Genomic DNA, 230,686 nt, shown 5'->3' on the forward strand with positions numbered 1-230,686 from the left:
CTTGGGAAAAGGTGCTCGACTGGCAGGCCCCCTACGCCAAGTGGTTCGTCGGAGCCAAAGTAAACGTCACCGAAAACTGTGTGGACCGCCACGTGGCCAATGGCCGCAAGGACAAGGTCGCCATCCTCTGGGAGGGTGAGCCCGGCGACTCCCGCAGCATCACCTATGGCGAGCTCCAGGTGGAAGTGAACAAGTTTGCCAACGTGTTGAAAAGCCGTGGCATCAAGGCGGGTGACCGTGTGCTCATCTACATGCCCATGGTGCCAGAGGCAGCCATCGCCATGCTGGCCTGCGCCCGCATCGGGGCCGTGCACAGCGTCGTCTTCGGCGGTTTCAGTTCCGAGAGCATCAAGGACCGCCTTCAGGACAGCGGCGCGACCTCCATCATCACGGCCGACGGCGGCTATCGTCGTGGCAAAGTAGTGGCCTTGAAGGCCAATGTGGATGTGGCCCTCGCCGGGAACACCACCGTGCAATCCGTGATCGTCCTCCAGCGGACGAAGCACGACATTGCCATGCAGGATGGCCGTGATGTGTGGTGGCACGATGAAGTCACCAAGGTGGATGACAACTGCCCTGCAGAAGGTTTCGACGCCGAGCACCCGCTGTTTATCCTCTACACCAGCGGTTCCACCGGGAAGCCCAAAGGCATCCTCCACACCAGTGGTGGTTACCTGGTGGGTACCTACCTGACCTGCAAGTACATCTTCGACCTGCGCGAAGACGACATCTACTGGTGCACTGCGGACGTGGGCTGGATCACCGGCCACAGCTACATCGTGTACGGCCCCCTGGCCAATGGAGCCACGGTGCTGATGTACGAAGGCGCCCCCGACACTCCACACCAGGGTCGCTTCTGGGAGATCATCGAAAAGTACAAGGCCACCATCCTCTACACCGCTCCCACGGCCATCCGTGCCTTCATCAAGTGGGGCGATGAATGGGTGAAGAAGCACGATCTGAGCAGCCTGCGTCTTCTGGGCAGCGTGGGTGAGCCCATCAACCCCGAGGCCTGGATGTGGTATCATGAGATGATCGGCGGCGGCCGCTGCCCGATCGTGGACACCTGGTGGCAGACGGAAACGGGCAGCATCCTCATCAGCCCGCTCCCGGGTGTGACGCCTACCAAGCCGGGCACGGCCACCCTGCCGTTCTTCGGTGTGGATGCGGCGATTCTGGATGAAGAAGGCGTGGAAGTGGGCCCCAATGAGGGCGGCAAGTTGGTCATCCGCAAGCCCTGGCCCTCCATGCTGCGCACCATCTATGGCGATGCCGAGCGCTACGAGTCCACCTACTGGGGCACCTATGAGGGCATCTACCTCGCTGGCGACGGCGCCCGTCGTGATGAAGACGGCTATTTCTGGATCGTAGGTCGCCTGGACGACGTGCTGAACGTCTCTGGTCACCGCCTCGGCACCGCCGAAGTGGAAAGCGCCCTCGTGAGCCACGAATCGGTCGCTGAGAGCGCCGTGGTGGGCCGCCCCGACGAGATCAAGGGCCAGGCCGTGGTGGCCTTCGTCACCGTAAAGACCGGCGTGGAAGCGACCGACGCCCTCGCCGCCGAGCTCAAGAAGCACGTCAGCAACGTGATCGGTGCCATCGCTCGCCCGGATGATATCCGATTCGCCGCCGCGCTGCCGAAGACCCGCTCCGGCAAGATCATGCGCCGTCTCCTCAAAGAAATCTGCGCTGGTGGTCAGGTGAAAGGTGACACCACCACCCTGGAAGATCTGAACGTCGTGGCCGCGCTGCAAGCCAGCGGCAAAGACGAAGACTGATCTGAAGCGGTCCACAGTTGAATGATCAAAGCCGTCCGGTGCCCTCGCGCCGGGCGGCTTTTTTGTGGGAGTGCGGAGCAAAGTAGTACAGAGCTTTAGCTCGTCCGTCGAACTACCTACGCGCTCCAATACCGAGCTAAAGCTCTGCACTACTTTTCGGCTGCCGCCCGCCGAGCCCCGCCATCATCCTGCTGGGCACCTCCGCGCGAAAAAGACCGCGTGCCCCTGTTCTGGCGAACATCTTTAGCTCCCTCCTGACTTGCCCGCACCCGCCAGCGCGCCACAGTAGCCCCGTGCTTGCTGAGACTGAAGACACCCCCATCCACGACGCCCGGGAGGCGCTGAAGCGCTACTTTGGCTTCCGTGCGTTCCTGGACGGCCAGGAGCAGGTGGTGGCCTCCGTGCTGGGCGGCCGGGACGTGATGATCATCATGCCCACCGGCGGGGGCAAGTCCCTCTGCTACCAGCTTCCCGCCATGGTCATGGATGGCGTGACGATCGTCGTGAGTCCGCTCATCGCGCTCATGAAGGACCAGGTGGATGCGCTGATCAATCGCGGCATCCCCGCCACGCTCATCAACAGCACCTTGAGTTTCGAGGAGCAGAAGGAGCGGATCCGCGGCCTGCGCAACGGCGAGTACAAGCTGGTGTACGTGGCCCCGGAGCGGTTCAGGAGCAACATGTTCATCAACGCTCTTCAGGACGTGAACATCGCCCTGTTTGCCGTGGATGAGGCGCACTGTCTCTCCCAGTGGGGGCATGATTTCCGCCCGGACTACATCCGTCTGGGGGAAGCCTTGGAGAAGCTGGGCCGCCCGCAGGTGCTGGCCCTCACCGCCACCGCCACTGCCGAGGTGCGGACGGACATTCTCAACACGCTCAAACTGCGCGACCCCTACCTGAGCGTCCGCGGGTTCTCCCGGCCCAACCTCAGCCTCCACATCACGCCCACGGAGAAGGCCAAGCACAAGTACGACCGTCTCCGGGACATCGTAAGCCACTGGCAGACCGGCATCATCTACTGCGCCACCCGGAAAAAGGTGGAGGAGGTCGCCTCCCTGCTCGATGAATGGCGCATCCGGGCCATCGCTTACCACGGCGGCATGGATGACAAGGAGCGCGAACACGCGCAGAACCGCTTCCTGCAGCGCGATGTGGCCGTGGCTGTGGCCACCAACGCCTTCGGCATGGGCATTGACCGCTCGGACGTGCGGTTCGTCGTACACTTTGAGGTCCCCGGCAGCGTCGAAGCCTACTATCAGGAAGCGGGTCGTGCCGGTCGCGATGGCGAGCCTTCACACTGCGAACTCTTCTTCAACTACGCGGATACCAAGACGCAGGACTTCTTCATTGATGGGAGCAACCCCACCTTTGAAACCATCCAGGATGTGTACGAGGCGCTCCTGAGCTGGGCGGACCACGCCCACGAGGTGATGGCCAGCATCGACGACATCACGGATCGCGCCGGAGCCAAGAACAGCATGGCCGTGGGCAGCGCCCTGAGCCATCTGGCACGCCAGGGCTGGATTGAGCGCTTCGACATTCCTGGAAAACGGATCCGCGGCACCCGCATGCTCCGCCCCGACGTGCGCGCAAAGGATCTCACTCTGGACCGCAAGGCCATTCAGGAAAAGGAGCGGCGCGACCGCTCCAAGCTCAAAGCCATGGTGGAGATGTGCTACGCGGACAAGTGCCGCCAGCAGATGATCCTGGAATATTTCGGCGAACCTGATGCCAGCACCTGCGGCAACTGCGATGTGTGCAAGCGCGGCGGGGTCAAGGCCGTGGCCCGCATGGGCAGCAGCGAGGAGGTGGAAGTGCTGCGCAAGGCCCTGAGCGGCGTGGCCCGCATGAGCCGCAAGGAGGTGGACGGCACCTGGTCGCCCCGCTTTGGCAAGGGGCGCATCATTGCCATGCTGCTGGGCAGCAAGTCTCGCGAGGTGGTGGATGCGGGTCTCGATGAACTCACCACTTACGGCATGCTCAAGAACATGGGCAGCGCCGGGGTGCACCAGCTCTTCAAGGAGATGGAGAAAGCCGGGTTCATTGAAACGACTACGGAGGGTGAATACCCGCTGCTAAGGCTGACGACGAAGGGCAACGAGGTCATGCGCAAGGGAGGGGCCATCCGCCTTCAGTGGCCGGAACTCCGCAAGCCGGTGGAGATGCTCAAACGGGATTCGCGCTCCACCTATCTGCGTGAAGGTGCGAATGCCAGTGGCGGCGAAGAACTGGGCGTCAGTGAGCTGGGCTTTGACGAAAGCCTCTTTGACCGCCTCAAGAAGAAGCGCCAGGAGATCGCGCAAAGGGAGGGCGTGCCGCCCTTCATGATCTTTCACAACAACACCCTGGAGTTCCTGACGCGGCTCAAGCCACGCAACATGGATGCCGCGTTGAAAATCCGCGGCATCGGCGAGGCAAAGGCCTCCCGGTGGTTGCCAGAGTTTCTCACGGTGATCAATGGACGGTGACGAAATCCCGCTCACGCACGTGGCTCTCGAGTTGGTCAGTGGTCCCGGATGGGACGGCGGAGCGCCGCGTCCCCCAACCCACCGCGTCCAGATCTACGTTCAGCCCGCTTCCGGCACCCCTCCGGGACGCGATGCATGGTGCAGGCACCTGTCCGGTGGTTGCCACCACCGGCTACCATCCGATGTCCCTCCGCGAGATGGCGACCGCCCTCGGATTTTTGTCCCGTTTGCATCTTCTGGCCCCTCATTTCCCGTTCATCCCCATCACAAATCTCTTCCTCCTTTCATCATCACGGGCTATGGAACCCACCCCATGGATTTCCCGACCGTCTGGCAACAGCTCCTTTCCCGCGAATGGATGTGGACGTTCGGACGCAATGCCATGGAAGGGGCCCAACTGGCCAAGCAGGGCCGGGTGAAGATACGCGCCGCTGAATTGCTGAGCGAGCAAGAACTGGAGATCACGGCCTTTGTCACGGACAACCGGCTGACGCAGTTTGAAACGACGGTCACCCTTCAATTCAAAGACGCACGTCGGCTCAGCATCATGAGTCGCTGCCTCTGCCCCGCAGGTGCGTATTGCAAGCACGCTGCGGCGCTACTCGTGCAGGCGACAGATCGCAAGCTTCAGGACGAAATCGAAGAGCGTGTCACTGCACCGCCGCCCCCGCCACCTGTGGCCAGAGCGTCTGCCATCGCCAAAGCAAAGCTACCGATACATCTGCTGGAGGCAGGCCGACCGGAGCCCGTGCTGGTGCTGCGCCGCATCGACGCCTCTCTGCCAAAGGACGCGAAGTCTTCCAAACTTCTGCGGCTGCCGGTGGCCGATCCCATGGTCACCTACCCGGGCTGCCCTGAGCGACTGCTGCTCACGGTGAGATCCTCCCAACACGAGTGGGAGGCAGATGGCAAACTCCAGCGCCTGGAGCGCGATCTGGATCTGGAGCGTTCCTTCCTGCGCGACGTCATGCTGCTGGGCCTCACACCCTTCATGGAGGCGCATCCCGGCGTCGTCACCAGCGCCCCGCTCAATCACCTTGCCGTTTCTCAAGGTTATGAGCTGGAGTTCTGGAAGGGCTTTCGTCAGGAGGAATCCAAACACCTGCAGCAACGCGGGTGGCGCATCGAGTCCTCCAGTGACTTCGGCTACGACGTCGTCGAGCTCCATGAGCACCACTGGGTGACTGGACTGCGCCCCGAGCCGGGCAACGGCCTGGTGTACTCCCTGGAGATGGGCGTGGAAATCGACGGGAAGCGCGTCTCGCTCATCCCAATCCTCGCCGAGGCCGTGCAAAAGGGTCTCACCGTGCAGGAAGTTTCCGAGAACCCGGACACCCCCTTCCTGTTCCTCGTACCCGAGCTGGGAGACCGCCTCATCTCCCTGCCAGGCAAACGGCTGCTGCCCATCCTCAGTGTCCTCCACGAACTTTTCACCCCCGGGGCGAAGAAGAAGGACAAGATCAAGGTGGACCGCCTCCGTGCGGCCCAGCTCGGTCGTGAGCAGGGCATGGCCCTGCAGATGCCCACGGAGATCGCCAAGCTGGGCGAGAAGCTGGCCAACTTCACCAGCCTGCCCGTCGTCACGCCGCCAAGCGGCTTGCAAGCCACCTTGCGTCCCTACCAGCTGGAAGGGCTGGGGTGGCTCCAGTTTCTGCGCGAGTACGGATTGCACGGCATCCTGGCGGATGACATGGGCCTGGGCAAGACCTTGCAAACCATCGCCCACCTGCTGACAGAGGTGGAAGCCGGCCGGGCTGACCAGCCGAGCCTGATCCTGGCCCCCACCAGCGTGATCCGGAACTGGGTGGCGGAGGCCAAGAAGTTCGCCCCTGCGATGAAGGTGCTCATCCTGCACGGTGAAAACCGGAAGGAGCGCTTCCCGTTCATCAAGAACTACCACGTAGTTGTTACCTCATACCCGCTGCTCATCCGCGATATTGAGCGGCTGCAGAAGTTTGAGTGGCATGTGGTCGTGCTGGACGAGGCCCACGGCATCAAGAACGCCCGGGCCAAGGCCGCCCAGGCCGCCCGCGCGCTCAATGCCCGCCACCGCCTCTGTTTGACCGGCACGCCGATGGAAAACCACCTGGGCGAGCTCTGGAGCCTCTTCCACTTCCTCATGCCCGGCTATCTGGGCGAGCAGGACGCCTTCAAGGCTTATTTCCGCAATCCCATCGAGAAGAAACAGGATCCCACGGCCCAACAACGGCTCACCGCACGGCTGCAGCCGGTGCTGCTGCGCCGCACAAAAGACGCCGTGGCGAAGGACCTTCCCCCCAAGACAGAGCTGATCAATGCCGTAGAGCTGGACAAGGCCCAGGCGGATCTCTATGAGACCATCCGCGCCACGGTGGACAAGCGCGTGCGCGAAGCCATCGCGGACCAGGGCATCGAGAAGAGCCAGCTCATCGTGCTGGACGCCCTGCTCAAGCTCCGTCAGGTCTGCTGCCATCCGTCCCTGCTCAAGACGGAAAGTGCCAAAAAGGTCGAGACCTCTGCGAAGACCGAGTACCTCATGGATGAGATGCTCCCGGAGCTCATCGAGGAAGGCCGGCGCATCCTCATCTTTTCCCAGTTCACCAGCATGCTCGACATTCTGGAGCGCATGCTCAAGGAGCGCGGCATTCGCTATGTGAAGCTCACCGGCTCCACGGAGGATCGCATGAAGCCCGTGGAACAGTTCCAAAACGGCGACATGCCCGTGTTCCTCATCAGCCTCAAGGCCGGTGGCGTGGGCATCACGCTCACGGCTGCGGACACGGTGATCCACTATGATCCCTGGTGGAACCCGGCCATTGAAGCCCAGGCTACCGACCGCGCGTATCGCATCGGGCAAAAGAAGCCCGTGTTTGTGCACAAGCTCATCTGCCAGGGCACCATTGAGGAGCGCATTGTGGAGATGCAACGCCGCAAATCCGCTCTCATCAACGGGCTGCTCACCGGCAACACCGATGCCTCCAGGCTCACGCAGGACGATGTGCGTGAGCTGCTGGCACCATTGTGATGCCGGAGGCATCACAGCCATTAGCCGGGGGTTGAGCGTAGCGACACCCCCGGAAAGCAACAACCTCGCGTTCACCCCGGAGGGGTGACTGCAACGTGCGCCTGCAAAGGGACCTCGCTGGCATCCACTCCGGGATGCAATTCCTATGCTGATCATCCGGAGGTGTCAGTCGCTACGCTCCTTCAACCTCCGGCTAAGGGCTGGGATGCCTCCGGCATCGGATGACATCACGAGATGCGTGACCAGATCCACTGCGGCCTGAAGGTTCGCGAGAGACGAGCACCTGCCGCTGACGCTCCTACTTGGCTTCATGAAACTACCTACGGTCCGTTTCCGCCGCCTCACTCCCTGTCGAACGCCTCCTTGATCACCCCGGCCAGCCCCGTGAGCAACTTCCCGCCGTCTCCGCGATAGGAAGAACCGTGCATCACCGCGAGGGTCTTCGGTTGCAAGCTGGCCAATCCTCTCAGTACCCCCTCCGTTTTGCGGGTGTAGGGCATGTATCCCGCCAGCGGCCCCTGCTCCAAGCGCTCCATGGCCGCCCGGCTCGGACCGATCAGGTCTGATTCGGTGATGGGATCGGCGTTGCCAAAGTGGTGGAAGAGATCCGAGCAGAACAGGGTCTGCTGCGTCTCCTCAAACAACACACCCGCATCCCACCCATGAGGCAGGTGCGGAGAGGGATGGAAGCGGAAGCGGTACTTGCCCGTCTCCAGCACATCCTCCGGCGTCATGCCCCGGGCAGGGCGCAGGGAGAAATCATCCACCGTGACCAGCTTGCCCACCAGCGTGCAGGCGGGCTGGGCCTCGGGCGCGATCTGCAACCAGTCGTTGAGAGCCCCGCATTCGTCCGATTCAAAATGGCTCCACGCAATCCACTTCAACGCCGCAGGATCGATCAGCGTGCCCACCGCCTCCTTCAACGCGGGAAACATGCCCCGCAATCCGGTATGGAACAGCAGTGGCTCCTCATCACGCACCAGAAAGTGGTTGAACTGCATGTCGTACTCCGGGGCATAGACCGAAAGCCGGAACACATCGGGAGCTATCTCATCTATCGCAGTCATAGTGGAGACGATGTTGAATGACGGGGGTGCTGGTGGAGCATACTCCAGCACCCCAGTGGCGCAAATGACATCGCTCCGCTGGATTCCACCAGCTACCCCTACCACTCGCCACTCACCGAGCCTGAACCCATTCCAGATTAAACCTCGCCAGGACGATCTGCCCGAAGGCAAAGCCGCCGAACTCTTTCTTCTCGCCCTTGCCATAGAGACACAGGATGGTCCCATCCGGCGTGACGGCGACATCGCTGTAGCCACTGAAACCGGGCTCGATGGCGCGACTGGCGGTCCAGGTCTTGCCTTCGTCTTCGCTGAGCTTCACGGTCACGTTTTTGCGGTCGCGATTCTTGCCTTCCTGCTCCTTGCCGTCTTCGCGGGCCAGGTTGTCGGGGTTGGTGAACAGGATCCGGTTTTTGTCCGCTCCATTCACACCTGCCAGTGAATAGCGGACGATGCCGCCCATGCAGATGGGTTCCAGCAGTGTTTCATCGAACCTCGGAGTGCTCCATCCCGTGGCCCCGTCCTTGCTTACCGTCACGAGGCGGCGGTGTTTCCTGGACTCACTGCGCACGTTCAGCATCACGCTGCCATCGGCCAGTTCCACGGCCACCGTTTCGTTGGGATTGATCCACTCCTCGGTACAAGGCACGGCAATCTCACCCGCCTTCCAGGTCTTGCCCTGGTCATCGCTGTAAATGGTGGAGGTCACGGAGGGCCGGTGCGCATTTCCGCCCGTACCGGTGGAGAGCCACACCGGCACTACCAGCCGGCCCGTCTTGAGCTGAATGCTGTGGTTCGGCCCCGTGGCCAGCACCTTCCAAGGGTAGTCCTTCTTGAAGGACTCAAAGGTGGCAGTGATCTCCACAGGAGTGCTCCAGGTGACGCCATCATCCTTGCTCTGTTGGTAGAAGCAGCGCATGTACTCCAGACAAAAAACCATGTGCACCGTGCCGTCCTTGTCCGCGATGAGTACCGGGTTGTTGTAGGTCACGTCATTGGGGTTCACGCCTTTGATTTGCAGGGCAAACTCATTCTTGGTCTTGGGGCCTGGCACATTGGCGATGCTTTTGGCCTCGCCAAACGTCTTGCCTCCATCCGTAGAGCGACGCAGCACAATGTCGATCTGGTCCCAGTCTCCGCCCTTCTTGCGCGCCTCACACCATGCCAGGACCGCCCCTTTGGCGGTGACCAGGATACCGGGAATGTGCACCAGCTTGTAGGTGGGATTGAGCTTGGTGCTGAAGATCTCATCCTTCTCAAGGAAGGGTTCGGCAGCAGGACAGGCAACACTGCCGAGGAGGGCAGCGGTCAGGAGGGCGTAGGCGAGGGGCATGATGAAGAGGGAGGCGTGGGGTTTGATAAAAGCGGGCACGATCTCGATACCCGGATGAATGAGAGGCAAACGGTTGTGGCTGCCAGGTCCATACTGGTTATATCATCAGACCAGTAGTGCCGCAGTGGCACCCTCATCGCCAAAATCCTCATGACAGCCCCTGCTGGCCTCGCATAGTGAGTTTCCTTTCCGCTCCCCTCACCTTTTTCATGCCAGATTCCATCCTCATCACTGGAGCCCGTGGCCGTGTCGGCCGGGCCATCCAGATGACTCTTGGCAGTAGCTGCCCTCTGCGTTTGTTTTCACGGACGGCCTCGTCTGACGGATCTGTCGAGGCGCTCGACACTCTGCTTACCGGCGATGCCCCACTGGAAGCAGACTTTCTGATCCACGCCGCCTGGAGCTGCGTCCCTGCCAATGCTGAGGAGCGCCCCGAACAGATCAAGCAGATTGACCTGCCGCTGCTGGACCGACTCATCGACCGTCTCCAGAAGGAAACCCGTCCGCCGCTGCTCCTGTTCATTTCCACCGGTGCCGTCTATGGCCTCGCGCCTGACAGGGGCAATCGGGAGGATGACACGCCGCACCCGCTCGGGGTGTATGCAAAAGGCAAGCTGGCCGCCGAGGAGCGGCTGCGGGCCTCCGGACTGCCTGTCTGCATCCTGCGCGTGGGCAACCTGTATGGCCTGCCCTCCAGCCCGGAAGACCGGCAGGGCGTGACGGCCAGACTAGTGCGCTGCGCCCTGACGAACCAGCCATTCCAGCGCTGGGGGGACGATCCGATCAAGGACTACCTCCACAGTGATGACTTCTTCAGCGCGCTGACCAGGGCCCGGGGACTACGGCTCACCGGCACCTGGAATGTCGGCAGCGGCATCGCCACCCCGCTCTCACACCTCGTCGAGCTGGTGGAAAAGCAAACAGGGCACCCCGTGCCGATCCTCAGCCAGCCCGGCCCAGCCTGGGACGTCTATGACAATCGTCTGGATGTTTCCCGCTTCACGCGCGCCACCGACTGGCAGCCGACGGTGACGCTGGCAGAGGGCGTGGCCCGAGAGGTGGCGGCCCTGCGAGAACTCTGATCCCCGTTCCGTCTCACAAGCCTGTGGGGTGATCGATGAACTCCCACGGCAAACCGAACCGGGTGCTCAGATGCGCGGCGAGAGCCTTCACGCCGAAGGTCTCTGTGGCGTAGTGCCCACCGTAGAGCAGATTTACCCCCAGTTCTTCCGCCAGCGTGTAGCTCCAGTGGGGGCCTTCTCCCGTGATGAAGGTGTCGATCCCCTGCTCCTTCATCGTCGCCACTGCATCCCCCGCACCACCGGTGACGATCCCGATCTGGCGAATCTCCTCCGGACCTCCCCAACACACGTGCACCTTGGCACCCGTGGCCTTTTCCAATCGCGCGCTCAGATCCTCACGGGAAACCCCGGCCGTCACCTCGCCTCGCACCCCAATAGGAAAGCCCTTGTACGGGAAGAAGGGGGTCCACTCCACGCCTTGCAGTTCCAGTGCGCGGGCCAGTTGAATGCCGTTCCCAAGGTCCAAATGCCCGTCCAGCGGCAGGTGGGCGCTGTAGATGGCGAGATCGTTCTCCCCGCAGACCCGGAGCTTCTGATAATGCGGCCCCACCAAGGGCTGCAGGCCGCTCCAGAAGATGCCGTGGTGCACCAGCAGGAGGTCGCAACCCCGCTGGGCGGCCAGCTTGACCACCGGCAGATGAGCATCCACGGCCGCCGCGATCTTGGAAACGTCCCCCGAAAAGTTCTCCAGCTGCAACCCGTTCAGCGCGTTGCCGTAGTCGGGAACGGTGGCGGTTTGCAACAGGTCATTCACATAGGCGACGAGGTCCGCAAGCTTCATGTGCGGCCACTTATGCACCCTTCCGCGCTTGCGCCAAGTGCCAAGTCCGCTACTCTGCCCGCCCTATGTTGCGCGCCGGTATCGTTGGTCTTCCGAATGTTGGCAAATCCACCCTTTTCAATGCGGTCACCCGCACGCGGAAGGCGGAGGCGGCCAACTACCCCTTTTGCACCATTGAGCCGAACCAGGGCGTGGTGGTGGTGCCGGACGAGCGTCTGGAAGCGCTCAGCAAGATCAGCGGCTCTCAGAAACTGATCCCCGCCGCCATCGAGTTCGTGGACATCGCTGGCCTCGTGAAAGGCGCGAGCCAGGGAGAAGGGCTCGGCAACCAGTTCCTCAGCCATATCCGCGAAGTGGACGCCATCGTACACGTAGTGCGCTGCTTTGAGAGCTCCGACATTCACCATGTGGACGGCAATGTCGATCCTGTCCGTGACATCGAAGTCATCAACACCGAGTTGATCCTGGCCGACATGGACAGCGTGGCCAAACGCAAGAGCCGCTCGGAGAAAGATGCCAAGCGCGGCAACAAGGAAGCCCAGGCCGAATTTGCCCTGTGTGAAAAGCTCGTGCCTCACCTTGATGCTGGCAAACCGGCCGTGACCCTCGAACTCGGCGATGAAGAGGCCAAGCTGCTCAAGAGCTTCTTCCTCCTCAGCGGCAAGCCCTGCATCTACGCCTGCAACGTCTCCGAGAGCGAACTGGCCGCGGCGAGCAATGAACCCGACAAGCACCCGCTGGTGAGCAAGGTGCGGGAGTACGTGAGCCACGCTCATGCCGCCTCCGCGGTCGTGGTGAGCGCCGCGATTGAAAGCGAACTCATTGACCTTTCCGACGAGGAGGCCGCAGCCTACCTCACCGATCTGGGTGTGAAAGACAGCGGCGTGTCCCGCCTCATCAAGAGCGTGTTCAGCCTTCTGGGTCTGCAAACCTATCTGACCACCGGTGAAAAAGAAACCCGCGCCTGGACGATTGTGAAAGGCATGAAGGCCCCTCAGGCCGCCGGCGTCATCCACAGCGACTTCGAACGCGGCTTCATCGCCGCCGAAATCGTCGCCTTCACCGACCTCTCCGAACTGGGCTCCTACGCCAAATGCCGGGAAAAGGGCAAGCTGCGCATCGAAGGCAAAGAGTACGTCATGAAGGACGGCGACGTCGTCGAGTGGCGCTTCAACGTATAAGACTGAGGCCTTGTGCATCCCGCCACGACTCTCAAAAGGCCGGGCGGGGTGGTTTCCAGATCATCCGTCTCCCAGCAACCGGTCCACGCGATCGGCAAGCACTAGAAACTGCGCAGCCCATCCGCTACTGAGGCTGAGTTCCTGCAAGGGCCCCGTGGGTGCAAAGAGCACCCGCAGAAGATGCCGGATGTCGTCTGGCAGTTGACCCGCCTCGAGCGGTGTCAGGATAGCCTCCATCTCAGCCAGCGCCTCCGTGACGTCTTCCCATGAGCACCAGGCAAAGTCATTGCCAGGTTGGGCCACCCACCAGCATGCTTCCCGGAAAGTGGTGGCCAACTCTGCCAATGCCGGATCGTGCTGGGTCATGAGGAACTTGAGGGACCGTGGGTTCCCTCCTCAACATCCACCTCCATCACTGCGGGGGCCGGGGCTTCCAGGAAGCGCATCTGTTTCTCGACCCGAGGCAGGTAGATGTTGACCTTGGTCCCCTCCCCTTCCCGGCTCTCCAGCTCGATCTCGCCGCCGTGTTCGCGAATGATGCGGCGCACAATGAGCAGGCCCAGGCCGGTGCCCGTCTTTCGAGTTGTGAAGAAGGGCTGGAAGAGATTGCTCAGGTTCTCACCCGAGATCCCCTTGCCCGTGTCGGCAAAGGTCAGACGCACCTCAAAGTCCGTGAAGGTGCTGATGATGGTGAGACGCCCGCCCTCCCCCATCGCCTGCATGCTGTTGCGGATGAGATTGTAAAATGCCTGCTTCATCTGGTTCGCATCCAGCGGCATCAGCGGCAGGCTCCGCGTGAGGTCCAGCCGGACTTCCACCTTGTGCTGCTTGAGCTCGGGTGCGAGGAATTTCACTGCCTCCTCAATCAGCTCGTTCAACTGCACGCGCTGCAACTGCGGATGCGTGGGACGAATGGCGGCGAGGAACTGGCCGATGATGAAGTCGAGCCGTTTGATCTCGCCCTGGGCCACCTCCACCATCTCCCGCAGGCGCCCCGCCTCGGCAGCCTTCAGCTTGCGGAGACGACGGTCCAGCAGTTGCAGATGGATGGTGAGTGAGTTGAGCGGATTGCCCAGCTCATGCGCCACGCCAGCCGCCAGCATCGTGAGGGCGGAGATGCGCTCGCTCTCGATCTTCTCCTCCGTCAGCTTGCGCGTTTGGGTGATGTCGCGGATCAGCATCACGAAGCCCATGTCCTCGTGCTCATCAATGGCTGTGACGTAGAAGTTGAGATAGCGGTTCTCGGGATAGAAAACCTCCAGGTCCCGGCTCACGGAGCCGCCGGACTTCGCCAGCAGCTCCCAGTCAAAGCCACGGATGCCTTCCGCGAGACTGCGGCCCACGATGACTTCGTGATCAAACCCGAAGAAGCCGCACGCGGCCCGGTTCACATAGGTCACCACCCCCTCGCCATCCAGCAGGATCACCCCCTCCTGCAGCGCCTCGAAGACTTTTTCAAAGAACCCCTTCTCCTGCACCAGGCGCAACAGGTAGCGCTGCACATCCGCCGGTTCCAGGCGGTCCATGCGTTTGACAATCTTGTCGAAAAAGCTCGATTTCATCCTTGCGGGCTGGGCAACGGGTGGCCGTGGGAGGGCGGCGAAGATCCTTCTGGAATCCTGTCAGTGAACCGCCCTCATGTCTCCCGTTTTTTTACCTTTCACCTTGGCGGGAAGGCCAGTTTCACACCACCATGCCCCCCATGCCCGAGAAATCGCCAGCCGCCCTGCTCGTCTTTTGCACGTTTCCTGATGAGAAGGTGGCCCGCAGCGTCGCCACCACCCTTGTGGAGGAGCATCTCGTGGCATGCGTGAATCTCAATCCTGCCCTGACCTCCATCTACCGATGGGAAGGCAAGGTGGATGCCGCGGGCGAAGTGCTGGCGCTGATGAAGACCACCCCAGCCACCTACGATGCACTGGAAGCACGCCTCCAGACACTGCACCCCTACGAGGTGCCCGAGATCCTGGCGGTGCCGGTGACGCGAGGCCTGCCCGGTTACTTGCGCTGGGTGGAGGAGTCTGTCCGCGGTCAATAGAACGAATCCCTGTCACGCCTCACGCCCAGTTATGCACCACGTCTTGCTCTTCATTCTCTCCGGGGTCGCTGCCGTGGGCTGCGGCCTGATGGCGGGCCTTTTCTTCGCCTTTTCCCACTTCATCATGCAGGCGCTGGCCAGCCGACCTGCGGCGGAGGGCATGGCGGCCATGCAGGCGATCAACGTCAAGATCCTCACCCCGTGGTTCCTGCTGCTTTTCCTGGGCACCAGCGCGCTCTGCGCCACCATCCTCATCCTCGTGATGACCACCTCCCCGGGCAGCGGGGGTCCCTGGTTGGTACGTGGCGCTGTCTGCTATCTGGTGGGCAGTCTGGTCATCACGATGGCATACAACGTACCGCTCAACAACCGCCTCGCCGCAGCCGATCCCAACAGCCGGACGGGTCAGGAGTTCTGGCAGTACTACCTGCGGGTGTGGACGATGTGGAACCACCTCCGCAGCCTCTCCACGGCCGCCGGTCTCGTCGCGTTCATCGTAGGCTTGTGCAAGATAGGGTATCCAAGCTGATAGAAGGGCCCCAAGACTCGTGGACCACGGGCAATGGCCGTCTGCAAGTCTCCCCCCTCAGAATCTGTACTTAAGGGCGCATGCGCTGGTCACTCCTCTTCCTCGCCTCTGGTGGCCTGTTGACCTTTCTGCCTGCGGCGGAGGATCCGTATGAGCATTACGTCCGCACCTCGGAAGACTTCCGCCCGGTGAAACAGGATGCCGCGTGGGCACGAAAAGCCTGGCCGGGGTGGATCTACATGCCGTGGACCTACCAGTGGACCCCAGGGTATGATGCTGCCTCCGGGAAATGGGCGCGGGACCACGGCTACAACGGGGCTTTCATCGATCACGACCACATCGGCACCGCCCAGTCCAAGACTGGCAGGCTGGACTGGATCAACCAGCATGGCCTGCGCTTCTACGTGGATCACGTGGCGGGCAAAGGGGTGCTGCATCTGTGGGATGGTGACAAGGTCAAGCCCCACCTCAACGAGGTCCACGGCACCGGCTTGCGTCCCGCACCGCTCAACGCTGCCACCTTCGCGAAGCTGCAAGCCCTCATGCAGAGAAACATCGCGGCTTCTGCCACCTCCCCCATGCGGGCGGCCTATGCTCTGGATGATGAGCCTTCCTGGGGGCACTTCGTCCACCCCACCATGTGGCAGGTGACGGATGATGCGACAGCCTATCCCCGCTGGCTGGCCACCGTTTACGGTGCCGGTCACGTGCCAAAAAGGGAGCGCTGGATCAGCTATGAGGAGCTGCGCCCAAAGCTTGCAGAGTGGACCGTGGCAGACTTCGACGCCAGTCCGCTCATGGATCAGTGGACCTTCAATGATGCCCAGTGGTGCAACTACATTGGCCGGCTGGTGGAACATGCCAACACACTGGACCCCGCCACGCCTTGTGGTCTGGTGGGCGGCCAGGCCCCCAGTGCCTTTGGCGGCTATGACTATGCCCGTCTCATGCGCAAGGTGCAGTTCATCGAGAGCTACAATCTGGGCTCCTCACAGGCCGTCATCCGGTCGTTCAATCCTCAAGGAGCCCTTCCTGCGGTGACCACGCACTTTCACAAGAACGTGGACGATACCATCTGGCAGACGTGGTACTACCTCGCCCACGGCAACCGAGGGCACATCGGCTGGGTGGAGGGATGGTTCGATGGTGCAACTCCTGAGGACTGGCATGCAAAGGTGGCCCCGGCCCTTCTCGAGGCGGGTGACAAGCTTGGACCATTGATGGCCGGGGCACAATGGCAGCATGACGGGGTGGCGATTTACTACAGCCACGCCAGCATTCAGCTCGGCTGGATCCTCGATGCCGAAGCCCATCGCAAAACGTGGGTCAATCGCAATGCCGATGAGCGGCTCGCAAGCGCCGCCCATGTCCGACGCGCCTGGGAAAACATGCTGCGTGACAGTGGGCTGCAGTACAACTTCCTCAGCTATGTGGATGTGATTCAGAAAGGCGTGCCCGATGAATATCGCGTGCTCATCCTGCCCGCTTGCCTGTGTTTGTCCGACACTGAGATACGCGTCATCGGGGCGTTCTGCCAGCGTGGCGGCACCGTGATCGCCGACTATCTGCCCGGCGTGTGGGACCAGCATGGCAAAGGCCGCGCTGGAGGGGGTGGTCTGGACGGATTATTTGGCGTGAAACACGATCCGAAGATGCGTCAGGCAGACCTGTTTGGAGGCACCCTCTGGGTGGAAGTGGATCAAGATGCCAACTACTCCTGGAAGACTTATCGAGAATTCCTGACCAACAAAAACACTTGCCTCCTGGACAGCAGCGGATTTCACAAAGCCGTGCGCGCCCAGCCGACGGATCAAGTCCAGGCGCAAGGCAAAGGTCGGGCGGTGCTGATGAACATCTCTCCGCAGTGGTACAATGCCTACCGGGAGGCCGGGTTTGACGCGGCCAGAAAGCGCGAGGTCTTCATGCGTCATGTGGTGGATGCCGGGGTGACTCCCTGGGTGCGACTCGCCGATGCTGGAGAGCGGGAACACGGCTATGAAATCACCTACTGGAAACTGCCTACAGGGCGGACACTGCTGTACTTATGCCTGAATCCAGAAATCCGGGGCACTTCGCTGGGAGGGGGCAATTCCGTAGGACTCAAATCATCAACGCTCCCTGCAAAGCTCCGCTTCAGCAGACCGGTGCAGCAGTTGCGGAACGAGCGCTCCGGTCAAAAGTTGGGGGACGGAAGCGAGTTCGTGTTGGAGTGGAAGCAGCATGAGGCTGTGGTCCTATCCTTTACCGAAGCCAGCTCACCTTGAGAAACTGGCGCGGGCAATAAACGTCCTACTTATGCCTCACGCCCGTACCAGAAGGAATGCCCGTTGCCCTTCCCCGTTGCTTTGCCGGGTTCATGAGGCATCTTTCCTCCGACCGCCCCCGATGAAAAAGCCTCTCTTTGCCTTGCTCGTCCTGGCCGCCGGTTCCGGCATGCTCTGGTCTCAATCCCTGCCGCCCCCTGTGGCGATACCCGTGGTGGAGCTGCCCAAGGCCCCGGAACCGATCGAGCCCATTTTGCGTCTGCAGATCTTCCTGGACACCCACTTGTTTGGGCCCGGCAAAGTGGATGGCCGCCCCGGTGAGTTCACCACCAAGGCCCTTAGGCGCTATCAACAGTCTCACGGTCTGGCGGAGACAGAGGTGGAAAACCACACGCTGGATGTTTCCAGCGTCACCCAGCTCTACACCACCTATACGATCCGGGAAGAAGACCTCCGTTTTGTCGGTGACCTTCCCAGTTCCCCTGCCGCCCAGAGCCGCAAGAAGTATCTGCCATATGACTCGCTGCTGGAGTTTCTGACCGAGCGCTTTCATTGCTCGCCGGATCTGCTCGAATTCATCAACCAGCCTCTCAAGATGAGCAGGCTCAAGCCGGGAGACGTGGTGAAGGTCCCGAACGTGGAGCCGTTCCTCATCGAGCAACTGGAGCCCATCCCCAGCCTGCCAGAAGTGCCGGAATTTCTGAATCGGGTGATTCGCATCGACACTCGCGAAAAACTTCTGGGCGTGTATGAAGGAGACAAGCTGCTCGCCAGCGTGCCGATCACGACTGGCAGCGGATACCTTGCCACCCCTCCCGGCACCTGGAAGATCGTCGGCATCACGCAACTACCCACCTTCCGCTGGGACAAGGGGGTGCTGGAATACGGGGTGCGCACCAGCAACTACTACGAACTGCCCATCGGCCCCAACAATCCGGTGGGAGTGATGTGGATAGGCCTGAATCGTGCCGGCATCGGTGTGCACGGTACGAACCAGCCTCAAACCATCGGCCGCAGCGCCAGCCATGGCTGCATGCGCACCGCGAACTGGGATGTGGTGCGACTGGTGAAGCTGATCACGAAGGGCATGACCGTCATCATCGAAGGGCCGGCCCCCATCCCGCGGCCTGCCTACGAAAAGCCATCCCTTCCTCCCGCACCACTCCCGCCCGCCGAGCCTCCCAAACGCCGGTTCAAGTGGTTCTGGCAGAAGTAGGGGCACGCAAGCCCTTGGGGCATGATGCTTATCCTCTATCTTCATGGCTTAAGTTTTGCCCATAGAAGCTTGCCGGGATTTGTTCCAGGTCTTATGAATTCTTCATGAGCGCCTGCCTTGAGCCTCTCTGCCAAATCGCCCGCTCCTCTGGAGCGGTTCTAAGTCTGCTTGTGGTGCTGGGGGGCAGCAGCTGTTCCCCTCTGACGTACAAACAGGCCGCCACGCCTCCGCCACACGCTTTCATCAGCCATCGTGCGCCTCCCGATGGGAACACGAAACTGAAACTGGGCGTGAAGGACCTCATCGATATGAAGGGCGAGGTCACCACGGCCGGATCCGAGCGATATTACAAGCAGGGCAGGCCGGCGGCACAGGACGCGGAATGCCTGCGCCTCATCCGCAAACGCAATGATGTGGTGATCGTCGGCAAGACCAACCTCAGCGAGTTCGCGGTGGGCGTTTCCGGATCCAATGATTATTTCGGCACCCCGGTCAATCCGGTGGACAAGACTCGCGTCCCGGGCGGGTCTTCCAGCGGCTCCGCTTCCGCGGTGGGACTGGGCCTGGCCGATGTGGCGCTGGGTACGGACACGGCAGGGTCCATCCGTGTGCCCGCCGCCTGTTGCGGCGTGGCGGGGTTGAAGACGACCTTCGGGGCCATTTCCACCAAGGGCGTGTACCCTATTTCCCCCAACTACCTCGACACCGTGGGCCCCATCGCGCGGGATGTCAACGGCCTGGTCACGGGCATGGGATTGCTGGAGGAAGGGTTTGCCTCAAGATACGCGAAGGTCAAAGCTGCAAAACCAACAGCCGCTGTCGTCCGTATCGGACGGTTGAAGGTCCCCGGCACTGACCCGGCCATTGATCGCGCCATCGACGCCCGTCTGGCCGCCCGCGGCTTTCAGGTGGTGCCCATGGACAAAGACTTCCTCAACCAGTGGCTGAAGGCCCAGGAAAATGGAGGCCTCGTCGCCGCCGCAGCTTCATGGTATAACAACCAGAAGATCGAGAACGATGAGGGCATCGAGAACCGCGCCCGGAAGGCCTTCTTTGTGGGTGACATCATCTTCTCCCGCCGCTATAAGGACGAGGCCAAACGTCAGGCCGCCATCGCCGAGCGCGACCAGTTCGTGGCCCTCCTGAACCAGAAGTTCACCGAGGTGGATGCCATCGTGCTGCCTGTGATCCGCAAACCACCTCTGAAGCTAAACTGGTTTTTCACCGGCCTCTTCGAAGCCAAGTTCATGAAGATCCAGTGCACCATGGCCCCGAGTTATGCAGGCGTGCCCGCCCTGGCTGTGCCCGTGCCCATGGAAGGCTCCAGCTTCCCGGTGACGAGCATGCAGATTGTTGGGCCGGCACACAGTGAAGCAGCGCTGCTGAACATCGGGCGTCTCATGGAATAGCCCGGAATCGATGGGTTGATCATCCGCAACAACACCATCCGGCACGGGGGCTGGTTCTGCACCGCCCCCTGGTGATGTGGCTCATCCACTGTAAGGATGCGGTGAAGGAGGGCAATACCGCAGAGATAACGGGTGGCATCACTCCAAGGGTGACGAAGTGACTGGCCGACAACCCCTCAAAGGCGACATGTCACCCCGCCTCCGAACCCCAAGGGTTCGATGAATGCATCCTGAACGTGGCCCCACGCAAAGTTCCATTCGCGCAGCGCGGATGAGAAAACCCGCCACACGATTCAAGGCAGGCAAAGAAGGGGTGTCTGTTGCGCGAACCTGATCGCGTCGTCCCTCTGGAGGCTAAATGTGCCCGGATCGAGATTCATAGACCCGGAAGCTCTTGTTACCGCGATGCATTCTTGGGTTTTTCCAAACTAAAGACATTCACTAGCCGGAGCTAAATCACAGCCCAATTGAGAAAAAAACAAACCGAGGTCGGGTGAATAGCCCACCGGCCTGTCCCGTCTCAGGTGCAGACACTGCGCCGCCGGCTCCAATCCGCATCCAATTGCGGTCTATGAAACTACCATGAAATTTCTGTCAGACCCCACCCCGGGATTCACGGTTTTTGCCGTGTTCATCGGCCTAATTCCTGCCCTGTCAGCGCGTGATCCTGAGCCGCCAGACATCCGCAACCTCCTTGACCTTGAGGCGTATGCGTCAGAACTCGCGCAAAAATCGCACGTCACTCCCACCCCGGATCTGGATCCATTTTTCTCGAATCTCAACTACGACGACCACCGTCGCATCCAGTTCCGCAAGGACCGTTCGCACTATGCAAATGCAGGGCCGATGGCAGTCGAGTTCTTCCATCCCGGCTGGATGTTCAAGAAGCCGGTGCATTTCTATGAGATCCAAGCCGGTCAGCCGGCCAAGGTGCCCTTCGATCCCAAAGAGTTTGACTACTTCGGCCTCAAGGTGCCGGAAGGTGTGTCCTATCCCGACGGCTACACCGGCTTCAAGATTGCGGCGGTGGACCGCGCGACGGGCAATAGACCGGAGTTCCTCGCTTTCAACGGCGCGAGCTACTTCCGCGCCGTGGGCGCAGGGCTGGGGTGGGGGCTCTCTGCCCGCGGCATCGCCATCAACACCGTGGGTGGTGCCCCCGAGGAGTTCCCAGATTTCACCCATATCTGGTTCTTCAAGCCCAAAGAGGGAGACACAACCTTCCGGTTTCTCGCCCTGCTCAACGGCCCCAGCATCACCGGGGCCTATGAATTTGAGGTGCAATACGCCGCCACGACGACCACCTCAGTGACGGCCTCGCTCTTTCTCCGCAAACCGGTGGCGCTGCTCGGTGTGGCCCCGTTTTCCAGCATGTTCTGGTTCGGGGAAAACACCCAGCCGAAACCGGAGGACTTCCGGCGGGAGGTGCACGACTCCGACGGACTCCTCTTTGAGCAGGAGGGGCAGCCCGTGGTGTGGCGACCGCTGGACAATGGCAAGCAGATGCGTCACAGCGTATTTGGCATCGATCAGCTCAAGGGCTTTGGCCTCCAGAAGCGGGACCGCGATTTCCGCAACTTCGAGGACCTGGAAGCCCGCTATCATGAGCGCACCGCCGTGTGGGTGGAGCCGCGTGAGGGATTTGGACGCGGCCGTCTGCACCTCATCGAGCTGAGCACCGGTGAGGAGACATGGGACAACGTTGTCACGTTTTGGGAGCCGGAGACTCTGCCCACCGCCACACAGCCGATGCGTATTTCCTACAACCTGCAATGGCAGGATGGGCACACCCATCCGCTGGCCCGGGTGATCGCCACCCGTTGGGGGGCGGCACCGCGCGCTCTTGATCTTCCGAATGTCTGCACGTTTGTGGTGGATTTTGCCAAGGGCTCCATCGGCGCGACGAAGGCCGGCGAGTGGGTTCCCCAATGTGGAGTGAACGTACGCGGCGGCGCTGCAAAACTGGTGGGCAGCAAGGTGCAGTCAAACCCTGAAACCAACGGCTGGCGCGTGAGCCTGAACGTGGAGATCCCGCCAGGCACCGATCTGGTGGAATTGACCTGTGACCTTCTGGATGAGGGCCGCCCCGTGTCGGAGAGGTGGGACTATCAGTGGCGGCGGTAGATGGCGCTCCCCTACCCGCTGCCGCCCTGCGCCAGACCTCAGTCGTAGCTGCGTTTGTCAAAACGGGTCGGGCCACATGCCACCCACCACGCCCACCTGACCTCACATGGCCGCTCGACCCCTCCGCACTTTCACAAGTGCAGCTACGAACTGCCCGCTGGCGCCCTGCGCCAGACCTCAGTCGTAGCTGCGTTTGTCAAAACGCGGTCAGGCCACATGCCACCCACCACGCCCACCTCACCCCACACGGTCATTCACCTCACCCCACACGGTCATTCACCTCACGCCGGCCGGTTGAGCCGGCTGTCCAGATTAAAGATTTGTCCGGAGGTGTGCAGCAGGAACCGGTCGAGGTGGGCGATGAAACAACTCACTTCCTTCGTGGTGTTGAACCTGCCCAAGGTGTGCGCCGCCAGGAAGCTCCTCTTCAAGTCCTCCCCAAGACCGGCTGTCATCCGGGTTTCCATGAACCCGGGGAGCACACAATTCACCCGAATGTTCCTCGCGCCATACTCGGCGGCAAGGCTCTGCGTCAATCCCATCAACCCCGCCTTGGCCGCCGCATAGTTGGCCTGGCCGACCGGCCCCCGCCATCCGGAGAAAGAGCCGATAAAGACGATATGGCCCCGGCGCTGGCCGCTCATGCGGTTCAATGCCGCGCGCGCTGCCCGGAAGGCACCGCTGAGGCAGGTGTCGAGAACATGATCAAAATCCATCTCCTCCATCTTCAGCATGCTCGCATCGCGACAGACCCCTGCATTGCAGACGAGGAGATCCAGCGCCTCCAGCCCGCTGACAAATGCTTCCACCGAGGTCGAGGACGTCACATCCATCTCCGTCCGTCCCGGGGCATGCACGGCGTATCCCTGCCCGGTCAGTTCAACATGAAGGGCTTGAGCGAGATCGCCCAAGCCCCCTGTAATCAGTGCCACTGGTGCATGCATGCCCACCCACTACCATCAACAGGAAGCGCTGGCTAGCCCGCCGGACTGGTGAAGAGGACGGCAGCGGTGTCGTAGCTGATGCGCACGCCCGCCACCTGAGCGAGGTAGTTGAGCACCTCGCTCAACGGCATGTTGCTCAGATTCAGGCTCACCGTCTTCTTGCCAATCTCAGGAGTCTTCAGGATGATGTTGGGGATCACCTTGTCCTGAGTGACGGCTTTGACCTTCATGCGCACCGCGAGAATGGCCTCGCTCAACTCCACATCGGCAAATTCAATTTTGTCGATGATGATCTTTTCGTAGCTTTTGCGGAGCATCACGTTGTCCTTGCCCAGTTTCTCCTCGATCTGGGCCATCATGGCGCGGGACTGCGTGTGATTGGGGTTCACTGCCAGCACTTTGGCCAGTTTTTCCCGTGCAATATCAAACTGCCCAGCATAGAAGGCGGCGCGGCCATCCTGGTAGAGCACGTGGAGGGGTTCATCCGCCGCGCGGGCGATAGACTGGCCAAGCCAGACAGTGGTGGCCACCAGAAGGGCAGCGAGCAGGGCGTTCGTTTTCATAATTGAAAAGGGGGAACAACCTTCATTGTGCCCGCAATTTTCAAAAAAGGTCAAGAGCATTCCCTTGGGATGGACAACCTCAGCAGCAGATAGGCGCGTTCAAACAAGGCATCTACGCAACCTTTGGTTTTTTTTTCGAGCGGTGCGAAGTGGAAAATTGAGGGCCGGAGGCCCGGGATCTTGCCAGCCTCGGGCAACATGATCGCCGAAGAGATGTTGAGTCTGCAGGCCCGACGCCATCAAATCTGCCCACGACAATCTTCCCTGAATGAGTCGCGCCTGTAGCCCTATGTCTATTGTTTATCAACAACCTTGGGCGTTGCCCAAACTGACATCTGGCCGGCCTTTCGGCCCTTCTGAGGCTCTGAATTTCCGCCCTCCCCCTTCAGGAATACTTCACGTCTTTGCGGGGCTCCATCTCAAACACCATCACCTGCTGGGTCTCCACCGAGCGGTGCACCACTTCGAGGAGGAACTTGTAATAGTGCGGGTCGTCCTGAAGGATGGCCAGCTTGTCCAGGCTTTCGGCCTCAATGCTGACGAACCAGTGCCAGGGGTCGGAGATCTTGATGCGCTTGCCGACATTCAGGTGCAGCACTTCCCGGATCTTGAGCAGGATGGCCCGGGTGGTCCACATCATTTCCTCCAACCGGTCCGCCGTGACGTCCGGTTTCAGAGTGAAGAGGGAGACCTGGCAAATCATAACTCCACCATTCGCGCTTGGTCCGTCACGCGGTGCTCGCACCGCACTCACGTGGAGGTCTTATCGCCCCTCCCAACGAGACTAGGAACTCCAGTCGAGAGCCTTCTTGCGCCAGGCGTACAGGAACGCCACCAGCAAGATGCCCACGAATGACAGCATCCACCAGAAGATGGCCGCGCCGAAGACGGCGACGTAGTCTTTGAAAATGACCGCCCAAGGGTACATGAAGACCACCTCAATGTCGAAAAGCACAAAGAGCATGGCCACGATGTAGAATTTCACACTGAACCGGGGCTGAGCCTCGCCCAGAGGGAGCATGCCGCACTCATAGGCGGAATCCTTCATCTTGTTCCGCTTGGCTGACTTCCCTGCAAGCACGCTGGCCAGAAGCGTCACCCCGGCAAAGCCGGCGGCCATGAGCATTTGCATCAGCACAGGGAGATAGTTCTCAAGCATGACAGGAGGGGAAGGAAGACCGCAACAAAGGGCTAAAAACGGTGCTGTAGGGTAGCGCGGAGGACCGGAACGTCAAGGAGGCATCAAAAAAGCCGCCCTGGAAAAGGGCGGCTTGGTTTTTGAAAGTTGGATTTGTGGGAACAGCGCGGACTGGTGCCGCTATTAGCGGGCGGCAGCGGCAGCGGCAGCTGCGGCTTCTGCGCGGGCCAGCGTATGAGCGCTGGATGCCATTTCAATACCTTTAAGCCCACGATAGCTCTTCAGTTTCTTCTCCACGAGGCCACGGCCCACAAGGTTCTGAAGCTTTTCATAAGAACGGAGCCGTAGCATTTCTTCGCCCCCGCTAACTGCGTTTTTTAGCTTTAGGTTCTCGTACACGAGCCCGAACAGAATGTTGAACTCATAAGTCTTGCCATCCGAGAGAACATTGACCAACTCATCAGTGACATGGTCAGGAACCCGACGTGAAAAACGTGTTTTTCTTACGGTAGCCATAGACCCGGAGTATAGCACCGCGCAAGCACGTTGGCGAGTTTTTGTTTGATTTCACAGGAAAAATCCACGAATTCCAGCCCAAAGTTGCCTTTGAGGATAGAATTTTCCTGCTCCTCCGTATCCGCCGAATCTCAGCGGCTCGTGAAATTCCCCACCACCGTCATCTCAGCACTCTCGGCCTTGAGGGAAAAGATTTCCTCACTGGCAGGGAAAGCAGAGGAGTCGAATCGATCTTGAAGATCGTCTGCGAATTCCTGAATAGCCTCCGCTCCGGCTGGGAAAACATAGAGGGAATTGCGGTCCGGCGTCACGACCCAGACCTCTTTGCCAAAGACTTTCTCAAAGATCTTTCCCAGAGAAGGGGCCGTCAGCAAGCAGGGGAAGAGGTGGTCTTCCCCCCGGTACACGGCGTAGATGACCTTTCCGGCTTCGTTTTTGATCAGTTCCGGCTGAAGACTCGCCAGCCGGCGGTCGGCAGCCTCGGCCGCTTTCCGTTGAAAGCTATCGGCGCTGATGCCCAGCTTGTTGAATTCTGACTCCGTGTAGGGCACGAGTCGCGAGGTTGAGGGATCCAGCTTCACTGGGGTGAACACCGTCAGCCGGGCCTTCGCCAGAGTCAGTGAGATGGAGGAGCGGACCACCTTGGGCTCTGGCAGCAGGAGGTAGTTCTCCACCCGGATCGGCACGGCCTTGGGGGTGGCCCCGGCAGGAGACTGGGCCAGCACGGAGGAGAACGGGGCCACGAGGACGGCGCAGGTGGCTGCCGTGCCGAGGAGAGGGAGAAGGAAGCGTCTCACGCCGCCACGTTCCCTGAGGTGGGCCATTCTTCAACTGGCAAATGCCGGGGCCAGGCACGACGTCACGCTTTCCTGTTGCGCGAGTGCGTCGTCAGACGGATGTGGCCCCATGATCGCCTACCTCCGCGGCCACTTGGTCGAAGCCCTGCCCAACCAGCTCACGGTGGACGTCAACGGCGTAGGCTATCTCTGTCTGGTGCCCCTCTCCACCTACGACCGGCTGGCGGGTACGCAGGGGGAGGTGAGGCTGCTGACGCACCTCAACATCACCGAGCGCGATCACACGCTGTTTGGCTTCGCCACCGCTGAGGAGCGGGACCTCTTCCGCCTCCTGATCAATCGCGTGAGCGGCATTGGCCCCAAGATGGCGCTGGCGGTGCTCAGCGGCATGGCCGTGGGCGACTTTAAAGACAACGTCATCCGCAACGACGTGACCGCGCTCTCCCGCATCAGCGGAGTGGGCAAGAAAACGGCGGAAAGGATCGTGCTGGAACTGAAGGACAAGGTGGGCATCGTGGATACCTGGCAGGCCGCCCGGAGCACGGGCAACAGTCTGGTGCCAGACCCCACCCAGGCTGCGCAGACGGATGCGGTGCTCGCGCTCATCGCCCTCGGCTTCAAGCAGACCGAAGCGCAGAAGACGGTGCAGGATCTCGTGAAGAAGGCAGGTGGCGTGGTCAGCGCGGACAAGCTCATCCGCGATGCTTTGAGGAACCTCTGACAGTCGGCCTCCTGGCGCCTTACTTCAGCGTCTCCCAGTTGGAATTGCCCAGCCCCTTCTCGATGAACCAGTCGAGGTTCACCGACTTGGGGTCGTTGCCCAGGCGCTTCACCCGGGCCCGCTGGGTGTCCACGAGGAAGAACCCCCTCATGGGGAACACGCGCAGGCCCCGGTAGTCCAGCGCCCACGCCATGACGCGGTGTACCCCGGGAGGGAGCTGCTCAAAGCTGAACCGGCCGGTGAATTTGGCGAGCCCCTCATTCGGCAAATGACCCTCGGGCACATGGGTGAACTGGAGGTCACGTGCCATCACCTCCATGAAGTACAGGGGCAGACCTGTGACTTGGGTGACGTGGAAGATCTCCCAGTGCCCATCGTGGGGGTCTTTATAGGTCAGCAGCACCGCATCTGCCACCCTCTCGCGATTGGGCAGGCAGGCATAACCCCAGACCGCACCGGAAACTCCCTGCTCGTCATTAGTTTGCACCACGCAGGCAGAGAGTTCTGCGGTATTGCTGCTGAGCAGCTTGGGGGTGAGGCTGAAGTTGTCCAACCGGGAATTCTTGAGCATGGCGGGCCTGAGGTGGCCCAGGTCATCCGCCTTGCGCGCCAAGTTGCGATTCCCCGCCACATCCCCCTCCACGGCAAGAGGGAGCTTGTAGAAGAGGGTGTTGGCCGCGCCGCGGAGCCGTGAGGATTCCCACACGGCCATCATGCGCCAGCCGAAGGACCACGAGATGGCCTGCATGAAAATCAGGGCAAAGGCACCTGCTGTGAGAGACTGGAGAATGAATCGGCGGAGACCTGGCTGATGCTGACCCAGATGCCGGGCAATGAGCCAGACGAGCACAATTAAAGCCACCGTAAGCGGCACGGCGTGGATGACATACCGGGCATGCACGGCATTGTCTCCCGTCGTGGTGGCCCAGGAACGGCCAAGAGAGGTGAGAAAGGCCGCGCCCACGGAGTAGGTGCCTAGCAGGAGCCAGGGAAGCAGACGCTCACGAAGCGCCTGCTCGCGGAAATGCCGGAGCCAATAAGCTGCGCATCCGCCAAACAGGGCCAGGGATGAAGCGCCCAACCACAGGCTGGTATGCATGAGGGACAGGCTCGATCCCCGGGCCAGATGGCACCCCAGGAAGCGGAGGATGAAGCTGGCGGCGGCCTTCGGCCGACGGACGAACTCGCTGACGTTCCGCCCCATGGTGGCCTCCTCTCCTTGTTTGTAGGAGAAAGCTCCGTCCACTTCGTTCTTCAGGCCGTGGAAGTAGAGGATAGCCGTGATCCCAAAAATGAAGAGCCAGGCCACCAGGAACCACTGGCGCTCCCTCCCCGCCTTCAGCGCACCGGACCACCAGATCATGGGCACCATGAGCACCCAGACGAGCAGGCCGGTGGCAAAGGTCTGGGTGGCACACTCTGCACAGAGGACGGCGAGCACGAGGCGCAGCCACGCCGGCCAATGGGACCGGAGCAGTACCACCAGCGCGGTGGTGAGGAAGAAGGCCGGACAGGCCACCTGAAACATCATGGGCCACAGCACGATGCGGTACTGCATGGGGGACAGGATGGAAACACTGGCCAGCGCCAGCAGCGGCCACCACTGGGCAAACGCGGCACCCGAGGTGCGACGGATGAGCAGGCCCACATTTGCCGTTGTGAAGCAAAGCAGCAGCCAGGAGAACCACATCTGGCGGGTATATTCCCCGGGCCAGTAGTGGTGAAAGAGCATGATCACCCCGCGGACGAAGGCCATGCGGTGCTCCATCTGCACGAGGAAAAAGTCCCGCCAGGTGAGCTGACCTGCAGCCGCCTTCACATCCATGTCCACGAACATCCAGTCATCCAGAAAGGGGATGTTCACCTTATACTCCTGGATCATGCGATTCAGGAGGATCGCAGGCAGGAGAATGAGGAGCCAGCAGCCACTCTTCTTGAGCACGGGCAGCCACGCTGCCAACCGGGACCGCCAGGTGCCCGCCGCATGAGTGTTGCTTGAAGTCATAGGCCGTCCAGTCATCCGGTCTCAGCAAGAGCACCCGATGAAGCCTCTGGCAGGTGAATTTTCCCTCATCCCAGTGTGGCCTGGCCAGACAGCGTCAGACCTGCCAAGGGCACTCTCAGGGTCATCACGGTGTTGTCCGGCTTGGAGGCGGCGGTCAGGGAGCCCTTGTGCTCTTCCGCGATCCATCGGGCAATGCTGAGCCCAAGGCCGCACCCTTCTGTGGTGCTGCCCCGGGAATTCCCGCTGCGGAAGAAGCGGTCAAAAATCTTGGGCAACTCGTCTGGACCGATCCCCCGCCCGCCGCTGCGCACGGTGATCACAGCCTGCTCACCCTCCTGTCGCAACTGGTACTCCACATACCCATCCAGCCGGTTGTACTTCACCGCGTTGTCCGTGAGGTTCAGCAGGAGCTGGCGCAGGCGGTGGCGATCCCCCCGTACACTACAGGGTGTGCCGATGACCACGTTCACGCTGAGATTGAGCGTCTGCCCCAAGATGGAGGCTTCCCCAGCAGCGTCCCGCACCAGCTCAGCCATGTCCAGATCCTCCACCAGGAGGTGCACCTGATGAGCATCTGCCTGGGTCAGGAAGGTGAGACCAGAGACGATGCGGTTGAGTCGCTCGATCTCGTCCAGCCAGTTTGCCACCCGGTCCCGGTGGGTCTCGGACAGGGCGGTATCCATGAGGGCCTGCTCAAAACCGTTGCGCAGGATGGTGAGCGGGGTCTTCAGCTCATGGGACGCATGCAGGGTGAACTCCCGCACCTCCTGAAACGCCGTGTCCAGACGCCGTGTCATGTCATTGAGCACAGAGGTCAGACGATCCAGTTCATCGCCGGTACCCCTCAGGGGTATCTGCTGGTGCAGACTGTCCTGGTTGATCTTCTCCGCTGCCTGGGTCAGGGCCAGAATCGGGGAAAGCGCCCGCCGGATGAGCCACCAGCTCACGGCCCCAAGCAGCAAGACGGGAACACATGACGCCGCCGCAGCCGCAAGAAAGTAGGACCAGTCTGCGGTGCCCGTCCCCTGAAGCGGCCCCCCTTCCCTGGCCAGTTCCAACCAGGTGAACAGGACCGAAATGACTCCGGCAAGCAGGAACAGACAGGTGTGCGCCCAGAAGAGCCGTGTGCGCAGGGACCTTTTCATTTTCATGGTTGCTTGTCCGACATCAGGTAGCCCACTCCCCTGACGGTGTGCAACAGCGGAATAGCGTGCCCCTGATCAATCTTGTCGCGCAACTTGCGGACGTACACATCCACAAGGTTCGTGCCCGGGTCAAAGTTGTAGTCCCAGACGAGGCGGAGCAGCATGGTGCGATTGCAAACGGTGTCCACATTCTGCATGAGCACCTGCACGAGCCGGAACTCGCGAGGGCTGAGCTCGATGTTCTTGCCAGCCCGCTGGGCCACGCGGTGGGGCACATCCAGCGTCAGGTCCGCCAGACGCAGGAGGATGGCACCCGACTCCCCTCCCCGGCGGGCGATGGCGCGAATACGGGCCACCACCTCCCCCATGGAGAAGGGCTTTGCCAGGTAGTCATCCGCCCCGGCATCCAGGCCGCTGATGCGGTGGTCCACATCGCCCCGGGCAGAAAGCATGAGCACCGGGGTGGAGTTATGCATGGCCCGAAGCTGTTTGACGATGGAGAGCCCGTCTTTGCCAGGCAGCATGATGTCCATGATCACCGCATCAAAGGCCTGGGTGCTGATGCACTGCACGGCTTCGTCACCGCGCATCAATACCTCGGCAGTCCAGCCCGCGTCCGTGATGGATTCCCGCAGGGCTTCGGCCGTGCGAGGGTCGTCTTCCACTACCAGTATGGTCATGATTTCAGGGGCTCGCCCCGGAGCGGGGCAAAAAAGAAAGGTGATTGAAAGGGATACGGATGCTCAGATGGAAGATTCCCAGCTTCCAGCGAAATGGCCTTCATGGAAACTCGAATGAATCAAGTTTCATACGGGTCTGAGCGGTGCCGCAAGCTGGAGGCGAGTATGGGTTTTTAGAAGTTTTTCATGACACCGAGGCGGAGCAAAGTATTCGAGAGCTTTCGTTAGCCCAGTATTCAAAGCAGGGGGGGCCGACTGACGAGCGAAAGCTCTGGACTCCCCTCCCCGCCCCCCTTTGGTCATCGAGTGACGCTGGACGGCATGCTGCCGGGCAAGGCTCCCTTCAAAGTACGGGTACAGCACCGGAGCCCAGAAAGCGTTGCCGCAGGTGAAACCTGGGCACTGCTTCCTCGATCGCACACAGGACGCTAGTCCCCGGCCTGCTGATTTTTGCGGGCCGCTGCTTGAGTGCGGTGGTGGGTGATTTCTTCCGGGGTCAGCAGTCCATCCCCATTGTCGTCGGCAGAGTTAAAGCGCCGCTCCAACTGGGGAATGGTCAGGCCGCGACCCTGGTTCGCGGTGACAAATTCCGGCCACGTCAGAGGGTGCGGCGGCACCGCCATGATGCGGGTTTTTTTCCGACTCTCCACTTTGGGTTCGAAGAACCACCAGACACAGGAGGAGGACATGAGGGTGGCCCCGAACAGGGCGATGGTGCGCACCAGGACAATCATGACAGAGACAGGCGGGAGGTGGGGCGGAGACGCGCCGAGGGTGCAACCTTTCCTTCCGGATTGCAAGCATATCAAAAAAACTGATCTTGTTTGGCGGACTCAGCACGCGAGCGGCAACTGGCGTCCGAAGTCCTCGCAATTCCCGCTGCATCCTCTATCCTGCCCACCATGCCCGAGGCGTCTCCCCAGCCCAAGCGTCCCCGCCGGTTCTGGCGGCGTTTGTTCCGGTGGATCTTCCTGCTGGGATTCCTGAGCGTGCTCGCTCTGAGCGGCGGGTTGTGGTGGGGCTACGTGGAACGCGTCAGCCTGGCCAACCGGGCCTTGGCACAGATCGGCCCGTATCAAGCCCAGCTGGAGGGACTGGACCTGAACCGCAACGGCCACCTGGAAGTGCGGGGCCTGGTGCTGAAGGACCGGCAAAGCGGTGCGACGGTGCTGCGCCTGCCGCGGGTGACGGGAGAAGTAGGCATGGATCACCTCCGGTCCAAGCGGCTGACTGAGATCACGGTGGAGGAACCCGAAATCCTGGTGGATCAGCGCTGGCTGCAAGGGTCCCCCGCAGCTCCCCCTGCCAAGCCGGTGGACCCCACCAAGCCGCCCGTGCTGGCAGGTTATTCCATCGGTCGTTTCCGCGTCAAAAATGCCAGGATCAGCTTTCATCCCAATGCCCGGACCACGGCCGAGGTGACGATCAACTACGAGGCGGAGGATGTGGCGGTGGACGCCAGCGGTCGAATTCGCAGCGGAGAGCAGGAACTGGCGCTACAGCAAATCAAGATCAACTCGGAGTCCGATGGGGCCCGCCCGGTGCGGCTGGAAGAATTTCGGATCAAAGGCCGGGTGAAGGAGGGGGTGCTGGAACTGGATGAACTGGCCTTACAACAACCCGAACTCCATGCCACGCCAACCCTGCTTGCTGCGCTGATGGGCACGGCCGCAGAGATGAAAGAACAACACGTGGCGCGGCAGGCAAAAAGCAAACCAGACACGGTGCCCGTGATCAAAACGCCGGAAGTGAGCGCCGGAGCGGGATCCCTGCTGACCGGTATTCGCATCGGCCGGCTGGAGATTGTGGACGCCGGAGTTTCGGCGAAGCGGTTCGTGGAGGGCAACCCCATGGGCATGGTGCTGCCAGAGAGCGAAGTCCACTTCACCTACCGCACCTCTGGCATCGAGTGGCGGTTTGGACAAGCCCCCACCATGGGCGCTCATGCGCTGGAGGTGGCCTATCTGAGCGTGGCCGCTCCCGGCAACCAGGGCCACATACGCATGAAGGAGGCCCAGCTTCAGGTGGCAAAGCTCCAGGAAGGGCAGCCGGTACGGGTGGAGCGGCTTCAGATGCTGGAGCCTCAGGTGCGCTGGACCCCGGTGCTCAGGAAACTACTGAATCAGGTTCGTGGCCAACAGGCCGCTCCGGCCGCCGACGCCGTGCCAGACTCAGCAAATGCTGCCAGGAAGGCAGTGTTCCCCGGTGTGCTGCTGGTGAAGGCGGACCTGGATAAGGCCGATGTATCCATCAAGGATGCGCAACTCATGCCTTTCTCCCTGGAAGTGAAAGGCGGCGTGAACACAACCGACCTGCTGCTGGACGCCACCGGCTGGCACTCAGCGCAACGCCAGTCTCTGGCGGTGGAGCAAGTCAGGCTGACCTTCCCCCCTGCCCCAGGCGGTGCCACCAAGAAGCCCTGGCTGGAACTGCCGCGCGGGGAACTGGTGATCACCCCCGATGAATGGACCCTCACCAAACGTGTGGAGCGGCTCATGCTGGAAAAACCGGTGGTCAGAATTCGGGACGGCAATACCCCGTGGCTGACCACTCGCTCGACCGAACCGGACCTGGCGGGGCCTCCCTATCCGGTGCCGGAAGGTCCGCCCCCACCCGTCGCGGAGGGGCCGGAGACGGCCAGGGTGTCACAGATCGCGGAAACTACCTCTGCGGCGGAAAAGCAGGAGCCTGCAGAGGATGACGGGATGCCCTGGTGGAAGCAGCTCCACTTTGGCGAGGTGCGGGTGCGGGAGGGGCTCGTGGACCTGCTGGGTGACCTGCCCAAGCCGGTGGATGCCCGTGCCACCATCCACCTGAGCACGGACACCTCCTCAGAGGACGACCCGCTGCACCGGGTGAAGATCGAAAACTTCTCCGCCAGCCTGCCCACCCTTTCCCGGCTGCCCTTCCCCGTGGCCCAGGCCACCGCGCTGGAGGGGGCGGTGCGGCTGCCCCAGATGTGGACCCAGCGGCGGATCGAGGAACTCAAGCTCACCGGTGCAAGCGTGGACGCCGGGGAGCCGCTCATGCGGCTCTTCGAGACCGAGACACCCGGCAAGAACGCAGAGGCCATGGCAGAGAATGATGCGACAGAGGAGCTGCCCGGCCCTCCCATCCCCAAACCAGAACCAGCCGCCACTGCTGAAGCACCGGCCCCGCCGTGGGAAGTGGGTCAAATGGCCGTGGAGCAGACTCAAGTAACCATCTCGAACCTCATTCCCGGTCTTTCCTCCGTGAAGTTCGGCGTGGCGTTTGATGCCAGGGACCTCCCGCTGTCTCCAGAGGGGCTCTCCTCCCACATCGCCCCCCAGCGCATCGAGCTCGCCAACTTGCGTGTGCCTTCGCCGTATGAACCGCTGCGCCCGGTGGCGGAGCTGGACAGTGTGTTCCTCAGTTTCACCCTGGGCGGGCTCATGCGGAAGGAGATCGACAAGGTGGAGATCGTGAGCCCCACGCTCTATGTGGGTGAGGACCTCTTCTGGTATGTGGACTACTACCGCAAGTACGTGATGGAAGGGGCCAAGCCGGGCATGCCAGTGCCCATGGTGGTGGCGGCCGGGGATGACCCTGCCTTCGTCCAGGATGTGGCCGCTGCGGTGGTGGCGGCAGAGCCTCCTACAAGCCAGGCAGCCTGGAGTGTGAACACACTGCAGGTGCACAGCGGAAAACTCATCGTAGCCCCCAAGGGCAAGCCCCTCAAAGGGTTCCGCGATCCCTTCCCCTTCAACATCAACACCCAGGTGACCCGCGGCACCCTCCAGGCGGATCTGGACATCCCGGAGGACACCTATGAGATCCCCGACCTCAACCTCCAGCTTGTGAACATGAAGGGGCAGGTCAAGTTCAACCTGCCCATCAAACAGCGGGACAACAACCTCGTGGAAACCTTCGAGGTGGACAGCATCCGCTGGAAGGGGCTGCGCACGGGCAAGGCGTTCCTGAGCGTGACTTATGACTCTGCCGGGATCTATGCGCAGTTTGGTGCCGAGGCTTATGATGGCTATGTGAACGGGCAGGCGAACGTGTACCTGGATGACAGTTTCCACTGGGACGGCTGGATCGGTGGCAAGAACGTCACCACGCACGAGCTTACCGAGGTGCTCTGCCCCGGCTACTTCATCCTGGATGGCCGGGTGGAGGCCACGCTGGTGGCCCAGGGCAGCAAGGACGAGCTGTACCAGGCGGATGGTTCTTTCAAAAACCACTCCCCGGGCAAGTTCACCATCAAGGCGCTCAACGGCCTGATCAACGATCTGCCCAAGGAATGGGGCGACATCCAGCGGAAGCTCACCCAAATCGGACTGGAAACCCTGCGCGACTTCGAGTATGACCACGCCGAGGCGAACTGCCGCTTTTACGGACGCGAAGGAAATGGCATGCTGCATTTCAAAGGCCCGAACGGCTCCCGCAAATTCGAGATCAATGTCTATGACCACCGCTGGACCACGGACAAACCTGCCGCCACTGTCACCTCAGGCGAATGAGGCGGGCCTCCGGTGCCGTGCTCTGCTGCCGCTGCGCATGGGACTGCTGGCTGCCGCAAGCCTCACGTCCTGTAGCAACTTCAAGGTGGATGTGAACTCGCCCGAGCCCATCAAGGTGGACGTGAGCATGCGGCTGGACGTGTACCAGTACAAAGGCGACGAACCCGGCAAGCCAGACGCCGCCCTGGTGAGCTATGAGGAAGCCGTGGAACGCCAGCGCAACCGCATGGCTGAAATCCAGCGGCTCAAGGACAACCGCTTTGTAGCCGAGGATCACCGGGGGATGCTGCATCTGCGCCAAAAGCCCGCCGGTGACTGGGGCGAGTACGTGGAGCGCACGGTGAATGCGGAAAACGAAGACCGCACCCTGCTCATGCGGAAGGTGGCCAAGGACTCCAACAAACCCCTGCATGAAGTGCAGGCTGAGCAGTGGAAACTCCGCACCGACAAAGCCTACCAGGGCGAGTGGATCGAGGTGCCAGGCGACAAGCCCAACTCCTTCAAGTGGATCCAGTCCGACGGTCCCCGAGTGAAGAAAACCGCCTCCGCTCCCGGGACCGTTCCCGATGCCGGCACCCCTGCGCCAACCGCCGACGCGAAACCTACGGAAACGGGTGGTGCGACGGGGGCGGAATGAGGGTTTCGATTGAACCACAGAGGCACAGAGAACACAGAGGAATGGCTTTTTAGACAGAATTAACGGAATTAACAAAATTGGATCCTGAGTTCAGTTCCTCCATTCAGAAGCTGAACCCTAATTCCGTAAATTCTGTTAATTCTGTCTAAACCTCAGTTTCAGTCTCTGTGTTCTCTGCGCCTCTGTGGTTAAACTGAATTCCCTCAATTTCTTGGCACATCCACAGGTGGCCATTTGGGGCCGATGTTCACCTTGTCGCCAAGCTCCCTCGGCTTGGTGTTGAGCACCTCCACGTCCAGTACGGCCATGACGCGGGCACCGATCTCGCGCAGGTACATCTTGAACATCCACTGGGGATCCGCGTCTTCCGCATTGAAGGCCACGCTGTCGGGCAGGCCAAAGCGGCGGGCCATGTAGAGGGCTCGCTCGTTGTGAAAATTCTGGGAGATGATCGTCATGTCCCGCTGGCCAAAGATCTGCCGGGCGCGCACCACGCTGTCGAGCGTGCGGAAACCCGAGTAATCGCAGTAGATGCGATCTGCGGGAATACCTTTGGCGATGAGGGCATCCTTCATGTCTTGCGGCTCATTCTGGCCGTCCCGGTTGTTGTCGCCGCTCACCAGGAGGAACTGCACCTTGCCCGCCTCCAGGAGTTTGGCTGCGGCATCCACCCGGGCATTGAAGAAGGCGTTGTCATGCGGGCCCACTTTCTTCACGCACCCCAGAACCAGCCCCACGTAGCGCACAGGGATGTCATCCACCGAGCGATACACCTGCTTGTGCGAAAGCGCCCAGACGATGCCGTAGCAACCCCCGACGATGAGCAGTGCGTGCACGCTCAGGATCATGAGCCGCGCCAGCCAGCGTCGGATAAAGGCGTCAACCCACGCGATCTCCCTCCTCAGGCGTTCGCCAAAGGTGGGCTGGTGGATCCCAGGGTGGCCGACATGAGAGTGGGCGGCGGCTTCGTCCTCGTCTTGACGCATCGGCTAGCATCCTGCCTTATGCGGGCATTGATTCAACGGGTTTCGGAAGCGAGTGTGACCATCGAAGGCACGGTGACAGCCAGGATCGGCACAGGGTACCTCGTGCTGCTGGGCGTCGAGGACGAGGATCACGCCGAAGACGCCATCTGGCTGGCCACCAAGATCTCCAAGATGCGCCTCTTCTCCGATGCCGAGGGCAAAATGAACGCCGCCCTCGATGAAGTAGGCGGTGATGTGCTGGTGGTGAGCCAGTTCACCCTCCACGCCGCCACCAAGAAAGGCAACCGTCCCAGCTACATCCGCGCCGCCCGACCCGAAAAGGCCATCCCTCTCTACGAACGTTTTGTCCACGAGCTGGAAACTGCCACCGGTAAAAAAGTCCCCACCGGCGTCTTCGGGGCGGACATGAAGGTGGCGTTGGTGAATGATGGGCCCGTGACGATTTGGATGGATTCGAAGCTCAAAGAATAGACGCCAGACTGCCAGACCTCAGACCCCAGACCTGAGGTTTAGCTCCCGGTCTGCGCCAGCGTAGCGCCGATTGGCAATTGGAAGGGATCATTGATCACCCCTGACCACCCCTGTGCGCAGTGCCCGCATGGACTTCAGATCGCCAAAGTCGGCCTCCTTCATAGGGCGAGCCCCAGACTTCCGATCCGACTGGAAGCGGTCTCGATGGGATTGAAAATACTCTTCCACAAAGGCTTCACTGCCCACGACTACGCCACGTGAGAAATACCGCACCTGATGGCGCAGACCCTCTTGAAGAGAGAGCTTGGGCTGAGTCTGCCTGCCTCTCCGTTTTGGACTTTCTTCCCCACCTTCGGTGACGGGTGCTTTGGCTGCCTTCTTTGACTGGTTGAGTGTGCGTTTCTTTGCCTGGCCTGATGACGGTTCTGGCTCGTCCGGCACCAGAAGCGGGTCGTATGCGTGGAGAATTTTTGCAGCCGAGGGCAGCCGCGATCCACCATCGACCGTTTGCAACCCTGTCACTTTCGCGAGAGCTGACAGGGCCTTCCGGTTCCCCGACCCGGCCTCCGCATAGTTGCACCAAGTGTAGTCCGCGGGATCGTTCACAAGTCCGGCTCGGACGGGGTTGAGATCCAAGTAGGCGGACAGTACTGAGAGGGCCTGCGCTTTGTCCTCCACAAGCACGCTCGCAAACCGCTCCTCCCAAAGCGTGCCGCGTCGGCCATTGCGCTTGTTGAACCAGAGGCTGAACCGCTGTTTGAGTTCTTTCATGAACTGACTGACATCCCACATGCGACCCAGGTATTTTTCTTTGAGTTCATCCGCCTGCCTGCCCCCCTTCCTGGACTGGCTGCGGAGTGCCGCCAGTTGTTTCGCGAGATCCTCGACATAAGGCTTCGCGTAAATCAGACGCAGTTGTTTGATAAGCCATTCATCGGTGAAGTCCCGGGCTTCCGCTCCAACCGGCCTGCTTTTGACCTCCACAAGCACATGAAAGTGGTCCGTCATCACCACGTAAGACAGGATCCGGACCTGGCAGAAGGTCTCATAGGCCCGCATCAACCTGACGAATTCGTCCTTTGCCTCATCGTCCAGCACACGCTGACGCCCCACCACCCGCGAGACGCAATGGTAGCAGGCTGATCCGGTGGCAGTGTCGGCGTAGAAGCGTGGAGAAGCCATGAACGAAAGTGTCCCAACCATCACAAAGAGCAAGCCTAATGGCACCTGCCGAAGTCACCACCGGGCTCACGAAGCTCGCTCGACCAAACATGATGACCCTGGATGGGAAGTTGATCCGCAAAGTGGCCAGTCCCAGCAGCCGTTTCTGAACCAGCGCTGGTCGGGTATGGATTGAAAGAGGACCTCGGGTGAGGTCCTAAAGTCGCGGGAGACAAGCAGGGATCTGTCACCGGCGGGGATGCTTGATGGCTTCGACGTCGTTGGAATGGGGGGGGGGGAATTCGCAGGAGAGCCCCTCCGGCGATACGAGCATACCGGCATAGCAACACCCAAAAAGGATCATGAACCAACCATCGCCACACATCGAACATGCATGCCAAATTCCCGTGGCGAATTGCGCCGCCTAAGCTAGACATGAGGAATGTCCGAACCTCATCGGTACCAGCATTCAGTCAGTTCGAGTGCTGCCGTGGAGCAGGAGCTCGAGGCTATTGACGCTACTTTCAAGCGGGTGTCGAAGACCAAGGCAAAGGCCAGAGCTTTCCTCACACGAGCTGGCATTCTCAATAAAAATGGCAAGCAGGCAAAGGCGTACCGCTAGATCGAGCCATGCCTTGGAGTCGATACGAGTTGGGCATCCGACAGCTCGATCACATCCAGATTTGCGTAAGGCATCCCGGCTCCGTTGTCGGTTGCTTTCTGCCACGAACGATAAGTTAAGAGCAGCCTCCAGCACTTGATGGGGTCAACCGACTACGAAATGGCCCGGCACTCTCCCCCCTTGCACCGCCCCTCCCCCGGCGTTATAGCCATGCCCCGGTTTGCGGGAGTTTTTCGCTCTGTGGACCGGTGTGCCGCCCATGCCTGACGATTCCTCCCAGCCCTCTGTCCCGCCGATAGATCCCCAGCCGGCTGCGCCTCCGGCGCGGAAGCGGCTGGCGTACCTCTACAGCCGGTACCCGTATTTCTCCCAGACGTTCTGCGACACGGAGATGCTGGCGCTCCAGGCGCGGGGTTGGGACCTGGTGGTGGGGTCGATCTATCCGCCGGAGGACAGTTTCCGGCATCAGCGGCTGGATGGGCTGGCGGCACCGGTGCTCTACGCCCCCCCTCCGCCGGCGCTGGCGGCGCTGGAAAAGGCGGCGCGGGCTGATGGACGGTGGCCGGAGGCGATGGTAGCCCGGCATGAGAAGGCCTACGGAGCCAGCTACCAGCCGAAGGTGAGGGCGCGCAATGCGCTGTATTTTGCCGAGCAGTTCAAGCGCTTCGGCGTGGAACATGTGCACGTGCACTTCGCCAATCGGGCGACGCATACGGCCCTGTTCCTAAAGGAGCTGACCGGCCTGCCGTTCTCCTTCACGACCCACGGCCAGGATTTCATGGTGGACCTGGGCAGCGACGCGCTGCTCAAGGAGATGTGTGACGCGGCGGCGTTCATCGTCTCCGTCTGCGACTACTCCCGCGATCTCCTGGCGCAGAAGTGCCCGGAGGCGGCCTCCAAGATGGTGCGCATCTATAACGGCATGGAGCCGGGCGACTTCCCCGGAGCGCGTCCGCCGGTGATGAACCGGCCCCCCGGCCCCACCCGGCTGCTGAGCATTGGGCGGCTGATCGAATTCAAGGGCTTCCACCGGCTCATCGAAGCGGTGGGCATGGCCAAACAGAAGGGTGCGGATCTCAGCCTCCGGATCGTGGGCGAGGGCCCCTGGCGGGATCAGTTGCAGGGCCAGATCGACAGTCTGGGCTTGAACCATGCCATCACCCTTGTGGGCCGCCGCAGCCTGGAAGAAGTAGCGGGCGAGTTCGCCGAGGCGGAAGCCTTTGCCCTGGCCTGTGTGGTGGACAGCAAGGGAGCCAGCGACCTGCTGCCCACGGTGATCACGGAGGCCATGCTAAACGCCCTGCCGGTGATCAGCACCACGGTGGCCGGCGTGCCCGAAATGATCGAGCATGGCAGGACGGGCTACATCGTCGCCCCCAACGACGTGGAGGCCTTTGCTGCGGCGCTGGTCAGGATCTCCAGCTACCCTGCCCACGCCCTGGCTATGGGAGACTCGGGTCGGCGACTGGCCTCAGACCGCTTTGCGGTGGCCAATACGATCGCGCAATTGACAGCGAAATTCTCCGAAGCCGGGACCACCCAACCCGCCCCTGCGGCGCAGGTGGTGAATCCTGTGGTATGGGGCTTTTACGATCTGGCCCTGCCCGACCGTCTGAAGTGGCTGGAGCGGGAACAAGCCCCCTTGAGCGAACTGGATGGCCGGGTGGTGGCAGCCGGGGGCCGTGCCGATGAAAAGGCCCTCCAGACGCTGGGCAAAACCGTGTGGGATCTGGAATGGCTGCCGGATGGCATTGTGCTGGAATCTGAATGGCGCATGCGGGCCCCCTGGCGGGCACAACTGGAAGCGCTGCGCACGGATCTGGCCACCTCGGTGGATGGTGAAGTGTTTTTGCGCGCGGCACGTCGCGCGGTCTGGCTGGCGGTGCGGATCAGCCGGAGCCAGGAGCCGCCCCGGCTTCTCTATGGACCGGGGGGCGAGGAAGCCCTGACGGTGTGGCTGGCCTCCCGGCTCACCGGGGTGCCGTGCGCCGCGGCGTTCGAGGAAGGCACACGCTGGTCCACACAGATCCTGCGCCGCATGGCTGGCGAAGCCCAGTCGGTGAGCGATGCCTCAGGCAAGGTGGAAGGATCGCGGGATGTCATTGGGCATGCGCTGGAGTCGCAGAACGCTGACGCCAAACCAGCAAACGGCAAAAGCTCCAACGACAACGAGAAAACCAGCGGGCGGACCTTCATCAACTGGCTGCAGCGCATCCGCGTCACTCCCAAGGCCACCTCCGACCTTGCCGCCCAGGGCACGCCCCCTGCGCCCGTTCCCGCTGCCAAGACCGCCCTTGAGACTGACTCTGATTCCGTTTCCACCGACGCATGACCGCCCCCCTTCCCACCGCCCCATCATCCGCCAGCGCGGGACGGCCAAGGCTGGCATATCTGCACAGCCGGTATCCGGTTATTTCCCAGACCTTCATCGACAATGAGATCCTCGGCCTGGAGGCGGCCGGATGGGAGGTGGTGGTGATTGCCTTGAACCCGCCGAAGAACGACATCCGTCATCCGCGGCTCAACGGGCTGAAGGCTCCGGTGCTGCACGCCCCACCCCAGGTGATCCGCAAGGAGGTGGAGACCCGCCTCAAAGCGGAGAAACGCTGGCCGGAAGAGCTGATCGCGAAGCACGCCCATCTGCCTGGCGTGGGCCGGGAGCGGGCTGAAGCCGCCTGCCGGAACATCGCGCCCTTCGTGGATCTGCTGCCCGCACTGGGTGTGGATCACGTGCACCTGCACTTTGCCAACCAGGCCACTCATTCGGCGTTGTTTCTGAAAGCCCTGACGGGCCTGACCTATTCCTTCACTCCACAGGCCCAAGACTTCCTGGTGGATCTGGGTTCTCCGGAACTGCTCCAGGAAATGTGTCGCGAAGCGGAGTTTGTGGTCACCGCGTGCGACTTTGCCAAACAGGAACTGGTCCGCATGTGCCCCGATAGCGATGGCAAGATCATTCGCATCTACAACGGCATCGACCCTGACAACTACAAACACGCGCATCCGATGCCGGGCAAGGGAGCGCTTCGGGTGATCAGCGTGGGACGCCTCATCGAGTTCAAAGGCTTTCACAACCTGATCAACGCCATGGATCTGGCACGCAAAGAAGGCGTGCATGTGGATCTGGAGCTCATGGGCGACGGCCCGTGGCGGCAGCGCCTGGAGAAGCAGGTGGCGGACCTGCATCTGGGAACCCAGGTGACCTTCCACGGCACGGTGAACATTGAGCAGATGAAGCGCGGCTTTGTGCAGGCAGATGCTTTTGCCCTGGCCTGCATCACCGATGAAAAGGGCGCGGCCGACATGCTGCCCACCGTCATCACGGAGGCCATGTTCACCCGTCTGCCGGTGCTGAGCAGCCGCGTGGCTGGCGTGCCCGAGCAGGTGGTGGATGGCGAGACGGGTTTCCTCACCGAACCCGGCGACGAAGCTGCTCTGGCACGGGCACTGGTACGTCTGGCCACGGAGGAAGGGCTGGCCCAGAGGCTGGGTGAAGGCGGCGAGAAGCGTGCGAGGGAGAATTTTGCCCTCGGTGTGACCCTGCCTGTGCTGGCCGGAAAGTTTGAATCGGTGGCCAAGGGAGCGCTTCGTGCGAAGCCCGCCCCCGCGAAGCTGGTGGCGTACTATGACCTGAACCATGCCGAGAGCCTGGCGCTGCTGGAGATGGAATACCCCGTGCTGGCGGAGCTGGGTGCCCAAGTCTGGGTGCGAGGAGGCAACCTGACCTGGCGCGAGCTGGAAAAGCTGAAGAACGGCCTGCTGCACCTGCTCTGGCTGCCCGATGGCATGGCGCTGGAGATGGAATGGAGCCACTGGCCCGACGAACGCGCCAAACTGGAGAAGCTCCGGGGCGAACTCTCCACCTCGGTGGATGGTGAGGAGTTCTTTGAAGCCGCGCGCCGGGCGCTCTGGCTGGCCGTGCAAATGAAACGCTTTGGCCCGCCCGCGGTGGTTTACGCCCCCAGCACCAACGAAGCCCTGGTCGCGTGGATTCTATACCAGGTCTGGGGTTTGCCCTTTGCGGTGGCTGGAGAGCGCGTGGATGCGTTCGACGGGAAACTGCGAACCCGGTTGTTCGCCGATGCGAAGATCAAGGCTCTGACCAAAGAAGGCAATCCTCTGGAACGCCCCGGGGTTCCCGGAAAGAACCCTCGCGGGTTGTTGAAAGGGATCTGGTACGGGAAGCGCCGGGCGGTGTTCCGGAAGTGGTTGGCGGGAGTGAGGGGGGCCTAGTGTTTGGAGCTTGAGGGCGCGGGCACGGTCTGAACATAGGTAACACATTTGGGAGCGAGGGTCGCTCAGGTCTTCAGTTGAAGCTGATCCCCAGCGGGGATCTGTAGCACAGCCCAATCTTGACGAGCCTCAAGCGAGTCAACGTTGGGTAAGGTCAGAGAAGCTCCAACGCTGAAAGCGTTGTGTAGATGCTTCGTCTCCTGAGCACCCTGGAAAGCGGACGTTGTGATCTTGCAACAACGCCATACCACTCACCCAGCCCACGTTGCGTTGGGTCATTGAACCTTCCAATGATCCGCAGCTGCCATAGACCAGGAAATTTGTGCCTCCTTACGTCGACAACTACAGCCCGTAGCGACGTCGGCTTGGCAGAGGGTCGCCCAAAGACTTCGACGCGGGCGCAGGCAGCCTGGCTTATGCAGCCTGCCTGCGGTCAACGACTTCAACGCAGCCCTCGTCCACCTCTCCGCTCACGGACCGACGGGGGCCGTCGGACTACTCCCGACACCACGCCACGGTGTTGGCCGATGGTCCCCATCGGCTCAGTCGCCGCGGGGACGCGCGCTCAAGCCTCCTACCTCCATTCCCCGCGCCCAGCTCGGAAAATCAGCCTGCCCAATCTCCCATCGGCGAGACACACCATCCCCAAACCCACCGAACCCAACACCGATGTAGTTGTCGACGCAAGGAGGCACTAACTGAAGCGTCTGCAGCGCCGCTTTCACGGCGCATCACCAAACAACCATCCAGACCGCCGCAATTCCTTCGGAGCAAAGTTCCATTCCTATCCAACTCAAGGTAGACACGCTCGAAGCTCGTCCAACCTTGGGCTGTGTTACGCACCTCATTCTGGGATGAATGAACTTTGGATCCACGTTGAATCGCTCCGCCGCAATCCAAAATCACAAATCCAAATTCAAAAATCCCTCCCGCCCCCTACCCTCCCAAACTTTCCGCCTGCTCCAGCACCTGCTTGAACGGCACGCGCTCAAGCATGGCGAAGGCATCATGCTTGGTGAGCCGGGCTCGGGAGGTGGCGGGGCTGGCGATGCCGCAGAGGAACCTCGCCAGCTGACGTGGAGCACGCAGCGGGGCGAGGCCCTGGCGTTGAAGCTCCTGGATGCGCTGAAGATGCTCCACGGTGATGGAGGGCACGGGTGACTGAGGGATGACCTTGGGTTCGAGGTGATTGCCAGCCTGACCGCTCCGGCAATTTCCGCAGGTGCCACAATCTGACGGCATCTCTTCACCAAAATAACGCAGCAGATGCCGGGTGGTGCAGCTGGGATCGACCGCGAGCTCCAGCACGCGCTCCAGCCTGCCCGCATCCTTGCGCTCACGCTCGGCAAAGAGCGTCTGCATGCGCTGACAGATCGCGCCGGGGTCACGCTTGGTGGCGTCATCGCAGAGACGGAAGCGGTGACGTAGGCCGGTAGGTTTGCACTCGATGTCGCCCGACTCCTCCAAATAGGTGAGCGCCTTCAGGATGCGCTCGCGGGTCTCACCAATGGCGGCGGCGGATTCGTCCACATTCAGTGTGACCCATCGCGTGCCGCGCTTGCCGCTGTTGAAAAGTTTTCTCAAGAACTCCTGGCGCTCCGGCTTGTGCCCGGAGAGCAGACGGGCCTCGCCGTGCACGAACCGAACCTGATACCCGCTGTAGAAGGCCCCAAGGGGAGTGAGCACCTGGTCGAGTTCGAGGTAAGTGAGCACGGTTTCCAGCACCAGGGGACGGATGTCGGTGCTGTGCGCGAGGTCATAGCGGCTGATGTCAAACTCATGCCCCTGACGCAGGAGGTGATCCACCACCTGACGAAGCGCGGCGGGAGTGGGAGTGTCCCCGTACACAAAGTTCTGCAAGACCACGAGGTCATCGGCACAGGCGAGCATCTCGCAGTGCGAGCCCTGGCCATCGCGGCCGGCACGTCCGATCTCCTGCTGGTAGTTCTCCAGGCTCTTGGGCAGATTGTAGTGGTAAACGCTGCGGATGTCCGCCTTGTCGATCCCCATGCCGAAGGCGATGGTGGCCACAATGACGTCCACACCGCCGGACATGAAGGCGTCCTGCACTTCGTTGCGATGGTCATCCGGGAGGCCAGCATGATAGGCCCGGGCATGGACCCCGGCTTTGCCCAGATAGGTGGCCACCTCTTCCGCCGTCTGCTGCAGGGTGACGTACACAATGGCGGGAAAGTGCCGCTCCTCCTGGAGTTTTTGAGTGAGGAGGGCCAGGCGCTGCTTCACCGGCGCCGGCGTGATCTGGATGGCGAGGTTCCGCCGCAGGAACGTCGTCTGAATGTGGTCCTCCGGCGCGATGCGGAAGGTGCGCCGGATGTCTTCCGCAACGCCGGGCGTGGCTGTAGCGGTAAGCGCCAGCACGGGGTGAAGCTGTAGTTTCCTTGCAACCTCCGCCAGACGCAGGTACTCGGGGCGGAAGTTGTGCCCCCACTCAGAGATGCAGTGGGATTCATCGATGGCCAGGAGAGAGATCTTCACGCGGCTCAGGCGTTCCATGAAGGACTCGCTCATGAGTCGTTCCGGAGCGATGTAGAGGAGCTTCAACCGGCCGGAACGCATGTCGCCCAACACTTGGCCGACCTCATCGCCGCTCAGGGTGGAGTCCAGCCGGGCGGCAGGGATGTTCTTCGCCCGCAGTGCTTCCACTTGGTCCTTCATCAGCGCAATGAGTGGCGAGATGACCAGGGTGAGGCCGTCCATGAGGAGGGCGGGCAGCTGATAGCACAGGGATTTGCCGCCTCCCGTGGGAAACACGGCGAGGGACGATCGCCCCGCAAGAAGGGCCTCAATGACCTGCTCCTGTCCCTCACGGAACGCGTCATGGCCAAAATACTGTTTCAGCGCGGTGCGCAGCTCACTGCCCATGATGAAAAGAGGCGGCTCTAAGCCTGGAGTTTGAGGTTTGAGATTTGAACTATGAAGCTTGGGGCCTGCCTCTCAGCCCTCCTCGTGATTGCGCATGAAGTCGGCAACCTGGGCGAAAAAGCCCCCCAAAGTAGGGGCGAGATCTTCCGGAATGCCCACCTCCTTCATGGCCGCCCCCATGAGGTCCAGCCAGCGATCGCGCTCTGCCACCCCGATCTTGAATGGGGCATGACGCATGCGCAGACGGGGATGCCCCCGCTCCTGGATGTACTGGTCCGGCCCGCCGAAGCGAAAGATCAGGAAGTCCCGCAGACGGCGTTCGGCACCTTCCCAATCCTCGGGCGGGTACATGGGCCCCAGCAGGTCATCCGCCTTCACACGGCGATAAAAGGCCGCCACGAGCCGCGTGAGCGCCTCTTCACCAAGCCGGGTATAGAATGTGTCCACCATCGAGGTTTTTTCTTCCTGTGTTCAAAAGAACAGATCGATGCGAAGAGTGGAATTGTCCACAAGTTTGTCTGGCTCGATCGTTTGAAAAAAGCAGATTCCGCCCACTTTGGCCGGGGTCCGCCAGCGCGTGTGTTGGTTTTCCCCAAATTTTGGGAACAAACGGGCGACACGCGCCTCGTATTCATTGAACAGTCTCATCGTCGTTGACCCATGAAATTTCCCCTCCTCTTTGCCCTTATGAGTGCCGTTGGACTCTCTGCCTCCTCTGCTGCCGAACCCGCCGCTGAAACCAAGGCCACCCCGGCGGCCGCCAAAACGGAAGAGGCCATCTTTGGCGGTGGCTGCTTCTGGTGCACGGAAGGCTGCTACCTCATCGTGAAAGGCGTGACCAAGGTGGTGAGCGGCTACACTGGCGGCCACGTGGAAAACCCGACCTACAAGCAGGTGTGCACCGGCGAGACCGGCCATGCTGAAGTGATCAAGGTGACCTTTGATCCCACCGTGGTGTCCTACAAGGATCTGGTGGACCTCTTCTGGTACGCCCACGACCCCACCACGCTGAACCGCCAGGGCGCAGATGTGGGCACTCAGTACCGCTCCGCCATCTACTACACCAGCGAGGAACAGAAGAAGATCGCCGAGGTCTCCAAGGCGGAACACGCCAAAGAGTTCTCCTCCCCCATCGTGACCGAGATCACCAAGGAGGCCAAGTTCTACCCCGCCGAAGACTACCATCAAAATTTTGCCAACAACAACCCCACCCAAGGGTACGTGTGCAACGTGGTGCTGCCCAAGGTGGACAAGTTCAAAGCCAAGCTGAAGAAGCTGGCGAAGTAAGGTCCTACAAAGCGGATACTTGAGAAGTCATGACGGGAGCGGAGTAGATCCGCTCCCGTTTTTGCTTTCTTCTAGTAGCGCAGATTGGCAATCGGCACGCGTTGCGGGCAGGCGGCGGGTACAAGCTCACCCCGCCCCTCCCAAGCGGAAGTAAAGGAGGCGGGGGTTCCCAGGCACGCGGAAGACTGAGGTGTAGCGGCGATTGACACCACCAGCGAATCTGCCGCCCAACAGAAGCTCCCGGCTAGATGCCGGAAACGGCACGCAGGATGCGTGCGCTCCCCAACTCTGAAGGATCGGGATCACACAGATCCCTCCGAAATCCCTGCGAGTCTGTGATCCTCCAAGATCCTGGCCACCTTGCGCCCCATGCTGCCCTGTGGCATAGCGGAGGCCTTGAAAGCCCAGTCCGTCCCGGCCCAACCCCTCGCTCCTCAGGCGCATGCCTCCGAGCCGCCCAGGGCGGTGCTCGCGGCGGTAACCGCCTTTTTCCTGTGGGGCGTGCTCCCGGTGTACTGGAAGGCCACGGTGTCCGTCGGCTCAACGGTGATCGTGGCCCACCGCGTCTGGGGCACAATCCTGTTTCTCATTCCCCTGCTGCGCTCCCGCGGGGAGCTGGGGGCTTGGGTGGCCGCTCTGAAGTCGCCAAGGTTGCTCTGGGTGCACGGCTGGGCCGCCCTGCTGCTCACCGCGAACTGGTCGCTCTTCATCTGGGCGAACCAGCACGGACGCATTGTGGAGGCCAGTGTGGGCTATTTCCTGAATCCCCTGCTGAACGTGCTGATCGGTTTTTTGTTCCTGGGCGAGCGGCTGACGCGGTTGCAGATCGTGAGCGTGAGCCTGGCCGCCCTGGGTGTGCTGCTACAAGTGGTCATTCTGGGCCACTTTCCGTGGATCGCCCTGCTGCTGGCCAGCACCTTTGGTGTGTATGGTCTGGTGCGCAGGAAGTCGCCGCTCGGCTCGCTGACCGGGCTGGCGCTGGAGACGGTGCTGGTGCTGCCCTTTGCCCTGGGATGGCTGGCCTGGTGCCATCTTCAAGGCCAGCCTCTCTGGGGCGGGGGCACCCCCTTGGAGGTGGGTCTGGTCGTCGGCGCGGGCGTGGCCACAGCGCTGCCATTGCTCACCTTTGCATACGCAGCGAGACAACTGCGCTTCAGCACCTTGGGTCTCCTCCAGTTCATCGCCCCCACCGGGCAGTTTCTCATCGGGGCGCTGTTGTACCATGAACCCGTCACTGCGGGAGCGTTGATGTCCTTTGGCTGCATCTGGGCCGGCGTGGCGGTGTTCTGCTTGGAGGCGTTTGGAAAGCGGTCGGGCAGCAAGCACTGACCCGGCTTAGCCCGGTCAGTCTTTCATCTCGCGGGATGTATCCGCCTTCTTCAACCACACCCAAGTCGCCCCCCAAGTACCACTTTGGCCGCCCGCTGGCCATTGCCAGGAGGCCACCATGGGCAGTTTCTCCAGCAGGCGATGCACGCCTTCGCGCAAAGCACCCGTACCCTTGCCGTGGATCACCCGGACGGTGGTGATGCCTTTTTCCAGACACGCTTCAAAGTAGTCCGGCAGCAGGTCACGGATCTCGTTAGGCCGGAAGGTATGTAGATCCAGCTCGCCTGTGATGGGAATGGGCACGGGCTCCAGGGACTCTGGATCGAAGTCCCAGGACTCCGATTCGGGCTCGTTGGATTCATCCTGGGGCATGACAGACTCGTGCCGAAGGATGCCACGTCGTCCAGCAGTTTTCGGCGCGACATGACGCACCAAAACGCCTCGTCACAACTCGTGGTGTTTTAGCCAACAGAAGCATGAACATGAAAACGCTTCTGCCTGTCGCCATGCTGCTTGCCACAGGTCTGCTTACGTCTTGCGGCAACGGTGCTGACAAGACCGCTTCGGGCACCGCCTACAATATCAACGTCACCAGCGACAATACTGCCAACTGGACGCAAGGCGATGGCAAGGCCAGCCTCAAGCATGTGGCCACGGAAGTGCCCAAAGTTCACAGCCTGCATTTTACCAACAAGGGCAACAAACTCATAGTGGCGGTGATGTTCCCGGGTGACGCTCCGCCTGCTGCTGGGAAGTACGTTTTTTGAAATTCTGTAGGTGCCGGAGTAGTGAGTGGCTTGTATGTGGACAACCGCGCCAAGATGGAGAGCTACACCGCGGCAGAGGGCACCATGGAACTAACCGTGAAAGATGGCGTGTACTCCGGCAAGTTTGAGTTCAAAGGCCAGGGCGGACCGATTGGCGGTGGGCAAAAGGAGATCAAGGTGAGTGGCACGTTTGAGGATGTGAAGTGAGGTGGGGGCGCAGGCGCGGCGGCGGCAGCTTAAAGTAGTGCAGAGCTTTAGCTCGGTATTGAAAGCCGTGACTAGCGCGACTGACGAGCTAAAGCTCTGCACTACTTTAGAGTTTTTCACCTTGGCGTCATCAAACAATGTGTTAGCAGTCGGCATGGCGTTCCAGCCTCTCAATCCACACGAGTCTGTCCATGTTCATCGCGAACGATTGCCCCATTGGCGACAGTGGGGAACCACCTATTTCGTCACGGCTCGTCTGGCGGATTCCATTCCCACCATCGCTGCTGAGAATTGGCGAATGAAGCGGGATGCGTGGTTGCGATCTCACCATTTGTCCTCTCTGGGCGAGCTGGAATCGCTGCCAGATGCCGTACGTCAGGAATATCACCGGGAGTTCACAGGGCGGTTTCATGAACTCCTGGATGCTGGCCATGGGGCCTGTTACTTGAGCGATCCATTTTCAGCTTCTCTCTTGGTAGAGAAGTTCATCGAGCGTGATGGTGCCGACTACCACCTGGATGGTTGGGCGATCATGCCCAATCACTTTCATGCATTGGTGGAGCCCATCGGAGACGCCCAACTCGGGAACATTCTGCAGAAATGGAAAGGAGGCAGCGCCAGGACCATCAATCAATCTCTGGGACGGATGGGACCACTATGGCAACGGGAATTCTTTGATCACATCGTACGAAGCGAAGCACAGCTTGACCACTTTCGACGCTACATCGGGGCGAACCCGGAGAAAGCTGGCTTGAGTAAAGGGTATGTGTTGGGTGTCGGGGTTGACGCGAGCTTGAGCAAGGCCATGATCTTCGATCGCTTGAACATAGGATAGCGGATCGTCTTCGGCAGCTTAATGTAGTCCAGAGCTTTAGCTCGGCATTGGACACCATGGGCAACGCGCCTGACGAGCTAAAGCTCTACACTACTTTCCCTGAAATCCTCAGGCGTATTCAGGTTTGAGAAACAACCAGCCGCATGGGCCGGCACGGGCAGCGCGTCCAGCAACCCGGCCTCCACGGCGGCCCTGACGAACGCCTGGAGGCGATAGTTTCCCGCATCCATGGCCTTGCGCAAAAGCGGCAGCCCCTCCACCGGATAAAGCGCAGCCAGCGGTTCAAAACCGCGAGAGCCTTCGTACACCACCCCTCGCCCAGGCACGCTCAGTCCGCGCTGCACGATCTCGCCAAGAAAATCTGCCGTCATGCCAGGCATGTCCACCCCCAGCACGAGCAGAGGCAGGCGAACCTGGTCCAGACAGCGCCATATGGCAGGCAGCGGGCCTTGATTGCCCGGGGGATCGTACACGGTCTGAACCCCCAGCGGCACCGGCGACAGCGCCTGTTCTTCACGGCAGGAAAGCAGCACCCGCGCAGGGTTCAAGGTAGCAATTTTTCCCAGTTGAACCTGCCAAAGCGGTTGCCCCCCCCAGTCAAGCAGGGCCTTGTCCTGACCCATGCGACGCGACTGCCCGCCGGCCAGCAGGGCGGCTGCGAAAGGAGTCGGGGGGGCTTGTGGCATTTGCTCGACTAGGCATCGCGACGCAGCACCCCGTCCGTGAGGATGCGGGCACGCAGTCCGCCATTCCCCATGAGCGCCTTCTCCGCGCCTTCGGCAAAGGCCTGGTTCATCCAATAACAAGGCCTGGCCTCCTCCGTGCCCTTGAAAGTCATGCCCTGGAGCTCAAACTCTTTCCCGATCAGCGCATTCAGATCCACACCGCTGACGATCACGTTGCGACGGAACACCGAGGTGTCGCGGTCATGCACACCCATCTGCTCGCACAGCTTGTCATACACCTCCTGGGAGAAGAAGGTGATCTGGCCCTTGTAGTTTTCCCGGTGACCGAAATACCTGTCCCCCTGCAAACCCTGACCCGCAACACACTCCACTTCGGGGACATCGAGCATGGGCTCTGTCCCCGCCGGCTTCCCGTGGTGGCCCACAAAGACATGCTTGGGCGAGATGTAGAGGTGGAGGACGCGCATAGGGAAAGGTGGACGGAAGAGGCGACATTCGCAAGCGAGTCAGGCGTAGCCCCCTAAACCAGCAAAGCGTCTTAACCAGCAACGTGTCTCAACCAGCTGCCTAGCGGCGTCTCAACTTCCTCCTCTTCACCCTCCGACCGGCTCCGGGCAGACATCGCGGCGCTGGCAGTTCGTGCACCAATCGCCCAGGTAGAAGCTGTCCAGAAAGCTCATCAACTGGGCGATCTGCTCCTTGTCCTCTGTCACAAAGCCGGCCTCGAAGTTACGGCGATTCTCGGCTTTGGCCCCCATGCCAGCACCCGTGAGGTTGGCCGAGCCGATATAGGCGATGCGGCCATCGGCCACCACGGCCTTCATGTGCATGCGCGGGCAGAGGATGCGCTCGAAGAGATCGCTGCGCAGGAACTCCGGGAAACGGTCAAACTCTTCGCGGAATCGCGGGCCCGGCTCTTTGGCGTGGATCAAGCGCACTTCCACTCCCTGACGCAGCTTCTCTGCGAGCACAGCCAGAAAGGGGATGAACTTGCCCGCGCCATCTTCCACGAAGAGGTCTTTCAGATCCGCCGTCACCACCCAGAGATACCGTTTGGCCTCCGGCACCAGCCGCAGGAGGACGGTTTCATAGGTCTGGGCATTGAGGACGAGCTGCATGCAGGCGGTGCGGGCGCTGAGGACGGAGGGGGGGGAATCTACATGGGGGTGTCCCCCTCGCCAACACCCGCCTGTCGCGGCGGTCATCCCAGAGCCATTTTTGCCCGATCCTTCACCGACCGATGGTTGCAATCAACCACGGGTGGGCTAATTGCGGCGCATCCCCACTGCGGGATATGCCTGCCATGGCTCCGGACCCTGCTGCCAGCCCCCCACCTGTGCCTGACTCCTCCCTGCCTGCTGCTGGAGGATGGCGGAAGCGCTGGAAGCAGCTGCGCCGACACCCGGTCTTCCCGCTGTTGGTTTTTGTGGTGCTCGCCCAGATCGTGAGGGATAACTATCCCTTCAGCCACTACCCCATGTACTGCAACCCGACCTCCCGGCCGTTGCCCTTCCAGTACCTGGCGGATCGGAATCAGCAACCGCTGCCGGTGGTGTGGCACACCGGCGTGACCCCATCCCGCGTGGGCAAGAAGTTCGGCTATCATAAAAGCCAGCTCATTGAGGAAGACATCAAGCAGGCGAAGAAGGAAAACCGAGACCCCAGGCCGGAGTCGGATTTCAAGCCCGAGGCTGGGCATGACGTCCTGGTCTTCCTACGAAAGCAGTCCCTCCTCCGCAAACCACATCGTCATCTGCCAGAGGACGTGCTGCTGATGGAGGTGACCCTATCGTTCGCTGAGGACGGCTTCAAAGAGAATCACAAGGTGGTGGGCCGCCTCCGCTGAAACAGAAAAAGATCTGATGCCGGATACCGCCCTCCCCTCCCCTCCCTCGCTGCCGCCCGCTGCAACAGGTGAGGTCTCGCTCTGGCGACGTTTCACCGCTGCTCTGAGGCGCTGGATGGCAGGCGGATTTGTCCCCTTCCCCGTGCATCGCTGGGAATGGGTGCTCATGCGCATCGGGTTCGCGGCGCTGGTCATGCATACCTTCATGGACTGGCACCCCTTCAAGTATGCCTCCCAACCCGCTCCAGTGGGGATTGCCACGCTGGTGGACCTGAGCTTTCTGCATCGACCGGGCATGTTCGAGTTCTTCCGCGGTCTCGGCGCGGTGGGTCTCACCATCTACATCCTGGGATTCGGCCTCCGTTTCGTGCTCCCCGTACTGGCCCTGGCCAGCACGATGATCTACACGTACTCGAACTCCCAGGGCTTCACCCACCACGGGGTGCAGCTCGTCACCCTGGTCCTCATTGGCCAGACTCTGGTGGCGTGGTGGTGGTGGTGGAAACAGCGCCAGGGAGCCCGGGACGTTGCCTCCGCCCTGCCGCTGCCCCTCCAGTGTTACATGGTGTACTACAGCACCGGGATCATCGCCTTCAGCTATGTGATCTCCGCCGTCACGAAGATCACGAACTCCAAGGGCATGTGGGTGCTCAACGCCAAGTACTTGTGCATTGAGATCGTGAAATCCCAGCGGCTCAACTATTACGGAGATCTGGACCCCTCGCAGAAGATGGATCCTCCGGTGGCCGTGTGGCTCCTCCAGCACCCGCTGGCTGCCACCGTTCTTTTCGGCAGCGGCTTTTTCCTTGAGTGTTTCGCCTTCGTGGCCCTGCGGGACCGGATCTGGGCCTTCATCATCGGCGTCTCTCTCATCGCCATGCACGAATCCATCTCGTGGATCATGGAGCTGGACTTCCATAACCACGAGGCGCTCGTACTCATCTTTTTGATCAATCTGCCGTTCTGGTTCGCGCGCCTTGCTTTCCCCCGGGCACTGCGCTAACTGCCTAGCGGCATTCCTTGAAACGGAACACCTACTTTTGGAAATCATGACCTACGACCTCATCGTCATCGGCGGCGGCCCTGCGGGCTATGTCGCAGCCATCCGCGCTGCCCAGCTGGGCAAAAAAGTCGCTTGTGTGGAGAAGGAGCGTGGCGGCGGCACCTGCAACAACTGGGGCTGCATCCCAACCAAGGCGCTGTTGCACGATGCGGAGTTCTACCACCGTATGACGCACTCGGAAGGTTCCCCCTTCACGATCAAGGACGTCTCCTACGACTGGACCAAGCTCATCAAGCGCTCCCGCACCGTCTCCGACAAGGGTGCTGCGGGCGTGGACTACCTGTTCAAGAAGAACAAGATCGACTCCATCCGCGGCGAGGCCTTTCTGGACAAGGCCGGCGAAGTGCGCGTGAAGCTGGCTGACGGCAAGGAGGAGATCCATCAGGGCACCAAGATCCTCATCGCCACCGGCTGCGTGTCCCGCCCGATGCCCGGGTTCCCCTTCAACGGCACCACCGTCATCGGCTCCAAGGAGGCGCTCGCCCTCCCCTCCCAGCCCAAGAGCGTGGTCATCATCGGTGCTGGCGCGATTGGCATTGAGTTTGCCTACTTCTTCAACGCCTTTGGCACCAAAGTGACCGTGGTGGAGATGCTGCCAAACGTCCTGCCCGTGGAAGACACCGAGGTGTCCCAGGCGCTGGAGAAATCCCTCGTCAAGCAGGGCATGACCCTCCTCACCAACCACAAGACGGTGAAGACCGAGGCCAGCGACAGCGGCGTGAAGATCACCGTGGCCAATGACAAGGGGGAAGAGAAGCTCCTTGAGGCCGACATCTGCCTCGTGGCGATCGGCGTGTCCCCGCTGCTTCCCGGCGGCGATCTCAAGATCGGCCTTACCGACCGCGGCTACATCCAGACCAACGACAAGTACGAGACCAGCATCCCCGGCATCTACGGTGCGGGAGACATCATCGGCCCCCCATGGCTCGCCCACGTGGCCAGCTACGAAGCGGTGCAGGCGGTGGAAGGCATGTTCGTCCCCGGCCACAAGCCGAAGAAGGTCACCGTGTTCCCGGGCTGCACCTACTGCCATCCGCAGGTGGCCAGTGTGGGTCTCACCGAGCGCGCGGCCAAGGAAAAAGGCCTCAAGTACAAGGTCGGCAAGTTCTCCTACGCCGCCAGCGGCAAGGCCCGTGCCATCGGAGCCAGCGACGGTTTTGTGAAACTCATCGTGGGTGAACCCCATGGCGAGATTCTGGGAGCGCACATCATCGGCACCGAGGCCACCGAGCTCATCGCTGAGCTGGGGCTGGCCATCACACTGGAAGCCACCTACGAGGAAATCGAGGCCACCATCCACGCCCACCCGACCCTGTCGGAAATGGTAAAGGAAGCCGCCGAAGTGGCCGCTGGTCACGCCATCCACGTGTAAGCATCCCGCACAAGGACCAAGCGAAGATTCATTCTGAAGAAGGCAGGGCGATGTCCCTGCCTTCTTCTTTGTTGGTGCCAGAGCAGGGTGCTTCCCTAATAAAGGAGGCGGGGGTTCCCAGCCCCGCTCACCCGCCAAACGTCCCTTGATCCCCTTCCCGCTCCGCATCCCCAACAGATCGCGGGGCCGGAGACCCCGCCTCCTTTGCCTAAAAAAACACCCGCGCCACAGTCTGCACCGGGCACGGGAGCTTCAGGAGTCAACGCTGGTGGCCCAAGTGCTTACTCAGCCGCGATTTCCGCGCGGCGCGTCTGGATGAAAGCGGTCAGGCTCCCCTGGAACGCCGGGGTGCCATCGGTGTGCTTCATCCAGTTGAGGCCGGAGCCGTCTTCCAGTTTCACGGAGCTGTTAGTCAGCTGGGTATAGGCCTGCTGGATGTCATCCGGGATCGGTGCGTCCGGATTGCCGCGGGTGCTGGCGATGAAGGCATCGATCTTGGTCTGTAGCTCGGAAAGGTCCGCCACCTCACGCATCTGGGCCTGGCCCTCCACCACGAACGCCTCGATGTTGTTGAAGACTTCCTTCACGATCTCTCCGGGCTCGGTGGCCGTGATGGGCTTCTCGATGTTCCTGGCAATGCGGGCGAGGGACTCAGTCAGATCCTTGATCTGCGCACGGGCTTCAGGGGTGCCTTCTGCTTCGAGCTGGGCGATGAGATCGGTGAACTGTGACTTGGCCTGCGTGATACCTTCCAGGGAGTCCTGGCTGCCGGCGATATCCCGCAGCGCCTGGGTCATCCCTTCGGACGGACCGGCTCCAGTGTAGTCGCGCCAGAGCTTGGGCTTGCTTTGTCCACGCACCAGCGGGTTGCCGCTGATCTCCTCGCGGTTGAAGAAGTCGAGGATGCGGTTCTCCTTGTTGCGCACCCCGCCACCACCTGTCGCCCGACCGCCAATGCCGTTGATCAGCTCATTGAAAGCGTGGCCAAAGTCGATGCGACCCACGCGACCGTCCTGCGTGGCAATCATGTTGCCCGGGTTCACGTCATGGTCGCCCATGAGCGCGGAGAGGGCGATGTTGCGCTGCACATCCTGGGAGGCCTGGCCGCTCAAGCGCAGCACGCCGCCGCCACTGCGAGCACCCTCTGGGGCGTCGAGCTGGATTTTCGGGTGTTTCTGCCCGCGAGGCAGGGGTCCGGCCAGCTCAATATAGAGCCCCTTGAGGTCTCCCTTGCCGCCCGCCAGATACTTCGAGGTGACAATCGCCTCATGCTTCACGCTATCCTGACGCAATGCCACATCAGGCACCAGACGGCGATCCCCTCTCGGCAGCATGGAGCGCGCGATGTTTGAGGAAATCACTTCACCGTAGTTTTCCGTGTTCAGCCCGCCCGCCTTCATGCGGCGCCCCCGGCCTGCGTGGATGATGGAGTCCTTCACCTGGAAGAACTGTCCGCCTACCTTGGCGCGACCACTGCCCGTGGCTCCGCCGGAGCCCTCCAGGTCCACCCCGCGGAAGCGCTCGAAGGAGCCCACGTGCGTCTCTTTGCCAGGTGCCCAGTCCATGTCCTCGTTGAACATGCGTTGAGCGACGATCTTGCCCAGCTGACCGGTCCTCTCGCCCTGCGGGGAGTCCACGAAACTCTTGAGCCCGGCCCCTTTCAGGCCATTGGCGGCATCGGCCTGCATTTCCTTCAGGAAGTCCTTGAGCTTGCCACGCACGAGATTGTCCTGGCCGTCTTCCTCTGGCCCAAACAGCTGCTCCTGTCCGATGCGGCTCTCCATGTCTCCGCCGAGGATTTCGTGTTCTTCACGGATCCCCTGCAAACGGCTGCTGACCATCTCGAAGAAGGGATCATCGCGCTGGTCTTCGGGCACGTTATCCACAAACATCTCCTGGCAGTGCTGGAGAAGCTCTGTGTCGCTGACGTCACCGCTTTCGGCCAGCTGGGCGAGAACCTCGATCTGCTCGTAGCGCTCAAAGCTGGCCTGCTGGGGGCCCCCGCTCAGATGCTGCTTGTAGGCCGCACGGATCTCCGGGTCACCCATCAGCTTGGGGATGCTGGTGAAAGAATCCACCTGCGTGTTGAAGGCCTCCCCGGATCCAGGCGCAAGACGGCTGGAGGGAACGGAAGAGCTCTCTCCAGAGACCTTGGCGGAGTGCGCCTTCGCCGCTTCCGCCTTGAAGGAATGTCCGCCGATGAAGTTTTCCAGAGCGGGCTTCGACAGCTTGACGATCTCACCTTTGGACTGGGCGAAGAGATCGTTCAGGAGTTGCTTGTCCGCCTCGGAAGGCTCCTGCCCCGGCACGATGGCCTGACGGAGGTGCTCAATGCCCTCCGTAATCTTTCCCGCCATCGAAGCACTCAAGTTGATCTGCTGAATCCCGCTGCGTGAAGGCGGGTTCTCCGGGGACTCCACCAGCTTGTAGATCTTCTCGGCCAGCGCCAGCTTCTCATGCGGATTGCTCGTCTTCTCGTACTGCTGCACGAGGCTCAGGAAGTCGAAGTTCTCCCTCACGAACTGCTGCTCCATGCTGGCCCCGAACGCCTCTTTCAAATTCGGCGTGGTCATGATGGTCCCGAGCTGCTTGTAGTGGTCCTGCAGCTTGGGTGGCATCTTGTCGTACATCTCCTGGTGGGAGAGGTCACTGGCGATCCGCACCTCATCCAGCGCCAGCCCCAGTCGGGCGACACTGCTGCGCTCATCGATGCGGCCTAGCAGGGCAGTGTTCTGCCCCTCGGGACGATCCGGAAGGCGACGGGAGATGATTTCCTTCATCAGATCCTTGGCGAGGGCCACCTTCCCGGCTCGCGCTTCCGCACCGTAGGATTCTCCAAAGACGGCGCGAAGCCGCACCTTCTTGTCAGCAGCCACGTAGAGCGTGTGCGAACCGTCGTCGTTCTTCCGGGCCCGGATTTCACCGCCACCCTTGGCTTGAACGTCCTGCTGGAACTTCTGAAGTTCCTCGACGGTGGTTTTCCCGACTTCGACCCGAAGTTCGGCCTTGTGGGATGCTTGCAAGCTGATGGGCATGGCAGTGGAAAGTGTGGGTTATGGGAAATGTATCAGAAATTAGACGCGCATGAAGTGCAGGCTGTCATCGGAGCTCTCACTGTCCTGGGCCGTGCTGCCGGCCCCGGCGAGGACTTTCCGGGCGTGAAGAGCGGTATCGGCGAAGTTGCGGATCTGCACTTCCAGGTCTTCCAGTTCCACACCGGCGAGCGGGAAGTCATAGATCTGGACCACGGAGTCATCCACCGGGTCCAGCCCCATGCGAAGGCCGCCAGTCTCCCGCCACATGGTGGCGACGTGCAGCAACAGTTTATATGAGGCAGCCTCGTCTCCGGCAGGCGGGTGGCCCAGGTTCGTATAGAGCACGAGCTTGTTCAGGTCCACGTCGTGCTCCACTTCCACGCCAAAGTCATCGTCAAATGCGATCGCCCAGCGGTTGGGCTCATACTGGCGGACCTCTCCCGCCTCAATGAGGGGCCCCACTTCCTCCATGAGCTTTTCCAAGTTCAAGGGTTCTGCGGAGGGGGTCGAAGCAGGAGTGTCGTTGTCGGCCATGGGATTGAAGGATGTCAGTAAAGTTGGGAGGATGCGGTACAGCGGCTGGGGGGAAGTGCGGGCGGGGCCGCGTCTTCATCATGCAAACTGTCCTCTTCCGACCGAGAGTTACAGAAAATTTTCCTCCACTGGTCCCAAAGTCCTCCGAAGGCGCTCACTTTTCATTCAATCCCCACCGTGGCCGAGCTTGCGCGGTGGCCGGGTGCAGGACGATGCCCTCCGGGCTACGACGGCGGAAGGGGTGACGTGATCGTTGAAGCCAGACTAGGGTTTGCCCGTCTGCTTGAGCGTTTCGGCAAGCAGCTTGGGGTCGTAGGTTGATCCGGCAGAGACTTGAACGACCGTCATGCGCACCCTGGTGGGAAAGAACTTCTCGTGATCCACCCGCTTGTGAGCATGGCCGCTGCCGCCGCTGTTGTCCTTGATGACGAGGTGCATTTCCTTGATCCCCTCATTCCAAAGGATGTCGTTGTTCTGCCAGAACTTGGTCATGGGGATGTCCCGCTCATACACGCCCTTCTCCTTGTACACGTCTGTGTTGAAGGCGCCGTAACCGTGGTTCTGCCCCTTGTAAGGGATGTAGCACACGCTCCACGTCGTGGCCTCTCCACCGGCCGGTTTGTCCAGCACTTCCAGCCGCACATGGGCGGTGCCGTTGCGATAGTCCACCGGAGCGGTCCAGTCCTTGGGCCGTGCGGGATTAAGCTTGTCGCTCTTCACATAGTAGTGCGACTTGCTTGGCTTGGCGTTGTCTGCGTCCTCTTTCGTGAAGGTGAAGGTCGTGTCGAAGAGCACGAACTGATCGGCGAGGCACGTGACCGTGCCGGTCGCGAGAGTGCATGCCACCAGAGGGAGGGAGAGGAAGCGCGGGAGACGGGCGAACATGGCGGGCAAGCATCCTCAGAAATGGGTTGCCCGCAATGGCAATTGCAATCACCCCGTCCCGCCCCGATGCTGCTCGCGGCGCACGCCATCCTTCATGTACATAATGGTGAGTCCCTTGTTCCAGCAGGGATTGGGGTCCGCCCCCAGACTAAGGGGGGGTCAACCGCAAAGAAAGCGCGCTGGTTCTCCACCAGATCCTTCACCCGGGCGGTAACATCAGCGTTCTTTCCACCCGTGCCATAGATGGCGGAGAGCACCTGAACAGGCCAGCGGAACGAAGGGCGTAGTCCGGTTGTGCCAACCGGCTTGGGAGCGAAGGAAACGACGCACCATCACTCATGCCCGCCGTCACCGAATGCCACCTCAGGGGTAACGCGCCCTGACCGTGTAAACGCCAATGCCATCAGGGAAAACGCATCGTCTTGCTCGTTTGCCTTGGCGCGCCTCGGAGCCGCGATGGTGCAACCGCCACGACTGTAACTGGTGAGCCCCTTTCAGAAGGGCCGAAGGTCCGGGTTCATACCAGCCTGGGGCAACGCCCCAGGGATAGATGGCCAAACTACCCTTGAGGGCTGTAGGCCCGGTGTCATCAAGTCTGCCTATGACGAGCATCCCTGAATGACGTCGGACCTACAGCCCTCAACATCTAAAACGAGCGCCTGCCTTGGGCGTTGCCCAAGGCTGCAATGATGCCGGACCTTCGGCCCTCAATACTTTCACAAAAGGGAGATGCTCGACCTCTCCACTTTTCCCTGATGGCATTGGTCCCGCATGCGGGACGGAACTCCAACCCTAACTCTTCTTGAGCTCATAGATCTCCCCACGCCCGCTAATGGGCGCGAAGATCATGAGCAAATGCCCAGGGGCCAATTGATAGAGCTGGCCGACACTGTCGCGATCTTCCTGCCCAGCATCTGACCCGGCACCCTTGCCGCCGCGGAGGTTGCTATAACCCTGTGGCTTGTCGTCCTCATAATAGCTGCCGCCGAGAAAGAGCAGCGAGTCTGCCGAGTAAGGCAGCAGCACACCCACCCGACGCTGGGAACCGCTGTGTTTCTGGAAGGCAATGCCCTTGGCCCCTTCACGACGGATTTCACAGGAAAAGAAAGGATAGGCATAAACCCCGAGGTTCGAGCCCTGAATGCTGCGCACCCGCCATTTCCCCACGAAGGTGGAGGGAATGGGCATGGGCTCACGTTTCATGTCGAGCAGGCGGATCACCTCATTGGCCGCCTGGAGCGTATCGGCGTCGTTGGAGGTGAGGTGCGGTTTCACTTCCTCGCGCAGGAGATGCTCTGCTGCTTTGAGGAGCTGTCCGTGGCTGGTTTCCATATAGCCGACCAGAGGATCGGCCTTGGCAAGTTCCTGCGCCATGGTCAGGGGCGCCGCTGCCGCAAGCACACTGAAGGCGGAAGCTGCCGTCAGGAGACGAGCAGCCGTACGAAGGGAGAAGGGGGTATTTAACATGCCCAAAATGTGCGCGAGTTTCCGCAGTCGTCCAGTGCCTCCCTTCATCGCCCGGCTGCGGGGGCATGCTGAGGATGCGTGGCAAAGCCGTCCTCCAGGGCAGCAAGGCGAAGCAGCTCCTGAGCTGTAAGCGCCATCTGGAGGGCTTGCAGGTTCTCTGCCAGATGCGCGGGTTGGGACGAGCGAGGGAGCGCGACCAGCCGTTGGGCCAGAGACCAGGCAATCAACACCTGTGCCGGTGTCACCTTGTTCTGAGCAGCCACTTCCTTCAACACTGGATCATCCATTCGCCGCCCCTTGACCAAGGGCGAATGCGCTGCGACCCATACCCCATGCCGCTGGCACCACTGAACGAGGGCCGTTCGTGGCAGGAAGGGGCTGACCTCAATCTGGTTCCAGGCAGGCAAGGGCAATCCATTTGCCACCAAAGCTTCTAAATGCCGCAGGTCAAAATTGCTCACGCCCACTGCGCCCACCTCCGGCCAATTGCCGACTTCTTGCAACAGCTCCCAGGCCCGCAACCAGCCCCCGGCGGGAGCATGAAGCAGCAGCAGATCCACCCGGCCAAGGCGCTTCACAGTTTCGCGTGCGGCGGGGAGCACCCGTGCGGGCACGGCCACGTCCTTTGAAAGGATCTTGGAAACAACAAACAGCTCCTCCCTGGAGACTCCGCCATCCGCCACGGCACGAGCCACCTCCGCCTCATTGCGATAAAGGGCAGCGGTATCGAAATGCCGGTAGCCAAGGTCCAATGCGGTACGGCACACCTCATAGGTCCGGGAACCCAGTTGATAGGTGCCCAGTCCGATGCGGTGCGCCGCCGGCAGTGTGTTCAAGTCTTTCACTTCACGCAGAAGCCGGGGCTTACATGCGGTTGCGGTAGATGCTGTCGATGTGACGGATGTTTTCCGTGTGCTTGATGAAGCGCAGCGGATTCTTACGGAACTTCCTGAGGGAGAGCCCCAGCGTGGCCTCCACGTTGCAGGCCAGGAGCGCATCGAGCCGCTGACGATAGACAGGGTCGAGCGACGCTCCATACTGGTCAGCATAGAGATGCAGCAGGGAGCGATTCGACTCCAGGGCCTCCACAATCAGCTCCAACCCGCCGGGGCGGAGATTGGTATCCCGCAGATCAAGCACCTGCAGGGTCTGGTTGTGGCGGAGGAAGTCCGCGATGATATCCGCACACGAGCCGTCAAAGTAGTTGGGCAGCTCCCCGAGGTCCGAGGTGGACTTGTAGAAGCCCACACCCAGATACCGCAGCGCAGGCAGACTGGAGCCAGCCTCCAGAAGGGACTCCAGACCGGCGTGCTGGATGCGGTTCGATGAAAGTTCCAACCGCACCAGATGTTCGCAACCCTTCACGGACTCCGCGATCAGCCGCGCGCCTTCGTCACCGAGACGGTTGATGGAGGCAAACAAACCGGTAAGTCCCACACGCCCCTCCGACTTCAAGAACTCAAAGTAGGAGGCGATGTGCCGCGCACCCGCAGGCGTGATGCCATTGGCATCAATGTAGAGCGTGCGCAGGGTGGAGTTCTTCCGCAGGCTGCCAAAAAGCACGGCGATGCCCTCGTCAAAGAGCCCGGTATTTGCCAGATCCAGCGTCTCCAGGGAGGCATTGGTCTCCAGCATGGAGGCAAGATGCTGCACCCCTTCAAGATGAAGCGGATTGCGCTTCAACCACAGGGATTTCACAGTGCGATTGTCCCGCAACGCGTCCGCGAGCGCAGCCGAGCCGCTGGTGCCGATGCAATTCCCGGCCAGATAAAGGGTCTGGAGGGACGCACCTGTCTGGGGATTGCTCACCAACCGGGCAACCTGAGCGGCACCCGCATCCCCCACGATGTTATTGCCGAGGAGGAAGTGCTGGACGTTGACATTGTGTTGCACGGAATCCACCAGGGTGCCGATGTGGCGGTCGGCCACGACCTGCTTGCACATGTCCATGCGGCCCTCGCAGTCGAGAGCACCACGCGTGAACTCCATGCGGGGCAGGGATTCAGGAGCGCCTGTGCCGGACTCCAGATGCTGGAACACGGGTTTCAAATCTTCCAACGGGGCGATATCCACCGGCATGGGTGTAGGATGCAGGATGCCGTCCGAGAACGGCGCCTGCAGAAGGGCTTCAAACTGGGCACGATGTCCCGGGAGCCGGGCGATGCGGTACGGATTGTCCTCCACATGCGTTGGCTCCTCGATCTCGCGCTGCTCCAGCCAGGCCTGGCGGAGCTTTGCCAGCAGGCGGCCATACTGGATGTATGCGAACGTCCGGTCCTTGTCTTCACAAGGGAAGAGATGGCGGGCCAGACGATGGGCCAGCTGCGTTCGTTTGTCCTCCGATCCGCCCAGACGGGGCGCGATCATACCACTGTCCCCGACCCGACCTCCCGCGGCGAGACACGCCTGATCTTCGGCCAGCTTGGCAGCCAGCAGCTCGAAGGACAGTGTTTCGTTTTGGATGAGGGCATGAGTATGCATGGTTTTTAGGGGTGTGGTTTTCACGGCGGCATGCAGACACCTTGTTGGTGTAAACCGCATGACCGCGCCGCCTAAAAGAAGCGGGGTGTATTTGTCTGTTGTTTCTTTTGGGGTGCTTCTTTTTTGAAGACGGGTGTTCATCTATACACTCTTTGCCGGAATTGGCAAGATTTTTTGCATTAGGTTCCCGATTTTTTTAAAAATTGGGGTGCGGAAAATGAGGCCGACGATTCCCATGGGCGGCGTGGAGAATATTGGGAGAGCCAAGTTTTACACACCTTGGTTCCCACCCATAACATACCTTGTGACATTCCCGGGTGGGAAGTTCACACTGGCAGCAGCACGAGGCGCATCATCGCAACCGGGCTTGGGAACTCGAACCCGGAGGGTTCACCATGCGTAGCCACGGGTCGACCGAGTGTAGCGAGGGCTACCCGTGGAAAGCTTCCATTCAGATGCTACCGCGGAGCGGTAAGCCCATCGTGTGGCCAGACCCCTGACGTCATTCCCGAGATGCACCCAGCAGATTCTCTGGTCGCTATGGGCCTACCGCTCCGCGGTAGAATTCGACCCCCAACCAACCATGGGTAGTCCTCGCTTCGCTCGGCCGACCCATGGCTATTCATGGCGAACCCTCCGGGTTCATGAGACAACGGGCCAGACAATTCCTAATTCCTAATTCCATCACTCCTTCACCACCAGACGGAACTTTCCAGAGCGTGGATCTACCGCCAGATCATCCACCTCCTCCACCTGGAATCTCACGTTGGACATCTCCTTGCCCTCCAGCAGCCCGCGCAGGGTGCGATGGACGGCTTCGTGGGTGGAAGTTCTTTCCTCTACTCCGAGGCCGTTCTCCAGGCGGGCGCGAAAGCGGAAGGAGGTCTTGTCCTCCAGCACCACCTGCCAGGCGTTTAGGCCCGGCACAACCAGTTCTGCCACAACAATCGGATGAATGAAATCCTCCTGCCCGTGCACGTTCGTAAAGACAAGGGCGTTCTCTTGCCGGCCCACCACCTCCCGTACGCGGGTATAGGGGTACCGGCTGGGAGCGGCCTCGCGGTCGGGCACCAGCACGTCGTCCATGCGGTACCGGATGAGGGGCATGGTCTCGTTGAACAAATTCGTCACTGCGGTGTAGTCGTCACCCAGTTCAAAGATGAGGTCGTCCTCCAGCAGGTGCATGCCTTCCACCCCGCGCAGTGACATGGCCATGTAGAGATGCTCGCTGGAGGCGTAGCCATTGAGCACGGGCACGCCGAAGACCCGCTCCAGATACGCCTTCACATCCGGCAGCAGCGGTTCGCCGCCGTTGCCCAGTTCCGTTGGCTGGATGCGCAACTCGCCGCGCTCCTGGGCCTCGGCCAGCATCTTCAGGATGGCTGCGTAGCCGCTCAACACCTCCGGCTGGAAGCGGTTGAGCTCCTCCACGATCTTGCCCAGCGGCTGGCCGACATCGAAGGTCCGCACGTCGTGGAAGAAGCTGTTGGACCCCTGGTTGCCAGTCAGCATGAGACTCACGCCGGCAAAGTGGCCCTGGGTGGCTGCGACAAATGCCACGCGCTTCCGCCACCGCAAGCGTGAAGCCCGCGCCACCTGGCTGGCACCGCGAATCCAGTCGGCCTTGGAGTAAACAAAGTAACCGATGGTGCCAGAGGTGCCAGACGTGTGCAGCACGTGATATTTGCCATCCATCAACTCCGCCGGATCCGCCGAACGGGCGAGGAAATCGGCGATGCGCTGACGGCTGATCTGGCGGTCCGTGACGATTTCGTCAAAATGCTCATTCACCTCCCGCTTGGTCAGCAAAGGGAAGTCCGTCGGCACACACGTGGCGGGGTCGATCTGCCGCTCTTTCATAAGGCGACGGTAGTATGGGGATCGCGCTTGCGCCCAAGCCGCAAGTTTGCGGAATTTGCGCAGCTGCGCCGCCTCCAGTTGCGAGCGGGTGAAACGGCCATTCCGCCAGTGATTCCACAAGGCCTTAAGCCACAGAAAGGATTCTCTAGGGGGGTGAAACCTCATGGCGATGGGAGATATTTTGGAGTTCCCGGACCGGGTTGTGGTCTTGGGAGACAGAGGGATACGTGCAATCGGGATCAACTCACAGCGGCATCCGGACAGGACCCTTAGACACCGCGTTTCGCATTTCGTAGCGGCCCCGAAAAAATCAAGGGCCGCTTCGCAGGAGACGTAAGACTTGAAGACTCCTGACAGAAGACCTGAGCAGGACCTGTAGGAGGACATTCCGCAGAACCTGTCACCCATGGGAGTCTCCAACCGGGCGGGCGACCTCAGCTAGGCTTCCCACTTTCCTCCCTCAACATTTCGCTGACCGCCCCCCCTAGTTCGAGGCATCACGTCCACTTAAGCCCACCCTGCCACTGTCGGTGCCATGGAGAAAAGCGCAGACGTGATGATAAGACCCGCACTCTGGCCCATTACTATCCGGTCTCGCCTCGTTCCCTGTCTCTATCCACGCTCATGCGCCCTTCGTTCCTGCCGCCTCTTCATGCTGCCATCCGCAGCCTCTCCCTGCTCGCCCTGACAGCGGGGATTGCGTCTGCGGTCCACGCCTCCGATGTAGAGCTCACCGAGACCGTGCAGCTCCCGGAGTGTCACAGCCTCGGCTGGGTGCGGGCCAACACGCAGCCCAAGGAACAGAAAACCTGGGACGGTGTGCTGGATGAGGCCAAGTGGGGCACGCCCTCCCCGCAGCAGGCGGTGTCCCGCAACTGGGACTGGCGGCTCACCGATGAAGAGTGGCGGCAGGCGGTGGCAGCCAAGGGCGAGGGGAAGAAGGAGGACGTGAAGTTTGACCTATGGATCCCCGCCGGCGTGAAAACCGCAAAGGGCATCGTGGTCATGTCCGGTCACGGCAGTGGAGAAAACCTCTTCAAACATCCGGAACTGCGCAAGCTGGCTACAGAGCTAAACCTCGCACTGTTCAAGTTCGTGGGCAATCCCATGCAGCGTGGCTTCTGGCCCCGCAGTCTGCTTTACGACCGGCTCAAGGAATTCGGCCAAAAGTCGGGACACCCTGAGCTGGCGAACGCGCCGCTCTTCCTCTACGGTCACTCCAACGGCACCGGCTTCTCTGCCATTTTCACCGCCACCGAGAGCAGCCGCGTCTGGGCCTGGGTGTCCATGCGACCCGGCACGACCTTCCAGGTGTACCAGCCCGGAGCGGCTCAAGTGCCTGGGCTTGTGATCTTTGGCGAAGACGATCCCTTCCTCGCCCGCCCTTCCAAGGAGGAAAACCTGACCGTGGTGGAAGTCATGCGCAAGAAACACGCCGCCCTCTGGACCTCTACCGTGGAGCCCAAGACGGGTCACGGCCCCGGCGGGAAGACCTGGCCCCTCGTCTTCTCCTTCCTCCGCCATACTTTCGCCGCCCGGGTACCCACAGATAGTGATCCGGGAAAAGGACCGATCAAACTGACCGTGCCCGCCGTGGAATCCGGCAACCTGGGGAAGAACTGGGATCCGGCTACAGGTGGGTATCAGACGCTCAAGACCGCCCCGTTTCAGACCTACTCCGGCGAGAAGGCAACCGCATCTTGGTTGGTGAATGAAGCGTTTGCCAAAGACTGGCAGTCGTTCCAGAGGGAAGGGAAGGTGGCGGGAGGTTCTTAGACCCTGTTTGGACAAAAACATTCCATTGTGACATTGCCACCCACTGTGGAGGGCTTCCAAGCGCACTGGGTGGATGGTCGCGATCGGCACCATCGTAGCAAGGACATGCGTTCAACTCAGCCCCTCTGCCACCGACGGCACGCCCTGAGCCTCCCGCGCCCAGTTCAGTCCCGAAGGCAAGGCAGCGCCACGGTCATGGGACATGCGCCCCGGACCGACGAAGACGGTCGGACGACTTCTCGACCATGCCCGACAAGAGAAGAAGCCGGACGGGGCCACTCGGTCCGTCCGGCTTCTTTAGTTTCAGGGGGTGTGTCAGTAACCGAGGAACAAAAATGGCCCCAGTCTCCCCGAGATAAATAATGCGCCGACGGACTTCCCTCCAGCGGACAGGATCTGTCCGCTGCCGAGATCGTGGAACCGACGCAGAGGGGTGCGAGCCAGCCTGGCATTGCCCTGCTGTCCTTCCCCGGTGAATTATTCTCCGGCTTCGTCGTCGCTGATGGCGGCGCTGGGCAGGCCCGCGCCGTTGCTGCGGCTGCTTTTGCTACCGCTGTTGGCGAGTTTCTCAGCGAGGCGGGCTTTGACCTGCTCTTCGACGTCCGCATAAAGGGCGGTGTCGGCCTTGAGGGCCTCTTTGCAAGCGTCGCGCCCTTGGGCGAGTTGAGTGCCCTTGTAGCTGATCCACGATCCGCGCTTCTGAAGGATGTCGTACTCGAGGGCGAGGTCGAGCAGCGAACCCACGCCGCTGATGCCTTCGTTGTACATGATGTCAAACTCGGCCTCAGTGTACGGAGGCGCGAGCTTGTTTTTCACCACCTTGACCTTGGTGCGGTTCCCGGTGGTGGTGCCGTCCGAGCTCTTGATGGCTCCAATACGGCGGATGTCGATGCGGACGCTGGAGTAGAACTTAAGGGCCTTGCCACCAGGGGTCGTCTCGGGGTTGCCGAACATGACGCCCACCTTCTCACGGATCTGGTTGGTGAAGATGCAGCAAGTGCGGGCTTTGGAGATGATGGCGGTGAGCTTCCGTAGGGCCGCGCTCATAAGGCGGGCTTGGGCCCCCACGGTGGCGTCGCCGATCTCCCCTTCCAGTTCCTGGCGGGTGACGAGGGCGGCCACGGAGTCGATGACGATCACATCAAGGGCGTTGGAGCGCACCAGCGTCTCACAGATGCGCAGGGCTTCTTCACCGCTGCTGGGCTGGGAGACGAGGAGCTCTTCCATCTTCACTCCCAGTTTCCGGGCGTAGTTGGGATCAAGAGCATGCTCCACGTCGATGAAGGCGGCCAGACCGCCGGTTTTCTGAGCCTGGGCGATGACCGTGAGGGTCAGCGTGGTTTTACCGGAAGATTCCGGGCCGTACACTTCGACCACACGACCGCGGGGAAAGCCGCCTATGCCAAGAGCTTGGTCAATAAGGAGGTTGCCAGTAGGAATGATGGAGATTTCCGTGCGATTCTCCTCGCCCATCCGCAGGATGGAACCTTCACCATAATCCTTGTGAATCTGCTGGATCGCCATCTCCAGATTCTTGGCCCGGGCGTCTGCAATCTTGTTGGAGACGGGTTCAGAGGACGTTTCTTTGGGTGCGCGGGCCATACGGTGTCGGTATTAGAGTTTGGTGAACAGTTGAGAGCGATAATGTTCGATTGAACAGGAGTTGCAACTCCTATTTTGAGAAATGTTTCTGCACTGGAGGTCACTGCCCCAGTGCAGGAGGCTTAGATGCCGTCCAGCATCTGCTGAATCATGCCATGCGGGCCCATGTAGCTGAGGGCCATGCTGATCACCCGCCAAGCGATGTAAAGCAACACCAAGACGTAAAAAATGCGGGGCAGCCACTCGGCGGCCCGATCTTGGGCGCGGGAGGCGAGCTCGGCCTCGGCGCGAGCCCAGCGACCCATCTCGATGTCCAGTGTTCCTGTCTGTTCCGCGGTATCCACGGCGCTCCCCAAGGATTTGGGAAGCGCTCCGGTAGCTTTCAGCGCTGGTGCCAGGGCCTGACCGTCCTCCACACTCTGGGCGGCCTTGAAGCCTGCCCCCTCCAGCACGGCGCTCTGGGAGGCTTTACCCGCCATCCGCAGGATTTCTGAGATGCGCAAAGCCGCCAGCAGCCCCGTCTCGAACACCTGACAGAACCGGGCGAGCGCCCAGTGGCGACGTGCGCCGCCCACCAGCGGAATGCTGCCCAGCAAGCGGTCCACCCCAGGGGACTGGGCGGCCATCTTGAGCACGAACCACCAGCAGGCCCCCAACACGGCTAGCGCCGCCCAGATCATCAGCAAGCGACCGCCGGTCTGGAGCAGGTAGTCCTGCAAGCCGCCGCCATTCCACATGCGGGTGAAATCCGGGAAGAGAGCGCCCACATGCAGCAGAAGCACGGGGTAAATGAGGGCCCCGATGGCCTTGTCCCGGCTCTTTTGGCGAAGCTCGAAGTAGTGCGCGAGGTGCTCGCAGGAGGCCTCGAGGCGGCCGCCTTTCTCCCCAGCATCCAGCAGGCTGATCTCCAGGGGTGTGACAATGCCGGCGTTGTGCCGGGCCACGGATTCTGTGAAGCTGAGCCGTTCGGCCAGCCCTTGTTTGATGCCGTTCAGGTAGGAACGCATGGAAGCCGGGGGCCCCTGCTCCAGCAGCAAATCCACGGAGCGGTCCAGATGCATGCCCGCCCCCAACAGCTTGGCAAATTCATGGTAAAGCTGGGCGCGCTGCTTGGTCGTCATGCACGCGCATCAAAACACAGGCCGGGGGCGCAACACAAAGGTTTTCCGGTGAAAGGGCATCTTTGTGTGGTAGAGCGGAGGAGGTTCCTCACATGCAGCTCCCAGAAGACGAAAAGTGGATGCGCCTGGCCCTGGCCGAGGCCCGGCGTGGTATTGGTCTCACCTCGCCCAACCCCGCCGTAGGCGCGGTCCTGGTGAATGAGGGCCGCCTCATCGGACAGGGCTGGCACCATCGGGTGGGCCAGCCACACGCGGAGGTGGAGGCTCTACGGAACGCAGAAGCGAACGGTCACGGGGCGGAGATTCGCGGGGCGACGGCCTATGTCACCCTCGAACCCTGCTCCACCCACGGTCGCACTGGCGCATGCACGGTGGCGCTGGCGAAGGCCGGGGTGAGCCGCGTCGTCTATGGAGCCACGGATCCCAATCCGGGGCATGCCGGGGCGGCCGACCGTCTGCTCCAGGAGGCGGGCATCGCGGTGTTGAGCGGCGTCCTGCGTGAGGAGTGCGAGGAGGTACTGCGCCCCTTTGCCAAATGGATCACGACCGGCCTGCCCTATGTGGTGGCCAAGGCGGGGCAAAGCCTGGATGGCCGCCTCACCCGCCCTCCGGGGGAATCCCAGTGGATCACCAGCGAGGTCTCACGCGCTCATGCCATGCAGTTGCGGGTGCAGAGTGACGCCATCCTCATCGGCGCGGAGACGCTCCGCCGTGACAACCCGCGGCTCACGTTGCGCGGCGATGCCGTACCGGAGGGGAAGATCCAGCCCTGGCGCGTGGTGGTGACCCGCGGAGGGGATTTGCCCAGGGGCGCGAACCTGTTCAATGACGAGTTCAAGGAGCGAACCCTCGTGCTGGAGGGGGAACGTTGTTTCCCTGAGATCCTCCAGGAACTGGCCGCCCGGGGAATCACCAGCTTGCTGCTGGAGAGCGGCGGCAACCTTCTAGGCCAGGCCTTTGCCGCTGGGGCGGTGGATGAGGTGTGCTGGTACATTGCCCCCAGAATCTGCGGCGGCGGCACCATGGCGGTGGGCGGGCTTGATTTTGCCCTGGGAGCGAAATCCGTGGAGCTGGAGAAGGCACGCGTGGAGGTGTTGGGGAGCGATGTGTGCGTGCGGGGGTTGGTTGTCCGGCAAGTGGCGGAGAGGGCGGGTTGATGTGGCCAGCCCCTGATTCCGTGCAGCATGCGAGAGGTCACCCCAACAGCCTCCTGCTGGCCGCTCCACCAGGTTCATGATATAACCCTCCACACGAACCAATAACCTCGCCTCCCTACCAAACCTGCCACGCCCGCAATTCAGAGTCGCTCCTGGCGAACACGCGGTTCCCGGCGAACGCTGGATGCGCCCAGGTCTTGCCAATGATCTGATGACGGGCGAGCTCCTCCATCTTCTCCGGAGTGAAGCGGGCGTAGAAGAGCTCGCCGCTGGCATTGAGGCCGCAGGCGAGATTCTGCTTTTCATCCAGCCAGACGAGGCTGATCTGGGGGTTGCGGTCTTTGGGCGTCAACTGATGGCCGTCTTTCCACTGCACCCTGCCGTCCTGAAGACGGAAACAGACGACACCCTCCGCCTTGGTGAGGAGGTACACGTACCCGTCCTTGTACAGGGGCTGGCTCATGAGGCCGCACAGGTTTTTTTCCTCGCTCCAGGCAAGGTTCACCTCCTTGACGTCCTTCTCCCCCAGACGCAGGGCGCGGGAGCCGTGCCAGTAGCCGGACACGAAGAGCAACCCCTCATGATACAGGGGCTGGGCAATAGAGACGCCATAGGTGATTTCATAGGGAAAGCGCCAGTGCTCCACGCCCGAGTCCGGGTTCATGCTGGTGATGTGCTTGGGGCCCCACTGGATGAGCTGGGGACCGGTGGGCGACTGGATCACGACGGGGGTGCAGTAGCCGGCGGGATCACTGCCACCGCGCCAGCGCTCGCGCCCGCTGGCCAGGTCCAGAGCCACGACGCTGCCACCCGGTTGCGCTCCGCAGTGCAGCAGCACGGTGTCCCTCCAGAGGAAGGGGGAGGCTGCGAAACCCCAGGTGGGGATGACGCCACCGTGGTCCTTCACCAGATCCACCTGCCAGTGCACCTTGCCGGTGATCGCATCCAGACACACCGCCACGCCCCGGGCGCCAAGAGTATAGGCACGCCCTTCATGCACTGTCACTGAGGCACGCGGACCGTTGCCGTAGTCCATGGAGTCGTAGCTCGTCGGGTAGGAGTGCTCCCAGTGCAGCTTGCCGTTGGCTGCGTCAAAGCACAGGACCCTCTCCACCTCCGCCTTTCCGGAGCCCGACTGGCGGTCCATCACATACACCTTGCCCTGGGCCACGGTCACGCCGCCGTAGCCGCCGCCCAAAGGAGCCTTCCAGAGCAGACGCGGCTCAGACTCCGCCAGATCCGCAGGGCGTCCTGCCGGATTCCATCGGCCATTGCCATCGGGTCCGCGAAAGCGGGGCCACTCCTCCGTGCCACTGGCCCTGACGGGGTGAATGGCAACGGCGCAAAGGTTCACCGCCGCCATCAGGGCCAGCAGTGACAGCGAACGAGAAACAGGAGTGAACCGATGGTGCATTGGGGGAGAAAGCCAGAGGTTGCAGACGACCGGACGGAGTCAGCGCCGGCCGGTCAGGGAGTCATCACCGCCAAGACGGCAAATCTTTCATTCTGATGCCTGCGGGTGCCGCAGCAGATGCCTCTGACCCTGTCAATTCACCGGCCCGGAACAGGATGGTGATTGTTAAAAAGACGGAAAAACCAAGTTGCCTACGCACACAGGGTCACGCTAGAAGGGGCACCATGGAATTTACCCCCTTCCTACTGACGGAGACTTTTGAGACTGCGGAAAAGGCAGGCGCCATCGCCGGTTCTGTGTTTGCGGCGCTCGGGACGGTGTTTGGCGTGATCCGGTGCACCCAGATCATGCGCCGCCCCACCACCAGCACGCTGTGCGTCACCGCGCTCCTGCTCGTCATGATCGCCTGGGCGCTCTCCTCTGGCGTGCGCTTTTTCACTCTGCTGATGGGCGCCCGGAACGATGTGCTGCAGATGATCGTCAGCTTCACGGTGGCGGTGATCATGATCGGCGGTCTGGCGGTCGGGATCGTTGGCCTCTGCCTCTATGACTCCGGCCGCTATCGCCAGGGGCGGGCCCAGGCGATCTGGGCCATTGTCCTGTCCACCGTGATCGTCCTCGGCATGAGCGTCACGGCGGCCATCAATGTCGCGAAACAGATCCAGGATCGTGACGGGGACTCCCCCTTGAGCATGACCACGGGAATCCCTCGCGAGATAAAAAACGAGCAGTTCAATTTTTCCGTCACCGCCGACGAATCCTGGTGGGAAATCCCGAATCACAAACAGCTTAACAAGCTATCCTGCATGGCCCTCCGGCTAAAAAATTCGGAAGTCTTCATGCTCGTCATTGCGGAGGAGACGGGCATCGGGTACGAGCTCGAAGATCTGAGCGAGACGGTGAAAATTCGCGCGTTGCCAGGCACCAAAACGTCGCGGCAGACCCAGGAGAAAGTTCACTTGAACGGACTGGACTTCGTAAGAATCCAGACCATCGGAAGGCCCGACGGAGTGCGGATGAATCTCTACTACGACCAGTGGGTGGCCGTCCACGGTGGTCTCTGCTGGCAGATCCTCTTCTGGGGGAGTGACCACAAGGAGACGCTGGTGAAGGCGCAGGCCAGCACCATGATGAACTCCTTCCGCCTGCTCAACAAAGATCTCATCCTGGGCGAGGCTGCCAAAGACCAGGCCAGACCGGAGCTGGGGTACGCCACCCATCTGGAGCCCGGCATGTGGAACGAGTGGTCCAACCCGGCGGAACTGACGCGTCTCGCCGACTTCTCCGCCCAGCGGCATCTGGAGGCGTTCGTGGTGGTGCCCCTGCGGTTTGAGGAAGGCACAGTCAATCTTGATGCCGCGGCCAGAGCTCTGCTCTCCACCATCAATCTGACCTACCCCATGGACGGTGAAGACCAGAACAGCTCGGAGAAGTCGTGGACTCCCCCCGGTGCCAGCAGTTCAGGCTCGGGACTGGAGATCCGGCACCGCATGAAGCAGGACGATGGCACCGGGTACCGGTACCTGGTTCGAGTAGCCCACTGGCCGACGGGCGCGGTGATGGTGGCCGGCTGGGCCGCCGATGACAAGGGGGACTTCCAGAAGGTGGAGACGGCGGTGTCTGCGGTGGAGCTGCATGAGCCACGGGGGACCGCCCCGGCCGTGGCCAGGGAAGCCCTGACCGACTACGGGGCCGCCTGCAACCAGATCGGCCTGTACCACTTCAACCGGGAGGAGTACCCAGCCGCCACCCGGTGGTTCAAACAAGCCTTCGAGCAGACCCAGGCCGAGCCTGTGCTGCTGGAGAACATTGGCAACTCATTGGAAAAAGCAAAACAAGCCGGGGAAGCTCTGGATTACTACAAGGCCTATGAGGGAAAGTTCACCGACCACCTGCCACTGGAGGTCCGGAGGGCGCGGCTCACCGCTCTGACGGGAAAGACCCAGCAGGCGGAAAAACACTTCCTGGGGTTGCTCAACAAAGGGCTGAAGGATGAAAACGAACTGCTGGACTGGATCAACCTGCTGATCGAGCAGGAGGACTACAAGACCGCGATCCACTCCGGTGAGGTCTGGCTGGCCCGACGCCCCAGCCTGAATGTGCGGCGCTGGCTGGCACAGACCGTCTTCACCAGCGGGGACCACAAGCTCGCCCTGCAGCAGTTTGAGGAAATACTTGCGACTGATCCCGCCAACAAACGCTCCGCGTATGACCTGGCCGAATACTGCAACGAGGCCGGGGAACACACCCGGGCGGCTGAGGTGGCGGAGAAAGTGCTGAAGGACGAGGCGGAGTCCCCGCGCGCCCTGATGGCCCTGGGCTGGAGCCAGATGGGCCGCAAGTGGTACAAGGATGCGAAGCAGACCTTTGAGAGGGCCGCGCAGAAAAACCCCAAAGACACCGAGGTGCAGAGCGCCATCCGCTCCGCCTCCGCAGCCCTCGGCCAGGGGGACAACTCCGACATCAAGCAGATGCTGCCGCCGGTGGAGACCCCGCCAGAGGTCCTCTCCGCACTGGATCAGCTGAAGGTGCCAGACGACTTGGAGGAAGGCCAGTCCACCATCTCCCTCGTACGCACCACCGGCTATCACTACATGAAGGGCAAGCCAGCCCGTCGCACGCTGTACCGGAAGGTGAAGATCCTGGACAACCAGGGGGCCAAGGATCTCAGCTCGCTGCAATATTCGTTCAATCCGCTGGCCGAGCGTATTTTCATGAACCGGCTGGAGGTGCGGGACAGTGCCGGTGCGCTGGTCTCCCGGGCCACGGTGGATGACGCGTATGTGCGTGACCTTCACGACGGGACGGCCAGCTCAGACCGGGTGTTGCATCTCCAGGTGGAAGGGGTAAAGCCCGGCTGCACCATCGAGTGTGAGATCACCATCGAGGACCTCTCCACCGCCACGCATTTCGAGTTCGCCCGCCGGGTGTTCGCCAACTCAGTCCCGGTCGCCAGAGAGGCCATCTTCGTCACGGGGGAGACCCGTGACGTGAAGTTCCGGTTTGCCCAGGGCGGGAACGTGCGGACCCTGAAGGACGACAAGTTCCTGGCGTGGGTCGTGCCGCCCCAGGGCACCACCGAAGGAGAGAGCTACTCCCTCTGGGTCGAGCGACTCTGCCCCATGCTCTGGCTCGGCGGAGAGGAAGGCGACTGGTCCACGGTGGGCAAGGACTACCTCAAACAAATCCAGGACCGTCTGGAGGTGAGCAAGGAAATCAAGGAGCTGGCGGCAGGCCTGGTGGAGGGGATCAAAGACCCCAAGGCCCGCGTGGCGGCCCTGGCACGACATGTCCAGAAAGAGATCGGCTACAAGGCCATCGAGTTCGGCGTGCGGGCCCGGCGGCCCAACACTGGCGCTGACACCCTCCGCTCCCGCTACGGAGACTGCAAGGACCACTCCCTGCTGCTGCATCTGCTCCTGAAAGCGGCCGATGTGCCCAGCCACCTGGCCCTGGTGAACACAGACTGGGAGACAGAGCCAAGCCTGCCTTCGCTGGACCAGTTCAACCACATGGTGGTACACGTGCCAGCGCTGGGGAAAGACTGGCTGCTGGATCCCACAGACAAAACGCTCAGCCTTTCCCAATACCCGTCCAACGTGGCCATTCACAGTGCCGCCTTGATCCTGGACCCGGCCGGCCCCCGGCTGATTGCCAAGCGGGGTTTCGTGCCAGCGGGAAGCTGCATCGTGGAGAACCGCCGGAACATCTCCATCAGTGAACGCGACTGGGTGGTGGAGGATCAGTTGGAACTGACCGGCTACTATGCCTCCGCCATCCGGGACGACTTCACCGGGCTCACCACCAAGGAACAGCGTGACCGAATCCAGGCCATCCTCGCACAGTTTGGCCCCATCCAGGTGGACTCCTTCCGCTTTGAGGCACTCGAGAATCCGGAGGTTCCCGCCCGGCTCTTCACCACCTATCGTGTGCGCGATGCCATTTCCATCACGGCAACCGGGCGTCAGGCCACACTGCCTTCCTGCTGGGAGGAGGATTACCTCGCGACGAAGTATGTGAAGGACCGCAAGACCAGGTTCGAATTCCTCTATCCGATGCAGATGAAGTCCCGGCTGACCTGGAAGCTGCCAGCCACACTCCGTCCAGAGGCCATCGCGGCCCTGGCTCAAAGGGGAGATTCGAAGTTCACCACCTGGAATCTCACCTCGACGGTCGGGGACGACGGCACCGTCACCATGAACTTTGATTTTCAGGCCAGGACGGGAGAATTCCCGGCCTCGGACTACAGTGCGTTTCATGACGCCTGGGAGGCCGCACGACGCTCCTGGAATCCGCCTCTGCAATGGGAGGAGGCCCCGGCCAGCAGGCAGTAGATCCAGCCACGGAGGGGGAATTTGTGCCCCTCCCGTCCGTGGACGCGAGCCCGGCGTACTGCTAGATGAAGGGCCGCTCCAGAGCCCCGACCCTGCTCCGCTGGGTTTGACAAAACCTCCACCACCCCCTTCATTCGTCACCATGTCAACCATCGCCAATTTCCCCACCATGATTCAGCGCCCGTCCAACTACATCATCCCCACCGTGATTGAGGCGGAAGGCCGCATGGAGCGTGCGTATGACATCTACTCACGCCTCCTGAAGGACCGCATCATTTTCATCGGCACCCCCATTGATGACCAGGTGGCCAATATCGTGATCGCCCAGCTTCTGTTCCTGCAGATGCAGGATCCGAAGAAGGACATCAACATCTACATCAACTCCCCCGGCGGCTCCGTGACCGCAGGCCTGGCCATCTACGACACCATGCAGTTCGTCACCTGTGACGTGAACACCTACTGCATCGGCATCGCCGCCAGCATGGGTGCCGTGCTCCTGACCGCCGGCACCAAGGGCAAGCGCTACGCCCTCCCAAACTCCCACATCATGATCCACCAGGTCAGCGGCGGTGCCCAGGGTACGGCCAGCGATGTGGAGCGCACCGTGGAGTTCATGTACCGCCTCAAGCGCCGTCTGAACAAGATCATCTCCCACCACACCGGCAAGACGGTGGAAGCCGTCGAGCGTGATGCCGACCGCGACTACTACATGAGCGGTGAGGAAGCCGCGGCCTATGGCATTGTGGACAAGGTGCTCGACAACAAGAAAGAGTTCACCCCCGTCATGGAAGTCGTGAAAGAAGCCACTGGTGGCGGCAACAGCGGCGGCGATGTGTCCCCGCAGACGTCTGTGTAGTCTTGGTTTGATGCTCCGTCGGGACTTGAAGTTGTTTCAACGAACGCATCTCGTTTTCACAAGCAAGATCAAGGAAAGCAGGATCCGCAAGGGTCCTGCTTTTTTGTTGGGAGGGCGAGGGCAAAGCCTGCAAGCAACCACTCGAAGTTGCTCGTGGCTGCACTCGTGAGAGTGCGGTGGTGGCGCGGCCCCGTGGAGGGAACAGTGCGCACTGGGTGCGTTGTGGCCGGACCGCGTTTTTACAAACGCAGCCACGCTGAGGCTGAGTTCCGCCACCCGACAGTTCGCAAGCTCGCAAGCTCGCAAGTTCGCAAGTTCGCAAGTTCGCAAGTTCGCAAGTTCGCAAGTTCGCAAGTTCGCAAGTTCGCAAGTTCGCAAGTTCGCAAGTTCGCAAGTTCGCAAGTTCGCAAGTTCGCAAGTTCGCAGCTCGCAGCTCGTGGCTCGTGGCTGCACTCGTGAGAGTGCGGTGGTGGCGCGGCCCCGCGGCGGGAACAGTGCGCACTGGGTGCCTTGTGGCCGGACCGCGTTTTTACAAACGCAGCCACGCTGAGGCTGAGTTCCGCCACCCGACAGTTCGCAAGCTCGTAGCTTGCAGCTCGTGGCTGCACTCGTGAGAGTGCGGTGGTGGCGCGGCCCCGCGGCGGGAACAGTGCGCACTGGGTGCGTTGTGGCCGGACCGCGTTTTTACAAACGCAGCCACGCTGAGGCTGAGTTCCGCCACCCGACAGTTCGCAAGCTCGCAAGTTCGTGGCTCGTGGCTGCACTCGTGAGAGTGCGGTGGGTGGCGCGGCCCCGCGGCGGGAACAGTGCGCACTGGGTGCCTTGTGGCCGGACCGCGTTTTTACAAACGCAGCCACGCTGAGACTGAGTTCCGCCACCCGACAGTTCGCAAGCTCGTAGCTGCACTCGTGAGAGTGCGGTGGTGGCGCGGCCCCGCGGCGGGAACAGTGCGCACTGGGTGACTTGTGGCCGGACCGCGTTTTTACAAACGCAGCCACGCTGAGACTGAGTTCCGCCACCTGGCAGTTCGCAAGCTCGTAGCTCGTGGCTGCACTCGTGAGAGTGCGGTGGGTGGCGCGGCCCCGCGGCGGGAACAGTGCGCACTGGGTGACTTGTGGCCGGACCGCGTTTTTACAAATGCAGCCACGCTGAGACTGAGTTCCGCCACCTGGCAGTTCGCAAGCTCGTAGCTCGCAGCTCGTGGCTCGTGGCTGCACTCGTGAGAGTGCGGTGGGTGGCGCGGCCCCGCGGCGGGAACAGTGCGCACTGGGTGACTTGTGGCCGGACCGCGTTTTTACAAACGCAGCCACGCTGAGGCTGATTCCAGCCGCGGCACTTTCCCTATTCAGACAAGACCGCGCGGGCAAACGACTGGATCTGCGCGGCAGCGAGCACGCCCAGCAGCGCGGCTTTCAAAAACTCCAGCCCGATGTAGGCGTTGTGATGCCAGGAGGCGGCCACGATCTCCCCTGCCAGCACCGCCTTGGCCCGCACATCCAGCACCGGCATGAGGCCCCACACTTGAAACGCCAGCACGGCGGTGATGACCGCCAGCAACACCACGCTGCCCCGCGTGCGCACCACCCGCAGCCGCAACATCAGGAACCAGGAGAACGCACAACAGATCAACTCCACCCGGTTCAGCGCATGAAACACCAGCCGACCGATGCTCAGGGCATGCTTCAGCTCCACGCCGGGTGCTTTGAACTTCAGCGGGGCTTCCACAAAACTGATGGCACACACAAACCCCAGCCACAGCAGGGTGATGACAAAAGCATAGAGGGCAAAACGGCGCATGGTGGGCGCGAGTATGACTCAGGGCGCGGGATCACGCCAGTACGCAGGCAGGTCTTTCTTGGTGGCCTGCAGGATGGTGCGGATGTGCCCACGCTCGCTCTCAGACAGGCTGGCAAACTCCTTCTCCCGCCCGTCGTGCCCGCGCAGGACCTGCCAGAGCTGGGAGTAGAACTCGTCCTTCATCTGCCGGGGCAGGGCCTCAAACGCCTGCGAGTAGATCATGTAGCTACAGCGGTGTTTGAAGAGCCGGGTGCGAAGCTGGAAGTCCTTGAGTGAGCGCCCCTCTGCCGTCTCCAGGCGGTTGCGGCGGAAGGCGTCCTGAAACGAGCCATCCCCTTCCACACCATCATCCTGCAAGGTGTATTCACCGACAAAGAGCATCTGACGCAGCAGCTTCTCCGCCAGGCTGCGGATCACGCTCTGGGCCGAGCCCTGTGGCACGTCTGTCACAGGTTCATGAAAGGCCTCCTGTAGATCCCGCTGGCGGGCCATCGCCGCACGTGTGCTACGGGCCGCATCCGTCAGCAGGTTGTGGGTGCTGCACTGGTGCTCCAGCACCATGAGGGCCACCAGATCACTCGTCTTCGCCAGATACGGCTGCGTGGAGATGATGTCCTGCAGGGAGGTGATGTTGGCTCCTCGTTCCCGATCCAGCTGGACGCCGGCACCCGTCTCCCTGGCGATCGCATTTCCCATGTGCCGGTCCTTGCCATGGCGGCCCGTCACATACCAGCCGCCCCAGCGTTCTGAAAGCGGGCTCTCATGCGTGGTGACATGGCTCCCCTCACTCAGGATGGGCTGCCCGGAGGCATCCGCATACACAGAGCGCACGAGCATGCCCTTCACGCCACCGGTGCGCGAGCTCTCGTGGCAGCTCAGGCACTGCTCATCCACCACGAGTTCCGGGCGATAGCCCACAGCCGCGCCACCTCTCTGGCTCAGGGTGTAGAAATGCGGCCCGGTCTCCGGATCCATGCCGATGAGCTCAATCAGCCCGCCCTGCACCCAGCCCACATACACCTCCTCAGAGAAATAAACCGCCCGCGGCCGCATGGGCCCAATGAGCGCGTTCTGGAGGCTGGTCTTGGAGAAAACCAGCACCTGGGATGCCATCGGCACATCCAGCTCCTTGAGCACGGCCTGGAGAAAAGTCTTCTCATCTCCCTCCACCGGGAGCTTCACCTGCCCGCTCTGCACCCGCTGCCAGAGCCGGGCCACGGGATCAGAAGAGTTCTTCCAGGGCTCCGCCGACGTCGGGTCCGCCGCAGCAAGAGACGGCCCACTGGCGAGCAAGACGGCACACCATAAGGAATCAACCCATGCCCGCCATCCGGCCGCCGCAGGCCTCAGGGATGCGTGCCGTTCAGCGTCGCGCCCGCGACGTAGCCATGCCCCGGGCTGGGGCTGAGCAGACGCAGGAGCGGCTTCCCGTCCACCACCAGATCCTCCAGGGTGTAGTGGTCCAGCACATCCAGAAAGGCATCCCGCGCCTCCCGGAACACTCCGCGCAGACGGCAGGTGGGGGAGAGCTTGCAGAGATCGTTGGCGGGGTCGAAGCATTCGACGAGATTGAAATGAGTCTCGGTGTGGCGGATCACATCCCCCACCTTGATGTCGCGCGGGGCCCTGCCCAGCCGAATGCCCCCACTCCGGCCGCGGCGGTTGCTGAGGTAGCCCTGCTTGCCGAGGAAGTGGACGATCTTGACGAGATGGTGATGGGAGACTCGATAAGCCTGGGTCAGTTCACTTAGGGTTACCTTCTCATGCTCGCGCGCAGCCGCGTACATGAGTACGCGCAGAGAGTAATCGCTGAAACGGCTGAGTTCCATGTTGAGGCATAAAGTGAATTACGCATGCACCTTTGAAGGGCTTGCGCAGACGTGGGAGCGTCAGTTGCGATATGCCAAGCACGGATTGGGCCAAGGTACGCATAACCCGCCTCTTTCGGGCAACTTTGGGAGTCAGGGGTGGGAGAAATTAGGAATGATAAATGAACCCCGGTCCGCGGAGCAGCTCTGGACTGGGCATCCCATTTATAATTAATCATTCCTAATTTATAATTAATCTTTCTTCCACCTCGCCCGATAGATCGGTTTCCCCAGGGCCATCCACTGCTTTTCGAAGTCGGTCGTGGGGTAGTAGAACGCCCCGTCTGGCCAGTCCAGGCGGGTCATGGCAGGACGCTGGGTCAGGGCTTCGAGGGCATTTTCGTAGTATGGCAGGTCGTCGGACTTGAGCAGGAATTCCCCACCCGGGACGAGGACTCGCTCGATGGACTCAAGAAAGGCGGTGCTGTTGGGCAGGCGGCGGCCGTGGTGTTTCTTCTTCGGCCAGGGATCCGGGCAGAGCAGGTGCAGGCGGCTCACACTGCCGGCCGCGAGCAACCAACCAAGGGTGTAGGTGGTCTCCAGCCGGAGCACCCGGGCGTTTTTCAGCCCCCGCTGCTCGATCCGGCGGGCCGTCTTCTCCACCCGGCCAATGAGCCGCTCCACCCCCAGGAAGTTGCGCTCCGGGTGGGTGGTGGCCATTTCAATCAAAAACGTGCCGTCACCACAGCCCAGATCCAGCTCGAGGGGGCGGTCTCCCGTTTCCGGGAAGAGCGCGTGGGGATCGTGATGCTGGAAGTAGTCTTCGGGGACAAAAACAGGGGTCATGCCAGATGTCAGAGCTGCCGGGCCCGTCCCCACCAGGGGGACGCTGTGCGGAGGCAGCAGGCTTCTACAAAATCAGGATCACGCGGCTTCCACCGGGGCCGTGGGGGCGTCCACCCAGCGGTTGTGCTCCTTGATCAGATCGATCAGGCGCTCCACAGCCTCTCCTTCCGGGATGTTGAACTTCACGGCGGTCTTGCCGACGTAGAGGTTGATCTTGTCCGGCGCACCGCCCACGTAGCCGAAGTCGGCGTCCGCCATTTCACCGGGGCCGTTCACAATGCAGCCCATGACGGCGATGCGCACCCCTTTGAGGTGACCGGTGGCGGCTCGGATCTTCTGCGTGGTGGTCTGCAGGTTGAAGAGCGTGCGACCGCAGCTTGGGCAGGCCACATAGTCTGTCTTGAAAATGCGGGTGCCCGCAGCCTGGAGGATGTTGTAGGAGATGCGGAAGGACTGGCCGGGAGCCTCCTCACCCTGCACCAGGATGGCATCGCCAATACCGTCGCACAGCAGGGACCCGATGTTCGTGGCAGCACTGAGCAGTGTGGGCACGAAGTCCGCCTTGGGCTCCGTGGCAGGCTCAAACGTGTCCTTCAGCAGGATGGGATGGCGGGGTTCCAGGCGGGCGGACAGCAGGCGGTAGGCGGCGATCACCGGGAGGTTCACCCCGTCTTTCACCGTCACCAGGCACGGGCTGGTGGAACTGTTGACATAGGCGATGGCGGCATCATCACGGGGATCGAGCGCGACCGCCTCGCTGTCCTCCACCACCACCTCAGGCTTGAAGTCGCCCAGCTTGTCGATCTTGTGGGCGACCGCATCCCACTTCCGGCGGCTGGTGAAGACGGCCATCGTCTCGTGGCCACCCACGCTCACGCCATTCACCTTCAACACTGAGGACGGGCGGCGCTCGAACTCAAAGGGATCATAGCTGACCGGGGGCGGATTGCTCACGGCCTCAAAGCGGGCGGGCACGCCGTCGTTGTACGGCTTCACCAGCGTCTGGGCCACGGGGATCTCATACACGGCGTCCTCCGTCAGGCTCACGCGCACCGTGTCACCGATGCCGTCTGCCAGGAGGGAGCCGATGCCGATGGCACTTTTGATGCGGCCGTCCTCACCGTCGCCCGCCTCGGTCACGCCGAGATGGATGGGGTAGTTCCAGTCTCCCCCCAGGTCATTGAGCCGGGCCACGAGGAGGCGGTAGGCTTCGATCATGACCTTGGGATTGCTCGCCTTCATGGAGAAGACGAAGTTGTGATAGTCCTGCTGGCGCGCCACACGGGCGAACTCCAGGGCGCTCTCCACCATGCCCAGCGGCGTGTCGCCGTAGCGGTTCATGATACGATCACTCAGGGACCCGTGGTTGGTGCCGATGCGCATGGCGCGGTCCTTGGCCTTGCAGAGCTCCACGAGGGGGATGAACTCCTCCTCGATGCGGCCCAGCTCCTCCGCGTACTGGTCATCCGTGTACTCGCGGATCGCGAACTTCTTCTTGTCCACGAAGTTGCCGGGGTTCACACGCACCTTTTCCACCCACTTGGCCGCCTCCATGGCAGCATCGGGCTTGAAGTGAATGTCGGCCACCAAGGGGACATCGCAGCCAGCGGCCAGGAGGCCCGCTTTGATGTTCTGAAGATTCTCTGCAATAGGCCGCGTCTGGGCGGTGATGCGGACGATCTCACACCCCACCGCCACGAGGTCCAGCGTCTGCTGGATGCAAGCCTCCGTATCGCGCGTGTCGGAGGTGAGCATGGACTGCACCCGGATCGGGTTGCCGCCACCGATGCCCACCTTACCCACCCGGACTTCCCGGGTTTCACGGCGCTGGTAGTGGTAGAGATCGGGGCAGTACTGAAGCGGGTGCATTGACGGAGAGAGGGAAAAGGGAAGACTGGGAACGGAAAAGCGGCAGGCTTACTGGCCGGGTGCCGGAGCGGCGGTCTGGCGCTGGTTGGCCGGGAGGAAGCGGTACTCCTGCTTGGGCTCTCGTTTGTCCCCCTTGCCCCCGCTGCCGACCATGTCGCCAGCGTCCTTCATGCTCACGAAGACCATGAAGCCCAGCAGGAGGAAGACACAGGCCATCTGGACCACCTCCAGGATACGGATGTTGATGGGGCGGCGGCGGATCCACTCAAAGAGCGCCATGGTGATGTGGCCGCCGTCCAGCACGGGGAAGGGCAGCAGGTTCATCACGGCCAGGTTCACATTCAGCACCACGCTAAACCAGAGCACGCGCTGCAGGCCATACGGATCGTCCAACAGCGTGTAGTAGGCGCGACCGATGCCAATGGGGCCGCTCAGGTGGCCCATGTTGATCTCAGACTTGCGGGAGACGATGGCGGAGATGGTGGCCCCCATGGTCTTCAGCGCATCGCGGATCTGTGTCCAGGGACGCGGGTGGGAGATCTGACGGAGCCCGTTCTGATCCCAGATCACGCCGATGAGCTGGCGGCCCTTGTCGTCGTCCGGGCGGATGTCCGGCTGACGGGGGGTGACATTCACGGTCAGCTGCTTCTCTGTGGGTTTGCCCTTGTCGCGCAGGATGCCCAGCTCCAGCGGCTTGCTGGGGTTCTTCTCAATGTAGTCACCCAACTGGTAGAGGCTCAGCAGTTCCTTGCCGTCCACAGAGGTGATGAGGTCCGTGGCCTGGATGCCCGCCTCGGCGGCGGGGCTGTTCTCCTGGGTGCCCGCGACCATGGGCGTCTGCTTCCCGGCGATGCCCACCTCACGGAGCTGCTTGCGCTTGAAGAGGAAGGAGAAGAAGGACCCCTTTTCTTTCTCCACAATCTCTGCCGTCACGGGGATCAACAGGGGCTTGGGCTCACCTGGACGCTCCACGAGGAAGGGGATGGGATTGTTCTCACTGGAGACCACATTCCAGCGGACGCTGTCCACCAGGCCGCCAAAGGTCTTCACCGGGCGACCGTCGATTTCGAGGATCTTGTCACCGGGCTTGAGGCCGCCCTTGGCCGCGTTGCTGTCCGGGGCCACCCAGCCGATGGTGGTGGTGACCATGCCCTCCTGCTCTGGCTTGCCCACATTGAACACCACGATGGCGAACAAACAGGCCAGCATGAAGCTGAAGAGCGGACCGGCGAAGGCGACGATGATCTTGTCCAGGGGGCTGATCGGGGGAAGCTGCTCGCGCTCCCCGCTGCCGCCTTCAATGGCCTCCATGGGAGCCATCTGTGGCAGGGCGACGAATCCGCCAGCGGGGATCCAGCCCAGGCCGTACTGCACGCCGTTGTAGGTCTTCTTCCAGATGGGGGCACCAAACCAGATCTGAAACTTGTCCACCTTCAGCCCCCGCCAGCGGGCTGCCAGGAAGTGGCCCCACTCGTGGACGAGAATCATCAGGTTGAACACCATGATGACGAGGAAGATGATGCCGGCGTAATGGAGGGCGTTGAGGACTGATTCCATAGAAGGATGAGGGGAAAGGGAGTCTAGCACCCGCACAGGGGGCGTGCAAAGCAGGAGTTGAGGGGCAGCAGCAGGGTTATCAAGGGGCCAAGTGAGCAGGCCCCAGCCCGGTCTGGGAGGGGTGTCACGCCGGAGTTGGAGCTTTGATCGGGCATTGTGTTCATTGATCGCACGCCGGAAAGCGACTTGGGCACCCTATTTTCAGACCGCCCCCGCTCCTCATGGCCCCTCATCAACTTACGACTGAGGGGCGGCGGGCGGCGCGGCGTCATCAGTCGCCATGTGGGCCTCTTTCTGGTCCAGCACCACCTCAGGGGTGCTGGCCTCGACCTCGGTCTCATTGTTGAGGCGGCGGTGCAGCATCGCCTCATCCACCTCACCGCACCACTTGCCCACCACGATGGTGGCCACGCCATTCCCCACGAGGTTGGTCAAGGCGCGCGCCTCAGACATGAAGCGGTCGATCCCCAAGATAAATGCCAGCCCGGCCACCGGCACATGGCCCACGGCAGAGAGCGTGGCGGCGAGCACGATGAACCCGCTCCCAGTGACGCCTGCGGCTCCCTTTGAAGTGAGGAGCAGCACCAGCAGCAGGGTGATCTGGTGTTGCAAATCCAGCGGAGTGTTCGTGGCCTGGGCGATGAACACCGCCGCCATGGTCAGGTAGATGGAGGTGCCGTCCAGATTGAAGGAGTACCCCGTGGGCACCACCAGGCCCACCGTGGACTTCTGCACCCCCAGGTTCTCCAGCTTGGCGATGATGCGCGGCAAGACGGACTCTGAGGAGGAGGTGCCCAGCACGATGAGCAGCTCTTCCTTGATGTACTTGATGAACTTCCAGACGCTGAACCCGTGCAGCCTCGCGATCAGCCCCAGCACCCCAAAGATAAAGAGCAGGCAGGTGGCATAGAAGGTGGCCATGAGCCCGCCCAAATTCCACAAGGAACTGACGCCGTACTTGCCGATGGTGAAGGCCATGGCCCCAAATGCCCCAATGGGGGCGACCTTCATGACGATGCCAACAATGCCAAAGAGAACGTGGGAAGTCTTCTCAATCAAATCAAACACCAAGGTGCCCCGTCCACCGAAACGGTGCAGCGCAAAGCCGAAAAGGATCGCAAAGAGAAGCACCTGCAGGATCTCCCCTTTTGCAAAGGCATCCACCACACTGGTGGGGATGATGTTCATCAAGAAGTCCGTCGTGGACTGCATCTTGTCTGAATCCGAATACTGGGCGACAGAGGCGGCATCGGTGGCCGTCGCGACCTTGTTCATCCCCTTTCCGGGTTGCACAAGATTGATCATGACCAGCCCCAGGATCAGAGCCAGGGTGCTCACGACCTCAAAATAAAGCAGCGCCAGACCGCCGGTCTTGCCCACCTTCTTCATGTCCTCCATGCCGGCGATGCCGACCACCACCGTGCAAAAGATGATGGGGGCGATCAGCATCTTGATCAGCCGGATGAACCCGTCTCCCAGCGGCTTCATCGCGGCTCCGGTGGCGGGGAAGAAATACCCCAGCAGCACGCCGATCACGATGGCCATGATGACCTGGACGTAGAGAATCTTGTAGAACGGTTTCCGGGTTCCCGTCGCAGGGACGGCGGATGCAGGGCTGGTCATGGGCGGTGGTGGTCTGAGCAGGCGGTGAGGAATCGAAGATTCGGCCAGGGGAGGAGACCGGGCCGCATCAGATAGGTGAGGCGTAAGACATTTCCATTAAAGAAAATGGACGGCTGACTCCAACGCCGCGCCCGGCCGAAGGTTTCAGGGGAAGTCGCCTGACTGAGGCAATCCCGACAGTTTGTTAAAGGCCACTCAAACACCCATGCGTTGCCATACCCGTCCCAGACGCCTTGTAGGGCAAGCGCCCCGCTTGCCGCGCGCCACCCCTGACTGGGGCAACCGAGGCGGTCGCCCTACAACCCAGGGTGTTTGATCGCGGGTTTTGTTGAAGGCCAGTCAAACACCTGTGCGTTGTCACCTGCCGCGCCAGTCCCCTCGTCCCGGATGGGACGGCGAATCGGACGCGCATGCCCACCCGTCACTGCCAGGGTTCGATGCCCTAACACGTGCCGCACCCGCCCACCATCGCTCCTCACAAACGAAACGCCCACCGCCCAAAGGTCCACATCACCAGCGGAATGAGCAGGGCAAAGAGCAGGTCCACCACCAGGCCGGCCTTCACCATGCGCGGCAGGCTCACCAGGCCGGAACCAAAGGCAATCGCATTGGGCGGCGTACCCACCGGGAGGGCAAAGTCCGCACTGGCCGCAATGGCGACAGGCACGCAGAGCAGCACTGCCGGCTGATCGATCCCCACCGCCAGAGCCCCGATCACCGGGAGAAAAGCTGTGGTGGTGGCCGTGTTGCTGGTCAGGGCCGTGGCACCAATCATGACGGCCACCACCAGGAACACGATCGCCAGAGCGGGCCAGGAGGCCATCACCGACAGACCGCTGGCCATGGCTTTGACGAGCTGGGTTTTCTCAAACGCAGCCGCCAGGCTCAATCCACCCCCGAAGAGCACCAGCACATCCCAGGGCAGCTTTTTCAGGCTCTGCCAGTCGAGGACGAAGACGCCTTTCTTCAAATCCACGGGAATGAAGAACAGCAGCGATGCGCAGCCCATGGCGATGACTTCATCCGTGAGCAGCGCCCCTAAAGGCCAGCTCGCACCCGGCGTCTTGGGCACCTCCGCCTTCCAGGCCTCCCGCGAAACCCAAAGCACAATCGCGAGGGAAAAGGCCCCGATCACCGTCCACTCCGGCCCGGTGATGCGGCCCAGCCCCTGGCGCTGAATCTCCAGCTCCTCCTTCACTCCCGGCAGCTCCTGCGTCCCCACCTTGAAACTGAACCGGGTGAGGATCAAGTACACGGGCGGCAGGGCCAGCAGAATGAGCGGCACTCCGATGAGCATCCATTGCCCGAAGCCCAGCTCCACGCCATACGTCTTGGCCAGGAAGGCCTTCAAAATGGCATTGGGCGGCGTGCCGATGAGCGTCCCCATGCCGCCGATGTTGGCCCCGTAGGCAATCGCCAGCACCAACGCCGCCCCCATCTCCACCGTGCCTCCTTTCGCCCCCTGACTGGCGCGCAGCAGCCCATGCACACTGATGCCAATGGGCAACAGCATCATGGCCGTGGCAGAATTGCTCGTCCACATGCTGAGGAACGTGCCCGACAGCAGGAAACCCAGGATCAGCGCCCTCGGCTTTGTTCCCACGGCATGGATGATGTTCAGCGCAATGCGCCGGTGGAGATCCCAGCGCTCCATGGCGATGGCGAGCATAAAGCCGCCCATAAACAGGTAGATGATGGGATCGGCGTACGCTGTAGCAGCCTCCTTCATGGGCGAGATGCCGAGTATGGGCAGCAACACGAGCGGAAACAATGCCGTGGCCGGGATCGGCAGTGCCTCCGTGACCCAAAAGACCGCCATGGTCACGGCCAGCCAGGCCACCTTGGTCGCGCTGGGGGACAATCCCAGCAAGGGGGGGCTCACGAAGGTCGCCAGCAACAGCACCACCCCCAGCAGCAGTCCGGTCCGCTGACGCCATCCATACCCTCCTTCCAGCAGATTACCCTCCTCATCCACCAGCTGATCCGGACGTTCATCACCTTGCATGAGGCGCATGCTAGAGGTCCCCGCTTCAACAACGCAACGATGCAAATGTGAATTCTGCCCCGCTGCGAGGGAGACACAGGACTCGAAGACGCAAGACGCAAGACGCAAGACCTGAGGAGAACCCACCAAATGCGCGAGTTTTGCATTGGAGTCGTCACCAAGGAGCCACCTGGAAGTGCCCGCCTCAAGCTGGTTCCTTGGCGGCCACCCCACATCGAAGCTGATCCCCAGCGGGGATCTCTAACACAGCCCAACGTTGGACGAGCCCTAAGCGAGTCAACGTTGGGTACCTCCTAGGACGATGATCAGGTGGGAAGGCCGACCGCATCTGCTTTCTCCCCACCGCCATCAACACCCCCACGTCAGTCGGACCTGATGTCATGCGCTGACTGAGTTCCTTGGCAGGCACTCGCTGAAGCGTCTGCAAGCTTCGCCTTCTCGACGATCTTATCTCGTTTCAACAGACCCTGGTGCTCCACGCGCAGGACGCTGGAGCAGGCTACTTCCCGGGATCACTGTTCCGATTTGAACCGGTTATTGACGCTGTAGGGCAAGCGCCCCGCTTGTCACGCGCGTCCCCTGATGTGGCAGACCTCAACAAGATGAACTGCCCAACGCGCTGCCCCTCTCCGCTGCCACGCGGGGCCAGGAACCCCCGCCTCCTTTGAGCCTGACCTCTTCGCGGAAGCAATCTCGCATGCGGAGGCTCAGGTCTTGCGTCTTGTGTCTCCCCCGCAGCGGGTTTCTCCCTTGACCTCAAGTCTGTTGTCTGGAGTCTGGAAGTCTTGTGTCTCCGGCGCAGCCGGCCCTTTCTATGTCCTCCTCAGATCCCCTTACGCCCACCATCGAGACCCGTGAAGAGGTCATGTTCTTTGACACCGACTGCGGCGGCGTGGTGCACAACATCGCGTATCTGCGCATGATCGAGACTGCCCGCACCCGTCTGGCGGCCAAGCTGGGCATGGCCCTCAAGGAGATGGCACAGACCCAGGTGTTCCCCGTCGTGCTGCGCACGGAGATCGACTACCGCAAGCCAGCCGTGCTCGCCGATGAACTCGTCATCCACGGCCGCCTCGACAGCGTGGAACGCGTCCGCTTCTGGTGCGCCTTTGAGATGCGCCGTGTGGTGGACAACACCCTCCTCATCACCTGCCGGCAGTCACTCGCGCTCGTGCAGATGCCCCAAGGACGTCCTCTGCGCCTGCCAGATGACTGGACCGAGAGGTATGCGCATTTGGTAAAGGCAAAGTGAAAAGTTGAGAGTGAAAAGTCAAAAGTGGAGCTGCTGGCGCGACGCGATCAGACCAGTCGAGTGATGAAAGGCACCCTCTCATCGCCCTCTTCACTTCTAACTTCTAACTCTTAACCTCCAACGCATTCCGTTCCCCACTTTTCACTTTTTACTCTCAACTTTTCACTCTTCCCCCTCATTCTCCTCAAACACCCACACCCGGTTGGCTCCTTCATCCCCGGCGCGGCGGGTTTCACCATGGGCGTTGACGAGGTCGAGACGACGGCAGGGTGAGCAGCGCTCCTCGATGGCTGCGGCCAGCGCCTGGGAATGGGTGACGACGATGATCTGAGTCTCCTCAGGCACTTGGGCGATGAGTTGGGCCACTGCTGGCATCAGTTCTGCATGGAGGCTCGTCTCGGGCTCGTTCAAAACCAGGAGCGGGGGTGGCTTGGGGCCCAGCAGGGCGGCGCAGAGGCAGAAGTAACGCAAGGTGCCGTCGGAGAGTTCGTGCGCATCCAGCCAGCGTTTCAGCGAACCACGGCAGATCTGCAACTGGAACCTCCCCTGGTCATCCACGGGACGCCATTGCAGGTCGGGAAAGGCGGTCTGCACAGCCTCTTCCAGCAGATGGCCCCGGCCCGATTCCATGATGGTTTGCAGCGTGGCCGCCAGGTTGGAGCCGTCATGCGCCAGCACGGGCGACCAAGCCCCGGTCAAAGGGCGTCGCAATGGTGACTCGGAATCGGTGCGAAACTGGTGGTAGAACCGCCACGACAACAACGTCTCCCGGGCCAGCGCCGGACCAGGGTGGCGGTTGGCATCTCGAACTTCTGAAATCAGAGACTCGGGGGTGTGCAGGGGAAGCGGTGACTTCTCCCAACCGCTGTCAAAGCTGCGCAGCTCCACCATGGGTCCCTTGCGCCGGGCCACCAGATGCACCTTGTGGCTCTTGCTGCCTCCACTTGCCTGCAGCGGCACCAGGGAGAGCTCCTCCTGCTTCACATCAGGATCGGTGCGAAACGCGGTGGGCGCACCCGGGGCCAGCGGCACCAGCCCGCATTCCATTTCATAGATGAAGCGCTCGTGCTCCAGTGACCACTTCACCCTGACCGGCTCATTTTGCAGACGCTTGCCCGACCACACCAGGCTGGGCATGCCGCCCTCCATGGCAATGGCTTCCGCAAACCGCCCCTCCGCCAGCCTCTGCAACATCGCCAGAGAGCGATACACATTCGACTTCCCCGCCCCGTTCTCCCCGGTGATCACCGTCAGCCGGGAGAGGCTGAGCCGAAAGTCCAGCAGCGACCGGTAACCACGCAGGTGAAGGATCTTCAGCATGTATCTGGAGTTTAAGTCAGCTCGGTTTTACCACAGAAGCCTCAAAAATTATGAATGCTGAATTAGGAATTAAGAATGCAAGTTGAACATGCCCTGACCCGAGAGAACTGCAGCTCATTCATCATTCCTAATTCCTAATTCCTAATTCCTAATTTTGTTCTTCCTCTTCGTCTCTGTGGTTGTCCAAAGCATTCTTCACCACCACCTCCAACGGTCTGACCAGGTTCGAGGTAAGCGGACGCACCCGTTCCAGGATGCCGTTGCCGAGTTCGGCGCTGGTGTTGTAGCCTTTGCGGAACATCTCCAGCTTGGCATCCAGGTTGTCCACATAGTGCAGGGCCACAGCCTCGGGGGTTTTGGGAATCACCGGTGAGCCGAACTGCATCTCCCCATGGTGGGATCCCACCAGGTGCAGCAGGTGCAGACGCACCAGTTCGCTCTGCGGCTGCAGGGTCGCCCAGGCAGCGGCGGCATCGCTTTCAATGAGCTGACGCCAGAGCTTGTTCACCAGCTCCATGCCCAGAGAGATGTGACCGATGAGTTCACCATGCAGGGTGTAGGGCATGGTAAAGCCGCCCTCCAGATAGTTGTTCTCCCACAGCTTGCCGCAATCATGAAACAACACGCCGCTCAGGAGCAGGTCACGATTGAGCTCCGCATAGGCTTCACAGATCTTGGCCGCGCTGCGCATCATTTGGGACACGTGTTCCACCAGTCCGCCGCGGCGGGCGTGATGATAGTCCCGCGCCGCTGCCGCCCGCTTGAATCGGTCGCCGTGTTGCTGGAGAAACAGGCTGCACAAACCCTTGAGCCGGGGATCAGACATGCTTTGCACAAAGTCCACGATGGCCTGGTAGTCCTCCCGCTGCCGCTCCCGGGTTTCTTCATCGCCCGCCAGGAGGGACTGCACCTCCTCGTCCTCCAGCACCCGCATGGCTGGGTTGCGGGGCTCCATGCCGAACTTGCCCGTGTCCACCCAGTGGGCAGACAGCTCGATCCAGCCGCCGCGCTTCAGAGCCTGCACCTCCTGAAAGAGCGGGCTGCCATCGAACACCCGCCAGACGAGCGACTCCGTCCCGTCCGTCAGCTTCACCTCATGGTACGGCTTCCCCTGCGCGGTCTCCTTCACCAAGTTCCCCTCCACCTGCACATGCACCCGGTACGGCTGCGGCTGCGGCCCCGCCACCGTCTTGAGCTGACGCACAGTCAGGAGATCGAGATCAGAGAGGGAGGCGCTGTGGGTTTCAGACATGCGGGATAGTAGGCGGCAAAATTGGAGACACAATCACAGAGACACAAGACGGGAAGACTCAAGACATATGACCTGAGGTCAGGGGTGAAGATCTACTTGGTTCCCCTTCCCAAGACGTGAGTTCGCGCTAAAGGCGTGAGGCAGAACAGCGTCGCCTAAGTCAGGTGAGGCCAAGGTGCGCCACCGTTGCCCCCGCGAGTGCTCTGACGCCAAAGGCGTCATACAAAGTAGACGCCATGATGGCGAGGCACGAGCCGCCACCCTGGGGGCACAGGCAGGTGGACCAGAACTCCGAAGTGAGTTCTACAAACCGCTCAAACAACGGGAAGCCAACGGCCTCATTTGCGATTATCGAATTGGGGTTTGCCTTCGCCGAAGAAACGTCGTTCGGCCCGCTCACCCAACCTTCTCCCTATCCAACAAACACGTGCTCCCGATGGTGCGCCAGATACCGCGGATCAGGAGCCAGCTCTACCCATGGCGTGACAATTCGAACGCCTTCATAATCCCGGAACTGGGCCGCCACCGCACTCGCCGCAAACTCCGAACGAAGTGAACGGCTCACGACCACTCTCAGGTCCTCATCCAATGTGATCAATCCCTGGTCGAACGCGGCATCGTGAAGCCGATTGAGGCAAAGCCCGTTACGATGATCCAACCGTGCCTCGACGGAATCACTCCATGGCAAGATGTGACTCGCCACGAGCAATTCTCTGATGTGCAATCCCGTAATGCAACACTTGCTGTCGTACGCATTCAGCACCGCCTGCCGAAAGACCTGCTGACCCCGGCGCGCCATAACTTGGGCAGGCACGCTGGTGACCGCGTCCGGGGACATCTTGAGTGTGCGCTTTCGCACCTTGACCCCTTGCCCCTGGACCACGTCCAACTCGTCATCGACACCCGCCTCGAACAAGGCACGGATTCGTGTTTCGCTCTCCGGCACGAGCACGTCCCGATTCCGTTGAAATTCAGTCCACACCTCCTTGTCCAGCTCACTAGCCCCTGGCAGGCCCTTGCGTCCTCTTGCGTGCAAAACAGGATCAAGGGACGCCAGATTGCCCAGTTTCATCGCAAGGCTTGAGGCGGTGCGTTGAAGCCGTTTTGCAACATCTTGAATGACTTTTTGTCTTTGGTCGAACTGACCAAAGGGGAGCTTCTCGTAAAGATTCAAGACGATGAGGAGTTCGTCCCGGTTCCACCGCTTTCCTGACGCCATGGTCCACACTATCTCTATCCAACCACCGCCAAAAGCGTTTTGTCGATCAATTGGACTCAGCCGTCACTTGGCGAGCGTATCTTCATGGCGGCTAAACATTGCCATCTAGAAGTGTCATGCCTGACGTCTTCACGCCCGAAAAGCGTTCACAGGTGATGTCCTTGATCCGCTCGACGGGGAACAAGGACACGGAGCTGCGGCTCATGCTGCTGCTGCGCGCGGCGGGGATCAAGGGGTGGCGGCGGCATGCGCTCGTCACCGTGCCGGACACCTCCCGGGGTGCGACACGTCCGGTGCTCAAGGTGAAGCCGGATTTTGTGTTCTGGAAGCTGCGGGTGGCGGTGTTCGTGGACGGATGTTTCTGGCACGGGTGCCCCCGCTGCTATGTGCGGCCCAAACAGAACCGGAAGTTCTGGGACACCAAGGTCACCGCCAACCGGGCGAGAGATGAGAAGGTGACGCGCCAGCTCCGCAAGGCGGGCTGGCGGGTGCTTCGCCTCTGGGAATGCGCGCTGGCGGCGAAGCAGGTAAACCGGACGATGGGGCGTCTGGGCCGAATGCTGGAGGTCAGCACCCCCGAACCGCATCCCTGAGCAACATGCCGAACGACGGCGCACCCCTTCCTCTCCAGCCATGCGGTTCGCGACTTTAACCCCGACGACTTCCGTTGGCACGCCTCGATCTCCCTTGAGTGACAAGGCTGCGAGCACTGCCAGGCCGCACGGGGCACCGGCTATGGAGCAGCCGTACAGGCCGCAGTGCTGGGTGTCTGTAAGGCCCAAACCACCCGGGTGGGCAATGGCCCCTTCCCCACAGAACTGGGCGGCCCGCAGGGCGATGCCCTGCGCGAGCGGGGCGGCGAGTATGGGGTGAACACCGGGCGACCGCGTCGTTGTGGTTGGTTTGATGCAGCAACCGTTCGCGCGGGCATCCGCGCAGGTGGCATTCAGGCCCTGGCACTGACCAAGCTGGATGTGCTGGACGGCATGGCGGAGGTCAAAGTGGCCACAGGCTACCGGTTCAAGGGTCAACTTCTCAAAGAACCGCCGGCATCCCTCTCCGCGGATCTGGAGCCGGTTTATGAGTCCCTTCCCGGATGGAGCCAGCCCACTGCCGGTGTTGCTAATTTCCATGACCTCCCCACGGAGGCCCAGATCTTCGTGCGTCGCATCGAAGAACTCACGGGCATCCCGGTGACCATGATCTCCACGGGGGCGCACCGGGACGACACGATCGTGCGGGAGTGTCCGTTCGGAGTGGTAGCTGAAAGTAGTCCAGTGCTATAGCTCGGTATTGGGGGGACGTGGGTGGTGCGACTGACGAACTGACGCGCTGCACTCCTTTTGGCAACTTACCTCCTCCGTTCACGACCGCTCACACCCCCTTTGCTCTTGCTGGAACTGGAACTGGAGCTGCGGCTCCGGCTGGAGATGGTGCGGGTGTTCAGCGTGCTGTCGCCCCGGCGGATCATGGCGTTGTGCTGGTTCTTTTTCAGCTGGCTGGAGTGGTAGTGGTCTCCATGCCGGACTTGGCGATTGGAAGAGGATCCGCCACTGCGGTTCGCATAGTACCGCCTGTGATCGCCGTCGTGATCATGGTGATGGTGGCGATCATAATACCGGTTGCGATAGTAGGAGCCTCCGATGAGAGCACCCCCACCATAGGCGTAGGGGTAACCGTAGCCGTACGGATAGCCACCGTAATAAGATGAGGTGTACGAAGGGTAGCCCCCATAGTAGGAGCCCCGGTGGCGCACGGGATAGTAGTCATCATCATCATAGTACCCACCGCCATAGGGCTCGCGGTAGGCATAACCATCCACCACACAGCTGGAGAGGAGCATGGCCAGACCCAGCGCGGTGACAAAAAGGGGGATTTTTGCTAATGGACTCATGGCAAAGAGGTTTGACGCCCCCCTCTGCCCAATCATTCAAAGACGCGACAAACTATAATCAGCGACGCTGATCGTTTGTTGAATCCACCTGCCGCAGGAGACGCGAAGGGGGAAGCGCAGTTTATGGGTTAGGTGTTAGATGTTAAGAAAGGTGAGAGACACGTTTGATGCCCATCTCATCTCTCAACCCTTAACATCTAACTCTCACCGCCTCTCCCGGCCGTGGATGCCGCCCTTCTTGTTGTCATCGTCATCCTTTTTCTTGGATGAGGAGCTGCGGCTGGAGGAGGAAGACTTGCGATTGTCGTCATCATCGCCCCGGCGGATCATCGACTGGTGCTGCTCCTTCTTCGTCTGGCTGGAGTGGTAGTGGTCCCCGTGGCGCACGTCCGAGGAGCGCGAGGAACTGGAGGACGAGTACTTCTTGCTGGAAGAGGAGCTGTACTTGCGATCGTGGTCATGATCGTCGTGATCGTGATCATGATGATCATGCTTGTCGTAGTATCGGCTGCGATAATACGAGGACCCGTACCCGGATCCGTAATAGTTCCCGTAGTTCCCACCGTAGTAGTTTCCTCCGTAACCGCTGCTGTAGCGGCGCGGATACGAGGAACCCTCGTAGTAGCCGCCGGGAGAGTCGGAATACCCGTACCCGTCGTCCACCACACAACTGGAAAGCAGGAGGGGCAGGGCCACGGCAGCAGCAACAACAGGAAGGGAAGCGCGGAGGTTCATGAGAGGATAGAAGGCTCGGGATGTTCTGACGCTGCAGGCTGCTCGTCCATTCAAAGAATGGAAAAAGTTGTGCATGAGCTGCCGAAAGTCGATGGAGGGTGGATGCGGTGGAAGGAGGGCACGGCAGCGTGCTTCCTATCCGTGTATCGGATGAACTGCTCCCTCTCGGCGGATCTTCTTGAGGCCGTGGCACCGCAAGCCCGTCCGTAGGTCGATCACCCGGGACGCGCAGTCAGCGGACGCGCGGGGCAAGCGGAGCGCTTGCCCTACAGCGTCAATAGCCGATTAAAATTGCAACAGTGTTCCAGGGAAGTCGAGATGCCGGAGGCGACGTCGCTGGCATCCGCTCCGGGATGCAATACTGAATCTGATCTTCCGGAGGTATCAGTCGCTCCGCTCCTTCAACCATCCGTCTAATGGCTTTGATGCCTCCGGCATCGGGCAAACCGGGCTGGGACACCACCAGATCGTCAAAGTCGACAAGCCAACTTCCCGATCAGGTCACGCGCTGGACGCGGAAATCCGTAGTTGGAGCAGGACATGCCCGCCCATGAGGGATCTGGGCGGCACTTTTCACTTACCACTCTCAACTTTTTACTGTGCTCCAGGCACTAATTGCTCTCCCTGCCGCCGATACCGCCGCTGGGGCCGCTGTCTTTGTCATTGGCGCTGGAGCCTGAGTGGTTGTCGCTCTTGCTGTCGTTGCTGCTGCTCTTGTCATTACTGCCGCCGCCGCTTTCCCGGCTGCTCACCGCATCGGATGAGGAGGTGGAGATATCGCTGCTGCGCTCACTCTTGCCGTGCTCTGACTTCCCCTGGGAGGATTTGGACCGGGGGGAGTCGCCGCCCCGGTGGTACCGTTCATCGCTCAGGTTGCGGGCATCGGCCGAGTAATCATAGCCGTGGTTCCGCCATTCGTAGGTGTCCGGCGGGGACAGGTCTGGGATCTCACAGCCCGGCATCAGCAGGAGCGCCCAGGCGGCGCAGGCGATCAAACGGACTTTGTTCTGGCCCGGAGGGGCGGACGATAAGGAGGAAGACGGGCTCGCTTTCATGGGGACAGTGTCAATTCAACGCTACGGCCGAAGAAAACCCGTCGTGCAGGAAATTTTGGATATTGGGGGAATCTCGGCCAGGGCTGCCTTGTGCGGAATTGCGCCATCCATACGGCTCTTGGCCGATATGGCCTACCGCTCCGCGGTAGCATTCTCCACCCGGGTTACCATGGGTAGTCCTCGCTCCACTCGGCCGACCCATGGCTACGGATGGCGAACCCTCCGGGTTCATGATGTGACACGGCACACAGTCCCGGTCACCTCTCACCTCCACCGACCGCTTACCTTTTTACCTCTTACCACTTACCGAAACCTACTCCTTGTCCGTCGGGGCGCTCTTGGCAGGCGGCGGCGGGGTCACCCCAAGGGCCTTCTGCGCACGGGCTTTCACTTCTTCCACGTCGGTTTTGGACTCCAGCACCCGCTTCCAGTAGGACTTGGCATCCTCCGTCTGGCCGAGTTGCTCATAGGCCTGGGCAATGTGGTCCAGGATTTCCGCATCGGCCCCGGAGTCGGAGAACTCCTTCATGAGGTGCTCTGCACGCAGCAGTTCCGTAAGGGCCTCCTTGGCCTTGCCACGCTTGAAGAGCAGCCATCCCAGGCTGTCCACGAAGGCGGGGTTGTTCTGCTCCAGCTCATTGGCCTTGCGGATGAGCTGCTCTGCCTTGTCCAGATGCTGCCCTTGATCCAGCCACATGTAGCCCAGGTAGTTCATCGTGTTGGCGGCCCGGGGGGGATCGTGCGCGGGCGTGAGGGTGATGCTCTTTTCAAACTGGCGGGCTGCCGCGTCGAACTGGCGGCTCCGCTCCAGCGCCACCCCCCAGTGGAAGTGAAACTGATCATCCAGGAGTTCCGCGGCGTTGGTCTCCGCCTGGCGTGACGCCTGCTCAAAGAGCTTCGCCGCATCGGCATACTTGTCCCCCTGGGTGAGGGCAATGGCCCGGTGGTAGGTGATGCGGGGCTCACCTGGGAAAAGCTGCTGGGCACGCTGGGTGAACTTCTCGAACCGTTCGGCATTGTTGGCGAAGCGCAGCAGCTTGCAGAGGTTGAGGTAGTCATTGAGATCGCCACCTCCCGCCTGTAGCGCTGCCTCGAACTGGTCCGCCGCAGGCCCAATCTCCTGCTTCTGCACGAGCTGGGTACCCAGCAGGCGGCGATGCTCCACGTCACTGGGGTAGGCCTCCACGAGGTCCTGAAGGGCTTTGAACGAATCGTCCGGCCGCTCCAAGGCTTCATAGAGCCGCACCAGCCGTTTCCGGGCATCGAGACTGTTGGAGCGGGCCACCATGTCCTCGCAGATCACCGCTGCCTGATCGAGCTGGTTGCTGAAGAGGTAATAGTCTGCCACCTGGATGAGCGCGTCGGGATCGCGGGACCCTTGGGCCAACTCGCGGGCTTTTGTGATGAAGGCGTTTACCTTGCCCAGATGATCCGCGCGACGTTCCTGGTCGGCGATCGGCCACACCTCCTGGGCCATCCGCGCCAGTTGCAGCCAGAAGCCTGCAGACGAAGGTTGGGCAAAGTCAGGAGCCAGCGCCCGCTCCAGCACAGCGCTGGCCTCCTTGCGCCGCCCCTGGGTGAGATGAAGGCGTACGGCGGTCTCGTAGGCTGCGGCATCCTGTGGGAAGCTGCTCAGGGCCTGCTCCGCCACCTTGGCTGCCCGTGCCAGAAGGCCGTTCTCCGCCGAGCCATGCGTGAGGCAGAACTGGATAAAATTGGCGGAGGGTTCTGGCGACTTGGGATGCGACTTGATGGCCTGCTCCAGCAGCGCCACGGCGGCCTCTTCCCCCTGGAAATTCAGGGTGAGCTCTGCGATGTGCGCCACGAGTTCTGGCTCGCCCGCATCCCCCTTCAGGAAGCTCAAGTAGTGCGGCAGGGCATCGCGGACCTTTCCCGAAGCTTCGAGATTCCGGGCCGTCAGGTAATGAGCCAGCGCCACGGCGTGCTGCTCGGCAACTCCGGCCAACTGCTGCCCAGGTTGCGCAGGAGCGTTGGCGTCCAGATCAGCCAGCGCCGGCACGGCGGCACGGAGGGTGGCGGGGATCAATCCGGAAGCCATCAGCCCCAGGCTGATGCTGAATCTGACCGCGGAATGCATCTTCATGACGGTAATGTAACACGGACACTAGCGGGAGTTGCTATCCGTTACGAGCATGGAATGTGCGAGCCCCCGGGTCATTTTGACCACAGGCAGGGTCAAATCGTTCCCAAGGGGGTGGGGAATTCAATTTAACCACCAAGGCACAGAGAGTCCAAAGTCAGGAATTTTGAATTCGGGATGATAAATGAAGCTGCCAAAGACCTCCCCTACCGTAGCTAGGCATTTCCATTTCTAATTTATCATTCCTAATTTCTAATTTTTTCGGTCCTCTGTGTTCTCTGTGCCTCTGTGGTTAATCAGCTCTACCCGCTCCGCTTGAAAACACCGAAAGCGCCGGTGCTCTGGGCACCGGCGCTTTGCAGGACAAACTGAGATAAAGAAACGAACGGGCAGCGGAAGGCGGCCTGGGCGCGCCTCCCTGCGGGCTCTAGCTCTTGTAACGCAAGCGCTTCTTGTGGCGGTTGGCCTTCATGCGCTTCTTACGCTTGTGTTTGTTGATCTTCGTCTTACGACGCTTCTTGAGCGAGCCCATGTCTGTATGTTTTTGGTTTTAGTTGGAGTAGAGTCTGGTCTTAAAAAAAGCGGTCAGTGGACGACTTTGTTCAATGGATACTCAATGATTCCCTCAGCACCCAAGGCTTTGAGGGCGGGTATCATCTCACGAACGACGGATTCGTCAATGATCGTTTCCACCGCGACCCAGCCACCACCGGCCAGGTTGGAGATGGTAGGACGGCGCAGGGAGGGCAGTGCGTGCAGCAGATTCTCCAGCTTGTGGTCCGGCAGGTTCATCTTGATGCCCACCTTGTAGCGGGCCTCCAAGGCACCGTTCAGGAGCAGGGCCAGGCGCTGCATCTTCTCCCGCTTCCAGGGATCGACATACGCGTTTTTGCTGGAGACGAACTGCGGATAGCTCTCCATGAGCGTGTCCACAATGCGCAATTTATTGGCCCGGAGGGAGGAGCCCGTCTCGGTGATGTCCACGATGGCATCCACCAGCTCAGGCACCTTCACCTCGGTGGCACCCCAGCTGAATTCCACCTCGGCATTGACGCCGTTCTTTTCCAGATAGGTCTTGGTCAGGCCCACGGCCTCGGTGGAGATGCGCTTGCCCTCCAGATCCTTGACACTCTGGATGGGGGAGTCCTCAGGCACCACGAGCACCCAGCGGGTGGGTAGGGAGGTGGCCTTGCTGTAGCGCAGGTCGGTGATGACCTCGATATCCGCCTGGTTCTCCGCGATCCAGTCGCGACCGGTGATGCCGCAGTCCAGGAACCCGTGGTCCACATAGCGGCCAATTTCCTGGGCGCGCAGCAGGCGGATCTCCAGCTCGGCGTCATCCACGCTGGGCCGATAGGACCGCGAGTTGACGATGATGTTGAAGCCCGATCGCTTGAAAAGATCAAGCGTCGGATCCTGCAGGCTGCCCTTGGGCAGACCGATTCGGAGGATGTTTTTCTGGGCTTCCGCCATGGTGCGATTTTGCAAAAGGGCGGAGAGGATACACAGGGGGTGCGGCTTGGCGAATAGAAATTTCAATCTTGGGCCAGGGGAAGGAAGTCAGGGGTGGGTGGAAGGGAAAGTTTTACCACAGAGGCACAGAGAACACAGAGGGAGGCAGGAAGGGTTGGGATGGGGGCGGGCCACGCGCCGTGTCCGGCTTGAGACTTGATGATCCAATCGTCTTACCTTGGCAAAAAGGGCCCGCAGCTCAGGAGGACCAAAGGTCCGGCGTCATACCCAGCCTTGGGCAACGCCCAAGGTGGGCGCTAGCATAGAGGTTGAGGGCTGTAGGCCCGGCGTCATTCCGGGATGCTCGTCTTGGGCAGGCGTGATGATACCGGCCCCTTTGGCCCTGAGGGCGCTGGTCCCGCATGCGGGACGGTCAGGAGCACTCCGCACTGACTTTTGCCGGGCATCGCGGGCGTGCTATGCTAGGTAGCGGCCAAGCTATTCCCGTTCTCCCTTTTTTTCCCCTCCCCTACCCATGAAGATCTCCATTGGCTCTGACCACGCCGGATTCGCCTACAAAGAGAAGATCAAAGCTTTCCTCCAGTCCCTCGGCCACGAGGTGCAGGACTTCGGCACCTACAGCGCGGATCCTGTGGACTATCCCACGTATGTGCGACCGGCCGCCGAGGCCGTGGCCAAGGGGGAGGCGGATCGCGGCATTGTGCTGGGCGGCTCCGGGAACGGGGAGGCCATCGTGGCCAACAAGGTGCGCGGCGTGCGCTGCTCCCTCTGCTGGAGTCACGACACGGCCCGCTGGGCCCGCGAACATAATGACGCCAACGTCCTCGCCATCGGTGAGCGGACCATCTCCCCGGAACTGGCGCTTGAGATCGTGAAGATCTGGCTGGAAACCGAGTTCACCGCTGGCCGACATCTGGCCCGGGTGCAGGCGATTGAGGGGAAAGGCTAGGCGTTAGGGGTTAGATGTTGTGACTGAAGGGTTTTGAGGCGGGAGTGGCAGCCCACAGACCACCCATAACTTTCTAACCCTTAACCCCTAACGTCTTCCCCACCTCCACCGCAAAGCGCGCAATGAGACGACTCTCTGCCGCCACGAGTGCGTCGTAGCCATCTTTGCTCAGGGGCTCCGTGCCGGACCAGGACCGGGTGGCGATGAGCTTGCGGTCCGGGAGGGAATAGACCCGCCACGATGCCTCCATGAAGGCATCGCCTTCTGAAGTGCCATGGAGGTGGGTGAGATCCAAGGAGATTTGATACTTGAGCCCGTCATCCGTATCCCACGGGTAAGTACGAAGATTGCCCGTCTTGAGTTGACGCCCCAAATTCGTGGCCAACACGCGGGCGAAGTTGTCCTCCAGCTTGCCGGCCCAGCGATGAGACTCCGCCACAGCGATGCGCGTGCCGTCCTCCCGCATCACGAGATTGGGCCGGTCCAGATACCCTGCCAGGGCCACCGGCCCCACGCCAATGCCCACCCCCCCGCCAGACGGCACCGGGCCGTCCGCCGTGAGCGCGTAGAAGGCCCGGGTGGGTGCCGAGGAACACGAGGACAGAAGCCCAAGACCAAGGGCCAGGGGCGCGAGGAGAAACAAAACGCGATGGAGAGTCATTGAGGGGGGAGAGCTGACGCAGACGGATCGGATCAAGCAGGAAGAACGCGCTCCAACAATGCGGGCAGTTCCGATACGCTCTGGAGCGTGTGCGAAGCTGCGACCGTGGCCTCCTTTTCGCCCAAGACTCGGATCGTGCGAGGCACTCCGGCATTCACTGCCATCTGGATGTCCCGGTCGTGATCGCCAATCAGCCAGGAGCGACTGAGGTCCAGGTCATGCGCCGCCGCCGCCTGCTCGATCATCTCTGGAGAGGGCTTGCGGCAAGTGCAATCCGGATCGCTGGAGAGGCAGGTGCAGGCATAGATGGCGTCAAACGCGGCCCCATGGGGCTCCAGAGCGGCCTGCATGCGGTCGTGAATGTCATCCAGCGCGGCCTGGGTCATGAGACCTTTGCCGACCCCCTGCTGGCTGGTCACGACGACGAGTATGAAGCCTGCCTCCTTGAGCCTGGCGAGGGCCTTGACAATACCCTCGCAAAAATGGAACGCCTCCCAGCTCAGTACATAGCCCGCTCCGGGCGAGACATTGACGACACCATCACGATCAAAGAAAAAAGCGGGGGATGACATGGGGCTGAAAAAGTGGCCTGCGCCACCCACAGCTAGCGGATGGATGCGCGCCCGTCATGCGCAAATAACCGTTGCCGGGCAAGAAGACAGCCAGTGCGTCAGTAACCCTGCCTTCACCGTTTTTGCACCTTTCCGCTTCATGAAACGCAAACGCACCCTCCTCTCCTGCCTGCTGCCTCTGGCGCTGGCCACTGCCGCCCTCTCGCAAAGCCCACCCCCCCATCTGGGCGCAGGTGCCAAGCCTGAAGAGGGTGCGGAAGTCATTCTGGATGGCTCCCGCCAGATGCTGGATGAGAAGTGGACCTACTGGGAGGGGCCACGCTTCGCCTCCGCCCTGCCCATCAAGTGGAAGGTGGTGGAAGACCCGGTGGACGGCGGCTCCGCCATCATGACAGACGACCGCGCGGCGGACAAAGGCAAGTACGGCGCGGCGGACATCGTGACCAAGAAGCCGTACCGCGACTTCCGCCTGCACATTGAGTTTTACATCACCAAGCCGGGCGGCAACAGCGGGGTGTACCTGCAGAACCGGTATGAGATCCAGGTGCTGGACGGCGACAAGACCAAGCACGGCATGGGTGCGGTGATCAATGAGACCGAATCCCCGTATGACGCCTACCTCGGCGTGGGCAAGTGGAACAGCTATGACATCGTCTTCCGCGCGGCCCGGTTCGAGGACGGCAAGCTGGTGGAGAAGCCGCTGGTCACAATGTACTTCAACGGGAAGAAGGTGCACAAGAACGTGGCCATCAGCAAGGTCTGGGGCGGCCCCAACTCCGGCGTGGATGGAGGAAATAACAACGGGTTCGGCATCACGGACACCCCGCAGGGTCTGAAGCTCCAGTGCGAAGGCCACGATGTGAGGTATCGGAACGCGTGGATCAAGGAGCTGAATCTGAAAAAGGCGGACACGGATTTTTAGCCCCCTTCGGGGGCAGACGCCAGACTAAAAGACACCAGACTTCAGACCTGAGCTGGCATCTGGATGAGCACGCCCAGTGGAGGAGTCTGTAAAAGGAGCAAGGGCCATTCTTGTCACGGGCCGGTGCAGGCACCCCATGAGATGGCCTCTCTCCCTCGCTGCCAAAAAATCTGGGTTGTAGGGCGACCGCTCCGGTTGCCACACCGGGAGACGTTCGCGGCAAGCGGAGCGCTCGCCCTACAACAGGTCACGCGCTGGATGTGCTGGTCAGTAAAAGGAGCAAGGGACACTCTTATTCCGGTCGCGTGCAAGCGCCCGATGAGGCTGCCTCTCTCCCGCGCTGCCAAAAAATCTGGGTTGTAGGGCGACCGCTCCGGTTGCCACACCGGGAGACGTTCGCGGCAAGCGGAGCGCTCGCCCTACAACAGGTCACGCGCTGGATGTGCTGGTCAGTAAAAGGAGCAAGGGCCATTCTTGTCCCGATTGGAAGGGCATCACTGAGGTGGCTGCCCCACTTGCTCCGCTTCCAGAGCCGGTTGGGACAACCGGACTACCCCGCAGGCGACAGCTGAAAAGTAGTGCCGGGCTTTAGCCTGGCGTTGTTTGGGGTGGAATCGCGCGACTGAACAGTCCCGCATGCGGGACTGTGACTACTTTGCCCCGCCCCCGACCTCAGGTTTTGCGTCTTGTGTCTCCTTCACAGCCGACTTCCCCGCCACGCTCAGCCACACCCGGGAGACCTCATTCACCAGACGGTCTCCGCGAGGCTCCACCCCACGCAGGTCATAGACAGCTTTATACTCCGCTGCGGCATCGGGCGGGGAGGTTTTGACCACCACCTCCACCGGCCCGCTAAAGGAAACAACTTCCGCCGTCGCGGCCAGCTTCAGCGTCACCTCGCCGCCCTTCTTTCCGGGAACCTCAACCTCCGTCACGGCCACACCGGCGGGCAGGCCGGTGACAGTCGCCGTCAGCTTGCCCTTGAACTCGCCCGTCACGGCAGCAGTCAGTTTCAGATCCGCTGTCTTGCCGGCCTCGAGTTTCAAAGCGTTTTCCGCGAGCGTGCCCAGCACCACCGGCCGCACGGGCACCACAGACGCGGGACTGATCTGCACCTGATAAACAAAATCCCATCCGCCGCGCTGGAAGCGGTCGCTGATGGCCAGCACAAACTTCCCGTCCACAGGAGCCTTCCAGTTCAGCACAGGGTCAAAGTTCCCCTCCTTCGCGTCATCGGCCTGACCGATCAGCGTGCCCTGGAGATTCTCGACCCGGAGCCACGCGTCCAGCGGTGCATGTAAAGTCGAAGAGGCGACCTTGAACAGATAGGTCTCCCCTTTCTTGGTCGCGAACATGAGCCGGTCCTCGTCACCCGGCGTTTGCAGCACACCCTGCCAGGTGACGGCTCCCGCAGGGGTCAGCACGTTCACCTCCGCCTCCTTGGCCGTTTGGTTGGGTTCGGTCTCCAACACCGTCTCCCCATCGTGCAAGGCGACACGCAATGGCCCGGGGCCGGAGTTCATGATTTCCACGAACTCAGCACCGGGCGCGGCTGTCGTGGCATCCACCTCAATGGCCGGCCCTCTGAAGCCCCCTGCACCGCAGTTCCAGCCCAGCGTTTGCACAGACGACTTCGTGCCCCGTTTTACCCCGGGTGGCCAAGCCAGCCGCGGTGTCGGCTCCTGGGTCATCGTCAGCCGATACACATGGTCCGGGCTTCCCTTCAAGTTCACGTCGGCCGCAGGAGGGTGCGCATAACCCAGCACCTGGACGACATAAGTGCCCGCCTTCTTGATCTCATAGGCGATCTGCGGATCCAGGTTGTAGGAGTCATGCCCCAGTGCCAGCTCGGTGCCGTGCTCATCCAGCAGCCGGATCGCAGGATCCATCTGCGAACCGAGGCCATAGCCATGCAGCACCGCCACGAGCCACTGGCCGGCCTTGGCCGTGAACTTGAAGGCATCAGCATCGCCCGCCTTGTCGAGACGGCCGTTCACCGTCACGGGCAACACGGCGAGCGCTTGGGCCGTCGCGCGCGCATCGTCATTGGGCTCCGCGTCCATGGCCTCCCCCACCGATGCCGCGCCTACCATGAAGGTCTTGGGCACGCTCGCTCCTTCAGCATTGTGGAAGCGTACCAGGTGCGGCCCTGGCGGCGTATCCGGAGCCAGGCTGACCTCAAAGACATTCGGCTTGGCCCCCGGCTGGAAAGTGATCCCGGGATGATCTGCCCACGCCGAGGGTGCCGTCTTTTCCACCGCTCCCGTCAGGGTTAAAGGAAACGTCGCGCCCGCCCGGCCGCCCGCGGGATACAGTGCGGTCACCGCTGGCGCCGCACCATGGAGCGCCCCCGCTGCCCAGCAGGGGGCAAGAAGGCTGAGAATCTGCCACAACCGCTTCATGAGGAGGCCGCAGGCGGTCAGGCAAAAAGCGGAGCGATGGGGCTGCCGCCGTTCACAAGCTGGACGGGCCGTCCCGTGTTCGTGTGCAACACCTGATGGGGGTTGATGCCCAGCTTGGTGTAGAGGGTGTTGGCGAAGTCCTCGGGGGAGTGCACGTCATCACTGGCGTAGTACCCCTTGGGATCGGTGGCTCCGACCACGGCACCGCGTGGCACGCCTGCCCCGGCGAAGAGCACACTCATCGCCCCCGGCCAGTGATCCCGGCCACCGTCTTTGTTGATCTTTGGCGTCCGGCCAAATTCACCGAGCGCCACCACCAGCGTACTTTCCAACAACCCGCGGCGGTCCAGGTCCGTCAACAGCGCGGCCATGCCCTGGTCAAACTTCTGCATGAACTCGCCTTTGCAGGTCTTGAAGAGCTGCCGGTGATGATCCCAGCCGCCGTAATGCACCGTGACAAAGGACACACCCACCTCTACCAGCCGCCGGGCGAGCAACATCTGCTGGCCCAGGTTGTTGCGGCCATAGAGATCACGCGTCTTCTCGTCCTCACGCTGAATGTCGAAGGCCTCCTGCGCGGGCTGCGAGCCGATGAGGTCCACCGCCTGACCGTAAAAGGTGTCAAAGCTCACGGCCGGATCATCTGCCACCGCTTCGTGGAAGCGCTTCATGCGGTCCAGCGAGGTGCGAAGCTCCCGCCGGGCCAGGCCACGTGCATCGGAGATCTCCGTGGGCAGCACCACGTCCCGCACCTTGAAGCCCTTGGCATTGGGGTCGCCGCCAATGACAAATGGAGCATGCTGGGCTCCGAGAAAATTCGGTCCGCCGGAGCGCGTCATGGAAGGCAGGGACATGTAGGCGGGCAGGCCGCTCTTGACCCCGCGCTCATAGGAAACAACCGACCCAAAGGACGGATGGAAGGTGACGAACGCCCCACACCCCACCGGCACGGGAGTGGGTGAGCCCGTCATAAGGTAGTGGTTGCCCGCGCCGTGATTGGGATCCTTGTGGCAGATGGACCGCACCACCGTCATCTTGTCCATCACCTTGGCCAGGTGCGGTACGCAGTCGGAGAAATGAACGCCCGGCACATTCGTCGGGATGGTGCCGAACTCGCCGCGAATTTCAGAAGGCGCGTCCGGCTTGGGGTCGAAGGACTCGTAGTGCGAGGGACCTCCGTCCAGCCACACCATGATGCAGTTGATGGGGCGCGACATGGAGACGCCGGTGGTGGGAAGTTCTGCCGCATGCGCCGCCCGCGCCCGCATGAGATCCGTGAAACCCAGACCGCCGCCCGCAGCCGTCAGCCCGAGGCGGAGGAAATCCCTGCGCGTGGCTCCAGCGCAGTTGTGGGTGGTGCGGGTCAAGTAGGGACGGGACATTGCGGAATGGTGACAGTGGGAGAGTAACGGAAAAATGGTGCTTTTCTTGCGCCAACACCCCAAGTTGACCCCCCATGTTGTTACAAAAAGATCAGAATGGATGTCTTTCTGCGGGGGATGGGGGGAAAGTAGTGCTAGGCTTCAGCCTGGCCTTGTTGACGCCCGACCACGCGCCTGAACAGGCTGAAGCCTGTGACTACTTTGCCCGCTGCGGCAACGAAAGGAGTAGCGGTCCCGCAGTGGGACTGGCGTTGTTTGAGCAGGGTGGAACGACTGACGCGCGCTGAAGTGCTGGACTTCTTGCTCCACCTCCACCAAAAAAAACTGCTCTGCACCACGGGGGCGCAAAGCAGTTTTGTATTCGTTTATCCTGGCCGAACCGCGATCCTTAAATCGCCTCGATGATCCCGTTCAACGTCGCACTGGGACGCAGGGCTGCATTCGCCAGCTTATCATTCGGCTGGTAGTAGCCGCCGATGTCCACGGGCTTGCCTTGGACGGCACCGAGCTCGGCCACGATCTTGGCTTCGTTGGCGGTGAGATCTGCAGCGGGCTTCTCGAAGATCGCTTTCAGTTCGGCGTCGTCATTCTGGGTGGCCAGGGCCTGGGCCCAGTAGAGGGCGAGGTAGAAGTGGCTGCCGCGGTTGTCGATGCCGCCGACCTTGCGGGAGGGGGACTTGTCGTGAATGAGGAACTGGCCTGTGGCCGCGTCCAGCGTGTCCGCCAGCACCTTGGCCTTGGCGTTGCCAAAGACGATGCTCAGATGCTCCAGCGACACCGCGAGTGCGAGGAACTCACCCAAGGAATCCCAGCGGAGGTAGTTCTCCTCCAGGAACTGCTGCACGTGCTTGGGAGCGGAGCCGCCGGCCCCTGTCTCGAACAGGCCACCGCCGTTCATGAGCGGCACGATGGAGAGCATCTTCGCGCTGGTGCCAAGCTCCAGGATGGGGAAGAGGTCCGTGAGGTAGTCACGCAGCACGTTGCCAGTGACGGAGATGGTGTCCTGCCCGGCCTTGAGGCGCTCCAGAGTGAACTCGGTGGCGGCGGCGGGAGCAAGGATGTGAATCTCCAATCCGGAGGTGTCGTGATCGGCCAGATACTGGTTCACCTTCTGGATCAACTGCGCATCATGAGCGCGATTCTTGTCCAGCCAGAACACCGCCGGGGTGTTCGTGGCGCGGGCACGGCTCACGGCCAGCTTCACCCAGTCCTGCACGGGGGCGTCCTTCACCTGGCACATGCGCCAGATGTCGCCCTTCTCCACGCTGTGCTCGATGAGCACATTGCCGTCCGCATCCACGACGCTGACGGTGCCGTTCCCTACAATGTGGAAGGTCTTGTCATGCGAGCCGTACTCCTCGGCCGCCTGGGCCATGAGGCCGACGTTCGGCACCGTCCCCATGGTGCGCGGGTCAAAGGCACCGTGCTTCTTGCAGAACGCGATCGTGGTCTGGTACACGCCGGCATAGCTGCTGTCAGGAATCACGGCCAGCGTGTCCTGTAGCTTGCCCTGGGCGTCCCACATCTTGCCGGAGGAGCGGATCATGGCCGGCATGGAGGCGTCGATGATCACATCGCTGGGCACGTGCAGGTTGGTGATGCCCTTGTCGGAGTTCACCATCGCCAGGCCGGGGCCATTCGCATAGGCAGCCTGGATGTCGGCTTCGATCTCCGCCTTCTGGTCCGCTGGCAGCGTGGCGATCTTTGCCAGGAGGTCGCCGAAGCCGTTGGTCAGATCCACGCCCAACCTGGAGAACGTCTCTTCGTGCTTGGCGAACACGTCTTTGAAATAAGCGCGCACACCGTGGGCAAAGATGATGGGGTCAGAGACCTTCATCATGGTCGCCTTCATGTGCAGGGAGAAGAGCACGCCCTGCTCCTTGGCCGCGGCCACTTGCTCCTCAAGAAAGGCCACCAGCGCCTTCTTGCTCATCTTGGTGCCGTCGATGATCTCACCCGGCTTCAGGGCGACTTTCTCCTTTAGCACCCGGGTGGTGCCGTCTTCCCCCACGAACTCGATGCGCACCGCGCCACCGTTGGCCACGGTCACCGATTTCTCATTGGAGAAGAAATCATCCGCGCCCATGGTGGCGACCGACGTTTTTGAGTCGGCAGACCAGGCCCCCATGGAGTGTGGGTTCTGGCGGGCGTATTCCTTCACCGCCTTGGGGGCGCGGCGGTCGGAGTTGCCCTCACGCAGCACCGGGTTCACCGCGCTGCCCTTGATCTTGTCGTACTTGGTCTTGGCGGTCTTTTCCTCGTCCGTCTTGGGGTCCGCCGGGTAGTCGGGCAGATTGTAACCCTGCGCCTGGAGCTCGGCGATGGCCGCCTTGAGCTGGGGGATGGAGGCGCTGATGTTCGGAAGCTTGATGATGTTGGCCTCGGCCTTCAGTGTCAACGCGCCCAGTTCGGCAAGGGCATCCGCGACGCGTTGCTCCTCCGTGAGAGACTCGGGGAAATTCGCGATGATGCGACCCGCCAGCGAAATGTCCCGGGTCTCCACCGCGATGCCGGAGTGCTTGGTAAACGCCTGGATGATGGGCAAAAAGGAATAAGTCGCCAGGGCAGGTGCTTCGTCGGTTTTCGTGTAGATGATGGTGGGGCGCTCAGACATGGTAGGACGGGACGGTGAAAACAAAACGGGGTGAATAGGGCACCCCCTTGGTGCCTGGGGTCACATAAGGCAGGTGCGGCAAGTGGTCAAAAAGCAAATGTGGGGCCGGGCAACGCGGGGATTTTTGCGCTGCTTCGCCTTGAAGAGGGATGTTTTTTCCACAACTTGTTCCAACCCCCTTTTACTTTCTGATGCTCCCGCGCCCTCTATTCCCACATCTCGCGCCAGGTTTGCTGGCTGCCGCCATCGCTCTGAGCTTCCAGCCCGCATGCGTCCACGGGCAAAGCCCCACCGCTGCGACACCCACCCAACTCTCGGCCATGCAAGAGGCGGATTTCGCCAAATGGCTGGTGGGCACCCACTGGGAATCCGAACGGCAAGGCCGGGTCAAGACCTACTGGTTCGTGACGCCGACCTTTGTGATCTGGACCTCCGGTCGTGAAGGCGGACACTCCGTGGGATTTGGTTACCGCGTGACAGGCAAAGGCTCCGTCTTCTGGAACTTCGAACCCCGCAAAGAAGCCAGCCCCAACCGGATGACGGTGGCGGAGGACCTTGTCTCTGGCACGCTAAACAACGGGACCGATGACCTGCCGCTCAAATACCTGGGCCGCCGCACGCCTCCGCCTCTGGAAAACCATACGACTGCCACGGAGTTTGAGAACTGGCTCCTGGGTCAGGAACTGCAAGGCGGCAGCACCATCGCGGTGGGCGACGACCGGCATCTGACGTGGAACGGAGAGCGGAGCCGCGGCGAGTACCGCAGCATCGTCCCCGGTGTGGTGGAGTGCGAGTGGCACAATGCGCTCGACCGGAGCCTGCTCATCTTCAGCCCGCAACAAGACAGCTACCAGTGGTACTCTTCATGGGGACAGGCTTCGGGCCCGGTGGTGGCCTCGGCCAGCGGGTCGGCCCTGCCCAAGACCGCCATGGTGAGCCCCCGCGCCCCGGTCCCTGCCCAGCAGGGGGTGACGCTCAAACGGCGCAATGCCTCCGTGGGCGGGCTGCTGGTGGTGCCACTGGGAGGCTCCCGCTACGCGGGCAAGACTTCCCGCCTTTCGATCTCCGCTTTGAAGCTGGACTATGGTGGTCCGGCCTCCGTAGCCTTCAACCAGGAAGTGGGACCGAGCATGACCACCGCTCTGGGTGAGGTGGTAAAGTTTCACTCCGTGCGGCACGATGGCGCACTGCGTGACCACCGCATGGAATTGTCCTTCGACGACAAGTACTCGCCCAAGGACGGCCCCTCTGCTGCCGTGGCCTGCGCCCTGCTGCTGGAGTCCCTGGTCACCGGGGTGGAACTCGACCCGGGCTTCTCTGTCACCGGGGACATGAACGCCGACGGGTCGGTACAGCCCATCGGTGGCGTCATCGCCAAGCTGCGCGGTGCCTCCAGAGCAGGCCAGCAGATCACCGCCATCCCATTGAAGAACCGGACCAGCGCTGTGGACCTGGCACTGGGTGAGGGCATCACTCCCTTCCTGGGGGTGCAGCTCTTCAGCATCGGCCAGTTTGACGAGGCCCTGGCACTGGCACGCAGAGATCGGGCCCCGGAGATCAGCAAGGCGATGGTGGCCTACTCGATCCTCAGCGACCAGCTTCGCAGCAACCCTGCCCTGCTCAACACCCCAGCAGCGAAGAAGACGCTGGGTGAGATCGCCGCCGCAGCCCCCAATCACGTCGCCGCCCGCCTCTTGCTCGCCATTTCTGAAGGCCGGATGCCGCGGCAGCTCAGCGCCGCCGGCTCTCTGGAGGCGGTGGACCAGACGGTGGCCGCCATCAAAGACGCCACCCGCCTGGACCTGACGACCACCAGCTCCCTGGACGGTGGCGAAGTCGCCGAAGTTCGCAACCGCCTGCAGCGCATGCGGGCACTGCTGGACAGCCGTCTGCACCCCTATGTGGATGCCTGGACGGAATGGACGACTCTGGCCGACCAGATCATCAGCCGACGCTCCGCTACGACGCAGATGCTGGCGCAGTTCAGGGCCGCGGGTCAGCGCATCGGTGCGGAGGCGCAGAAGCTGGAGGGGAACAGCGAGTTTATGGAAGAGATCATGAAGTAGCGCCCGCTCTGGAGACTGTACAGCCGAACGACCTTCCGCTGCCGCCGCGGGCATAGTCCGCTTGTCCCCACCGGCTTTGTGAGCGGAGGGAACAAATATGGCCACCCTTTCTGTCTATTCACCGTGACAGACTCGGGCGGCACCCGCACACCAAGCGGCCCTCTCTCACCAGGGTCTGCGAACACTTCGTGGCCTCGGCCCTCCCATGCGGCAGCGCAAGTCTTGTGTCTCTACGAAGCAGAAAGGCCACCCCGTCCCCGGAGTGGCCTTGCCAAAATCAACTAACTAACTCTCCACGCCCGCCTCTCAGTGGCTGTGGTCGTGACCGCAGTCTTCCTGGTTCGCTTCCACTTCTTCCACCACGGCGTGCTCCTTGAGGAAGCCGATGGCGTTCTCAATCAGGATGTCCTCGCGGAGGCGCTCGATGAGGTTGTTCTTTTTGGCGTCCTGCAGGAGTTTCTTGGGACTCACCTTCTGGCGCATGGAGATCTGGGCCAGCGCCATGCGGAGCTGGTCTTCGCTCACGCGGAGATTTTCCTTTTTGGCCACTTCGCCAAGGATGAAGCTCACCTTCACGTTCTGGCGGGCCTGCTGGGTCGCTGCGCTCACGATCTGCTCCTGGGCGTCCATGATCTGGCTCTGGTCCATGCCCTGGTTCAGCGCGTTGCGGGCGATGTCATTCGTGCGGCGCTGGGCCTCGCGGTTCACCACTTCCTGGGGAAGCTCGAACTCAAGCTTGTCAGCAAGGTGGGCGATCACCTGGTTGGTGCGCTCGTTTTCGCGGTTCTGCTGGCGGCGGGCCTCGATGCTGTTTTTCACTTCAGTGCGCACGCGCTCCAGGTCCCATTCTGGGTTGAGCTTCTTGGCAAACTCTTCGTCCAGCTCAGGCAGCACGCCTTCCTTCACGGCGTCCACCGTGGTGTGGAAGGTGACGACCTGATTGCGCAGAGCTTCGTAGGGGAAGTCCTCGGGCAGCGTCACAGCGATGTCGCGGGTGTCGCCCTTCTTGGCGCCCACCAGACCGGCGTAGAAGCCGGGCAGGAAGTTTTCCTTCTCGCTGAGCTGGAACCAGTTGCCGTCGATCTTCTTGAGATAGGCCGGAGCATCGGGATGAGCCTCTTCCACGGGCTTGCCATCCACCGAGCCAGTCACTTGCAGCACGGCGTAGTCACCCAGCTTGGACTCGCGCTCCACATCGGTGAAGGTCTGGTAGCGCTCACGCAGATGGAGCAGGTCGTGGTCCACATCGGCATCAGTCACCTCCACTTTCGGCAGCTTGACCGGGATGCCCTTGTACTCCGGCAGTTCGAACCGGGGCACCGTGCTCACCTCGATGGTGAAGGTGTAGTGGTCGTCACCATGGAGGGCCTGGTCCCGCACGTTCAGCACGCTGAGGATGTCTGCGTCACCGCGCTTGGTCGCTTCCTGGTAGCCCTTGCGAACCAGGGCGGTCTCCAGCTCTTCACGGATCTGGCCCTCGTACTTCTTCGCGACGACGGCTTTGGGGGCCTTGCCGGGGCGGAAGCCGGGCAGACGGGCCTGGCGGGCGTAGTTGGCCGTCACGTCCTCGCGCTCACGCTGCACATCGGCAGCGGGGATCTCGATACGATAGACGGCACGGCAGTTGGGCTGGGACTCAAACGTGATGTTCATGACAGGAAGCGAAGGGGGAAACACAGGCCGCAACCGCGCACGCGGCGGAGGGGGCGGTGATGGTATTCAGAAAATCAAGCTTGGCAAACAGGAATCAGTCGCCCAGGGGGGCAAGCGCAGCCCGGCTGACGATGGGCAGACCGGAGAAGAACGCTGGATTTTGCCCCGCATCGCCCCCAAAGTTACGGCCATGAATTTGCTCAAACGCCTCGAACTCTGGGTGCTTCTCGCCATCATCGTGGCCGGTCTCTCCTATGTGTTTCTCTCAGGCCCAGGTGACTCCGGTGATGAGGACGGCCCCGGCGGAAACTCAGGAACCCCAGCCGCCGCCAGCGATGCCCCACTGAAGTTCCACCGCGCCGTGGTGGAGCGGGACTATGGCAATGTGCGGCTGGACCTGGAAGTACGCGTGAAAAATGACTCTGCGGACAAGCTGACCATGCGCGCCCCGGAAGTGCGCCTGCTCACCTCTGGAGGACGGGAGATCCCCAGTTTCTTCCTCGCCTTCGACGCCATCCCCCAAGTGCCGGCCAAAACCACCCACGATGTCCAGCTCCGCTACTGGCTGGAGTCCGATGATCTGAAGCAAGGGCTCACCCTGGAAGTGCAGGGCCGCACCCTGGAGGTGAAGAGCTCCACCCCGGTGGACATCGAGGCACTGAAAAATGGCGAAAAGTCAACCTTCACCCGCGTGGACTGGAAGCCCTGATCTGACCCGTCTCATCCCTGCCCGGCGTATTTCTCTTTTATCCCGCCATGTCACCTTACCTGCTCATCGATGTCGGCAATGGTCGCACGAAGTTTGGCCTCGCCACGTCCGACGCCATCCTGGAGCAGCGAGACACGCCCACCTCCCTGCTGGTGGCAGACACCGCCCGAGCCCTGGCGACGGTGCTGACTGGCTGGACCCACGGCCTCGTGGTCGTTTCCTCCGTCGTACCCGCCGCCACGGAGCGGCTCCAGGCACACTTTGGCAGCCAGATGCTGAACCTGCGCCACGACATCCCGCTGGGCATCGGCATCCGCTATCCCAAGCCAGAATCCATCGGTGCCGATCGTCTGGCCAATGCCGTAGCCCTCGCCGCCCTGCATGGGGCCCCGGGCATTGTCATCGATTTCGGCACCGCGGTGACGTTCGACATCGTGGAAGCAGACGCTGCCTACGTGGGCGGGGTCATCGCCCCGGGCCTGCGGCTCATGACCGACTATCTGCATGAGCGCACCGCCCTGCTCCCCCAGGTGGAGCTGCGGGAGCCGGACTCCGCCATCGGCAAGTCCACTGTGGGTGCCATCCTCGCGGGGGCCGCCATCGGCTACCGCGGCATGGTGCACGGCATCCTGGAGAAGCTCCGTGAGGAGATGGGCCATCCCGAGCCCCTGCACGTGGTGGCCACCGGGGGAGATGCGGCATGGATCGCGTCACGCCTGCCAGAGATCGCCCATGTAGAGGGTGACCTCACCCTGCACGGACTGCGGATCGTGGCCAATCTGCACACCCGGCAGTCCGCCTGAGAGCCTCGGGGGGGGGAATCGCCACGGTGGCGCTTGCAACTCGTGGAAAATGCATTACTCCCAGCGCTCGCATTTTCAAAAACTCACCACTTTTTATCTATCTGATCCTATGAGTGATTCGGCTCCTGTCGCCGTTGGCGTGGACTTCGGTGGCACTTCCATCAAGCTGGGCGTGTGTCGTGGGGCCGATCTTCTGGAAGTGGATGAGCCGATCCCCACGCAGGGACATGACGGCCCGGTGGCTCTCATCCGGGTCATCGCCGACCGCATCGCCAAGCTCCAGGAGCGCCACCCGGAGATCTGCGCCGTGGGCGTGGGCGTGCCCGGGCTGGTGGACTTTGACAACGGGTTCGTGCATGTGCTGACCAACGTGCCCGGCTGGAAGGAAGTGCCGCTGAAGAAGATCCTCTGCGAGATGACCGGCCTCCCCACCGTGGTGGAGAACGACGCCAATGCCATGGCCTATGCGGAGTGGCGCTACGGCGCGGGCCAGGGCCTGCGCAATGTGGTGGCCCTCACCCTCGGCACCGGCGTGGGCGGCGGCCTCATCCTGAACAACGAGCTCTACCGCGGCAGCCAGTTCTCCGCTGGCGAGATCGGCCAGATGAGCGTCCACTACCAGGGCGTGCACGGCCACTACGGCAACTTGGGCGCACTTGAGAAGTATGTGGGCAACAACCAGATCGCCGAGTACGCGGTAAAGGTCTTCGCCCAGGCGGGTTTCGGCAAGACGGTGGCAGATTGCACCCCTCGCGCCATCGCAGAGGCCGCCCAAGCCGGCGATTCCGTGGCCATCCAGATCTGGCATGACATCGCCGAGTGGCTCGGCACCGCCCTGGCCAGTGTGGCCTGGCTGCTGAACCCGGATGCTTTCGTCATCGGCGGCGGTGTGGCCCAGGCGGGCCCCCTGCTTTTTGAGCCGCTCCAGAAGAAGATGCAGTCCATGCTTTCCACCGTCGTATGGGAAGGCTTGAAGATCCTCCCGGCCAAGTTCAGCAACGAAGCGGGCATCATCGGCAACGCTGCGCTCGCAGGCGACTCCGTGCCCTGATTCGGTGCCAGAACCCAGGAGCAGCCGCTCGTAGCTCGTAGCGTCACTTGTAAAAGTGCGGACGTGGCGCGCTCCACACACACCTTCAGAAGCAGGGGAGTGCCTCAAACGGCCGCAACGCGTTCTCACGAACGCGATCCACAACTGACACTCATCTGCACGGGTTTCGCAGGTCATCCGGAGGGGATTTTCGCGGAGAAAACCCTTGTCTTCATCGGCAGGAATTCTAATTTCTCTGCCCAGTAATACAGCCACAGCACCGCGGGCATCCCTGTCCCGCATGGCTGCCCGCCCGGCGGGCGGTGTTTCCTCTCGTCATGAACCTAGACCTACAGGACGCGGACGACCCATTCCGACTAGGCAGATTCGAGCCCCCTCCGATCGAGGAGCTCAACGGATTGATCCCGGACTTCGAGTTTGTCAGCTTGATCGACCGGGGCGGAATGGGGGCGGTATATCAGGCCAGGCAGAAAGCTCTGGGCCGCATGGTGGCAGTGAAATTGCTGCCCCCCGCCCTGCGCAACCGCCGCGTCTTCGCAGAGCGTTTCCTGCGTGAGGCCCGCATCCTGGCGAAGCTGAGCCACCGGCACATCGTCTCCATCTACGACTATGGCGAGATCCCCGGCGGCGGCAGCATGTTCTACGCGATGGAGTACGTGAAGGGGACGAATCTGCGCCACCTCATGCGCAAGGGGGAGATGACACCCAGGCAGATGCTCACCATCGTGACCCAGATTTGCGATGCGCTCCAGTACTCCCACCACAAGGGCGTCATTCATCGGGACGTCAAACCCGCCAACATCCTCATCGACGAACAGGGAAATGTGAAGGTGGCGGATTTCGGGCTGGCCAAGAAACTCGGGCTGGATGCCGACGGGCAGGGTCTCACCTCCGCCAGTGATGCCCTGGGCACGCCAGACTACATCGCGCCAGAGGCGATGACTCGAGACCAGCATGTGGACCACCGTGCCGACATCTACTCCCTGGGGGTGATGCTCTATGAAATGCTCACTGGCAGCGTGCCCCGCGGTGTAGGCTGGGATCCGCCCTCCCGTGCTGCCGGAGCAGATGCGCGACTGGATGGGGTGGTCCGCAAGGCACTCCAGACCAACCCCAACAGACGCTTCCAGCAGGTGAGCGATGTAACGCGGGCCCTGGAAGGCGTGCTGAAAACCGGCCCCATCAAGCAGGCGGACCGCGGGCCTTTTTCCCGGGTGGATGCGGGTGCGGTGACCCGGCCTTACTCGCACCTGCTCGCACCCGGCCCGCTGCCACCCGTCCACCGCCGCGTCAAGGCATGGGGTGGCGGCGTGATCGCGCTCTTCATGCTCATCGCCAGCGGGAAACTAGCCATGGATGGCAAGCTCATGCAGTTCTTCTCCCCCGGGCCCACTCCCATGCCCTTCCAGCCGGAGGACACTGCTGCGCCTCCTCCGGCGAGCATGCAGGCCCGGCAGCGATCCCTGGCGGAGTGGGTCATCAACCACGGCGGGATGGTCAACATCACCCCCGCAACCTCCAAAGTCAGCCTGAAGCCTGATGCCTCCAGTCTGGAAACACCAGTCGGCCGCCCGATGGGGGACAGGGCTGACATCCGCGACACCGCCAACCTCCCCAAGGGCGAATTCGAAGTCTGGCGGGTGAGCGTGGCACAGTGCGACAAGTTCAACGACGAAGATATGGCCGCGCTGATCAGGCACAGCGAGCATGTTGACACCCTCAACAATCTCAATCTGCACGGCGCGCAGATCTCTCCCTCCAGCCTCGCGCTCCTCATCAAGGTGGCCCCTCACCTGACCCATCTGCGCCTGACCAACACCATGGCGTTTACCGAGGACAGCGTTCATTTCTTGAAGGCGTGCACCAACCTCACGCATCTTTTTATCACTACTTCCGAGTCGGATCCCATGAATCTGGACGTAGCTGAAGACATGCGATTGGTACAGAAGTTGCAGGAATTTCTGCCAAACTGCCGCATTGCTGTGGAGTAACCGAAGTTCCTGAAGTACAATACCTCAGCCCAGATGAAGAACGCCAACCACCTACTAACCGAGGGTCGTCGTGTCCGTCGCCCGGCCCTGCCCGCCAAACTAAAAGCACGTGCGATCACCCTGCCCCTGCCGCAGAAGACGCCCGGTGCCAGCACCCCGACCCCGCTCCATGCAGCGATGCCGACGGTGATGGCGGTGGTGCCCAGTGGCACCAGTTTTTTCCGCAGGTTGTTCTCCTTCGGCTCCACGCCCAAGGCCATGCTGAGCATCGGGGCAGTCCGCTCCAGCGCCCACGGCAAGAAAGGCCGCGTCCTCTGGATCGGTGATGCCGTGGTCCCCACCGGCTTCGGCACCGTGACCCACTCCATGCTGGAGCATCTCTGCCAGGACTGGGACGTGGTGGTCTCCGGTGTGAACTACAACGGCAGCCCCCACTCCCACCCCTACACCATCCTGCCCGCCTGTCAGGGCGGCGACATGTGGGGCATCGATCATTTCCGCGAACTCTGCGCCCGGCACAAGCCGGACGCCGTCATCATCAACAATGACTGGTGGAACGTCGCAGCCTTCCTCAGGGAGGCCCCGGCTGGCGTGCCCGTCATTGCCTACATGCCTGTTGACGGCGCGAACCTCAACCCCGCCGTGGTCCCGCAGCTCAACCAGCTGGCCGCAGCTGTGTGGTACACCAGCTTCGGCCACCGCGAGGCGGTGAACGCCGGGTTCCGCGGCCCCCGGCATATCATCCCCCACGGCCTGGACACCCGCCGGTTCCGCCCGGTGGACCGCAGCGTCGCGCGTCGCCTCCTTGAGCTTCCCGTGCCGGAGAACGCCTTCATCGTGGGCAACGTCAACCGCAACCAGCCTCGCAAGCGGCTGGATCTGACCCTCCAATACTTCGCCCACTGGGTGCAGCAGCACCAGGTGCCGGATGCGTACCTGCTCCTGCATTGCGCCAAGCAGGACGTCGGCTGGGATCTGGACAGCGTGGCCCGCTACTACGGAATCGGCAACCGCCTCCTCTTCACCGGCGGCGGACATATCCGGGAGAGCGTTGACTCCTCAATGCTGCCGCTCATCTACAGCGCCATGGACGTCCAGGTCTCCACCACGCTCGGCGAGGGCTGGGGACTCACCACCATGGAGGGCATGGCCTGCGGCGTGCCCCAGATCGTGCCCGACTGGGCCGCCCTGGGCGAGTGGGCCACCCCTGCCGTCAAGGTACCCTGCCCCACCACCCTCGTGCATCCGGAGATCAACACCGTGGGTGCTGTGGCCGACAAGGACGCCTTCGTCACCTCCCTCCAGAGCCTCTACGCCGATGCCGACCGTCGTGGCCAGCTCTCCCAGCAGAGCCTGCGTTTTGCGCGCCAGAGCCGTTTCCACTGGGACGTCATCGCGCAGCAGATGGAGAAGGTGCTGGAACAGGTCATTCAGTCCAGAGCGAGGAAATCACCCCCGGCCTCACGACGTCGCGCCCTGGCGCTCGCATGAAGATCGCGTTTGTAGGAGCCTCCGGGTACGGCAATGTCGGGGACGACACGTACCCTCTCGTGTTTCAGGAGCAGTTCCGCGGTGCGGAGCTGCTCTTCTTCAACTCTGACCTCCCCGCGGAGATGCCCTCCGACCTGGACCTCGTCGTCCTGGGTGGGGGCGGCATCATCTACAACTCCGCCACCCACGACGAGTCGCCCTCCCCGCACTTCCGCTGCATGCAGTTCTACATGGACCATGCCATCGCCAGCGGCACCCCCTGGGGCTTCCTGTCCTGCGGGCTCCAGCTCCGCGCCCGCCGGGACGAGTACTTCCGCACCGACCTCGCCCCCTGGGTCCCCTATCTGCAGCAGGCAGACTTCATCACCGTCCGCTCCCCGGAATGCGTCCAGAAGATCCAGGACATTACTGGACGTAAGGACGGCGTCTCATTCTTTCCCGATGCCGCCTACCTCTACCGTACCCATGCTCCAGCCCCCCCGGCAGGTGGACGCCCCATGCTGACCGTCGTGCCCGCCGGCGTGATCAACCCCCACAACCAGCACAACCAGCACATGGTGCGGCTGGCCCGGTCCTTGGACTACGAAGTGGTCTGGATGAGCATGGGCGCCCCGGTGGATGACGGCACCCACCTCGACAACGCACAACTCCTCGACCCCACCGTGCGGATCATCAGGAGGCCCGGTCCCGCCGCGGCGTACGCCCAGATCGGTGCCTCCCGCCTCGTCTTCACCGGTCGCTATCACGGCATGATCTTCGCCCGCGCCCAAGGCATCCCTTTTTACGTGTCCGAAGACGCCCCCTACAAGATCCGCATGGAGGATCTGCAGGCCGATCCGGCTGATGCGCAGGGGCACGTGGAGACATTGAAGGCAGCGATGGAGCGGGTGCAATCGGGCGCGAAGAAATGAGAAATGAAGTGGCGCGGCAAGCCGCCGGTGCTCCAAGACGCTTCGCGACGATGCACGCGCTGGAGCACAGAACACCCATCAACTGCCGGCCCCCTCCGCCCCCCTGACGCCCTGTAGGGCAAGCGCCCCGCTTGCCGCGTGCGGCCCCCTGACTGAGGCAACCGAGGCGGTCGCCCTACAACCCAAGGTCTTCGCCAACCGGTAAAGGAGGCGGGATCTCCGGTCCCGCTCAGTCAACCAACGACTGACCCCGCACCCGCTACAGACGGCCACCCATCTCATCACCCTGCATCCCTCACCTCCTCCGCTCCCCCGCGGGGCTGGGAACCCCCGCCTCCTGTAAGCTTCGTACCCTGCTCCCGCTCTCAAGGTTCTATCCCATCACCAGCGCTGCCAAAGCGGCGTCAAGCCGCCGTCACTCCAAGACGCTTCGCGACGATGCACACGCTGGAGCACAGAACGACCATCGACTGCCGGCCACCTCCGCCCACCTGACGCCCTGTAGGGCAAGCGCCCCGCTTGCCGAGTGCGGCCCCCTTGACTGAGGCAACCGAGGCGGTCGCCCTACAACCCAAGGTCTTCGCCAGCCGGTAACTGATCCCGCACCCGCTACAGACGGCCACCCATCTCATCACCCTGCATCCCTCACCTCCTTCGCTCCCCCGCGGGGCTGGGAACCCCCGCCTCCTGTAAGCTTCCCGCCCTGCTCACACCCCAAGGTTCTATCCCATCACAGGCACTGCCAAAGCGGCGTCAAGCCGCCGTCACTCCAAGACGCTTCGCGACGATGCACACGCTGGAGCACAGAACGACCATCGACTGCCGGCCACCTCCGCCCCCTCGACGCCCTGTAGGGCAAGCGCCCCGCTTGCCGCGTGCGGCCCCCTTGACTGAGGCAACCGAGGCGGTCGCCCTACAACCCAAGGTCTTCGCCAGCCGGTAACTGATCCCGCACCCGCTACAGACGGCCACCCATCTCATCACCCTGCATCCCTCACCTCCTTCGCTCCCCCGCGGGGCTGGGAACCCCCGCCTCCTGTAAGCTTCGTACCCTGCTCCCGCTCTCAAGGTTCTATCCCATCACCAGCGCTGCCAAAGCGGCGTCAAGCCGCCGTCACTCCAAGACGCTTCGCGACGATGCACACGCTGGAGCACAGAACGACCATCGACTGCCGGCCACCTCCGCCCCCTCGACGCCCTGTAGGGCAAGCGCCCCGCTTGCCGCGTGCGGCCCCCTTGACTGAGGCAACCGAGGCGGTCGCCCTACAACCCAAGGTCTTCGCCAGCCGGTAAAGGAGGCGGGATCTCCGGTCCCGCTCAGTCAACCAACGACTGATCCCGCACCCGCTACAGACGGCCACCCATCTCATCACCCTGCATCTCTCACCTCCTCCGCTCCCCTGCGGGGCTGGGAACCCCCGCCTCCTGTGAGCTTCGCACCCTGCTCCCGCTCTCAAGGTTCTATCCCATCACCAGCGCTGCCAAAGAGCCGGGACGGCTCTTCTGCATTCCAATCCCCCATTACTCCCCTCCTCCATCCCCCGCCCCACCACAAAAAAGAGCGCACCCTTCCAGGTGCGCCCTCACAGTAAGTTCTATCAAACGACTCGCCTGCTCCCTCCGCTTACTTCGCATCCGGATTCGGCTCTGCACTGCCCTCGGCCAGGCCGAGGGCCCACTTGATGCCGCCAAGGATGTGGGCCTGGTACTGCTGGGCCAGCTCCACGGAGTTTACGCGGCCTTTCATCTCCGGATCGGCGCTCCAGAGGTCCTCACGATGGCCGAGGGAGGTGTAGAACACGTTGCCTTGGCCGGCTTTACGAGCCCAGGCCACGGGGAAGAAGCCAGTCTCCTCCGTCTTGTTTGGGTGGTGGCGCATATGCCAGAGGGAGCGGATCTTGCTGCGGTCCTGGCTCTTGATAAGGTACATCTCCTCCTGCTTCAGGTTCCAGGTCTCACCGATGCCAGCGTTGGCCGGGTGCTTGGTGTCGGCGGCTACAAGGTCTGCGGGGACCTGGGCACCGTGACCGGCGAACTCACCCTGGAGCATGCCGATGTAGCCGGTGAACTTGTGGAAGGTATCGCTGGCAGAGTGCATGCCGATGAAGGCGTGGCCTTCTTCGATCCACTTGATGAAACCTTCCGGATCAGGCAGCGGGAGATCGCCGGTGGTATTGGCGAAGATGACGCCATCGATGCCCTTGGCCTTGAGGTTCTCAGGGCTCAGCTTGGCCAGGGCGGCCTTCATCTGGGTGTCGAAGTCTGCCTGTGCGGCCTTGGCCTGGGCCTCGACCTCCGGCGTCCACTTGGCCATGGCGGCCTCATAGGCCTTGATTTCCTTGTCGTACTTCTCCCTGGCCTTCGTGTCGGCGTCCGAGGCCAGGTCCTTGGGCTTGTTGGGCTTCTTCGGCACCTGGACTTCCGGCTGCTTGCAGGTGTCCACAATGGTGTAGGCCTTGGAACTCTCTGCGAGCTGGGCCAATGTCTTTTCCGCGAAGGGGATGGAGCTGTGGCGGAAGCCGGTGGTGGTGGTCACCAGGATGACTTTCTTGGCCTCAGCAGCATGGCTGGTGACCGGCATAAGCCCGGCGGCTGCAGCCAGGATGGCCAGAGTCCAGGAGAAGGTGCGACGTTTCATAAGGTGCGTGGGTGAGTTAGGTGCTCTGAAAGGTGATTGCGACAAGGGCGGAGTTTAACGTCCCAGCCAGCGGCTTTGAATCACAGAAACCAAAAAACCACGGCCACCCAACAGGATGGTCCGTGGTTTTTTGAACAGAGCAGACACCGTCGTGAGGCGGTCCTCAGCCAAAGATGCCCGTGATGGGCTGCCCTTTGTCCGCCACCGTGAAGGGGCGCTTGCTCGGGGAGTAGATCACCTGGTCCAGGGGCAGGCCCAGCGCGTAGCCGATAGTGGCGTTCACATCCGGGATCTCGATCTTGTTCTCTGCCACCTCGCGACCTTCCGCGTCGGACTTTCCATATGTCATGCCGCCCTGGATGCCGCCGCCAGCCATGATGCCGGAGAAGACCTTCGGGTAGTGATCGCGACCCACGTTCTGGTTGATGGTCGGCGTGCGGCCGAACTCAGACATCAGCACCACCAGCGTCTCCTTCAGGAGGCCGCGGGCGTTCAGGTCGGCGAGCAGGGAGGAGAGACCCTTGTCGAGGGTCTCGCACAGTTCCGGCACCCGGACGAAGTTGGCCGTGTGAGTGTCCCAACCGCCCAGCGACACTTCCACAAAACGCACGCCGCGCTCCACCAGACGGCGGGCGAGCAGACAGCCCTGGCCGAAGGCCTCGGAGCCATAAGCCTTGCGCAAATCCTCGGGCTCCTCCGTGAGGTCGAAGGCCTTCAGATCCTCGCTCTTCATCATGGAGATGGCGTTGTCGTACATGTCCGAGTACGCCTTCACATTCCGGTGCGGGAAGGTACTGCGGAACTCCTTGTCCAGATCGTCCGCCAGGGACATGCGGGAGGCAAAGCGCTCCTCCGTGAGGTTGCGCTGGATTTGGACGTTCTTCAGCCCCGCCTCCGGATTGCCCACGAAGAGCGGATTGTTGCCCGCCGGGAAGAAGCCAGCACCGGGATGGCGGCTGTCATTGCCCACGTACACATAGTTGGGCAGAGTGCTGTTGCCACCGCCCTGAAAGACGTTCAGCCACGCGCCCATGCCGGGGTGGCGGATGGTGCCCCGCAGCGTGTAGCTGGTGTGCATGAAGTAGTTGCCCTGCTCATGCGCCCCCTGCGTGGAGGTGATGGAGTTCAGCACGGCCACATGATGCATCTGCTGTGCCGTGAGCGGCAGGTACTCGGAAACACGCAAGCCATCCGCGCTGGTCTTGATCGGCTTGGTGGGACCGGCGGTTTCCACCCCTTCTTTCGGATCCCACGTGTCCAGATGGCTCTGCCCACCAGACATGTACAGGTAGATCACGTTCTTGGCCGTGGCCACCTGCTTGAGCTTGGACGATCCCTCAAAGGCGGCGTGCGCCTGGGGGGTGAAGACCTCCGGCAGCAGACCCACCCCGAGGAGGGAGCTCGCCGTGCGGGCAACAAACTGGCGACGATTGATCTCGTCTGAGCGAAGCAGTCGGTTATTCATGGTAGCGGGTGCGCTTGATTAAACGGGCGGGTGAGGAAATAAACTGACGAAATACTTACTGGATGAAAATGAACTGCTGGGTGTTGATCAGCGCGTAGATGAGGTCTTCCATCGTGTTAAGACCTTTGTCCTGGGCCTTGCTCCAGACTTCCCGCTCCTTCGGCGTGGGCTTGCGGGAGAGCAGCGTCATGTACGCGGCATCCACCTTGTCATCGGGATACGGGGCTTTGTTGATGGTCAGCATCAGCTGGGAGTACTGGTCCATGATCTGCGGCAGGAGCGGGCTGTTCATCATCGCCAGCGCCTGGGGCACGGAGGCATCATAGTTGGCGTTCTCGATCGTCTCACGGTCGCTCTGGCCGAACTCACGCAGGTAGTGCCCACGCGGGGCGGGGGAGTCGATCTCCGCCGAGCGTAACCACTGGCGCATCTGGGCCACGCGGGACTTCGCATAGTCGCGCACCTTTTTCTCTGGGATGCCGTAGTACCCAGCCTCGTCCAGCAGCACCTTCTGCTGGGCCTCGCGCTCCTCGCGGATTTGCTCATCCGTCTTGGGTGCCTTGTCATAGCCGGGGATGAGCACCTTGGTATCGATGCCCATGCTGGCTTCCATCGGATTCATGGCCATCATGGAGCTTGCCCCATCCGCCATAGCTGGTCCGGTGGGAGCAGCGGCACCGTCCACGGCGGCCAGCGTCGCGGAGGCCTCGGGGGTCGCCGTCTTGCCGCTCACATTGGAGGCCAGCTTGCGCATGGCCGGGACGACGATGTTCGTGTTCACGGACTGACGGGCGACCCGTTGCAGTTCGTTGGATTCGCGGCCCAGTTCACGGGCTTTCTCTTTGTCACCATCAGCACGGGCCTGGGCGATCAGCTTCTGTAGCTCCGTGAGCTTGGTGGATTGTTCCTTGAACTTCTGGCCGGCCACTTCGGCCCCCTTCAACATCTCTTCAGGCGTCAGGGTGTCCAGCGAGTCGCTGTACTTCTTGGCCGCCGCGATGCGTTGCTCAGCCTGCTCGCGCACCGGCAGATTGGGCATGTCCGGCGTGGGATTGATGAGGGCTACGAAGGAATCCCACATCTGTTCAGCCGACATGCGGCGCAGGACGGGACCGGTAAAGTGATAGGGCATGCCAGCGGGGATCTCCTCACGGGTCACGGCGCTCTGATAGGCGCGGGTGTTGAAGAGCGTCCGCAGGTAGGCCTTCATGTCATAGTTCAGGCTCACCATCAGGCCCTCCAGGTGCTTCATCAGTTCCGGATTCATCGCCACAGTACTGTCCATGAGCTCATCCACGGGCTCAATGAGGCCCATGCCAAAGGTCTTTTTCCACAGCCGGTTTGCCACCACATTGGTGAAACGGGGGTTGTCCCGGGAGGTCATCCAGGTGGCATAAGCCTCCAGCTGGCCCTGGCCTTCCTTCTTTTCCACCGCCTTGCCCATCATCGAGGCAGGGGCCACAGCGGACTTGGGTTTGGCATCAGTGTACTGATAGTCATGCGGCAGGCGCAGCTCGCGACGCTCGTTGAAGCTGGCGTCCGTGTAGCGCACGGGGTCACGCAGACGGGTCAGCGCCTCATTCACATAGCGGGACTCTTTGCGATACTCTTCCCGCGCCTTGTTGGCGGCGTCTTTGCCGTGGGCTTTCTCGATGTCGCGGATGGCTTTTTCCCGGTCGCGCAGCAGATCGCGGACCCCCGTGAGAGCCCCGCCGTTGTAGTCATTGGCCTCCACCCCGTAGGTGAAGGCGGCCATTTCATAAAACTGCTTCTGTGACCACTTGTCGAAGGGGTGGTTGTGGCACTGGGCGCACTCCACACGTGTGCCCAGGAAGATGCGCACCGTGTTGGCCATGTTGTCCAGCGGCATGCCGCGGTCTCTCATGTAGTAGCCAATGGCCCCGTTCTCCCAGGAACGGCCCTGCGCGGAAACCATCTCCCGCACAAACTGGTCGTACGGCTTGTTCGTGCGCAGGCTGTCCTTGATGAAGCTCGTGTAGGCCGTGCCGGTGATCGCTCCCGCCTGGCCATTGCTCTGGGCCCGCAGCACATCCGCCCAGAAGTTGTAGAAGTGCTGCACATACCCTTCACCCGCCAGCAGGCGGTCGATGAGCTTCTGCCGCTTGGCCGGATCCTTTGAGTTGAGATACTCCTCCGTCTCACGGTAGGTCGGGATGCGGCCCACAATGTCCAAGTGGATGCGACGAACAAACATCTCGTCTGAAACCGGCTCATTGCCCTTGAGCTTGTTCTTCTGCCAGTCGGCCGCCAAAATGGCGTCAATCTGCGCCGCCGCCTTGAGAGGATCTGGCTTGGCGGCAGGCAGCGTTCCCGCCACGGCAAAGGCAAGAATAGCAAGGCAAGGCGTGAGCGTCTTCATCTTGGGCTTAAAAACGATGGATGTTTTTCTTTCTATCAGTAAGAACTATACGGTGTATGGAGCTCCAACGGAGGTGAATGGATCAGTCCGCCCTGTGATTTGATCGGCAAAAAAGGTCCTGTGCCTGATGGCGGGCGGCTTGCAGGCCGCGTGAGGAGACCGATGCTGCAGGCCATTCCGGCCGCGACCTCACGGAAAAGGCCGCACATTAAGTCCATGCAGCTGAGCAAGATCCACCATGGCTGCCGCAACGTATCCCCCCAATCCGGCAACATGCGCACCAAGGCAGAAGGGGTTGCGAGCCCGCCCGCCCTTGCCATGATAGCGGCTTTCCCCGGGTCTTTCCTGAACGGGAACCCTCCTTAAAATCCCCACACCCCTCACTTTTTTCTCCGATGAAACTCGTTTCCTGGAACGTCAACGGCATCCGCGCCTGCATGGACAAGGGTCTGCGCGAATACCTCACCGCCTGCGATGCCGACGTGATCTGTCTGCAGGAGGTGAAGGCCATGGAGGAGCAGGCCGGGCTGGAGTGGTTCAAGGACTATCAGGTCGTCTGGAACGCCGCCCAGAAGAAGGGCTACTCCGGCACGGCCATTCTCACCCGTCAGCCGATCAAGTCCCACGCCATCGGCATGGGCATCGATGAGCATGACAAGGAAGGCCGCGTCATCACCGTGGAGTTCCCCGACTACTACGTGGTGAACGTGTACACGCCCAACGCCCAGGCTGAGCTGGCCCGCCTGCCGTATCGCCTGCTTTGGGATGATGCTTTCCGCCTCTATCTCAAGAACCTAGAACAGACCAAGCCCGTGCTGGCCTGCGGTGACCTGAACGTCGCACACAACGAGATCGACATCGCCCGGCCCAAGGAAAACCGCTTCAGCCCCGGCTTCAGCGATCAGGAACGTGCCAGCTTCGGCAAGCTGCTGGAATCTGGCTTTGTGGATACCTTCCGCCACTTCGACTCCCGTCCCCATCAATACTCCTGGTGGAGCTACCGCGCCAATGCCCGCGGCAACAACGTGGGCTGGCGCATCGACTACTGGCTCGCCTCCCAAGGACTGAAGGACGGCCTGAAAAGCTCGATCATCCGCCCAGACATCCACGGGTCAGACCATTGCCCGGTGGAGCTGGTGATGGGGTGAGGTGCGGGGACTAGGGAGTGAGGGAGTATTGAGTGGGGGCCAAGCAGATTGCGACGCCGGAGCCCCCTCCCTTCAGCCTGCCCCAAGCTCCAACAGCCCCAGCGCCTCCCCCTCTGCCACGCCGCCCCCAACACCGGTCGTAGTTGTCCACGTAAGGAGGCACTAACTGAAGCTTCTACGGCTTGAATCTCGCGACCGAACTCCACCCGCCCAACGCTCCGCTCCCCACCGCCCAAGCGGACACTTTGGCCTCTTGATCCTCTGCCCGGCCTCGCCGCCAAAGACCGGGAAATTTGTGCCTCCTTACGTGGACAACTACACCGGCATTGGGAGTTGAGCCGAAGAGGGCAAGTCCCAGGCCCATTGGCCGCTGAGGCAGGCTGAAAAACTTGCTTGCTGCAAGGGTTGAACCAAATGCCCCGGTTCCAGCTCCCGCATCACCAAGCGTACCCAAGAGCCGGGACGGCTCTTCTACTTTGCCCGAGGCGTCACTTCCACGAACCCCTCCCACCACCGCCCCCCAACAAAAAACCGCCGGCACCTCATCGGCACCGGCGGTTCGAGTCCTTCACATCTCAGACTCTTAACTTCTAACCCATAACTCTTAACTCCCACCCCATCACACCTTCCACTCACCGCGGTAATCCCGCGTCAACCACTTGGGATCGCCACCGCTGACGATCTGGTTCTTGATGGGGTCCCACTTCAGGTTCGCACCGTAGTAGTAGCCGATGTTGAGCAGGTGGCAGGCGATGGCGCTGCTGGCACCGATACCCACGTCACACACAGGCTTCTGGCGGGACTTGATGCAGGCCAGGAAGTCCTGGATCTGGTCCTTGCTGTTGTACAGCTTCACCTTGGCGTTGGTGAGAAACTCACGCTCCATCAGAGTGTACTCACGCTGGAGGGAGGTGCCCTTGTCGAGATCCTTGTCCCAGAACTTGGCCTTGGTCTTGCCGCCGAGCACGAGCTCGAACTTGCCGCGGTTCACGTGCACCTCCCCTTCGGTACCGAAGAAGCTGCACCCCTTGCCGGTCACGTGGTTGAGGATCACGCCGTTCGCATACACGAGCTGGCCACCCTTCTGGGCGGTCTGCCAGTCGGCCGGCGGACGCAGTTCCACCGGGCCGTTCTCATCCATGCCGAGGCCCCACTGGGCAATGTCGATGTGGTGGGCACCCCAGTCGGTCACCATACCGCCGCCATACTCACGGGAGTAGCGCCAGCCCATGGGGAAATTCTTGGAGACACCACGGGGGCTGAGCTCCGAGTTGTACGGACGAACCGGAGCTGGCCCAAGCCAGCGGTCCCAGTCGAGACCGGGCTCCAGGGGCTCCTCGGGCAGGGCGCAGGGCTTGGCCGGGCCGCCGAAGGAGGTGTCCACCGTCTTGATCTCTCCGATGACGCCGTTGCGCACCAGTTCACAGGCGATGCGGAACTCCGCGCTGCTACGCTGCATCGAGCCGGTCTGGAGGATCCGGTTGTTCTTCCGCACCGTGTCCACCAGGGTGACGGCCTCGTGGATGTTGTGGGTCAGCGGCTTTTCGCAGTACACGTCCTTGCCGTTGGTCACGGCGGAGAGGCTGATGATCGCATGCCAGTGGTCGGGCGTGGCGATGCAGACCGCGTTGATGTCCTTGTTCGTGGTGATCTCACGGAAGTCGTTCACCGCCTTGCAGCTGGTGTTGCCATAGGCTTTGTCCACCTTGGCCTTGGCGTCCTCGCGCCGGGTGGTGTCCACGTCGCAGACGGCGACCACCTGGACGTTCGGATACTGAAGGAAGCGGCTCAGGAGGCCCCCCATCTGCTTGCCCATGCCGATGAAACCCATGACGATGCGCTCATTGGGAGCGGCGTCCTGGGCCCAGGTGCGGCCGGGGATGAAAAACGGAGCGGCAACGCCGGCGGTCGCAGTCTGCAGGAAGCGACGACGGCTGGAGGAGGAAGGTGCGGACATGGAGACGGTGTAGATGAGTTGGTGAGGGGACAACCCTACGCTGGCCGGGGGGCGTTCTTGCATCCACACGCTGCCATTTCCCGCCCGCTCTGCCCCAGAAAGCAAGCGGGGCAGGCTTTTTCAGCCTGCCCCACGGGACTCTTGAAGATTTGTGTGCCTGGACTGGCTTATAGGACGGCCAGTTTCGGGCTCACTGGCACGGGCTCACCGCCGCGGCTCAGGTAGAGCTTGTAAACCTGCTTGCTCAGGTGCGTCCAGGAGAAGAACATCAGCGCCTGGGCCAGGAACATCCCGACGCAAAAGGCGAAGAACCCGATGAAGGTCAGCAAAGATCCCGCCACCAGCACGAACAGGGAGGCCATGAGAATCTCCTTCCACATCATGAGGGCGAACTTCTTGATGAAGTTGATGTCGAACGCCTGCACAAAGTCCTGCACCAGCGAGGCACGAATACTGAGCGGCATCATGATGAGGGAGAGCACCGCAAAGATGCCGAAGTACACCACCAGGGAGATGAGACTCATGATCAGGGCGAAGAACCCGCCTACGACCCCGTTGGAATCTGAGAGCAATGCGGTGAGGATCATGATGGGGATGAAGAACACCAGCCACAGCACCAGGCCGACGCCGATGCCGACCGCCGCCGTGGTGAGCATCGGCCACAGGCCGCGCTCCAGGTACTTGCCCAGTTGATTGAAATCAAAGTCCGGGAAGGTGACGAAGTCCTCGTCGTTCTGGCGCATGTAGAAGCCGGTGACCAGCCAGCCGGCCAGAACGATGAAACCAACGAGCGGGATGATGCTGGACACCAGGGCACACAGACCGGCGAAGATCAGGTTGGTGACCCACTTCGGGCTCTTGAAGAAGTCAGTGATGGATTCGACAAATTTCATGGCGGGATCGTGACGGGAAAACAGGTGTTGTTGACAGAGGGAGCGTGGGAACTGATGAGGGATGAGGCGGAAAAACTTTTTCAGGACCCTTACAGACCGGCCTCGTCCTTGGCGAGGGTGAGGTTGTCACTCAGGGCTCCCAGCGTGCGGTCAAACCCACGCTGCTTCACACGGAAGGCCTCTTCAGAGGGCGTCTCCTTGAGCCGCTCCAGATCGCGTTTGCAGTAGTCCAGCTGCAGCTTGAAGGAATCAATGCGCATTTTGAAATAATCCCGCGTGGTGATCGCAGCGCCGCTCTCCACGAGCACGTCGATCTCCGCTTCCATCGTGGCGATGGCCGATTGGGCCTTCTTCAGATATTCCTCCTTGCTCAGGCGAAGGTTGTCCTTCGTCCGCTCCCAGAGTTCTTTGCTTTTGATCTCTGTTTTGTTGGCCGCCTTGGACACTTCGCCAATCACCTTGTCGAGCATGTTCTTGGCTTTGTCCGCCGTGGTCTTGTCCACGAGGGGTTTGTCCTTTTCCTTCTCTTGGGCGTGGCCAGCAAGGGGCGCGCTCAAGGCGAGTGCAAGAAACGGGACGGCAAAAAGGGCGGGGAACGATTTCATGACAGGTGCGTGTAGCAGGTGACCGTGTGCAGTATCTACGCCGATTCTTGTGCATATTGGTCCCCTTTGCGACACGCAAAATGAAAAAAGGCTTCACCTTTCTTTCGTTGACGCGGGCAAACGCGGCCACCACCACACCAGTGCCGCACAATTAAAGAGGCACGCATCTTTGACCAGACCACCAAAAGGATCATGCAGAGCCTCTGGATGGCTCGTGATGACCAGCACCATGAGCACCAGCACGGCCAGCGTGGAGATCAGGGCCGCCGCACGCTCCCAGATGCCGCTCATGATGCCAAAGCCTGCCAGGATCATGGCCATCCCCAGCCAGTAGAGCGTCTGCTCTGGCGAGCCCCACCACCAGCCGCTGCGGCGCACCATTTCAAACTGAGTGGCGGAGGGATGCAGAATCTTCGGGATTAGCCCCTCCCAGACCCACACCAGCCCGATGGAAAAACGGGCTGAGGTCTTGATCCATTGCAAGCGGCGGAAGTCCCGCAGACTCACGGGCACAGTGACGGGTTCCGGATCGACGATGGCTTTGTGCATGTTCATGGTGTTGGAAAAAAGGTTGATGTTGGATCGCGGCTAAATCTTGCTGGGGCGGCTCATCCACACGCCCGGAGATCCTGGTGAATAGTGCGCGCCGCGCAGGCGGGCTCCCTCGAACCAGGCGCAATGGCCCCGCAGGAGTCTGTCATCCAGCACCTCCGGCACCACCTCCACCTGCGGCCACGGCGGGTGCCAGATGCGGAAGCGCCGCTTCCACCCCAGCCACTCGGTGAAGGCGCTGTAGCGCTCCATCAGAAACTCGGTGAGGCTCCCCGCCACACACGACGCAAACGGCCCGCTCACAGGTGCCCGGTAGCGCAGACATCCGGTGCTGTACGCATCCTCCACGCACCCGGTCAGCTCACCTTCCTCATGCCGGTGATCGTAGCGCAGCCTCCCCAGCCGATAGGGCAAACCGAACACCGGTCGCCCCAGCCCTACCGCCAAACGGTTCGGCAGCCACTCGTGCAGGAAGTGAATGCCCTCCTCGACATCCGGCCCCTCTCCCACATGGGATCTCACATAGGTCCGTACATTCAGGAACTCATGCGTGGCGATCGGTCGCAGCATCCAGGAGGTCCAGCGCCCGCCCCGCCTTGGGGCCATGTCCCGCATGGTGAAGGCCACCAGGCTCACATAGGCACGCCCTTCATGCAGATCCAGCGGGAAGGGCACCCAGGGCTGAAGTGCGGTGGGATCCACCTCGTAGTGCAGCATCAGCACCCGCTCCCAGTCGGCGGTGAGCAGGGGCTCGCCCAGGCCACCCTGCAACAAACGCTCGCGTCCCGCCGCGCTGGGCAGCCAGCTTTTCAAAGGGGCCGCCATCGAAGACATAGGTGTCTTCATAAGACCCTCCCGGTTTGTAGCGCCGCCATGGCGTACACGGTGGTCCACGCGGCATAGCCAAAGAACAGCACCCAGTGAATGACGGTGCGGCTGGGGATGCCACGCCAGTGGGCCGGGCTGTAGTGCGTCCACTGCAAGACACAGCGGATGCCCCAGAAGAGGCCCATGGCCCCGCACAACCAACGGGACAGCTCTGTGGGGGCATGCGCCATCTCCGGTGCGAACCGCCACGTCAGCACACCCCAGATGATCAGCGTGATGCTGATGAACCAGGAGTGAATGGTGAACACATCCCGGACCAGCAGCGACATGCGGGAGATGTCCCCCTCCCACTTCATGATCCGCGGGAGGAAGAAGCTCAGCACAGCCAGCCCCAGCTGCAGGACGGCGACAAAACGGAGCAGGGCTTCGAGGTGGGTGAAGGCGGTCTGGATGAGCGTGTTCATGATGGGCAGGTGGGAAAGGGAGGTTCGGGGTCGGGATCGAATGGATGCAGTTGTGGGAAACAACTCAGTCGCGGTCAAAGAGCTGCCGGAGGGCCTGGCGGAGATCGGTGTGATGAAACTCGAAGCCCTCCGCCAGCAGCCTTGCCGGAGCACCCCGGCGGCCCGTGAGGGCCAGGACCGGCTCCGTCCGCAGGAACCAGCAGCCCAGCGGCACCAGTAAGGAGGGCAGCGCGGGCGACCACGGCCGGTGCAGCGCCCGGCGCAGCTCCCGCATGAAGGCGGCATTCGGCACCGGACCGGGGCTGGTGGCGTTGTACACGCCCTCCATGCCGGGGTCGTCCATCGCGCGCTCCCACAGCCGGATCATGTCCGCCCCGTGGATCCAGCTGATGTACTGCCGCCCGCTGCCGATCGCTCCACCGAGGAAACAACGCGCAAGGTTCACCAGCATCCGCAGCGCGCCTCCGCCGTGACCCAGCACGAAACTGATGCGGTAGAGCACCTTCCGCGTGCCGGGGGTGGCCTCCGCCGCAAAGGCCGCCTCCCATTTCAAACAGGTATCCACCGGGATGCCCGCACCGGGAGCAGTCGTTTCATCGCACTCACGTTCGCCGGCATCGCCATAGATGGCCAGGGACCCCGACTGCACCCAAGCGCCGGGCGGACGCTTGCAGGCCCGGATGGCCGCGCCAATGGCCCGCACCGAGTCCACCCGCGAGTCATTGATCTCCTGGAGCGCGGCCGGGGTGTAGCGGCAGTTCACATTCTTTCCGGTGAGGTTCACCACCGCATGGGCTCCTTCCAGCTCCCAGGCCCAGGCAGGCTCCACGGTGCGACCGTCCCAGCGCACCCAGCGACCAGGTGCCCCGGCGGGTTGGGGCGCGCGCGCCAGGATGACCACCTCCACGTCCCGGGCGGCCAGGCTGCGGGCCAGCGCCAGGCCCAGGAAGCCGCTGCCGCCGGCAAGGATGACTTTGAGTTGTTGTTTCATGGATGCTGATGACAGGGGTGAAAGGTGTAGAAATCGAAGGCGAAGCCCGGCTGCAGGGCCGCCAGGGTGTAGGTGAGCGTGAGGAAGATGAAGACCACCGTGAGCAGGTGGTAGCCCAGCTTCAGCCAGCCGTTCGTGAGATAGGCCCGCGCATCAAAGATGAAAAACTGCACCAGCAGGCGCGCGCCCCAGAACACTGCCGTCATCCCCGCCAGACTGCGGGCCACCGGCGCGCCCCGGGCCATCTCCGGCGCATGCAGGAGCGTCATCGTGCCCAGGCTCACGATCATGAGCACGATGAAGACGCCATACACCCAGAAGAGCGTGCGCAGGAACGCGGGCAGCGGCTTGAGCACCGACTTCCAGTCCAGCACCACCGGGGTGAGGGCGCTGGCGCTCAGAATCGCGAAATGCATCGCCCCGGCGAAGTAGAGCGTGTTTTCCAGGGTCAGGAGCGATTTCATGGCAGGGCATGGATGAAGTGGAGGAACGGGAGGATGACCCGCTCCACGAACGGCGGAGGAAAGAGGAGGAAGAGCGGTCCCAGCGTGAAGGCGTGGGTGAAGATCCAGCGAGGCAGGAGATGCCTGGGCCCGGCAACCGCAGCGCTTCCCGGAAACAACTGGCGCTCCAGAGTCATGCCGAGCGCCTGGATGAGGAAATAAGTGAGCGGCAGACCGTAACCCGCCCCGGCGGGCACGGTGATGACGAGCTCATGCACCAGCCCGGAGGCCAGGAACACCGCCAGCGTGGCCACGTGCCGCCCCCGACGGCGCAGCACCGGGCGAAAGATCCAGCGATGGGCCAGGTCCCGGAAGGCCCGGTTCCACCGCTGCCCCCAGAACTCTGCCAGCGACAGCGCCAATACCGGACGGTCCATGATGGGCCGCACCCGCCGCCCCTGCCGCTGCCAGCACCCTGCCAGCAGACGGAAGACGCCAAAGTGCAGCACCAGCACCAGCCCCACCATGGCCACCCAGCCCGCCGCGAGCGGCGCGTGCAGATGCCGGGCCACACCCCAGATCAAACCAGCCCCCAGCAGAACAGACAGCAGCCCCGCCCCGCCCGCCACCGTGCGGCCCGGAGCCGCCCCACGCCGGAAGAAGGCCTCCGCATCCATGCCCGGCCACAGTGCCATCCAGGCCACCTCCTCCCATCTCATAGGCGCTGGCAGTACCCGGCCCAGGGCGGCCCGCATGGCCAGCTTCCCGGCCAGGAACACCCCGCCTGCCAGCAGCCACATCACGGCCCAGCGGGGCATGGGTTCAGCGATGGCGATCTCGGCGATCATATCTGTAATTTCGGAAAGTAACGAAATTGAAAATCAAAAAAAGGGGGCACCCTCAGTACTAACCGCCCAGGCCCAAGAGCTTGAGCGTCTTCTCGCCCATGCGGGCGATCTTCACCAGGGACCCCGTCGGCAGGCGGTCGAGCTGGGAGGAGAAGGTCGTGGCCACCTCAAAGAAATCCCGCATCTCCTGCAGGCGCTCCCGCACATGGGCCTCACCGGCCTTGGCCTTGCCCCCGCTCTCCTGCAGGCAGTCGTCCAGCAGCCTCACGGTCGGGTCCACCTCGCGGCGACGACGCTCGTTGACGATGACGCGGAACATCTCGAAGACGTCCTTCATGCTCTCGAAGTGATCCCGCCGGTCCCCCGGCAGGTGCACCATTTTCACAATGCCCCAACCCTGCAACTCCCGCAGCGCCACGCTGACGTTGGAGCGCGCCAGGTCCAGGATCTCGCAGATTTCCTCCGCATGCCGCGGCTTCTCCGAGAGGAAGAGCAACGCGTGGATCTGCGCCATTGTGCGGTTGATCCCCCAGCGCACACCCATCTCCCCCCAGTGGAGGATGAACTTTTGGGCGGTGGGCGGGAGGTCTTTCACGAGGCCAGGGGTTCAGCTAAATTTTCGCTCTTTCGGTTAAGACAGAAATAACCGAATATAACATTCCTGTCGAGGATTTTTTTCACCAGACCGCCCTGCCCAAAAAACAGCCAGCCCCTGACCGCTTGCGCAGACCGGGGCTGTCTGGCGTGTTTTCCATGAACTGCCGCTGATACGGCCTTGCCCGACAAAAGCCCAGAAGGTCTGCTCGGGAGGTGACAGGAATACCCACATCGATCGTGCGACTGAGCGGGGCTGGGAACCCCCGCCTCCTATAACCGGGCCGCGGCTGTTCAAAGTAGTCCAAAGCTTTGGCTCGGCATTGAAAGTCGTGACTGGTACGACTGACGCACGGAAGAGCTGGACTACGTTGCCCCCTCCCTGACCTCAGGTCTTCTGTCTTGTGTCTCCCGCGCAGCGGGCCCAACTGAGCCCAAACCGCGCCAGATACTTCTTCAAGCGATCAGCATCATTCGACTTCGCCTTCGACTTCCGCGACACCGTGAAGAGCTTCCGCCCCGCATCCGACAATGAAACGGAGTCCCGGCACACCCGCACCACATGCTCCAGCTGCACGAGGTCAAAGGGGTCGATCTCCGCGCAGGCCCCGTCACCCAGCAAAGAAGGAAGGAGTTTGCAAGGCACGGCCGCTTTCCCCTCCTCCCCGGGGCGCAGCCAGGCGTCCTTCAGGCGACTGATCTCAGCCTCCACACACTCCTCGGTGATACGGCCCCGCGGTGCCAGGGTGGCCAGGCGGGTCACCGCCGCGTTAAGATCGCGGAAGTTGGCACTCCATCTGGCCTCGGCGCTCAGGGCGAACTTGAGAAACCGGTCACGCGCTTCTTTGTTGAACCGCACCTGCTTGCGCTGCCCGCGGGACAGACGCTCCAGCTCGTAGTCGAGGTTGGGCCCGATGTCCTCCCGCCGCTCTGCCAGACCCGGCAGGGCGAAGGTCCAGAGGTTGATGCGGGCGAGGAGGTCTTCCCGGAAAGTTCCTCGAACCACCTCCGCCCGGAGGTCGCGGTTCGTGCCCGCAATGAGCTGGAAGTCACTGCGCACCGGCTTGTCCGAGCCCAGCGGGAGGAAGGTCTTGTCCTCCACCGCACGCAGCAGCATGGCCTGCTCATCTGCGCCCAGCTCCCCGATTTCATCCAGAAAAATGAGCCCCTTGTCCGCCTCCTTGAGCAGGCCGGGACGGTCAGTCTGGGCGCCCGTGAAGGAGCCCTTGCGATGCCCAAAGAGCGCGGACATGGCCTGGTCCCCGCGCAGGGTGGCGCAGTTGACTTCCACAAACCTCCCCGCCAGCCCGGAGCGCTGCTGCCGCAGTTCGTAGATGCGGCTGGCCAGGAGGGACTTGCCCGCCCCGGTCGGGCCCGTGAGCAGCATGGGGTGCGAGGAATTTACCGCCACCTGCTCAATCTGCCCGATGAGCCGGTTGAACGCCGGATTGCGCGTGGCGATGCCGCTCTTCAGGAAATCCAGCGTCTGCTCCTGCTCCTGGGCGAAGCGCGTGGCAATGCGATCGTACTTGGAGAGGTCCAGATCGATGATCGAGTACTCGCCCGCCGGGGTGTCCCCGCGGTTCGTCCCCCGCGGGGGCGAACTCTGCAGAATGCGCGCCGGCAGGTACCGGGCCTCATTGAGCAGGTACCAGCAGATCTGCGCCACGTGCGTACCCGTGGTGAGGTGGATGAGGTAGTCCTCCGCCTCGGCGTCAAAGGGATAGGCCCGCACCCAGTCATAGAGCGCCTCATACACCTCCTGGAAGTCCCAGGGATCCCGGATCGGCATGGGCACCAGATTCACCTGCGTCTCCGGGGAACAGATCATCATGTCCGCCATCACCTCCCGGGCCAGCGGCTCATGCCGGGGATCGAAGATCAGCTCGAACCGGCTCACCAGCAGATCCTCATGCTGGCACAGTCCGACGGTTGGTCGCCACCTCGACCAGCGCTCCGGACCCCGGGCGCGGTCCAGTTGGACGCCGATGAAGCCAATGACGACAGTTGGGCGGGGAGCGGACACGATGCCTGGATATACTCTTATCTCATTATATAAACAAGATTGGATTTTCTCGACGGGAAAAAACGGGTCTGAAAAATAATTATGCGCTTTCTTCCCTAGTGAAATCAAGGGTTCCAGCGCATGGAGGGGTCCGGTTGGCGCGACTTGGCACGCTCCTGGCGATAGGAAGATGCAGAACAAAACGTGACCCTTATGGCCAACAAGCAACTCTTCCCATCCCAAGCCGGAGCCCTCCTCCCCCGTACCACGGCGGTGAACGAGGCCGGTGGCGCGGCCTACCCGCTCGAAGACCGGGCTGCCCTGGCCCAGCTCGCCGCCACGGGATGCCTCAACGCGACCTACTACGCCTCGGCCGAAACTCAGCTCGACACCGTGCTGCAGCTCGCGGCCAAGACGCCGACGGACTTCCTGGCCCGCACCGCGCTCTACTGCCGCAAGAAGGGTCTCATGAAGGATACACCCGCGCTGCTCTGCGCCGTGCTGGCCTCCCGCGATGTGGACCGCCTTGAACTCATCTTTGATCGCGTGATCGACAACGCCAAGATGCTCCGCAACTTCGTGCAGATCCTGCGCTCCGGGGTGACCGGTCGCAAGTCCCTCGGTACGCTGCCGAAGCGCCTCGTGCGCCGCTGGCTCGAGTCCCGCCGGGATGAAGACCTCTTCCGTGCCGACGTGGGCCAGTCGCCGTCCCTGGCAGACATCATCAAGATGGTGCACCCCCGCCCGGCCACCACCGCGCGTGCCGCGCTCTATGGTTATCTCCTCGAGCGTGAGCACCCGGCAGATCTCCTCCCGGCCATCGTACGTGAATTCGAAGCCTGGAAGAAAGACCGCCAGGGCCCCGTGCCGGATGTGCCTTTCCAGATGCTGACCGCCCTGCCGCTCACGTCGGACCAATGGAAGTCCATTGCCCGTCGGGCCCCGTGGCAGATGACCCGCATGAACTTGAACACCTTTGCCCGGCACGGTGTGTTTGAGGACAAGCAGATCGTCTCCCTCGTGGCTGACCGGTTGCGGGATGAAACCCAGGTGCAGCGTGCCCACGCCTTCCCGTACCAGTTGTTGATGGCCTACACCAGCGCTGGGCAGGAAGTGCCGGCGGAAATCCGTGACGCCCTCCAGGACGCCATGGAACACGCCACGGCCAATGTGCCCCAGGTGGACGGCAAGGTGGTCATCTGCCCGGACGTGTCCGGCTCCATGCGCTCTGCCGTGACGGGCTACCGCAAGGGTGCGACCTCAGCCGTGACGTGCCTGCACGTTGCCGCCCTGGTCTCTGCCTGCCTCCTGCGTCAGAACCGCAACTCTGTGGTAATGCCTTTCTCCGACAACGTGGTGCCAGCGACCCTGAATCCGCGTGACTCGGTGATGACGAATGCCCAGAAGCTCCTGGCCCTGCCCTCCGGCGGAACCAACTGCAGCGCGCCCATGGCGGAACTCAACCGCCAGAAGGCGCAGGCAGACCTGGTCATCTATGTTTCGGACAACGAATCCTGGATGGATACACCCGCTCACGGCCGGTTTGGCGGAAGCCCGACCCGCACCATGGCGGAATGGTCCGTCTTCAAGCAACGCAATCCGCAAGCACGGCTCGTGTGCCTGGACATCCAGCCCTACACCACTACGCAAGCGAAGGAACAAAAGGACATCCTCAACATCGGCGGGTTCTCGGACTCGGTCTTTGAGGTGATCGCCGCCTTCGCCCGGGGTGAACTGGGGCCGGACCACTGGGTCGGCGAGATCAACCAGGTGCCGCTCTAACGAGCCCGTCATGACAACCCTTTGGAGGCTGGTGAATGCCTTTGAGACTACATTGCAACTGTTCTGTCTCACTAACCCCTTTGTCACCAGCCTCCAATCCCCCTTTTTTGATTTTCTCCCAAACGACGATGAATGCCCGAGGAACTACATCTTAATCTGCCGGTCGCGGGTTCGACTCCCGCCCCTCTGTAGCAATACAGGCGGTAGCTCAGTGGTAGAGCAGCAGAGTCTGTTCCTCAAACTCTAGTCATCGTCACCTCTTTCCCTCCCCCAAAACGCTGACGAATGCCGGCGAAACTACATTAGAATCCGGAAGCAGGGGTTCGACTCCCTATGTGCCGCGAAAGCGGCACAGTAGCTCGGGATTGAGCGCCGGATGTTGTTTCTCCACCTCCTTGTCGTCAGCACCTTATCTGGCTCAAACACCCCTTTTACCAATGACGGCGAATGCCCGAAGGAGCTCCTTTTCCCCAAGCACAGACATGGGTTCGATTCCCATCTGCGGGACGAACACCCCGCAGTAGCTTAATGGTAGAGCAGTGAAAAGCTTCCTCACCCCTTGTCGCCGTCACCTTTTTCAAACACGTCAATGCCACATCGTGGCCCGCTTTGCGCGGGCGGATGCCGGGGAAACTACATCTTACTTGGTTACGGGTTCGACTCCCGTCTCGTGCTGGTTCAGCACGGGTAGCTCAATGGCAGAGCAGGAAAAACAGGTTTCGCCATTCCTTGCCGCCCACGCTCATTTCATTCAATTCAGCCTTTTCACCTCCTCACTTCAATCATGTCCGATACCTCAGTCATCTCCCCTTTCCACGTCACCGGTGAAGCCGAAGCCATTCTCCCTGCCCGGGACAGCAAAGGCAAGCCGATCACCGTGATCGGAACGGAGGCCATCCGCAACAGCTTCGACGCCACGTGTGTGGCGCAGGCGCTCAACTCCCGCTCCGCTCCGGGGGTGACGGATCTCGTGCTCAATCCAGATGCGCATGCTGGCTACGGGGCTCCGGTGGGTTGCGTCATGGTCTCGCCAACGCACATCTATCCAGGCCCGGTGGGCGTGGATATCAAGTGCTCGATGAGCCTGCTCCAGCTGAACATTCCGGATGACGTCATCGCGGACAAGGCGGTGCGTCGTGCCCTCATCAATGCCATTGTGGAACGCACGCCTACGGGGGCCGGGCGCGGTCAGCGCACAGCCAAGAAATCCCGTCATGTGAATGGGGACCTCGGTGAAAAGGTGGTGACCCAGGGTGCCTCCAAGGAAGTGTGCGAAGCGCTCGGGATCCCGCCGGAATGGGCGGCCCGCTGCGAAGACAGCGCGCATGTCGGTCATGACGGAAACGTCTCCACGCTCATCGAGCGCCTCGAGAAGATGCGCCGTTTCAACGGCTACCCCAACTTCGACAAGAAGGTGGAGCAGCTCGGTTCCTACGGTGGAGGAAACCACTTCGGAGAATGCGAACGCGTGGAGCTTGCCGAAGGATCTCCCGAGGCGCGCCGTGCGGCCGAGGCCTTTGGTCTGAAGGATGGTCATGTGGCCTTCCTCTCCCACTGCGGATCCCGCGGGTTCGGTCATGACCTGGCCTCGCGCCAGTTCAAGTCCCTGGAAGCCTTCTTCCGCCAGTGGTCGCTGCCGTTCCCGGCGGAGGACCGCCAGCTCGTCTATGCACCGCTCGGTTCGCCGGAGGCCAACGCTTACCTGGACGACATGTCCCTGGGGGCGAACTTCGCCACCGTGAACCACCTGCTCATCAACTCGCTCGTGCTGGAGGCCTTCCAGGAAGTGCTTCCTGGAACCCAGGGGGAGCTCGTGTACTTCATCAGCCACAACATCGCCCGCGAAGAGCTGGTGGATGGGCGCAACACCTGGGTGCACCGCAAGGGGGCCACCCGCGCCTTCCCTGCCCTGCACCCGGGGTTAAAGGAAACGCCATTCCACGAGACCGGTCACCCGATCCTCCTGCCCGGCAACCCGCGGGACGGCTCCGTCGTCATGGTGGCCAAGCCCGGTGCCGTGAAGTCCTGCTACAGTGTGAACCACGGTGCCGGACGCTGCATGGGGCGCAAGCAGGCAGGCCGCGTCCTGGATCAGAAGCTGGTGGACGCCGACTTCGTGACTCACGATATCCTCACCAACTGCCGCACCTACCCGATCGACGAAGCCCCGAACGCGTACAAGGATTTCAACGAAGTCCTGCGCTCCGTGGAAACCGCCGGCCTGGCCGAGACGGTCTGCAAACTCAAAGCCCGCTTCGTGATCAAAGACGCGAGCGAAGCGGATGACTAGCCGCATTCAACCAAGCACCAAGCACCAAGCACCAAGAACCCATCCCCCATGCTCCTTCTCTCCGGCCTTGAAGGCGGTGGCCAGTTGCTACGCACCTCCCTCTCGCTCTCCCTGATCACTGGCAAAGCGTTTCACATGACCTGCATCCGCGGAGCCCGGCCCAAGCCGGGACTCATGCGGCAGCACCTTACTTGTGTGAACGCGGCGGCGGAGATCTGCGGGGCTGCGGTGGAGGGCGCGCATCTGGGTTCCCAAGAGCTGAAATTTCATCCCGGCCCGGTGCGCGCTGGCGACTACCAGTTTGCCATCGGCAGCGGCGGGGCCACCACCCTGGTGCTGCAGACGCTGCTGCCCGCGCTGCTCCATGCTCCCGGCCCCAGCACGGTGCGCATCGAGGGCGGCACCCACAACCCGCTCGCTCCGCCGTTCGAGTTCATTGAAGAGTGCTTCCTCCCGGTGCTGCACCGCATGGGGGTGAAAGCGTCTGTCACGCTCGGCCGCCCCGGCTTCATGCAGTCTGGGGGCGGCTTCCTAAAGGCTGACGTCTTGCCCATGAAGAAGTGGAAGAAGCTCGATCTGCATGAACGCGGGGAGCTGGTGACGAAGTTCGGCACGGTCCTCAACGCCCACCTCGATGGCAGCATCGTGCAGCGTGAGGTGAAGACCCTGCTGGGCCACCTGGGCTGGGAACCGGATGCGGTGAACGTTCGCGCCGTGCCTGAAAGCACCGGCCCGGGCAACATCGTCATGCTAGGGGCCCGGTTCGAGCACATCACAGAGCTGTCCTCCTCCGTCGCCCAGATGGGACGCTCCGCCGAGCAGGTCGGCTCCACCGCCGCCAAAGGCCTGATCAAGTACCTGGAAAACGACGCCCCGGTGGGCGTGCACCTCGCCGATCAGTTGCTCCTGCCCCTCGCTCTCGCTGGCAAGGGGTCCTTCACCACCTTTGCCCTGAGCCGTCACACCATGAGCAACATGGCGCTCATCCCGAAGTTTCTGGAGGTGGCGTTTGAGGTGGAGGAGAAGGAGCGGGGGATGAAGGAAATAGGCATCAGACACCAGACTGCCAGAATCCAGACGTCAGACCTGAACTCTGGGGCATGAAAAAGTAGTAGAGAGCTTTAGCGCGTCAGTCGCGCTACTCACGTGCTCCCATACCGAGCTAAAGCTCTGCACTACTTTCAACTGCCAACTGCGCGGGCAACTCTCAGGTCTGATGTCCGGCGTCTGGTGTCTTCTCGACCTGCGGCGCATGCTTCACCGCCAGATCTTCACCGACATGGATGCGACGGAATCGTCACCCGTCCCCGCTTTCACGTCTGGGGAGGCCGGAGTTAGGAACGAGGTTCATCCTCAAACCATCCTCCCATGAAGCACTCCCGTTTACTACAGAGACTCGCGGCCACCTCCCTGGCGGCCCTGCCTCTGCACTCCGGCCTGGCAGCCGATTTCACCGTCCCCTCCAGCCCGACGGACAACTCTGCCAAGACGCTCACCACCGGCAACACGGGCACCGTACAGGCTGGAGGCACGCTTTCCGTCAGCGGCAGCACGACCGCCGTCAACATCACCGGCTCCGGCACAGTCAATGTGGTGAACAGCGGCAGCATCTTGCAAACAGGCACGGGGCGGGCCATCGACAACACCGGCAGCGGCAACTCCGGCACGCGCATCATCACCAACAACGCCGGCGCCCTGATCCAGACGGCGGACGCGGACACGATTCGCATCAATCGCGGGGACAGCAATGTCACGATCAACAACTACGGCACGGTGCGATCCAACAACGCCAGCAAGGGTGGCAGCCAGGCGCTGGACCTTGCCGCGATCACCACCGGCAGCAATACGGTCAACAACTACCTCGGGGGCTTGTTTGAGGCCACCGCCGCAGACGCGATCCGCCCGGGCGTGAACGGGGTGGTCAACAACTGGGGAGCCATCAGCGCGCTCCCCGCAATGGAAATGGACGGCCTGCTCCGGGTCGTCTCCGGTAGCGACGGGATCGACGCGCAGGCCAACACTGGCATCAAAGTTTACAACTACGGCACTGTCTCCGGCCGCCACGGCATCACCGGTGAAGACGGCGGCAGTGGTTTCAACATCACGGTCACCAACTATGCCGGTGCAGTGATCCAGGGCGTGAACGGTTCAGGCATCAACATCGATGAGAGCAGTTCCTCCGCCATCATCACCAACTACGGCTCCATCATCGGGAACTATGACAGCACCAAGTACGATGTGGGCGACGGCGATGGCGTGGACGTGGACGGCACGGTGACACTCATCAACTACGGTGCCATCCGCGGCGTCAACGCGGGCGGCCTGAACGACGGTTCCCTCAACAACTCCGAAGGCGTCTCCATCGGCGGCGGCACCATTGTCAACCACGTGGGTGCGGAAATCACCGGTGAAAACAATGCGGCGACGCCTTCCGTGGGCAACGGCATTCTGGTGGATGACTCCAACGGCAGCAATGCGTTTGCAGCAACGAGCATCACCAACAGCGGCCTGATCCAGGGCAAGAGCGGCTTTGGCATCAAGATCATCGGCACCTTCGCCGACACCCTCATCAACAACGCGACGGGATTGATCAAAGGGGCCGGTGATGTGACGACCGTCCAGATGGGCGGCGGGGCCGACCTCATGACCAACCGTGGCACCGTCATCAGCATGAGCGGCAATGCCATCGATCTGGGCGAGGGCGATGACTCGCTCTTCATCCTCGGCGGAGAAGCGGCCATCGTGGGCGATGTCCACGGCGGTACAGGAGCCAACACTCTGGTGATCAACCCCGGCGCGGGCGGACGCTTTGTCTTCAACCACTCCTTCTACGACTTCCAGAATGCGCAGTTCCAGGGCGGCACCACGGTGCTCAACGGCACGAGCTTCCTGGCTGGCACCACGTCTGTCACCGGCGGCAGCCTGCTGGTGAACGGCAACCTCATGACGCCCCAGGTCAATGTCTCCCGCGGGGCCCTGCTGGGTGGCAACGGCTACATCTCCGGCAATGTGCACAACGCTGGCACCGTGAGCCCCGGCAACTCCATCGGCCACCTCACGATTGGCGGAAACTACACCCAGACTTCCGGCGGCACGCTGCTCATTGAAGTGGCCGGCCCAGGGCGCTATGACCGCCTCACTGTGCACGGCACCGCGCATCTGGACGGCACGCTCCGCATTGCGGCGCTGAACAAGCATGTGTCCTTTGGCGACCAGTACCCCTTCCTCCACGCGGGCAAGATCACGGGCCGCTTTGATCGCATTGTCATGCCGAATCCCGGCGTGCTGCGTGGTCGCTTCCTGACCGAAGGGGGCACCGGCATCCTGCTCGTGGCTCCGGCCAGCTACACCCTCGTGGCCCAGACGCCCAACCAGACCCGCCTCGCACTTGCGCTGGATCACTGGATCGGCACCGAGCACGGCGACATCGGCGAAGTCACCCTCGCCCTGGATGTCCTGCGCGCCGATCAATATCCCGCCGCGTTTGAAGCCATCCTGCCCACCTACTATGACGGCGCGCTCCGCACCGGCATTGAGCTCAGCCACAATCACGGCCAGCTCCTCCACCAGCAGCTCAGCGCCCGCCGCCTCGGCCAGCGCGCCCTGGCGGGCGAGGCAGCTCCCGCCCCCGCCCCAACCGTTGGTTCCAAGAACCCGAAAGCTGTGCAGAAGGTCGCGGCTCCAGTCCAGCCTCCCGTGGGTGATGACGCCCGGTGGAATGCCTGGGTGCAAGGCAGCGGCCTCTTCTCCAGCGGCGGCTTGAGCCTGACTCCCGGCGAAGACTTTGAGAGCGGCACCATCCTGGTCGGTGCCGACTACGCCCTGAGCGAGCACTTCGCCCTCGGCCTCTTCGCCAGCTATCAGGAGGGCTGGGGCGACTACGCCAACGGCGGTGAGACCGACATCGAGTCCGTCCGCTTCGGCCTGTATGCCACCATCGACCATGAGGGTTTCTATGCCAACGCAGCGGTTGGCGGCGGCACCACGGACTACAGCATTGTGCGCCCCCTCTCATGGGCCTCCCTGGATCGCACCGCCCGGAGCAATCCGGATGCAGCAGAGTTCTTCTCCCTCATCGGCACCGGCTATGACTTACAGTTCGGCAACTTCACCGTGGGTCCTCAACTGAGCGCCCAATACACCCGCCTGGAGATGGACGGCGTGACGGAAACCGGTGCCGGCGTGCTGAACCTGGGCCTGGATGACTCCACCAGCGAAAGCTTCCGCACCTATCTGGGCGGTCGCCTCGCCTACACCATTCATGCGAGCGAGACCGTCGCCATCATCCCCGAACTGCGCGTGTTCTGGCAACATGAGTTCCTTCAGGACGATGAAACCCTGCACGCCCGCCTGGATGGTGGCCGCGGCCCCGGCTTTGAGTACCGCAACGCCAACGACGACCGCGATGCCGTATTCGTCGGGGCTGGCGTCGGCGTTCAAGTGGGCACGGAGCTCTACTTCAACGTGTACTACAACGCCGACTTCGGTCGCGGTGACGACGGCAATCACGCCGTGTCTGCGAGCATGAACTTCAAGTTCTAATCAAGAGCTCAATCCCAGGTCCACGCGCCCCGGCCTCCTTCGCAAGAGACCGGGGCGTTTTGCTTCTGTCGCGCGAGGCCCCTTCAAACCTCGCAGCTCCTGACTGAGGCAACCGGGGCGGTCGCCCGGCAACCCAGGATGGTTGGATGGGAGGTGGGCCCCTCTGGCATCCACTCCGGGAGGCAACACCTCGACTTCCCGATGAGGAATGCCCGTTCGCTCATGCCTGGTGTCTTTGTCTCCCGCAATGCAGGCCTGAACTTCTTGCTACACCGTTGGATTCGGATTCAACTTTGGCGGCAAGGGGGGCGCGGGCCGTGACTGCGGCGGACTTCCTGTGAACCCACCCAGCTTCTCCACCCAGTTCACCCGGGCGGTCAGCAGCATGAGCAGCGCCAGCGTCAGGATGGCTCCGATGGTGATGGTCAGCCCCGTGAGCCCGTCAAAGAAAAAGCTGTAGCTGAAGAGCACCATGTACACGGTCTGCGCGGCCAGGGCGACCCAGAACATCTTCCGCCCCGACACGGCTCCGACATAGGGGCAGACCAGCGCCAGCGACACGACGGCAGAGATGATGAAGCTCAGGTGCAGCGGCACCAGATCCACCAGGTAGGCAAACAGGAGCTGGAAAGCAAAGCAACCCGCCGCCAGGAAGAAGTAGTTCATGGGGTGCAGGTTGGCTCCATAAACCATGCCCACGATGAGCAGCACCGTGAAGAAGAACACGAGGGACACGGGGGCAAAGAACGCAATGCGCGAGGCCACCGGACCGGCATTGAGCACCTTGGGCATGTCCATGCCGATGGCGGGCGCGGAGAGCACATCCGGGTAGTCCCAGGTGAATAGCTTGTTGTTGACATCTCGATCCGTGGGGGAGCCGGTGCCCTTGGGGAAGTTGATTTCATTGAAGTTCGTCTGCATGACCAGGCTGAACTGCGCCACCCGCCCCGCCTGGGGGAACGCGTAGCCCCAGGTGTCCATGCCGCGCGTTTCATAGGTCACCTTCAGCGGCACCGCGCTGCGGGCGGGCACCACCACGGCCTCAGTCACCATCCCGCCGGAAGGCGTGGCCTGGCTGGCAGCGGCCCCGCCCAGGGTGAAGGAGAAGCGCTGGTAGCTGGCGTCACCCGAGGGCAGAGGAAACTGCACATAGAGCGTCTGGGACACCGGCGTGGGGTTGGAGAATTCATACTCGGCGGCAAAGTCGGCGCGATAGGTCCGGTGCCAGAGCAGGCCGCGTTTTTTGGGATCGTAGTCCAGCTTCACCGTCACCTTGCTGCGACTGGGCTGCAGGGTGACGCGCCCCTTGGCGCCGGTGGGGCTGAAGTAGAAGGCCGTGGGATGCGCCTGACGCATCTCCGGCCCCCAGACATCCGTCACATCGTCACCAAGCTGGCTGCCGGAACCGGACGTGCGGACCTGGAGGGTGCGCCCCAGCACGGCCCAGGCCGCGGCGGTGCAGAGGGTGATGGCCGCGATGGCCAGAATGCGTAAAGGGGTCATGGCAAGATGGGGTGAAAGGGCTGAATGGATTGGATGGATTGGATGAAACTACCTGGATGAAGACGGCCGGGACGCGCCTACTGGAGCAGGCCGCTCTTTTGATAGAAGAGCTGTGCCTGGGGCCGCTCATTCCGGCAGAGCTTGCGCACCAGCCGGACGGTGTGGGCGTTATTTCCCGATCCCCCATCCGTCGCAGGGGCCGCGTGCTCGATCCCCTCCCCCACGCCGCTGATCTGGTAGGTGTCTGGGATCTCCACCGACCACAGCACCTCCTGGATGAAGAGCGGGGTGAGCGGCAGTTCCAGGCTGGTCTGGCCTTCCACGGCATGGAGCTTTTCCTTGGTCTCAGTGTAGGAGAAGGCCACCTGGCTCTTCACCGTCTTGGAGCTGGTGCCGGTATAGGGCAGCGGCACCTCCACCACGCCGTTTTCCCGCACGATGGGCTTCACCGGGGCACCGTCCACGGAGCACTTGAGGAGGTTGCTCTTCTCGGGCAGCGCCACGCTCCAGCGCAGGGCTTCATCATGCTCGATCTCCACCGTCCCGGTCGTGAGCACAGCACCGTCTCCCACCAGTTTGGTCACATAGTCACTGCGGGTGATGACGCCCACGGCCGTCTCCAGCCGCGGCAAGACCCGGCTTTGCAGAGTGACAGCGCTGGCAGCCGTCACGGTGCCGAACTCGGGGGCCTTGGTCTCCGCGATCACCCAGCGGGGCAGCTTGTGGGCAGGGATGGGGCCTTGCAATCCCACGCCAGCGAACTCCACGCCTGGCGACAGGACAAACATGAAGAGGGACTTCACTTGGTCCTCTTTTTCCAACGAGGGCGCCCGCAGTGCCCACTCGGCGGCCATCGGCATTTGCTGCAGGGCATAGGAAACCGTGAGCTGGCGCTCCATGATGTCGCGCGTCTTCCATTTCAACCGGAGTTCCGTCAGGCCATTGGCGGTGCGGGCGGGACGACTGTCCACCAGATCGTCTCCCGTCACCTTCACGGAGCGCGCATTGGGCGGCAGCAGGAGCACGGCCTCCACGGCAGATCCATTGAGCGCGGAGGCATTGATGAGTGCCCGGTAGCAGAGCTCTCCTTCGCCCTCATAGACGAGCACCTCGTTTTGCAAGGCCCACTCGCTGGGCGTGAGCGGCGGTGGAGGCGGGGGCGGGGCCTCCTCCTTCGGAAGCAGCGCGGCATCCGTCAGGCTCAGCGTCACCGGACCACCGCGAGCCGGAAGGCTCAGCTTCATGACGCCCTCCTGGACCTGACCAGAGGCCGCACTGCCATCGCCCATCAGCACCGCCCGGCCCTCCGGCAGCCCGCGCAGCTCCAGGGAGCCCACCGCACTGGGCAGCGTGATCAGCCGCAGGAACGGAGCCCCGCCCGCCCCTGGCAGGGGTGTTTCCGCGAACTTCACTTTGATCGTCGCGGGCCCGGTTTGCGGTGCGACAAAGAGCAGGTTGTCCTCCACCACCGTGAGACGCGTGTCGGGCGGGTCCACGCTGGCCACCGTCAGCCCCGCACCCATCAGCGGGATGCGCTCCCACTTCCCGGCAAAGCTTTCCACTTTGAACTCAGCTTCCACCCCCACCTTACCCGAGGACAAGTCGGCGCGAAACAACGCGGCAAGCAACAAGCCCTCGGGCAATGGTTCTGGGGGAACAGGGGTTTTCGCCGCATGCGCCTCATCCCAGAGCTTCTTGAGCTCCGAGTAAGGGATGCGGACCTCCGCTTTATCCAGCGGAGAAGGAGATGCAGCCTGCCCGCCAGCTTCCTGGCCGAGTCCGGTCGCTTCTCCAAAGCTCATCAATCCAGAAGCGACCAGCAAAGGAAGCGCAAAAGCGGGTGGGCATTTCATGAGTGCATCCTCCCACCCCCACGTGAAACGTTGATGAACCGCTCATGAAAAGACGGTGAAATATCCAAGAAACGGCAGAGAAACTTTCGGGGTGGAGTTGGTATCGCCGGAGACCCCTGGGTTGTTCTGTTCCTGCCCCTCATCAGTAAAAGGAGTGAGGAACATTCTTGTCCTGGTCCCGGCCAAACGTCCCGTGAGGTGAAGTATCACCCTCACTTGCCACCACCTTGGGTTGTAGGTCATCCCGACGTGTCGGGATTGCTCCTGCAATCCAACACTCGATGTATCAAGACTCCCCCATCGTCATCGATCTTATAGTAGATCGCAAAAGGGAATCGCTTCGAGAGCAGTCGGTAGTGTCCGAAGATCTTACGCTGAAGCCCCTTGTAGAGAATCAGAGATTCAATATCTGAAGAAAGGCAGTCCTCAAAGTATCGGCCCCAAACCGGCTTCCTGGAACTCATAAAAGTCTCGGCCATCTTCAAGGTCTCGGATAGCCGACTCGGAGATTCTGACGGTCATTTGCCAGCAGAGAGTCTCGCTTTTGCTTGTTCCCAAGTATAGACAGCTTCACTGCCAGCGGCGATCCGCGCTTCTGTTTCCCTCAACGCGGGCCCATGCCAAGATGGGGATTCCAGTTCCTGATCCTGTCTGGAAAGATCTGTCCAGAGCGCTTCCATCAACCTCAGCTTGTCAGCACGTGGAAGTTCAAGGGCCATTTCTTCAACGCTCATTCTGCCAGATAACACAACTTGGGAGGTTCTCAACAGGCGATCCTTCCACTGCCGTTCCCTTCCGCGGGGTATCCCCCACCCTGCCCAACATCATCTCCCCTTGCGCCGCCGCCAATCCCGGCTAAAGGCACCACAGGTGGTCAAATAAACACCAGTCCGATGCACCCGACCGCCGCTGGCGCACGAATCGGATTGGCTGGATCTTGTCCCCCGCCCTTCTCTTTTCCGCACGCCCGCCTGCCTCGCGACCACCATGTCCACCCGCAAGAAAAAAGCCGCTTCCGCCCCTGCCGAGCCTTCTCCCGCTGCTGCACCGACTGATGCCTTCATCCACATCCGGGGTGTGCGGCAGAACAACCTGAAGGGCTTCGACCTGGACCTCCCTCTGGGCAAGCTGAACGTGATCACCGGCCCCAGTGGCTCCGGGAAATCCTCCCTGGCCTTCGACACCATCTACGCGGAAGGCCAGCGCCGGTATGTGGAGACCTTCTCGCCGTACACGCGCCAGTTCTTCGAGCGCATGGACAAGCCGAATGTGGACGCCATCCACGGCATCCCGCCGGCCATCGCCATTGAGCAGGTCAACAACATCCGCTCCACCCGGTCCACCGTCGGCACCATCACGGAGATCAACGACTACCTGAAGATGCTCTTCCCGCGCCTGGCCGTGGGCGAGTGTCCGGAGTGCCACCGCCCGGTTCGCCCAGAGACACCGGAAAGCATCCTCCATGCGTTGTTGCACGCCCACACGGGCAAGACCGCCCTCCTCCTCTTTGGCGTGCCTGTGCCCGCGGACACAGCGGTGGAGGACTTCTTCAGCTTCCTCCAGGCTCAGGGCTATGTGCGTGTGCTGCTCTATGGCGAGGTGTTCCGCACAGACGAGCCCCAGAATCTCAAGGGCCGCAAGCTGCCCGCGATGGTGCATGTGGTGCAGGATCGTATGGTCCTGGAACCCGCCAACAAACCCCGTCTGACTGAAGCCATCGAGGTGGCACTGCGTCACGGCAAGGGGCAGGTGAGCATCTCGCTCACTGGCACTGGCAAAGACGCTCCTGCCAAGCCGGAGATGCTGAGCTTTTCCACCGACTGGCGGTGCGCCGACTGCGACTTCAAGCTGCCAGAGCCCACGCCAGGGCTGTTCAGCTTCAACAACCCCATCGGTGCCTGCCCCAGTTGCCGTGGCTTTGGCCGCACCCTGGGGCTCGACTTGGGCAAGGCGATGCCGGATGAGACGCTGAGCATCCGGGGCGGGCTGGTGCGCGCCTTTCAAGGTGACACCTACAGCGAGTGCCAGGACGACCTGGAGCGATGCGCCAAGGCCGCGAAGGTGAACATCAACACGCCCTTCAACGAGCTGCCCGTGCCGCAGCAGCGCTGGCTCATCGAAGGCGACAACAGCGACCCTGAAGAGGCCCACCGCAATGGCGAATGGTACGGCGTGCGCGGGTTCTTCAAGTGGCAGGAGAGCCGCGCCTACAAGATGCACGTTCGCGTCTTCCTGAGCCGTTACCGTGCCTACACGGAATGCGAGTCCTGCGGAGGCGGGCGTCTGAAGAAAGAGGCCGCGTACTTCCGCGTGGGCGGGAAGTCGCTGGCGGAGTTCTGGAAGACGCCAGTGAGCGATCTCTCCCCCTTCATTCAAGGGTTGGAGGTCCCGGAGGGTGATCGCGCGGTGAAGATGCTGCGGGATGAAATCGTCTCCCGCCTGAGCTACATGGAGCGCGCCGGCCTGGGGTATCTGGACCTGGACCGCCAGACGCGCACCCTGAGCGGCGGGGAGCTGCAGCGCGTGAACCTCACCACCTGCCTGGGTGCCTCGCTCGTGAACACGCTCTTTGTCCTGGATGAGCCGAGCATCGGGCTCCATCCGCGGGACATCGGCCGCCTCATCGGGGTGATGGAAGGCCTGCGGGATAAAGGAAACACCCTGCTCGTGGTGGAGCACGAAGAGGCCGTCATGCATGCGGCGGACAACCTCGTCGAGATCGGGCCTGGCCGCGGCGAGAAAGGGGGCGAGCTCGTCTTTCACGGCCCGCTGACCGCCCTGCAGGACACGCCAGGCACGCTGACGGGAGATTATCTCTTTGGCCGCAAGAGCATCCCCGTGCCTGCCAAACGCCGCCCGGTGAAGAAGGGCCAGTCCCTGCGCATCGTGGGTGCCCGGCAGCACAACCTCAAGAATGTGAGCGTGGACGTGCCCCTGGGCCTGATGTGTTGCGTCACGGGCGTGAGCGGCAGCGGCAAGAGCACGCTGGTGCATGACGTGCTCTACCGCAACCTGCTCCGCCAGCGCGGGGAGGTGATCGAGGACGAGCCCGGCAAGGTGAAAGCCATCGAAGGCGGCGACAAGGTCGGCCAGGTGGTGATGGTGGATCAGAGCCCGCTGGCCCGCACCCCGCGAAGCACGCCAGCCGTGTACGTGGGTGCCTTTGACCAGATCCGTCAGCTCTTTGCCGATACGGAGGATGCCAAGACGGAAGGCGTCACCGCCGGATTCTTCAGCTTCAACAGCGGAGACGGCCGCTGCGAGCGCTGCTGGGGCAACGGCTTCGAGAAGATCGAGATGCAGTTCCTCAGCGACCTGTACGTGACCTGTCCGGAGTGCGAGGGGAAACGCTACCAGCCGCATGCGCTCAGACTCAGGCTTCGAGGAAAAAACATTCACGAGGTGCTGAGCCTCACGGTTGAGGAGGCGGCGGAGTTCTTCGGCGCACTGGAGTCGCGCCGGGCGAAGGCCGTGGTCGCCTCCATGAACATGCTGGTGGAGGCGGGCCTGGGCTACCTCCGGCTCGGCCAGCCGCTCAACACCCTGAGCGGCGGGGAGGCGCAACGGCTCAAGCTCATCGGCCACCTGCTGGACACCCAGGGCATGGCCGAGAGTGACGATCCAAAGGGTAAAACCCTCTTCCTGCTCGATGAGCCCACCACAGGGTTGCATTTCGACGACATCGCCCTCTTGCTCAAGCTGCTGCAGCGGCTCGCTCAAGAAGGGCACAGCATCCTGGTGATCGAGCACAACATGGAAGTCATCAAGTGCGCGGACTGGGTCATCGACCTGGGTCCGGAAGCCGGGGCGACCGGTGGCCATGTGGTCGTGACGGGCACGCCAGAGACGGTCGCGGCCTGCGACGCCTCCTGGACCGGGCGATATCTCGGTGAGGTGCTGGAGGGCTCCGGGGCCGCCGCCAGACGTGCCGCCTCCCTCAAGGAAGCCTCCCCCAGATATGGAAGTACGACCGTGGAGGCTGCGCCCAACACCATCGCGATCCGCGGGGCCCGGGAGCACAACCTCAAGAACTTCAACCTCGACATCCCGCGCGACAAGATGGTCGTGGTCACAGGTCTGAGCGGTTCTGGGAAATCCTCCCTGGCCTTCGACCTCGTCTTTGCCGAGGGTCAGCGCCGCTTCCTGGACAGCATGTCTGTCTATGCCCGCACCTTTGTGGAGCAGATGGAGAAGCCGGATGTAGATCTTATAACCGGCGTGCCGCCCACCGTCGCGATCGAGCAGCGCGTCTCCCGCGGCAGCGGGAAGAGCACCGTGGCCACCGTCACCGAGGTCTATCACTTCCTGCGGCTCCTCTATTCCAAGGTGGGCACCCAGTTCTGCCCGAACTGCAACGTGGCCGTGGAGAAGCAGAGCGTGGCGGCAATCGTCCGCTCCGTGGAGACCATGGCCGCCAAGGGCAAGGTGCACATCCTGGCCCCGCTCGTGAAGGCCCGGAAGGGCTTCCACACGGATGTGGCGGAGTTTGCCGCCAAACAGGGCATCACCACCCTGCTGGTGGACGGTCAGTTCAAGGAAACCGCCGGATTCAAACGCCTGGAGCGGTTCAAGGAGCATACTATCGACGCCGTGCTCGCCCAGGTGGACAAGAAATCCGCCGCCACGGCTCTGCGCCCGATGATCGAAAAGGCCCTCAAGATGGGCAAGGGCACGATCAAGGTGCTGCTGGCGGACAAGTCCACCCACGTGCTCAACACGGAGATGAGCTGCCCGCAGTGCGGCATGTCCTTTGAGGAGCTGGATCCACGCCTCTTCTCCTTCAACAGCCCCCACGGCTGGTGCCGCGACTGCCGTGGCTTCGGCTTCCGCCCCGCCACGGAGAACCTGGATCACCGGCGCGACGACGTCTCTCTGCTGGAGGCGGAGATGGAGGAGGAGCGCAAGTTCGCCAGCGAGGAGCACGCCCTCGTCCCCTGTGAGTCCTGCCACGGCAGCCGCCTCAACCCGGTGGCCCGTGCCGTGGAGGTGAAGGGGGTGCGCATGGAGCAGATCGTCTGCCTCTCTGCCGAACGCGCCGGGGAGCTTGCCAGCCAGTTCAAATTCGCAGGCATCCAGTCAGAGATCGCGCGGGACATCATGAAGGAGATCACCCAGCGGCTCCGCTTCATGCATGAAGTGGGCCTGGGGTATCTGCAGCTCAACCGCAGCGCCGACACCCTGAGCGGCGGCGAGGCACAGCGCATCCGCCTGGCGTCCCAGCTGGGCTCAAACCTGCGCGGCGTGCTCTATGTCCTGGACGAGCCCACCATCGGGCTCCATCCGCGTGACAACGAGAACCTGCTCAACACCCTGCTGGCCCTGCGGGATAAAGGAAACTCCCTGCTCATCGTGGAGCACGATGACGAGACCATGAAGCGGGCGGACACCATCATCGACCTCGGACCGGGTGCCGGGCGCTTTGGCGGGGAGATCACCGCCATGGGCACGCTGGAGGACATCCGGTCCAATCCGGCCTCGGCCACCGGCCGCGCCCTCAAGGATGTCATGAAGCACCCGCTGCACGGGCAGCGGCGCAAGCTCCCGGCCCGGAACTCCCCCACCGGCTGGCTCCGGCTCAAGGGGGCCACCGCCAACAACCTGCGGAATGTGGATGTAGCCCTGCCCTTCAGCCGCCTTTCTGTCATCACCGGCGTGAGCGGCAGCGGCAAGAGCTCCCTCATCCGCGGCTGTCTGCACCCCGCCGTGCAGGCCGTGATTTCCAAAACCAAACAGAAGAAGAATGAGGAGCGCACCTGGAAGGAGGTGCTGAACGCCGACCAGATCGCCGCCGTGTACGAGGTGGACCAGTCCCCCATCGGCAAGAGCTCGCGCTCCTGCCCGGCCACCTATGTGGGCGTCCTGGACGACATCCGCAAGCTCTTCGCCCAAGTGCCGCTGGCCCGTGCCCGTGGCTATGAGGCGGGGCGTTTCTCCTTCAACACCGAGGGCGGACGCTGCGAGACCTGCCAGGGCAACGGGGAGATCAAGGTGGAGATGAACTTCCTCCCCACCACCCGCGTGCACTGCGAAGTCTGCCACGGCCTGCGCTTCAACGCCGCCACCATGGAGGTCGAGTTCAACAGCAAGCACATCGGCGAGGTGCTGCGCATGAGCATTGCCGAGGCTGCGGACTTCTTTGCCAGCATCCCGCGCATTGCCCGCCCGCTGCAACTGCTCGCCGACACCGGCCTGGGCTACCTGCAACTGGGGCAACCCAGCCCGACCCTGAGCGGCGGCGAAGCCCAGCGCTTGAAGCTCGTAACCGAACTCAACGCCGGTCAGGGCCGCACCGTCACCGAGAAGATGCGCGGCCTGAAGACCGACAAGCGCAACCTCTACATCATCGAGGAGCCCACCATCGGCCTCCACGCCCACGATGTGCGCCGCCTCATCGAGGTGCTGCACCGCCTCGTGGACGAAGGACACACCGTGGTCGTCATCGAGCACCACCTCGACGTCATTGCCGAAGCGGACTACCTCGTGGACATCGGCCCCGAGGCTGGCGAACGCGGCGGCAAGGTCATCGCCCTGGGCACCCCGGAAGAAGTGGCCAAGGTGAAAGGGAGCTGGACCGGCAAGTTCCTGAAGCCCGTGCTGGGGTAAGGGGCTGCGGGGCGGGGCGGGGCGGTCCGTAAAAGGAGTCCAGAGCTTCAGCTCGTTGTTGTTCGTGCTGGAACACACGACTTTGCTCCCCCTGCAACATGAATGAGCTCTAAGTATTCTGCTCCGTAGCACCTGTAACACCCTTTTTCCAAGTTACGCCAAAAAAAGACCCTCTCTCTATCTCGGTGAACTGCTAAAAAGGGTGTTACAGGTGCTACGGTGTGCCGGAAAAGGGCGTCTGCGACCTTCGCCTTCTCGGTACATCAACCAAGCTCCGACCGACGCTGTAGGGCAAGCGCCCCGCTTGCCGCGCGCCACCCCTGACCGAGACAACCGAAGCGGTCGCCCTACAACCCAAGGTGGTTGAATCCGGGGCCGGAAACAGAACACCCAAAGACCTTCGCACACCCAGCCCCACCCCTGACGCTGTAGGGCAAGCGCCCCGCTTGCCGCGCGCCACACCTGACCGAGGCAACCGAAGCGGTCGCCCTACAGACCCAGGGTGGTTGAATCCGGGGTCGGGAACAGAGCACCCAAAGACCTTCGCACACCCAACCCACCCCGGACACCCTGTAGGGCAAGCGCCCCGCTTGCCGCGCGCCACCCCTGATGAGGCAACCGAAGCGGTCGCCCTACAGACCCAGGGTGGTTGGATCCGGGGTCGGGAACAGAGCACCCAAAGACCTTCGCACACCCAACCCACCCCGGACACCCTGTAGGGCAAGCGCCCCGCTTGCCGCGCGCCACACCTGACTCAGGCAACCGAGGCGGTCGCCCTACAACCCAATCCGGGGCCGGAAACAGAACACCCAAAGACCTTCGCACACCCAGCCCCACCCCTGACGCTGTAGGGCAAGCGCCCCGCTTGCCGCGCGCCACACCTGACCGAGGCAACCGAAGCGGTCGCCCTACAACCCAAGGTGGTTGAATCCGGGGCCGGAAACAGAACACCCAAAGACCTTCGCACACCCAGCCCCACCCCTGACGCTGTAGGGCAAGCGCCCCGCTTGCCGCGCGCCACACCTGACGCCGCAGACCTCATCACGCCCAAAATCACGCCCAAACAAACCTCCCACGCTGCCTCCCTCCGCTCCCACAACCGACGGGGACCGTCGGACTACGCCGCACGCGGCAGCTGAACGTAGTGCCAGGCTTTAGCCTGGCGTCGTTGGCGCTCGTCAGCGCGACTGAACAGGCTGAAGCCTGTGACTACATTGTCCTGCACCTGACGCCGCCCCTTCAAATCCCACTCCCTAGTGCGGCCCAATCACGCTTCCATTGCTCTCCAGGATCGCCTGCACGGTCACCGCCTCTTCTGTGACGATGGCGAGAAACCGATCCCGCAATACGGAGGGAAACCGGTCATCGTACAGCGCATACAGCTCATACCGCAGACCACGGTCTGCGACGGGCACGGTGATGCATCCCGGTGAACTCATGCGTTCGGCGATCTTCGGGATCAATGCCACCCCGCTACCGGCTGCCACCAGGGTGACCAGATTGTCCGGGCTGGAGGCGGCTGGACCGAAGCGCGGGAGAAAGCCCGACTTCCGGCAGACCTCCTGGCTCCAGATCCGCTGGGCGTCCGTGCCGAACATGGTGATGGGCACAAACGTCTCATCTTGCAGGGCATTGAGCCGGATGCTCTTCTGCGAAGCCAGCGGGTGCCCCGTGGACATCACCACGGCCAGGGGGCTTTTCAAGATCAGTTGGGCGGCGAGCTTCTTCCCCGCGGCCAGGCTGGGGAACGGAGCGGGCACAAAGCCGAGATGCACGCGTCCCGAAGCGACCTGGGTGAGCTGATCCGAGGCGGACATCTCCGTGATATTGACCTTGGCAGCGGGCAGTTCCGCATGCAGCCGCGTCAGGCAGGCAGGCAGAAAGTTGAAGGTCAGCGGCCCCATCGAGGCGACTCGCAACTCACCGGATTTCCCTTCTGCAGCCTCCCTTGCCCGTGCCACCGCCTTGTCCGCCCGCGCCAGCACCTGTCGGGCCTCTTTGAGGAACACCGTCCCGGCATCTGTCAGCGCCACGCGGTTGCGATCACGCTCCAGCAGTTGAAATCCCAAGTCGTCCTCCAGATTCCGGATCTGCGCACTCAGGGAGGGCTGCGCCAGCCGGAGTCGCGTGGCCGCCCTGCTGAAACTCAGGGCTTCCGCCACTGCGACGAAGTAACGCAAATGCCGGAGTTCCATAGAATGAGCTTATAGGTTTTTCCTATCACGCGCAAAGGAAACAAGTCATGTCCAGGGGTACGGCAGTGATGGAGATTTCGGGTGCAACCCCAGACCCTTTTCCTATGAGCAGTCGAGTCATCAGCCTCAATGAGCTTCCCAAGCGGGGCTTTTCTCCGGCCCCCAATGTGGAGCACAACGGAGCGGCCGCCCCGCAAACCACGACCCCGGCGGAATCGGAGCCCAGGCCGCCTCAATCCACCGGCCACCGCAGCCGCAAGCCCCTCTTGATCGGGCTGCCGATCCTGCTGGTGGTGGCGACCACCGTGGGCTTCTGGCTGCACTACGCCGCCCAGTTTGTGGAAACCGACAACGCCTTCATCGAGGCGGACGTGCACCCCGTGAGCAGCCGCGTGGCGGGCAACATCCAGAGCGTGCTGGTGGAGGACAACCAGAAGGTCGAGGCCGGGCAACCCCTCGCCCAGCTCGATCCCCGGGACTACGAGATGAAGCTCCAGTCTGCCCGCACCGCGCTGGAACAAGCCGCCGCCCAGGTGCCCCAGGCAGAAGCCGCCCTCGCCCAAGCGCAGGCGATCAGCGCCCAGACGGAAGCCCAGGTCAACGCCAGCGCCGCCCAGTTGGAGAAGTATCGGCTGGACTTCGATCGCGCTCAGAAGCTGCGCAACCTCACCGGCAAGGCCATCTCAGACCAGGACTTCGACGCCACCAAGGCTGCCTACGTGGCCGCCCAGGCCAGCCACGCCTCCACCCAAGCCGCCCGTCAGGCTGGCGAAGCTGGTGTAAAAACGGCAGAAGCCAACCTCGCTGTGGCCAGGGCGGGCCAGCACCACGCCCAGGCCGCCGTCTCCGATGCCGAACTGCAACTCTCCTACACCACGGTCCGCGCTCCTGCCGCCGGCACGGTGGGCAAGCGCACCCTCCAGGTGGGTCAGCAGATTCAACCCGGCCAGGCCCTGCTGGCGGTTGTTTCCCCAGACCACTGGCTGGTGGCCAACTTCAAGGAAAACCAGCTCGCCACCATGAAGGCTGGCCAGCCGGTTGAGATCAAGATCGATGCCATCAAAGGCCAGCGCTTCGAAGGCCGGGTGGAGAGCTTTGCCCCCGGCACCGGTGCCAAGTTCAGCCTGCTGCCTCCTGACAACGCCACAGGCAACTTCACCAAGATCGTGCAACGCGTGCCGGTGAAGATCACCTTCGATCACAACGCCAACACTGAGGCCAACCACGACCGCATCACTCCCGGCCTCTCCGCCATCGCCACCGTGAAGGTCAAGTAAACCAGCATCTCCCAGTGCCGCCACCCGGTGCTGAAAACTGAAAACTTTAACCTGAAAACTCCGGACACTTCCCGCCATGAACGCGACCGCCACCCTGCCCCAGACAGGCGCACGTGACTCCACGAACCCCGGAACGTCACTGCGCAACTGGATTGCCGTGCTGGGCGCCCTGCTCGGCGCGTTCATGGCGGTGCTCGACATCCAGATCTCCAACTCCTCCCTGCAAAACATCACGGGCGGCATCGGAGCCACGCTGGAGGAGGGCTCCTGGATCTCCATCGCCTACCTGGTGCCGGAGATCATCGTCATTCCCCTCTGCGGCTGGCTGGCCCAGGTCTTCGGTTTGCGCCGCTACCTCATGTGGAACAGCGTGCTCTTCCTCGTCTTTTCCATGTGCTGTGGTTTTGCCTGGAACCTGGAGAGCATGATCGCCTTCCGCGCCTTTCAGGGGTTCACCGGCGGAGCCCTCATTCCCATGGCCTCCACCATGGTCATGATCATGCTCCCCGCAGAGAAGCAGCCGGTGGGCTTCGCGCTCTTCGGCCTCTCCGCCATGTTCGCCCCGGCCATCGGACCCAGCATCGGCGGGTGGATCACAGAGAACTACTCCTGGCCCTGGATCTTCTACCTCAACCTGGTACCGGGCATCATCCTCATCAGCGCCATCGGCTACGGCCTGAACTCCACTCCGGCCAAGCTGGACCTGCTGAAGAAAGGCGACTGGTGGGGCATCGCCTTCATGGCCGTGGGTCTGGGTTCCCTCACGGTGTTTCTGGAGGAAGGCACCCGCAAGGACTGGTTCGGCTCCGAGTTCATCACCACCCTGGCGATCATCGCCGCCATCACGCTCCCAGTGTTTGTCATCCTCTCCCTCATCAAGCGGAAGCGCACTCCCGCCGTCAATCTCAGACTCTTCTCCCGCCGCAACTTCCTCCTCGGCTGCATCGTGAACCTCGTGGTGGGCCTCTGCCTGTATGGCATGATGTACCTGCTGCCGCTGTACCTGGCCCAGATTCAAGGGTATAACGCGCTGGAGATCGGTCGCACCCTCATGTGGGTGGGCCTGCCCCAGCTCGTGGTCATGCCTTTCATCCCCAAGATCATGCAGTGGGTGGACAAGCGTGTGGTGGTGGCTTTCGGACTCGGCATGTTCGGACTCAGCGCCCTGCTCATGAGCAGCATGAGCGCGGACACCGGTCACGACCAGCTCATCATGCCCCAGATCATCCGCGCCATCGGCCTGACCTGCACCATCGTCCCGCTCTCCCTCATCACCACCGGCGGCATCGAGTCCGAACAAGCTGCCAGCGCCTCCGGCCTGTTCAACATGCTGCGCAACCTCGGCGGGTCCATCGGCATCGCCCTGCTGTCCGCGCTGCTCACGAACCGGGAACACTTCCACTCCCATCACCTGGGCGAGGCCATCAGCACCTACAACCCGCTCACCAATGAGCGGCTCACCGCCATGGCCCAGAATTTCATGAACCAGGGGCTGGACGCCGTGACCGCCCAGTCCCGCGCCCTGGGGCTGCTGGATCTCGGCGTTCGCAAACAGGCCTACATCATGGCCTACAACGACAGCTTTCACATCGCCTCCCTCCTGCTGTTTGCGATGATCCCGCTGATCTTCCTGACGCGGAAGGCAACCGGACCTGCGCCAGCAGGAGCGCATTGAAGTGGAGACCAAAGACTTGAGGTCTGGGGGTAGCAGGAAACTGTCTTGAGTACAGCCTGCTCGGGCCATCTACAGTGCACTGAAGCAAACTAAAGTTTGAACTACCAACAAAGCCCCAGCACAGAGGGCTGTTGGGAGCTGTTCGTAGTTCAAACTTTAGTTTGCTGTTCGACTGACGAGCTAAAGCTCTGGACTACTTTGATCCGCCTCACAGTCAGCCAAAGAGCGTGATGGGACATGCCTGACGTTGCAGTCCTCATCACGCTCAAGCTTTCAAGCCCACATCATCCCTCCGTTGCCAAAGCCGGTTGGCACAACCGGACGACTCCGTATGCGGGATCGGCATTGTTAGTGCACCAATACGCTGACCAACTCTGCTCCGCCCCCTGACCTCAAGTCGTCTGGCAGTCTTCTGTCTCCCGCGCAGCGGGTCACGGCTTCTTCTGTTTCACGCCCACGTTGAGCTTGAGCAATTGATCATCTCCCTTCTCCACCTTCTTGATCAGGCCTCCCACCCAGTGGCCGGTTTTCACATCGCTGACCTTGGCAGCCTTGTCGCCGTCCACGATCTCCGTGTCCTTGCTCAACACAAAGGTCCGGTTGGGTTTATCCACCCCGCCCTTGATGACCAGCGTGGTGGCATTGATCGAGACCACCTCGCCGTAGAGAGGATAGGTATCCCTCTTCGGTTTGGCATCCTTCTCGGCAGCAGCTGTCGGCGTCGTCTTGGTGGCGGGAGCTGTCGCCGCCCCTTTTTGTTCCGCAGCGGCAGGGCTGCACAGCACCAAGCCCGCGGCAAAAATCGCCGCCGACCATTTCATGGAGTGTTTCATGCGTTTATCCGGTTGTTTGTACCGGTGAATTTGAGTGTACCGCAGCGGCGTCTGGAGTGACAGAGTTTTTTCCATGCCTGGGGAGGGGTGCCCCGCCTGACCCGCCTGTTGGCATTCTTGGGCTCGTAGATGCTCACACTTCAGCCTCTCTTGAAAAAAAGTATCAACCGGACATCCCGAGCCCCCCCTCCAACGGTGAGGCAGGCGAAAAGCCAGGCTGCAACTCAGGCACGGCCCCTTCGTCTTCACCTCGTCATGCTGCTGGTTTTGTGAGTGAACATTCTGGCGGCGGAGATACCGCTCCATCACCTCGCAAATTTGTATCAACAGGACATCAGAGCGGCCGGGGAGATTCGACAAACGGCTCCAGGAGTTTTTTCCCCGCTTAACATGGACCAAATTGCGCGACATCGTGCCTAACTTGGGGTTGAATAAAAGGGCGCTGCCCGGTAGCCACGGTATAGCCCACATCCTTTTGGCATTTGTCCGTTCTTTGCCGAAGCCTTAGCTTTCCCCAGCATCAAAACCATTTCATGTCCGGTTCTTCCATTCCAAGTCCCGCTCCCAGTGGACCACACTGGAGCGCCCCCTCACCATCTGCCCTGCAGCAGACGTTGCATGGATACGAAGTGCTGGAACTCATTGGACAGGGAGGGATGGGGGCCGTGTACAAGGCCCGGCAGAATTCGCTGGACCGGCTGGTGGCCATCAAGGTGCTCCCCTCTGGCCGCTGGGAGGACGAGGCGGAGTATGCCCAGCGTTTCCGCAATGAAGCCCGGCTCATGGCGAGACTCATGCACCCGGGGATGATCGCAGTCTTCGACTTCGGCGAGATGCCAGGCGGGCTGCTCTACATCGTCATGGAGTTCGTGGAAGGCACAGATGTCTCCAAGATGCTCCTCCAGACAGGGCGGCTGGAACCCGTGCATGCGATCTCCATCGCCGCGCATGTCTGCGACACGCTCAGCTACGCCCACGAGCACGGCATCGTGCATCGCGACATCAAGCCCGCGAATGTCATGGTGGACATGGAGGGCAGGGTAAAGGTGGCCGACTTTGGTCTGGCCAAACACTCCACCCAAGACGGGGACGAAACCCACAGCACCATGACCATGGGCACACCGGACTACGTGGCCCCAGAGTCCCTGGTGATGGGCGTAGTCGCAGATGGCCGCGCCGACCTCTACTCCCTGGGCGTGATGCTGTATGAAATGCTCACCGGCCAGGTGCCCCGCGGGCTGCACCCCGCGCCCAGTGAGGTGGTGCCCGGTCTGGACAAGCGCCTGGACGCCATCGTGAAGCGGGCCATGCAGCATGAGCCCGGGGCCCGGTATCAGAAGGCGGCAGACTTCCGCAAAGACCTCAATCACATCCTCACCGTCCCCGTGGCCAAGGCGCAGGGTGCCAGACCCGCCCCCTTCCGCGCGAGTGCCGAGCAGGCCGCAGCGGCGGCGGCCCGCACCAAGCCCAAGAGCAGCTCGCTCCCGTGGGCTGTACTCACCGTGGGAGTGCTCGCGGCCGGAGCAGCAGGATTCTACTATTTGAAAGACTGGAAGGGTAAAAATGGACTGCTCGAAGAGGGCAGCAAGGCACCTCCCAAGCATCCGGGCACCAGTCCCTCTGCATCACAGAACGGCACCCCCACGGCGACAGCCGCTGCAACGCTGGAGGGCGCGTCTTCGCCAGCACCGACGATCCCTTCCGAGGTGGCACAACGCCTTGCCGCGCTGGAAACGCAATTTCAGAGTGCGGTGCAGCGCGATGTGATCCAGATCAAAGAAGCTGCGCTGCGGGACCTTAACAGCAAGTTCCTGGCCGCCCTTGATCGGACTATGATCAACGCCGCAGCAGGCACGGCCACGCCGCAAGAGATCGCCGCGCTCAATGCCGAAAAAAAACGGGTCTCTCAAAACCAGCCGCTTCCAAATGAAGACGGCCCCGAAATCTCCAGCGGGCTCAAGGACCTACGCCGGATCTATCGGACGACCTCGGGCCAGATTGAATCCGACGCCGACAAGGCCCAGCGCACCTTGTCCCAAAAGTATGACAACGTGCTGGCGGCTTATGAACAGGAGCTGGTCCGGACCGGACAGGAAGCAGCTGCGGGCGAGGTGCGGCGGCGGCGCGAGATCGTGCGAGCCAGCCTGAGCCGACGGGAGCCATCAGCGGCCCCCGCCCCGGCCAGTACTGCACCTGTCACGCCTGACGCTGCCGCTCCGGCAAGCCCCGCCCCCGTCACGCCCACACTCGGTGGAGAAGAGGGGAAGCTCAAGCAATACCTCAACGACACCGTCTGGCGCTGGCGCAGCCAGAGTGATGAAGCCATTGAACTCCAAGCCGGGGGCAAGGTCGTCTGCCCCTCCTGGGATGAGCAAAATCTGGGGGTGCAGTGGCAGGTGCTCGGCAGACGACATGTGCTCTTCAAAATCACTGGACGCTCCACCAACACCGAAGCGCACCTCCATTTCGCCGAGGACCTCACCACCTATTCCGGCACCGATTTCAGTGGGCGTCCGTTCCGCGTCAATGGATCACGCATTCCCGTCGTCCAGGCCACGCAGGCGTTCCTGGATCGCGAAGAACGGATGATCGGCCGCATCACGTTTCCAGCCGGGGACTATCGTCCCAAGAAGCATCTCATTCTGGGTGGACCCGATCCCGTGGACCCCAAAGCCAAGGCCGCCGGCCGGTTCTTCACCCTCCCAGGTGCCCGAATCACCGGCGGCTCCGCCTTCATTGAAAGGGGATCCTGGACAGCCACTGGCACGCTCTTCACCAACGTGAAGATCACCGCAGAATGGGGTGCCGATTTCACAGCCACGAACTCCCTCTTCTCCAACTGCCGGCTGGGGAAAGGAGGCGACTGGTTTGGAGACTACTTCTCCAGCAAGTGGACCTTCGACAACTGTGTGTTTGCCGGTTCTTTCATCCAACCCTGGAAGGTCATCGACATCGGCATCAAGCTGAACCAGTGCACGTTTCATGAGATCGACTTCACCCCTCTGATCTACCAGAAGGATGCGGGAGACGAAGTGAAGCGCTCGTGGTTGTCCATCGAGAACTGCCTCTTCGTCAACTGCCGCATTCCCGAGAGCGTGCTCATCGCCACTAAGAACTGCGTGTTTGCACGCTGCTTCTTCGGGGCTCCAGAACCCGAGCTTCGCATCAAGACACCGGTGAAGACGACGATCTACACCGACGACCTCAACACGCCTGTCACCGGCCCCAACCGGCAAATTGAGGTTCTAGATGCCGACCGCATTCCGCAACCTGCCGGAGCGAACCTTCAATACGGCAAGAACGGATTGACGTTGAGTTTTCAGTGAGGGGAGGAAGGAGGCGAGATCGCATGGGATGCCGCACATCCAATGGCCCTCGCTCACCCAACCCACCCTGACGCTGTAGGGCAAGCGCCCCGCTTGCCACGCCCCACCCCTGATGAGGCAACCGAAGCGGTCGCCCTACAACCCAAGGTGGATGAATCCGGGGTCGGGAACAGAACACCCAGAGACCTTCGCACACCCAACCCACCCCTGACGCTGTAGGGCAAGCGCCCCGCTTGCCACGCGCCACCCCTGATGAGGCAACCGAGGCGGTCGCCCTACAGACCCAGGGTGGTTGGATCCGGGGTCGGGAACAGAACACCCAGAGACCTTCGCACACCCAACCCACCCCTGACGCTGTAGGGCAAGCGCCCCGCTTGCCACGCCCCACCCCTGATGAGGCAACCGAGGCGGTCGCCCTACAACCCAGGGTGGTTGAATCCGAGGTCGGAAACAGAACACCCAAAGACCTTCGCACACCCAACCAGCCCCTGACGCCCTGTAGGGCAAGCGCCCCGCTTGCCACGCCCCACCCCTGACTGAGGCAACCGAAGCGGTCGCCCTACAGACCCAGGATGGTTGAATCCGGGGTCGGGAACAGCACCCCCAAAGACCTTCGCACACCCAACCCACCCCTGACGCTGTAGGGCAAGCGCCCCACTTGCCACGCGCCACCCCTGATGAGGCAACCGAGGCGGTCGCCCTACAACCCAGGGTGGTTGGATCCGAGGTCAGGAACAGAACCCCCAAAGACCTTCGCTCACCCAACCCCGCCCCGGACACCCTGTAGGGCAAGCGCCCCGCTTGCCACGCGCCACCCCTGACTGAGGCAACCGAGGCGGTCGCCCTACAACCCAGGGTGGTTGAATCTGCGGCCGGGAACAGAACACCCAAAGACCTTCGCACACCCAACCCGCCCCGGACGCCCTGTAGGGCAAGCGCCCCGCTTGCCACGCCCCACCCCTGATGAGGCAACCGAAGCGGTCGCCCTACAGACCCAGGGTGGCTGGATCCGGGGTCGGGGTCGCACCCCGACCAAAGAAAAAACCTTCCCCTACAACTTCCAGCCCGCACGATACTCGCGCTGGAGGAACTTGTTGGCGCTGGCGTCATCCGTGACGCCTTTGACCGGATCCCAGATGATCTTCTTGCCACTGCGATAAGCGACTCCACCAAGGTGATTGGCCACCGTGAGCAGACCGCTGTAGCTGAAATCGCACAGCGCAGGTTTCCCGGCCATGGCGCACTCCACAAACTCCTTGTGATGGCCCACACTGGCGGGGATGGAAGGCGCTGGAGCGGTAAAGCCCTTGAACTTGTCTTCTGGCAGGAGCAGATGCTTGCCATAGTCGGCGAGGAGCATGCCGCCATCGCCGACAAAAAGAACGCCATTGCCCCACTCCGGGATCTTCTTGTCCTTGAGCAACTGGGGCCTCAGGGACCCCTGATACCAGGTGAGCTTCACCGGTGGCAGGTCACCACGGGCTCCGTACTCATAGGTGGCGGACATGCTGGCCGGAGCCAGCTCCGGATGCGGAGCGGGACCGTCGGCGGAGATGATCTTGGGATGGTCCAGCTTCAGCGCCCAGAAGGGAAGGTCGTTCCAGTGGCTGCCGAGGTCGCTCATGGTGCCATTGGCAAAGTCCCAGTAGCGGTACCAACGCGGTCCTGGGAAGTAGATGTCATGATAGGGCCGCATGGGGGCTGGGCCGATCCAGAGATCCCAGTCGAGCTGTGGCGGCACGGGCTTGGCCTCGGTGGGCATCTTGTCGATGTAGTCCAGCAGGCCCGCCTTCACAAAGAGGTCCCCGTTGGCCTCAGCCTCCGCCTTGCTCTGCATGCCCCAGGCGCGCGACACCCATACATGCACTTCGCGCACTGGACCAATCGCCCCGCCCTGCACCAGTTCCACCACGCGACGATAGTTGGCCGAGGCGTGCAACTGCGTACCCATCTGGGTGGTCACGCCCGCCTCCTTGGCAGCCGCCATCACGACGCGGGCCTCGTGCACATCCCGGGTCAGCGGCTTTTCACAATACACGTGCTTCTTCGCCCGCAGTGCCGGCAGCACGGCAAAGGCGTGCGTATGCTCGGCCGTGCTGATGACTGCGGCGTCATAGTCCGTCTCCTTCGCATACAGTTCACGGAAATCACGATACTTTCGCGCGTTCGGGTATTGCTGGGCCGCCGCATCCAGCGCCTGGGAGTTCACGTCACACAGGGCCACCACATTGGTCAGGGCACCGATCTCCTTGAGATTGGCTGCGCCCCGACCACCGCAGGCGATCACGACTGTGTTGAGCTTCCCATTGGGCGATTTCGACGAGACCACCGCCGGGAAGCCGATCACGGCACCGCCGGTGGCAAGAAAGCCGGACTTCAGGAACTGACGTCGCGTTTTGGAACGTGAGATGATAGTTTTGTGATTCATGGTTTTACTTGCCGGGGTGCAGGACACCTACGTGGCGAGGCCACGCGTTTCGTCATGGGAATCACAAGAAGATGACCTCCCCATCCAGACTGGGATGAATTTTACCGATGCGGGCACCGTCTGTATCTGGCAGGCTGGCCCCTGGCTTTCTGTTCATCTCCCACCCCTATGAAGAATCGCCTTCAATCCCTGGTCCTGCTGTGGCTCACTCCCGTGGCACTGATGACGGCCTGCAGTACGGCTCCTGAGACCAAACTGGCCCCTGCCCCCGTACGGTTCGGCATGACGAAGGCTGATCTGCAACGCCAGTTCGGCAGTCCCGTGCGTCTGGAAAAACAGCGGGATGGAAGTGAAAGCTGGTACTACAAGTTTGGCATTCGCGAGGTGGAGACCACCCCGATCTATGAGGCGGAGGCGTCCGACTACGAGCAATCCGTGACCGTGGGCACGAGCTTCAGCACGACCACGACCATCCAGGAAGCTCCCGTGCGCGTCTCGCGTTCCGGCAAAGTCTTCGGTGCCATACCCAAAGGGCGCGTGGTGTTGCCAGATTGAATGTGAATGGCCGGCACATCGCGGATGCACCGCGCCGTCAAACCGCCGCAACTCCTCCGGGGTAGAACTCTCAAGGTGCCATACCCAAAGTGGGTTCGTCCCGCCCTGCGCATGGGCGGCAGACTAAGATCATCACCGTTGCCCCACGCGAGGGCGCTGACGCCAAGGGCGTCATACAAAGTAGAGCCCAGGGTAAGGCGAGGCGCGAGCCGCCACCCTGGGCAGATGGGCAGGTGAACCAGAACTCCGAAGTGAGTTCTACAAACCGTGGCCGCATCCCGAGGTGTCCACCGTAGGCAGGAGAGCCAACTCAGGGTAATCTGGACGGTCTGTAGAACTCCTTTGGAGTTCCATCACTACCTCGTGCTACCCGGGGTGGCGACCGCTTCGCGGTCTGACCCCGGGCTGTTTTGTATCACGCCGTTGGCGTGGGGTTTCCTCTATGAAGACACGGGATCAGCTTCACCCCCCCCTAACCTGACGCCCATGCACCCAGTATGAATCGTCAACATCGGGCCTGTAGCCGCATCCTCCTCGATAAAAAGCTTCGCCGGGTTCATGAGCCAACGCGCAATCAACTGACGCACTGACGCACTGACGCACTGACGCACTGACGCACTGACGCACTGACGCACTGACGCGTCACTTGCCCTTCTTCAGGAGCAGGACAAAGATGAGCTGGCCGTCGCGCCATTTGGGGCCGCCGATGAAGAGCGGGCTGTCAGGCTGCAGGAGGGTGTCGGTCTTCACCAGGACCTGCTGACCCTGCCAAAACTGCAGGTGCAGATTCAGGCCCCCATTGGCAGCCGTGCCTTTGGAATCCAGCTTCAGGAACACGTCACGGGACGGCACCACCCAAGATTCGTATTCACGAAACACGACTTGGGAATGCTGACCCAGCACTTCGAACTGCGTGTAGGGAAAGGCTTTGGCGAGGCGCTTCGACAGATCGGGGAACTCCGGCGTGGGTGTCACCGCTGCGCCATCCTGCTTGGGTTTCGATGAGGCAAACACCAGCGCCCCCCAGACCTGACCGTCCTTGGCCGCAATGTCGGCACTGATAGGATGCTTGGGGGCTCCTGCCGCTGCCGCTGACTCCGGAGCCTGAGCCCGGAGCTGGGCCAGGGGAGCTAGGAGCAAAGCACAGGCAAGACTGACCCGCGTCGCGTTCAGCAGGCGGGCGGTGGCAGAGACGTTCATGGCGGGAACTAGAGCAGCGGGAGTCACCGGGAGCGGACTTTTCAATGGGCAGAGCGCCCCAGGACCATCGGCTTGCTGGCCGAATCCTTGGCCATGACCAGCAGCACACCGCCCTGGTCATCGTAGAGTGTGGTGGTCGCCACCTGGGCATCGGTCTCGCTGTGATGAACGTTGATCCCCACGATGTCACGATCAGAAGGGATGGCCTCCAGACCGTTCAATACGAGCACTGTCGCCCCGGCATCCTTGTTGTGGTAGGTGCTGGCTTCGATGCCCGACTTGGGCGTGTAGAAGCTGAGGACTCTGGTCTCTTCACCCGGCTGGGTGGAGGGCATCACTAGCATACCGACAGCAAGGGCGGCTGCCGCGCCGGCGAAGATCCAGGGCGAACGCAACCACGAGAGCCAGGAGGACCCGGAACCGGCTGTCGCCACAGACTTGGCACGCTCTTCAGCGCGCTGATCCGCAGCAATCTGCTCCTGGATCTGCGAATTGAAGAAGTCGGCATTGGGGAGTGGACGTTCCATGTCCACATTGGCACGCAGCAGGTCTCCGAGTTGACGCAGAGAGTTCGCCTCCTCCCGGAGAGCCGGATCGGCCTCCAGCATCGCCTCGAAGCGAGGGCGCTCATCTGCGCTCAATTCTCCATCCAGCCAGCGGGCCAGAAGTTGATCATCAGGCGTTTTCATAGGCGTCTTTGAGCAGTTCTTGAAGTTTCTTGCGTGCGTAAAAGAGGCGGGACATCACCGTTCCCATGGAGCTCTCCATGATCTGGGCGATCTCCTCGTAGCTGAACCCCTCCACCTCCCTGAGGAGAATGGCGGTGCGGTGGTCCGGGCTGAGTTGATCGATTGCTTGTTGAATACGCGTCCCGAGCTCGCGATTTTTAAGCGCTTCGTCCGGCCGGTGCTCTCCTTTGGGCACAGTCTCGGCTCCCGCTGCCACCCCGGCCTGGCGTTCGTCATCGAACTCACCCGCCCCCTCGATCTTGCGCTTGCGGAGCCAGTCGTAGGTGGAGTTGTGAGCGATCCGGTAGATCCAGGTGTAAAACGAGGCATCGCCCTTGAACGACGGCAGGGCGCGCCAGGCCTTGATAAAGGCCTCCTGCGCCAGATCCCAGGCGTCTTGTTCATTCTGGACGAGATGGTAGCACATGCCGTAAACCTTTCCACGGTAGCGTGTCACCAGGCTGTCAAACGCCCGCGCGTCGCCAGCCTGTGCCCTCCGAACCAAGTCCGAGTCCGCAGCATCAACATCATTCAAGCTGCTGGGAGAAATGGACATGATTCGGTGGGCAATAAATGGACGCAGAGGCTCTGTCTTTTATTCAGCCGCAATGTTAGGGGGCTGTCAAAGATTTGCCATTGTCCCGGGAAGAGAGACCCGCAATGAATGGCACCGCCCGGCGAGCCCAAGCCGCAGCATCCGGGTAGCTGCCTGCCGAGTCGCCGAAGCAACTCCGCAGCATCTCGGTATCGATGATGCCCGGATTCAGGGCCACCACGGCCAGTTTACCCCCAGTCTCCTGAGCCATCGCTTGACTGAGTCCCTCGATAGCCCACTTGGTGGCGCAGTAGGATGCGACCTCTGGAGAAGTGCTGCGGCCCCAGCCGGAGGAGAAATTAACCACTACGCCGCCGCCTTGGGCGATCATCGCAGGAGCCAGCCCGCGGATCATGGCGATGGTGCCTTTGACGTTCACGTCCAGGATGTTAGCCACTTCGTCAGCGTTCAGTTCCCACACCGGGACGCTGCGGTTGATGATGGCGGCATTGTTAATGAGAAGATCCGGAGTCCCGTGGCTGGCAAGGATGCCCGCGCATAACTCCTCCACCTCGGCATCCCGGCCGACATCCACCTGGGAGAAGGCATGCGGTGCGGGATAAGCCCGTCGAAGCTCCTCCACGGCGTCCGAACTCCGGCAGCAGCCGGAAACCGTCCAGCCAAGAGACACAAAACCCTCCACCATCGCCCGGCCAAGGCCGCGGCTGACTCCCGTGATCACGACGTGTTTTGACCGGCTCATGAGGGGTGATTTATGCACCCATCTCTTGGCGCTTCCACGTAAATCGGTTTACACCACCACCGACCACACGCCATGATCTCCACTATGCTAAACGACGTGCAGACCGCCGCCACCGGACGCAAGTTTCCGAAGTTCGACCTCTCCCGCCTCCTCCATACCGTGTTTGAACCCACTTTCGGGCGGCGCGTGTGCATTTTGATCGATCTCCCGGAGCTTTCTGAAGCCAAAGGCCTGGCGTTCTTGAACAATCCTGAGCGCAAGATCCAGCAACGCGCCCACCAGTACTTTTACCAGGGCCTCCACGGTGGTGTGATGGAGGAGCTGGCCTTGAAAGGCGGTGAAATCTACGCCTATGAACAGACGGGCGGAAGCAACCTGGACCTCCCCGACCTCTGTGTGGACATGGAGGGCAAGGAACTGAGCCTTGAGCGGGACATCTACACGAACTACGACCTGATCCTCTGCATCTCCACCTTCAGCGCCACCGCACCGCTGACGGCCTTCGCCAAACAGTACGGTTTCCGCGGCGCGACGCTGCACGGACTGAATGAAGTGATCCTCAGCACGGGACTGGCCGTGGACTACAACGAAGTCAGCGTGGATGCGGAAAAGCTGCGCAAGGCGATGACCAAGGCTGACTGGGTGGAAATCGACTTCACCGTGGACGGCGGAGAGGACATGACAGTCCGCCTTGAACTCAATGGCCAGGAAGCTCAGAAGAGCCACGGCCTTTGTCGGGGTGATACGCCCGACATCGCGAACCTTCCGGCAGGCGAAGTCTATTTCGTTCCCACCGGGGCCGAGGGCACCTTCCCGCTCAAGTACGAAGACGGCACCCTGGGCAAGCTCACGGTGACCGGAGGCTCCATCATCAAGTCGGAGCTGATCGAAGGCAATCAGGCCACGATCGACGCCCACAACCAGAAGCTCGCCGATGATCCCATGACGGGTGTGCTGGGCGAGCTGGGTTTTGGCACTCAGGTGCTTCCAGTTTCTGGCGCGGACATTCAGGATGAAAAGGTGCTGGGCACCTGCCACCTGGCCACAGGCCGCGATGACCATCTGGGCGGCCACATCACTCCAGACCAGTTCAAGCGCCGCCAGAATGCGACGCATGACGACATCCTCTTTGCCCCGCACAAGACACCGAACTTCGACATCAAACAGGCGCGCATGAGCCGTGGAGGCAAGGTGGAGGTGTTGATCGAGCATTTCCAGCCAGCCGCGTACCTCCAGGCCGCTCTGGCGGGAGCCTGAGCAGAGGAAATGACCGTTCATCCTACTTTGGATGAAATCTGATTCAGAAGGGCGCTTTTTACGAGCGCCCTTCTCTTTTCGGTGATGGGGTGTGGTTGTCACAGCGCTTTGCTTGCCCTCTGGAGACGATCTCATAACCCGTTCCCGAGAAATTCCACCCCATGCCCCGGCTGAATTCCCTTCTCGACCACCTGCTCTGGCCAGCGCTTTTCGTTGGTGCCCTCATTCCCACGGGCTTCGGCATCGCCCACGGTCACGGCCCACTGGCGTTCAACCTCACCTACCTGTCCTTGGCGGGCCTGTTGTTCTGGTTGGAGAAGGTCCGCCCTCACGAGGAAGCCTGGCGGGAGTCCGATGGACAGGAGGTCACGGATCTGGCCCATACCCTCTTCACCAAGATCTCGGTGCAGGTGGTCATCGTGTCCCTGACCAATCTGGGCATCGCCCATCAGTTTGGCGACCGCGAGGCGGGCGGGTTCTGGCCAGCCCATTGGCCGATGTTCCTTCAGGTTTGTCTGGCCCTTGTAGTGGCCGAGTTCGGCTTGTACTGGGCGCATCGCCTCGCCCATGAGTGGATGCCGCTATGGAAGTTTCACGCCGTGCATCACAGCTCCAAGAAGCTCTGGTTCTTTAACACCGGTCGGTTTCACTTTGTGGACACCATCAAGAGCATGGTCTTCGCCACTCCGCTCCTCGCCTTGGCCGGGGCTCCTGGGGATGTGTTCATCTGGGGCAGCGCCATCACCGCCTACATCGGTGTGCTCACCCACTGCAACATCCAGATGCGTTTTGGCTGGTTGAGTCACATCTTCAACACCCCCGGCCTGCATCGGTGGCACCACTCCATGGACCTTCGCGAGGGCAACAAGAACTACGGGGAGAACCTCGTGCTGTGGGATCAGATCTTTGGCACCTACTACGACGACAGCACGCGTCGTCCGCCCGCAGAGATCGGGATTCGCGAAGCAATGCCCAAGGGATTTTTCGGCCAACTGGCCGCGCCTTTCTACTGGGGACGCTATCAGGCCCAACAGAAGGCGAAAGTGATGGTGAACTCTCCACCGCAGGGAATGCCGGTGGGCGGACAATGCGGCACGTCTGACGCTCAGAATTCTGCACCCGAGGCGCTCCCCATGTCCGAAGCCTGAGCAGAGTTCCTGTTTGCATCTTTTAGTACCGGGCTGCCTTGTGTGCTCCGCCCAGATCCGACGATGAACATCTACGAAACTCCCAAACTCCTCAGTGAGTACCTCCTCTTCCACTATGCCTCTGACGCTGAGGTGCTGCCGTGGGAATTTGGACCTTCATCCGCCCTGGGCTTTTCCGTGCGTTCCGTCACCAAGCTCCTGGACCGCTCCCTGATGCCACCCAATGCCCGGGCGCTGGATCTGGGATGCGCTGTGGGTCGGTCATCCTATGAACTGGCCAAGGCGGCGGGTGAAGTGATCGGGATAGACTACTCGCAAAACTTTGTGGATGCCGCCGAGAAGGTCCGCCGGGATGGCATGCATCCGTATCTGCGGATCGATGAAGGGCGCGCTCAAACACCACTGAGCGCCCAGCGCCCAGAAGATGCTGCGATCGCGGAAAAGATCCGGTTCGAACAAGGGGATGCGATGAACCTTCGTCCCGACCTCGGCGGTTTTGATGTGGTTCATGCCGCCAACCTGCTCTGCCGGCTCACCGAGCCAGCCAGGTTGTTGAACCGACTGCCCTCTCTGGTCAAACCCGGCGGCCAGTTGTTGCTCACCACCCCCTGCACCTGGTTGGAGGAGTTTACGCCCCCCGACCGCTGGCCCCAAGGCTCCACATTGGAGTGGCTCCGCGGTGCGCTGTCCGAGCACTTCCGTTTGTTGCACGAGGAAGACCTTCCTTTTCTGATCCGGGAGCATGCACGGAAGTTCCAGTGGAGCGTGGCTCAGGGGACACGGTGGGTGCGGAAGTGATCGGGAGGTGTTAGCCTCTGGTCGGGTTTGCGATTCCTGTTAGGCCTCCGATGTCGTAGGTCGCGTAGATTGCCAAGCATCACAACACCCCCAACGTCTGGCGACGAAGTCGCTGTGGAGTGCGGCGTGAAGCGCCGCTTTCCCGCCCCTCGTGATCATCTCCCAACGGATGACTGGCAGCAGCGGCACTGCCCGCTCAGTTTCGCGCCAGCGTCTTAGAGTGTCGGTGGAGCGACACCGCTTTCGCCAGCAGCTTACGCGGACAACGAGCGCGGCGGGTGGCCGGGTGATGCGGCGGTCAACCGGGAGCAGTACGCGCCCCCTCCGCCCCTGCTCTCACCTCCCGGTACGAGGAACTCCAAAGCGCCACCAAAGCGGCGGTTCTCGTGCGCACTCCCAAAGATGCTTCGCATCCGGGTGCTGGAAGCCTTGGGTTCTTTGAAAGCTCCCACGGCTTTCGGCATCGAATGTCCAGCATCTGCCTCAAGCATACCCACCTGCCTGGACATTCATCTTCCGCGACGCCCCCACTTTCCAACTACCCCAAAACAGCGGTGTAGTTGCCGACGTAAGGAGAACCAACCATCAGCGCGCGTTTGGGGTGGATGCCAAGGCCCCCCTTGAGGCGGCCGCCCCAGTTCGAAGCGGATCCCCAGCGGGGATCTCTACCACAGCCCAACGTTGGACGAGCCCTAAGCGAGTCAACGTTGGGTACCTCCCAGGACGATGATCAGGTGGGAAGCCCGACAGCATCTGCTTTCTCCCCACCGCCATCAACACCCCCACGCCAGCCGGACCTGATGTCATGCGCTGACTGACGTTTGCGGCAAGATGCCGCAAACAGCACGCAGGATGCGTGCGCTCCCCGAGCTTCCCGGGCACAGGCCATCTGAAGCCTGTCAGTCTACGAGGAACTCACCAGAGCCGCCAAAGCGGGGTCGAGCCACCGACACTCCAGGACGCTGGCGCGAAGATGGATGAACCAACAAAAAATGACCATCCTTCATGCTGCGGACATGGCTCCCGCGCGGGCATCGTCGCGAAGCGTCTTGGAGTGCGTGCGGCTCGACGCCGCTTTCGCCGGCGGATGACAGGGACAACGAGGGTCATGGGCAGCCTGCTGATGATGCGGCCAAGCGGGAGCCGTTACGGGCACGCTGCTCCCCTGCTCCCATTCTCTGGTACGAGGAACTCACCAGAGCCGCCAAAGCGGCGGTTCCCGCACGCACTCCCAAAGATGCTTCGCATCCAGATGTTGTGGGTCCGGTAGTAGCTTGAGGATCAAACAGCCTCCGATGTCACCCACTCCAGCGCTCTCGCCCCACCCCTGACCTCAGGTCTGATGTCTGGCGTCTGGCAGTCTGATGTCTGCGTCCTCTCCCGCTTCGCGGGTCGCAGTACACAGACAAAAAAAGTCCCCGCCCTCTGGGTCGCAGAAGGCGGGGATTAACTCTGGCAACGATCTACTTTCACATGGCCTGTCGCCATACTATCATCGACGCTGAGGTGTTTCACTTCCGTGTTCGGGATGGGAACGGGTGGGGCCACCTCGCTGTGGTCACCAGACTTCTGTTTCGGTTGAGAGCTTCAAGCTCCATGTGAAACAGCCTGTCTGAAGACTTCAGCGCTTCAGCGGTTGCAGTTATAGGTTGGGCTGGCGGCCCTGCCGGAGCAGGGTTCCCTGAAAACTGAACAAGGACAAACTAAGAGTGGTTGAAAAAGAATCAAACATCAAGACGATCGGATGATTAGTAGTGTTGAGCTGAATCGATTACTCGACTTGCACCCACACCCTATCAACGTGGTAGTCTTCCACGATCCTTCAGGGAGAACTCATCTTGGGAGAGGCTTGGCGCTTAGATGCTTTCAGCGCTTATCCTTTCCGTACATAGCTGCCCAGCTGTGCCACTGACGTGACAACTGGAACACCAGAGGTACGTTACTTCCGGTCCTCTCGTACTAGGAAGTAAACCCCTCAATTCTCCAACGCCCACGGAGGATAGAGGACCGAACTGTCTCGCGACGTTCTGAACCCAGCTCGCGTGCCGCTTTAACCGGCGAACAGCCGGACCCTTGGGACCTTCTCCAGCCCCAGGATGCGACGAGCCGACATCGAGGTGCCAAACTTCATCGTCGATATGAACTCTTGGATGAAATCAGCCTGTTATCCCTAGCGTACCTTTTGTCCGTTAAGCGACGGCAATTCCACATTAAACCGCCGGATCACTTTGGCCTACTTTCGTATCTGCTCGACTTGTAGGTCTCACAGTTAGGCGTGCTTATGCCAATACACTCAACACGCGATTGCAAACCGCGCTGAGCACACCTTCGCGCTCCTCCGTTACTCTTTGGGAGGATACCGCCCCAGTAAAACTGACCGGCTGCCATGGTCTCATGCCCTTTATGGGGTTACAATTAGACTCGCCAATACCAAAGGGTGGTGTCTCACTTTTGGCTCTGCGGGACCCGAAAGTTCCGCTTCACAGCCTCCCACTTACTCTGAGCATTGAAATCAGCGAATCAGTGACAGCTTACAGTTAAGGTGCATAGGGTCTTTCCGTCCTTCCGCGGGTAGGCGGCATCTTCACCGCCACTACAAATTCACTGAGCCCCTCGTTGAGACAGCGGTCAACTCGTTACACGATTCGTGCAGGTCGGAACTTACCCGACAAGGAATTTCGCTACCTTAGGACCGTTATAGTTACGGCCGACATTCACGGGGACTTGGGTTCAAAGCTTCGCCCCGCTTTCGCGGGACTAACATCTTGCCTTAATCTTTCCGCATTGGTCACGTGTCACATCGTATACATAGACTTTCGTCTTCGCACAATGCTGTGTTTTTGATAAACAGTCGGTTGACCCCTTTCACTGCGACCCACCGAAGTGGGCATCCCTTCTTCCGAAGTTACGGGACTAGATTGCAGAGTTCCTTAACGAGGTTTCACTCTTGCGCCTTGGTATATTCTACCCATCCACCTGAGTCGGTTTCTAGTACGGGCGGCTCTGGGAACATCATGAAGCTTTTCTAGACGGATCATTTGGAAACGCGGTCAGGCCGAAGCCCTTCCTGCCAAGTCAATAAGGTCTGTTTCCTCCTTCTCCGTGGTCTAACATGACTTAACCAGAGCCGGTGCAGGAATATTAACCTGCTTTCCATCGCCTGCGCCAGACGGCATCGGCTTAGGTCCCGACTAACCCTGGGACGAAAATCGTTGCCCAGGAAACCTTGGATTTACGGCGGGGTGGGATTTCACCACCCTTGTCGTTACTTATGTCTGCATCCTCACTTCTCAACACTCCACTTTCAGTCGCCATCCAGCTTCGATGCGTTGAGAACGCTCCTCTACCAAACCCCGGACCAAAATCCGGGGCATCCAGAGCTTCGGTATACCGCTTATCGCCAATCATTTTCGGCGCGAGATCTCTCGATGAGTCAGCTATTACGCACTGTTTAAATGGTGGCTGCTTCTAAGCCAACATCCTCACTGTCAAAGAAATCTCACTTCCTTTCCACTGAGCGGTATTTGGGCACCTTAGCTGCTGGGCTGGGTTGTTTCCCTTTCGACAATGAAGCTTATCCCCCACTGTCTTACTGCCATACTTCACCCCGGGGTATTCGGAGTTTGATTGAGTTTGGTAGGCGGGTGTGCCCCCTAGCTCATTCAGTGCTCTACCCCCCCGGGTCAGCATATGACGCTGCACCTAAATACATTTCGAGGAGAACCAGCTATTACGGGGTTTGATTAGCCTTTCACTCCTACCCACAACTCATCCGAGAACTTCTCAAGGTTCACCGGTTCGGCCTTCCACGTCGTATTACCAACGCTTCAGCCTGGCCATGGGTAGATCACCACCGCTTCGGGTTTGGCTCCTGTGACTATATTCGCCCTGTTCGGACTCGCTTTCGCTGCGCCTGCGTCCCAGAAGGACTTAGGCTCGCCACAAAAACCAACTCGCAGACTCATTAAGCAAAAGGCACGCCATCACCGGACAAGCCGGCTCTGACACCTTGTAAGCACATGGTTTCAGGTACTGTTTCACTCCGCTCACAGCGGTGCTTTTCACCTTTCCCTCGCGGTACTTGTTCACTGTCGGTCACCAGCTAGTATTTAGCCTTACGCCGTGGTCGGCGCCGATTCATGCGAAGTTTCACGTGTGTCGCATTACTCAGGAATTCCCTAGGCTGGATCAAAGTTTTCGGTTACGGGCCTTTCACCCTCTCTGGCGCAACTTTCCTGAAGCTTCACCTAACTCGATCCAATGCCACGTCGGGCTCCTACAACCCCGGAGGCAAAGCCTCCGGTTTGGGCTGTTCCGCTTTCGTTCGCCACTACTGACGGAATCACATTCGTTTTCTTTTCCTCAGGGTACTGAGATGTTTCACTTCCCCTGGTATGGCGTCGCAGCCCCTATGTATTGAGGGCTGCACGCAGCGGTATGAACCGCTGCAGGTTATCCCATTCGGAAATCTCCGGGTCAAAGCGTCTTTGCCGCTATCCGAAGCTTATCGCAGCTTAGCACGTCCTTCATCGCCTGCTGGTGCCAAGGCATTCACTATGTGCTCTAAAATACTTGATGCCTGTAGCCGCTGGCTTGCGCCAGCTTCAAATAAAAATTTATCTCTTTTTCGCTCTTAATCTGTCTTGTCCAGTTTTCAAAGAACCTCTCCGGTCCAGTAGCATTAATCAATTCTACACACCCATTGGTCACCAGATGGTGGGCCTGAATGGACTCGAACCATTGACCCCCGCCTTATCAAGGCGGTGCTCTAACCAACTGAGCTACAGGCCCGGTTTTCACCGGTCCCCTGCTTTAAAAGCACTCAGCAAGTCACATGGTGGAGGCATGGGGACTCGAACCCCAGACATCCAGCTTGCAAAGCTGGCGCTCTACCAGCTGAGCTATACCCCCTTTGGTGATGCGTGTGTATTGTCCCAAGCAAAAGCTAAGTCGTGCACTACACGTGAGGTAACTCACGCAAATATTTGAGCCTTTTAGCAGACCAGGTGTTCCGGCGAACCGGGCACTCTGGTCTCGACCTATCCAGTAAGCCGTGAGGGCTCCTGGAATACTCCATAGAAAGGAGGTGATCCAGCCGCAGGTTCCCCTACGGCTACCTTGTTACGACTTCATCCCAGTCACCAGTCTTGCCTTAGGGCCTTGCCTCCTTGCGGTCGGCGCGGGCACTTCGGGCGAAACCAGCTTCCATGATGTGACGGGCGGTGTGTACAAGACCCGGGAACGTATTCACGGTACCGTAGCTGATGTACCATTACTAGCGATTCCAACTTCATGCAGGCGAGTTGCAGCCTGCAATCTGAACTGAGCCCAGTTTTGAGGATTTCCTCCACCTCGCGGTTTCGGTTCACATTGTGCTGGGCATTGTAGTACGTGTGCAGCCCTGGGCGTAAGGGCCATACTGACTTGACGTCATCCCCACCTTCCTCCCAGTTGATCTGGGCAGTCTGATTCGAGTGCTCGGATTGCTCCGGTGGCAACAAATCACAGGGGTTGCGCTCGTTGCGGGACTTAACCCAACATCTCACGACACGAGCTGACGACAGCCATGCAGCACCTGTGCAAAGCGTGTATTGCTACACTAGCCGGCTTTCACCGACGACACAGTGCATGTCAAGCCCAGGTAAGGTTCTTCGCGTTGCATCGAATTAAGCCACATACTCCACCGCTTGTGCGGGTCCCCGTCAATTTCTTTGAGTTTTAATCTTGCGACCGTACTTCCCAGGCGGCACGTTTAACGCGTTAGCTCCGGCACAGAAGGGGTCGAATCCTCCCACACCAAACGTGCACCGTTTACTGTCAGGACTACCGGGGTATCTAATCCCGTTTGCTCCCCTGACCTTCGTGCATCAGTGTCAGATACTGTCCAGGATCTCGCCTTCGCCACTAGTGTTCCTCTCGATATCTACGCATTTCACTGCTACACCGAGAATTCCAGATCCCCCTCCAGTTCTCTAGCATGGGAGTATCGGATGCTATTCGGAGGTTGAGCCCCCGGATTTCACATCTGACTTTCCACGCCACCTACGCACCCTTTACGCCCAGTGATTCCGAACAACGCTTGAGACCTCTGTATTACCGCGGCTGCTGGCACAGAGTTAGCCGTCTCTTCCTCTTGCGATACTATCAAATCCAGCGGAGTTACCCGCTCAAATCTTGCTCTCGCATGACAGGAGTTTACAATCCGAAGACCTTATCCTCCACGCGGCGTCGCACCATCAGGGTTGCCCCCATTGTGAATGATTCTCGACTGCTGCCACCCGTAGGTGTCTGGACCGTGTCTCAGTTCCAGTGTGGCTGGTCATCCTCTCAGACCAGCTACCCGTCGTCGCCTTGGTGGGCCGTTACCCCGCCAACTAGCTGATAGGCCGCGGACCAATCAGAAAGCGACAGGTTGCCCCGCCTTTAGTCTTGCGACCACATGAGGTATTAATCCAAGTTTCCCTGGGCTATTCCTCGCTTTCCGGTATGTAATCCACGTGTTACGCACCCGTTCGCCACTGAACAACCCGGTATTGCTACAAGATTATCCCGTTCGACTTGCATGTCTTATCCACGCCGCCAGCGTTCGTTCTGAGCCAGAATCAAACTCTCCGAACATTTGTCCATCCATCTCTGAATGAACGGTCCAATGCAATGCATTGAACTAAATTGACTGGTTGTTTGTTATGACAACCACGCGCTGTTTCTCACACACGCGTAGTACACAACTTAGCTTTTTCTTGGTTCAAACTAAACTCCAACCCTTGCGGGCCGTTTAGTCTGATTAATGCTGCCAAAGATCGTATTCTGATTCTCGAAGAATGCCGCAGTTGCCTGCGTCGCTCTTTTTGTCTCAGCCGCTCGTTTTCGGTGCGGGTGTTGATACTACCCCACATCCTCTTTTCGTCAACAAGTTGAGGCTCTTTTTTTGAAGATTTTTGCCAGTTTCGACATGCGGCCTTCATCGACTTAACAAACTCATGGAGACGAAAAATCAGAGCCCGCTCAACGGGCCCTAGTGCCATGCGGGAGAGGCCGTTTCATTTATCAAGGCTGGTGAAGCATAAGCGGATTCTGGGGCCAAAATTTGAAGCGCAAAACCTCTGAGAAAAGTTGTCCGAAGAGATGCAACGACCTCAAACGGAGGTTCCTCAGGGGTGGTTGGAGGGGTCAATCGCGGTCAGAAAGTGGCAAAACGATGTTCAGCGCGTCGCTCCGCTCCCAAAAAAAGACCTCCCAGTGCCTCAGAATGACCAAAGTTGCGGTTCGGTGGAGCAAAACCGGCCTCTTCAATCTCGTAACCGTCGGATGGCGCACCGACATTTTTGCTTTTCTGCCTCCTCTATCCCCAAAGCAGCCCTCTTTACCTAGGTTGCGGCAGGTCTCGTGCCCATGGCCCACGCCCAGATTGAGCGTACCTGGCTCACCCATCAGACCCACACGCCCGATGCGGTGGTGGTGAGCTGGCAGACGGCCACGCCAGCAGAATCTGTGGTCCGATACAGGGCCGGGGATGGAGCTGCCGAGGAAGAAGCCCATCTTCCGGGCATAAGAACGCTGCACCATGTGGCGATCCCGGTGAAGAAGCCCGCCACGGCCTCACGCCAACGGCGTGATACAACCATAGCCCAGGGTAAGACCGCGAAGCGGTCGCCACCCTGGGTTTCGACGGTGAAGCAATGAACTCCAACGGAGTTCAACAGACCGAACAGAGCACGGCAGATGTCAGTCACCCCTGCTGCGCCCAAGTCAGACGCTGCTGGATGACGAAGGGTTCAAGCCCCTCACAAGGGCCGCCAAAGCGACTTCGTCGCCAGGCGTTGGACCGCTCCACTTCCCTGGAAACCAACACGAGCTTGCAACATCGCAGGCTGCACTGACACCCCTCTGCCCAGCTACAACGCAGATTGCAGCCGTTGATGCGGTTGCCGTCGCACGGCGGAGGGCGGGCAGCCAAAGCGCCGACGGAAGACCCGGGAGAAATAAAACGGGCACACAAAGCCGCAGTCCTGCGCGATCTCCGCCACCGTGCGAAGCGAGTGCATGAGCTGCTGCACGGCGAGTTGAAGCCGGCGTTCGTTGAGCCACTCCATGGGGCGGCGGCCGGTCTCGCGTTTGAAGAGGCGGCCAAAGTACACGGCCCCCATGCCGGCGGCAGCCGCCCAGTCGGATAGAGTAATTTCCTCTGCCAGATGCTCCATGGCCCACCGCTGGGCATGGAGGATGGCGTCCAGCCCGCGCCGGCCTCCGGGAGTGACCCTGCCCTTTTGAAGCGGCGCGTGCAGATGGCGCATCAGATACGCCACCCACTGGAGCACCGCCCCATGCAGGGCAAATCCCTGGCCCACGCTCGTGCCACCCAATACGGCAAGCACCTTTTCAAACTCCGAGACAAACTCCGCAGGCGAGGGCCAGGAGCAGCACCGTGGAAAGGCGCGCTGTAGCAGGATGTTCGGTTCGCCCCCCTGGGAGATGGCCAGGCTCGCGCTAAGGCTCACATGCGGAGCCAGCGCGTCATGTCCAAATTCAAACTCATCGCCCCCTTTGATGATGACGAAGTCACCCGTCTCGAGTTCCAGCCGGGTACCATTGATCTCCGCCCAGCACGAAGAGCTCTCCACAAAGAAGAAACTCATCATGTGCGGGGCGAGCCGGCTGCGCTCCACCGCCCATTCCGGGTACCCGGCATAGCGGCCAAACCAGTGCATTTGCAGTCCAAAGTGCCCGTCGGCCAGCAGAGGCCAGTCGTGGTGATAGGGCAAAACGTTCATGGTTGAAAAAATGCAGGAAATCACCGGGGGCCGTCCATTCCCAAAAGGGCGACGTCACGCTCACATAACGGCAGCAAAACCACTCTTGATTCCACACGAAGCATGAAATCCTCCACCTCCAACGACCGACCCAGTCGCCGCCAGTTTCTTGCCACGATCGCCGCAGGTGCTGCCGCAGGCATCGTCCCCAGGGGCAGCGCAGCTGCCACCCCCGGAAAGAAAGTCCGCCTCGGCATCGCAGGAGGCCGCTTTGGCGCGACCTTCCACTGGCATGAGCATCCCCAGTGCGAAGTCGCCGCCGTCACCGATCTGATCCCCGAGCGCCGTGCCCACCTGGTCAAAACCTACCGCTGCGACAAAAGCTACGCATCACTGGAGGAGATGGTGAAGGATCCCAACCTGGACGCCATTGCGGTCTTCACCGACGGCCCCAAGCACTACGAGCATGCTGTGCTCGCACTGAAACACGGCAAGCATGTGATCTCCGCCGTGCCCGCCGTGATGGCCGCCACCGTGGCCGAGGCCCTGGACCAGGCCAACAACCTGGAGGAAACGGCGCGCAAAAGCGGCCTGACCTACATGATGGCCGAAACAAGCTACTACCAGGACTTCACCATCAGTGCGCGGAAGTTCCATGAAGACGGCAGTCTGGGCAGCATCGTTTCCTGTGAGTCCGAGTACCTGCATCCCGGACTGCGGGTGCTCTACGGCTCTGCCGAAAAGCCCACCTGGCGCTATGGCGTGCCGCCGATGTTCTATCCCACGCATTGCACCGCCCACCTCGTGAGCGTGACCGGGGAACGGCTCGTGGAGGTGACCTGCTCAGGGTGGGGTAACGACCATCCCGTCTGCAAGAAGAACGCGTTCGGCAACAACCCCTACTGGAACGAGACCGCTCAGTTCCGCAGCGACCGGGGCACGCCGTTCCCGGTGCGCATCTGGTGGGAAGGACCGGTGTGGGGGCGGGAGAGTGCCAACTGGTATGGCACCAAGATGAGCTTTGCAGCCAATCCGGGGCAAGAACATGTAATCTGGCAGCCAGGCAAAGAGCAGGGGCATGACGACGCCGGCTTCCCACTGGTCGCGGCCAAGCTGACTCCCTATGAGCAGCCGGACTGGTGGAAGACCGACCTGCTGCCTGAACCGCTGCGCCACAACAGCGGGCACCACGGCTCCCACACCTTCCTGACGCACGAGTTCATTGATGCGCTGGCGAATACACGCCGACCCACCGTGGACCTCTACGAAGCGCTCGCCTACACCGTGCCGGGTATCATCGCCCACCAATCGGCGTTGAAGGGCGGGGAATCGCTGAAGATCCCGCAGTTCACCCGGCCGGCGTAAGCACCAAACAGGTCAGTGGCCTGCGTTTCCCCAATGCTTGGGGAAGCGCAGGCCCAATCACAAGTCTCGCAGAATCACGCCGGATACGCCTTCACCACGTAGGGTGCGCGGTACTCACGCGTGAGCAGCTTGCTGGCGGCTTCGTTACCCGTCGCGGATTCGGCCGCAGGATCGAACTTCAGCACCGGGCCCAGCGTAAGCGGGGTGGCATTAAGATCCACCTCATTCGCCTGGAGGTGCTGGAGCATTCGGTCCAGCGTCTCAGCCGCGCCCTGGCTGGAGGCGACCGCCTGCTTGATTTCCTCGATGCTCTTCTTCTCGCCGAGCTGGTAGGAGATGTTGCCAGTATGGCAGATGGCGGCGCTGAGATGCCCATCGAGCAGCGGCGCGTTCAGCTCCGCCGGCTTGCGGCTGCGCACGGCCTTGATGAAGTTTTCGTAGTGGTTGTCCGCGCCTTCCCACTTCTTCACCTCCTTGCCCTCTTTGTCATAGGCGATGGCGCTGTAGTAGTCGGGCACCAGCACATGGCCGTTTTCGCAATGGATGATGACGCCCACGCCAGCTCCCATGAACTTGTCCATCCCTTCACCCGCATCCTTGGCAGTGGGGAGTCCACGAACCTCGAAGATCAGCGGGGCTTTCTCATAGCCCTGGTACACGATCTGGGTATTCGGCGTCTGACCATCGTCTTGATACCCAAGCCGGCCGCCCACGCTCCACGCCGTGGGGGCAATGGCGGTCTCGCCAAGGAACCAGCGGGCAATGTCCATCTGGTGGACGCCTTGGTTGCCCAGATCGCCGTTGCCATAGGCCCACTGCCAGTGCCAGTCATAGTCCAGGCGCGGACGGCGGATGTCCACAATGGGGGCGGGCCCGAACCAAAGGTCACCGTCCACCTCTGCCGGCACGGGAAGAGGCGTCTTGCGCACCTTCATCGCAGGGCGGCTCTTGTAGCAGAGACCGCGGGCGAGGGTGATCTTGCCCAGATTGCCCGCCTGCACCCAGGCCACGGCCTCACGGATGGCAAAGCTGCTCCGGCTCTGAGTGCCACCTTGAACGATGCGGTTGAGCTTCTTCTCCGCATTCACAATCTGGCGGCCTTCCCACACATTGTGAGACACCGGCTTCTCCACAAAGACATCCTTGCCCGCCTCCATGGCCCACTGGGTACCGAGCGCATGCCAGTGGTTCGGTGTGGCCAGGCTCACAGCATCGATGTCTTTGTCGGCCAGCAGCTTCCGGTAGTCCTGGTAGGTCTTCACCTTCAGCCCCTCCTTCTCCAGGCGGGCCGCCTCATCGGCGAGGTACTTGGAATTCACATCGCAGATCGCGGCAATGCGCACTCCGGGAATTTTTTTGTAGGTCGCCAGATGGTCGCCGCCACGCCCCTTGAGACCCACCACGGCCACATTGATGGCACCGTTGGCCTTGCCTCCGCACGAGGTGAGACGGCTGCTGATGAAGAAGGCCCCGCCGGCAAAGGTGGCTTGGGAGAGGAATCGACGGCGGGAGGAGGGAGACGAGGGAGGCATGTGAAAGAGAGGAGGGGAACGACGCTGGATAAAACCGTTAAATGTCGAAAGGAGGGACTATCGTGACGCGAAGATCGTGTCCGCATCCAGATACGGCATTCCGTGGGCGTCTGCCACAGCGGCATGGGTCACTTTTCCGTCGAAGACGTTGAGACCATCAAGAAGATTGGCATCCCGCTGGAAGGCCCCGGGCACACCGTGGTCTGCCAGCAGTTCGATGTAGCGGTAGGTCACATTGGTGAGCGCCTGGGTGGCCGTGCGGGCATAGGCGGCAGGCATGTTGGCCACGCAGTAGTGAGTGACGCCTTCTTCGACATAGATGGGATCGTCATGCGTCGTGGCTCGCGAGGTTTCACAGCAGCCGCCCTGGTCGATCGCGATGTCCACAAGCACACTGCCCGGCTTCATGACCTGTAGCATCTGGCGGGTAATGAGCTTGGGCGCCTTGGCCCCGGGCACCAGCACGGCTCCGATGAGCAAGTCCACGCTGGGCAGCATTTCCAGGATATGGGCGTGGTTGGAGTACAGCGTATGGGCGGTGTGCAGAGTGATGTCGAGGAAGCGCATGCGCTCCACATCCACCTCCAGGATGGTGACGTCCGCGCCCAGGCCCGTGGCCATCCGAGCGGCGTTCACACCGGCCGTGCCACCACCGATCACGACCACCTTGCCTGGGAGAACGCCAGGCACCCCGCCGAGGAGCACCCCCTTGCCCCCCTCGTGCTTGGCCAGGAAATAGGCCCCTACCACCACGCTCATGCGACCGGCGATCTCACTCATCGGCTCCAGCAGCGGCAGACGGCGGTTCACTTCCACCGTCTCATAGGCGATACCGGTGCATCGGGAAGCCAGGAGCGCCTCCGTGAGCGACTTGCTGGCGGCCAGGTGCAGGTAGGTGAAAAGGATCTGTCCCGGCCGGAGCAGGGGATACTCCTGGGGCAGAGGTTCCTTCACCTTCACAATCATCTCCGCCTGGGCAAAGATGGCCTCATGCGTGAGCAGGATCTCCGCCCCGGCATGGGCATACTCTTCATCGGGGAAGCCTGATCCCGCACCTGCTTGGGTCTCCACCACCACCCGGTGCCCGCGCTTGACCAGTTGATACGCAGCAGAAGGGAGCAGCCCGACGCGGTTTTCCTGTGCCTTGATCTCTTTGGGGACACCGATGATCATGAGCCTACTTTGCGGCGGCAACGGGCGGTGGCGAGGAAAAAAGCGTGACGGATTCCAACCGGCGTTGCGTGGTCGTCCGCAGCTCGGGGATGACGTTCAGCAACGGCTGCCCTTGGAAATACGCAATGAGGTTGTCGTGGACCATGCGCGCCATTTCCTCTCGATTCTCCTCTGTCCGACTGCCCACATGAGGAAGCAGCACCACCTGGGGCAGGCGGGTCAATTGGTCAGGCACCAGCGGCTCCCGCTCATACACATCCAGACCTGCAGCCCGGATGGTGCCCGTCTCCAACGCATGCACCAAGGCGGCTTCATCCACAACAGAACCTCGCGTGATGTTGATGAGCGTTCCGTCCGGGCCCAGCATCTCCAGCACTGAGGTGTCCACCAGATGACGGGTGGCAGATCCGCCTGGGCAGGCAATGATGAGGAAGTCGCTCCAGAAGGCCAGATCATGCAGCGACCGGAAGAACGGATAGCTCACCGTGAGATTGGGTCGCCGCGCCGCATAGCCCACCCGCATGCCGAGCGCCTCCAGACGCCGGGCGACGGCCTGACCGACCCGGCCCAGCCCAAAGATGCCCGCACGTTTGCCCCCTGGCTTGAAGCCCAAGGGGAAAGACATGGCTGGCCAGCCCCCGTCATGCAGAAAGCGATTGGCCTCCAGCAGGCGGCGGGAAGTCATCAACACCAGTGCCAGGGCCACGTCCGCCATGTCTTCCGTCAGGACATCCGGCGTATGGGTCACGCGGATCCCGCGGGAACGGCAGTAGTCCACCGGCACACCTTCGTAGCCAGTGCCAAAGACGGAGATGATTTCCAAGTTGGGCAGGATGTCCAGGAGGCTTTCCCGATACAGAGCATTGCCCGACCCCACCAGGCCCCGGATAGAGTTCTCCTCGCCATCGTTGAGAGTGGTGTGGCAGATAAAGCACTCCGCCAAGGCATGCGACAACCGCCCCGGGAGAGGAGCCAGGCAGAGAAGATGGGGACCCTTCGGCGCAGGCATGATCGCAAATTGAGGAGGGGAAACCCGGAAAGCAAGAAGGGTTGCAAGATCGCGATTTACTTTCGTATGGAGGCAATCCGACGGAAGGGAATCCCCGTTGCATTTGAAGACGTTCCGTTTTGGTTGGTGATTACCCTTTGAAGCCCTTCATGAACCTGCCTGCCTCGCTCTCTGTCCCGGTAACCCGACTCTTTCGCGGGCAGCCGGATGAGCCGGTGCAAGATGAAGTGGCCGCTGAGGAGCCCCTGGAACTGAGGGTGGAAGGGAAAAGCATCGCGGTCGTGATGCGGACGCCGGGCCATGATGAAGAGCTGGCCGCAGGCTTCCTCCTGACCGAGGGCGTCATCACCGGACCGCAGGATGTGTTTGAGATCTCCATCTGCCCGAGCCGGTCTGAAGGCTACGGCGGCGTGGTGGATGTCCTGCTGGCCAAGGGAGAGGTGGACTGGTCCAAGCTCACCCGGCACGTCTTCGCCAGCAGCAGTTGTGGCGTTTGTGGCAAGGCCACCATCGAATCGGTGTTCCAGTCCTTCGCCCCCCGGGCATGGGACTGGACGGTGCCGCGCGAGTTGGTGTGGAGCCTGCCGGACAAGCTGCGGGCAGCCCAGCTCACCTTTGAAAAAACCGGGGGGCTGCATGCCAGCGCCATCTTTGACCTCGATGGTCAGCTCGTGGTGGCACGGGAGGATGTGGGCCGCCATTCCGCCCTGGACAAGGCTCTCGGGTTCGCCCTCCGGCAGGGCAGGCTGCCTCTGGACCGCCACGTGCTTTTGGTTAGTGGTCGGGTGTCCTTTGAACTCATGCAGAAGGCACTGGCTGGCGGCATCGGCCTCGTGGCCGCCGTCTCCGCGCCCAGCAGCCTGGCGGTGGACTTCGCCCGGGAGTCCGGCCAGACGCTGGTCGGCTTTCTGCGGGGCGGGCGCATGAATGTGTACGCCGGGCAGCAACGGATCACCGGGGATTGAGGAAACATCATGCGCGGCTACTTTGACCACAACGCAACCACGCCCCTGCACCCCGCAGCGCGCGCGGCCTGGCTGGAGGCCACCGACCGCTGCTGGCAGAACCCCTCGTCCCTCTACCGTGAGGCGGCCGCGGTGAAACACCGCCTGGAAGAGGCACGGGAACGGCTGGCCGATCTGCTGGGCTGCGACCCGGGCCGCATCATTTTCACCTCCGGTGCGACGGAATCCAACAATGCCCTGGTGCGGTGGCTGGCCCAGCAGTCCGGGCCGGAGGGAAGAGTCGTTTCATCGAGCATGGAACACCCCAGTCTGGCAGAGCCGCTGGAGCAAGAATTTAATGGCCGCGTGCTCAAGGTGCCGGCGCATGCGGACACCACTCTCAACCTGGAAGCCGCCGACCGGTTGATCCAGCAAGGGAACGCCGTACTGATGGCCGTGATGGCCGCCAACAATGAAAGTGGCACCTTGAACCCGTGGCGAGATCTCGCCGCCCTTTGCCGGGCGAAACAAGTGGCCTATCACTGCGATGCCAGCCAGTGGATTGGGAAGATGCCTCTGGCAGGCCTCGGTGAATGTGACTACCTCACGGGCAGCGCCCACAAGTTCGGCGGCCCCAAAGGCACCGGCTTTCTGGTGGTTCGAGATGAAAACGAACGCCTCCATCTGGCCAGGGGCGGCCCCCAGGAGGAGGGGCGCAGGGCTGGAACGGAAAACTATCCGGCCATCGAGGCAATGGTGACGGCGCTGGAGGCGGTTGAGGAAGCACTCGCCACCGTAGTGGCCCAACAGGCTTCCCTGCGCGATGCCTTTGAAGCAACCCTGTGCTCCCTGATCCCGGGCACACAGATCGTGGGGCGGGAGGCTCCCCGTCTCTGGAACACCAGCCTGATGGTCCTGCCGGCTCACGATCACCGGAAATGGCTCGGCCGCCTGAGCCAGGCCGGGTTCGCGGTGTCAACAGGGTCCGCCTGCAGCGCCGGGGACAAGGGGGCCTCATCCGTCATGCAGGCCATCCGGGCCCCCGTGGAGGAGTGGCGACGGGTGCTGCGGATCAGCGGCGGCTGGAAGACGACACAGGAGGAGTGGCAGGCCCTCGCGGAGGCGCTCGGCAAGGTGAGTGCCGGACTCTGAATCCAGATGCGCCCGCCCCGCTCAAACTGGTACAATACGGACCATGCAACGGCATCGCCCTTTCTTGTGCTCGATCACGGCAGCAGGCGCGCTGCTGTCGTCGGTTTTCCTCTGTGAACGATCTCCGGCTGCCGAATGGAAGCAGGCGGCCGTGGCATCGGTGCATCCCCTGGCCACAGCCGCAGGGATCAAGGCCCTGGAGCAAGGGGGCAACGCCGTGGACGCGGCGATCGCCACCGCCATCACGCTCGGCGTGGTGGATGGGCACAACTCCGGCCTGGGCGGCGGCTGTTTCATCCTGATCCGCGCCGCAGACGGGAGCGTGACCGCCATCGATGCCCGGGAGACAGCTCCCGCATTGGCCAGCCGGGACATGTACCTGAGGCCAGGCACCGCTGAGCCACGCGAAGTGGATGGGGAAGCCAGCAAGACCGGGCCGCTGGCCGTGGCCACCCCGGGAGCCCTGGCGGGATATGCCCTGGCGCTGGAACGGTTTGGCAAACTCAAACTGGCCGACATCGCGCTGCCCGCTGCCAAACTCGCTGAGGGCGGGTTTGCCCTCGACGCCGTGTACGCCCGCAAGCTGGCCGCCACCAGGAATCAGCTCGCTTTGTTTCCTGCTACCAAGGCCCTTTTCTTCAAAGATGACGGGAGCGTCCTGAAAGAGGGAGACGTCCTCAAGCAACCCGATCTGGCCACCACCTTGCGGGCCATCGCGAACGGAGGGAGCCGGGCCTTTTACGAAGGCGACTTCGCCAACCGGGTGGGGGAATGGATGGCAGCCAACGGTGGCGTGCTCCGGAAAGGGGATTTCTGCGCCTATACACCCAAGCTCCGCGAACCGCTCCGCACCACGTACCGTGGGCATGAGATCATTGGCTTCCCACCTCCCAGCAGTGGAGGCGTACACGTGGCTCAGATCTTGAATGTGCTCGAATCCTTCGATCTTCCGGCCTTGCCGCTCGCCGATCGGGTGCACACCACGGCAGAAGCCATGAAGGCAGCATTTGCCGACCGCGCCTACTGGCTGGGGGATCCGGACTTCGTCCCGGTGCCCACCGGGCTCTTGGACAAAGAATACGCCAAGACGCTTGCCAGTCGCATCCAGCCTAGCGGCTCGGCCGTGACGGTGCCAGGCCACGGCACCCCGCCGCGAGCGGACACCGATGTCTTTGGCGACCTGCTCAAGCACACCACCCATCTATCTACTGCGGATGCCGAAGGCAACTGGGTGGCGCTGACCCAGACGGTGAACACCACCTTTGGCAGCAAGGTCATTGTGCCCGGCACCGGCGTGATCTTGAACAATGAGATGGACGACTTTGCCGCAGCCCCCGGTGCCCCCAACGCCTTCAAGCTCGTGGGTTCAGACGCCAACGCCGTGGCTCCCCGCAAACGACCGCTCAGCAGCATGAGCCCCACCCTCGTGGTCAGGGACGGCAAGCCCTTCCTCAGTGTGGGAGCGGCGGGCGGGCCGACCATCATCAGCCAAACCCTGCAGAATCTGGTGAACGTGCTGGATCTCAAGATGAGCCTCCAGCAGGCCATCTCCGCCCCAAGAATTCACCACCAATGGTCGCCCGATGAACTCCGGATGGAACCCGCCTTCGGCCCCGAGATCCTGGCAGCGATGAAACAACGCGGCCACGCCGTCAAAGAGGCCGGCAATGTCGGCATTGGCGTCAGCCAGGGGGTGCGATGGGATGAAGCAAAGGGCGAGTTCGAGCCCGTGCATGATCCACGGGTACCCGGAGCGGTGGGCGGAAAGTAACGTGTTGTGCTCCGCTGTCGCAACTCATGAAAGCTGCTTCCGCGAGGGTGACGGCAGACCGGCCCTCCGTCCTCGTTGTTGAGATAGAGCGTCTATCGGCCCCGATCTAGTTCCTTTCATCCGTAACATCCGCCAGTCATTCCCCTGCCAGTTCACGTTCGATCTGTTCAATGGTTGGAAGACTGGTTTCCAGTTCGGGAGGCAGGGACTCTACGAGTTGATATTCAGCCACTCCCAGTGGCTGCGGGCTACCGCGCAGTGCATACTCGGCCACCACCTTGTTCCTATTCTTGCACAGCAACAGTCCAATGGTTGGCCCATCGTCTGGATGTTTCACCTGAGTATCCACCGCAGTCAGATAAAAGCTCAGCTGCCCGAGGTGTTCTGGTTTGAACTTGCCTGCTTTGAGTTCGATCACCACATAGCAGCGGAGCTTCAGGTGGTAGAACAACAAGTCTATGAAAAAATCCTCTCCGCCCACGTCCAGCAATACCTGTCGGCCAACGAAAGCGAACCCTGCACCCAGTTCCAGCAGAAAGGCGGTGACGTGCTTGACGAGGGCATCTTCAATTTCCCGCTCATGTGCTTCTTCCGTCAGTCCTAAAAAATCAAACCGGTACACAGTCATCCCATAGCCCTGCAAAAGCAGCGCCAGAGGCTTGAGTTGGTGATGTTTTGAAGTGCCTTTTGCGAAAGTGATTTCTCAAACGGGGCGGTCCTGCTCCGTTATGCGACGCCTGCTGTCCCATAGACGGGGGGCTCCAGCCCAGGCAGATACACGCTTTGCGGGCTGGCTCGCATCTTCCATGGACCGCCTGCTGTCCCATAGAACGCCAGCAATCTGAGCAGATCCACCCGGCTCCAAGTCACCCCTCGGATCATCGTGAAGAGGCGGGTGAAGCTGTGCGGCCAGCCCGATACTTGTGCCAGGAACCGCAGCAGCACATAGAGCAACAGGGCCGCCCAGAGCTGCCAGCGGATCGCGTTTTTGCTATGTCCCAAAAAATCACAGATGCAGAGCGTTTGCTTGATCTGCTTGAAGAACACTTCAATGCCCCAGCGGCTCTGGTAGAGTTCTCCTACCGTGCTGGCGGCCCATTCTGTCTGGTTGGTGATAAAGGCCATGCGCACTTCCTTGCCGTCAAGCTCCACGAGCATCTCCACCCGGCGCAGCGGGCCGGGATGTTGCGAAAGGCTCCTGGCTCCTTTGAGCACAATGAGGTCATCGCGCAGCACCTTGCCTTGCGGCCGTGCCTGGAGCTTGCGCGTCACCCGGTAGCTCATGTTGTCCTTGGCACGGGTGACCCAGAAGATGCCCCGCCCGGTCAACTCCCAGAGGTGGGCAAAGTTGATGTAAGCCTTGTCAAACAAGGCAATTTCCCCGTCTTTGAGGCTGGCACAAAGCGCGCGGGAGCGCGAGTCATCATGATGAGAGGCTTCTTCGATGATGGCAAAGGCTGGCAGGAAGGTTTGCAGGTTGAGACGCAAATGGAGCTTGGCCGCCGCCTTGCGCTGCCGGTGCTTGGCCCAACTCATACAGTTGGCCACCAGGGCGATGGTGCTGGAGTCGATGGCGTAGATGGCCCGTCTAAACCGCCGGGGCAGTCCTTCATAGCGCAGGCCAAACCCGGGGTGCCGATGCTGGAGATGATCCAACATCTTCCAAAAGAGGGTCTCCATCAGGTCGCTGTCCCGATTCTTATTGGCATGGGACAGGGTGTTGCGGGCTGGCGGTGTCGCTCCGCGGATGGCAGCGAGGGCCCCGGCATGATGCCTCAAGCTGTCGCACACATCGTTGAGACTGATGGAGTGTGTCAGTTGCGCGTAGAGCAGGCTGACCACGTGACTCCAGGAACTGAAGGTGCGCGGCTGGCTGCCGTGGTGGTGTTGAGCGCAGAGGTTCGCGACCAAGTGCCCGGGAATGAGCTTGCAAAGCTGCCCCAGAACGCTTCCAATGACTTTGGCTGGTTTGAATTTCATCTCAGGCCTACCCTGTGTGGGGTAGGCCGCCAGTCACCTTTTTGTTTCGCTGTGGGACGGCTGTGAAACCGGTACGGATCCTTGAGAGATTCCAATGCCAAGTCCGATTTGGGTTTGGGCAGATTGAATTCGAAATTGGTCACCGCCTTGCCGCTTCGTTCCAACAGACGGGTTTCGATGTGAATGTTCAGTACGTTGCGCGACCACCCATGCTCAATCGCGCTTCGAGCATAGGCCATGCGTTGTTCCGGGTCCTTCAGGCGGGTCAGCAGAACCAGATTATGACCCCACGGCAGTTGTCCAACAGCTTGTTGGACAATTGCTGCGTCCGGCCATGCTTCAGCAAAGGCTCGCATGTACATCAGATTGGCACGAGAAAAACCCTTCATCTCGGGAAAGGCGGTACGGAGGTCATGGGCAAGGCGTTGAATGACCTTTGCTCCCCAACCCTGCGCCGCCTGCCGGGCCAAGATTTCCCGACCGATTTGCCAATACAAATCCAAGAGTTCCCGGTTCACCGCCAGCGAGGCATTCTGCCGGGCGAGATAGATTCGATCCTTCAAATTAGCCAACCAGTTGCTGTATCCTTCAGGCGGCTCGATGAGGGGCGCAGGTTTTTCGTTCATGCGGTGCAAAGGGTGGAGAGATCGACCGGCTCTTTAGCAGAGTATTGCCTTCCAAGAAGTGATTCGTGCTCCGTTCGTCGCCGCCGAACCAAAGGGGTATAGAAGTTCAGGACGATGCTTTCAGTCCACACCAACGACTTATCAACCAACCGCGAAGCTGTGTCTCAACAGCCCGCTTGCTGCCCTGTCCCCTAACGCCAAACCGCCTTCCAGTACTCGCCGAGTTGCGCCGGCCATTCTGCGCCCCATTTGCTTTCCGCCCACCAGGCGAAAGCGACGGCGACACCAGCGAGGATGCAGATGAAAAAGAAACCTCCCACCAGACGATCCGTAGAGAAGAACCGCGGGGGACCACCTGCCGCGAGGTGCGCGCTGGGTGTGGGAATGAGCCGTGCGGTGGGGGCATTCGCATCCACGGGAGGGCCAGGGGCGGGACCCACCGGCCTTGGCGGAACGAGCCGCGGTGCCACGGGGCGGGGTGCCGACACCTGAGCACGACGGTTGAGCACCTCCGTGGCCTGAGACACCCAGCCAGGCCGATCCCGCGAATCGAGTTTCAAGAGCCAACCCAGCCACTGGGCAAAGGCGGGGTCCACATCGGCCCGTAGGGTGGTGATGGAGGCGGCGTCAAACTGCTGCCAGGAGGCCAGCAGAGCTTCTCGCGTCTTGCCTTCCACCGGTTGCTTCCCGGTGAGGAGATACCAGATGGTCGCCCCCAGAGAAAAGAGATCGCCTGAGACCGTCGCCGGTCCACCCAGAAGCCGCTCGGGAGCCATGTACTGGAGCGTCTCCACCGGAGGATTGGCGCGGCATTCAGAAAGTCCCCAGTCCAAGACGAGCAGACTCAGCCCTGCCGTACCCTGGTCAGTGATGATCAGATTGCTGGGCTTCAGATCGCCATGGGGCATGCCCGACTTTTCCCCAACCATGATGGCGTCACAGAGCTGCCGCGCCACCTCGCGGGCTTCATCCGCATCCACCAGCAGGCGCTGGGTGGGGAAGGCATTGCCCGCCCAACCGGCCTGATAGGCGTACACGAGCACGCAGCCTTCAGGATCATCGTACGCATCCAACAGGGTGGCGATGTGAGGATGCCGGATCTGCTTGAGCACCGGAGCCCGCTCCAACACCCAGGCTGGGTCCATGGGGTTGGATGTTTCCCCCGACAGCAACTTGAAAAGGACCTGCTGACCTGTGGCCGATTCGATGGCCCGATACACAATCCCTGCGGTGCCAATCGCCACGCGTTCCTGCACGACGTAAGCTTCCGTCGTGGGCTGCTCGGGCAGGGCATTTTGAGCCAGGGATTCGGGCATCATGCCGACTTGGGAGGGGATTGATGGACCAACTGGACGCTAACCCGCTTCGCGAGAGACGCAAGGGGCGGGAGTTTCTCACTTTCAAGTTTTCCTGGGCACCTGTTGGGAGGAAAACATCCGGAAGACCGACAAAAAAACCGCAACCACCCGGAGGCAGATGCGGTTTTGGAGCGGGATCTCGCGGGGCCTGCGTTACGCCGCGGCTCCGGGAGCCTTTGCCGGGGTATCGGAGTCATCCAGCGCATGGCGCTGCAGACCACGGCCGGTGACCCGGCCATACCACAGCACCAGGGAGGAGGCGATGTAGATGGAGGAGTAAGTACCCACCACGACGCCGATGATGATCGGCAGAGCAAACTCCTTCATGGACGGACCGCCGAAGAAGAACAACACGACCATGGACATGAGCACCGTCAAGCTGGTGAGCAAGGTACGGCTCAGGGTGGCGGAGATCGCCTCGTTCATGATGTCGCGGATGCTGCCACGATGAGTGCGGAGCATTTCCCGGATGCGGTCAAAGACGATGATGGTGTCGTTGATCGAGTAACCCGCCACCGTGAGGATGGCACCAATGTGGATGACGGAGAGTTGCTGGCCGAAGAGCACCGAAAGACCGATGGCAATGACGCAGTCGTGGAAAAGGGCCACGATGGCGGCCACGGCGAAGGCCAGCTCATAGAAGATCACCAGGTAGATGAAGATGGCCAGCATGGCCAGGCAATAGGCGATGGCGGAACGGGTGGCCAGTTCCTTGCCGACGATGGAACCCACGCGGTCCGTCTGCCCTCCGGAGAGTTCACCCGCGTACTTCGATTCCAAGATTTCTTTCACCTTCGGACCGTCATCATACTCGCTGCGGACAGTGATCAGATTGGCCGTGGCGTTGGAGCTGGCCTGCACAAAAGCCCCCTGGATATTGGATTCCTTGAGGAATTTCTCCACCCCCTCGGTTTCCACCGTTTTGCCCGCGGCAACTTCAAACCGGGTGATCGCACCACCGCGGAAGTCGATGCCGATCGCATCCGTTCCCTTGATGGGGAAGACCAGGATGGACAACAGAGCCAGTCCAAAGGAGCCGAGCACGAAGGGTTTGGACCACTTCAGAAGGTCATATTTCCCCTCCGGGATGATGTGGGTGACCGTGATCTTTTTGAGCAGGTTCGCATCAATGAACCAGTTGAAACACACGCGGGTGACGATGAGGGCTCCCAGGAGAGTTCCCACAATGCCCACCGTGAGCGTGACCGCGAACCCCTTTACCAGACCGGTGGCGAGGTAAAAAAGAATAACGGCGGAGATGAGGGTCGTGATGTTGGCGTCGAAAATGGCGGAGAAGGCTTTTTCGAAGGCCGCATCCAGTGCAGCGCCGAGGGTTTTGCCCGCATTCATCTCCTCACGAAGCCGCTCGTAGATGAGCACGTTCGCGTCCACCGCCATGCCGATGGTGAGCACGATACCGGCGATGCCCGGCATGGTGAGGGTGAAGTTAAAGAGGGCCATGGCACCGAACACCAGGAGCATGCAGACCACCAGGCCAACCAGGGCGATGAGCCCGGCGAAGCGGTAGTAGATGAGCATGAACAGTGCGACAAGGAGGGTGGAGACCCAGCCGGTCTGGATGCCCTGCTGGATGGTCTGCTCCCCGAAGGCGGCGGACACGTTGCTCTCCTCAATGATCTTCATGGGGTTCTTGAGGGGATTCTCAAGACCGGAGGCCAGTTCCTGGGCCTCTTCCTGGGTGAACTTGCCCGAGATCTCAGCGTTGCCGCCGGTGATCGCGGAACGAAGGGTCGGAGCAGAGAGCACCTCTCCGTCCACGATGATGGCGAGGTTCTCACCAATGTGAGCGCTGGTGAGGTCTGCGAAAATCTTGCTCCCGGCGGAGTCCAGCTTGAGGTGAATGACCCAGCCTTCGGGATTGAGAGCGGGCCATGCCTGCACGACGTGCTCGCCTTCGAGGTCAGCACGGCTCTTCACCAGATAGCTGGCGACTTCGCGCTTGCCATCCTTGTCTTTCGCACCGGGAAGCTCGGTGTAGCCGATCACCGGCTGACCCGTGGCCTTCATCTGAGCGAGAGCAGACTCACCTTGGGGGTGGACGAGACGGAACTCCAGGTGGGCCACTTTCTGAATGGTCTCGCGGATTTTGCCGACTTCATCCGGATGCACGCCAGGCATCTGGATGAGGATCCGGTCCGTGCCTTGGGGGGCGGTCAGAAGGTCCTTGCCGCCATCCGGGTTGAGGCGCTTCTCCAGAATGCCAATGGCCTGCTGGACTGCTGCCGGGGACAGGGGAACCGGCTGCCCCTTGTCATCGAGGGACGGCTGAAGCTGCACCGTAAAGGAGCTGCCGCCGCCGAGGTCGATCCCTTTTTTGATCCCCAGCCCCGCGAAGGCCCAGATGCAGAAGCCACTGACCCCGAGGGTCAGAACCGTACCGATGATCTTTTTGGTCCGGTGAATGGTCGTGCCCAGATAGTAAAACAACAGGAAGAGCAGGACGGCGCCCCAGATGAAGGTGATTTGCGGTGTATTCATGGCACTGACTTGGAGGATGCGGGATGAAAAACAAAAAGGCGCCGCCGGCGGGCCGTAGGGCCTGAAGGCGGCGTCGTGAGACGGTGCAAAGACTTATTTCTTATCGTCAACCAGCGTGGCTTCTTCGGCCTTGGCTTTCTTGTGGGCAATGGCGGTGCGGTCGAATTCGACCTTCCCTTCGGCGAACTTCACCACCACAGTTTTCTCTTTGACGGTGGCGACCACACCATGAGCCCCGCCGATGGTGACCACTTCATCTCCGGCAGACAGGGCCTTCTGAAGGGTTTCCTGCTCCTTCTGCTTTTTGCGCTGGGGGCGGATGAGGATGAAGTACATCATCACCATCATGAGCACCATCATGATGATCGTGCTGGAACCTCCACCTGGCTGACCTGCGGGAGCTGCTTGGGCGATGACGATGATGCTGGAAAAACTCATGATTCCTTGTGGGGTTGGTATTTGGCGGTAAACTCAGTTCGAAACTCGTTGAAGTAGCCTTCCTCGATGGCGGTTCGGGCACGCGACATGAGGGACAGGTAGAAATGCAGATTGTGGAGGGAAATCAACCGCAATCCCAGGATTTCCCCGGCCTTGATCAGGTGACGAATGTAAGCACGGGTAAATCCGCGGCAAAGGGGGTGGGTATCCTCGCTGATGGGACGGAAATCCCGGGCAAACGTGTTGTTTTTGAGATTGAGCGTTCCTTCGTCCGTGAAAGCCGTGCTGTGGCGGGCGAGCCGCGTGGGCAGCACGCAGTCGAACATGTCGATCCCGCGGGCGACCATCTCAATCATCTGGGGCGGGGTGCCCAGGCCCATGGCGTAGCGGGGCTTGTCCATGGGCAGGTGGGGGATGCTGTGCTCCACGGCAGCCATCATCTCCGGCTCCGGTTCGCCCACACTGACGCCGCCAACGGCGTAGCCGTCGAAGCCGATCCCGACGAGTTCCCGGGCAGACTTGGCACGCAATTCGGGATAGCTGGAGCCTTGCACAATGCCGAAGTGCATCTGGGGTTTCCCGTTGGTCATGGGCTGGTTCTTGTCCACCCATTCGCGGCACCGTTTGGCCCAGCGCAGGGTGAGGTCCAGGCTCTTGGCCGCATACGCCGCATCACAGGGGTGGGGCGGACATTCGTCGAAGAGCATGGCAATGTCTGAGCCGAGGATGGACTGAATTTCCATCGCGCTCTCTGGACCCAGCATCATGGGTGAACCATCCACATGGTTCTGAAAGTGAACGCCTTCTTCCTTGATCTTGCGGAGCTTCCCCAGGGAGAAGACCTGGAAGCCGCCGGAGTCTGTGAGGATGGGCTTGTTCCAGTTGGCAAAGGCATGCAGGCCTCCCGCCTCACGCATGACTTCCATGCCCGGCCGGACGGCGAGATGGTAGGTATTGCCTAAAATGATCTGGGCTCCGATAGCCTCCAGCTCCACCGGATGGACCGTCTTGACCGAACCCTGGGTGCCCACGGGCATGAAGATGGGCGTTTCGATCACCCCATGGGGAGTGACCAGCCGCCCGCGTCGGGCGAGGCTGTGGGGATCAGTACCAAGGAGGGTGAACATGCGGGGCGCACAGGCTGGCAAGGTAAGGGCGCGGCGCAACCGGGAAAAATAATACCGAGTGGACAACAGAAGCCCCGGAGAAAAACAGGATGGGCCATTTCGCAGAGAAATTGAAGGTGGACCGTCGTTCCCACTCTGCACAGAAGACTCCTGCCATGATCCGCCTCTTCCTCCTCCCTGCCGTCCTGCTCTTTTCTACCCGTCTGGCCGGTGCCGAACCTCCCAGGCAGCCCAACATAGTCTTCTTCCTGGTGGATGATCTGGGCCAGCGGGACCTCGCCTGCTACGGCAGCACCTTCTACGAAACGCCCCACCTGGACCGGCTGGCGAAGGAGGGGGCGCTTTTCACAGACGCCTACTCCACCTGCCCGGTGTGCTCGCCGAGCCGGGCCAGCATTCTGACGGGCAAGTACCCCCAGCGGACCGGGATCACGGACTACATTGGTGCGCCCATGAAGCCCGAGCAGTGGAAGCGCAACACCAAGCTGCTGCCCGCCCCCTACAGTGACCGGCTGGCCCTGGAGGAAACGACGATGGCGGAGGCGCTGAAAGCGGCAGGCTATGCCACCTTCTTTGCGGGCAAGTGGCACTTGGGGCCCGAAGGCTGGTTCCCCGAGGACCAGGGTTTTGAGATCAACAAGGGCGGGATCGACCGCGGCGGCCCGTATGGGGGCAACAAGTACTTTTCCCCCTACGGCAACCCCCGGCTGTCCGACGGGCCGCCCGGAGAGCACCTCCCTGACCGCCTGGCAACAGAAACGGCCAGCTTCATTGAAGCCCACAAGGACAAGCCGTTCTTCGCTTACTTCTCATTCTACTCTGTGCACACGCCGCTGATGGCTCGTCCGGATCTGGAAGCGAAGTACAAGGCCAAGAAGGAAAAGCTGGGGCTGAAGGCAGAGTGGGGGCAGGAGGACACTCGCCAGGTGAGGCAGGTGCAGGAACACGCCGTCTATGCGGCCATGGTGGAAGCCATGGACCAGGCGGTGGGCAAGGTGCTGGCCAAGCTGGATGAACTGGGCCTGAAGGAGAACACCATCGTCGTCTTCACGTCGGACAACGGCGGTCTCTCCACGAGCGAAGGGTCCCCCACCGCCAACCTGCCCTGGCGCGGCGGGAAGGGCTGGATGTATGAGGGCGGCATCCGTGAAGCGCTCCTGGTGCGCTGGCCGGGTGTCGTCCAGCCGGGTAGCGTGATTCATGAACCCGTGATCGGGACTGACTTTTACCCCACCCTGCTGGCAGCGGGCAGTGCTGCTCTGCCCAAGGAGTATCCGGGAGACGGTGTGGATCTCAAGCCGGTGCTGAAACAAGAGCCCAAGGCGGCCGATGCGGCACCCCGCACCCTGTACTGGCACTACCCCCACTATGGCAACCAGGGCGGGGCACCCGCCACCGCCGTGCGCCAGGGTGACTGGAAGCTGATCCACTGGTTTGAAGAAGATGCGTACGAGCTGTACAATCTGAAGACTGATCCAGCAGAGAGGAACAATGTGGCAGCGACGCAGACGGAGGTGGTGACGACATTGAAAGCGGAGATGGAGCGTCGGGTGAAGGACACCGGGTCCTTGTTGCCGACAAGCAATCCTGCGTATGATGCCAGCAAGCCCAGCGGTCGTGGGGCGGGTGGCGGGGGTGGTGGGAAAAAGAAGGAGAAGGCCAAGGAGGAGTAAGGGGTGTTTGATGCGGGTGCCCCTCGTGGCCATGGCCCCCCTTGGGCACGCGGTTGCTCTCCACGATTCAGACATCGCATACGGGGAAGGTTAGTGCCTGCCAAGGAACCTGGGGTGGTGAAGCATAGACTGACTGGATTCAGATGGCCTGTGCTCGGGGAGCGCACGCATCCTGCGTGCTGTTTGCGGCATCTTGCCGCGAACGTCAGTCAGCGCATGACATCAGGTCCGACCGACGTGGGGGTGTTGATGGCGGTGGGGAGGAGGTACCCAACGTTGACTCGCTTAGGGCTCGTCCAACGTTGGGCTGTGTTAGAGATCCCCTGTGGGGATCAACTTCGATCCGGGGCGGCGGCCTCAAGCTGGTTCCTTGGCATCCACCCCAAACGCGCGCGGTTGGTTCGTTCTCCTCACGTCGACAACTACGATCGGTGTTGTTCGTAACACGGCAGAAGGCATCCCATAGACCTTCCGATTCCACACACACCCCGACAGCTCACGCCTCAACTCCCACCCACTGGTCTTTGATCATCAACCACCCAGCGCCCCTGTAGTTGTCGACGTGAGGAGGCACTAACTGAAGCGTCTGCAGCTTCGCCTTCTCGCTGTTGTCACCAAGTTTCGACAGACACGGAGGCTCCTCCTGTAGGGCGAGCGCCCCGCTTGCCGCGAACCACCCCTGATTGCGTCACCATCGCGGTAGGTCAGCCACTCAAGGAATCGGGACGGTTCATCTGCATTGTCCGCTCCGCCAAGCGCATCATTCGAAACAAAAAGTTGTGTTGCCCCATCACCGGAACTCCGGTTACGATCCGGCGAATCTCCCGCCTATGATCACTCCCTTTCCTGATCGCCCGCTTCGCGTTCGAGGTTCCTTTGCCACCAAGAAACTCCTCGGGGGTATCGCGCTGATCCTGCTGGGGATCGGGTTCCTGGCGCTCTTCATCTTCATAGAGAAGGAGTCCATCACCCAGGTTCTGGAAGACAGGAAGATCTGGGACACCGGTGTGCCAGCCAGCTTCTCTGAGGTTCAAGGCAACGAACGGACGAAGAACTTCATTTTTCACGAGTACGATCTGGTCGTCCGCTATGGTGACAAAGAAATGCAGGCCCGTAGCGCTCGGGTGAAGTTTGACACCTTTCTCACGAGCGTGGATCAGGAGGGGCGTCAGGAGGCCCGGTATCTGGAGAGCGATCCCTCAAAGGTCGCCCATTCGTGGGCTATGGATGCGCTCACCGGGCGATGGTTGGCCATCGGCTTCATGGGGGTCATGGGCCTCCTCCTGGGCGGGTTTGCGATATGGGGCGGTCTCGGCATGATCGGACAGTTGACCCTGGCGAAACGCTGCGGCCGACGCTCGGATGTGGTGATCCTGGAGATCACCAACGTGGCACCCAACGTCGTGAATGGGAAGCAGGTGGGACTGGTTTACTTCTTCCAGGGCACAGACGGGGACGGCAAACAACTGGAAGGCAAAACCGCCTTCAAAACGAAAGAGGAGCCGCTCTTTGCCGATGAAGAACGCAAGCACCTGGTGGGGCTGCTCAATCCGGCTTCGCCAGGCAAGGTGCTGGTCCCGCACAGAGATCTGTACCCGTTCGTGTCACCGGTTCGCGCCTGACTTTATTGCTTCACTGCAGATGCAAGAGCAGGGGTGCCGTCAGCCGCAGAGGCTCCTTCAGCTTTTCTCCATCCGGATGGCGGTCGTGCGGACTGGAAGCGTGTTTCCATCATGATTGAGGCTTGAGGTTTCCGGGATTTTTGCTTTGTGGGAAGCGTTAACTCGTTCCCCTGAGTGAACCCCCTTTCTGCGATGGTGAGCGGAGATGCCCGGCATCTCCCGCCTCCGCCAAAAAACGCCCCCCCGATGAACTATCTCGTCCACAAGCACGGACAGCAGCATGGTCCTTTCTCCGAAGCCGCGCTGCGCCAGAAACTCGCGAATGGCGAATTCGCCCCGATGGACATGGCCTGGCGCGAGGGCCTGCCCGGCTGGATGCCGCTGAAGAATGTGCTCCCACCGGAAATGCCCCCTCTACCGGGAGTGCCAGCCGCTCCTGTGCCTCCCCCCCTGCCCCCCGGGCAGACGTCGCCGCAGCCCGTAGCGACCCTGCCTGTACCCACCGAGGTCTCCTTGAGAGAACCCGTGGCATCACCCACCCCCCATCGGACCTTTTCGGAAGGAGTCAGCAAGCCTGCGTGGAAGCGCCAGCGCACGTGGTGGCCGTGGGTGCTGGGGGCAGTGATCCTCTGCGGATTTGGCCTGCTCTTCACGATCGGTTTCCTCGTGCTGCAGAAAGTGAACAAGCAAGTCACCGCCGCCAGCAGCGCAGAGAAGCCCCTCTTTGAGGACCGCGCCGGACATCGCACAGTTTGGAAAAAATCCTCCCACAAGGCATCAGGACCCGCCGAGGATCCGCCCAAAGAAGTGTTTGAGAAGGTTCGTTACCCATCCGACGCAGGGTCGTTGGTCGCTTATGTCACCCCAGACCCCAAGGACGGGAAGAAGCACCCGGCCATCGTCTGGGCTCACGGCGGGTTCGGCGGCATAAGCAGCTACTTCTGGCAGGAGGCCTCCAAGTACGATGACCAGTCGGCCCGCGCCTTCCGCGAGGCGGGCATCGTCCTCATGACGCCGTCCTGGCGGGGTGAGAACGACAATCCGGGAAGGTTCGAGTTGTTCTTCGGCGAGGTGAATGACCTCCTGGCCGCCGTGAAGCATGTGAAGACACTGCCGTATGTGGATCCCAACCGCGTGTACATCGGCGGGCACAGCACGGGTGGCACGCTCACCCTCCTGGCCAGCACGGCCTCGGACGAGTTCCGTGCCGCATTCTCCCTAGGCGGCATGCCGGATGGGCGCGACGTCCTGTATGCTGGCGAGGGGTTTGGCAACACTCCCTATGACTCGCTGAAAGAGCGGGAAAGCCTGCTGCGCAGCCCCATCCGGTACACCCGGTTTATCACGCGTCCCACGTTCTACTTTGAAGGGGAAGACAACCCCACCTTCGCGGAGAGCGCCCAGAAGATGGGCCGCCGCGCGGCCAACATCAACGTGCCCTTCCAGGCGTTCACCCTGCCGGGCACCCACTTTGATATTGTGCATCCTGTCACCAGCCTCGTGGCAAGGAAGATCCTGGCGGACACCGGTGATACCTGCAATATGAGCTTCACCGATGCTGAACTGCGCCAGGCGTACGATGAAGCGTTCAGTCACACGCTGGGCACCGTGCTGACGGCGTGGCTCACAGATGGCGGAGATCTCACGAAGGCGCTGAAGGATCTGGACGCGGATGATGCAGAGCCACGCACGACGAAGCATGTCAAACTGTTGAAGCAGACCATAGAAAAGTTGCGGGCAGCACCCGCGGGTCCCGTCATTACCGGCCAGATAGCCGCCCTCACAGAGATCTGCGACAGCGTGACAGACTCCGACATCTATGATGCCCTGGTCGATGAAGTCCTGCCTGCGATCAACAGCTGGGCCAAGAAACGGCTGGGAGATTCGGCCACCTTCGCCGCGGCCTCAGGCGAGGATCCCAGTGAGGCAGCCCAGTTCCTCCAGGTGCTGCAGTACGTCCTGGATTATGGTGAGACGGGTAAGGCACGGCCCCTGGTGGTTGTGGCCGCCCGCAACGGGGTGGGGCAGGAAGACTACACCTGGACTTCCTTGTTCAACACGTTCTCCACTGATCCGGAGCAGATGACGCTGCTGGTAAAGGATCTGAAAGGCAGCCTGCCACCGGGTTTCGCGGGGGTGGCGTTGCTTGACTCCGCGAACCAAGCCCGCTTGAAGGACAAATGGAAGGGCGTCCACCCCTTCGACTCGGCGGCAGGGGTGGCCCTGCTCCAGGAGTGGCTGGAGAGCCGCGATACGGAGACCACCAGCTATGCCCACAGTGCCGCCGTGGGGCTGGCGTATCTCTCGCCGACGAACCGGGCAAAACTGCTGCCGCTGGCCCTGGCTCATCCGGATGAAGAAGTGCGTCTGGAAGCCGCATGGTCAGACTTGAAGAACGAGGGCACCACGGGCCTGGATGTCCTCAAAAAAGCCTGCCTGGACGTCCACCGGTCAAGCACCGCCAAACGCTACCTGGAGGAACTCAAACATGCCGCCGACATCCCCGCCGCTGCGAAGGAACCAGAGTTCGCCGCGAAGGCCACGATGTCGGAATGGCTGCAGCATCCCAACGAGCTGGGAGCTCCGCCACTGAGCCTGGAGGTCTATGACAAAACGGAGCTCTACTGGCCACCCCGGCAGCAGAAGATTCCGTTGTGGCTGTTCAAGTTCACCTATCGCTTCGACAGCAACGAAGGCGAAGCCGCCAAGGAGGTCAAAACCAGCTACGGCATGGTGGGCACCGTGACGTGGTCCTTCTTTGCTGAAGACGCCGCCGCGCCCACGCCCGGACACCTCTACGTCAAACACTGCGCCCTGGAACTGGAGCACCAGGCCGAAGACGAAGAGGACGAAGACGAAGACCACAAGCTAGACAAGAAGAAATGGACCACCGAAGAGTGGCGGGTGGAGGCACGGAAGCAGTTGGAGAAAAGCAATCCGGGCAGGAGTTTTGAATGATGGCGTAGGTTTGAAAGCGAGCGGGGATGGCATTTGTGCGGTCCCTGGTCCTGTCTGCAAAATATTTTTCCAAACTCATTCAACATTCCCGCCGGTGGATGTTCAATGCTATCCGCTGACTGTTTGGTCTTGCTCACACGATGTGGAGTGTCCGGTCCATTTTATTCGGGACGATTGTCTCCTGGTTTGCCCTCGCTGGTGCATGGCTATGCATCGCCGCTGGGCATCCTGATGTTGCGGAGGCATCGCCCCCGCCTGCCTGGTGGGTCTGGAATCGCACCACCCCGCTGACGGCGGAGGAAGCAACAGCACTGCAAAGGCACGGGGTGAAAGAGTTGCAATGGAACCTGGGCACCCTGGAGCGCAAAGGCACGCAGTGGACTGGCGCGGAGAAGCTGTACCTCCCTGCACGGACGAAGGACGTGACCCTCATTCCCGTGGTGCGTCTCCATCATGCCCCCTCCACCATTGCAGAACCGGCGGCAGATGAGGCACTGGCAGGGTTGCTTTCGAGACTGTGCGGAAGGCTGGACTGCAAAACGCTGCAACTGGACTACGACTGTCCCGACCGCTTGCTACCACGCTATGCGGAGGCCCTGGGCAGGATCCGCCAGCGCATCGCCCCGGTGCGTCTGAGCGTCACCGCCCTGGCAGGCTGGCCCAGGGTGGCAGGGTTCGAGGAACTCTGCGCCAGCGCCGATGAACTCGTGCCCATGTTCTACGATCTTGAGGAACACGCTGTCGCAGAACGGCGGGCGCCGCTGCTCTCTGAGTCCACCGTACGGGAGCAGATGCCTCTGTGGGCACGCTGCACAACGCGCTGGCGGGCCGGGCTCCCTAACTTCACCCGTGTGACGGTGCTGGATGCGCAAGACAAGGCCCTGGGGCAGGTGGACACCTGGCTGTGGGAGACGCTGGTCTATGATCCCACTTGGGAGGTGCGATCCTCCACCACCCAGGGCATGACGGAGCTGCGCGCCATAACGGCGAACAAGGTGGGGCGCTATCCGGTGGCCCAGGGTGGCGGACTCCTGGTGCGGTGGCCGGATCTGAAGGTGCTGCAAGCTGCCAGTCAGGCGGCACTCGCCGCCGGGGCGCGTGGGGTGGTCTTGTTCAAACTGCCGCAGGCAGATTCCCCCAGCGGATGGAGCTTGAGCACGGTCCTTGGAGCTTTGAAGGGTAAAGCAGTGAAGGAATTGCTGCCCAGCTCACAAGACTTTCGACTGCTGCTACAGGGATCCCGGCTGACGCTGGTGCATGAAGGAAGCATGGATCTGCCTCCACGATTTGAGCCAGTTTCAAGTGCTGTGGAAGCAGACTCCGCACGGTCTGGCTGGAGCCTTGAGCTTGACCTGCCTCCCGCCGCGCTCGCTGAGTTCTCCGCCGGTGAGTTCGCTGGTCGCGACATGCAGCAGGAAAAAAAGACCGGGCATGTCGTGGTACAGCTTCCCCATCTGCGCAGCGGCAGCAGCCTCAGTTCTGGTTATTTCCAGCATCCCCCTCCGCCGGCCGTGTTGCGCTGGCGCATTCCCCAACTCTCACCTCTATGGCAAACCGCCGCTCCCTCCCTCTAGCCTTGCTTGCCGCGGGCACCTGTCTGGCTGTTCCAGGCAGGGTGAACTCCTGTGGCCCGATGTACTACGCCGCGGCCCCAGCACTGGCGGCGTTCCCTGAGCGGCATCCGGTAAAGACGATGATGGATCTGTTTGCCGAGTCACAGAAGGCGGCCACTCCGGCCCCCGCCTGGGAATCCCTGGACGCGCTGACGCGCCGCATCCTGTCCACGCCCGAGGCGGACTCGCTCCAGATCATTGACCAGGCACTCTCGGAGAATCGGACCTCGGGGCGCTATGAAGCCCGCAAGGCCAATCTGCTCTGGGACCTGCGGGATCTGCGCACGGCCTGGGACGGCGACTTCAACGAAGAAGCCCGGACCTACATCGATTGGCGGGTGAGGCTGTACCATGATGAAAAGCGCGGGCTTCCACCGGCGGTTGCCCGGGAGCATCGCAAGGTGGAGGATGGCTGGTGGTTGTCCCCCCAGCAGAAAGCCCAGGAGGAGCAGTGGCTGGCCCAGGAACAAGCCGCCATCAGAGCAGGCATCGAAGAAGGAGAACGCGCCATTGCCCAGGCATCGCCGGCGCTGGTCCCTCACTGGATGGTGGCGAGAGGTGGAGCAGCCTTCCGTCGCGGCGCGCTGGAGGAAGCGGCGGGATGGTTCGAAAAAGTAGTGCAACACCACGCCGGACATCCCCGGAGGGAGACCGCGCTGTTCATGATAGCCCGCCTGAAGGTCGAGGAAGCCCGGCGGATTTCGCGGAAACAACCGGAGGCTGGAGCTGGGCCTCGTGACCTGTCAGAGGGGCTGTCCAACGCCCTGGAGATCGCTGAACACGCTCTGGATGACTACAGCAAAGAGTATCCCAAAGGACGCTACACGGTCGAACTCGCCGGCTGGCGCGGGGCCATACACACGCTGGCCGGGCAGCACTGGCTCGCCCTCGGTGACTATGTCACGCAACTGGATCATGCAGACCATTCAGAAGTGCGTGACTCAGCCGGGCGTGAGATCGAACGCTGTCTCAAGGAGTTGTTGTTGTCGGACAAGGTCGAGGATGATCCAGAGGGCATCCAGACCGTGCTGGGTCTGCTTGCCACCAGCCCACCAGCCACGCTCCGGGTCATGGGGTATCTTCTGGATGGTCCGGCGGACCTTGGCTACGAGACCCGCTATTGGGACGAAAGTTACCTGAACCTGGAGAAGCTGGACAGGATCAAGACCATGCTGAACCGGTCCCGTCATACAGACATGCTTCAACAGCTTGCGGGTGCGGCCATCGACCACGAGAAAACATTCAAGACAGCGAAGTGGCATCCTAAATTTGTGGCCTTGATGGCCTGGGCCGCGACGGAAGGCGGTGAACATGCCCAGGCCCTCCGCCTCTGCGAACGCCAGCCCGAAGCCCTGGCGAATAGCGACGACCTCCAGTACTGCCGCGCAGTCACCCTGCAACGCCTGGGAGACGACGCCAGAGCCGCTGAGGCGCTGCAAGACTTGCGGGCCCGCTTTCCCGGAAGCCCTCTCTCCAAGGGACTGGCACTCCGGCAGGCCCAAAGTCTGCACCGCTTGGGACGTGATGGCGAAGCCATCGTGGTCCTGAACATGGCCATCGCGCCCGTCGGGCCGGCGGAACGGGAGCCGCTTCCGGATGGTGAAAAACCCCCTGTCTTCCTGCACTCCTATGAGGAACTCCGCCAATATCTGGACGTGCTGGAGCAGTTCTGCCCTGTGCCGCAACTGGAAGTAGCACTGCAATCCCGACAACTGCCTGCCCCGTCCGCCTTGCGCCTTCATCAACTCACCGTGGCCCGCCTGCTGGCGGCTGAAGACTGGGCCTCCCTGCGCCGGGTGCTGGGCAACCTGCCCGAAGGAGCGGATGCCCTCCCGGCGGATGAACTGGACCAGCTGGAACATACCTACACAGGCTGGGAATGGCACCAGCCCTCGCCAGTGTATTTCTATGCCAACAGGAGTTTGCACGCCGGTCTGGCCCGGGCGTTTCTGTTATTGCATGAAACCCCGCGTGACGGCATGGAGCCTGGTCAAAAAGCCCTCTGGCACTGGAGCCTCGCCACGACGTGGGAAGCCTGCCGGGGGCAGCTGATCCTGTCCGCCGTCCACGCTGGCCCGGGCAGCTACATGGCCAGCGATCATCGCCAGATGGAGCTCCGCCTTCGCGCCAATGCCCTGGCCCTGGGATATCGATCCGACACCGTCAATCGAGAGCTGGAGTCGCGTGATGAACTGCGCCATGCCTACGATCACTGCCTTCTGGCAGCGGAAGCAGCTCCAGGCACGCCCCTGGCCGCCCGGGCTCTGTTCAAGGCTCTCGAAAGCCTGCGACGGATGGCCGAAGTGACACCGTATGCCCAGGGACGGGCATTCGAAGCGGACTGGGGCAGCGTTTCCCGGCAGCTGTATGATCGCCTGCTCAAAGAATGCCCACAGTCACCCGAGGCCATGCAACTCGCCGCTTGGTGGGACTTTGCCGCCACGCCTGAGCTTCATGACTGGATGCCGGGAAACGGCTATCCGCCGCGGGAAGACGAGGCGATCCGCGACATCCTGGTTCCCGATCCGTCGGTGAAGGGCCGTGAGCATTGGGACCAGCAAACCTGGCAACGAGAATCCGAACGCAGACGCCAGTTCGGTGTCCTCCGGGAGCGAATCCAAAAGCTCGGAAGCCACTTCGAAAGCCGCGGTCTGGAGGCTGCCAGAACGGAATCCAAAGCCATCCGGGAAGCCCTGATCCCGCTGGCCGATGTCCTGGAATGGACGGAAGCCATCAATGCTCTGGATGGGACGGACCTCATGTTGAACCAGGCCTCACCAGACCTGGACGCTGTGAAGCGTTATTTCCTCCACATCGGTGGTCCTCCCGTTGAGGAGCCCCCTGTCATCGCTGGCATTCCCGTGCGGACGACGGCTTCGGACGGGCTGGAAGACATTCGCGCCTACCAGACGGCTGCGGCAGGCATGGAGGAGGATCGGAACAAGCCGGATCGCTGGAGCCTGCAGGAGACGCGCTGGCAGAACTACCTGGCCGCCTATCCCAAGTCACTGAAGCGTGAGGCAGCCCAGTTTCAACTGGCTCGTGCCGTGACCCGCCAGTACCGGACCTGGACTCATGTGCAAAATCGCAACTGGCCGGATGCACCGTTCATGGGACGGTATGTCCACCTCGTGGTGGAACGTGAAAAGCCCTTCGAGGCGGCGCGGCCTAATGCGGCTCTGGATGAATATCGCAAGGCCTATCCGCAGGGCCGCTATCTGGCCGATGTGCAGCTGCTCCGGGCTGGCGTGGCGGTGGATGCCGGGGATTATCCTCTCGCCTTGCGCCTGCTCTGCTCTGCCTTGGCTGATGAGAACCACAAGGAACTGCACATGGACGCCGCGCTGGCTCTCGCGCAGTGCTTTGAGCTGCTGCACGATCCCGAACCACGTCTCGCCCTGGCCAAAGCCATCGCGGCAGATCCCGCAGCGTGGGACCGGTTCACTGCCTTCACCCACAGTGCCAGCTGTGGCCAGCGGCTGAGGGTGTATGAGAACTGGGTGTCGAGCTTGAAGAAATGAGGGGCGGGATGACGAACAGGAAGCACCGGAGCTTTTGAAGATCATCCATTTTTGATCCTCTTTCCACCTGGCACTCCCAGACTCACGCCAGTGTCTTGCCGGCGGCTCGACGCCGCTTTCGCTGGCTGGTGGCGGGTGGTTGTGCCTTGAACCTTGGTTCGGTTGGTTGGTGTGCGCGTGGCGTGGGGCTTCGCGACGGAGGGAGTGGTGAGGGTGCTCGGCTGATGTGGAAGGCTGGACGTTCCCAGATGGGCGCAGAGCAGGAGCGAGTCTCCAAGCCAACATTCCGCAGTTCAATTTCAGGCGGCCCTCTCAAAACTCGCAGCAGCGTTTTGGAGTGCTGGCGGCTCGACGCCGCTTTCGCCTGCCGCCAAGATATCCTCTCCATCCTCACACGTCCGCCAGCCGGTAATGGAGGCGGGGTCTCCGGCCCCGCTCAGTCGGACGGCGACTGAGGTGGCGCACGTGTTGAGCGGCAAGTAGCTGCTGGGTCTTGGGCAAATCCATCCCTCCGATCACCCGCGGGGCTGGAACCCCCGTCTCCTTTATCCTCGCTGCTCCAGTGTCTGGATTCTAGGTCATCACAAGGGGTGCCAAAGCGGTGTCGAGCCACACGCACTCCAAAGACGCTTCGCGCGGCTGTGAGCGCTGGAGCCATTGGCGGGTTGTCATCCGTGGGACGCCCCACGTTGCCCGAAGCTCTTTGTGCCTTCGTGCCTTTGTGTGAGGATGGAAGTTTCTTGGCCCGAGCAGCCCGCGTCCCATCAATCCTTGATCACCACACCCTGTGCCTGCCAGAGCGTCAGAGGAGCATCATCCGCACCGCGTTTGGCCAGCTCCTTCAGCACCTGGGCAGGCAGGTCGGGATTGCCCGACAGGGCCCGGTCCGCGGCTCCTTCTGGGAGCTTGAGGAGGTATTGGCGCAGTTCTTCCGCCTCGGGCGAGTCTGAGCCAAGCTGGGGGCTTTTGGCCACTTCTTCCAGCGAGTACTGGTCGCCCTCCAGCTCGCGGGTGTGTTTCAACAGGGCCTTGACCGGAGTCTGGCCATGCATGCGGGCGCAGGATTTCAGGTAATCACTATCTGTTTCCAGAAAAGCGGCCAGCACGGGACCAATGTCAGCGCCAGGTTTGGCGGCAGCTTGTTTCCATTTCTGAAAACCAGGTGCGAACTCCACGCTGGCGCTGGCGCTCACGGCGCGTTCGAGGATGACATCCAGAGGCATGTTACGACGCGGCTCCATGCGCCAGAGACGCGGATAAACCTTCGCGATGATGCGCACGGCCTCCTCCGGGAGGCGGGGGTGATTGAGCAGATCTTGAACCTCGCTCGAGTGGTCGATGTATTTGTCCGAGGTAAGGTTCCACGAATCCTCAGGTGCGGCGGCGAGGCGGCGTGCCTCCTGGATCAAAAGAGCTGGAGGCGCGGACAGGTTGTCCAATGCGAAACGACGCACGTACTTGTCCGCATCCTTGCCCAGCACCTCCAGGGTGGCAGCATCCCGGGAGGCCATGGCTAGAGCGCGCCGAACGTCTGCCGAAGGGTCCTTTGCGAACTGCGACTGATGTTCGTGCAAATACGGAAACAGTTCACCGCGAGGTGCCTTGCCCAGGGCGGCCACACGGACGGCGGGACGCTCATCTGCGAGGTCTTTCTTCCAATCGCCCGCGTTCATGGCGACGCCTGGATCGGATGAAACAACCTCATCACCCTCATGCTGCACAGCCCAGGCGACCAGCTCCTCCTCCTTCGCGTTGCGGAGCTCCTTTACCCAGGCGGCGGTGACCGGAAGGTATCGCACAGCCCGGAGGCGGACGCGTTTTTCCGGGTCGTGCAGCAGGCGGCGGCGCTGGTCATCCGTCAGGGCGGGATGGGAGGCGCAGGCCCGTCGGACACTGGTTTCAGGATCCGCCACCAGCCCTTCCAGCAGGGGCGCGGCATGACGGCTCGCCGCCACCTGCTGGCGGACGCTCGCCTCCGGGTCGGTCGCCAGGGAGGCGGCCTCCTTTGCCGGCAGTTTAGGATGATGAACCACCACACGACGCACCTCGGGTGCAGGATCGGTGGCGAGACGCACCACCCACTCCTGCGGCAGGCGCGAATGTCCCGCCGCGGCGGTTCTTTCGCTTACGTCTTTGGCCGCGGCATGATCTGCCACCACACCGGCATCCGTCGTGGGATCCAGCCGCCAGTCCTGGTGCTTCAGGACCGGGGTGATGAAAGGGGGCCTGCCCGTGTCACAGACGGCGGCTATTTCCTCGATTCCCGCAGGCAGGCTTCCGGTGATTTTGAGCTTCTTGGCGACGGCGGCCTCCAGGGGAGCGCCCTCTTCATCGAGCCAGCGCACCTTGCCTTTATGCATCTCACGCCGGTACTGGTCGCCCTCTTCATCCTGCCAGCGCACGAGGGATTCATGCAGGACTTTCTCCGCCGTTCCCTTGCCAGTGGCGGAGTCCGCGTTGTAAAGGTACTCCACCTTCAGATCATCGGGGTGCATGGTGGAACGGTCCGTGATAATATAGGCACGGCTCTCAAAGACGGGGCCCCAAACCTCAAAGGACCAGTCATTGTAGTCCGCATGCACGAGGCCGCTGCAGCGCAGTGAACCCAGCACCACGAGCAACTGGCGGCTGAGGATGTGATGCGCGAGCACGTCTCCGGTCACCACCAGGCTGGCGGAGTCATCCAGATCACTCAGCACGCCCCGGACAATCAGGTTGCCCCGCACGACCAGGTTGAGGTTGTTCCTGAAACCGCTGTCCACGATGAGATCCCCCTCGTGCATGTACCAGTCCCCCTCAAAGCTGTCTGCCAGATGTGAAGCATCCCCGCGGCCCCCGGGAAACAACTTGAGCAGGGCCTGCCTGGCCTCGGGAGGGAACGGCTGGAAACGCGCGGCGAGATCACGGGTCTGGACTGGAGCAGGCATGGAGATGCTGGGGGAGGCGGCAGTCGCTGGATGGGGATGCAGCAGGGCATCCAGCACCGCCACCCCCACGGCACACGCGCACACCCGGGCCAGGACGGTCTTGAGGACGGGACGAAATGCCGGGTCAGGGCGGAGCACCCCGTGGTCGGGCTTGAAGGTGGGAAGCGGACAGAACATGGTTTACCCCCTTCATGTCAAAACCCGCTGAAGTTGTGACAGGCGGACTGACACCTACACCGGGGCAAACACGCGCACGCTGGCGTGACGCCCTTTCACCGTGGTCTCAGTAATCTCCTTGAACTTCAGCTCCGAACCGGCCCGGTCCCGGGTGTCGCTGGAGAGCAGGATGTCCTCGTCATGCTTCTTGGTGAGCTGCTCGATGCGTGCGGCGAGGTTCACAGTGTCGCCAATCGCCGTGTACTCCCGCCGGTGCGGCGCGCCGATGCTGCCGATCACGGCCATGCCGGTGTGCAAGCCCACCCCCATGCGCAGTTCAGGCTCCCCGCGGGAGGTTCGACGGTGGTTGATCTCCACCAATGCGGCCTTCATGGCGAGGGCGCATCGCACCGCTCGCTCGGCATGGTTGGGCGTTGCCAGCGGCGCGCCAAAGTAGGCCATCATGCCATCGCCGATATACTTGTCCAAGGTGCCGCCATGCTCGAAGACGAGGTGCACCATGTGCTCGAAGTACTGGTTGAGCAGCTTCACGATCTCATGCGTGTCCAGCCGCTCGGAGAGGGTGGTGAAGTCCCGGAGGTCACTGAAGAGGACGGTCACCTCGCTCCACTGACCGTCGCTAAGGCCGGAAGAGCCCTTTTCGATCTCAATGGCCACTTGAGGAGAAAAGTAACGGCCCAGTCGCTCCCGCCGCACCTGCTCCTGATAGAGCGCCTCGATGGCTGCCAGACGGTTGCGTCTGGCAAAGTCGCACATGGCTGCTGCCACGAGGATCACCACCATGCCCCCCAGGGTGCCGAACGGCCCTTCTCCCGCCGCGCGATGCAAAATAAACTGCAGGGAGGCGGCCAGAATTCCCGAGAGGTAAATCTGCCAGCGCTCCAGGGAACTGGCGGCCAGCATGATGAGCGAGACAAAGATCCCGATGGTAAAGTTCCCCGCAATGCGAGGATCGGCCGGCATGGTGGCGATGAGATTCCACTGGCAGAAAAACACCATCGGCATGTCCAGGAACGGCACCGCCAGGCTGCCCAGGCGTCCTATCCGTGGTGAAAAGAAGGTGCCCACCAGCAGCGCCAGTACGATTGCCCAGTAGGCCAGCAGTATGGAGAACGTAGAAGCGCGGCCCTCAACCAACCACTGCATGCCATGGAGCCACAGTTCCAGCACCAAGAATCCCGTCACGGCCACCAGGCGGTACCAGTGAAAGGAGCGCGCATTCTTGAGCTGCTCCTGGCGCAACACCCGCAGGTAGGCCCCGCCCTCGATCGGCCCCACGCCAGTGTCTATGGCGATGTTGCTAGACTCAGCTGCTTGCGTCGTGCTCGCTTGTTCAGCCATGGTCAGGTGTTGCAGTGCCAGTTCCCATCGTCTTCAATCGTTCAGAGCCCGCCGGCCCCATGACCGTAGGAACAACAGAATCGCCGCTACCGCCGATTCTTCCATCAAACAGAAGCAGGATGTTGAAGCAAGACTTCTTTCAGAGGGATGTGCTGACGGTCGCCCGCGAGCTCGTCGGCATGGAGCTGGTATGGCATGGGTGCAGCGGCATCATTGTGGAGACAGAGGCCTACGCGGAGGTGGGCGATGCGGCCAGTCACACGGCCAGCCGCCCCAGCGCCCGGGAGTTTATGCGGGTGATGGAGCCGGGAACGGCCTACGTGTACTTCAATTATGGGATGTACTGGCTCTTCAATCTGCTGGTGAAGGGAGGCCCTCAGAACGGCTTGATCCTCATCCGCGCCCTGGAACCTCGCGAGGGGCAGGCTGAAATGCGCCAGCGTCGGGGTCGGGAGCACCCGGGGGAACTCTGCTCCGGTCCGGGGAAGCTCACCCTGGCCCTGGGCATCAGGGGCTCGGATCATGGCACCCCCATGACGGGCGCAGGTCGGCCGGGGGGCGTCGGGCTACGGGTCCCCGCTGTCCCATTGGCACCGGGGCAGGTGGTGGCGGAGGACATTCGCGTGGGGATCAGGAAGGCGGTGGACTTCAAATGGCGATTCGTGGCCGTCGGGCATGCGCATGTGAGCGTGCCTCTTGGAAAGGTGAAAGTGCCGGGGGCGACGTCCAGGAAAAGGGCAGGCCGCAAATAGTAACCGCCGGTCCGGAACCAAGCCCGGAACGGCGGCAGAGAAAGGCAAAGGGGAAGGCGTTGCGCTTCCCGCTGGCCTTACTTCTTCTTGGCGGGCTTGGCCGCATCGGCTTCGCAGCATTCGCCGCCCTTCTTGGCCTTCGCTTTGTCGGTGGAGGCGCAGCATGCCTTCTGAGCGGCGGCGGGCTTCTTGGAGTCACAGCAGGCGCTGCAGTCCTTCTTCTTCATGGAGGCGCAGGAGGCGAGGCTCAGCGTGGCCACAGCGGCGGCAAGGGAAAGAACACGGATCATAATGGCTTGGTTGGTGGATGGTTGGTGAGTTGGTATTTTTTTATCGGGGTCTGAGTGTCTCAGACCAGCAACTTAACAAAGCTGTTAAGAAGCCTCTCATGAGACGTTTCAGGTACCGCAATTATTCCACTGTGTGGACACATTTTGTCCAGAACCTTGAAACAAAAAGGCGCGTTGGGTTGCCCCACCGCGCCTGATCAAAGGGCTAAACAAGCTGGATTACTTGCCGCTGTGCACGCCCATGTCCACAGGAGCGGGAGCAGGAGCGGGCTTCTTGGAAGCGCAGGAAGCCAGGGTAAGAGCGGCGGTGGCCAGCACGAGGGCGACGAGAGTGGATTTCATGGTGATGATTTTGTTGGGGTCGTTGGTGGTACTGTTTTGCGATGCAGGTTTTCGCCATGCACCGCGCGGCGATATAACGTGAACTATTGCTTTTGCCAACTAGAAAGCAAGATCGCTGTGGGGAACAGGAAGTCGCATCTTTTCGAGGGCAACATCAACGCTTCGCGAATGCCGGGCGGCACGGTTGTCTTTTTCGGGGCAGAGAGGTGTTACATTTCGGAGGATTTGCATCCGGGACACAGTTGTGATAGGTGTTCAGGTGAGCAGCCCGTTTCAACTCAACTCGCACTACTCGCCCGAAGGAGACCAGGGCCAGGCCATCGCCAAGCTGGTGAAATCCGTCCGCGCTGGCAACCGGCACCAGACCCTCCTGGGGGTGACGGGATCGGGCAAGACCTTCACGATGGCCAACATCATCGCGCAGATCGGCAAACCGGCGTTGATCATGTCGCACAACAAGACGCTGGCGGCGCAGCTCTACTCGGAGTTCAAGAACTTCTTCCCCCACAACGCGGTCGAGTACTTCGTCAGTTACTTCGACTACTACCAGCCCGAGGCCTACATCGCACGCTCGGACACCTACATCGAGAAAGACTCCAGCATCAACGAGGAGATCGAGCGGATGCGCCTCTCCACCATGGGTGCTCTGCTCACGCGCAAGGATGTCATTGTCGTAGCCAGCGTCTCCTGCATCTACGGCTTGGGCTCGCCCGAGGACTATGAGGGCATGATGCTGCCCTTGAAGGTGGGCGATGTGATCACCCGCGAGAGCTTCCTCACCCGCCTGGTGGACATGCTCTATGAGCGCAATGACATTGCCTTCGGCCGCGGCAAGTTCCGGGCCAGGGGTGACGTCATCGAGGTCTTCCCTGCCTACCTGGAGGATGAGGCCATTCGCGTGGAGTTCTTCGGCGATGAGATCGACCGCATGAGCGTCTTTAATCCACTCACTGGCACGGCTACTGGTCAGCTGCCGGGTTACACCTTTTACCCTGCCAAGCAGTTCGTCACACCGGCAGACAAGCTGCGACGCGCCATCAAGGCCATCCGCGAGGAGCTGGACGCCCGCATCGCAGAGTTCGAGCAGCAGGGCAAGCTGCTGGAAGCCCAGCGGCTGCGCATGCGCACCGAGTATGACATCGAGATGATGCAGGAGATGGGCTTCTGCCAGGGAATTGAAAACTACAGCCGCCACCTGGCTTCCCGCGAACCCGGCAGCACCCCGGGCACCCTGCTGAGCTTCTTCCGCGATGACTTCATGCTCTTCCTGGATGAGAGCCATGTCACCGTGCCGCAGATCGGTGGCATGTACGAGGGCGACCGCTCCCGCAAGACGGTGCTGGTAGAGCACGGCTTCCGCCTGCCCAGCGCCATGGACAACCGGCCGCTGAAGTTCCCGGAGTTCATGAAGAAGATGCACCAGATCGTGTACGTGAGCGCCACGCCCGCCACGTTCGAGGTGGAGAACAGCATCGTGGGCAACACCGGCTACATCCCGCACAAGCGCGAACGCATCGGCGAGGAAGAGGGAGTGCCCGCCATGGTCCCGGGTTCGAGGTCCAAACCCATCGTCCGCATTTCCGGCAGCGCCGAGCCTTTGGAGAAGTTCGACGTCACCACGAAGGGCCGCCATCTCATCGTGGAGCAGATCATCCGCCCAACCGGGCTGCTGGACCCCATCGTCACCATGCGCCCGCTCAAGGGCCAGATTGACGAGACCATCGAGCTCTGCCGCCAGCGCATCGAGAAGAATGAGCGGGTCCTGGTGACCACCCTGACCAAGCGCACCGCCGAGGATCTCACCGACTACCTGCGGAACCTGGACCTGAAGGTTCGATACCTGCACAGTGAGATCGACGCCATCGAGCGTGTGGAGATTCTGCGCGCCCTGCGTGCCGGGGAGTTCGACATCCTCGTGGGCATCAACCTCCTGCGGGAAGGCCTCGACCTTCCCGAGGTGAGCCTTGTGTGCATCCTGGATGCGGACAAGGAAGGCTTCCTGCGCAGCGAGACCTCGCTGCTGCAGACGGCCGGACGCGCCGCCCGGCATGTGAACGGAGAGGTGGTGCTCTTTGCCGACCAGATCACGCAGAGCATCCAGGCCCTGATCAACATCAGCGCCTACCGCCGCGAACGGCAGGAAGATCACAACGAGAAGCACGGCATCACCCCGCAGACCGTGCAGCGCGCCGTGCAGGAGAGCCTGCACACCTACCAGGCCGGACGGAATGTGGAGGAAAGCATGGTCCGGGATGAGGCCGGGGGCTATGCCGTAACCGAGGTCATCCGCGAACTGGAATCCGAGATGGCCGAGGCCGCCGTGAAGCTCGAGTACGAACGTGCCGCCCTGCTCCGTGACCAGATACGCGAGCTCAAGAAACAAGCGGGCATTGAAGACACCGGCATGATGCCCGCGCAGAAGAAAGTGAAGTATGGGGTGAAAAAAGGGTCAAGGGAGAAGGGAAAAGGGAAGAGGGGGTAGGTCGGTGAGTCAGTGGGCAGTGCGTCAGTGCGTCAGTGGGTCAAGGTGTTGGGGGCGGGGTGGCGCGGGGTACCAGGCATCGGCCTGCGGATGTTTGATGGGGGCGGAGGGGTCAGGTTCGAGGAAACTTGTTGCCGAGCAGGCAGTCGTGGAAGATGCGACCCTGACCGCATGAATGCGGAACTCCAACCCTCTCCGTCCCCGCCGCTGGGTTGGAGTTCCGCGTTTACGCGGGTCAGGAAGTCTGGGTTGGCGCGATGGCGCTGGTCGAGCGCTTGGGTGGCAGGATATCACAAGAGGCGCCAAAGCGGCGGTTCCCGCACGCACTCCAAAGACGCTGCGCGTCCAGATATTGGAGGCGTATGGGTTCGAGGTGATTCTTTTGGGTCTGCGATGTCGAAGGGTGCATGTAAAGAGAGCCTTGGGGAGGATGCGTTCCTGAGCCGACTGAAGTCGGTACTCCAACCCTCTCCGTTCCCGCTGGCAGGGTTGGAGTTCCGCGTTTACGCGAGTCAGTTCGCGAGCCCCTGAGATTGCAAGAATTCGCCCTCCACAACGCCATCACACCTGTGATGTCATTCCGCCGTATGACATGATCGAAGCGGGTTGGAGTACCGACTTTAGTCGGCAGAAGCTTCGCAGTCGGTTCAATGAATCAAATAACCCTACCTCGGCCCAAAAGCGTGCCTGGCCCATGCACTTTTCCGGGCATCCTTCTGGTTTACGACGTGAACCAGCAGCTTCTGTTTCAGCTTCGCGGGCAGCACGGCCAGTCTTGTGGTCGGCCAGCCAACCAGGTATCTGGCCGCGCCTTCGAGTTGGGCCGTTGTAAAATCGTCCCGCTGCCCAACCGTCAAGAAATCCGCATCGCCGTACTGCTCCAGCATCAACCTGGGGGCTGACGCATAGTTGGAGTCTGAGGCCCAGCGGTCGTCCTGAGCATACCAGGTAAAGAGAGACAGGATGCGGTCCTCTGCTTGGGGGAACTGCTTCGCCAGAGGCACCTGCAGCTTCTTCAGATCTCTCTTCTCACCCTCTGCTTGCCAGGCCACCCAAACTGGCCGGATTGACCCTGGCATACCAGCCAGCCACCGGGCTTCTTTTTCGGCATAAAAATTCCTCTCCTTCTCCTCCATCTCATAGCTGCTATCCGAAAGAGGCACACGGCCCGCATCGAGCAGCGAGTTGAAGTACTCGGGTGAAGCCGTCAGCCCAACGGAGGAAAGCCGTTCCTGGTCACGATAGACGTCGATCCTTACACACTCGAAGCAGATCACGAGATCATAGTGATGCTCCCTTGTCGTTACTCTGAGGGCATGTCTGGGGGCGAAGCAGAACGCCAGTCGATCATGGCCTTCGGCAACCCCCTTTTTGATCAAACGGAATGCCGTCGCAGTTTGCTCCCAAGTCAGTGTGGTGTCACCCAGGACCCGTTCGTTGTGCAGACGCTCATGCTGCGGCAGCATTTCTCCCGTAGGTTCTAGGGAATACAGTTTCGCCGTCTTCGCCGCCTCGAACGCCGCCACCACTTCAGTGGGAAGCGAGTCCGGGACCTGGATGTCTTCCGCGACTGCCGGATGCGGAAACACGAGCCCCACGCAAATCCATCCGACGAAGTGAAGGCAATAATGCTTCACGATAGCTGACACATTCATAGGGCGGGAAGGGTTGGGCGATTTGTTCGGACTCGCGTCCATCCCATCAGGTTTTCTCCATGAAATCAAGCATCAGGCGTGCGGATGGATGTCTCTCACAAGACCGCACCTCACAAAAAAACCAGGCAACCCTCGCAGGCTGCCCGGTTCTCAAATGATCTGCTGCCTGCTCAGCTTACTGCGCAGCGGCCACGACGTTCTCGGCGGTGATGCCGAGTTCGCTCATGACGACATTGCCGGGGGCGCTGAGGCCGAAGCGGTCGATGGCGATGATCTTGCCTTCGGTGCCGACGTATTTCCACCAGAGGGCGGAAACACCGGCCTCAATGGCGACGCGCTTGGTGACTGCGGGGGGCAGCACTTCATCGCGATAAGCCTGGGGCTGACGGTCGAAACGCTCAAAGCAGGGAAGGCTGACAACGCGGACGCCTTCGCCAAGCTGCTTGGCGGCATCCACGGCGTGCTGCACTTCGGAGCCGGTGGCGAGAAGGATGGTCTTCAGCGTGCCAGTTTCCTTCACGAGCACGTAGCCACCCTTGAGGGTGCCTTCGCGGCGGACGGAGGCAGGGGTGCCGCCCTGGTTGGGCAGGTCCTGACGGGAGAGGGCCAGAAGGGTGGGGCCGTCGTTGCGGCTGTAGGCGGCGGCGAAAGCGGCGGCGCACTCCTCGCTGTCGCCCGGGCGGATGACATCCAGGTTCGGAATCACACGCAGACCGCTGACGGTCTCCACCGGCTGGTGGGTCGGGCCGTCTTCGCCCACGCCCACGGAGTCGTGCGTGAAGATGTAGGCCACGGGGAGCTTGGACAGAGCGGCCAGACGAATGCTTGGGCGGCAATAGTCGGCGAACACCAGGAAGGTGGCACCGCTGACGCGGAAGAGGCCGTCATAGGCCACGCCGTTGCAAATGGCACCCATGGCGTGCTCACGAATGCCGAACCAGATGTTTCGGCCGGTCGGGTTCGCGGCTGAGTAGTCGCCACCGTCCTTGATGTAGTTCTTGGTGGAACCGAAGAGGTCGGCGCTGCCGGTGATGACGTTTGGAATGGCCTTGGCGATGTGGTTCAAGATCTCACCACCGCTGTTGCGGGTGGCGGCCTTGCTCTCAGCCGGGTACTCGGGGATGAGCTTCAACAGCTCCTCGGCGGAGTGGTCGTAGTGCACGCTGTTGTCCAGCTCGGCCTTGAGCGCCGGGTTGGCGGCAGCCCACGCGTCAAAGGTCTTGGTCCACTCAGCATGCGCGGCCCCGCGCTTGGCCTTGAGATCGGCGAAGTAGGCTTTCACCTCTTCGCTCACGAAGAAGTGCTGGTCGGCAGGCAGGCCGAGAGCCAGACGGGCGGCGTCGATGAACTTGGCACCGCCTTCACCGTGGGCCTTGGCCGTGCCGGCCACTTCCGGGATGCCCTTGCCGATGAGGGTCTTGGCAATGATGATCTTGGGCTTGCCATTGTTGGTGGCTTTGGCGGTCTCCACCGCGCTCTTGATGGCGTCGAGGTCGTGACCATCAATGGTCACGGCATCCCAGCCGATGGCTTCATACATCTTCTGGAAGTCTTCGCTCTGGGTCACCTTGGCCATGGCGTCCAGCGTGACGTCGTTGGAGTCAAAGATGAGGATCAGGTTGTCCAGGCCGTTGTGCGCGGCAAAGGCCACTGCTTCACGGGCCACGCCTTCCTGAAGGCATCCGTCGCCGGCGAGGGCGATGATGTGGTTGTCAAAAATGGTGTGCTCCGCGGTGTTGTACTTCGCGGCGGCCATCTTGCCGCTCAGCGCGAAACCGACGGCGTTGCCCACGCCCTGGCCGAGGGGGCCGGTGGTGCACTCCACGCCCACGGTCTCAAAGGACTCCGGGTGCCCGGGGGTGTGGCTGCGCAGGGCGCGGAACTTGCTCAACTCCTCAACGGGAAGGTCGTAGCCGGAAAGGGCCAGCCAGGAGTAGATGAACATGGAACCGTGACCGGCGGAAAGGATGAAGCGGTCGCGGTTGAGCCACTTGGGGCTCGCAGGATCGCACTGCAGGGTCTCGCCAAAAAGCACCGCCCCTACTTCCGCGGCGCCAAGAGGCAGACCCAGGTGACCGGAGTTGCACTTGTGGACGGCGTCCATGGCAAGGCCACGGGCTTCATTGGCGGCTTTCGAGAGGATGGCTTTATTCATCGTGTTTTCTGCGGAGCAATAGATTCTGCAAAGGCGCGCTACATACCTTTCACGGGGCGGGATGCAAGGGCGAATGCAGGGCGGGGGCGGCGGCTCCAGCGGACTTGTGGACAATCGGTCAAAAATGTGACTGAATTTCCAGTTCCTCGCAGGCGAGCAGGAACTCGCTGGCGGACCAAGCTTGCTTGATCTTGCCCATGGGGTTGCCCGTGCGGGCGTGCGCCCACTCGTTGAATTCCCAGTCGCCCAGCACGCCCCGCTGGTTTAGCCGGGCGAGCTTGAGCAACTCCTGCCGGGCCAGGACACGGAGGCCCAGACGGTTCACAAAGCGCACCCAGGCGGCTCCGATGTAAGGCCAGATGCCGCCGTTGTGATAGTGGCCCGGGAGGTTGAGCAAGTTCACCGTGTAATACGGACGCCAGTCGGGATCGCCTGGCTGCACCACCGGGTAGAGATTGACCACCGGGAAAGGGTCGTTTACGCCCACACCCCACATGAAACGGAAAGCGTGGCGGGCCCGATCCACATCCATGACATTGAAGAGGAACGCGAGGATGTTGCCATACACATCACAGCGCCAGTTAAAGGCAAACGGGGTAACCTGGGCGAGAAGGTAACTGGTATCCCCCAGGCTGAACTGCATGTCCGCAAAGCTGCGTGGCGAGGCCTCTGGCACCGGGGCGGTACTGGGCCAGAAACGCTGCATGATGACGGCCTTGATGGTCTGGGAGCGGCGCACATAGTCGCCAGCCCGCCCAGAGACGCCCAGCATCTCCAGCAGGCGGCCAAAGGCGATGTTCGCCCGATACCAGAGGACCTCGTCCAGCAGCACGTTGTAGGAACGCCCGAAGAGATCCGTCCAGTCGCCTGCTTCAGGAATCTCCAGCAGCCCATCATTGTTCGAGTCATGCGCCGCCAGCCAGTCCATCGCCTTCTGCAGGGTGGCCACCCACTTGCGCGCAAACGGCAGGTCCTTGGTGGTGCGCACATGCTCATAGGCGGCAATGACGACCCACAGACCACTGTCGATGGCGCAGATGCCGCCAACACCAGAATAGTCCGGCAGGCCGGTATCGATGTTGACGTTGGCGGGGATCTGGCCGTTGGGCGAGACGTTGGAAAGCAAGGTCTCCAGGGTGCGCACCCGACACGCTGCCACATCTGCGTCCTCCAGGCTCATGCAACCAATCACCGTGATGGCCCCATCACGCCCCCACACGCTGCGATAGTTCGCGTCCGTACCACGCACCTCGTTCTCTGTGAGAGAGCAGGCGGAAAAGCCCAAGGGGGTGATGTTTTTCTTGAGCGTTTCCACCGCCTTTTGATAGGCGGTCTTGAGGAACTCCAGCTCGTCGGGTTTCAGCTCGTCGGTGGGAGCCTGCTGGAGGAGCTGCTGGATCTCCGGAGTGAACCGGTTGTGACCAGGATCCTCGGGGACCGCAGCGGGCACTTCCTGGATGAGCCCGTAGTGCTTCATGCCTTCCAACACCCCGTCCGCGCAGATGGCGTGGGCCATGTAGGGGCGCGTGGTGAGCACTGCCTCCAGCAGCTCGGGCTGGGCGTTTTCCACCACGATGCCTCGCACGTCCGGCAGGTGGAACATGGCAGCGTCGTTTCCCGTGTCCCCGGCGACGAGGGCCTCCGCCGGGGAGATGTCCAGATGGTTGAGCAGCCAGTCCAGCGCGTTGCCCTTGTCCGCCAGCATGGGCAGCACGTCCAGGTCCCGGTCACTGGAGTAAACCACGGCCGCCTGCAGACCGGCTGTCTCCAATGCAGCACGCAGTCCGTCGATCACCTCGGTAGAAGCATGATGGAGATACCAGCTTGATTTGAAAGGCGACTGGAAGTGTGCGGGCTGCGGTACCGCGTGAGTGGTCTGGGTGACCACCTCCACCGCCTTCGCACGGTTCCAGCCCCCGCTCATGATTTCTGAAAACTCCTGCACCACCTCCTGCGTCTCGCGGCGGTAGATCAAGGTGCCCACACCGCAAATGAGGTAGTCGGGCGGCGGCAAATCTGTGCGGCGGAGCTGGCGCAGGCTGTCTGCCAGCATGCGGCCGGTATTGTACACCAGCACGGGGCGGGTGCCCTCCGGCAGGGCCAGCCAGGCCCGCTGGAAGCTCAGCGTGGCGTCCGGTTTGCCCAGCAGGGTGCCGTCGAGGTCAAAACAGGCGAGCCGGATGGGCAGGACGGAAGGGGCAAGTGAGGGTTCAGTGGCGTCAGGCATGCAGAAGGTTCGAGGTCAAACAAACGAAGGCGTGGTGCCCGCTGGCACGAAGGAGGGCTGCGGGTCAAGCAGGGATTCCGGTGAAAGGCGGTCCTCCAGTTCACGCAGCACCTGCTGGGCAATGCCCGTCCAGGTGAAGAGGCTGCGCGCCCGCTGGCTGCCCAGGCGGCCCAGTCTTTCCCGCAGACGGTCGTATTTCGTGGCCTGGAGCAAGGCGATGCCAAACTCCTCCTTGTCGAGGGTGTCTGCATAGATGGCGTGAACCCCGAAGTCCAGCGCACGATAGAGACCCCCATGGGTGGTGACCACCGTGGGTGTGCCACAGGCCAGGGCCTCAACCGCCGTCATGCCAAATGGCTCATATCGGCTGGAAAGCGCAAACACATCCGCAGCGCGGTAGCGGTCGGCCAGCTCCTCGTCCGACACGGAATCGGAAAGCACGATGCGGTCGCGGTAGGGGCTTTGGGAAATAAGTCCCCGCATCTCCTCCAGCAGCGGGCTGTTCCCGGGGTCCGAGGAAACTTGCCCCACGGCCAGGTGCAGCCAGACATCATCCTTGCGGGCCGCCGCCACTTCAAAGGCGGGGATGAGCAGGTCGAAGCCCTTGTTCCGCGCCAGACGGCCCAGAGAAAAGATCACCTTGCCCTGATAACCGAAGGACTCCCGCAGCGCCTGACGGCTCGCAGTGCTCACCGGGAAGAAACGCGTATCATCGTACCCGGGCGGGATCATGCGAATGCTGTCCGCAGGCAGATTATATTCGGACCGCAGGAGATCGAACTGTTGCGGCGAAGTGGCCACCACCAGATCACAAGCCCGGTAGAGCGCCTGCTCCTCGCGAATGCGCACGGGGAAGTTGTACTTCTTGTCGAGATCGGCCACCTCCTCAGGAGCATCAGCCTTCATCTGGCTGCGCTTCCATGCACCCAGCGAGTGGGGGGTGTGCACATGCGGAATGCCGAGCGCCTCCGCCATTCTTTGTGATGCCACACCAGCGTCCCAGTAGTGACTGTTGATGAACTGGTAGGCATAATCATGCCGGTCAATGTAGCGCAGCGCATGCTCCACCCATTCCGGCAGCTTGTTGAGCAGCGTTTCTTTTGGAATGAAATCTTTCCCTCCGCAGGGCATCCGCAGGATGGTGACGTTCTCATCCACCACCTCACGTTCCGGCTGTTCCTCGAACCTACGGGTCCAGATGTCCACCTTGAAGCCCAGTTGGGCCAGCTTGCGGGAGAGCTCCAGCACATACACCACCTGGCCACCGGTGTCCGGTGCGCCCAGGGGCGGATTGGCAGCGACATAACCGTGGGTGGAAACCATGGCAATCCTCGGGCGGAGCCGCCGGCGACGGGCGGGCGTGGTCTTGGTGGTGAGTGTTTCCATTTCCATCATCATGGGGTACGGCCACCCTGTCCCCCGCACCATAAGCAAGGGCTTTAGAACCGCCTAAACGATCCTGATTCTCTTTGCCAAGCAAGCAGGGGGCGCGCTGGCACAGAAGATCGTCTGCCGTGGAATAAGCGGATGTATCCGGGGCGGTGTTCCTCCCATACCGCAAGCCACCAAGGCTTCCCTTCCAACACAGTTGTGCTTTCCTATTACCCCTCGCCATCCGGCAGGGCCTTTCCAAGAACGCCTTGCTCCTCCGCCTGCCTCCGCACTCTCTCCCAAAATCCCGACAAGTCAGGAGCCCCCAAGCTTCTCACCACGTCCACCACCTGGGAGCACTGCGCTATCAGGAGTCCTGCGTGGGGCTGTCAAGCTTGGACGTCAGCGGAGCAGAGATCTGGGCGATGCTGACGAGCGAAGGGTTCCAGCACATTACAAGCGGACGCCAGGCGGCGGATCCCGCGCGCACCGGAAGCCTGTTGCGCAGGATCAGGTGTTGGATGCGCAGCATGACTGCACTACACCTCCTTCAGCAACCCCTCCATCACCGCCCTGACTTCGCTCCATGCCACTTCG

Annotated in this window: 164 protein-coding genes, 2 tRNA genes, 3 rRNA genes and 3 pseudogenes (2 of these 172 cut by a window edge); 67 read left to right on the plus strand and 105 right to left on the minus strand. The window is 61.7% G+C overall.

Translation table 11 applies throughout. The annotated features are described in order from the left end of the window. The 3 genes from acs to VSP_RS38460 all read left to right on the plus strand — a co-directional run. Positions 1-1,778, plus strand: partial view of an acetate--CoA ligase gene (gene acs / locus VSP_RS32010; RefSeq protein ID WP_009965881.1) — the 3' portion only. It extends 178 nt beyond the left edge of the window; the window shows 1,778 of its 1,956 coding nt (coding positions 179-1,956); the start codon falls outside the window, past its left edge; the stop codon is at positions 1,776-1,778. Between the two features lie 293 nt (positions 1,779-2,071). Continuing rightward, positions 2,072-4,249 (plus strand): RecQ family ATP-dependent DNA helicase, encoded by a 2,178-nt coding sequence (locus VSP_RS32015; RefSeq protein WP_009965882.1) that lies wholly within the window; start codon positions 2,072-2,074, stop codon positions 4,247-4,249. 313 nt (positions 4,250-4,562) lie between these two features. Beyond that, positions 4,563-7,253, plus strand: coding sequence for a DEAD/DEAH box helicase (locus tag VSP_RS38460; RefSeq protein WP_009965883.1), 2,691 nt, complete (start codon positions 4,563-4,565; stop codon positions 7,251-7,253). A gap of 341 nt (positions 7,254-7,594) precedes the next feature. Here VSP_RS38460 and VSP_RS32025 read toward each other — a convergent pair whose 3' ends face one another. Both VSP_RS32025 and VSP_RS32030 read right to left on the minus strand, forming a co-directional pair. After that, positions 7,595-8,320, minus strand: a complete 726-nt coding sequence (locus tag VSP_RS32025) for an MBL fold metallo-hydrolase (RefSeq protein ID WP_009965885.1) — start codon at positions 8,318-8,320, stop codon at positions 7,595-7,597. Between the two features lie 112 nt (positions 8,321-8,432). Beyond that, positions 8,433-9,650: a sialidase family protein gene (locus VSP_RS32030; protein ID WP_044135238.1), complete on the minus strand. Its 1,218-nt coding sequence runs from the start codon at positions 9,648-9,650 to the stop codon at positions 8,433-8,435. A gap of 209 nt (positions 9,651-9,859) precedes the next feature. Here VSP_RS32030 and VSP_RS32035 point away from each other — a divergent pair, with 209 nt between their 5' ends. Beyond that, the gene (locus tag VSP_RS32035; protein ID WP_009965888.1) at positions 9,860-10,732 is read left to right on the plus strand and encodes an NAD-dependent epimerase/dehydratase family protein; all 873 of its coding nucleotides are present in this window, start codon (positions 9,860-9,862) and stop codon (positions 10,730-10,732) included. A 13-nt stretch (positions 10,733-10,745) separates the two neighbouring features. On the opposite strand, the gene VSP_RS32040 is transcribed toward VSP_RS32035, so the two are convergent. Continuing rightward, entirely contained in the window at positions 10,746-11,513 is a 768-nt protein-coding gene (locus VSP_RS32040) for a Nif3-like dinuclear metal center hexameric protein (protein WP_009965889.1), read from the minus strand. Positions 11,514-11,578: 65 nt separating this feature from the next. Between VSP_RS32040 and ychF the strand changes: the two genes are divergently transcribed. Next, positions 11,579-12,694 carry a redox-regulated ATPase YchF gene (gene ychF, locus VSP_RS32045; RefSeq protein ID WP_009965890.1) on the plus strand — a complete coding sequence of 372 codons (1,116 nt, stop codon included), beginning with the start codon at positions 11,579-11,581 and terminating at the stop codon, positions 12,692-12,694. A gap of 60 nt (positions 12,695-12,754) precedes the next feature. Here ychF and VSP_RS38465 read toward each other — a convergent pair whose 3' ends face one another. Next, positions 12,755-13,060, minus strand: a complete 306-nt coding sequence (locus tag VSP_RS38465) for a hypothetical protein (RefSeq protein WP_009965892.1) — start codon at positions 13,058-13,060, stop codon at positions 12,755-12,757. Beyond that, positions 13,057-14,256, minus strand: a complete 1,200-nt coding sequence (locus VSP_RS32055; protein ID WP_009965893.1) for a two-component system sensor histidine kinase NtrB — start codon at positions 14,254-14,256, stop codon at positions 13,057-13,059. Before VSP_RS32055 ends, VSP_RS38465 begins: the two co-directional genes overlap by 4 nt. A gap of 131 nt (positions 14,257-14,387) precedes the next feature. Between VSP_RS32055 and cutA the strand changes: the two genes are divergently transcribed. The 6 genes from cutA to VSP_RS38480 all read left to right on the plus strand — a co-directional run bounded on the left by cutA (position 14,388) and on the right by VSP_RS38480 (position 22,274). Continuing rightward, a complete protein-coding gene (gene cutA, locus VSP_RS32060; protein WP_044133741.1) occupies positions 14,388-14,732 on the plus strand; it encodes a divalent-cation tolerance protein CutA in 345 nt (114 codons plus the stop codon). A gap of 31 nt (positions 14,733-14,763) precedes the next feature. After that, complete coding sequence (locus tag VSP_RS32065) at positions 14,764-15,261, plus strand: anthrone oxygenase family protein (protein WP_009965895.1); 498 nt, start codon at positions 14,764-14,766, stop codon at positions 15,259-15,261. 80 nt (positions 15,262-15,341) lie between these two features. Beyond that, on the plus strand, positions 15,342-17,525 hold the full coding sequence (locus VSP_RS38470) for a beta-galactosidase trimerization domain-containing protein (protein WP_009965896.1): 2,184 nt from the start codon (positions 15,342-15,344) through the stop codon (positions 17,523-17,525). Between the two features lie 121 nt (positions 17,526-17,646). Next, positions 17,647-18,741, plus strand: a complete 1,095-nt coding sequence (locus tag VSP_RS38475; RefSeq protein ID WP_009965897.1) for a L,D-transpeptidase family protein — start codon at positions 17,647-17,649, stop codon at positions 18,739-18,741. A 104-nt stretch (positions 18,742-18,845) separates the two neighbouring features. Then, positions 18,846-20,150, plus strand: a complete 1,305-nt coding sequence (locus tag VSP_RS32080) for an amidase (RefSeq protein ID WP_009965898.1) — start codon at positions 18,846-18,848, stop codon at positions 20,148-20,150. Positions 20,151-20,732: 582 nt separating this feature from the next. Continuing rightward, a complete protein-coding gene (locus VSP_RS38480) occupies positions 20,733-22,274 on the plus strand; it encodes a glucan biosynthesis protein (protein ID WP_009965900.1) in 1,542 nt (513 codons plus the stop codon). A 281-nt stretch (positions 22,275-22,555) separates the two neighbouring features. Here the strand turns inward: VSP_RS38480 and VSP_RS32090 are convergent, their stop codons facing one another. The 6 genes from VSP_RS32090 to VSP_RS32115 form a co-directional block, all read right to left on the minus strand. Further along, positions 22,556-23,206: an SDR family NAD(P)-dependent oxidoreductase gene (locus VSP_RS32090; RefSeq protein WP_232289535.1), complete on the minus strand. Its 651-nt coding sequence runs from the start codon at positions 23,204-23,206 to the stop codon at positions 22,556-22,558. A 44-nt stretch (positions 23,207-23,250) separates the two neighbouring features. After that, positions 23,251-23,781, minus strand: coding sequence for a tetratricopeptide repeat protein (locus VSP_RS32095; protein ID WP_009965903.1), 531 nt, complete (start codon positions 23,779-23,781; stop codon positions 23,251-23,253). 385 nt (positions 23,782-24,166) lie between these two features. After that, positions 24,167-24,484, minus strand: coding sequence for a Dabb family protein (locus tag VSP_RS32100; protein WP_009965904.1), 318 nt, complete (start codon positions 24,482-24,484; stop codon positions 24,167-24,169). Between the two features lie 81 nt (positions 24,485-24,565). Continuing rightward, a complete protein-coding gene (locus VSP_RS32105; RefSeq protein ID WP_009965905.1) occupies positions 24,566-24,940 on the minus strand; it encodes an NADH-quinone oxidoreductase subunit A in 375 nt (124 codons plus the stop codon). A 162-nt stretch (positions 24,941-25,102) separates the two neighbouring features. Further along, positions 25,103-25,435 (minus strand): hypothetical protein, encoded by a 333-nt coding sequence (locus VSP_RS32110; RefSeq protein WP_075087998.1) that lies wholly within the window; start codon positions 25,433-25,435, stop codon positions 25,103-25,105. A gap of 131 nt (positions 25,436-25,566) precedes the next feature. After that, positions 25,567-26,232, minus strand: a complete 666-nt coding sequence (locus tag VSP_RS32115; protein ID WP_156345554.1) for a hypothetical protein — start codon at positions 26,230-26,232, stop codon at positions 25,567-25,569. Positions 26,233-26,341: 109 nt separating this feature from the next. On the opposite strand from VSP_RS32115, the gene ruvA reads away from it, so the two are divergent. Beyond that, positions 26,342-26,953 (plus strand): Holliday junction branch migration protein RuvA, encoded by a 612-nt coding sequence (gene ruvA, locus VSP_RS32120; protein WP_009965909.1) that lies wholly within the window; start codon positions 26,342-26,344, stop codon positions 26,951-26,953. Positions 26,954-26,972: 19 nt separating this feature from the next. On the opposite strand, the gene VSP_RS32125 is transcribed toward ruvA, so the two are convergent. From VSP_RS32125 to VSP_RS32145, 4 genes are all read right to left on the minus strand, one after another. Next, positions 26,973-28,958: a DUF2339 domain-containing protein gene (locus tag VSP_RS32125; protein ID WP_009965910.1), complete on the minus strand. Its 1,986-nt coding sequence runs from the start codon at positions 28,956-28,958 to the stop codon at positions 26,973-26,975. A 65-nt stretch (positions 28,959-29,023) separates the two neighbouring features. Continuing rightward, positions 29,024-30,103 (minus strand): sensor histidine kinase, encoded by a 1,080-nt coding sequence (locus tag VSP_RS32130; RefSeq protein WP_044133742.1) that lies wholly within the window; start codon positions 30,101-30,103, stop codon positions 29,024-29,026. Between the two features lie 2 nt (positions 30,104-30,105). Next, positions 30,106-30,783, minus strand: a complete 678-nt coding sequence (locus VSP_RS32135; RefSeq protein WP_009965913.1) for a response regulator transcription factor — start codon at positions 30,781-30,783, stop codon at positions 30,106-30,108. Between the two features lie 428 nt (positions 30,784-31,211). Beyond that, complete coding sequence (locus VSP_RS32145; protein WP_009965916.1) at positions 31,212-31,517, minus strand: EF-hand domain-containing protein; 306 nt, start codon at positions 31,515-31,517, stop codon at positions 31,212-31,214. 168 nt (positions 31,518-31,685) lie between these two features. Here VSP_RS32145 and VSP_RS42835 point away from each other — a divergent pair, with 168 nt between their 5' ends. Both VSP_RS42835 and VSP_RS32155 read left to right on the plus strand, forming a co-directional pair. After that, a complete protein-coding gene (locus VSP_RS42835; protein WP_009965917.1) occupies positions 31,686-35,267 on the plus strand; it encodes an AsmA family protein in 3,582 nt (1,193 codons plus the stop codon). After that, positions 35,212-35,904 carry a DUF1318 domain-containing protein gene (locus VSP_RS32155; protein ID WP_198141275.1) on the plus strand — a complete coding sequence of 231 codons (693 nt, stop codon included), beginning with the start codon at positions 35,212-35,214 and terminating at the stop codon, positions 35,902-35,904. Before VSP_RS42835 ends, VSP_RS32155 begins: the two co-directional genes overlap by 56 nt. Before the next feature lie 203 nt (positions 35,905-36,107). Here VSP_RS32155 and VSP_RS32160 read toward each other — a convergent pair whose 3' ends face one another. Further along, positions 36,108-36,890: a SanA/YdcF family protein gene (locus VSP_RS32160; protein WP_009965919.1), complete on the minus strand. Its 783-nt coding sequence runs from the start codon at positions 36,888-36,890 to the stop codon at positions 36,108-36,110. Positions 36,891-36,908: 18 nt separating this feature from the next. Between VSP_RS32160 and dtd the strand changes: the two genes are divergently transcribed. Beyond that, positions 36,909-37,361: a D-aminoacyl-tRNA deacylase gene (gene dtd, locus VSP_RS32165; RefSeq protein WP_029190923.1), complete on the plus strand. Its 453-nt coding sequence runs from the start codon at positions 36,909-36,911 to the stop codon at positions 37,359-37,361. 87 nt (positions 37,362-37,448) lie between these two features. Here the strand turns inward: dtd and VSP_RS32170 are convergent, their stop codons facing one another. Continuing rightward, the gene (locus VSP_RS32170) at positions 37,449-38,543 is read right to left on the minus strand and encodes a transposase (RefSeq protein ID WP_009965922.1); all 1,095 of its coding nucleotides are present in this window, start codon (positions 38,541-38,543) and stop codon (positions 37,449-37,451) included. Between the two features lie 421 nt (positions 38,544-38,964). On the opposite strand from VSP_RS32170, the gene VSP_RS42840 reads away from it, so the two are divergent. From VSP_RS42840 to VSP_RS32190, 3 genes are all read left to right on the plus strand, one after another. Beyond that, a complete protein-coding gene (locus VSP_RS42840; protein WP_029190924.1) occupies positions 38,965-39,144 on the plus strand; it encodes a hypothetical protein in 180 nt (59 codons plus the stop codon). A 259-nt stretch (positions 39,145-39,403) separates the two neighbouring features. Further along, positions 39,404-41,476: a glycosyltransferase family 4 protein gene (locus VSP_RS32185; RefSeq protein WP_029190925.1), complete on the plus strand. Its 2,073-nt coding sequence runs from the start codon at positions 39,404-39,406 to the stop codon at positions 41,474-41,476. After that, a complete protein-coding gene (locus VSP_RS32190) occupies positions 41,473-43,377 on the plus strand; it encodes a glycosyltransferase family 4 protein (protein ID WP_009965926.1) in 1,905 nt (634 codons plus the stop codon). The genes VSP_RS32185 and VSP_RS32190 overlap by 4 nt, the downstream gene beginning before the upstream one ends. A 936-nt stretch (positions 43,378-44,313) precedes the next feature. On the opposite strand, the gene VSP_RS32195 is transcribed toward VSP_RS32190, so the two are convergent. After that, positions 44,314-46,260, minus strand: a complete 1,947-nt coding sequence (locus VSP_RS32195; RefSeq protein WP_009965928.1) for a RecQ family ATP-dependent DNA helicase — start codon at positions 46,258-46,260, stop codon at positions 44,314-44,316. A gap of 72 nt (positions 46,261-46,332) precedes the next feature. Continuing rightward, entirely contained in the window at positions 46,333-46,710 is a 378-nt protein-coding gene (locus tag VSP_RS32200) for a globin domain-containing protein (RefSeq protein ID WP_009965929.1), read from the minus strand. A gap of 210 nt (positions 46,711-46,920) precedes the next feature. Between VSP_RS32200 and msrA the strand changes: the two genes are divergently transcribed. Next, positions 46,921-47,547, plus strand: a complete 627-nt coding sequence (gene msrA / locus VSP_RS32210) for a peptide-methionine (S)-S-oxide reductase MsrA (RefSeq protein ID WP_009965933.1) — start codon at positions 46,921-46,923, stop codon at positions 47,545-47,547. A gap of 369 nt (positions 47,548-47,916) precedes the next feature. Then, positions 47,917-48,876 carry an EamA family transporter RarD gene (gene rarD / locus VSP_RS32215; protein ID WP_009965934.1) on the plus strand — a complete coding sequence of 320 codons (960 nt, stop codon included), beginning with the start codon at positions 47,917-47,919 and terminating at the stop codon, positions 48,874-48,876. 15 nt (positions 48,877-48,891) lie between these two features. Here rarD and VSP_RS32220 read toward each other — a convergent pair whose 3' ends face one another. Then, complete coding sequence (locus VSP_RS32220) at positions 48,892-49,248, minus strand: Smr/MutS family protein (RefSeq protein WP_009965935.1); 357 nt, start codon at positions 49,246-49,248, stop codon at positions 48,892-48,894. Positions 49,249-49,358: 110 nt separating this feature from the next. Between VSP_RS32220 and VSP_RS32225 the strand changes: the two genes are divergently transcribed. From VSP_RS32225 to VSP_RS38485, 3 genes are all read left to right on the plus strand, one after another. Beyond that, positions 49,359-49,643 carry a hypothetical protein gene (locus tag VSP_RS32225; RefSeq protein WP_156346356.1) on the plus strand — a complete coding sequence of 95 codons (285 nt, stop codon included), beginning with the start codon at positions 49,359-49,361 and terminating at the stop codon, positions 49,641-49,643. 21 nt (positions 49,644-49,664) lie between these two features. Beyond that, entirely contained in the window at positions 49,665-49,850 is a 186-nt protein-coding gene (locus tag VSP_RS42845) for a hypothetical protein (protein ID WP_009965937.1), read from the plus strand. Between the two features lie 67 nt (positions 49,851-49,917). Beyond that, a complete protein-coding gene (locus VSP_RS38485; RefSeq protein WP_232289599.1) occupies positions 49,918-50,685 on the plus strand; it encodes a transposase in 768 nt (255 codons plus the stop codon). Between the two features lie 77 nt (positions 50,686-50,762). Here VSP_RS38485 and mobA read toward each other — a convergent pair whose 3' ends face one another. From mobA to VSP_RS32250, 3 genes are all read right to left on the minus strand, one after another. Continuing rightward, positions 50,763-51,371 carry a molybdenum cofactor guanylyltransferase gene (gene mobA, locus VSP_RS32240; protein ID WP_009965941.1) on the minus strand — a complete coding sequence of 203 codons (609 nt, stop codon included), beginning with the start codon at positions 51,369-51,371 and terminating at the stop codon, positions 50,763-50,765. Positions 51,372-51,379: 8 nt separating this feature from the next. Next, positions 51,380-51,838 (minus strand): MOSC domain-containing protein, encoded by a 459-nt coding sequence (locus tag VSP_RS32245; protein ID WP_009965943.1) that lies wholly within the window; start codon positions 51,836-51,838, stop codon positions 51,380-51,382. Positions 51,839-51,964: 126 nt separating this feature from the next. After that, entirely contained in the window at positions 51,965-52,489 is a 525-nt protein-coding gene (locus tag VSP_RS32250) for a phospholipase D-like domain-containing protein (protein WP_009965944.1), read from the minus strand. A gap of 185 nt (positions 52,490-52,674) precedes the next feature. Here VSP_RS32250 and VSP_RS32255 point away from each other — a divergent pair, with 185 nt between their 5' ends. The 3 genes from VSP_RS32255 to lpdA are packed head-to-tail and all read left to right on the plus strand — an operon-like array spanning position 52,675 to position 55,652. Continuing rightward, complete coding sequence (locus VSP_RS32255; RefSeq protein ID WP_157211179.1) at positions 52,675-53,217, plus strand: hypothetical protein; 543 nt, start codon at positions 52,675-52,677, stop codon at positions 53,215-53,217. Positions 53,218-53,233: 16 nt separating this feature from the next. Beyond that, positions 53,234-54,220: a hypothetical protein gene (locus VSP_RS32260; RefSeq protein WP_157211180.1), complete on the plus strand. Its 987-nt coding sequence runs from the start codon at positions 53,234-53,236 to the stop codon at positions 54,218-54,220. A gap of 46 nt (positions 54,221-54,266) precedes the next feature. Continuing rightward, a complete protein-coding gene (lpdA, locus tag VSP_RS32265; RefSeq protein WP_029190928.1) occupies positions 54,267-55,652 on the plus strand; it encodes a dihydrolipoyl dehydrogenase in 1,386 nt (461 codons plus the stop codon). A gap of 281 nt (positions 55,653-55,933) precedes the next feature. Here lpdA and VSP_RS32270 read toward each other — a convergent pair whose 3' ends face one another. The 7 genes from VSP_RS32270 to VSP_RS32300 all read right to left on the minus strand — a co-directional run bounded on the left by VSP_RS32270 (position 55,934) and on the right by VSP_RS32300 (position 66,079). After that, positions 55,934-58,687 (minus strand): regulator of G-protein signaling domain-containing protein, encoded by a 2,754-nt coding sequence (locus tag VSP_RS32270; RefSeq protein WP_009965949.1) that lies wholly within the window; start codon positions 58,685-58,687, stop codon positions 55,934-55,936. A gap of 39 nt (positions 58,688-58,726) precedes the next feature. After that, positions 58,727-59,221 (minus strand): type III secretion system chaperone, encoded by a 495-nt coding sequence (locus VSP_RS32275; protein WP_009965952.1) that lies wholly within the window; start codon positions 59,219-59,221, stop codon positions 58,727-58,729. 264 nt (positions 59,222-59,485) lie between these two features. Further along, a complete protein-coding gene (locus tag VSP_RS32280; protein WP_009965953.1) occupies positions 59,486-60,106 on the minus strand; it encodes a hypothetical protein in 621 nt (206 codons plus the stop codon). Between the two features lie 792 nt (positions 60,107-60,898). Further along, entirely contained in the window at positions 60,899-61,573 is a 675-nt protein-coding gene (locus tag VSP_RS40415; protein ID WP_157211181.1) for a DUF4893 domain-containing protein, read from the minus strand. A gap of 44 nt (positions 61,574-61,617) precedes the next feature. After that, on the minus strand, positions 61,618-62,409 hold the full coding sequence (locus VSP_RS38495) for an aldo/keto reductase (RefSeq protein ID WP_157211182.1): 792 nt from the start codon (positions 62,407-62,409) through the stop codon (positions 61,618-61,620). Between the two features lie 28 nt (positions 62,410-62,437). Continuing rightward, positions 62,438-64,054, minus strand: a complete 1,617-nt coding sequence (locus tag VSP_RS42850; protein WP_009965959.1) for a leucine-rich repeat domain-containing protein — start codon at positions 64,052-64,054, stop codon at positions 62,438-62,440. Between the two features lie 684 nt (positions 64,055-64,738). After that, positions 64,739-66,079, minus strand: a complete 1,341-nt coding sequence (locus VSP_RS32300) for a phenylacetate--CoA ligase family protein (RefSeq protein WP_157211184.1) — start codon at positions 66,077-66,079, stop codon at positions 64,739-64,741. Positions 66,080-66,538: 459 nt separating this feature from the next. Between VSP_RS32300 and VSP_RS32305 the strand changes: the two genes are divergently transcribed. Further along, positions 66,539-67,690 carry a dienelactone hydrolase family protein gene (locus VSP_RS32305; RefSeq protein ID WP_009965962.1) on the plus strand — a complete coding sequence of 384 codons (1,152 nt, stop codon included), beginning with the start codon at positions 66,539-66,541 and terminating at the stop codon, positions 67,688-67,690. 477 nt (positions 67,691-68,167) lie between these two features. Here the strand turns inward: VSP_RS32305 and recA are convergent, their stop codons facing one another. Together recA and VSP_RS32315 are read right to left on the minus strand one after the other, a co-directional pair. Continuing rightward, entirely contained in the window at positions 68,168-69,292 is a 1,125-nt protein-coding gene (recA, locus tag VSP_RS32310; protein ID WP_009965965.1) for a recombinase RecA, read from the minus strand. A gap of 122 nt (positions 69,293-69,414) precedes the next feature. Then, positions 69,415-70,413, minus strand: a complete 999-nt coding sequence (locus VSP_RS32315) for a type II secretion system F family protein (RefSeq protein WP_009965967.1) — start codon at positions 70,411-70,413, stop codon at positions 69,415-69,417. 92 nt (positions 70,414-70,505) lie between these two features. Here VSP_RS32315 and ribD point away from each other — a divergent pair, with 92 nt between their 5' ends. Then, positions 70,506-71,570: a bifunctional diaminohydroxyphosphoribosylaminopyrimidine deaminase/5-amino-6-(5-phosphoribosylamino)uracil reductase RibD gene (gene ribD, locus VSP_RS32320; protein WP_009965968.1), complete on the plus strand. Its 1,065-nt coding sequence runs from the start codon at positions 70,506-70,508 to the stop codon at positions 71,568-71,570. Positions 71,571-71,685: 115 nt separating this feature from the next. Here ribD and VSP_RS32325 read toward each other — a convergent pair whose 3' ends face one another. After that, entirely contained in the window at positions 71,686-72,984 is a 1,299-nt protein-coding gene (locus tag VSP_RS32325; RefSeq protein WP_009965969.1) for an outer membrane protein assembly factor BamB family protein, read from the minus strand. A gap of 224 nt (positions 72,985-73,208) precedes the next feature. On the opposite strand from VSP_RS32325, the gene VSP_RS32330 reads away from it, so the two are divergent. Together VSP_RS32330 and VSP_RS32335 are read left to right on the plus strand one after the other, a co-directional pair. Then, positions 73,209-77,318, plus strand: coding sequence for a DUF3857 domain-containing protein (locus VSP_RS32330; protein ID WP_009965970.1), 4,110 nt, complete (start codon positions 73,209-73,211; stop codon positions 77,316-77,318). A gap of 142 nt (positions 77,319-77,460) precedes the next feature. Next, on the plus strand, positions 77,461-78,174 hold the full coding sequence (locus VSP_RS32335; RefSeq protein WP_009965971.1) for an ATP-dependent Clp protease proteolytic subunit: 714 nt from the start codon (positions 77,461-77,463) through the stop codon (positions 78,172-78,174). Positions 78,175-79,515: 1,341 nt separating this feature from the next. Here the strand turns inward: VSP_RS32335 and VSP_RS32340 are convergent. From VSP_RS32340 to VSP_RS32375, 8 genes are all read right to left on the minus strand, one after another. Beyond that, positions 79,516-79,971 carry a hypothetical protein gene (locus VSP_RS32340; RefSeq protein ID WP_009965973.1) on the minus strand — a complete coding sequence of 152 codons (456 nt, stop codon included), beginning with the start codon at positions 79,969-79,971 and terminating at the stop codon, positions 79,516-79,518. A gap of 18 nt (positions 79,972-79,989) precedes the next feature. Next, a complete protein-coding gene (locus VSP_RS38500; protein ID WP_157211185.1) occupies positions 79,990-81,189 on the minus strand; it encodes a hypothetical protein in 1,200 nt (399 codons plus the stop codon). A 128-nt stretch (positions 81,190-81,317) separates the two neighbouring features. After that, the gene (locus tag VSP_RS32350) at positions 81,318-81,800 is read right to left on the minus strand and encodes an Rrf2 family transcriptional regulator (protein ID WP_009965975.1); all 483 of its coding nucleotides are present in this window, start codon (positions 81,798-81,800) and stop codon (positions 81,318-81,320) included. Between the two features lie 231 nt (positions 81,801-82,031). Continuing rightward, entirely contained in the window at positions 82,032-82,625 is a 594-nt protein-coding gene (trmB, locus tag VSP_RS32355) for a tRNA (guanosine(46)-N7)-methyltransferase TrmB (RefSeq protein WP_009965976.1), read from the minus strand. A 78-nt stretch (positions 82,626-82,703) separates the two neighbouring features. Continuing rightward, on the minus strand, positions 82,704-84,494 hold the full coding sequence (gene ispG / locus VSP_RS32360; protein ID WP_009965977.1) for a (E)-4-hydroxy-3-methylbut-2-enyl-diphosphate synthase: 1,791 nt from the start codon (positions 84,492-84,494) through the stop codon (positions 82,704-82,706). Between the two features lie 48 nt (positions 84,495-84,542). Further along, positions 84,543-86,051: an RIP metalloprotease RseP gene (gene rseP / locus VSP_RS38505; protein ID WP_009965978.1), complete on the minus strand. Its 1,509-nt coding sequence runs from the start codon at positions 86,049-86,051 to the stop codon at positions 84,543-84,545. Positions 86,052-86,288: 237 nt separating this feature from the next. Beyond that, entirely contained in the window at positions 86,289-87,674 is a 1,386-nt protein-coding gene (locus tag VSP_RS32370; protein ID WP_009965980.1) for a dicarboxylate/amino acid:cation symporter, read from the minus strand. 475 nt (positions 87,675-88,149) lie between these two features. Further along, positions 88,150-89,688, minus strand: a complete 1,539-nt coding sequence (locus tag VSP_RS32375) for an SLC13 family permease (RefSeq protein WP_009965981.1) — start codon at positions 89,686-89,688, stop codon at positions 88,150-88,152. Positions 89,689-90,493: 805 nt separating this feature from the next. Here VSP_RS32375 and VSP_RS32380 point away from each other — a divergent pair. Beyond that, on the plus strand, positions 90,494-90,931 hold the full coding sequence (locus tag VSP_RS32380; protein ID WP_009965982.1) for an acyl-CoA thioesterase: 438 nt from the start codon (positions 90,494-90,496) through the stop codon (positions 90,929-90,931). 162 nt (positions 90,932-91,093) lie between these two features. Here VSP_RS32380 and VSP_RS38510 read toward each other — a convergent pair whose 3' ends face one another. The 3 genes from VSP_RS38510 to VSP_RS32395 all read right to left on the minus strand — a co-directional run bounded on the left by VSP_RS38510 (position 91,094) and on the right by VSP_RS32395 (position 94,722). Continuing rightward, positions 91,094-92,251 (minus strand): AAA family ATPase, encoded by a 1,158-nt coding sequence (locus VSP_RS38510; RefSeq protein WP_009965983.1) that lies wholly within the window; start codon positions 92,249-92,251, stop codon positions 91,094-91,096. A gap of 148 nt (positions 92,252-92,399) precedes the next feature. Beyond that, the gene (locus VSP_RS38515; RefSeq protein ID WP_009965985.1) at positions 92,400-93,503 is read right to left on the minus strand and encodes an HD domain-containing protein; all 1,104 of its coding nucleotides are present in this window, start codon (positions 93,501-93,503) and stop codon (positions 92,400-92,402) included. 412 nt (positions 93,504-93,915) lie between these two features. Then, positions 93,916-94,722 (minus strand): HNH endonuclease, encoded by an 807-nt coding sequence (locus VSP_RS32395; RefSeq protein WP_009965987.1) that lies wholly within the window; start codon positions 94,720-94,722, stop codon positions 93,916-93,918. Positions 94,723-94,838: 116 nt separating this feature from the next. Here VSP_RS32395 and VSP_RS32400 point away from each other — a divergent pair, with 116 nt between their 5' ends. Together VSP_RS32400 and VSP_RS38525 are read left to right on the plus strand one after the other, a co-directional pair. Beyond that, positions 94,839-95,315, plus strand: a complete 477-nt coding sequence (locus tag VSP_RS32400) for a very short patch repair endonuclease (RefSeq protein ID WP_009965988.1) — start codon at positions 94,839-94,841, stop codon at positions 95,313-95,315. A gap of 132 nt (positions 95,316-95,447) precedes the next feature. Further along, a pseudogene (locus tag VSP_RS38525) lies at positions 95,448-96,008 on the plus strand (adenylosuccinate synthetase); the annotation flags it as partial. Positions 96,009-96,073: 65 nt separating this feature from the next. Here the strand turns inward: VSP_RS38525 and VSP_RS40420 are convergent. The 6 genes from VSP_RS40420 to hisG all read right to left on the minus strand — a co-directional run bounded on the left by VSP_RS40420 (position 96,074) and on the right by hisG (position 101,980). Beyond that, positions 96,074-96,616, minus strand: coding sequence for a hypothetical protein (locus VSP_RS40420; RefSeq protein ID WP_053332416.1), 543 nt, complete (start codon positions 96,614-96,616; stop codon positions 96,074-96,076). Between the two features lie 204 nt (positions 96,617-96,820). Then, positions 96,821-97,351, minus strand: a complete 531-nt coding sequence (locus VSP_RS38535) for a hypothetical protein (RefSeq protein ID WP_009965992.1) — start codon at positions 97,349-97,351, stop codon at positions 96,821-96,823. 611 nt (positions 97,352-97,962) lie between these two features. Then, positions 97,963-98,406 carry a hypothetical protein gene (locus tag VSP_RS32420; RefSeq protein ID WP_009965994.1) on the minus strand — a complete coding sequence of 148 codons (444 nt, stop codon included), beginning with the start codon at positions 98,404-98,406 and terminating at the stop codon, positions 97,963-97,965. A 313-nt stretch (positions 98,407-98,719) separates the two neighbouring features. Next, a complete protein-coding gene (locus tag VSP_RS32425) occupies positions 98,720-100,510 on the minus strand; it encodes a tetratricopeptide repeat protein (RefSeq protein WP_009965995.1) in 1,791 nt (596 codons plus the stop codon). Positions 100,511-100,934: 424 nt separating this feature from the next. Beyond that, entirely contained in the window at positions 100,935-101,039 is a 105-nt protein-coding gene (locus VSP_RS41665) for an AURKAIP1/COX24 domain-containing protein (protein WP_009965996.1), read from the minus strand. Between the two features lie 53 nt (positions 101,040-101,092). Further along, positions 101,093-101,980, minus strand: coding sequence for an ATP phosphoribosyltransferase (gene hisG / locus VSP_RS32435; protein ID WP_029190930.1), 888 nt, complete (start codon positions 101,978-101,980; stop codon positions 101,093-101,095). A gap of 514 nt (positions 101,981-102,494) precedes the next feature. On the opposite strand from hisG, the gene rpiB reads away from it, so the two are divergent. Further along, positions 102,495-102,929 carry a ribose 5-phosphate isomerase B gene (gene rpiB / locus VSP_RS32440; protein ID WP_009965998.1) on the plus strand — a complete coding sequence of 145 codons (435 nt, stop codon included), beginning with the start codon at positions 102,495-102,497 and terminating at the stop codon, positions 102,927-102,929. Between the two features lie 73 nt (positions 102,930-103,002). Here rpiB and VSP_RS32445 read toward each other — a convergent pair whose 3' ends face one another. Together VSP_RS32445 and VSP_RS32450 are read right to left on the minus strand one after the other, a co-directional pair. Then, on the minus strand, positions 103,003-103,590 hold the full coding sequence (locus VSP_RS32445; protein WP_009965999.1) for a PqiC family protein: 588 nt from the start codon (positions 103,588-103,590) through the stop codon (positions 103,003-103,005). Between the two features lie 32 nt (positions 103,591-103,622). Then, a complete protein-coding gene (locus VSP_RS32450; RefSeq protein WP_009966001.1) occupies positions 103,623-104,162 on the minus strand; it encodes a D-glycero-alpha-D-manno-heptose-1,7-bisphosphate 7-phosphatase in 540 nt (179 codons plus the stop codon). A 139-nt stretch (positions 104,163-104,301) separates the two neighbouring features. On the opposite strand from VSP_RS32450, the gene VSP_RS32455 reads away from it, so the two are divergent. Continuing rightward, positions 104,302-105,084 (plus strand): 3-keto-disaccharide hydrolase, encoded by a 783-nt coding sequence (locus tag VSP_RS32455; protein WP_009966002.1) that lies wholly within the window; start codon positions 104,302-104,304, stop codon positions 105,082-105,084. A 650-nt stretch (positions 105,085-105,734) separates the two neighbouring features. Here VSP_RS32455 and VSP_RS32460 read toward each other — a convergent pair. The 3 genes from VSP_RS32460 to VSP_RS32475 all read right to left on the minus strand — a co-directional run bounded on the left by VSP_RS32460 (position 105,735) and on the right by VSP_RS32475 (position 111,482). Beyond that, positions 105,735-107,486: a hypothetical protein gene (locus VSP_RS32460; RefSeq protein WP_009966003.1), complete on the minus strand. Its 1,752-nt coding sequence runs from the start codon at positions 107,484-107,486 to the stop codon at positions 105,735-105,737. Positions 107,487-107,503: 17 nt separating this feature from the next. Then, complete coding sequence (locus VSP_RS32465; protein ID WP_009966004.1) at positions 107,504-108,868, minus strand: DUF1501 domain-containing protein; 1,365 nt, start codon at positions 108,866-108,868, stop codon at positions 107,504-107,506. A gap of 388 nt (positions 108,869-109,256) precedes the next feature. Further along, complete coding sequence (locus VSP_RS32475; protein ID WP_009966005.1) at positions 109,257-111,482, minus strand: NADP-dependent isocitrate dehydrogenase; 2,226 nt, start codon at positions 111,480-111,482, stop codon at positions 109,257-109,259. Between the two features lie 191 nt (positions 111,483-111,673). On the opposite strand from VSP_RS32475, the gene VSP_RS32480 reads away from it, so the two are divergent. Then, positions 111,674-113,548, plus strand: coding sequence for a S16 family serine protease (locus VSP_RS32480; RefSeq protein WP_029190933.1), 1,875 nt, complete (start codon positions 111,674-111,676; stop codon positions 113,546-113,548). 306 nt (positions 113,549-113,854) lie between these two features. Here the strand turns inward: VSP_RS32480 and tig are convergent, their stop codons facing one another. Next, positions 113,855-115,201, minus strand: coding sequence for a trigger factor (gene tig / locus VSP_RS32485; RefSeq protein WP_009966008.1), 1,347 nt, complete (start codon positions 115,199-115,201; stop codon positions 113,855-113,857). Between tig and VSP_RS32490 the strand changes: the two genes are divergently transcribed. From VSP_RS32490 to VSP_RS32515, 6 genes are all read left to right on the plus strand, one after another. Then, entirely contained in the window at positions 115,200-115,910 is a 711-nt protein-coding gene (locus VSP_RS32490; protein ID WP_009966009.1) for a hypothetical protein, read from the plus strand. The two genes, tig and VSP_RS32490, sit on opposite strands and share 2 nt — an antisense overlap. A 47-nt stretch (positions 115,911-115,957) precedes the next feature. Next, complete coding sequence (locus tag VSP_RS32495; RefSeq protein WP_009966010.1) at positions 115,958-116,713, plus strand: type III pantothenate kinase; 756 nt, start codon at positions 115,958-115,960, stop codon at positions 116,711-116,713. A 109-nt stretch (positions 116,714-116,822) separates the two neighbouring features. Next, on the plus strand, positions 116,823-117,764 hold the full coding sequence (locus tag VSP_RS32500) for an ROK family protein (RefSeq protein ID WP_009966012.1): 942 nt from the start codon (positions 116,823-116,825) through the stop codon (positions 117,762-117,764). Positions 117,765-118,081: 317 nt separating this feature from the next. After that, a complete protein-coding gene (locus VSP_RS40425) occupies positions 118,082-119,755 on the plus strand; it encodes a serine/threonine-protein kinase (RefSeq protein WP_009966013.1) in 1,674 nt (557 codons plus the stop codon). A gap of 33 nt (positions 119,756-119,788) precedes the next feature. Further along, positions 119,789-121,246 (plus strand): glycosyltransferase family 4 protein, encoded by a 1,458-nt coding sequence (locus VSP_RS32510; RefSeq protein ID WP_009966014.1) that lies wholly within the window; start codon positions 119,789-119,791, stop codon positions 121,244-121,246. Beyond that, on the plus strand, positions 121,243-122,157 hold the full coding sequence (locus VSP_RS32515) for a polysaccharide pyruvyl transferase family protein (RefSeq protein ID WP_009966016.1): 915 nt from the start codon (positions 121,243-121,245) through the stop codon (positions 122,155-122,157). The genes VSP_RS32510 and VSP_RS32515 overlap by 4 nt, the downstream gene beginning before the upstream one ends. A 1,624-nt stretch (positions 122,158-123,781) precedes the next feature. On the opposite strand, the gene VSP_RS32520 is transcribed toward VSP_RS32515, so the two are convergent. The 3 genes from VSP_RS32520 to VSP_RS40430 form a co-directional block, all read right to left on the minus strand. After that, entirely contained in the window at positions 123,782-124,795 is a 1,014-nt protein-coding gene (locus VSP_RS32520; protein WP_009966017.1) for a ThuA domain-containing protein, read from the minus strand. 163 nt (positions 124,796-124,958) lie between these two features. Beyond that, entirely contained in the window at positions 124,959-126,260 is a 1,302-nt protein-coding gene (locus tag VSP_RS32525) for a DUF1501 domain-containing protein (protein ID WP_009966018.1), read from the minus strand. Between the two features lie 55 nt (positions 126,261-126,315). Beyond that, positions 126,316-128,640, minus strand: a complete 2,325-nt coding sequence (locus tag VSP_RS40430) for a DUF1549 domain-containing protein (protein WP_009966020.1) — start codon at positions 128,638-128,640, stop codon at positions 126,316-126,318. Positions 128,641-129,035: 395 nt separating this feature from the next. Here VSP_RS40430 and VSP_RS32540 point away from each other — a divergent pair, with 395 nt between their 5' ends. Next, positions 129,036-129,788: an exodeoxyribonuclease III gene (locus VSP_RS32540; RefSeq protein ID WP_009966022.1), complete on the plus strand. Its 753-nt coding sequence runs from the start codon at positions 129,036-129,038 to the stop codon at positions 129,786-129,788. Between the two features lie 619 nt (positions 129,789-130,407). On the opposite strand, the gene VSP_RS32545 is transcribed toward VSP_RS32540, so the two are convergent. The 11 genes from VSP_RS32545 to rtcR form a co-directional block, all read right to left on the minus strand. Then, entirely contained in the window at positions 130,408-131,745 is a 1,338-nt protein-coding gene (locus tag VSP_RS32545; RefSeq protein ID WP_009966024.1) for a Gfo/Idh/MocA family protein, read from the minus strand. Between the two features lie 167 nt (positions 131,746-131,912). Continuing rightward, a complete protein-coding gene (locus tag VSP_RS32550) occupies positions 131,913-132,638 on the minus strand; it encodes a DUF4013 domain-containing protein (protein WP_009966025.1) in 726 nt (241 codons plus the stop codon). Positions 132,639-132,727: 89 nt separating this feature from the next. Next, positions 132,728-133,243 (minus strand): hypothetical protein, encoded by a 516-nt coding sequence (locus tag VSP_RS32555; protein ID WP_009966026.1) that lies wholly within the window; start codon positions 133,241-133,243, stop codon positions 132,728-132,730. Between the two features lie 93 nt (positions 133,244-133,336). Beyond that, the gene (locus tag VSP_RS32560) at positions 133,337-133,798 is read right to left on the minus strand and encodes a DoxX-like family protein (protein WP_009966027.1); all 462 of its coding nucleotides are present in this window, start codon (positions 133,796-133,798) and stop codon (positions 133,337-133,339) included. Between the two features lie 33 nt (positions 133,799-133,831). Next, positions 133,832-134,629 carry a YqjF family protein gene (locus tag VSP_RS40435; protein ID WP_157211187.1) on the minus strand — a complete coding sequence of 266 codons (798 nt, stop codon included), beginning with the start codon at positions 134,627-134,629 and terminating at the stop codon, positions 133,832-133,834. 8 nt (positions 134,630-134,637) lie between these two features. Continuing rightward, entirely contained in the window at positions 134,638-135,087 is a 450-nt protein-coding gene (locus VSP_RS38555) for a hypothetical protein (protein ID WP_009966030.1), read from the minus strand. Positions 135,088-135,151: 64 nt separating this feature from the next. Further along, the gene (locus tag VSP_RS32575; RefSeq protein WP_009966032.1) at positions 135,152-136,078 is read right to left on the minus strand and encodes a TIGR01777 family oxidoreductase; all 927 of its coding nucleotides are present in this window, start codon (positions 136,076-136,078) and stop codon (positions 135,152-135,154) included. Continuing rightward, a complete protein-coding gene (locus VSP_RS32580; RefSeq protein WP_009966033.1) occupies positions 136,075-136,542 on the minus strand; it encodes a hypothetical protein in 468 nt (155 codons plus the stop codon). The genes VSP_RS32575 and VSP_RS32580 overlap by 4 nt, the downstream gene beginning before the upstream one ends. Further along, a complete protein-coding gene (locus tag VSP_RS32585) occupies positions 136,539-137,369 on the minus strand; it encodes a wax synthase family protein (RefSeq protein ID WP_009966034.1) in 831 nt (276 codons plus the stop codon). The genes VSP_RS32580 and VSP_RS32585 overlap by 4 nt, the downstream gene beginning before the upstream one ends. Positions 137,370-137,427: 58 nt before the next feature. Continuing rightward, entirely contained in the window at positions 137,428-137,964 is a 537-nt protein-coding gene (locus tag VSP_RS32590; RefSeq protein ID WP_009966036.1) for a GbsR/MarR family transcriptional regulator, read from the minus strand. A 387-nt stretch (positions 137,965-138,351) separates the two neighbouring features. Beyond that, positions 138,352-139,989 carry an RNA repair transcriptional activator RtcR gene (gene rtcR, locus VSP_RS32595; RefSeq protein ID WP_009966037.1) on the minus strand — a complete coding sequence of 546 codons (1,638 nt, stop codon included), beginning with the start codon at positions 139,987-139,989 and terminating at the stop codon, positions 138,352-138,354. A gap of 192 nt (positions 139,990-140,181) precedes the next feature. On the opposite strand from rtcR, the gene VSP_RS32600 reads away from it, so the two are divergent. From VSP_RS32600 to VSP_RS40440, 4 genes are all read left to right on the plus strand, one after another. Continuing rightward, positions 140,182-141,750: a vWA domain-containing protein gene (locus VSP_RS32600; protein WP_009966038.1), complete on the plus strand. Its 1,569-nt coding sequence runs from the start codon at positions 140,182-140,184 to the stop codon at positions 141,748-141,750. Positions 141,751-142,534: 784 nt separating this feature from the next. Further along, positions 142,535-144,040, plus strand: a complete 1,506-nt coding sequence (locus tag VSP_RS32605; protein ID WP_009966040.1) for an RtcB family protein — start codon at positions 142,535-142,537, stop codon at positions 144,038-144,040. Between the two features lie 48 nt (positions 144,041-144,088). Further along, positions 144,089-145,144 (plus strand): RNA 3'-terminal phosphate cyclase, encoded by a 1,056-nt coding sequence (gene rtcA, locus VSP_RS38560; RefSeq protein WP_009966041.1) that lies wholly within the window; start codon positions 144,089-144,091, stop codon positions 145,142-145,144. Between the two features lie 264 nt (positions 145,145-145,408). After that, entirely contained in the window at positions 145,409-148,582 is a 3,174-nt protein-coding gene (locus VSP_RS40440; protein ID WP_009966043.1) for an autotransporter outer membrane beta-barrel domain-containing protein, read from the plus strand. A gap of 267 nt (positions 148,583-148,849) precedes the next feature. Here VSP_RS40440 and VSP_RS32625 read toward each other — a convergent pair whose 3' ends face one another. The 3 genes from VSP_RS32625 to VSP_RS43885 form a co-directional block, all read right to left on the minus strand. Beyond that, the gene (locus VSP_RS32625) at positions 148,850-150,085 is read right to left on the minus strand and encodes an inner membrane CreD family protein (protein WP_009966044.1); all 1,236 of its coding nucleotides are present in this window, start codon (positions 150,083-150,085) and stop codon (positions 148,850-148,852) included. 77 nt (positions 150,086-150,162) lie between these two features. Continuing rightward, positions 150,163-151,938, minus strand: a complete 1,776-nt coding sequence (locus VSP_RS41810) for a hypothetical protein (RefSeq protein WP_156346424.1) — start codon at positions 151,936-151,938, stop codon at positions 150,163-150,165. A gap of 518 nt (positions 151,939-152,456) precedes the next feature. Next, complete coding sequence (locus VSP_RS43885; protein WP_156346425.1) at positions 152,457-152,672, minus strand: addiction module protein; 216 nt, start codon at positions 152,670-152,672, stop codon at positions 152,457-152,459. A gap of 253 nt (positions 152,673-152,925) precedes the next feature. Here VSP_RS43885 and uvrA point away from each other — a divergent pair, with 253 nt between their 5' ends. Next, a complete protein-coding gene (gene uvrA, locus VSP_RS32650; RefSeq protein ID WP_009966053.1) occupies positions 152,926-158,541 on the plus strand; it encodes an excinuclease ABC subunit UvrA in 5,616 nt (1,871 codons plus the stop codon). A gap of 1,253 nt (positions 158,542-159,794) precedes the next feature. Here uvrA and VSP_RS38575 read toward each other — a convergent pair. After that, positions 159,795-160,736, minus strand: coding sequence for a LysR family transcriptional regulator (locus VSP_RS38575; RefSeq protein ID WP_009966054.1), 942 nt, complete (start codon positions 160,734-160,736; stop codon positions 159,795-159,797). Between the two features lie 104 nt (positions 160,737-160,840). On the opposite strand from VSP_RS38575, the gene VSP_RS38580 reads away from it, so the two are divergent. Next, entirely contained in the window at positions 160,841-162,013 is a 1,173-nt protein-coding gene (locus tag VSP_RS38580; RefSeq protein ID WP_009966055.1) for an HlyD family secretion protein, read from the plus strand. Positions 162,014-162,089: 76 nt separating this feature from the next. After that, a complete protein-coding gene (locus tag VSP_RS32665) occupies positions 162,090-163,688 on the plus strand; it encodes a DHA2 family efflux MFS transporter permease subunit (RefSeq protein WP_009966056.1) in 1,599 nt (532 codons plus the stop codon). Between the two features lie 431 nt (positions 163,689-164,119). Here the strand turns inward: VSP_RS32665 and VSP_RS32670 are convergent, their stop codons facing one another. Further along, positions 164,120-164,596 carry a hypothetical protein gene (locus VSP_RS32670; RefSeq protein WP_009966058.1) on the minus strand — a complete coding sequence of 159 codons (477 nt, stop codon included), beginning with the start codon at positions 164,594-164,596 and terminating at the stop codon, positions 164,120-164,122. A 458-nt stretch (positions 164,597-165,054) separates the two neighbouring features. Between VSP_RS32670 and VSP_RS40445 the strand changes: the two genes are divergently transcribed. Then, on the plus strand, positions 165,055-167,847 hold the full coding sequence (locus VSP_RS40445) for a serine/threonine protein kinase (protein ID WP_009966060.1): 2,793 nt from the start codon (positions 165,055-165,057) through the stop codon (positions 167,845-167,847). A gap of 1,051 nt (positions 167,848-168,898) precedes the next feature. Here VSP_RS40445 and VSP_RS32680 read toward each other — a convergent pair. Continuing rightward, positions 168,899-170,275, minus strand: a complete 1,377-nt coding sequence (locus tag VSP_RS32680; protein ID WP_009966061.1) for a Gfo/Idh/MocA family protein — start codon at positions 170,273-170,275, stop codon at positions 168,899-168,901. Positions 170,276-170,443: 168 nt separating this feature from the next. Here VSP_RS32680 and VSP_RS32690 point away from each other — a divergent pair, with 168 nt between their 5' ends. Next, entirely contained in the window at positions 170,444-170,830 is a 387-nt protein-coding gene (locus VSP_RS32690) for a hypothetical protein (RefSeq protein ID WP_009966063.1), read from the plus strand. 642 nt (positions 170,831-171,472) lie between these two features. On the opposite strand, the gene VSP_RS32695 is transcribed toward VSP_RS32690, so the two are convergent. The 4 genes from VSP_RS32695 to VSP_RS32710 are packed head-to-tail and all read right to left on the minus strand — an operon-like array spanning position 171,473 to position 174,056. Beyond that, entirely contained in the window at positions 171,473-172,030 is a 558-nt protein-coding gene (locus VSP_RS32695; protein WP_009966064.1) for a hypothetical protein, read from the minus strand. 41 nt (positions 172,031-172,071) lie between these two features. After that, positions 172,072-172,719: an anti-sigma factor family protein gene (locus VSP_RS32700; protein WP_009966065.1), complete on the minus strand. Its 648-nt coding sequence runs from the start codon at positions 172,717-172,719 to the stop codon at positions 172,072-172,074. Next, a complete protein-coding gene (locus VSP_RS32705) occupies positions 172,706-173,314 on the minus strand; it encodes a sigma-70 family RNA polymerase sigma factor (RefSeq protein ID WP_009966066.1) in 609 nt (202 codons plus the stop codon). The genes VSP_RS32700 and VSP_RS32705 overlap by 14 nt, the downstream gene beginning before the upstream one ends. A 55-nt stretch (positions 173,315-173,369) precedes the next feature. Continuing rightward, positions 173,370-174,056: an SDR family oxidoreductase gene (locus VSP_RS32710; protein ID WP_009966067.1), complete on the minus strand. Its 687-nt coding sequence runs from the start codon at positions 174,054-174,056 to the stop codon at positions 173,370-173,372. A 72-nt stretch (positions 174,057-174,128) separates the two neighbouring features. On the opposite strand from VSP_RS32710, the gene VSP_RS32715 reads away from it, so the two are divergent. The 3 genes from VSP_RS32715 (at position 174,129) to VSP_RS32725 (ending at position 177,259) form a co-directional block, all read left to right on the plus strand. Beyond that, on the plus strand, positions 174,129-175,313 hold the full coding sequence (locus VSP_RS32715; RefSeq protein WP_009966068.1) for a M29 family metallopeptidase: 1,185 nt from the start codon (positions 174,129-174,131) through the stop codon (positions 175,311-175,313). Between the two features lie 161 nt (positions 175,314-175,474). Further along, a complete protein-coding gene (locus VSP_RS38590) occupies positions 175,475-176,461 on the plus strand; it encodes a sterol desaturase family protein (protein WP_009966070.1) in 987 nt (328 codons plus the stop codon). Between the two features lie 63 nt (positions 176,462-176,524). Beyond that, positions 176,525-177,259 (plus strand): putative 4-mercaptohistidine N1-methyltransferase, encoded by a 735-nt coding sequence (locus tag VSP_RS32725; protein ID WP_009966071.1) that lies wholly within the window; start codon positions 176,525-176,527, stop codon positions 177,257-177,259. Positions 177,260-178,709: 1,450 nt separating this feature from the next. Here the strand turns inward: VSP_RS32725 and rrf are convergent. From rrf to VSP_RS32750, 5 genes are all read right to left on the minus strand, one after another. After that, positions 178,710-178,825: ribosomal RNA gene (rrf, locus tag VSP_RS32730) — 5S ribosomal RNA — on the minus strand. Between the two features lie 161 nt (positions 178,826-178,986). Then, a 23S ribosomal RNA gene (locus VSP_RS32735) occupies positions 178,987-181,837 on the minus strand. Positions 181,838-181,973: 136 nt separating this feature from the next. Then, positions 181,974-182,050, minus strand: a tRNA-Ile gene (locus VSP_RS32740). Positions 182,051-182,094: 44 nt separating this feature from the next. Beyond that, positions 182,095-182,170 (minus strand) — tRNA-Ala (locus VSP_RS32745). 168 nt (positions 182,171-182,338) lie between these two features. Next, positions 182,339-183,877 (minus strand): 16S ribosomal RNA (locus VSP_RS32750). The 16S, 23S and 5S rRNA genes sit together here with 2 tRNA genes alongside, the layout of an rRNA operon. A gap of 774 nt (positions 183,878-184,651) precedes the next feature. Here VSP_RS32750 and VSP_RS32755 point away from each other — a divergent pair. Further along, positions 184,652-184,942, plus strand: a complete 291-nt coding sequence (locus tag VSP_RS32755; protein ID WP_009966072.1) for a hypothetical protein — start codon at positions 184,652-184,654, stop codon at positions 184,940-184,942. Positions 184,943-185,154: 212 nt separating this feature from the next. On the opposite strand, the gene VSP_RS32760 is transcribed toward VSP_RS32755, so the two are convergent. Next, the gene (locus tag VSP_RS32760; protein ID WP_009966073.1) at positions 185,155-186,030 is read right to left on the minus strand and encodes a helix-turn-helix transcriptional regulator; all 876 of its coding nucleotides are present in this window, start codon (positions 186,028-186,030) and stop codon (positions 185,155-185,157) included. Between the two features lie 102 nt (positions 186,031-186,132). On the opposite strand from VSP_RS32760, the gene VSP_RS32765 reads away from it, so the two are divergent. Then, the gene (locus VSP_RS32765; RefSeq protein WP_009966074.1) at positions 186,133-187,374 is read left to right on the plus strand and encodes a Gfo/Idh/MocA family protein; all 1,242 of its coding nucleotides are present in this window, start codon (positions 186,133-186,135) and stop codon (positions 187,372-187,374) included. A gap of 74 nt (positions 187,375-187,448) precedes the next feature. On the opposite strand, the gene VSP_RS32770 is transcribed toward VSP_RS32765, so the two are convergent. Genes VSP_RS32770 through VSP_RS38595 form a run of 3 tightly spaced genes read right to left on the minus strand, consistent with a single transcriptional unit; the run spans position 187,449 to position 191,088 of the window. After that, positions 187,449-188,906: a Gfo/Idh/MocA family protein gene (locus tag VSP_RS32770; protein ID WP_009966075.1), complete on the minus strand. Its 1,458-nt coding sequence runs from the start codon at positions 188,904-188,906 to the stop codon at positions 187,449-187,451. 57 nt (positions 188,907-188,963) lie between these two features. Then, a complete protein-coding gene (gene ald / locus VSP_RS32775) occupies positions 188,964-190,079 on the minus strand; it encodes an alanine dehydrogenase (RefSeq protein WP_009966076.1) in 1,116 nt (371 codons plus the stop codon). Positions 190,080-190,083: 4 nt separating this feature from the next. Beyond that, positions 190,084-191,088, minus strand: a complete 1,005-nt coding sequence (locus VSP_RS38595; RefSeq protein WP_009966078.1) for a 2-hydroxyacid dehydrogenase — start codon at positions 191,086-191,088, stop codon at positions 190,084-190,086. A 149-nt stretch (positions 191,089-191,237) separates the two neighbouring features. Here VSP_RS38595 and fdhD point away from each other — a divergent pair, with 149 nt between their 5' ends. The 3 genes from fdhD to ggt are packed head-to-tail and all read left to right on the plus strand — an operon-like array spanning position 191,238 to position 194,955. Continuing rightward, complete coding sequence (gene fdhD / locus VSP_RS32785; RefSeq protein ID WP_009966079.1) at positions 191,238-192,053, plus strand: formate dehydrogenase accessory sulfurtransferase FdhD; 816 nt, start codon at positions 191,238-191,240, stop codon at positions 192,051-192,053. A 9-nt stretch (positions 192,054-192,062) separates the two neighbouring features. Further along, a complete protein-coding gene (locus VSP_RS38600) occupies positions 192,063-193,184 on the plus strand; it encodes a cysteine desulfurase family protein (protein ID WP_009966080.1) in 1,122 nt (373 codons plus the stop codon). A 43-nt stretch (positions 193,185-193,227) separates the two neighbouring features. Then, positions 193,228-194,955 (plus strand): gamma-glutamyltransferase, encoded by a 1,728-nt coding sequence (gene ggt / locus VSP_RS32795; RefSeq protein ID WP_009966081.1) that lies wholly within the window; start codon positions 193,228-193,230, stop codon positions 194,953-194,955. 136 nt (positions 194,956-195,091) lie between these two features. On the opposite strand, the pseudogene VSP_RS38605 reads toward ggt, so the two are convergent. The 7 genes and pseudogenes from VSP_RS38605 to tgt all read right to left on the minus strand — a co-directional run. Next, positions 195,092-195,574 (minus strand): annotated as a pseudogene (locus VSP_RS38605) (PDDEXK nuclease domain-containing protein); the annotation flags it as partial. Positions 195,575-195,681: 107 nt separating this feature from the next. Continuing rightward, positions 195,682-196,935 (minus strand): IS4-like element ISVsp5 family transposase, encoded by a 1,254-nt coding sequence (locus tag VSP_RS32805; RefSeq protein WP_009960198.1) that lies wholly within the window; start codon positions 196,933-196,935, stop codon positions 195,682-195,684. A gap of 41 nt (positions 196,936-196,976) precedes the next feature. After that, positions 196,977-197,561: pseudogene (locus VSP_RS32810) on the minus strand (DUF1016 N-terminal domain-containing protein); the annotation flags it as partial. Between the two features lie 191 nt (positions 197,562-197,752). Continuing rightward, positions 197,753-198,880: a serine/threonine-protein kinase gene (locus VSP_RS32815; protein ID WP_009966084.1), complete on the minus strand. Its 1,128-nt coding sequence runs from the start codon at positions 198,878-198,880 to the stop codon at positions 197,753-197,755. Between the two features lie 192 nt (positions 198,881-199,072). Continuing rightward, a complete protein-coding gene (locus tag VSP_RS32820) occupies positions 199,073-201,418 on the minus strand; it encodes a protein translocase subunit SecDF (protein ID WP_009966085.1) in 2,346 nt (781 codons plus the stop codon). Positions 201,419-201,511: 93 nt separating this feature from the next. Beyond that, entirely contained in the window at positions 201,512-201,856 is a 345-nt protein-coding gene (gene yajC / locus VSP_RS38610; protein WP_009966086.1) for a preprotein translocase subunit YajC, read from the minus strand. Then, entirely contained in the window at positions 201,853-202,983 is a 1,131-nt protein-coding gene (tgt, locus tag VSP_RS32830; RefSeq protein WP_009966088.1) for a tRNA guanosine(34) transglycosylase Tgt, read from the minus strand. Before tgt ends, yajC begins: the two co-directional genes overlap by 4 nt. A gap of 155 nt (positions 202,984-203,138) precedes the next feature. On the opposite strand from tgt, the gene VSP_RS32835 reads away from it, so the two are divergent. The 5 genes from VSP_RS32835 to VSP_RS32855 all read left to right on the plus strand — a co-directional run bounded on the left by VSP_RS32835 (position 203,139) and on the right by VSP_RS32855 (position 214,370). Further along, positions 203,139-204,656, plus strand: coding sequence for a sulfatase (locus VSP_RS32835; RefSeq protein WP_044133748.1), 1,518 nt, complete (start codon positions 203,139-203,141; stop codon positions 204,654-204,656). A gap of 830 nt (positions 204,657-205,486) precedes the next feature. Then, positions 205,487-206,278: a hypothetical protein gene (locus VSP_RS32840; protein WP_009966090.1), complete on the plus strand. Its 792-nt coding sequence runs from the start codon at positions 205,487-205,489 to the stop codon at positions 206,276-206,278. Between the two features lie 246 nt (positions 206,279-206,524). Then, a complete protein-coding gene (locus VSP_RS40450; RefSeq protein WP_198141277.1) occupies positions 206,525-209,236 on the plus strand; it encodes an alpha/beta fold hydrolase in 2,712 nt (903 codons plus the stop codon). A 140-nt stretch (positions 209,237-209,376) separates the two neighbouring features. Continuing rightward, positions 209,377-210,810 (plus strand): DUF3142 domain-containing protein, encoded by a 1,434-nt coding sequence (locus VSP_RS32850; protein ID WP_009966092.1) that lies wholly within the window; start codon positions 209,377-209,379, stop codon positions 210,808-210,810. Beyond that, positions 210,783-214,370, plus strand: a complete 3,588-nt coding sequence (locus VSP_RS32855) for a hypothetical protein (protein WP_009966093.1) — start codon at positions 210,783-210,785, stop codon at positions 214,368-214,370. Before VSP_RS32850 ends, VSP_RS32855 begins: the two co-directional genes overlap by 28 nt. Before the next feature lie 764 nt (positions 214,371-215,134). Here the strand turns inward: VSP_RS32855 and VSP_RS32860 are convergent. Further along, positions 215,135-217,474: a hypothetical protein gene (locus VSP_RS32860; RefSeq protein ID WP_009966094.1), complete on the minus strand. Its 2,340-nt coding sequence runs from the start codon at positions 217,472-217,474 to the stop codon at positions 215,135-215,137. Between the two features lie 54 nt (positions 217,475-217,528). Beyond that, positions 217,529-218,815, minus strand: coding sequence for an adenylate/guanylate cyclase domain-containing protein (locus VSP_RS38620; RefSeq protein WP_009966095.1), 1,287 nt, complete (start codon positions 218,813-218,815; stop codon positions 217,529-217,531). A gap of 119 nt (positions 218,816-218,934) precedes the next feature. Between VSP_RS38620 and VSP_RS38625 the strand changes: the two genes are divergently transcribed. Beyond that, positions 218,935-219,567, plus strand: a complete 633-nt coding sequence (locus VSP_RS38625; RefSeq protein WP_009966097.1) for a DNA-3-methyladenine glycosylase — start codon at positions 218,935-218,937, stop codon at positions 219,565-219,567. 77 nt (positions 219,568-219,644) lie between these two features. Here VSP_RS38625 and VSP_RS32875 read toward each other — a convergent pair whose 3' ends face one another. Both VSP_RS32875 and VSP_RS43720 read right to left on the minus strand, forming a co-directional pair. After that, entirely contained in the window at positions 219,645-219,857 is a 213-nt protein-coding gene (locus VSP_RS32875) for a hypothetical protein (RefSeq protein WP_009966099.1), read from the minus strand. Between the two features lie 219 nt (positions 219,858-220,076). After that, a complete protein-coding gene (locus tag VSP_RS43720) occupies positions 220,077-220,199 on the minus strand; it encodes a hypothetical protein (RefSeq protein ID WP_009966101.1) in 123 nt (40 codons plus the stop codon). Between the two features lie 259 nt (positions 220,200-220,458). Between VSP_RS43720 and VSP_RS32885 the strand changes: the two genes are divergently transcribed. Continuing rightward, positions 220,459-222,681 (plus strand): excinuclease ABC subunit UvrB, encoded by a 2,223-nt coding sequence (locus tag VSP_RS32885; protein ID WP_053332417.1) that lies wholly within the window; start codon positions 220,459-220,461, stop codon positions 222,679-222,681. Between the two features lie 665 nt (positions 222,682-223,346). On the opposite strand, the gene VSP_RS32890 is transcribed toward VSP_RS32885, so the two are convergent. From VSP_RS32890 to VSP_RS32915, 5 genes are all read right to left on the minus strand, one after another. Beyond that, the gene (locus VSP_RS32890; protein ID WP_009966104.1) at positions 223,347-224,336 is read right to left on the minus strand and encodes a hypothetical protein; all 990 of its coding nucleotides are present in this window, start codon (positions 224,334-224,336) and stop codon (positions 223,347-223,349) included. Positions 224,337-224,511: 175 nt separating this feature from the next. Next, positions 224,512-226,491 carry a transketolase gene (tkt, locus tag VSP_RS32895; RefSeq protein ID WP_009966105.1) on the minus strand — a complete coding sequence of 660 codons (1,980 nt, stop codon included), beginning with the start codon at positions 226,489-226,491 and terminating at the stop codon, positions 224,512-224,514. Positions 226,492-226,609: 118 nt separating this feature from the next. Beyond that, entirely contained in the window at positions 226,610-228,718 is a 2,109-nt protein-coding gene (locus VSP_RS32900; protein WP_009966106.1) for an HAD-IIB family hydrolase, read from the minus strand. A gap of 15 nt (positions 228,719-228,733) precedes the next feature. Continuing rightward, entirely contained in the window at positions 228,734-230,110 is a 1,377-nt protein-coding gene (locus VSP_RS32905) for a glycosyltransferase (RefSeq protein ID WP_425509801.1), read from the minus strand. A 518-nt stretch (positions 230,111-230,628) separates the two neighbouring features. Then, positions 230,629-230,686 carry the 3' end of an FAD-dependent oxidoreductase gene (locus VSP_RS32915; protein WP_009966110.1) on the minus strand. The gene runs 1,415 nt beyond the window's last position, so 58 of the gene's 1,473 nt are visible here — the last part of the coding sequence; the start codon falls outside the window, past its right edge — the gene reads right to left on this strand; its stop codon occupies positions 230,629-230,631.

It is taken from the genome of Verrucomicrobium spinosum DSM 4136 = JCM 18804, assembly GCF_000172155.1.
Classification (GTDB): Bacteria; Verrucomicrobiota; Verrucomicrobiia; order Verrucomicrobiales; family Verrucomicrobiaceae; genus Verrucomicrobium; species Verrucomicrobium spinosum.

Excerpts from the sequence above, each read along its gene's own strand:
- VSP_RS38460 (WP_009965883.1), top strand. The coding sequence starts at position 4,563 with ATGGATTTCCCGACCGTCTGGCAACAGCTCCTTTCCCGCGAATGGATG.
- VSP_RS32025 (WP_009965885.1), bottom strand. The coding sequence starts at position 8,320 with ATGACTGCGATAGATGAGATAGCTCCCGATGTGTTCCGGCTTTCGGTC.
- VSP_RS32030 (WP_044135238.1), bottom strand. The coding sequence starts at position 9,650 with ATGCCCCTCGCCTACGCCCTCCTGACCGCTGCCCTCCTCGGCAGTGTT.
- VSP_RS32035 (WP_009965888.1), top strand. The coding sequence starts at position 9,860 with ATGCCAGATTCCATCCTCATCACTGGAGCCCGTGGCCGTGTCGGCCGG.
- VSP_RS32040 (WP_009965889.1), bottom strand. The coding sequence starts at position 11,513 with ATGAAGCTTGCGGACCTCGTCGCCTATGTGAATGACCTGTTGCAAACC.
- ychF (WP_009965890.1), top strand. The coding sequence starts at position 11,579 with ATGTTGCGCGCCGGTATCGTTGGTCTTCCGAATGTTGGCAAATCCACC.
- VSP_RS38465 (WP_009965892.1), bottom strand. The coding sequence starts at position 13,060 with ATGACCCAGCACGATCCGGCATTGGCAGAGTTGGCCACCACTTTCCGG.
- VSP_RS32055 (WP_009965893.1), bottom strand. The coding sequence starts at position 14,256 with ATGAAATCGAGCTTTTTCGACAAGATTGTCAAACGCATGGACCGCCTG.
- cutA (WP_044133741.1), top strand. The coding sequence starts at position 14,388 with ATGCCCCCCATGCCCGAGAAATCGCCAGCCGCCCTGCTCGTCTTTTGC.
- VSP_RS32065 (WP_009965895.1), top strand. The coding sequence starts at position 14,764 with ATGCACCACGTCTTGCTCTTCATTCTCTCCGGGGTCGCTGCCGTGGGC.
- VSP_RS38470 (WP_009965896.1), top strand. The coding sequence starts at position 15,342 with ATGCGCTGGTCACTCCTCTTCCTCGCCTCTGGTGGCCTGTTGACCTTT.
- VSP_RS38475 (WP_009965897.1), top strand. The coding sequence starts at position 17,647 with ATGAAAAAGCCTCTCTTTGCCTTGCTCGTCCTGGCCGCCGGTTCCGGC.
- VSP_RS32080 (WP_009965898.1), top strand. The coding sequence starts at position 18,846 with ATGAGCGCCTGCCTTGAGCCTCTCTGCCAAATCGCCCGCTCCTCTGGA.
- VSP_RS38480 (WP_009965900.1), top strand. The coding sequence starts at position 20,733 with ATGAAATTTCTGTCAGACCCCACCCCGGGATTCACGGTTTTTGCCGTG.
- VSP_RS32095 (WP_009965903.1), bottom strand. The coding sequence starts at position 23,781 with ATGAAAACGAACGCCCTGCTCGCTGCCCTTCTGGTGGCCACCACTGTC.
- VSP_RS32100 (WP_009965904.1), bottom strand. The coding sequence starts at position 24,484 with ATGATTTGCCAGGTCTCCCTCTTCACTCTGAAACCGGACGTCACGGCG.
- VSP_RS32105 (WP_009965905.1), bottom strand. The coding sequence starts at position 24,940 with ATGCTTGAGAACTATCTCCCTGTGCTGATGCAAATGCTCATGGCCGCC.
- VSP_RS32110 (WP_075087998.1), bottom strand. The coding sequence starts at position 25,435 with ATGGCTACCGTAAGAAAAACACGTTTTTCACGTCGGGTTCCTGACCAT.
- ruvA (WP_009965909.1), top strand. The coding sequence starts at position 26,342 with ATGATCGCCTACCTCCGCGGCCACTTGGTCGAAGCCCTGCCCAACCAG.
- VSP_RS32125 (WP_009965910.1), bottom strand. The coding sequence starts at position 28,958 with ATGACTTCAAGCAACACTCATGCGGCGGGCACCTGGCGGTCCCGGTTG.
- VSP_RS32130 (WP_044133742.1), bottom strand. The coding sequence starts at position 30,103 with ATGAAAAGGTCCCTGCGCACACGGCTCTTCTGGGCGCACACCTGTCTG.
- VSP_RS32135 (WP_009965913.1), bottom strand. The coding sequence starts at position 30,783 with ATGACCATACTGGTAGTGGAAGACGACCCTCGCACGGCCGAAGCCCTG.
- VSP_RS32145 (WP_009965916.1), bottom strand. The coding sequence starts at position 31,517 with ATGATTGTCCTGGTGCGCACCATCGCCCTGTTCGGGGCCACCCTCATG.
- VSP_RS42835 (WP_009965917.1), top strand. The coding sequence starts at position 31,686 with ATGCCCGAGGCGTCTCCCCAGCCCAAGCGTCCCCGCCGGTTCTGGCGG.
- VSP_RS32155 (WP_198141275.1), top strand. The coding sequence starts at position 35,212 with ATGACCACCGCTGGACCACGGACAAACCTGCCGCCACTGTCACCTCAG.
- VSP_RS32160 (WP_009965919.1), bottom strand. The coding sequence starts at position 36,890 with ATGCGTCAAGACGAGGACGAAGCCGCCGCCCACTCTCATGTCGGCCAC.
- dtd (WP_029190923.1), top strand. The coding sequence starts at position 36,909 with ATGCGGGCATTGATTCAACGGGTTTCGGAAGCGAGTGTGACCATCGAA.
- VSP_RS32170 (WP_009965922.1), bottom strand. The coding sequence starts at position 38,543 with ATGGCTTCTCCACGCTTCTACGCCGACACTGCCACCGGATCAGCCTGC.
- VSP_RS42840 (WP_029190924.1), top strand. The coding sequence starts at position 38,965 with ATGTCCGAACCTCATCGGTACCAGCATTCAGTCAGTTCGAGTGCTGCC.
- VSP_RS32185 (WP_029190925.1), top strand. The coding sequence starts at position 39,404 with ATGCCTGACGATTCCTCCCAGCCCTCTGTCCCGCCGATAGATCCCCAG.
- VSP_RS32190 (WP_009965926.1), top strand. The coding sequence starts at position 41,473 with ATGACCGCCCCCCTTCCCACCGCCCCATCATCCGCCAGCGCGGGACGG.
- VSP_RS32195 (WP_009965928.1), bottom strand. The coding sequence starts at position 46,260 with ATGGGCAGTGAGCTGCGCACCGCGCTGAAACAGTATTTTGGCCATGAC.
- VSP_RS32200 (WP_009965929.1), bottom strand. The coding sequence starts at position 46,710 with ATGGTGGACACATTCTATACCCGGCTTGGTGAAGAGGCGCTCACGCGG.
- msrA (WP_009965933.1), top strand. The coding sequence starts at position 46,921 with ATGAAATTTCCCCTCCTCTTTGCCCTTATGAGTGCCGTTGGACTCTCT.
- rarD (WP_009965934.1), top strand. The coding sequence starts at position 47,917 with ATGCTGCCCTGTGGCATAGCGGAGGCCTTGAAAGCCCAGTCCGTCCCG.
- VSP_RS32220 (WP_009965935.1), bottom strand. The coding sequence starts at position 49,248 with ATGCCCCAGGATGAATCCAACGAGCCCGAATCGGAGTCCTGGGACTTC.
- VSP_RS32225 (WP_156346356.1), top strand. The coding sequence starts at position 49,359 with ATGAAAACGCTTCTGCCTGTCGCCATGCTGCTTGCCACAGGTCTGCTT.
- mobA (WP_009965941.1), bottom strand. The coding sequence starts at position 51,371 with ATGCCACAAGCCCCCCCGACTCCTTTCGCAGCCGCCCTGCTGGCCGGC.
- VSP_RS32245 (WP_009965943.1), bottom strand. The coding sequence starts at position 51,838 with ATGCGCGTCCTCCACCTCTACATCTCGCCCAAGCATGTCTTTGTGGGC.
- VSP_RS32250 (WP_009965944.1), bottom strand. The coding sequence starts at position 52,489 with ATGCAGCTCGTCCTCAATGCCCAGACCTATGAAACCGTCCTCCTGCGG.
- VSP_RS32255 (WP_157211179.1), top strand. The coding sequence starts at position 52,675 with ATGGCTCCGGACCCTGCTGCCAGCCCCCCACCTGTGCCTGACTCCTCC.
- VSP_RS32260 (WP_157211180.1), top strand. The coding sequence starts at position 53,234 with ATGCCGGATACCGCCCTCCCCTCCCCTCCCTCGCTGCCGCCCGCTGCA.
- lpdA (WP_029190928.1), top strand. The coding sequence starts at position 54,267 with ATGACCTACGACCTCATCGTCATCGGCGGCGGCCCTGCGGGCTATGTC.
- VSP_RS32270 (WP_009965949.1), bottom strand. The coding sequence starts at position 58,687 with ATGCCCATCAGCTTGCAAGCATCCCACAAGGCCGAACTTCGGGTCGAA.
- VSP_RS32275 (WP_009965952.1), bottom strand. The coding sequence starts at position 59,221 with ATGGCCGACAACGACACTCCTGCTTCGACCCCCTCCGCAGAACCCTTG.
- VSP_RS32280 (WP_009965953.1), bottom strand. The coding sequence starts at position 60,106 with ATGTTCGCCCGTCTCCCGCGCTTCCTCTCCCTCCCTCTGGTGGCATGC.
- VSP_RS40415 (WP_157211181.1), bottom strand. The coding sequence starts at position 61,573 with ATGTTAAATACCCCCTTCTCCCTTCGTACGGCTGCTCGTCTCCTGACG.
- VSP_RS42850 (WP_009965959.1), bottom strand. The coding sequence starts at position 64,054 with ATGCATACTCATGCCCTCATCCAAAACGAAACACTGTCCTTCGAGCTG.
- VSP_RS32300 (WP_157211184.1), bottom strand. The coding sequence starts at position 66,079 with ATGAGGTTTCACCCCCCTAGAGAATCCTTTCTGTGGCTTAAGGCCTTG.
- VSP_RS32305 (WP_009965962.1), top strand. The coding sequence starts at position 66,539 with ATGCGCCCTTCGTTCCTGCCGCCTCTTCATGCTGCCATCCGCAGCCTC.
- recA (WP_009965965.1), bottom strand. The coding sequence starts at position 69,292 with ATGGCCCGCGCACCCAAAGAAACGTCCTCTGAACCCGTCTCCAACAAG.
- VSP_RS32315 (WP_009965967.1), bottom strand. The coding sequence starts at position 70,413 with ATGACGACCAAGCAGCGCGCCCAGCTTTACCATGAATTTGCCAAGCTG.
- ribD (WP_009965968.1), top strand. The coding sequence starts at position 70,506 with ATGCAGCTCCCAGAAGACGAAAAGTGGATGCGCCTGGCCCTGGCCGAG.
- VSP_RS32325 (WP_009965969.1), bottom strand. The coding sequence starts at position 72,984 with ATGCACCATCGGTTCACTCCTGTTTCTCGTTCGCTGTCACTGCTGGCC.
- VSP_RS32330 (WP_009965970.1), top strand. The coding sequence starts at position 73,209 with ATGGAATTTACCCCCTTCCTACTGACGGAGACTTTTGAGACTGCGGAA.
- VSP_RS32335 (WP_009965971.1), top strand. The coding sequence starts at position 77,461 with ATGTCAACCATCGCCAATTTCCCCACCATGATTCAGCGCCCGTCCAAC.
- VSP_RS32340 (WP_009965973.1), bottom strand. The coding sequence starts at position 79,971 with ATGCGCCGTTTTGCCCTCTATGCTTTTGTCATCACCCTGCTGTGGCTG.
- VSP_RS32350 (WP_009965975.1), bottom strand. The coding sequence starts at position 81,800 with ATGGAACTCAGCCGTTTCAGCGATTACTCTCTGCGCGTACTCATGTAC.
- trmB (WP_009965976.1), bottom strand. The coding sequence starts at position 82,625 with ATGACCCCTGTTTTTGTCCCCGAAGACTACTTCCAGCATCACGATCCC.
- ispG (WP_009965977.1), bottom strand. The coding sequence starts at position 84,494 with ATGCACCCGCTTCAGTACTGCCCCGATCTCTACCACTACCAGCGCCGT.
- rseP (WP_009965978.1), bottom strand. The coding sequence starts at position 86,051 with ATGGAATCAGTCCTCAACGCCCTCCATTACGCCGGCATCATCTTCCTC.
- VSP_RS32370 (WP_009965980.1), bottom strand. The coding sequence starts at position 87,674 with ATGACCAGCCCTGCATCCGCCGTCCCTGCGACGGGAACCCGGAAACCG.
- VSP_RS32375 (WP_009965981.1), bottom strand. The coding sequence starts at position 89,688 with ATGCGCCTCATGCAAGGTGATGAACGTCCGGATCAGCTGGTGGATGAG.
- VSP_RS32380 (WP_009965982.1), top strand. The coding sequence starts at position 90,494 with ATGTCCTCCTCAGATCCCCTTACGCCCACCATCGAGACCCGTGAAGAG.
- VSP_RS38510 (WP_009965983.1), bottom strand. The coding sequence starts at position 92,251 with ATGCTGAAGATCCTTCACCTGCGTGGTTACCGGTCGCTGCTGGACTTT.
- VSP_RS38515 (WP_009965985.1), bottom strand. The coding sequence starts at position 93,503 with ATGTCTGAAACCCACAGCGCCTCCCTCTCTGATCTCGATCTCCTGACT.
- VSP_RS32395 (WP_009965987.1), bottom strand. The coding sequence starts at position 94,722 with ATGGCGTCAGGAAAGCGGTGGAACCGGGACGAACTCCTCATCGTCTTG.
- VSP_RS32400 (WP_009965988.1), top strand. The coding sequence starts at position 94,839 with ATGCCTGACGTCTTCACGCCCGAAAAGCGTTCACAGGTGATGTCCTTG.
- VSP_RS40420 (WP_053332416.1), bottom strand. The coding sequence starts at position 96,616 with ATGAGTCCATTAGCAAAAATCCCCCTTTTTGTCACCGCGCTGGGTCTG.
- VSP_RS38535 (WP_009965992.1), bottom strand. The coding sequence starts at position 97,351 with ATGAACCTCCGCGCTTCCCTTCCTGTTGTTGCTGCTGCCGTGGCCCTG.
- VSP_RS32420 (WP_009965994.1), bottom strand. The coding sequence starts at position 98,406 with ATGAAAGCGAGCCCGTCTTCCTCCTTATCGTCCGCCCCTCCGGGCCAG.
- VSP_RS32425 (WP_009965995.1), bottom strand. The coding sequence starts at position 100,510 with ATGAAGATGCATTCCGCGGTCAGATTCAGCATCAGCCTGGGGCTGATG.
- VSP_RS41665 (WP_009965996.1), bottom strand. The coding sequence starts at position 101,039 with ATGGGCTCGCTCAAGAAGCGTCGTAAGACGAAGATCAACAAACACAAG.
- hisG (WP_029190930.1), bottom strand. The coding sequence starts at position 101,980 with ATGGCGGAAGCCCAGAAAAACATCCTCCGAATCGGTCTGCCCAAGGGC.
- rpiB (WP_009965998.1), top strand. The coding sequence starts at position 102,495 with ATGAAGATCTCCATTGGCTCTGACCACGCCGGATTCGCCTACAAAGAG.
- VSP_RS32445 (WP_009965999.1), bottom strand. The coding sequence starts at position 103,590 with ATGACTCTCCATCGCGTTTTGTTTCTCCTCGCGCCCCTGGCCCTTGGT.
- VSP_RS32450 (WP_009966001.1), bottom strand. The coding sequence starts at position 104,162 with ATGTCATCCCCCGCTTTTTTCTTTGATCGTGATGGTGTCGTCAATGTC.
- VSP_RS32455 (WP_009966002.1), top strand. The coding sequence starts at position 104,302 with ATGAAACGCAAACGCACCCTCCTCTCCTGCCTGCTGCCTCTGGCGCTG.
- VSP_RS32460 (WP_009966003.1), bottom strand. The coding sequence starts at position 107,486 with ATGAAGCGGTTGTGGCAGATTCTCAGCCTTCTTGCCCCCTGCTGGGCA.
- VSP_RS32465 (WP_009966004.1), bottom strand. The coding sequence starts at position 108,868 with ATGTCCCGTCCCTACTTGACCCGCACCACCCACAACTGCGCTGGAGCC.
- VSP_RS32475 (WP_009966005.1), bottom strand. The coding sequence starts at position 111,482 with ATGTCTGAGCGCCCCACCATCATCTACACGAAAACCGACGAAGCACCT.
- VSP_RS32480 (WP_029190933.1), top strand. The coding sequence starts at position 111,674 with ATGCTCCCGCGCCCTCTATTCCCACATCTCGCGCCAGGTTTGCTGGCT.
- VSP_RS32490 (WP_009966009.1), top strand. The coding sequence starts at position 115,200 with ATGACAGGAAGCGAAGGGGGAAACACAGGCCGCAACCGCGCACGCGGC.
- tig (WP_009966008.1), bottom strand. The coding sequence starts at position 115,201 with ATGAACATCACGTTTGAGTCCCAGCCCAACTGCCGTGCCGTCTATCGT.
- VSP_RS32495 (WP_009966010.1), top strand. The coding sequence starts at position 115,958 with ATGTCACCTTACCTGCTCATCGATGTCGGCAATGGTCGCACGAAGTTT.
- VSP_RS32500 (WP_009966012.1), top strand. The coding sequence starts at position 116,823 with ATGAGTGATTCGGCTCCTGTCGCCGTTGGCGTGGACTTCGGTGGCACT.
- VSP_RS40425 (WP_009966013.1), top strand. The coding sequence starts at position 118,082 with ATGAACCTAGACCTACAGGACGCGGACGACCCATTCCGACTAGGCAGA.
- VSP_RS32510 (WP_009966014.1), top strand. The coding sequence starts at position 119,789 with ATGAAGAACGCCAACCACCTACTAACCGAGGGTCGTCGTGTCCGTCGC.
- VSP_RS32515 (WP_009966016.1), top strand. The coding sequence starts at position 121,243 with ATGAAGATCGCGTTTGTAGGAGCCTCCGGGTACGGCAATGTCGGGGAC.
- VSP_RS32520 (WP_009966017.1), bottom strand. The coding sequence starts at position 124,795 with ATGAAACGTCGCACCTTCTCCTGGACTCTGGCCATCCTGGCTGCAGCC.
- VSP_RS32525 (WP_009966018.1), bottom strand. The coding sequence starts at position 126,260 with ATGAATAACCGACTGCTTCGCTCAGACGAGATCAATCGTCGCCAGTTT.
- VSP_RS40430 (WP_009966020.1), bottom strand. The coding sequence starts at position 128,640 with ATGAAGACGCTCACGCCTTGCCTTGCTATTCTTGCCTTTGCCGTGGCG.
- VSP_RS32540 (WP_009966022.1), top strand. The coding sequence starts at position 129,036 with ATGAAACTCGTTTCCTGGAACGTCAACGGCATCCGCGCCTGCATGGAC.
- VSP_RS32545 (WP_009966024.1), bottom strand. The coding sequence starts at position 131,745 with ATGTCCGCACCTTCCTCCTCCAGCCGTCGTCGCTTCCTGCAGACTGCG.
- VSP_RS32550 (WP_009966025.1), bottom strand. The coding sequence starts at position 132,638 with ATGAAATTTGTCGAATCCATCACTGACTTCTTCAAGAGCCCGAAGTGG.
- VSP_RS32555 (WP_009966026.1), bottom strand. The coding sequence starts at position 133,243 with ATGAAATCGTTCCCCGCCCTTTTTGCCGTCCCGTTTCTTGCACTCGCC.
- VSP_RS32560 (WP_009966027.1), bottom strand. The coding sequence starts at position 133,798 with ATGAACATGCACAAAGCCATCGTCGATCCGGAACCCGTCACTGTGCCC.
- VSP_RS40435 (WP_157211187.1), bottom strand. The coding sequence starts at position 134,629 with ATGTCTTCGATGGCGGCCCCTTTGAAAAGCTGGCTGCCCAGCGCGGCG.
- VSP_RS38555 (WP_009966030.1), bottom strand. The coding sequence starts at position 135,087 with ATGAACACGCTCATCCAGACCGCCTTCACCCACCTCGAAGCCCTGCTC.
- VSP_RS32575 (WP_009966032.1), bottom strand. The coding sequence starts at position 136,078 with ATGAAACAACAACTCAAAGTCATCCTTGCCGGCGGCAGCGGCTTCCTG.
- VSP_RS32580 (WP_009966033.1), bottom strand. The coding sequence starts at position 136,542 with ATGAAATCGCTCCTGACCCTGGAAAACACGCTCTACTTCGCCGGGGCG.
- VSP_RS32585 (WP_009966034.1), bottom strand. The coding sequence starts at position 137,369 with ATGATCGCCGAGATCGCCATCGCTGAACCCATGCCCCGCTGGGCCGTG.
- VSP_RS32600 (WP_009966038.1), top strand. The coding sequence starts at position 140,182 with ATGGCCAACAAGCAACTCTTCCCATCCCAAGCCGGAGCCCTCCTCCCC.
- VSP_RS32605 (WP_009966040.1), top strand. The coding sequence starts at position 142,535 with ATGTCCGATACCTCAGTCATCTCCCCTTTCCACGTCACCGGTGAAGCC.
- rtcA (WP_009966041.1), top strand. The coding sequence starts at position 144,089 with ATGCTCCTTCTCTCCGGCCTTGAAGGCGGTGGCCAGTTGCTACGCACC.
- VSP_RS40440 (WP_009966043.1), top strand. The coding sequence starts at position 145,409 with ATGAAGCACTCCCGTTTACTACAGAGACTCGCGGCCACCTCCCTGGCG.
- VSP_RS32625 (WP_009966044.1), bottom strand. The coding sequence starts at position 150,085 with ATGACCCCTTTACGCATTCTGGCCATCGCGGCCATCACCCTCTGCACC.
- VSP_RS41810 (WP_156346424.1), bottom strand. The coding sequence starts at position 151,938 with ATGAAATGCCCACCCGCTTTTGCGCTTCCTTTGCTGGTCGCTTCTGGA.
- VSP_RS43885 (WP_156346425.1), bottom strand. The coding sequence starts at position 152,672 with ATGAGCGTTGAAGAAATGGCCCTTGAACTTCCACGTGCTGACAAGCTG.
- uvrA (WP_009966053.1), top strand. The coding sequence starts at position 152,926 with ATGTCCACCCGCAAGAAAAAAGCCGCTTCCGCCCCTGCCGAGCCTTCT.
- VSP_RS38575 (WP_009966054.1), bottom strand. The coding sequence starts at position 160,736 with ATGGAACTCCGGCATTTGCGTTACTTCGTCGCAGTGGCGGAAGCCCTG.
- VSP_RS38580 (WP_009966055.1), top strand. The coding sequence starts at position 160,841 with ATGAGCAGTCGAGTCATCAGCCTCAATGAGCTTCCCAAGCGGGGCTTT.
- VSP_RS32665 (WP_009966056.1), top strand. The coding sequence starts at position 162,090 with ATGAACGCGACCGCCACCCTGCCCCAGACAGGCGCACGTGACTCCACG.
- VSP_RS32670 (WP_009966058.1), bottom strand. The coding sequence starts at position 164,596 with ATGGAAAAAACTCTGTCACTCCAGACGCCGCTGCGGTACACTCAAATT.
- VSP_RS40445 (WP_009966060.1), top strand. The coding sequence starts at position 165,055 with ATGTCCGGTTCTTCCATTCCAAGTCCCGCTCCCAGTGGACCACACTGG.
- VSP_RS32680 (WP_009966061.1), bottom strand. The coding sequence starts at position 170,275 with ATGAATCACAAAACTATCATCTCACGTTCCAAAACGCGACGTCAGTTC.
- VSP_RS32690 (WP_009966063.1), top strand. The coding sequence starts at position 170,444 with ATGAAGAATCGCCTTCAATCCCTGGTCCTGCTGTGGCTCACTCCCGTG.
- VSP_RS32695 (WP_009966064.1), bottom strand. The coding sequence starts at position 172,030 with ATGAACGTCTCTGCCACCGCCCGCCTGCTGAACGCGACGCGGGTCAGT.
- VSP_RS32700 (WP_009966065.1), bottom strand. The coding sequence starts at position 172,719 with ATGAAAACGCCTGATGATCAACTTCTGGCCCGCTGGCTGGATGGAGAA.
- VSP_RS32705 (WP_009966066.1), bottom strand. The coding sequence starts at position 173,314 with ATGTCCATTTCTCCCAGCAGCTTGAATGATGTTGATGCTGCGGACTCG.
- VSP_RS32710 (WP_009966067.1), bottom strand. The coding sequence starts at position 174,056 with ATGAGCCGGTCAAAACACGTCGTGATCACGGGAGTCAGCCGCGGCCTT.
- VSP_RS32715 (WP_009966068.1), top strand. The coding sequence starts at position 174,129 with ATGATCTCCACTATGCTAAACGACGTGCAGACCGCCGCCACCGGACGC.
- VSP_RS38590 (WP_009966070.1), top strand. The coding sequence starts at position 175,475 with ATGCCCCGGCTGAATTCCCTTCTCGACCACCTGCTCTGGCCAGCGCTT.
- VSP_RS32725 (WP_009966071.1), top strand. The coding sequence starts at position 176,525 with ATGAACATCTACGAAACTCCCAAACTCCTCAGTGAGTACCTCCTCTTC.
- VSP_RS32755 (WP_009966072.1), top strand. The coding sequence starts at position 184,652 with ATGGCCCACGCCCAGATTGAGCGTACCTGGCTCACCCATCAGACCCAC.
- VSP_RS32760 (WP_009966073.1), bottom strand. The coding sequence starts at position 186,030 with ATGAACGTTTTGCCCTATCACCACGACTGGCCTCTGCTGGCCGACGGG.
- VSP_RS32765 (WP_009966074.1), top strand. The coding sequence starts at position 186,133 with ATGAAATCCTCCACCTCCAACGACCGACCCAGTCGCCGCCAGTTTCTT.
- VSP_RS32770 (WP_009966075.1), bottom strand. The coding sequence starts at position 188,906 with ATGCCTCCCTCGTCTCCCTCCTCCCGCCGTCGATTCCTCTCCCAAGCC.
- ald (WP_009966076.1), bottom strand. The coding sequence starts at position 190,079 with ATGATCATCGGTGTCCCCAAAGAGATCAAGGCACAGGAAAACCGCGTC.
- VSP_RS38595 (WP_009966078.1), bottom strand. The coding sequence starts at position 191,088 with ATGCCTGCGCCGAAGGGTCCCCATCTTCTCTGCCTGGCTCCTCTCCCG.
- fdhD (WP_009966079.1), top strand. The coding sequence starts at position 191,238 with ATGAACCTGCCTGCCTCGCTCTCTGTCCCGGTAACCCGACTCTTTCGC.
- VSP_RS38600 (WP_009966080.1), top strand. The coding sequence starts at position 192,063 with ATGCGCGGCTACTTTGACCACAACGCAACCACGCCCCTGCACCCCGCA.
- ggt (WP_009966081.1), top strand. The coding sequence starts at position 193,228 with ATGCAACGGCATCGCCCTTTCTTGTGCTCGATCACGGCAGCAGGCGCG.
- VSP_RS32805 (WP_009960198.1), bottom strand. The coding sequence starts at position 196,935 with ATGAAATTCAAACCAGCCAAAGTCATTGGAAGCGTTCTGGGGCAGCTT.
- VSP_RS32815 (WP_009966084.1), bottom strand. The coding sequence starts at position 198,880 with ATGATGCCCGAATCCCTGGCTCAAAATGCCCTGCCCGAGCAGCCCACG.
- VSP_RS32820 (WP_009966085.1), bottom strand. The coding sequence starts at position 201,418 with ATGAATACACCGCAAATCACCTTCATCTGGGGCGCCGTCCTGCTCTTC.
- yajC (WP_009966086.1), bottom strand. The coding sequence starts at position 201,856 with ATGAGTTTTTCCAGCATCATCGTCATCGCCCAAGCAGCTCCCGCAGGT.
- tgt (WP_009966088.1), bottom strand. The coding sequence starts at position 202,983 with ATGTTCACCCTCCTTGGTACTGATCCCCACAGCCTCGCCCGACGCGGG.
- VSP_RS32835 (WP_044133748.1), top strand. The coding sequence starts at position 203,139 with ATGATCCGCCTCTTCCTCCTCCCTGCCGTCCTGCTCTTTTCTACCCGT.
- VSP_RS32840 (WP_009966090.1), top strand. The coding sequence starts at position 205,487 with ATGATCACTCCCTTTCCTGATCGCCCGCTTCGCGTTCGAGGTTCCTTT.
- VSP_RS40450 (WP_198141277.1), top strand. The coding sequence starts at position 206,525 with ATGAACTATCTCGTCCACAAGCACGGACAGCAGCATGGTCCTTTCTCC.
- VSP_RS32850 (WP_009966092.1), top strand. The coding sequence starts at position 209,377 with ATGTGGAGTGTCCGGTCCATTTTATTCGGGACGATTGTCTCCTGGTTT.
- VSP_RS32855 (WP_009966093.1), top strand. The coding sequence starts at position 210,783 with ATGGCAAACCGCCGCTCCCTCCCTCTAGCCTTGCTTGCCGCGGGCACC.
- VSP_RS32860 (WP_009966094.1), bottom strand. The coding sequence starts at position 217,474 with ATGTTCTGTCCGCTTCCCACCTTCAAGCCCGACCACGGGGTGCTCCGC.
- VSP_RS38620 (WP_009966095.1), bottom strand. The coding sequence starts at position 218,815 with ATGGCTGAACAAGCGAGCACGACGCAAGCAGCTGAGTCTAGCAACATC.
- VSP_RS38625 (WP_009966097.1), top strand. The coding sequence starts at position 218,935 with ATGTTGAAGCAAGACTTCTTTCAGAGGGATGTGCTGACGGTCGCCCGC.
- VSP_RS32875 (WP_009966099.1), bottom strand. The coding sequence starts at position 219,857 with ATGATCCGTGTTCTTTCCCTTGCCGCCGCTGTGGCCACGCTGAGCCTC.
- VSP_RS43720 (WP_009966101.1), bottom strand. The coding sequence starts at position 220,199 with ATGAAATCCACTCTCGTCGCCCTCGTGCTGGCCACCGCCGCTCTTACC.
- VSP_RS32890 (WP_009966104.1), bottom strand. The coding sequence starts at position 224,336 with ATGAATGTGTCAGCTATCGTGAAGCATTATTGCCTTCACTTCGTCGGA.
- tkt (WP_009966105.1), bottom strand. The coding sequence starts at position 226,491 with ATGAATAAAGCCATCCTCTCGAAAGCCGCCAATGAAGCCCGTGGCCTT.
- VSP_RS32900 (WP_009966106.1), bottom strand. The coding sequence starts at position 228,718 with ATGCCTGACGCCACTGAACCCTCACTTGCCCCTTCCGTCCTGCCCATC.
- VSP_RS32905 (WP_425509801.1), bottom strand. The coding sequence starts at position 230,110 with ATGGAAATGGAAACACTCACCACCAAGACCACGCCCGCCCGTCGCCGG.